Raw genomic sequence first — 230686 nt, forward strand, 5'->3', positions numbered from 1 at the left:
CCTGCTCATTAAACAACCACTTTTGATTCTCAATATTTATAATAAAATTTTGTGGTACCATTACAAATTCCCCTTTTATAAAAATATTTATTTTTCATATTATTTATAATCAATATCATACATTTCATCCCACATATCTATTATAAATCCGTTTAATATTTTAAAAACACAGATAAAAAAGATATTGACACTACAATTTTACAGTGCTAACACTCAACATGTAATTGAATATGGTCTCTGTTAGGTGAGGCTCCTGTATAGAGAAACGCTGCTGCCCAAAAATGTCGAGAGACGCCAATGGGTCAACAGGAAAGGTCGGAATGAAGGCCTTTTTTAATGTAGCTGGTTTCAGTACCTATGCTATACAGTGCTAAAACTCAACGAGGGAGAGGTGCATGTATTTTGTCATACACAAAAACTGTTTTTATTTATGTCTACTAACAGTCTTTGTTGTGGACTCTTTTAACTGCGAATTCAGACCTTTACTCGTTTTGAGTAAAGGTCTTTTTACGTCTATATGCACCTTACTATGAAACAAACATAGCATATTCAGAAACTACTAAATTGTACGGAGGTGAGGAACAGTTGGCAATTGATGATTCGGCCCATATACCCATACGTTTTACATTCATATTTCATCATGTAGGTAGGAAAGAAACTGTTCCTCACCATTTCAAATAGTTAGGTAACAGATTGTTTCCTCCTTCATGACAGAGGAGGAACTACCGATGTTTAATTTACAAAGACAAGAAACAAAGCATGCTTATGAGCAAGATAGCATGAAAACAAATAACGAATTATTAGTGGAGGTTGCAACACAAGATGTAAGCTCTGCGTTAAAACTTTTAGAAACAACACAAGATGGATTATCTAAACAAGAAGCGTCTCGTAGACTTTCTTTATATGGTCCGAACGAAATAGCTCATAATAAAATGGCACCGTGGTACATTCAATTTCTGTCGGCATTTAAAAATCCATTTATTTTCGTTTTATTAGCTCTTGGAGCACTCTCCTTTTTCACGGATGATATGCAAGGAACAATTGTCGTATCTGCAATGGTACTACTTAGTGCAACAATTCGGTTTTCCCAAGAATTTCGTTCTCAAAAAGCTGCCGATAAGTTAAAGGCTATGGTTCGAACAACTGCGAGCGTATTTAGAATAAATGGATTTGTACATGAAACAAAAAATGTAACGAATTTAAATCGAAATTACACAACAGAAATTCCAATTGAGGAACTTGTACCTGGCGATATCATTTCCCTTTCAGCCGGTGATATCGTTCCAGCTGATGTGCGTATTGTATCCGCTAAAGATTTATTTGTTAATCAATCTTCTTTAACAGGGGAAGCACTTCCTGTAGAAAAATACGAACACTGCTACCATACAGAAAATAAGCATATCTTACCGACAAACATGAAAAAAAATTACAATCCACTCGATATGGAAAACCTTTGTTTCATGGGAACAAATATTGTAAGTGGTAGCGCAAAAGCTGTTGTCATCTCAACAAGTACCGATACGTATTTCGGCTCTTTAGCCAATAAGGTAATTGGAAAGCGTGTAGAAACAAGCTTTGATAAAGGTGTAAACAAAGTAAGCTGGCTCTTAATTACATTCATGCTTATTATGGCACCTATTGTCCTTCTCATTAATGGATTCACAAAAGGTGATTGGCAAGAAGCTTTCTTCTTCGCTATTGCCGTCGCTGTCGGCCTTACACCTGAAATGTTACCGATGATTGTAACTGCTAATTTAGCTAAAGGTGCCGTTAACATGTCTAAACAAAAAGTAATTGTAAAACAGCTAAATTCTATTCAAAACTTAGGTGCTATGAACATTCTTTGTACAGATAAAACCGGAACTTTAACAGAAGATAAAGTTGTCCTTGTTCGTCACTTAGATCCCAAGGGAAATGAATGCAATCGCGTCTTGCAATTTGCCTATTTAAATAGTTTCTATCAAACTGGATTGAAAAATTTAATAGATAAAGCTGTTATTAAGCATACAGAGGCAAACAATACATTTAATCCATCAGCTTTTCAAAAGCTAGATGAAATTCCATTCGATTTCGCCCGCCGGCGTATGTCAGTCATCGTAAAGGATATTTCAGGTGAACATACAATGGTTTGTAAAGGTGCCGTAGAAGAAATTTTATCAATTTGTAACTACACTGAAGTGGATGAAAAAATCGTTCCACTCACCGAGGAAATACGTTCAAATGTCAAAAAACTAAGTGAGACACTAAATAGTGAAGGTATGCGGGTTATTGCTGTTGCTTATAAAAAAGATAGAAGAATAAATGATACAGAGTACGCAGTAAAAGACGAAACTGATATGATTCTCGCTGGATATATCGGCTTTTTAGATCCACCGAAACCATCTGCAGCAGCTGCAATTCAAGCATTACAAAAACATGGTGTACAAGTGAAAATTTTAACTGGCGATAACGAAATTGTTACAAGAAAGGTTTGTATAGAAGTTGGATTAGATATCTGCGAACCAATCCTCGGTTACGAGATTGATTCTTTACCAGATAAAGCATTAGCAAGACTTGCCGAAGAAACGACTGTATTTGCGAAGCTTAATCCAATGCAAAAATCTCGTATTATACACGCATTACAAGGAAATGGACACACTGTAGGTTACATGGGAGACGGCATTAACGATGCTGTAGCATTACGTGAAGCTGATGTCGGAATATCTGTTGATACTGCTACTGATATTGCGAAAGAAGCTTCCGATATTATTCTACTCGAAAAAAGTTTAACTATATTAGAAGCAGGGATTTTAGAAGGACGTACTACATTCGGAAATATTTTAAAATATATTAAGATGACAGCTAGCTCTAACTTCGGTAATGTGTTTAGCGTGTTAGTAGCAAGTGCTTTCATTCCTTTTTTACCGATGCTTGCCATTCATCTTTTAATTCAAAACTTACTTTATGATATTTCACAACTTTCTATTCCATGGGACAAAATGGATAAAGAGTTTCTAGAAAAACCACGAAAATGGGATACTGCAAACTTACGAAACTTCATTATTTGTATCGGCCCAATTAGTTCTATATTTGATATTATCACATACGTAGTCATGTGGAATGTATTTGGTGCAAATACATCGAGCGAGCAATCATTATTCCAGTCCGGTTGGTTTGTCGTTGGATTGTTAACACAAACTTTAATTGTTCACATGATAAGAACACAAAAGATTCCATTTATTCAAAGCACTGCATCAACACCAGTCGTTTTATTAACCGCTCTTATTATGGCAATTGGGATTTATATTCCATTCTCACCACTTGGTACAGCCGTTGGTTTACAAGCATTGCCACTTAACTATTTCCCTTGGTTAGTAGGAATACTATTAGGCTACGCTTTTTTAACACAATTCCTGAAAAAGCTTTATATTAAAAAGTTTCATAGCTGGTTGTAAAAATAAGAATGAGTGGGTATCCCCCGCTCATTCTAAAAAACATAACACATATTATATATGGAGGTGACCATGATGGTATGGTACGACATTGTATTCAGGTTAGTTATAGCAATTATTGTAGGAGCTTGCATTGGAATGGAAAGACAATGGAGACACCGAATGGCTGGGTTACGGACAAATGCTCTCGTATCACTTGGTGCCTGTATAATAGGAAAGGTGTCATGATTTTACTACTTCATGACACCTTCTACATAAACTTATTTTCTAACTTTTGTTGAAACGACTTCTCTTGCTTACGTAGTAGTTGACTACCTCGTTGTAAAATCGGTGTTCCATACTTATCGTTAATTTGATCAATGACAGCAAGTAGTGGTTCTTTTTTCGCATCCTCTTCAAATGAAAATAAATCTAATTGTTTCACCGATTCTGTCTTCCACTCTATTTCAGTAGCTGTAACACCTAGTAAACGAACGGAATCACCATCCCAATGTTGCTTCCATAAACGGGATGCTGCTTGAAAAATATCGCGTTCTTCCCAAATTGCATTTTTCAATTGCTTACTCCGTGTTACTGTTCGCCTATCATGGTATTTAATCATAATTTGAATATTATAGCTGACAAGGGTTCGCTTTTGTAATCTTTTACTCACTGATTTTGATAACCGTTCTAACATATCAAGTAATTCTTTCTCTTCATCCATATCCTTTGAAAAAGTCATCGAGTTACCGACACTTTTATGTTGGCCCATTTGACTCGGATCCACTTCCCTATCATCCGTACCTTTTGCACGCTTTTGTAAATCAATACCGTGCTTGCCAATTTTAGCGCGAATGATATGCTCGTCTCCCTTCGCTAACTGTTCAATTGTATGTATATGAATTTCATTTAATTTTTCAGCTGTTTTTTCTCCAATCCCATGCATTGCTTCAACTGAAAGTGGCCAAATCATTTCTGGAATATCACGTTTTCGAAGTACGGTAATACCGAGAGGTTTTTTCATATCAGAAGCTGTTTTTGCTAGGAAAAGATTTGGAGCGATTCCGATACTACACGGAAGCTGCAACTCTGTTAATAGTGCTTGTTGAATCATCTTTGCTATTTCAAGAGGCGAACCAAGTGCGTAGCAATCTGTAATATCTAAATATCCTTCATCTATTGAGACTGGTTGTATCTTTTCTGTAAAACGAGAAAGGACTTGAAACATTTGAAATGAAGCTTCGCGATATAATGTGAAATTAGGACGCCTTACAACTAATTGCGGGCATAACCTTTTCGCTTCCCAAAGGGGCATCGTCGTACGTATTCCGTATTCTCTCGCCTCATAACTACATGTTATAATAATTCCTTTTCTCTCTTTTTCATTTCCAGCAACCGCTAATGGCTTTCCTTGTAATGATGGATCATGAGCAATTTCAACAGATGCGAAAAAGCAATTCATATCTACATGTAAAATAACACGACCATTTTTCGGATACATTTCTCGCATAGTACTCACTCCCTAATCAGAACGTTCGTTCTTTTATTATATCAAATTTTGCACAATAGTTATAATAATTACTTGTTCTTTTTTATAATCGATATAAATCGAAACTTTAATCAACTCTCACTAATCGGACTTTTACGGGCAGCAGGGCCCCCACCTAACTTCTTTACTTTCGCTGAATTTTGAGGTAGGGGTCTTACTGTCCGGCAAATAGCGGGATAAACTCAATTATACATTCCTTGTAGTTATATTAATCATTGCAATTAATTATTTACTACTTCCGATTTTCAATATGAATACGTTAGGATTATTCCTTCGTCTAGTACATGTAGCAACAACGTATATACTTCCATAGGTTTTCTTATATTGGCTTATACGTCTTGTCAAAGCAATCGAATCAAAATAAAAAGCGTGTAAATCACAATTGATTTACACGCTTTTTCTATTCCATTACTTCGCTACTTCTTCAATAATTGCAACAACTAATTCTGCTGTTTTTGCTAATTCTTCAACAGGAATCTTCTCGTTTGTTGTATGAATTTCTTCATAACCAACCGCTAAGTTAACTGTTGGGATACCATGTCCTGCAATTACGTTTGCATCACTTCCGCCACCACTTTGGTGAAGAGAAGGTGTACGACCAATTTTTTCAGCTGCACGTTTTGCAACTTCTACAACGTGATCGCCATCAGCAAATTTAAATCCTGGGTACATAACGTTTACTTCAACGTCTGCATGACCGCCCATTTCTTTTGCAGTTGTTTCAAATGCTTCTTTCATTTTCGCAACTTGTGCTTCCATTTTCTTATTAATTAAAGAACGAGCTTCTGCAAAGATTTGTACATGATCGCAAACGATATTCGTTTGTGTACCACCTTCAAAACGTCCAATATTTGCAGTCGTTTCAGAGTCAATGCGACCAAGTGGCATCTTCGCAATTGCTTTCGCTGCGATAGTAATTGCAGATACACCTTTCTCCGGCGCTACACCAGCGTGAGCTGTTTTCCCGCGAATAATTGCGTTCACTTTCGCTTGTGTTGGAGCTGCAACAACGATTTCACCAACTTTTCCATCGCTATCTAATGCGTAGCCATATTTCGCTGTAATACGCTCACGGTCTAATGCTTTTGCACCAACAAGACCTGATTCTTCTCCGACTGTAATAATAAATTCTATTTTACCATGAGGGATATTTTTCTCTTTTAAAACACGGATTGCTTCGAACATTGATGCTAATCCAGCTTTATCATCCGCACCTAAAATTGTTGTACCATCTGATACGATATATCCATCTTTGATAGAAGGCTTAATTCCATTACCAGGAACTACTGTATCCATATGAGAAGTAAAGTAAATTGTATCAACACCATCTTTTGTTGCTGGTAAAGTACAAATTAAGTTACCTGCACCATGACCAGTTACAGCCATTGTGTCATCTTCAAATACTTCTACACCTAAATCTGTAAATTTCTTCGTTAATACTTTGCAGATTTCTGCTTCAAATTTCGTTTCAGAATCTACTTGTACTAATTCCATAAATTCATTTACTAAACGTTCTTGATTAATCATAAGACTGCGCCTCCTGCACTACCATTATGTATGTAACACTATTAATTATAACAGAATTTCGCAAAAGTTTCGAAATACAAGACAAAAAACAGATGGTTTACATGTCTAGATAACCATCTGCTTTCTATTACTCATTTAACAATACCCAGCGCATATGATCTTCCCACACGCCATTTACCATTAACATCTTCCTAGACACGCCTTCATATTGAAAACCTATCTTCGTTACTACTTGTATAGATGCTAAATTACGAGGCATAATCGGAGCTTCTATACGATGTAACTGAAATTCCCCAAAAGCAACTTGAATTGCTTTTCTAAGCGCTTCTGTCGTATACCCTTTGTTTAACTCTGCTTTATCTAATTTATAACTGAGTACACAAGATTGATAAATGCCACGAACGATTAAATTAAATGAAATACACCCAATTATTTTCGTATCATCACCCTTTTTAAAAATCCATAGTCTGATGATTTTCCCTTCTTCGAACTCTTTTCTATCCTTTTGCAACTTTTTCTTTTGATAATCTAGCGTAAAAAAACCATCCGGTCTATACTCTTCCCAAGCTTTTAAAAATTCACGATTTCTGTCGTAATATTGAAGAACTGTTTCAGCATACGACTCATCAATTTCCCTTAAGTATAAACGATCTGTTTCGTATATTTTCATCATCGTATCTCCATTCTTCAGCTTGCCCAACTAAAAATTAACAATATACCCTTTTACTATATTCTCTATACACACTCAAATTTCCTGTTATATTTTGCAATCCCCTCCCGAATTTTGTCCTCACTCTCCCCTTGTCCATAATTTCATTTCTCGTTACAATGAAATTGTACTGATTTGCAAGGAGGTATAACGATGCATAAAAAAGCTCAAAAAGTTATGGTTTATGTGATGCTGATTTCTATGCTTGTAACAACATTACTTGCTGGCGCGAGTATGTTTTGGTAAAAAGGGCGATGTGTTCGTCCTTTTTTTACTTTTTACACATGACAAAATAAACCATCTCGACATCGAGATGGTTTATTTTATATAAAACACAATCGCTACAATACTAAAGGAAAATGACATTACAAGTGCTATTACAAAACTTGTATATTGTTTCTGCTGAAATGCTCCAATAACAAAAGTTAGATTAAGTAATGCCATACATACAATCGCTACAAGATAAGAACATATATTAAAAGTTGCCAATATGAATGTAATAACAAATAGAAATCCCATAAAAAACTGCATATACGAAAGTTTTGGATTCAAGTACATATGAGCAACCCCTTTATCTAATTTTATCTTTCTATATTCTCATTAACGCACGGTTATGTACACATGTCAAGACAACTTATTATAATAGAAAAAGCCAACCTTTTCGTTGGCTTTTTCATATGCAACGGCTCCTTTTTCTTTTGCCAATTGCTGAAATGATTTTTTCGATTTCACAATCCATACTTTCGTTCCAATTGGAATGCGATCAAACAAATATTCCACATCGTTTTTCTTCATTCTTATACACCCTTGTGAAATATACTTTCCAATTGAACTCGGTTGGTTTGTTCCATGTATTCCATATTTACTTCCATCAGTTCCTCTTGCATTAAATCCAATCCACCTTGACCCAAGTGGATTTTTTGGCGATCCACCTGGAATATCCTTCGCAATGTAATACGGATCCTTTGCTTTCATTACAACATCAAAAGTTCCTTCTGGAGTTAATTCATTCGTTTTCCCTGTCGCTACTGGAAAAACCTTTTGAATCTTTCCATCGTCAATGTAAGCTAATTTATTCGTTGCTTTATTTACAATAATAAAAGGATCTCCGGCACGTGGATTATCCCCAAGAGGCCAAATCGGCAATAAAGAAAGACATAATATGATAGAGAGAAGATACGGCATAGATAATTCCTACCTTCTATATAAGTTCTTTTATATTATCCTTTCCCTTAAAGCGACTTTTAATGAGTAAATATTGTTCCATTTCATACACAAGTTGAACAAGTTTCGCACGTATCTCAAATTCTTCGCGTGTAGCTGGCAATGGCATGTCTCTAAATAATTCCCTCATTTCTTGAAGCTGCCTTAAGGAAATAACGCCAGTACTCTCAGGGCTAATAGCATTACCAATGTTTTCAACAACATCTGCAATCATGTCAGCTTGTTCATATGTCCACGATAAAGAAGCTGCTAGTGGTATCATTCGCTCTAAAATTTCGAATTGTTGCATACGCATATTAAAATAACGATAGTAATAATCATCTTCTCGCATAAATGCATTCTCAAGTTTTTTAAACGATAAATCTCTTGCTTCATTTAACATATTCTCGGTTTCAATGAGTTCTGCTCCACTCCAACTACTTTCTCGATTTCGTAAATACACAACCATTTCAAACAAAATCGTTTTAAAATTACTCTCTATTTTATCCTGATACTCTTTTAGCTTATTTTCACTACTCGGCATATACATATTTACTAATAACGCCACACTAATCCCTATCGTTAATATAGCAATTTCATTTCCAACTATAAGCCATGTAATTTGCTTCAATGAATATAGATGCATAACAATAACTGAACTCGTGACAATACCTTCTTGAATTTTAAGCATTACTGCAGTCGGAATAAATGTAAGTAACAATATGCTAATTGCAAGTGGTGTATAGCCGATTGTTTCAAAAATACAAAACGCGAATACCATTGATAATACACAAGCTAGAAAACGATGTAACGACACTTGAAGCGATTTGCGCTTCGTATTTTGTACACATAAAATAACTAAAATACCTGCTGAACTATAAAATTCCAACCCTAATAACTGAGCAATAAAAACTGCCGCGCCTGTCCCTATTGCTGTTTTTACTGTACGGTATCCAATTTTAAACATATCATTACTCCTATATGTATAAACGTATTTACAGCTAGTATAAAAAAAGGATGACACAATGTCATCCTTTTCTACTTATTATTCACATAACCTTTTCATATTACAATATTTTTTGTAAAAATTGTTGCGCACGTTCACTTTTCGGCGCTGCAAAAAATTCTTCTGGCGCACTATCTTCTACAAGCTTTCCTCCGTCCAAGAAAAGAACACGATCTGCCACTTCTTTTGCAAAGCCCATTTCATGTGTAACGATAGCCATCGTCATTCCTGTCGTAACTAACGATTTCATAACTTCTAACACTTCTTTCACCATCTCTGGATCTAGCGCCGATGTCGGTTCATCAAATAACATAACTTCCGGTTCCATCGCTAACGCTCTTGCAATTGCTACACGTTGCTTTTGTCCTCCCGAAAGACGATTTGGATACGTATCTTTTTTATCTACTAATCCAACCTTTTCTAAAAGTTTCTCAGCTTTCTTTTCAGCTTCTTGCTTCGTTACCCCTTTTACATTGATAGGAGCATACGTAATATTTTCTAATACAGTCATATGAGGAAATAAGTGAAAATGTTGAAATACCATACCGACATTTTCACGAACATGCATAACATTCGTTTTCGGATTCGTTACTTCTTCCGTCCCAATCCAAATGTGACCATCCGTTGGTGCTTCTAACATATTCATACAACGTAAAAATGTTGATTTTCCTGATCCAGAAGGCCCTATAATTGCGACTACTTCCCCTTTTTCAATTGTTGTTGTAATTCCTTTTAATACTTCGTTTTTACCAAATGATTTATGAAGGTTTTCAATTTTAATCACTTTTCTTCATTCTCCCTTCAATTGCCTTCCCGACTAATGTAAGAATAATGACTAACATATAATAAATCAGTCCAACAAAAAGTAATGGTTCAAGATATTTAAATGTCTCACCGCCTACAATGTAAGCACGACGCATTAAATCAGTCGCGCCTATTACTGTTACTACAGCCGATTCTTTCGTAAGTGTCGCAAATTCGTTCACAAGCGCTGGTAATATATTTTTTAATGCTTGAGGGAAAATAATATTTCTCATCATTTTTCCGTACGGTATCCCTAAAGCCATTGCTGCTTCTGTTTGTCCTTTATCAACCGCTTGAATACCAGCACGAATTACTTCTGACATGTATGCACCTGAATTCAAGCTAAATGCAAGTACAGCAGCTAAGAATGCTGGTATTTCATAACCAATTATTTGTGGGACGCCGAAATAAATAATCATTAATTGCAATACAAGGGGTGTACCACGAAAAATTGATGTATAAAAATCTGCTGCTATATTTAATGCTCGTATTCTAGCAATTTTACAAAGTGCTAATAGCGTTCCTAAAATAAATCCTGCTAAAGCTGATACTGCTACAATCTTCAAAGTAACTTCTAAACCTTTTAGTATATATGGTATCGAAGGCGTAATCGCCGAAAAATCTAAGTTCATTCTTTTCATTCCCCTCACAGAAAAGTGAAAGGCAGCTTATTTTCCGCTGCCAAACCATTTCTTCACTAATTTATCCATTTCTCCATTTTCTTGCATTTTTTTAATTACTTTATTAAATTCTGCTGTTTTATCACTGTTTTTCGGAAGGGCAATTGCTGCTCCAACTTCTTCTGGTGCTTCTTTAATTTCAATTCCTTGTAAATCTTTCATTTTCTCTAAATAATTTTTAGCAACTGTGTCTTCTATAATTGCAGCGTCAAAACGACCAGCTTTAATTTCTTGTACGATTTCTGGTATACGGTCACGTCCCTCAACTTGGAAATCTACTTGTTTTTTAAATTCTGCTGCTTTCTCTTCTTGAATAGACCCTGTTTGTACCCCTACTTTTTTCCCTTTTAAACCCTCTACAGATTGAATGTTAGAGTCCTTTTTAGAAACGACCATGTTTTTCGCAACAAAATAAATATCTGTAAAATCAACATTATTTTTACGCTCTGCAGTTGGCGTCATGCCTGCCATTACGAAATCAACTTTTCCTGAACTAAGAGATGCTAATAAACCACCAAAATCCATATCTTTCACTTTCACTTCATACCCAAGTTCTTTTCCGATATATTTAGCAACATCAACATCAAAGCCAATAATTTCATCGCTCTTTGACGCATCTACATATTCATAAGGTTTATAATCTGCTGAAGTTCCCATTACGAGTACTTTTTTATTTCCTTTTGTTTCTTTCGATTCCTCATTACTACAAGCGCTGAATATACTTACAATTAAAATAAGTGCAAACGATATTGATACTAACTTCTTCATCTTTCTTCCCCCTAATAATGTATATTTAAAAGTTTAATAGAATATTTATTCGATGTTTGTATTGTATCAGCACTTTTATTTTTATGCAATATATAAAATAAAAATAAATAAATAAACAATACAAACGCTGTTTGTTATGTATAAAATGATGCATAAAATAACATAACTATGCATATCTCAGAAATTTTAATAATAAATAAAAGGCGGCACATCCACTTGATTGTGGATGTGCCGCCTTTTCTTTATTTTTTATAGTTCTTCACAACTCTCTTCGAAATATGATTGTAGTTTCGCAATAACTTGCATCGGTTCATGACCTTCAATTTCATGACGCTCTACCATCGTTACAATTTTTCCATCTTTTAATAAAGCAAATGATGGAGAAGAAGGTGGGTACCCTTCGAAATATTCACGCGCTCTTGCTGTCGCTTCTTTATCTTGACCTGCAAACACCGTTACAAGGTGGTTAGGACGTTTATCATAATGTACGGAATGCGCAGCAGCAGGACGAGCAATACCACCTGCACAACCACATACAGAGTTTACCATTACAAGTGTTGTTCCATTTCTTTTAAACGCTTCTTCTACCGCTTCCGGCGTCGTCAATTCTGTATATCCAGCAGAGACAATCTCTTCACGCGCTTGGCGGACAACATCATTCATAAAAAAGTTAAAATTAATCACTCTTTTCCCTCCTCTAAAACTACCTATTTGTATCTTACCAGTTAATGTTTATGAAATACAAGTAAGTTTACTTGTATTTAAGTATAGAAAAGGTGTTAGAGCTCTTGCTCTAACACCTTTTCTTTAATGACCACGATGTTTTTGCTTTGCTTTTTGTACTTTCATTAAACGTCTTCTTTCTTTTTCAGCTTCTCGCTTCTCTTTAGACTGCAGTTTCTTTTCTTGTTTATGCAATTCATAAGATAAACTAATCGCCTCTTGCGCCTTAGTAAAACGTTTAATAGTTGTTTCTTTTGCTGCTTGTCGTATGATACGCTTTATGTTTTTAGGACGCTGTTTTTCTTTAACTTCTACACCACATTTTGCAAAGTGCTGAAAATGCTCTAAAAGTGAACCATTCACAAACATAAGCACTTCTTCATCTGACGGTTCCGCCCCAAAAATATACCTCGCCCCATACAATTTCCCTTTTTCTTTACATGTAATGATTCCAACAAAAAATTGGCCATCGTGATATACTGTCAAATCCATTGACAGCCCCTCCTTTAAAAGATTAGAAATACGGGACATCCCGGAGGGGAAGGTTACTGACATGAAATCATGCGTCTGGACTACCAACCAGAGCTGTGTTTTTGTATTTCTTTCACTATTATTATATCTTTTTTTCCATAATCTTCATATATTCAGCAATCATTTTTTTATGCGATCCTACAATATAGTCAGGTAGTTCTGTTACTGAAAAGAATTTAAGCTGAACTGCTTCTTCTTTATTCATAACAAAATCCCCTTCGTATTCATCCGTATAATAGGCGGTTGTTACAGATTGAAATTCATCACCGTTTTCTAATTTTGTAAAGTAGTTCGCTCCAGAAAATACATTGATTAGTCGCAAGTTCTTCACTTTTATTCCTGTCTCTTCATATACTTCACGATAAGCTGTTTCTTCTGGTGATTCACTAAGCTCCATTAGCCCGCCAGGTAGCCCCCATTTTCCGTACGGCTCTGTCCGCTGCTGCAATAAAACATATCCATTTTCATTTATAACGAGTACAACAGCACCAACTAAAATTAAAGGGCGATGACCAACTATTTTTCGTAATTCTTCTACATATCCCACCGTATCGCCTCCTTTTTCGTTGTCCACACTATTGTATCATATGTACGAAACGACAAAATGCGTATATTTTTCATTTTTTTAACAAAATATTTATTTTATGTGATTCATCTACTGTAGCTAACATAATAGATTCGACTTCTGTACTCTCCTCTAGAAATTCTCTCGCCCACGCTTCTGTTTTTCCTAATAATGCAAGAACATCTTTCTGTATCCTCCCATCCTTTACTAATACAAAAGAAACTGGAGATTTTTTTCCCGCCACTTTAAGATCAAGCCGCGAAACTGCTTCATATTCTGGATACCGAAATATAGAAACGACACCGTTTGCTTCCCATAATGCTAATTTAATCGTTTGAATATCGCTCACATTTCGCATACGAAGTTCCGAAAACAAATATTCCAAGGTAATTCTCGCCTTTTTCAAATTGCTAAAATTAATGGAACCATTGTGTATAAGAATAATAGGTGCAGGCTCTAAAAAACGTCTCCATCTATCCCATTTCAGCATTAAAACTGAGCTTATAATATGAAGTACAACAAGTATGAACGTTGTAATCATCGATCCCAGTAACCCTACTTTTTCATCAGACAATGCGTTAGAAATATTCCCACCAAGCAATAACACTAATACAACATCTAAAAAACGAAGTTGTGCGATAGACCTTTGCCCCATCGCTTTCGCAACTAATATTAAAAATATGTATGCTATAATAGCCCGAATAACCCATTCACTATTAGAAAGATGTCGTGCTCCTTCAAAAATATGCATATGCATCACTTTGCACTCCTTACCCGTCTCAAACTGCTATCCTGTTTTAGTTTGCAACGTTTATGAGCATATATGTAAAAAAGCTGGTTCGTTTAAAAACGAACCAGCTTTTTTTACTTAACTGAAAACATATATTTTTTATACGTTTTCCGTACCGATAATATGAGCCCCATCATAATCATATTTGAGAATAAGGAACTTCCCCCATACGATAAGAAAGGTAATGCAATACCTTTTACAGGCATTAACCCAACGATCATACCGATGTTTTGGAATATTTGAACTGTTAATATACCGATAGATCCAGCGCATAATAATGTACCAAATAAATTATCAGCGGAATAACCAATAATAATTGTTCGATATAGTAGCAACAGGAACAAGAAGACAACTAACGCTGCTACGATAAATCCACCTTCTTCGGCAATTGTAGCGAAAATAAAGTCAGTATGCTTCTCTGGGATATAGACGCTTCCTCCACCGTATCCTTTACCTTCCATACCTCCACTACCTACAGCTAGAATCGATTGCTGTGTTTGATAGCCTTGATCTGTATGTTCAAATGGGTCCAACCAACCTAAAATACGTGACTGTTGGTGAGGTTTTAGTAATGTAACTAAATTATTATAGAAAAAATCCTGATACTTAAAGTAAATAAACATTAACACAGATAATATCGTCACCGGAATAACTGTGCATATTGCTATCAATTTCTTCTGAATACCTGACATAAATAAAATACATGCAATAGCAGCAGCATATAAGAACACCATACCTGTATCCGGTTGGCTATATACAATTGCCGTAGGAGGAATAGATACTAGCATAATCTTTCCTACTAATATTAAGTCTGTTTTAAATGTTCGAACCATATGCTGTGCATTATGCTTTACGGCTAAATTTGCTACTAACATAACCAGTGCAATTTTGAAAAACTCTGACGGCTGAATAGATCCAATTAGTGGAAATCTAAACCATCTTTTTGCTCCTAGTATCTCCGGTGTAAAGGTTGAAACCGGTAATATTTTTAGTAGAATAATTGACAAAAACGTTGCAATATACAATGGCCATGATAATTTTTGTAGCTGATCTGAATCAACACTTGCAACAAGAAGTAACATTACAATTCCAATTATGTAGTTAATACCTTGTTTCAAAGCAAAATTCTCAGCCCCATATTGGCCAGTTTGCTGACTGCTATATATAGCAGCTATACTCGTCACACATAGTGCACACAAAATTAAAATTAATTTTACATCTAAACTTTTTAGAAACTCGGTACTTCTTTTCATGACATCCTCCTGAAACATTGTTACGGCAAAAATAAAAAACCAGGAGTCAACATTCTTCATGTTTTGACGACTGATTACACATTATCTATAAAACACTTATATAGAATAACTCTCTTTTTCATACAATACAATATATTATACTACAGTTTCATCAGTAAGATTTGCCAAAAAAATTATTCTTTTCTTATTTTATATCCATATACCATATATCAGCAATGTATTTTCGTAAATTCCTAATACATAATCATTTATTGTAAGATTACTGGGAAAGGTATTTATACATATAGTAGGATGTAGATGAAGAAATAAGATAATAAAAAGCTCGCATAAGCGAGCTTTTTATTAATATACAGATGTATTATTTTCTGACATGTTTTCTAAAATTTCTTTAACACGCCCTAAGAACTTACCACAAATTAAACCATCAAGTACTCGGTGATCAAGTGATAAACATAAGTTAACCATATCACGAGCACCGAACATACCGTTATCCATAATTACTGGGCGCTTTACAATTGATTCAACTTGTAAAATAGCCGCTTGTGGGTAATTAATAATACCCATAGATTGAACAGAACCGAATGATCCTGTGTTATTAATTGTAAATGTTCCACCTTGCATTTCGTCTGCTTTTAACGATTTCGTACGTACTTTTCCTGCAAGTTCTGTAATTTCACGAGCGATACCTTTAATTGTTTTCTCGTCCGCTTGCTTAATTACTGGTACAAATAGTTCTTCCTCTGTTGCAACAGCGATAGAAAGGTTAATATCTTTCTTCTGAACAATTTTATCGCCAGCCCACATTGAATTAATTTGAGGATACTCTTTTAACGCTTGTGCTACTGCTTTTACGAAGAAAGCAAAGAACGTTAAGTTAAAGCCTTCACGCTTCTTAAAGTCACCTTTAATTGAGTTACGGTATGACACAAGGTTTGTCACATCTACTTCAATCATCATCCAAGCATGTGGTGCTTCGTGTTTACTACGTAACATGTTTGCTGCGATTGCTTTACGCACACCTGTTACTGGAATTTCGATATCTCCAGGCATTGTAGGTACAGAAACTGGTTTCGCAGCTTCTACTTTTTGCGCTACTGGTGCTGCTTTTGGTGCTTCTGGGCGAGCTTCTACTACTGCCGCTACAGCTTCCTCTTTCTTCGCCGCACCTGCTTGTGGGATATTTCCAGATTCCACTAGCTTTAAAATATCTTTACGAGTGATACGGCCGTTTGCTCCCGTACCTTCTACTAGATCTAAATCAACGTTATGCTCACCCGCAAGCTTTAACACAGCTGGTGAAAAACGTGGTTTTCCATCAGTTGGTTGTTTTACTTTCGGTGCTTTTTCAGACGTAGCTACTTCTGCCTTTGATTCTTCTTTAGTTTTTTCCTCAACAGCTGTTGCTGCTACTTCATCTGCGCCTTCTACTTGAATCACACAAACTACTTCACCTACAGCTAACGTATCACCTTCACCAGCGATTAACTCTTTCACAACACCCGTGAAAGAAGATGGTACTTCAGCATTTACTTTATCAGTCATTACTTCTGCAAGCGGATCATACTTATTTACGTGATCGCCAACATTAACGAGCCATTTACTAATTGTGCCCTCTGTAACGCTCTCCCCGAGCTGAGGCATTGTAATATTTTCTACAGCCATGTATAGTCCCCCCGATTAAAATTCCGCAAGTTCACGCATTGCTTTTTCAACTTTATCTGGATTTACCATAAAGAATTTTTCCATTGTTGGTGCATATGGCATTGCTGGAACGTCTGGACCTGCAAGACGTGCGATTGGCGCATCTAAATCAAATAGACAGTTTTCAGCGATAATTGCTGCCACTTCACTCATAATGCTTCCTTCTTTATTGTCTTCTGTTACAAGAAGAACTTTACCTGTTTTAGAAGCTGCTTCAATGATTGCATCTTTATCTAATGGATATACAGTACGTAAATCAAGAATGTGTGCAGAGATGCCATCTTGTGCTAACTTTTCAGCCGCTTGAAGAGCAAAATGAACACATAATCCGTACGTGATAACTGTAATATCATCACCTTCACGTTTTACATCTGCTTTTCCGATTGGTAATACGTAGTCATCCTCTGGTACTTCACCTTTAATTAAACGATATGCACGTTTATGTTCGAAGAATAATACTGGATCTTCATCACGAATGGCTGCTTTTAATAAGCCTTTTGCATCATATGGTGTAGAAGGGATAACGATTTTTAAACCTGGTTGGTTTGCAAACATCGCTTCTACAGATTGTGAATGATACAATGCACCGTGAACACCCCCGCCAAATGGTGCACGAATTGTAACTGGACAAGTCCAATCATTATTAGAACGATAACGAATTTTTGCTGCCTCAGAAACAATTTGGTTTACTGCTGGCATGATGAAATCAGCAAACTGCATTTCAGCGATTGGACGCATACCATACATTGCCGCACCAATTGCTACCCCAGCAATTGCAGATTCTGCAAGCGGTGCATCAAGCGCACGATCTTCACCAAATTGATCATACAAACCGTGTGTCGCTTTAAACACGCCACCTTTTTTACCAACATCTTCTCCTAAAACGAATACTTTCTCATCGCGTTCCATTTCTTCGCGCATTGCTAATGTAATAGCATCAATATAAGACATTACAGCCATGAAACGTTCCCCCCTATTCTGCGTATACGTGCTTCAATGCATCTTCAGGTGCTGCATACGGAGCATTTTCTGCATATTCTGTTGCTTCATTTACGATATGCATAATTTCGTCTAACATTTGTTTTTCCGATTCCTCAGTTAATACACCAGCTTCTTTTAAATAAGCCGCGAATGTTATAATTGAATCTTTTTTCTTTGCTTCTTCTACTTCTTCTTTATCACGATAAACACGATCATCATCGTCACTAGAATGTGCTGTTAAACGATATGATACTGTTTCAATTAAAGTTGGGCCTTCACCACGACGACCGCGATCTGCTGCTTCTTTTACAGCTTTATATACTGCAAGCGGATCGTTTCCGTCTATTGTATATCCAGGCATACCATAACCAATTGCACGATCTGATACGTTTTTACATGCTAATTGTTTTTCAACTGGAATAGAGATTGCATATTTGTTATTTTCACACATAAAAATAACAGGTAGTTTGTGTACACCAGCAAAGTTTGCCCCTTCATGGAAGTCACCTTGGTTTGAAGAACCTTCTCCAAATGTAACGAACGTTACTAAATCTTTCTTCTCCATTTTTCCAGCTAATGCAATACCAACTGCATGTGGTACTTGCGTTGTTACTGGAGATGAACCTGTAACAATACGATTTTTCTTTTGACCGAAGTGACCAGGCATTTGACGACCACCAGAGTTTGGATCTCCAGCTTTCGCGAAAGCAGACAACATAAGCTCTTTAGCTGTCATACCAAATGCTAGTACAACACCCATATCACGGTAGTATGGTAATGCATAATCTTTCTCTCTATCAAGAGCGAACGCCGCTCCAACTTGTGCAGCCTCTTGTCCTTGACAAGAAATTACGAATGGAATTTTACCAGCACGGTTTAATAACCACATACGTTCGTCGATTTTACGTGCAAGTAACATCGTACGGAACATTTCTAATACTTGCTCATCACTTAAGCCAAGCTCTTCATGGCGCTTTTCTTTTACTTCTGCCATTTTTCATAACCTCCTAAATCCACATTTTTATGCGTGTAACGCTCTTCCATCTACAGCAAGTGCAGCTTCACCAATCGCCTCAGATAATGATGGATGCGGATGAATTGTATGTGCTACTTCCCAAGGTGTTGCATCAAGTACTCTTGCAAGACCAGCTTCAGAAATCATATCTGTTACATGTGGTCCAATCATATGAACACCAAGAATGTCATTTGTCTCTTCATCAACTACAAGTTTTACGAAACCATCTGATTCTCCGTATACAAGTGCTTTTCCGATTGCGCGGAATGAGAACTTACCTACTTTTAACTTATAGCCTTTTTCTTTTGCTTCTTGTTCTGTTAAACCGACAGAAGCAACTTCTGGACTGCTATATACGCATTTTGATACCATAGAGTAATCAATTGGTGTAACTTCTTTCCCTGCAATATGTTCTACTGCAGCAATTCCTTCATGAGAAGCAACGTGAGCAAGTTGCAGGCCACCGATTACATCTCCAATTGCGTAAATATGCGATTCTTTCGTTTGATAAAACTCATTTGTTTGAATGTATCCTTTTTCCACAACGATATCTGTGTTCTCTAAGCCAATATTTTGCGTATTCGCTTGTCTTCCTACAGATACAAGCATTTTTTCTGCTTTAAATTCTTTATTTTCACCGTTGTGTTCAGCTTGGATTGTTACTCCATTATCTTTTACCAATGTTTCTGGTAATACTTTTGCACCAGTTACCACTTTAATACCTTTTTTCTTGAATAGACGTTGCATTTCTTTTGAAACGTCTTGATCTTCTAGTGGTAATATCGTTTTCGCATACTCTAATACTGTAACTTCTACACCGAAGTCAGCAAGCATAGATGCCCACTCAATACCGATTACACCGCCACCAACGATAATAATCGAACTAGGAAGCGTTTCCATTTTTAGAGCATGATCTGAAGACATTACGTACTCTCCGTCTAATTCTAAACCTGGTAATGAATTTGGACGAGAACCTGTTGCAATAAGTACATTTTTTGGAATTAACATTTCATTCTCTTCTCCACTTGCAAGTTCAACTGAAATTGTCCCTGGCATCGGAGAGAAAATAGATGGGCCAAGAATACGGCCAATACCTTCAAACACATCAATTTTACCTTGTTTCATTAAATGTTGAACGCCTTTATGAAGCTGCGTTACTATCTTCTCTTTACGCTCTTGTACTTTCGCAAAGTTTAGTTCTACATTGCTTGCAATAACTCCGAACTCTTCGCTTTTTTTAGCAGTTGCATATACTTCCGCACTACGTAAAAGAGCTTTACTAGGAATACATCCTTTGTGTAAACAAGTACCACCAAGATTTTCTTTTTCGACTAGTGCAGTTTTTAACCCTAGTTGTGATGCACGAATTGCAGCAACATATCCACCAGTACCGCCGCCAACGATGACTAAATCATATTCTTTTGCCATTATCTCAACCCCTAGCTACCGTTTCTTTTTCACGTACAACGTATTCTTTTGGAGCTTCTTCTTCACGTAATACACGAAGTGCTCCTTCTGCTAACGCTTCTAACTCATCTTCGCCTGGATGTACGATAACATCTGCAATCCAGTCCACTCGCTCTTTTATTTCATCGACAAGAATTTTACTGTATGCCAGTCCACCAGTTAATACGATTGCATCGATTTTCCCGTGAAGTACAGCGCTAGCTCCGCCAATCTCTTTTGCAACTTGATATGCCATTGCTTTATAAATAAGAGTTGCTTCAGGATCACCTTTTTCAACCATTTGCTCTACTTTAATCGCATCATTTGTACCGATTAAACTTACAAGTCCACCTTGTCCGACAAGTTTTTTAATCATTTCATCACGGTAATACTCACCAGAGAAACACATTTCTACTAGTTGCCCTACTGGTACTGTACCAGCGCGCTCTGGACTAAATGGTCCTTCTCCGTTTAAACCGTTATTCACATCGATTACTCTTCCTTTTTTATGAGCACCAACTGTAATACCGCCACCCATATGTGTAACTAATAAATTTAAATCCTCGTATTTGTGATTTAACTGTTCAGCTACTTTACGAGCAACTGCTTTTTGATTTAATGCATGGAAGATACTTTTGCGTTCCATACCAGCAATGCCACTTATACGAGCAACCGGCTCCATCTCATCTACAACGACAGGATCTACAATGAATGCAGGAATGTTTAATCCAGAAGCAATTTCATATGCTAAAATGCCTCCAAGGTTTGAAGCGTGATGACCGCTAAAGCCATTTTTCAAATCTTCTAACATCGCATCGTTTACTGTATACGTACCGCCTTCGATTGGACGAAGTAATCCACCACGCCCACAAACAGCGTTTAATTTTGAAATGTTAATACCATGAGAATGTAGAACTTCTAAAATCGTTTCTTTTCGAAACTCATATTGGTCGATAATTCTCTTATATTTTCCAATCTGTTCTACGTCATGACGAATCGTTTCTTCTAGAACGGGTCTTTCATTATCAAAAACACCAATTTTTGTGGATGTACTACCTGGGTTAATAACAAGAATTCGATTTACAGACAATGTTGCTACCTCCACTAATAAATTCAAAAGGAAGTGGAAACCTCATAAGAGGTAACCACACCTTTTGTAAAAGTTATATATGAATGATTAGCGACGGCTAATAATATCGTGACCGTTGCGTAAGTAAGTGCTACGAGAATTCTTTAAGCTTGCAATGCGTTCTTCAGCTAGACGATCTGCCGCTACATAAGTTGCTATGCCATCGCGTTTTGAAATTTCGATTACTTTTGCAATCGTGTCATAAATAGACTCAACACGTTTTAGTGCACGTTCTCTATTGTATCCATATAATTCGTCTGCTACGTTAATTACGCCACCTGCATTAATTACATAATCTGGTGCGTATACAATACCCATTTCATGAATGATGTCACCATGACGATCTTCTTTTAATTGGTTATTTGCAGAACCTGCGATTACTTTTGCTTTAAGTTGTGGAATAGTTTCATCATTAACTGTTGCGCCTAGTGCACATGGTGCGTAAATATCGCATTCAACACCGTAAATTTCATTTGGTTCAACTGCTGATGCACCGAATTCTTCTACAGCACGTTGTACAGCTTCTTTATTAATATCTGTAACAATTAATTTTGCTCCTTCAGCGTGTAAATGTTTGCATAGGTGATATGCTACGTTACCAACGCCTTGAACAGCAATTACTTTTCCTTCTAAATTGTCAGTACCGAAAGCTTCTTTTGCAGCTGCTTTCATACCACGGTAAACACCGTATGCAGTTACCGGAGATGGGTTACCAGAAGAACCGAATGATGGTGAGATACCTGTTACAAAGTCAGTTTCTTCATGGATAATATCCATATCATCTACTGTTGTACCAACATCTTCAGCTGTAATGTAACGTCCGTTTAGTCCTTGGATATAACGTCCTAGTGCACGGAACATTGCTTCGCTCTTATCTTTACGAGGATCACCGATAATTACTGTTTTCGCACCACCTAAGTTTAAACCAGCTGCTGCGTTTTTGTATGTCATCCCTTTTGCAAGACGCAATGCATCTTCAATCGCCGCTTCTTCAGAATCATATGTCCACATTCTTGTTCCACCAAGAGCCGGTCCAAGTGTTGTATCATGAATTGCAATAATTGCTTTTAAACCAGATTCTTTATCTTGACAAAATACTACTTGCTCATAATCATATTTTTCTAAGTATTCGAAGATTTCTAATGTCATTGTCGTTTCCCCCTAATGTTTTACCCTTTTTGGTTTATTTTGAAGCAGTCGCAACTGCCAATGCTAATGAATATACTTTTGTTTCTGCTGAATCAGCACGAGATGTTAAAACAATCGGTGCTTTTGCGCCAGCAATCATTGCTCCTACTTTTGCATCCGCAAAGTATACGAGTGATTTATATAGCACATTTCCAGCTTCAATCGTTGGGACGAGTAAAATATCTGCCTTACCTGCTACATCACTTACTATGCCTTTATGCTCTGCTGCAATTTGTGATACTGCATTATCTAAAGCAAGTGGTCCATCAACGATACAATCTTTAATTTGTCCGCGGCGATTCATTTGTGTTAACATCGCTGCATCAATTGTCGCCTGCATCGCTGGATTCACAACTTCTACTGCTGCAATTGGTGCCACTTTTGGCAAGTCGATTCCTATTGCCCGGGCAACTTCTACAGTATTTTGTATAATAGCAGCTTTTTGTGTTACATCAGGTGCGATGTTCATCGCTGCATCTGTAACGAAAATAAGACGATCGTAATTTGGAACTTCAAATGCTGCTACATGTGAAAGTACGCTACCTTTACGTAGGCCCCACTCTTTGTTTAACACAGCCTTCAAAATATTCGCTGTTGGGATGTTCCCCTTCATAAGCACGTCTGCTTCACCATTTCTCACAGCTTTAACAGAAAGTTCTGCAGCCTCTGCACTAGACATTGCTGCAATCACTTCAACATGTTCTGAAGTTTGTAAACCATGTTCTTGTAGCATCCCCATTATTTTTTCTTGATTTCCATATAGACGAAATTGAGCTAACTGTAATTTAATTGCTTTCGCTACAGCTTCAATTACTTCATGATCTTCAGCTACTGCTACAGCTACAGTTTTTTTAGGCTGCCCTGCTGCTTGATCAATTAAGTATTCTAACTTCATATTTTGTAATCAACCCTTTCCGTCGTCCCTCGTCTATTTATAAAGCAAATACCGTGCCAACTTTTAAAAGTGGTCTTACCAATAATGAAAACGCATTCAAAATGCAGTAAAATCAATACTTTGGAAAATAACAAAAGATTCTGTCTTATTTTGTCGCTTTTTGTATACCATGCAATAAATTGCACGGTACGCAATTTATTGCATGCTATTTTTTGCATGGTCATACTTTTCTAGCTTGTAATATAAATTTCGAACGGAAATTCCTAACGCTTTTGCAGTTTGCGTTTTATTCCCATCAAATCTCTCCAAATATTCATGAATAATATTCCCTTCAAACTCTGTCACTAAATGTTCAAGTGGCTTTTCTTCTAATTCAGGTAATAAATGAGATTGCTTTGACTCCACCTGCTCTTCGTTATGTAATGGCGGTAAATGGTGTACATCAATATAGGTCTCGTTATAATTCATAAAGATAATAGCTCTTCCCAGAATATTTTCAAGTTCCCTCACATTCCCTGGCCATTCGTATGATTGTAAATATAAAATGGCTGAATCAGTGAGCCCTTCTACATTACGACCGTAATCTTGATTAATTTTTTGAATCAATCTGTCCGCAATTGTCGGTATATCTCCTTTACGTTGACGAAGAGATGGAATTTGAATTGGGATTTTATTTAATCGATAATATAAATCCTCCCTAAACTTCCCTTCTAGAATAGCCTTTTCTAAATTCACATGCGTCGCTGCAATTACTCGAACATTAATAGGTATCGCTTTCGTTCCACCAACTTTTACAATTTCTTTTTCCTGCAGTACACGAAGGAGTTTCGCTTGTGTATTTGCAGATAACTCCCCTATTTCATCTAAAAAAATACTACCGTTATTTGCTTCCTCAAAGAACCCACGTTTCCCGCCTCTTTTCGCTCCAGAAAACGCCCCTTCCTCATAACCAAATAATTCACTTTCTAACAACGTCTCCGAAATGGCCGCACAGTTTACACGGACGAACTTATTGTATTTTCGATTACTTCCATTATGGATTGCATGTGCAAACAATTCTTTACCAGTCCCAGATTCACCGCGTAACAGTACTGTTGCTGGTGTATTTGCTCCTAGCTTCGCCTGTTCGATAGCTGCCGTTGTTTCATCTGAATTCCCGACAATATCATCAAATGAATATTTCGCTTCTAATGTGCGAATAATTTGCCTTGCTCTATTCAATTCATTTGTTAACTTTTGAATTTCCGACACGTCACGGATAACGCCGACGCTTCCTTTCAATATTCCATCCACAATGACTGGTGCCACGTTTACAATTACATCGCGCTTTTTTTGCCCAATCTTCATATGTATTCCGCGCACCGCACGACGCGTTCGAAGTACTTTCATATGCATACTTTCGCCTTCTACAATATCAGTTGTAGCAGGCTTCCCAATAATATCTTCTTCTGTTAAACCCGTTAATTTCGTATATGCCGGGTTAATGACTAAACCTCTTCCTTTTTCATCCACAACCGAAATTGCTTCTTCAGATGAGTTAATAATTGCCTCTAATAGTGTTTGAATTTCCTTTAAATCTGTAACTTCTTCCGCTAAATCTACAACTTCTGTTATATCTTTAAAAATTGCAAATGCCCCTTGTACCTCTCCGCCCTCTTTTAATATCGGTATACGCGTTGTAATAATTTTCTTTCCATTCTCTAATGTTAGTTCATAATTTACTTCTATTTGTTTCGTACGTATAATGCGAAGTAATTTACTAGTTGGAATGACTTCTAAAATATATTTTCCTATCGCCTCTTCTTTTTTATATCCGATAATACGCTCTGCACTTTTATTAAAAAGACGAACTTGTCCCTCTCGATCAATTACGATCATGCCATCATGTGTAGAATTTAAAATTAATTCTCCTTGTTGCGTTTGTTCCTCTAATCGCCCAATTAGCCCTTCCTTCTCATGCGCTAATCCTGTAACAATTTTTGCGATATCACCTGGTATAAGAAGAGTGTCTTTTTTCTTTTTTTCCAATAAAACCTTATGCACATCATCTTCACCTGTCATATCAAATATTACATCGATATGCATAGAAAGAAATGGAGTTACACTTTCTCCAATTGCAATCCCGTATTCCTTAGCAATTTGTAGTCCTTTTGCCAACGGATTTATATCAATAATCCCTATAATTTGAAATATATTCGAACTTTGTAACAGATTCAGCAGTGCGCTCCCGCCTTCACCTGCACCAACAATTAATACTTTTTGTTTCATATATCCCACTTCCTCTCGAAGTAACTCTGCAAATTTTTTCACACTTTTATCTTACTCGTTCAGCACCCTCTTGACAAACCCCCTTTCCCTATAACATCATTAAAATATACGAAATAATCTGAAAAGGAGCGTTATGTATGCAGCGTTACGTTGCTCTACTATTAGCACTCATCCCTATTTCATTAGCTGTGTTTGGTATAAAGTTAATGAGAGATACTGTATTCGGGATTCTATTTCCACCAATCTCTATACTGTGGTTACAATTTTTAATCGGCGCTCTCTGCTTCGGGCTCGGGTTTTATATCTTCGGTGGCTTCGTCTTGCACCGAGACCGTAAACGAAATAAAGTACAAGCTCGCTTTAGAAGATAGGAATGCCCCACTATTTATAAATAAAAAAATGAGACCGTTACACGCGGTCTCATTTTTTTATTGGCTTTAACGTTCTTGCCGTTTCAGGGTAATCAGTAATAATCGCCGATATATTCATATCAAAATATTTACGCATAAGCGTTTCTTCATTAATTGTATAAGGGCGAACCTCTACACCACTTTCCATCGTTAGTTCGGCAATAGCATCTTGAAGGTAACGATAATTCGGATGTACTGCTGTAGCCCCCATTTTTTTCGCGTATGCCCACGGACTATGCAAACCTTCGCGATATAAAATTGCTGTTTGAATATCAGGAGCCATCATATGGCACCGTTTCATACTGTAGTGATTAAACGAAGAAAATATAACACGATCCTCTAGACTAAATTTCCGCACAAGCGTTATAACTTCTTCCTCTAAACCTCTGTATGGAATTTTATTATTTTTAAGTTCAATATTAAGTAGCAAACTCGTTTGTTCAAGCCATTCTAATACCTCTTCTAAAAGTGGTATTTTACAAAAACCTACTTTATCACCAAATTTATAACTTGCATCTAACTTGCATAAGTCCTCATATACATAATTCCGAACCGCGCCTTTTCCATTTGTTGTCCGGTCCACCGTTTCATCATGAATGACGACAACTTTTCCATCTTTCGTTAATTGAACATCAAGTTCAATTCCATCCGCTCTAAAAGACTCAGCCGCTTCAAATGAAATCATTGTATTTTCTGGGTACGTTCCAGCCGCACCACGATGTGCAAATATAAGAGTCATCCTCACTCCCCCAATCTTATGCTATACTATACGAAAAAGGAGGTACTTCTATGAGACCATTACAAATCTCTCCAGATACTGCAGTCCGCTTATCAAAAGCACTAGGTGTTCCACTTGAACAACTCATGCATATGCCGCAGCACATTTTAATTCAAAAGCTAGTTGAATTAGAAAAACAAAATAAAGACGAAGAATAATACAGTCCTGTTTTGCAGGACTTTTTATTATTTTCTATTATATCACGGATGCCTTTCCTACTAAAATCCTTTAACAGATGTACTACGATGTGATTTAGCCGTTCCTTCATCATTTAATAATGAATCACATCTTTTTTTTTTGTTACACGTCATAAAGAAAGCAGACTATTTATTTATAAGTCCCCATTGCGTTCTAAAAACACGATCATAAAAAAACTAGAAGCCCTTTATATTATTTTTTATTGAACGTGCGGAGCATCCCCTGATTCGTATAGTTCTTTCGCTTTTTCCTCCCCGAATGTAGTTAAAATATAATGTTGCTCTTCTAACGCATCCATTGCTCTAGTTACTTTACAAACGCTATCTTCTTGAGCATCCGAGAAATAATTGTGATCTTCTACAATTTTACTAAAATCTTTTTTCGCCCATCTATCAGCAATTGCTAAAAGTTCATTTTTCTTCGTAAAGCTACTCTTATTTATAATTTCTTTTAATTTTTTAGCATTACTTTGAATCATTGGGATAGAGCCCGATTTTCGTTCTGCCACCACTTTTTGATGAGTCATGCGATGCATCGCTGTAATGACTTCGCTTTCAGTAGAATTTTCAGTAACATACACATCAACAAAGACCCCATCCACCTCTCTACCTACTATTGTTTGGTCTTCTTTTTTATCTATTTGAGCGCTCACTTCTTTATCTACTGGATTATCTGCAAGTTCTAACATTCCAAATGTAACTGCAATAGCAAGAACTCCCATAGCTGCTACTATTCCTAGCCAAGTTGAAATTTTATTTTCCATTCCCCTTCTCCCTATCTATATCTATTTTATTGCCTTATAAAAAACTCACTTACATGTAATATTACTGAAAATAGGTTTTATTTTCCATACTATCAAATAATCTCTTTTTCTCAACAAAATAAAAAGACCAACGAATTATAACATTCATTGGTCTTTCATTAAAAAGTTTATTGGCTTTAAATTTGATATCGAGTATCAATTTCAAGAATTATTAAGCTTTACTAAAGCTTAAATCCCTTACTACTTTTACTCTCAACTAGCTTTATGTTCAAGTCTCAGCTTATCCGCAACCATTGCGATAAACTCAGAGTTCGTAGGTTTTGCTTTTGACATGGATACTGTATAACCGAATAAGGACGAAATAGAATCAATATTCCCACGGCTCCAAGCTACTTCAATTGCGTGACGAATTGCGCGCTCCACACGGCTTGCTGTGGTATTATATTTCTTTGCGATATCTGGATACAATACTTTCGTAATCGATCCTAATAATTCGATATCATTGTATACCATGGAGATTGCTTCTCGTAAATACATATATCCTTTAATATGAGCGGGTACACCAATTTCATGAATGATACTCGTAATACTCGCATCTAAGTTTTTCGGTTTTCCATCTACTGTTGTTGCTGATCGGAATGATGGTAGTGGACGCTTAATCATAGCGTTTGCTTTACCACTCACTTGACGAATATGACTCGTTAAATTCTCCATATCAAATGGTTTTAATATGAAATATGAGGCACCTAAGTCAACTGCTTTTTTCGTCACATCTTCTTGCCCGAATGCTGTCAACATAATTACGCTAGGCTGTTTTAACCTTTCAATATGTCGCATTTTTTCCAATACAGCTAAACCATCTAAGTGTGGCATAATAATGTCTAAAACGAGTACATCAGGTTGCTTATCTGTTAATAAGTTTAAACACTCTTGACCATTATAAGCAGTACCGATTACTTCCATATCATCTTGAGCGGCTACATAGCTCTCTAACATTGATACTAATTCTTTATTATCATCCACAAGACATACTTTAATTTTCTCCACAGCTTTTCCTCCCTTACCGAATCGATTCTCCGACATGTGTATCCTTCTAGGCTACATGAATTGTTCGACAATTGTGTGAAAATTCCCTTTTAAAGTTTCTTACTTTCCGATAAAATCACAAAAAAATATGTTTATCGTTCATTTATTCCCTTTCGCAACACATTCCATCATAGAAATACAACGAAACGTTCAACCCTTTCCTTTTATTTTACAACAAAAAACACCTCTTGCGGAGCTTTTACAAAATTTCAACGAATTTTTCAACAGAAAAAGCGAGCTAATAATATATATTAGCTCGCTTTTTTCTCTTGATCATAAATATTAATTCCAGCTTGATGTAACATCCATTCAATATGAACACCATATCCTGATGTTGGATCATTTACAAATACGTGTGTAACAGCACCAATTACTTTTCCATTTTGTACAATTGGACTTCCACTCATTCCCTGTACGATACCGCCCGTTTTCGCTAATAGACGTTTATCTGTTACTTTTATTACCATACCCTTTGTGGCTGGGAATTTTTGTTGCACTGTACTAACAACTTCAATATCAAACGCTTCTACTTTATCTTGATCAATAACTGTTAATATTTTTGCCGGTCCTTCTTTTACTTGATGAGATAATGCGATAGGCATCGCTTTATCCATTATACCGTTTTTCATATTCGTATTTAATTTTCCAAAAATACCATATGGACTATTAATTGTAATATTGCCAATCACTTCACGGTCTGGTGAGAATCTTGCTAATTTCTCCCCTGGATTCCCATGACTACCTCTTTCAATTGATGTAACTGTCGAGCGCATAATTTGTCCATCTTCGACTTGAATCGGCTTTTTCGTATCATTATCAGAAATAACATGACCAAGTGCCCCATATTTCATAGAATCTGGATGAACAAATGTCATCGTTCCAATTCCAGCTGCCGAATCACGGATATACAAGCCAATTCGATAAGACGATTCACCGTTGTCTTTTTGTGGAGTTAGCTTCGTACGAATATATTTTCCATCTCTTAACAATACAAGATTAAGCGGTTCACCTGTTTCTCCACTATTATGAATAAACGGTGCTACATCACTCATTCTTTCAATTGTTTTACCATTAATTTCAGTAATCATATCTCCAATTTGTACACCTGCTATTTCACCAGGAGATATTTTACCTTTTTCAGTTTGAATTAAATGATGGCCTACAACAAGTACACCTTTTGTATTTAATTTCACACCAATTGATTGTCCACCTGGAATCACTTTAAAATCTTTTAACACTTTCACATTTACTTTTTTCACTGGAAAACCAGCAAGCTGAAATACCATATCAGCTTCACCATTTTGATGAGAATTTACCATAAGTCCTTGTTTTTGTTCATTCGAACTCACTGTAAATACATGACGATTTGTGGATGAAGCTTTGAAAACTGGTAATGATGATATTTCTGATTGTTGTCCTTCAAAAACAACAAGTTGTTTCGGTGATGAAATAAACGTTCGAAGCGGTTTAAAACATCCAATAAAAACTAAAGAAACAAGGAGACAAAGACCTATTATTTTTCGAAATTTTTCTAATTTCAACTTGTTCACTCTCCTCGCTCCTACCCCACATTCAGCCTCTTGGCTTCACTTTTTAATCTCTCCTTGCAGTGCTTTATTTATAACCGGAAGAATTAAGAAATCGTCATTTGAGAAAAAAAGCTATCCATTACTGGATAGCCTCTGCTGTCTGTTTAAAATGATGTGCTTGCGTAAGTAATTCTTTCGCATGCTCCGTCGTTAAATCTGTGATTTCCACACCAGAAATCATTCGAGCTATTTCTGTTACTTTATCCTCCATAGTTAAAACAGTAACTGATGTAATTGTCCGATCATTCGCTACTTGTTTTCGAATAAATAAATGTGAATCTGCCATTGAAGCTACTTGAGGTAAGTGCGTAATACAAAGTACTTGCGAGTTTACTGATACTCGATAAATTTTTTCCGCAATAGCCTGCGCGACCCGGCCACTTACACCCGTATCCACTTCATCAAAAATAACAGATGCAACTCCTTGATGCTTAGAAAAAATGCTTTTTAAAGCTAAAATGATACGAGATAACTCTCCGCCAGAAGCAACCTTTGAAAGTGGTTTTAGCGGCTCTCCTGGGTTCGTTGAAATATAAAATTCCACATGATCGTAACCATCCGCCGTAAGTCTTACCGGCGCACCTTCCACAAGGGGCTCTTCTGCATTTCCTTCTCTCTTCATAATTCTCACTTCAAATTTCGTTTTTTCCATATATAATTCTTTTAATTCCTGATGAATTGCATTTGTAAGGTGTTCTGCAAGTTCATGACGCATATTACTTAACAACGTTGCTTCTTTCAGAATAACACTTTCTAATTCCTTCAACTGTTTCTTCGTCGTTTCAATATGAACGTCTTTATTTTCAATCGTAAAAATTTCCTGTTCAATTTTATCAGCATACGCTAAAATCTCTTCTACAGTATTTCCATATTTTCTCTTTAGCATACGAATTTCATTCAAACGTGTTTCGATTTCATCTAAACGATTTGGATCATATTCCATCATATCGAGCTTTTCTCTCAGTTGATAGGCAACCTCTTCTAATAAGTAATAGCTATTTGCAATTGAATCATGATTTTCCTGATACACTTCATCTAAATGTGTAATACTTTCCATTTGCCCCATTGCACTTCTTACATTATCTAACCCTTGTCCGTCGGCACTTAACGAACGATATGCATCACCTAACGCTTTATAAATCTTTTCAAAATTAGAAATTTGCAATCGTTCCTCAGTTAATTCATTTTCTTCATCCATCTTTAAATCCGCCTTGCGAATTTCTTCATGCTGAAATTGAATTAAATCTAAGCGATGTGCCATTTGTTGCTCATTTTCACTTAACGATTTCAATTGTTTTTTTAATTTTTCATAGTCAGCGTATACGTTTTGATATATGTCTAATTGTTTAACGATTCGATCCCCATCAAAGTGATCAAGCATAAACAGATGTCGTTCTTCATTCATTAAATCTTGCGTTTCGTGCTGTCCATGAATATCAACAAGTGTTTTCCCAATTTCTTTTAATATGCTAAGTGTAACAAGCTTCCCATTTACACGACATACACTCTTCCCGTTCGCAGCAATATCACGCTTTAAAATAATCATGCCATCTTCTATTTCTATATCTAACTCTTCTGCCTTTTCAATACATGGATGCTTCTCATCTTCAACATAAAATAGCCCTTCAATCTCAGCCTTTTCTGTTCCATATCGAACAAATTCTGCTGACCCACGGCCACCTACAAGTAAACTAATTGCATCAATAATAATCGATTTTCCGGCCCCTGTTTCACCGCTTAAAACCGTTAAACCTTTTTGAAAAGAAATATTTAATGCTTCAATAATAGCAAAGTTTCTAATCGATAATTCCGATAACAATGCCCCATTCACCTCGTTATAAAATAATCCCTTACTAAAGGATTTTCTCAGTTCTTCATTCAAATAATCATGCTATATATTTGTATGTATATACTCTTCTAACCCGCTTCATTGTACCAAACATTTGTTTTACGGGTCAATCCATCTATTTTCTAACTTTATGCAAACAAAATATTATATTACAATTGAAAATTCATATTTTTAACCAATAAAAATATCTTGTTCACTTTCCACTTTACGATGGAAAGCAAACAAGATTTTTTGTTACAACATATTTAAGAAACGATCAGAGACAACACCTGTATCGTCAGGTGTACGGCAAATAATTAAGCAAGTATCATCACCACAGATGGTTCCGATGATCTCATCCCACTCTAAATGATCAATAAGTGCTCCAAGTGAATGAGCGTTACCAGGCAATGTTTTTAACACAAGCATATGTCCTGCCGTGTCTAATTTTACAAATGAATCCACTAGATTTCGTTTTAATTTTTGTAACGGGTTAAATCGTTGATCTGCTGGCAAGCTATATTTATAGCGCCCATCATGTAATGGCACCTTCACTAAGTGCAGTTCTTTAATATCGCGCGATACTGTTGCTTGCGTTACATTAAATCCCTCATTACGTAAAATATCAACTAATTCATCTTGTGTTTCAATTTCTTTGTTTGCAATAATTTCCCTGATTTTAATATGGCGCTGACCTTTATTCATACATTTGCACCTCACACTATCTCTTACCATAGTTTAAACATTGGTATACTTCACTTATTTATGTTAACTTATAATTCGTTTCTTGTACACAATTGTTTTTACAATCATTATACAATTACAGCAAAAAGAGGAACAACATATGTTATTCCCCTTTCCCTTTTTGTTTTAGAACTTCATGCGCTTCTGTAACAACTTGCTCTATAGAAATCGGAGAATGATTTTCGCCATTCTCACGTTCACCATGCCATTTCAGATGAATTAAAAATTCAATATTACCATCCCCACCCGTAATTGGTGAGAATGTTAAACCTTCCACATCATAGCCTTCTTTTAAAGCAAACTCGACAATCATTTCTACAACAGCTTCATGTACTTTTCTATCGCGAACGATACCTTTTTTCCCAACTTGCTCTCTTCCAGCTTCAAACTGCGGTTTAATTAACGCTGCTACATCTCCGTTAGGCATAAGCATTGTTTTTAAAACTGGCAGTATAAGCTTTAATGATATAAATGAAACATCAATACTTGCAAATTGAGGTAAACCACGTTCTAAGTCTGCTGGTGTCACGTAACGGAAGTTTGTTCGTTCCATTACAACAACACGCTCATCTTGACGTAATTTCCACGCTAGTTGATTGTATCCTACATCTAATGCATAAGATAATTTCGCTCCATTTTGAAGCGCGCAATCTGTAAAGCCACCAGTTGATGAACCAATATCTATCATAACTTTATCTTGTAAATCAAGATGAAATGTCTCTAATGCCTTTTCAAGTTTATAACCACCACGACTTACATACGGCATAACTTGTCCCTTCACCGTAATCTCAGTATCTTGCGAGATTTTCTCTCCTGGCTTATCAAGTCTCATCTCATTCGCATATACGAGTCCGGCCATAATGGCGCGCTTTGCTTTCTCACGCGTTTCTATAAGTCCTCGCTCTACTAATAGTACATCTACTCTTTCTTTTTTTACGCTCATTTGTTACGCCCTTTTTTGTTTTGATGGAATCATTGTATGAATACGGTCTACAACAGCATCTGTCGTTAAACCAATTTCTTCTAATAATTTTGTTACACTCCCGTGCTCTATGAAGCGATCTGGAATACCCATTCGTTCAACTAATGCACTATGGTAACCATTTTCAGATGCAAATTCAACTACTCCTGTTCCAAAACCACCGATTAAACAAGCTTCTTCAATCGTTAAAATCGGTATATTCTTTCCTAGAAGATCATGTAAATATGCTTCATCCATTGGTTTAATAAAGCGAGCATTCACTACTTTCACTGAAACCCCAGCTTTTTCAAGACGCTCAGCTGCTTCCATTGCCATTGGTATTGTCGTACCAAACGTTAAAATAGCTGCTTGTGTACCCTCTTTTAACGTCTCCCACGTACCGATTGGAATCGCCTTTAATTCTTCATCCATATGAACGCCAAGTCCATTACCGCGCGCATAACGCAATGCGATTGGTCCATCTTCATATTGCATCGCCGTATAAACTAAATGTTGCCCTTCATTTTCATCTTTCGGCATCATAAGCACCATATTCGGCAAGTGACGTAAGAATGAGATATCAAATACGCCTTGATGCGTTTCACCATCTGCTCCTACTAATCCCGAACGATCTATTCCGATGAAAACATTTAAATTTTGGCGGCATATATCATGAACAACTTGGTCATATGCTCTTTGTAAAAATGTTGAATAAATCGCTAAGAATGGCTTCATTCCTTGCGTTGCCATACCTGCTGCCATTGTTGTAGCATGCTGTTCTGCAATACCTACATCAATCATACGATCTGGGAATTCTTTTTGGAATTTCTCAAGTTTTGATCCAACAGGCATTGCAGGTGTAATTGCTACGATACGCTCATCTGCTCTCGCTAGCTTAAGTACTGTTTCACTAACAACAGCACTCCATGCTGGTGCAACTTCTTTCGGCTTAACGAAGTCACCTGATTCAATTTTATAAGGTCCTGTTCCATGCCAAGTTCCAATAACGTCACTCTCAGCCGGTTTATAACCTTTTCCTTTTTTCGTAATAACGTGAACGAGTACTGGGCCTTTTGTTTTCTTTGCATATTGCAACGTTTCGAATAACTTTTCATAATCATGTCCATCGACTGGACCTAAATATGTAAAGCCTAACTCTTCGAAAAAGACACCGGATACTAGTAAATATTTAAGACTATCTTTTATTTTCTCTGCTGTCGCAGCCACTTTCCCGCCAACTGCTGGGATTTTCTTTAATATATACTCTAATTCATCTTTTACCCAGTGATATTTTCCTGCGGTACGTAAACGACCGAGCACATTATGAAGCGCACCAACGTTTGGTGCAATTGACATTTCATTATCATTCAAAATAACAATCATGTCTGTTTTTTCATGTCCAATATGGTTCAATGCCTCTAAAGCCATTCCGCCTGTTAAAGCACCATCTCCAATAATTGGTATAACATATTCTTTCGTTTTCTTTAAATCACGTGCCAGAGCCATTCCCATTGCAGCCGATAACGAAGTCGAACTATGACCAGTTTCCCATACATCGTGCTCACTCTCACAACGTTTCGGGAAACCACATAGACCTTGATATTGCCTTAATGTACCAAACTCTTTCGCGCGTCCAGTTAAAATTTTATGTACATAGGATTGATGTCCTACATCCCATAAAAATTTATCTTGCGGGCTATCAAATAATTTGTGCAGAGCAATTGTGAGTTCTACTACACCTAAATTAGGTGCAATATGTCCACCTGTTTGAGAGAGCTCTTCAATTAAAAACTTACGAATATCCTCACTCAATCCCTCTAGTTCACTGATAGACATATCTTTCAAAAAACTAGGGTTTTGAATTTGCGTTAGATCCACATGGATCACTCACTTTCATTTCATAATCTGTCAACATGTCAAATATTATAAAAAACATTTACACAAAACAAGAAATTCTCTTTTCTATTTTTCGTCTTGTCCCGCTATTAACCAGTCTATTGCGCCTTAATCCTATTATAAACCATATTTCTTCAGGCGATGAAAAAAATAGCCGCTAACACGAAGTGATAACGGCAATGTAATCTACATATATTTTTGCCAATAACAAGAAAAGAAAAACCTTTTCCTACATTTATATCATAAAATGATGAATGACTCAACAAATGAAAACGCTGTTATATTAGTTATTACGTTTTGCAATCAAATCGCAAATAGAGAGTAAATATTCATCTTGTAATTGCAAGGAGCTAATCGCACCTTTTGCTTCTGCAATTGTTTCTTCTAAAATATCCTTTGCTCTATCTACAGTAAACAACGTCGTATATGTGCTCTTTTCATTAGAAAGATCGCTACCAATCGGTTTTCCAATCTCTTCTTCAGTTCCTTCGACATCTAAAATATCATCTCGAATTTGGAAAGCTAGACCGATATATTTGGCAAACGTAAGCAACTTTTCTTCTTGCTCTTCTGTCGCATCAGAAAGTATCGCACCCGCAAGTACAGCAAATTCAAGTAGTTTTCCGGTCTTATGTTTATGGATGTACTCCAATTCATCAATCGTAAGGCGTTTCCCTTCCGCTTCCATATCTGCCACTTGTCCGCCAACCATTCCTTCTGGTCCTGCTGCTTTTGCGAGTTCAAGTACAAGTCTTACTTTTTTTTCAGCAGAAATTTCTTTTTGCTCATATGCCATAATAACTTGAAAAGCGTATGTCAATAAGCCATCTCCTGCTAAAACTGCCATCGCTTCACCAAATACCTTGTGATTTGTGGGCTTTCCTCTTCTTAAATCATCATCATCCATACAAGGTAAATCATCATGAACTAACGAATATGTATGAATCATTTCAAGAGCACAAGCTGCACCTACTCCAAGATTTCTTTCTTTCCCAAACGCTTGTAATGTTGCAAACAAAAGTAACGGGCGGAGACGTTTTCCACCCGCTTCCAAAGAATATGCCATCGCTTCACGAAGTACATTTGGACATTGTAATCCATTTGCATAGCTTACAAGTTTTTCTTCTACGAAAGTTTTACTTTCTTTCAAAAAAGTATCAAAAGCAATCGTCACTATGCTTCATCTCCTAAAGCAGTAAACGGTTCAAGCTCTCCATCTTCCCCAAGAATAACTGCCATTTGTTCTTGTACATTCTTCAGCTTCTCATCACAAAGCTTAGATAATTCCATACCTTCTTTAAAATAAGAAATCGCTTCTTCTAAAGGTACGTCACCTTGTTCTAGCTTAGAAACAAGATGCTCAAGTTGCGAAATTGCCTCTTCAAAGCTTAATTTATTTTCCATCATTCAATTCACGCTCCTCTATGCCTGATACGCTACAATCTAGTATTCCATCTTGTAATTGAACTGAAACAGCATCTCCAAGGCTTACATCTTTCACACTTTTTAACACTTGCTTCTCTTCATCATATACAAGCCCGTACCCTCTCATCATTACTTTAAGCGGACTTAACGCTTCAAGTTTTTGAGCAGCTCTTACAAAGGCAAATTCTTTCGTTTGAAGTAACGTTTGCATTTCACGTTGTAATTGCTTTTGCAACGTTTCCACAGCTACCTTCGTTTGCATAATTTTTTGAGATGGGTGGTGCTTCTCTAAATAAAATGAAAGTTGCTTTAACTGATTCACCTTTTTATCAATATAGCGCTCTTTCGCTAAAACAAGCTGTTCTAGCGCTCTATCTAATTGCTCTTCCTTTTGCTCATATACTTGTCTTGGATAACGGAACGCATACGATTTTTGCAACACTTGTAGTTTTTCTTCTTTTTTATGTACTAACTCTCTCATTGCCCTTTGCAATCTCAGAGTTCTTTGTAATACCTTTTCTTGTAACTCTATAATGTTAGGTGCTGCCAGCTCAGCTGCTGCGGTCGGTGTTGGCGCGCGTAAATCCGCAACAAAATCTGCGATTGTAAAATCCGTTTCATGGCCTACTGCCGAAATAATAGGGATTTCACTCTTAAAGATTGCTCTTGCAACCATTTCCTCATTGAAAGCCCATAATTCCTCAATAGAACCTCCACCACGACCAACGATTAGTACATCTATCTCTCCCATTTCATTCGCTGTACGAATCGCTTGTACAATCGAGGGAGCCGCTGACTCCCCTTGTACAAGTACCGGAAATACAATAACATTCCCAATTGGATAACGACGTTTAATCGTTGTTATAATATCACGAATCGCTGCTCCTGTTGGCGACGTAATCACACCTATTGTTTTAGCGTAAGGAGGAATCGCTTTTTTATAAACTTGAGAAAAAAGTCCTTCTTCTTCTAAACGAACTTTTAACTGTTCGTACGCTAAATGTAAATTTCCGACTCCGTCAGGCTGCATGTCTTGAATATAAATTTGATAAGAACCACTCGCCTCGTAAACAGAGATTTTCCCTTTCACGAGTACCTTCATCCCATTTTCCGGTTTGAATTTAATATTACGATTATGGCCCGCAAACATAACCGCTGCGATTCTTGCATTTTCATCTTTCAATGTAAAATACATGTGGCCACGGCTATGATTTTTAAAGTTGGAAATTTCACCTTTTAACCAAACAGACTGCAAATGCGGATCATATTCTATTTTTGTTTTTATATAGCGTGTTAACGCTGTAACGGTTAAATATTGCTTCTCCATTTCTCTCTCCTCATAGCCGACTCAAATTATTTACAAACGACACCTGCACGTTTGGCAGATTCAACAGTATTATGAAGAAGCATTGTGATTGTCATTGGACCAACACCCTTTGGCACAGGTGTAATGTAACCCGCAACATCTAACACGTTGTCAAAGTCAACATCACCACAAAGTTTTCCTGTTTCTAAACGGTTAACACCAACGTCAATTACAACCGCCCCTTCTTTAATATAATCCGCTGTTATCATTTTAGGTCGTCCAACAGCTACGATTAAAATATCAGCTAACTTCGATAACTCTTTCATATTTTGCGTCTTAGAATGACAATATGTGACAGTGGCATTTTCATTTAAAAACAATTGCCCCACTGGTTTACCGACAATATTACTTCTTCCAATTACTACTACATGTTTTCCAGAAATATCAAGATTTGTTTCTTTTACTAATTCTACAATACCATGCGGTGTACATGGAAGGAATGTATCTTGTCCCGTCATCATACGTCCCACGCTGATTGGGTGAAATCCGTCTACATCCTTTTCTGGTGAAATTCTTTCAATGATAGCTTTTTCTTCAATATGTTTTGGTAAAGGTAATTGCACTAATATGCCATTAATACGGTCATCGCCATTTAAGCGATCGATTTCAGCAAGCAAACGTTCCTCAGTAATTGTTTCAGGAAGTTCAATTAGCTCTGAGTAAATCCCTACTTGTTCACAGCCTTTTTCTTTTCCTTTCACATAAGAACGAGATGCTGGATCTTCTCCAACTAAAATAACTGCTAATCCTGGTACAATACCTTGCTCTTTCAACTTCACAACTTCTTCTGTTAATTGTGCTCGTTTTTTCTCCGCAACTTCATTTCCTTTGATGATTACTGCTACCATTTTAAGATTCCCCCTTAAAGAATTTACAGTGTATCTTTTATATTAGATAAAACGCCGTTAATAAAACGACGAGATTCCTCATCCCCAAATGTTTTAGCAATTTCAATTGCTTCGTTAATTGTTACGTTGTGTGGAATTTCTTCCATGTATTTCATTTCATACACAGCTACACGTAAAATACTGCGATCAACAATACTAATACGCTCAAGCTTCCACTTTTTTAAATTTTGACGAATCGCTTCATCGATTGCTTCTTTATTTTCTACAAAACCTACTACAAGTGACTCTAGAAACTCATTTGTTTCTTCGCCTTCATCTAGCGTGTTTTCCACTGCTACTTTCGGTTCTAATTCACCTGTAATATCCATTTGGTATAATGCTTGCATTGCTCTTTCTCTAGCCGTCCTACGTTTCATTGTAACTCTCCTTTATGCTTCAAGTCTTTCCTTATACTTTGTTATATTATTATAATTTATAAGCCGTCAATTCACTTACTCTTACAGTTTTCATTGATTTTCCAACCTTATAATACAATGATAATAACACAATTTATCGTTTCACACACGGGTTACAAGGCTGAAAAATAATAAAAAGATTAACTTCAAGTTCCATATCTTATCACAATGTACGTTTTTTGGAAAAACGAAACATTTTCTTGTTTATTTCTTATTTTTTGAAATAGTATAATAATTAGAGGGTTGTAATTTGTGAAGAAATGAAACGATAAAAAAGATGCCTATGTTACTAGGCACCTTTTCATTCTTACACTGGTTCGATTTCTGTTTTTTGTGTTTCGAATGTTACGCCAACGATGTGAACATTCACTTCTTTTGGCTCAAGTCCTGTCATTGTAAAGAGTGCTTGGCGAATATTGTCTTGAATCTTTTGTGCAACAACTGGAATTGCTACACCAAAATACATTACAACATAAAGGTCAACGATAATATCTTCGTTTGCTAATTCAACCTTTACACCTTTACCATGATTTTTCTTACCTAACTTCTCAACAACATCTGTAGCAAAATTACCGCGCATTGCCGCTACACCTTCTACTTCTGCAGCTGCAATACCTGCAATTACTTCAATTACTTCTGGTGCAATTTCTACTTTACCAAGAGTTGTATCTTGACCCATATCTAACATATGTTCAGCCATGAAAAAAACCTCCTTTAATGTATCACTGCGTCACAAGTTCATGCTCTTCCAAAAATTTCGTATTAAACTCACCTTTTACAAAATCAGGATGATCTAGCAATTGCAAATGGAACGGGATTGTTGTATGTACGCCTTCAATGACAAATTCACTAAGTGCGCGCTTCATTTTTGCAATTGCCTCTTCACGTGTTTTTCCGTGAACAATTAATTTAGCAACCATCGAATCATAGAAAGGTGGGATTGAATATCCCGGATATACAGCTGAATCGACGCGAATACCAAATCCTCCTGGTGGTAAATACATTTCTACTTTACCTGGAGATGGCATAAATTTTTTGGCAGGGTTTTCCGCATTAATTCGACATTCAATTGCCCAACCATTAAATTGTACTTCTTCTTGCTGTAACGATAACTTTTCTCCTGAAGCAACAAGAATTTGCTCTTTAATTAAGTCCATTCCCGTTACCATTTCAGTAACCGGATGCTCAACCTGAATTCTCGTATTCATCTCCATGAAATAAAAGGTTTTCGTTTTATATTCATAAATAAACTCAACCGTACCAGCACCTGTATAATCAACCGCTACCGCCGCTTTAACTGCCGCTTCACCCATCTGCTTGCGAATATCTTCATCAAGTGCAGGTGATGGACTTTCTTCTAATAGTTTTTGCAAACGGCGCTGAATTGTACAATCACGCTCTCCTAAATGAATGGCATTTCCGTGTGTATCTGCCATTATTTGAATCTCAACATGGCGGAAATCTTCAACGTACTTTTCTAAGTATACACCAGGGTTCCCAAAAGCGGTACTAGCTTCTTGCTGTGTAATTTGAATTCCTTTTATAAGCTCTTCTTCATGGCGTGCAACACGAATACCTTTTCCGCCGCCACCTGCAGTCGCTTTAATAATAACTGGATATCCAATTTGATTAGCAAGCTCGATCGCTTCTTCGGTATTTTTAATAATCCCTTGTGAACCTGGTACAATCGGAACCCCTGCTTCTTTCATTGTATCACGAGCAACGTCTTTTGTGCCCATCTTTGAAATAGCTTCTGGACTTGGACCGATAAAAATCAAGTTACATTCACGGCATAACTCTGCGAAATCTGCATTCTCTGCTAAAAATCCGTATCCCGGATGAATAGCATCGCAGCCTGTTAACTTCGCAACGCTAATAATGTTTGTCAAATTTAAATAGCTTTCTTTCGAAATCGTTGGTCCTACACAATACGCCTCGTCTGCAATCTGTACGTGAAGTGACTCTTTATCTGCTTCTGAATAAATTGCAACTGTTTCAATATCCATTTCTTTACAAGCACGAATAATTCGTACAGCAATTTCCCCACGATTGGCTATTAATACTTTTTTTATCATCACAAAGACTCCCTTATTACGCTTTTACAAGAAATAGCGGTTGTCCATACTCAACAAGTTGTCCGTTATTAACAAGAATTTCAACAATTTCGCCCTCTACATCAGCATCAATTTCGTTAAATAACTTCATAGCCTCGACAATACATACGATAGAATCTTTCGATACTCTATCCCCAACACTTACATATGGAGGGGTATCAGGCGAAGAAGAAGAATAGAATGTACCTACCATCGGTGATGTGATTTTATGTAGGTTTTCATTTTGAACAGCCTTCTTCTCTTCTTGTTTTGGTGCTTCTGCTTGTGCTGCTGCTACTTTCGTTTCAACTTCAACAGGCGCTACTGGTTGCATAGCTTGTTTTGCTGCAGGTGCTTGCACAGCAACAACTTCATTACCACGCTTTTTCATTTTGATTGTTGTACCGTCTTTTTTGTATTCAAATTCATCAATATTAGAGCTATCAATTAATTTAATTAATTCGCGAACTTCTTGAATTTTAAACATGTAAAATCCACTCCCATACTCTTGTTTGTCCCGTTTTTACAGATTCTCGTCACGAAAACTAGATTGACTGTAAAAATACGATGTACTCTATTAGAAAATATATTTCATTAACTAATAGAAATATTTACTATTTCCATCTTACGATAAATTTTTTAAACATTCCAATTTATATTTCTTTATAATAAATCGAAATTCCTGTAAAAATATTATTCCAATAAAAAATTTAATACCTAGTAATAATACCAAGTTTCACATGAAATTGGCAAGACCACTTCTAAAAAAACATTCACTACTTTTTCAAAACGTTACACAGCAAACATGCCATTCCCTCTCCACTCTTCACCACACCTATAGTCAATAACATATTTTTACCAAATATTATTTTTTTGTTTACACGCCGTTCATCATTCCTTCATATAAGAATAGTATGTTCAAAGTGTAGAAAATATATTGTGTCGAGGTGTGGAAATATGATATGGCTCATTCTCTTTTTACCTGCTGTAATCGTTTGGGCATGCGTTCTTTTCATCCACGTCAAATCCGGAAAAAGTAATCATCAGTACCATGAACCACTAATCTTTTACTCACAACATATTTCTCCGTTCCGAGTTGAACATAGTAAAAATAATTACAAAGACGAAATAGAAAAAAGCTATCGAAAATGATAGCTTTTTTCTATTCACACGTACTTACATACTCTTTTTACTATTTGCATACCCTTTGCTTAGTAAAAGATAATAATCCGCAGGGAAATCCCTACGGATTAAAGTTTCACTTATTTCGCTGGTGGATCAAATTTCACACCTACATCTTTTGATCCGCCTTCACTTCTTACAAGTTGAATAATTTTATTTGCTTCTTTCTGTGAATGTTTTGCCGCTTTAACCGTTACTCTAATATCAGTACCATCAGCTCTTACAAGAGCATCTGGATATCCTCCTTGAGATTTAATTACTGTCTCAAGTAATTCTTGCTTCGTTTCCATTGTAGTGATTGCATCAAAGTTATCTTTCGCTTTACTCTTTTCTGTCGCTGAAGATTTCGAAGAATTCATCACTTCTTGTAATTTTGCTTTCTCTTCACTACGCTGATCTTCCATTTGCATACGTAAAGCTGTGAAATTCTCATCACTTGATTGAACTGATACATTGCCCTCTTTTTTACTTGTTTCTTTTTTTGCATTTTCTTTTTTGTCTGTTTCTTTATTTGTTGTTTCTTTGCTTGTATTTTCTTTTTTCGGAGTTTCTTTAGGCGCTTCGTTTGTTACTGCTTTATCAGTACCTTGTTTTTCTTGTCCAATCTTTTCACCTGTTGCTGGCGATGCTGTATTCATTTTGTCAGGAGTTGTCACGTAATACACAGATAGTACAACAACTAAACTTAACATCGTTAATAGCCAAACTGTTTGTTTTTTTAACACTTTATTTCCTCCCTATCAATTTTTCGGTGAAACTGAAACGCGATGGGCCGGTACATCTAGCAGCCTTATCACAGCTTCTTTTACCATTGCTTTAACTTGTATATTATCCACTCCCTTTGCTACGACAAGAACACCACGTACTTTCGGCTTCTCTGTTCGTAAAACAACAGGAGTTTCTTTATCCCCTTCACGTATAATGACAGTCTTTTCATCAAGAGACTCGTCCTCTACTTCTCTCTTACCGCCTGTTTTATCTGTTTCACCTGTTGTTTGTGAGCGTTTCACTGTATTTTTTTCTAAAATTTTTTCTTCAGATGAATCCAAATTCACTTTAATCGTTACGTCTTTTACTCCTGCTATTTCTTCTAAAGCAGTTTTTAATTCTTGTTCATACGCTTTTTCATATTTTTCTACATTTGACATATTATCATTATTTTTTTGTCCAAAAGTTGGTACATCTTTTTCCTGGTTTTGAGTTTTTTGTTCTTTAAATACAGGTACTTCTTCTTTTTTACTTGAAAAAAAACTACTAGAAAACATAAGCAACATTCCAAGTATGAGTAGGACAAGTAAGAACTTAGGTGTTACCTTTCTTCCCTTCTCATTACTTTCTTTTTCATCTCCATTCAATAAGTTTCGAAAAAATGAGAACTTCGAATTTTTATCTTTATTGTCCATTTACTCTACCTGTCCTCCCTTCCATTTGAACTTGGATTTGTTTATTCTCTAGTTGCCACCTGCTTGAAAAGAAGTCTTTCATTTCTACATTCGTTTCCTCTACTTTTTTCGGTGGTTCTTTCGTGTTAATTTCAACTGGTTTTACTGTTTCGATTGCATCATTTTTACTACGTTCTTTTTCTTTTAACGTCACAACAACAGATTGAATATCTTTCGCTGACTTTACTTCCGCTGTGCTTTCCGCTGCGACTATTTGTATTTCAGAGACTGACATACCATACTGTTTCTCAAACTCTTTCCCTACTTCTTTTTTCATTTTGGTAGCCATCTCTTCTAAACTATATGCACGTGTTAGAGCTTGTATTTCTTTTTTCTTCGAATCTATTGAATTTTTTACAGATCCTTCTGCTACGTACTTTTCTTCATTAAAATTTGCAATTACTTCATTTACATCTGTCTGCAATAGTTTAAAAAGAGGTGTTAAAATTAATACGACTAACAAAAGACTTACAACGAATTTAACGTATTTTTGCAAATTCGAATTTGGAAGAATAAGATGAAGCATTGTCGCTAAGAGCAAAAAAACGATAATATTTCTGATCCACTCTGTAACAAATTGCATACTCTTCACCTCCTACCGCATCATAAGTGTAATATTCCCCGCAGCAATAATAATTGTAATACTTAAAAAGAACATAAATGATACGATAGCTAAGCAAGCAAATACGTAAATGATGCTTCGTCCAATAATGTCTAAGCATTGAATAATTGCTCCGCCGCCAACCGGTTGCAATACTGCTGCTGCGAATTTATAAATAAATGCGATACAGAAAATTTGAATCGCTGGAAAAGCAACAATTAAACATAAAATGACGAGCCCAATAATTCCGACTGTGTTTTTCAATAATCCTGATGCGCTAATAACAGTATCTGCCGCTTCTGTAAACATCCTTCCGACTACTGGAATGAAGTTCCCTGTTACAAATTTAGCAGTTTTCACAGCTATTCCATCAGCAACGGCTGTTGCTGTTCCTTGTACAGATAATACCCCTAAAAAAATCGTTAAAAAGATACCGACAATCCCAACGCTAACGTTTTGCAGAAGCTTGGACAATTTCGTCACTTTATATTGATCACTCATTGTACTTACAATACTTAATATCGTTGCCAGTAATAAAAGCGGTAGAACGATATAATTCATAAGAAGCCCGCTTGTATTCATTAAGAAAATGATAATCGGATGAAAGAAAGATACAGATACAACCCCGCCACCAGTCGCTATAAGCGCCAATAAAATTGGCAATAGCGCTAATATGAAATCTACCATTGTTTGTATCGTTTCTCTTGCATATGTCATAACGACATAAAAACTATTTAAAGCAAAAATAATAAGTACCATATATACAACAGCATCAGCAATTTTACTTACACTACTTTTTGAAAAAGCGGATTGCAGTGATTGCAACAATGCACTAAAGATTGTGAGCATAATGAGTGTGCCAAGCAGTTTTCCATTAGCTGCAAGCTCATGAAATAAATATTTTAATAACCCTATCATCCACTCTTTTAGAGAGAATTCTTTTTCTCCCTTTACAAACTCCATAAAACTCCCTTTTTGACTCTCTGGCAAATAGCCTCCATATTTTGTAACAAGCCCGTCCCAAAATTGCTTCACATCTTCAATTCCGAGCTTATCCAATTGTTGATCAACGACGTTTGTTTCTACAGGAGAAGCTTGTACAACAACTGGTAAAGAAAAGAAAAGGAAGCAAGCAAATAGCAGCTTAGCTCCAAACCTCCTCAACATTCACTCCCCCTTATCCCGTCGGTAAAAATCCGAGAATAGTTTCAATTACAACCGTCAAAATAGGAATTGCCATAACGAGAATTAAGATTTTCCCAGCAAGTTCAATTTTCGAAGCGATGGCACCTTGACCAGCATCTTTTGTAATTTGAGCTCCAAACTCGGCAATATAAGCAATTCCAATAATCTTTAGTAACGTTTCCACGTAGACGTTACTAACTTTCGCTTCACTCGCAACTCTCTCAATCATTTGTAAAATAGAATGAATTTGATCGATTAAAATAAGAAACATCACGCTACCTACGAACACAATAAATAAAGATGTAATACTAGATTTATGCTGGTTCAAAACAGCAGCTAAAAACGTAGCAACGAGGCCTAATCCGACAATTTGTATAATTTCGATTCGAACCGCCTCCTTTACTGGAAGAGAAAGACACTTTTAATCTTGTCGAATAGCGTATTAATTAAAAATGCAACATGAAATAAAATGACGACAAAACCGACAAGGATAACCCAATTTGCAATATCCTCACGCTTCAATTCTTTTAGTACAGTATGAATGAAAGCTAAAACAATGCCGATTCCGGCGATTTGAAATATTAATCCAACATCAATGGACATCGCCTTTCTCCCCCCTATAGCAGTAAAATTACAATAAGTAGCCCTGCTAGTACCCCTAAGCTCTTAATCATTTTTTCGTATTGCAGTTGTAAAGCTTTCGCTTCCTCTTCTTCTCTCTCCAAATGTGTAATACATAAGCGAATATGTTTTTGTTGTGATTCACGATCATGTTGCCCTAGCGTTTCACCAAATTGCTGCAGTATTTCATACTCGGTTTGTTGAAAAGCCGTCAACTTCCAATTCTCTTTCAAACTATCTATCCAAGCTTCCCTTACTGTTTGTTCTCCACTTTCTAGTTTTTTAGCGAAACTTTGAAATATCCAATTTAATGGCTTTGGCATTTGTTTAACTAATCGCTCGGCAGCCTCAGATAAAGGTGTGTGTCCATACATAATTTCTGCCTCTAATGATTGAAGTGCTGATTTTAATAACCTAAGTTGCCTCGGTCTCTCACTGTATCTTTTAGCGTACGAAAACCCGAAAAAGGTGCTGACCGCAACGATTAACACTGCACCAAATATTTTCACCATACGCCCTCAGCCTTTCTATTTGATAACACTGGTTTTCCATATTTATCTTTCACCTGCATAACCGTTCCTGGACCCCTCGCTTTTGACAACTCCACAAACCTATCAAATATACCAAGCTCTAGCACTGCCTTGAGCGATGGACGTCTCACAACATCCTCATAGGAAAATCCGTGTGCGCTTATAAAAAGCTGGACACCTGCATGCACTGCCTCCATAATTGCTTCACTATCTTCTTTACGGCCAATTTCATCTACGATCAAAATATCAGGACTCATAGAACGAATCATCATCATCATTCCTTCTGCCTTTGGACATGCGTCTAACACATCGACTCGGGTACCAAAATCATATTGCGGGATCCCTTTCACACAACCAGCAATTTCTGACCGTTCATCAACGATCCCCACTTTACAGGAAGGAATTTCCGAAGCACTTACCCCTTGACTCATGCAACGTGCTACATCTCTTAAGAGTGTCGTTTTTCCCGTTTGGGGAGGGCCAATTACCATCGTGTTTAACCACCTTTTTTCATACAAATATGGCAAAAGCGGTTCAGCAATCCCTATTTTTTGACGAGCAATACGAATATTAAAGGAAGAGACATCACGAATCATTTTCACTGCGCTTTTTTCTGTAATGACTTTTCCTGCTAACCCGATTCTATGCCCTCCGCGAAGCGTCACATACCCACGTTTTAATTCCTCTTCCATCGTATAAATTGAGAATTGACTTAACTTATTCAATAAGTAAATAGCATCCTCTGCAGTAGTGATATAGTCATAAAAAAACACCTTTCCGTGTGCAATACACTCTAGCGGCCTTCCAATTCGAACACGAATTTCCTCTAAAGCATCGTATTGCTTACATTCTTCAATTAAGTACTTCATCGTTTTTGGTAAAACTTCTAATACCTCTTTCATCGGCTTCTCCCCACTATACTCGACTTACTATTTCAGTAATGCGATAAAAATACAGCAAATTCCAAGCGCTAGAAAAAAGAGCTTCAAGAAAGAAATTTCACTTGCTACACTCGCTATCCCAATTGTCATTGTTAAAATTAATACGGTAGGTCCAACAAACGCCAACATACCATTTATAAACAACGCTTTCTTCGCATCATTCACATAAAGCATAAGCAAAGCAGCAAATATCTCCGCACTACCTGAAAATAATCGAAGTGCCCCCATAACAAGCACGGATGTTTCCATTGCCGCTAGCCACTGTTTCATTCTTCCACCTTCTCCCGTAACAGTTACTAACTTCGTATTCTAAAAAAGAATATATTTGTACAACCATATGCAGAGGTTGTCTATTTCAGAAGTAAAAACATAATTTTTCTCTAAATTCCGAATTACAATCTGAATATTCATATTATTTCATGGTATATTATGGTATATTTAGTTTAAAAGAGGTTTAAACCATGCAACACGTCACTTTATTACCACTAGATTTATGCCATACAAATGTGATTTTCGAGCTATCAAGTGATCCACATATAAAAAATGCATTGGGAATAACGGTAGAAAACATCGAAGACACGAAAACATTTCTTCTTTTCGCAATAGAAGAAGAGCATCAAAAGAAATCCTTATCGAGAATGATTGTGAATGAAGAAAATGAAATAATTGGCCTCACCACACTTAAACATATTAATAATGAAAAAAAGCAATCTCACATTGGTAGTTGGCTCGGCTATCCGTACTGGGGAAAAGGCTATAACGAGGCTGCTAAAAAAGAAATCTTTAAAATCGCCTTTTTAGACTTACAACTTTCCTACGTATTTGCTGGTGCTAAAACGAATAATATCCGCTCACTAAAAGCACAAGAAAAACTACCTTATATTTCATTGCATGTGGAAAACAAGTTTCCAGACGAACACGCTGCACTAGAGAAAGAAGTAAAGTCACCTTGCTCTCTGCATGTCGTGTCACGTAAAAATTTTTTAAACTGGTTGAAATTACAAAATGAGGAGGAAAAATATGAAGGCATTGAAAATTAGTTTAACCGTTGTAGTAGAATTAGCTCTTATTTATCTTTTTTCATTATTAGTCGGTTGGTCATTTATAGAGACCTTTTTCCTTGGTAGTTTAGCAATATTTGCAATTATGTGGTTAATTATTATGAGTAACCATAGAAATAACATTACAGATCACGCAATAAGTAAAACATTAACTGGCGTTGAGACTGGCGAAATAAAACCATTTCAAATTGTTTTGACTCCATCTATTATGGGTACTCTTTCACTTGTTTTAGTCAGTTTTATAATAACAGCTATTTACTATCTACCCTATTTCCTATAAAAAAAGCACTCGTGAATTATCACGAGTGCTTTTTTACTATGCACGAGAAACGTATTTACCTTCACCAGTGTTGATGATAAGCATTTCGCCTTCGTTAATGAAGATTGGTACTTGTACAACAAGACCAGTTTCTAATGTAGCTGGTTTTGTTACGTTAGAAGCAGTATCACCTTTAATACCAGGCTCTGTTTCTGTAACTTGTAATTCAACTGTGTTTGGAAGTTCAACACCAAGTACTTCGCCTTGGTAAGTCATAATTGCTACTTCCATGTTTTCTTTTAGGAATTTAAGCTCGCGCTCGATTTGTTTTTCACCAAGTTCGATTTGCTCATAAGTTCCGTTATCCATAAATACGTGAGCCTCACCGCTTGCGTATAAGTATTGCATACGACGGTTTTCGATGTGTGCTTTTTCTACTTTCTCACCTGCACGGAATGTTTTCTCTTGAACAGAACCTGTGCGAAGATTACGTAGTTTAGAACGAACGAATGCAGCACCTTTACCTGGCTTTACGTGTTGGAAATCAAGTACTTGCCAAAGGGCATTGTCCACTGAAATTGTTAAACCTGTACGAAAATCGTTTACTGAAATCATGTAAAAAAATCCTCCTGTGTATTACAAAATAATAAGTTCTTTTGGTGATTTCGTAATTACTTCATTACCTTCACTTGTCACAATGATATCATCTTCAATACGTACGCCGCCAATACCTGGAATATAAATACCTGGCTCTACTGTTACAGCCATACCTGGTTCAAGTACTGTATCAGAACGGAACGCTAAACCTGGTGCTTCATGGATTTCAAGACCTATTCCATGACCAGTAGAGTGTCCAAAGTATTCACCATATCCTTTTTCCGTTATGTAGTCACGCGTTAGCGCATCAGCCTCGCGACCTGTTAAACCAGCTTTAATACCGTTCACACCACGTAGTTGTGCTTCTAAAACGATATTATAAATTTCTTTTAATTTATCAGATGGTTCACCGACTGCAATCGTACGAGTAATATCAGAACAATATCCTTTGTAATAAGCGCCGAAGTCTAATGTAACGAAATCTCCTGTTTCTATCACTTTTTCAGATGCCACGCCGTGCGGTAATGCCGAACGAAGACCTGAAGCAACGATAATATCAAACGAAGAAGATGTTGCTCCTTGTTTTCTCATGAAAAATTCAAGTTCATTTGACACTTCAATTTCAGATACTCCCGGGCGAATGAATGATAGAATATGCTCAAAGGCAGCATCTGCAATCTGTGCAGCTTCCTTTAATATCTTAATCTCTGAATCAGTCTTTATCAAGCGTAACTTTTCTACAAGTCCAGAAGTCGGGATAAATTCAGCATCAATCGCTTCCTTATGCACTGAATAAGAACTATATGTAAGAGTATCTTGCTCAAAACCAAGTTTTTGAATTCCAAGCTCTTTCACTTGCTTTGCCACTTCATCAATGATCAATCCTGCGTGCTGTACAACCTCATATCCAACCGCTTGTTTACTTGCCTGCTCGACGTAACGGAAATCTGTAATAAATTGAGCACGATCTTTTGAAATAAGAACAACGCCTGCTGTTCCTGTGAAGTTAGCCATATATCTACGACTATGTTCATTTGTTAACAAAATACCGTCAATGCCAGCCTCATCAAATGCACTTCGTAATCTTTCAATTTTCTCCATTACTTTATGCCTCCCTCAATTTCTCCATTAATGCAAATAACGCTAACTTATAGCCATAAAAACCAAATCCTACAATTTGACCTGCACAAACAGCTGCCGTCACAGATTCATGACGGAACGATTCACGCTGATGAATGTTAGAAATATGTACTTCAATAACAGGAATCGAAATGCTCGCAATGGCATCACGAATCGCATAGCTATAATGCGTAAATGCTCCCGGATTTAAAATGATCCCTTCATATATATCTTCCGCTTCATGAATAATGTCGATAATGGCACCTTCATGATTCGATTGGAAACATTCTAACTCCACTCCCATTGTTTCTGCTTCTTGCTTCATATCTGCTTCAAGTGTCGCTAGCGTGCCCTTTCCATATACATTTACCTCACGAACACCGAGGCGATTTAGGTTAGGACCGTTTACGAGGAGTAACTTTTTCATATCCTTAAAACTCCTTAATATTAAATATCTATACAATATTTTAACATAGGAGTTACTTATTTGAATAGTTCGTCTTCTCTTTCCCTTCTTGTTCTGCTTTATTGCTATTTACTGCGTAAGAAACAGAATATGCTATAAACACACCATACAATATAAAAATACATATTGTCGTCACAATTGTCTCTTTTGGTAAATGGAGCGCACTTTTAATAACAGGAGCCATTAAACCCATCCCCAAAAACAGTAGTGCCCACCAAAATAGCCCATAAATAATTCCCGCTATAATCCCTTCAAACTTCGCAAAAAATGCTTTATACAAAAAGGCGATCAAAATTGAAAGAAGTCCCATACACACTATTCCGAACACATTGCCCCATACACCCTCTTTCCAACTTCCAAACGCAAATGGTAAAAGGAAATAATTCGGTCCCGCCTCCGTGAATGAAAATATATGAAGGAAATACCAGATCCCGCCCCAAAAGATTCCACCAAACAAACCAATCTGCACAAAATTCCTTGTTCCTAATTGTTCTTGACTCACATCGACACCTCCGCTCAATAGTATGCCCGAAACTATTTTGAAGCATGTTTAAATCCTGCGAAATTTGTCTATAAAAAGAATAAGAAATGTCCGACTCTCATAACATTTTCCCTTGTCATCTACTTGTATTTGCCGATAAAATAAAGGAAACTCGGTGATTGTCTTATTTCAAAACGACAGAACCCAGTATGACAATTGCCTCTTTTTCTACATAAGAGAGAAACAAATACAGGTTGGTGTTAACATGGCAGAAGAGTCAAAACAAATATATGGCGGGCAAGCGGTCATAGAAGGAGTTATGTTTGGCGGTAGAGAATATACTGTTACAGCGGTTCGTCGTAAAGATAAATCGATTGAATTTTATCGATTACCACGCGTTCGTAATAAAGTACTATCTACCCTAAAAAAAATTCCATTTTTACGAGGGATTGCCGCTATTGTGGATGCAAGTGCGAATGGAGCAAAGCATTTAAACTTCGCTTCAGAACGATTTGACGTCCACCCAGAAGATGATGAACAAATTGCAAATAAAAAAGAAGAACAATCAAAATTAACGATGGTATTAGGAGTTGCAGCTGTTGGCGTTTTATCTTTTATATTCGGTAAAGTCATTTTCACAGCAGTTCCTGCACTATTAGCTGAATTAACGAGACCGATTTTCCCATCTCATACTGGGCAAATCATTGTCGAAAGTGTCATTAAGCTCATGCTATTATTGAGCTATATATACTTTATTTCTTTAACCCCACTTATTAAGCGGGTATTTCAGTATCACGGTGCAGAGCATAAGGTAATCAATGCTTACGAGAATAACCTTCCTCTGACTGTAGAAAACGTTCAAAAGCAAACTCGTCTCCATTATAGATGCGGCAGTAGCTTTATTATATTTACAGTCATTATTGGAATGTTCGTTTATTTCCTAGTCCCTACAGATCCTCTTTGGGCACGAGTTATAAACAGGATTTTATTAATTCCAGTTGTACTTGGTATTTCTTTTGAAGTATTGCAATTTACAAATCGATTACGAGATATTCCCGTATTACGCGTACTTGGATATCCTGGATTATGGCTACAACTATTAACAACGAAAGAACCAACAGATGATCAAGTGGAAGTAGCAATTGCATCGTTTGAAGAATTATTACGTTTAGAGAACAAACAATAATTATTTAAAAATGGTGTTCAACTCCTTTCCTCATCGTTAATATACTAATTTCAATATATGTTTTTAGGAGGTGTCCCTTATGAACGGTCGTTCGTTTACTTTCGCTATATTTGTGCTTATTATCGGATTGGCAATATTCGGCCTTGTTTCATCTGTTATTACAAATCCCATGGGTGTATTAAGAAATATCGGGTACATGTTACTTGTTGTCGGTATCTTTTACTTGCTATACAAGATGTTTACAAATTCCAGTGGTTCCGCAAATTCGCAAAGCTCATATAAGCGTGCGGCAAAACAATCGAACCGCAAACATGGGAAACAAAATGTAGCACCCCTAGGCAATTCTTTCTTTAAGTCAAATACTTCTAATGACAAAAGTAAAAAAGGGAATTCTTCCACTTTGAAACGAAAAAGAAAACAGTCTCATTTAACTGTCATTGAAGGCAAAAAAAGCAAAAAGAAAGACCGTGCTTCCTTTTAGGAAATACGGTCTTTTTTTATACTTTGAAGCACTTCTTTTAAACTTTTCTCTCTCATACTTTCAATTCGAAGATGATGATTTTCAAACGGTAAATTCCGTGTCACATCATTAGGTACCACAACGCACGTTAATCCCGCTGCAACTGCTGCTCTCAATCCATTTAATGAGTCTTCAAATACAACAGCTTCAGATGGCTTAATTCCTAATTCTTCTATTGCAACTCGATAAAGAGCTGGATCTGGTTTTACCTTCTCAACATCTTCTCTCGTTTTAATTACTTCAAAATATTCTCGAATTTGTAGCTCTTCTAAAAAATGAATAACCCATTCTCTAGAAGAACTAGAAGCTAGTGCGATTTTTAATCCCATTTCTTTCGCTTCTTCTAAATATTCTTTTACCCCGTCACGAGCTTCTGGTATTCTCATTTTCTCTTTATGTAAAGTTGCCACTTTTTCTTTTAATACACTTTTGTTAAACTTCTCTTTTAATTGATCATTTAAATATGTATAAAGTACCTCATCTGTTGTTCCAATGCATTTCGCAAATTCCTCTAAAGGTAGTTCCCCGCCGTATTCACGAACAGCATCTCTGAAAGAGTGAAACCATATCGTTTCTGTGTCCACAATTAATCCATCAAAATCAAAAATAATTGCTTTCATAATTCTCCCATCCTTTTCGAATTGAAATAAAAAAGGAAACGCCATACGTTCCCCTTAATTACTTTTCTCTTCATTTGCTCTTTGAACACCGCGAAGCGTTTCCACTCGGACTGCATCTTGTTCAAAGTATTGCACTAAATCACCAATGCGATCAATCGCTTCCCAACTTAAATGATGTTCAATTCCTTCTACATCATTGTAAATTTTACTTTCATCCACACCGATAATACGCATAAATTGCTCTAGCAAGTCATGACGATATACGAGACGTTCTCCGATTTTTTTACCTTTTGTTGTTAATACAAGCCCTCTATATTTTTCATAAATTAGATATTCATCTTTGTCTAATTTTTGCACCATTTTTGTTACAGAGGATGGATGTACACTAAGCGCTTCAGCAATATCAGATACGCGGGCGTAACCCTTTTCATCAATCAACAAATAAATTTGTTCAATATAATCTTCCATACTAGGGGTAGGCATCGGTTTCCTCCATCCAAGTTCATTTTGCTTATTCCGTACGAAGCAATCAATAAAATGATACACCAGAAAGAATAACGTGACAAGTTGAAAACGAGCCTAAATATATAAAACAAAAAAGAATCTGTATTTGCATACAGACCCCCCTTAAGTAAAATATTGTATTTCTGCATTAGGAAAAAACTCATTTATATAACCTCTTATCGTTTCTTCCAATACTGCTGCATCATCCTTTTTATATACATATTTTCCGATGCCATATCGTCCCCATTTATACTTCCGCTTCTCTTCATCCATTTCAAGCTTCGTATTTGGATAACGCTCTTGAATAACCTTTTTCGCTGGTTTTGTAAAACGATGCTGAATTAATTCAAACGTTAAATTTGGTATCGTCATATCCTTCAGCGCATTGTACAGTCGCTCAAATAGTTCACGGTATCCTTCTTCCCATCCTTCATGCATATAAAGTGGCGCAACTATAAAACCAAGTGGATAACCCGCGCCTGCTACTTTACGAGCAGCTTCAATTCTTTCTTCAAACGGTGATGTCCCTGGTTCAAAATTTTTAATTACATACCGTGAATTAATACTAAACCTGAAACGCGTTTTCCCATTATGTTTTGCATCTAACAAATGATCAACGTGCGAATATTTCGTAACGAAACGCAAACGCCCATGCTCACTTTCTCCAATAAATTCAATCGCCCTCTTTAATGCATGTGTTAAATGATCAATCCCAACGATATCTGATGTACAAGCAGCTTCAAACCTTGTGATTTCAGGTGCTCTTTCATCCATATATTGCTGTGCCTTCTCAAATATTTCATCAAGATTCACATACACGCGAACGTAAGGCTTACTCCCAAGTGTCGTTTGCAAATAACAATAATGACAATGTCCCATACATCCTGTTGCAAGCGGAATTGCATATTCAGCTGACGGTTTTGAAGTATCAAACTTTAATGTCTTCCTCACCCCAACGACAAGCGTTGCTTTTGCATTACGATACTTTTGTAAATCATTTTCACCCGGCAAATTCCGAATTTGATTATGGGATGTCGTTTCACGAATTTCTAATCCCATCTTCGTAAACTTCTCATAAAGCTCTTTTCCAAGTGGATATTCAAGTGCCTTCGGTTCAAAGTACACGAGTTTTGGCATAAATGGTTTCATACGCTTCCCTCCTCTCGTTAGTATGGGAAACATTGAAAAATTAACACTCATTAAAGTTTTCCACTTCAGTAACTTGCGTTGCAAGTTACTGAATGTTATAATCCGGATAACAGCTACCTTGCAACGCAAGTTACCTGAGTAAAAGGTGGTGAAATCATGCACAGCCAAATGTTAAAAGGTGTACTAGAAGGTTGTATCCTATACATCATTTCACAAGAAGAAGTGTACGGATATGAACTGAGCACAAAATTAAATAAACATGGCTTTACATTCGTAAGCGAAGGAAGCATCTATCCGTTATTATTACGTATGCAAAAAGAAAAATTGATCGAAGGCACATTAAAAGCTTCCTCACTCGGTCCAAAGCGAAAATATTATCACATAACCGATAAAGGATTAGAACAACTTAAAGAATTTAAACAAAGCTGGGGAATGGTTTCTACTACGGTAAATAACTTATTACAGAGGGAGTGATAGGGATGAATGCACAAGACATGATTGAATTGAATAATAAAAAACGTGAGCTTCTAACTTCTGAAAACGAGGCTGCTTATGGTGATATGTTAGTATATCTTCGAATATCAAACGTACCCGAGCAACAAATGGAAGAACTGTTACTAGAAATATTAGATCACCTCATCGAAGCACAAGCAGAAAATAAAAACGCTTATGACATCTTCGGAGATAATTTACAATCTTATTGCGATGAACTTATATCAGCTTTACCAACTCAAACAAAGTTAGAAAAAGCCTCTTTAATTGGATTTTCTATTAGCTTACTTCTTGCTATACAGTTTGGCATAAATGCAATTATTTCATTTTTTATGTTTTTCTTTGAAAAAAACAATACATTATCAAGTCCGCCTTTTAGCATCCTTGGAACTACTTTGTCCGTTTCAATAATTATACTAGGTATACTATTTATTTTATATTTATTAAAGCGTTACTCCTTTAATCAGAAAATGAATTGGAAAAGAAGAATTCTATTTGGATTCGCATTTGCTACTCCATTTTGTTCCGCTGTATTCTTAAATATTTATTTCCAAAAGCAACCTTACCTCATTTATCATCTAAACTTTTGGCAAAATGCTTTAATTGCTATCTTATTTTTTATTTTATATAAATTACTATATAAAAAATCAAATTTTTAACAGCCCTTCAAAAGGCTGTTTTTTCTTCTGTCTAATTTTACAAATTGAAAAATTTCATAAAGAAAATAAGAAAAATGCAAAATAATTAAAGTTAATTGTTGACGTGATGCTTTTATTATCGGTATCATAAATCTTCGTGAGCAATTATTTTTCGTTATACGATTTTTTTATTATTACTGAATTTTTGAGAGGAGAAATTAGATGTCAGTTAAGAAGAAAACGCAAGTACGCACCGGCAAAATGGTACGTGAACTAATGTTAGCAGACGAAGATGTAAATGCTTCGCTAATTATGGTATATAGTGAAAACGGTGTAAACGCAGAAATTAAAATCGAGGGCTTAACGCCGAAATGTAACGAAGAATTATTTTTGAGCGGAAACGTGGATTGGAACAAGAGTGTTATTTATAAAATTGTTGATTTCACTGGAAACGCTGAAGTTGGTAAAGTTACATTAACAGCGATGAACAAAAACAATGTGTCTCTAGAAATTGAACGCGTTATGTGGAGTAAAGAAAATAAAGAAGCTGCCGAGCAAGAAGAAACACAGGTAGAAGCAGCACCGAAAAAAGAAGTAGTTGTAGAAGCTCCAAAAGCAATTACACATGCTCCTAAGCCTGTTACGCGTGTGGAAACACCTGCTATGGCACCTAAGCCTACTCCGGTACCGACACCGAAGCCAGTAAGCGTAGAAGCAGCTGTAGAACTAGTTACTCCAGCGCCTGTGAAAAAAGCAGTCCCTACTCCAGTTACAAAGCAAGAGACAGCACCGGTTGCTCCTGCAAAACCGAAGCAGCCTGCTTTGACTGAAACAAATTCAAAACTACAAGAAAATTATGTTAAACTCGTGAAAAAGACAATTGAAGTTTGTCAAGATTACGAGCTTGGCATCGACATAGATGATTCTATTGAAAGCTTAAAAGAAGAACTACAAAGCCAAGGTATTAGCGTTACATTTGACAAAGAAATTATGGACGTTGTAAGTCGCCTTCGTTCTTTACAAGATAAAGGAATCAAAGTAGAAAAAGTACTTAATTTACTATAAAAAAAATAAGAGGTGGCAATTGCCATCTCTTATTTTTTATAATTCCACTCATTACTTTCATACTTTTCTTTCGCTAACGTTTGAACTTCATGTAACTGTTCTTCTGTTAATTCATATGGAACAAGTTCTACATCCAATCCTTTTTCAAAGCCAACTTCAAACGCTTTAATTAACTGTTCTATCGTAAATGTACGGTCTGTTAATTCATTAATTGCTACTGCTTTAGAAGAGAACATACTCTTCATACGTTCCTTCACACGTTCATTTGGGAATAAAAATAGATCATATAGTTCATCTAAATCAATTTCTAATGGAATCGATCCATGCTGTAAAATAACACCTTTTTGACGTGTTTGAGCACTACCAGCAATTTTTCGTCCTTCCACTACAATTTCATACCAAGATGGTGCATCAAAACATACGCCTGAACGTGGATTTTTTAAATTTTCACGATCTGCTTCTGTTTTTGGAACTGCATAATAGGCTTCTAACCCTAATGCCTTAAAACCATCTAATAAACCTTGCGAGATAACACGATACGCTTCTGTAACTGTTTTCGGCATATTCGGATGATCTTCAGACACAATAACACTATACGTTAACTCTTTGTCATGTAGTACACCCCTGCCGCCTGTTTGACGACGAACGAATCCATATTTCTTTTCGTTAACTACATCCATATTAATATCTTTTTCAACACGTTGAAAATACCCAACTGTTAATGTTGGTACTTCCCATTCATAAAAACGAATTGTTGGTGGCATTTTCTTTTCACTTTGCCAATTTAATAAACATTCATCTAACGCCATATTAAATGCCGGTGAACATTGACCAGAGTTAATATAACACCATTTTTCTTTTCCCATCCTGCACCTCATATAACCAATTATTTTTCACATTCTCTAGTCTACCAAATTCGACAAAATTTGTGAAAGAATACGAAATTTCTTCTTATATGCAAATGAATCTGTTGCATAAATACATAAGGGCATTATAATATTGAAAGTAGGATAAGAAAAAAGGGAGCGATAGAATCGTGTCAACAACTTGGATTATTTTATTAGCCGTAATCGTAGCATTTATCGGCTACACTGTATGGATGTACTTCTATCAGAAAAAATTAATTAAAACTCTTACAGAAGAAGAATTTCGCGCTGGCTACCGTAAAGCACAGCTTATCGATATTCGTGAAGCAGACGAATATAACGCAGGGCATATTTTAGGTGCACGTAACATTCCGTTATCACAAATTCGCCTTCGCCATAAAGAACTTCGTCAAGATCAACCTGTTTACTTATATTGCCAAAGCGGATTCCGTACAGGTCGTGCAGCGCAATACTTAAAAAAACAAGGCTACAAAGATTTCTACCAATTACAAGGTGGATTTAAATCTTGGACAGGCAAAATTAAAAAGAAATAATAACATACAAAAAACTAGCTGAATAAATCAGCTAGTTTTTTCATTTCATCTTATTCGCAATGTATAATAAATTCTGCTTGATTACCTTTTCATCGTTCTCTTCTACATTCCGATACAGCAGCTGATATTCAATTCCTTTCTCTTTCCATATAAGCGTAGCAAATTCGTCACCACGTTCATAATCATCTTTATTTTTAAAATAAGCAGACGTTCCATTATTCAGTTTCATTTGTTCTTGAAATCGCTTCTCTTCCATAAGATCCGGAAAACTATAAGGAAAGTTCGCGACATTTAACTCAATATACTCATTTCTACCTGGCTCCTTCTGTTTATATTTAATCGTTAAGACAGCGTTCTTTTTCCCAAGCGTTCTTACTTCACCCTTCACATCACTTGTAATGTCGTACGGTAAAAACGTTGGAACTTTAAACTTCACCGGAAAATATTTTGGAAGTTCCTTTAGCGGAATAGGATCCGTAACACGATCCATAGCTCCTCCTGTTGTTCCCACAAAGTGTTTTTCTTCTTGCATCGTTTGCTGAAACGAACACGAACTAAGTACAAAACTAGAAAACACGAAACAAATGATTCTTTTTTTCAATTTGTTTCCGCCCTTTCATACCGCTCTCTTAACGAACGAAGCGTTGATATGCTCTTCATATTCGCTTTGTCATCAAACTCCACCTTTGAAAACTTTCTACGTTATTCTCACACATTTTGACAACACTTTTTGCAAACAAAAAAGACCCCTATCATTCTTACGCCCAAGTGAAAAGGTTACGCGAATAAAAAGAAGTCTTATTAATACCATAGTTTGTGAAAAGCTTTTCAGGTCAAGATTTTTTCTTTCTTATTATTTTCCCTTTATAATAAGTGAAAGAGGTGATACATATGGCCAATATAAAACAAATTGCTAAAACTGCTGGTGTATCGATATCAACTGTTTCTCGTGTCCTGAATAATCACCCTTACGTAAAAGAAGAAAAGCGTAAGCGTGTTCTAGATGCTGTTGAAGAATTAAACTACGCAAAAAATATAAATGCTGTCCATTTAATAAGAGGGAAAACATATACAATTGGCGTTATGCTTCCTTTCATTAACCTCCCCTACTTTAGTACGATTATTGAAGGAATCGGAAACGAAGCGTTATTAGCTGGGTATCATATTAATTTATGTCAAACGAATTACGATAGCATTGAAGAAATTCGTGTTCTTGAAATGATGAAAATGAAACAATTTGATGGGATGATTATTTGCTCCCGAACGAGCTCTTGGGAACAAATCGAACCTTTTGCAAAATTTGCCCCTATTATTTCATGTGAAAAAATGAAGCATCCCCTCATTTCATCCATCTACGTAGATCATTATGAAGGTTTCCGTCTTGGTACTGCCTATTTACTAAGTAGAGGCCATGAAAAAATCGGAATTTGTTTAGCAAGAAAAACAAGTGTAAATTCCATGGAGCGCGAAAAAGCGTTCGCCGATACACTTCGTAACGAAGGCAAAACGTTGCATCCTGAATGGATTTTCCACCAATGCTATACAATGCAGGACGGAGCACAAATACTCCATCGTATTTTAAATATGAAAAATCGTCCAACTGCTATTTTCACAGCGAACGATCAAGTTGCAGCTGGTTTATTAACAGAGGCTCGAAAACATGGTATTCGAGTACCTGAAGACCTTGCTATCCTTGGATTTGATAATCATGAAATTTCAAAGGCATTAGAAATTTCCACAATTGAACATCCCGGTCTCGCAATGGGCTCACATGCTTTTTCTTTATTCCATAAGCAGATCCAAAGCGAGCAAATTGTCGGCAGTGCAAAAGAACTTTCATTCCATTTAATTGAGCGAGAGACTGTCTAAAAAGAGCGTTACTTATAACGCTCTTTCTCAGCTCTTCACCTATTGACTTTATATTTCCCATCTCATATAATGAACCTAACGAACGGTAGGTAGGGGATGAAAATGACAGCAAACCGCATTAAAGCTGTAGCACTTTCTCATTTCGCACGCTACGGCTATGAAGGAACTTCATTGGCAAATATTGCTCAAGAAGTTGGGATTAAAAAACCATCGATTTACGCACACTTTAAAGGAAAAGAAGAGCTATATTTCATATGCTTAGAATCTGCTCTTCAAAAAGATTTGCAGAGCTTCACAGGCGATATCGAAAGCTTTTCCAATTCGTCCACTGAAGAATTGCTTTTAAAATTATTAAAAGGGTATGCAAAACGATTTGGTGAAAGTGAAGAATCAATGTTTTGGTTACGAACTTCTTATTTTCCGCCTGATGCATTTCGCGAACAAATTATTAATAAAGCAAATGTACACATTGAAAACGTCGGAAAACTTTTATTCCCTGTATTTAAAAGAGCAAGCGAACAAGATGAGCTGCATAACATTGAAGTAAAAGACGCCTTAGAGGCTTTTCTATGCTTACTCGACGGTCTTATGGTTGAACTATTATACGCAGGTTTAAATCGTTTTGAGACACGTTTAGACGCTTCTTGGAAAGTATTTTGGCGCGGACTTTCAAACTGACGGATTGCTCCTTTGCAATGCGTCGTTTTTAAGCCCTTTACCTAACGACTGGTAGGAAGGAGAAATGACATATGGCATGGATTTATGTAATCATCGCTGGTATTATTGAAATCTTTTGGGTGATTGGACTAAAAAAAGCAGAGGCACCACTTGAATGGGCTGGTGTTGCTCTATTAATTACAATTAGTTTCGTCTTATTATTTAGAGCTTATAAAGATTTACCTGTCGGCACTGTATACGCAGTCTTTACAGGAATTGGAGCTGGTGGAATTGTTCTTACAGAGATTTTCATCTTCGGAGAACCTTTCTCTATCGTAAAAGTTTTATTAATCGGTTTAATCTTCTTCGGAGTAATTGGTTTAAAACGAGTAACAGAAGAAAAAGAAGCGAAGGAGGCCGCATAAAATGGCTTGGGTATTTTTAATTCTAGCTGGTATTTGTGAAATTATTGGTGTACTCTTTATGAAAGTAGCCACTGAAAAGAAAGGCTGGGCACCAAAAGTTATTTTAATCGCTAACTTCGGCGTAAGCTTCTTCTTCTTATCTCTTGCGATGAACACATTACCGATGGGAACTGCTTACGCAATTTGGACTGGAATCGGAACTGCTGGAAGTGCACTTCTAGGCATTCTCATTTTCCGAGAATCAGCGGATTGGCGTCGTCTTGCTTTCTTAAGCTGTATTCTATGCGGCGCTGTTGGCTTAAAACTATTAAGCTAACGTGAGGTGAATGTCATGTGGAAAGAAAAAGGAAAGAAAATATTAGCATGGATCACACTTGGTATCCTCATTCTATTACAAATAAGTTTTCATATAATAGAATCATTGTTTCATAAAGTATTATCCATTCTCACATTCCTTCCTAACATGACACTTGAAATTATATCGATTGTTTGGTCCATTATCGCCTCCATTGCAATCGTCATTATATGGAGTATCGCCAAACTATGGAATAAGTTATTTAAAAAGGACAGTATTTCTGAAAAAGAATAACTGTCCTTTTTTATATTCATTCAGACTTTCTGTAGAAGTTACATGTGATAAGACAAAACAGACCAATTATGGCAATACTTATACCAACCCCTTTATGTAAACTTGGAAATAACAGTGGTATATCCGAGTAAACATTTGCTAATATGAGGCCGATTGAAAATAAAAATATTCCTATTCTATATAACCATTTTCTTTTGTTCATCATTCTCCCCTCCTAACATTTTTCATATACTCCTTTCTTTTGGACATACTACCTAAAAAAGGAGTGGATAATATGCAAAATTCTATACATAAGCAAATTCTATTTTTATTTTTCCTATTTCTTATTCTCGTTATCGTTTTCAGCTTTATATTACATACTCCAAAAGATGTTGTACCGAGTAACCTCTCTGTTTATAAACTTTTACTTTCCTATTGTCGTTATTGAAGAAGGTGCCTTTTATAGGGCACCTTTTAAAATTCTCTCTTCTCATACAATTTCACTGAAACGAAGATAGATATTATAAACATGCATATTGAACTAATGAATAACACGCTGTTATATAGTTGAATTTGTTCTAGGTTGATTCCAAAGAAAATAGAAGAAACGGCCATAGGTGCTATTAGTATAAAAATCGCAATAAAAATAGTTTTTTTATAGGCCAACCAAAACGATATCGGTAAAACAAAGCTTAAATACACTAAAATAAAGCTAATACTAGCAACCATTGTCGTTTCAATAAATTCAAATAGGTTAACCCCATTCTTCATTCCCATCGTAAAACAACCGACCATTACACTTATAAAAAGAATAATAATTGCTACTATATATTTTGCAAATACAATATGTTTTTTCAATATTGGTAAACTATTTACTATAACTTCACTCTCATTTTTACTATCTGCTTCAAATGTTTTTACTGTTGCCCCAACTGTAATAATTACTGACATAATTATGAACAGATTTTCCGTATCTGTTAAGGCCATATAAAAGAAAACAGGATACAGTATGTACCAAATTAAAAATTTCCATTGAATAATGAAATCTTTTAAAATTAGTTGCTTGATCATGTATTGCACCTCCTAATATGAAAATGTCCCTTCTATAACTCTGCCTGCTGAAACATTTTCATTGAGAGGAACATTGATATGAATATACTCACTAATACTCCAATACTAAGAACACCCATTGCTGGTGTAGCCTCTTGAGAGTGAAGTACTTTTAACATAATTGTTTTATCACCAAAAATATTGCACATAAGACCAATCATACCCATTAAAGGAAAAAGCATAATCAAATTCAAGACAGTAATAACTTTATATCCCCCAATGTAATTAGTCGGTATCGTTACTGCACAATAAATCAAAGTTGCTACTATCGCTGAAAACACTGCATATCCAGGCATGACTATATCCCTGTCCAATAAAATATTTCCTAATATTACGACTATAAAAGTTACACTTAAACCAGCCATAATAAATAATGTGCTTGAAATATATTTAGCTATAATTATCTCTTTTCTCGTTATAGGTAAACTCACTAATACTTTTTCCGCTTTACTTTTCTCGTCATAATAAAAAGAAATATATATAATCGTACTACATGTTATAAATATTCCTATTGCAATCCCCATTGGTTCGACGGAATTCTTAAAAATAGATAAAATAGGGATTAAAAAATAGAAAGGAAACATCTTCTTCTGTAAAAAAAACTCCTTCAAAATCAACTGTTGCATATGAATTCTCCTCTCTATAAATCACGCGTTTCATAAATTTTAATTGTAAGAAACATAGAAGCGATATAGGCACTAGCTAATATCATTCCTCCAACCGTAAATACACCAATATGTACTGGATTCATAATCCACTCACTGAATGAAGATGTTGTTTCATTCAGCCCATCACTAATAAATATCCAAAGAAGTACACCAATCCCCATTGCTGCCGCTGATACTATACTTCTCATGCCCTTTGATTTTGTACCATAATAACTAGGAAAAAATGTCGCCACAAATACTACAGAATAAATCACTCCACTTACCACTACATACCATGGAATTTCAATATAAAAATTAGGATGGTATACACCAATATCATCAATAACAGCAATACCTCTTAAAAGGAATACAATTATCATAGTTGAAACCATGGCACCGACAATAAATATTGCACAGGAAATATATCTAGCAATAATGATATCCTTCCGACTTACTGGTAAACTATTTATAATAATGTCACTTTTATTTCTTTCATCCATAAAGGTTAACGTCATAACGGAGGAGAGGGTTATAAATAGACAACTCATCGGAAATAAAAATTCACCACTTGGCTCTAACATAAAAAACAAAAGAGGCATAACAAAATTCACTAACCACATTACCCGAAAAAAGAACAAATCTTTATATACAAGCTGACGCATAAGCACCTCTTCCTTTCGCGGTGTAAACGATAATATCATCTAATGTAGGCTTTTCTAGTACAACCTCATTTCCAAACCAATCTATGATTGCTTGTTTATCATTCGCTAAACCTTCAAAACCAAACTTATTTTTTCGTAATCCAACAAATAGTTCTTTTCCTTCTCGGTCTAATAAATCATTACTTCCTTTTACGATTACGTAGTTCTCCATTAAGTCTTCTTTTTCACCAGTAAATATAATTTCTCCATCATTGATGAACGTAACATAATCTGCAATGCGCTCTAAATCTGTTGTAATGTGCGTTGAGAATAATACGGATACTTCATCTTCCATTACAATTTCTTGCAACATATCAAGTAATTCACTTCGAACAACTGGATCTAACCCTGCTGTCGGTTCGTCCATAATAATAAACTCTGCGTGGTGCGAAAGTGCGATGGCAATCGCAAATTTCATTTTCATTCCTTTTGATAATTCTTTAATTTTTTTATACTTCGGAACTTGCAATCTATGCATATACGATTGATACTGCTCTTCGTCCCACTTTTTATATAACGGTGCAATAATACGCTTCATTTGTTCACACGTTAAATCTTCGTAATAATGATTTTCATCATATACAAAGCCGATATTTTGTTTTATTTCCTTTTCAGCTTTCTTATTGTCCTTGCCAAAAATTTTTATATCTCCGTTATCTTTTTTAATTAAATTCATAATCATTTTGATTGTCGTACTTTTCCCGGCCCCATTCGGTCCGACAAACCCCATAATATATCCGCGTGGTAACGTAAAACTTATATTTTTCACTGCGAAACCGTCATAACTTTTACAAACATTTTTTAACTCTAACATCTCTCTCATTCCCCCTTATATAAAAACGCAATCATCTGCTGTAATTCTTCAAGTGAAAGCTGCAACGCTTTACTTTCATTCACAATCTCTTCCGCTTTACTTTCCAATAGGCGAAGCCTTTGTTCTTTTAATAGTTCATTATTTTTACGTGAAACATAAGTCCCCTTCCCAGCAACAGTTTCTATATATCCTTCTTTTTCAAGCTCCTCGTATGCACGCTTCGTTGTAATGACACTAATTTGTAATTCCTTCGCTAAGCTACGAATAGACGGTAATTGATCTCCACCCTTTAAACCGCCATTTAAAATAAGCTGGCTTAATTGTTTTCTTATTTGCACATAAATAGGGTCTTGGGAAGAATTCGAAATAATAATATTCATGTTTTCCTCCAGTGTGTGTATATACTGTATATACCTTATATATACAGTATATACACATCATCCTATTTTTGGCAAGAAAAAAAGACCAACATTTTCCTGTTGGTCTTTCGTATATGTATCACTTTTCAAAGCGATCTAACATCTCGTCTCTCATTCCGAAACTTACTACTGCAATTCCTATATACATAAACAGAAGGAATGCCGGATGAACCGTGTTGTACCAGCTGCTGTCAACGATTAAGTAAATCGTTAATGCGACAACAAGAACAAACGCTAAGATAAACATATAAAAGTGTCTTGTACTACCCATGATAAACTCCTCTCTTCTCACTTCACCATTCAACAGTTTATTTTATCGAATAATTCGATATGACTCAAGGTTAACTTTCTGTTATGTAATCAAGTTCTACCTTTACAATGTCCTCACATGCTATTGAAATGATTGTTCCTTGTTTATCAATCGCCGTCACTTCTCTATTATCCATTACACGATTTGCTACTCTTTCTAATACTTTCCCTTGGTCTCGATAGCAAAATTCTTTTACATCTTTAATTGTTTCTCCATTTTCTAAATGGTATACCATTCTATAACATCGATATCCCACACTTTCACCCCCGTCTTGTTCGTTTTTTCACATATACATAAAAATGAGTAATCTTTGCCTCATCACATCTTCTTAATTTCAATAAAATTCTAACAAAAATAAATACTTTTATCAAACCGACTTTTTCAACAAAACTACCTATAAAACTACAACTTTACACCATTAGGAAACAAAAAACATATTTTTTTAACATTTTCTTCACTATTTCTGCATAAAGTGAAACTTTAATCAGTGGGGATTTTTGTTCATCCCCACTGATTATTAGTTGAACCAATCGGGCATTAACGGACAGTTTATCTCCCACCTGGCTTCTTTGCACCAGCTAAGTTTTGAGTTGGGAGTTTACTGTCCGTTAATGCGGGACAAATTCTCCATACAAAGGAAGAACCCGCCTCAGCGAGTTCTTCCTTTGTTATTTTAATCAAACTTGTACAGGAGCTAGCTTCGCATAACGTAAAACTGGTTTACGTGCAGCCATCGTTTCGTCTAAACGTTTAATAACTGTCGTATGCGGTGCTTCTTGTACAACTTCTGGATTTTCTTCTACTTCTTTAGCGATTTGAATCATCTTATCAATGAAACCATCTAATGTTTCTTTTGATTCTGTTTCTGTCGGCTCAATCATAATACATTCTTCCACATTTAATGGGAAGTAAATTGTTGGTGGATGGTAACCGAAATCAAGCAGACGTTTTGCAATATCTAATGTACGTACACCAAGTTTCTTTTGACGACGACCTGATAATACAAATTCATGCTTACAATGTCTATCGAATGGAAGATCGTAGAATGGCGCTAATCTTCTCATCATATAGTTCGCATTTAATACAGCATACTCCGTTACTGCACGCAAGCCATCTGGACCCATAGAGCGAATATACGTGTATGCACGAACGTTAATTCCGAAGTTACCATAGAATGGTTTCACACGACCAATTGCTTCTGGACGGTCGTAGTTGAAGTGATAACCATTTTCCGTTTTCTCTAAAATCGGTTTTGGTAAGTACGGAATTAAATCAGCTTTCACACCTACTGGACCAGAACCTGGGCCACCACCGCCGTGAGGACCTGTAAATGTTTTATGAAGGTTTAAATGCACAACGTCAAATCCCATATCTCCTGGGCGTGCTTGGCTTAATACCGCATTTAAGTTTGCACCATCATAGTATAATTTACCGCCTGCATTATGGACGATTTCTGCCATTTCTAAAATATTTTCTTCGAATAGCCCTAATGTATTAGGATTTGTTAACATAAGTGCTGCTGTTTCTTCGTTTACAACACGTTTTAAGTCTTCTAAGTCAACAAGGCCATTTTCATTTGATTTTACTGTAATTGTTTCAAAACCAGCTACAGTTGCAGATGCTGGGTTCGTTCCGTGAGCAGAGTCAGGCACAATTACTTTCGTACGGTTAAAGTCACCATTCGCTTCATGGTATGCACGAATTAACATTAAACCTGTCCATTCTCCATGTGCACCAGCTGCTGGTTGTAAAGTAACAGTATCCATACCTGTAATTTCAATTAAATGCTCTTGTAAGTCGTACATTAATTCCATTGCACCTTGTACTGTCTTTTCATCTTGCAACGGATGAATATTTGCAAATCCTGCGAAACGAGCTACACTCTCATTAATTTTCGGATTATATTTCATCGTACAAGATCCAAGTGGATAGAATCCAGAATCAACACCGTGGTTACGGTTTGAAAGTGCTGTATAGTGGCGCATAATATCAAGTTCAGATACTTCTGGTAGCTCTGCATCTTCTACTCGAATATAATCGCTCTCAAACACATCTTCTAGTTTCACTTCTTCTACATCTAATTTGGGTAAGCTATATCCTATGCGTCCTTCTTTACTCACTTCAAAGATAAGTGCTTGATCTTGGTTCTTCATTGGATAGCCCCCATTTCGTTTACAAGTGTGTCAATTTCCTCTTTTGTACGAAGCTCAGTTACTGCTACAAGCATATGGTTTTCATGCTCTTTATAATCACGGCCTAGATCATAACCACCGATAATATTCTTTTGTAATAATGCATCGTTTACTTCTTTCACTGGACGTTTGCAATCTACAACAAACTCATTGAAGAATGGTCCAGCAAATGTTACTGTGAAGCCTTTCGCTTCAAATTGACGTTTTGCATATTGTGCTTTAGAAATATTTTGACGTGCCATTTCTTTCACACCTTGTTTACCAAGTGCCGTCATTGCAACAGAAGCTGCTAATGCATTTAACGCTTGGTTTGAACAAATATTAGACGTCGCTTTATCACGGCGAATATGCTGTTCACGTGCTTGTAACGTTAATACAAATCCACGTTTACCATCTGAATCTACAGTTTGTCCAACAAGACGTCCTGGAATTTTACGCATAAATGCTTTCGTTGTTGCAAAGTAACCACAGTGCGGTCCACCAAACTGCGTTGGAATACCGAATGGTTGTGCATCACCGATTACAATATCAGCACCAAATTTCCCTGGTGGTGTTAATGCGCCTAATGATAATGGATTTGAAGAAACGATAAATAATGATTTTTGTTGATGAACGATTTTTTCAATATCAGCTAATTTTTCAACTTGTCCGAAGAAGTTTGGATATTGAACGATTACACAAGCAACTGTATCATCTACTTCACTTTGTAATACGTCTAAATCTGTTACACCATCTTTATGATTAATTTCAACAACTTCAAGATTTTGACCTTTTGCATACGTTTCAAGTACTGCTCTTGATTCTGGATGAACCGCGCTAGATACAAGAATTTTCTTTTTGCGAGTATGGCCAGCTGCTAACATTGCCGCTTCAGCTAAAGCTGTACCCCCGTCATACATAGAAGAGTTTGCTACATCCATTCCTGTTAATTCACAAATCATTGTTTGGAATTCAAAGATTGCTTGTAATTCCCCTTGTGAAATTTCCGGTTGGTATGGTGTATAAGCTGTATAAAATTCTGAGCGAGAAATAACATGATCTACAATTACTGGAGCATAATGATCGTATACGCCTGCTCCTAAGAAAGAAGCGTATTCTTTTAAGTTAGCATTTTTACTAGCCATTTGAGATAGCTCTTTTAAAAGCTCTGGCTCTGATTTTGCTTCTTTAATTTTTAAATCCCCTTTAAAACGAACACTCTCTGGAATATCAGAGAATAATTCATCGATCGTTTGAACGCCGATCGTTTGTAACATTTCTTTTTTGTCTTCTTCTGTCATTGGAAGATAACGATGCAACATGAAATCTACCCCTCTCCCCGTTACTTTGAACGTTTGTAAAATGGTGTTGGAACAACTACTGCTTTGACGCGTTTATTACGAATTTCAATTTCTACTTCTGTATCAACTGCTGCGTATTTTACATCAATTAGTGCTAAACCAATGCTTTTCTTTAACGTTGGAGATTGTGTACCACTCGTTACTTCCCCAATTTTTTCTTCACCAATAAATACAGGGTAATGCGTACGAGGAATTCCACGTTCGATTACTTCGATGCCGACTAATTTACGAGGCGCACCGTTTTCTTTTTGCTCTTTTAACGTTGCTTTTCCAAAGAAGTCTGCTTCTTTATTTGTTTTTACCGCAAAGCCAATTCCAGCCTCAATCGGTGTAATATCTTTTGATAATTCTTGTCCATAAAGTGGTAATGTTGCTTCGAATCGAAGTGTATCACGAGCACCTAAACCACATGCTTTTAAGCCCTCTTCTGCTCCAACTTCAAGAAGTTTCTCCCAAAGTTTTGCAGCATCTTCACTCTTACAGTAAATTTCGAATCCATCTTCACCTGTGTAACCTGTACGAGATACAAGTGCTGGAATTCCGTCTACAAGAATATCGTTTTTAAATTTAAAGAACTTAATTTCTTTCAAATCTTCTGACACAACTTTTTGTAAAATGCCTTCTGCTTTTGGTCCTTGAATTGCAAGCTGTGCAACTTCACTAGAAACATTGACTACTGTCGTATCGCCAATTACATGACTTGCTAACCATTCGTAATCTTTCTCGATATTTGATGCATTGATTACTAATAAATAGTCTTCTTCACCACGTTTGTAGATTAATAAATCATCTACTGTACCACCATTTTCGTAGCACATAGCTGTATATTGTGCGCCCCCTACCTTTAAGGTAGATACGTCATTTGTAACAACACGTTGTAAAAATGCTAAACTATCTACACCTTTTACTTCAACTTCTCCCATATGAGACACATCGAACAAACCTGCAGCTGTACGTACAGCTTCGTGTTCTTCTTTAATGCTTGAAAATTGAACTGGTAATTCCCAACCACCGAAGTCGATTGTTTTCCCACCATACTTCGCGTATACATCAAATAACGGTGTACGTTGTAATGTAATCATGCTCTCTCCCCCTTATGCTTTGACAAATCAATAAAAGTTGCTTCCCTTTTCTAAACATTTTCATTCTGAAAAGATAGGATATACGGAATCTCATTATATTTTTTTATGAAAGCGTAAATAAAAAATCACTTTCTTGGATAAAATACGAAAGATTCCACACATTTCACACCATTATCCTAACATCATTCGCTATATTTCATCAATATTCTAGCATAAAAAATAATTTAGAATTTTTTATGTTAAAACACAATAAATACAGCTTTTGAGATTTAATACTTTATTATTGTCTATCATATAGCCTTTAATAACGATAATTATGCCTTCTTTTAAGGCAAATCATCATACATTAAAAAATAATTACTTTAGTTTATAAAAGGTGGGAGAGTTGTAATGAATGTCGATATTTCCGTAGATCGGACATGGCAAAACAATTTTTTAAATAGAATTGACGAAGATGGTCCTTGGACAAACTGGGATTTATATCACTTAGCTTATGAAACAGAAAAATCGTTACTTGTTCCTACTTTTGATGGACTACAAGCACCGAAACATTTATCCCATTTCACACCGCTTCCGCATCAATTAGAAGTCGCTCAAAATGTGATTGAACAAATGAACGGTAAAGCGATTCTAGCAGATGAAGTAGGCCTTGGAAAAACAATCGAAGCTGGACTTATTTTGAAAGAATACATGGTCCGCGGGCTCGTGAAAAAGGTACTTATACTTGTCCCAGCTTCTCTCGTATCACAATGGGCATACGAACTGAATACAAAGTTTTTCATTCCAGCTGTAGCCCAAAAGAAAAGCTATTCATGGGAACAAGCCGATGTGATTGTCTCCTCAATTGATACTGCAAAACGTTCACCGCATCGTGATATCGTTTTGAACTTAGAATATGACCTTATTATTATCGATGAAGCACATAAACTTAAAAATAATAAAACAAAAAACTATGAATTTGCACAGCGATTAAAAAAGAAATTTTGTTTATTACTAACCGCTACTCCTGTTCAAAATAAGATTGATGAAATTTTTAACCTTGTTTCTTTATTAAAACCAGGACATTTAGGCAATCAATCCAACTTTGAAGAATATTACGCTTCCAAAAATCGCTCAGCCGAATCAGATGAAGACTTAAAAGCTCTCATTAATAAAGTAATGGTGCGAAATAGACGACATAATACCGGTATCGATTGGCCGAAGAGACATGTACGTACAATTTTTGTTGAGTTTAATGAACAAGAACAAGCTCTATATAATGATATCGAAAATTGGCGAGGACAAGACGCCTTCACATCTGCTTTCTCATCGTTAACTTTAAAACGGGAAGCATGTAGTAGTCGTGAGGCTGTTTACTATTCATTGAAAAAGCATGTAGAAAAAAGACAGAAAGAAAACGAACATTATATAAAAGATCCACATATCGATGTGCTAATGGACAAAATTAATCATATTCCTTTCAACTCAAAAGCAAATAAAGCTCTTGAGCTTATAAAAGAAATTGACGATAAAGTCGTTATCTTCACAGAATATCGAGCGTCACAAATGTACTTACAATGGTTTTTACAACAACACGGTATTTCTTCCGTTCCATTCCGCGGCGGGTTTAAACGCGGGAAGAAAGATTGGATGAAGGAGCTTTTCCAAAACCACGCACAAGTATTAATTGCAACTGAAGCTGGTGGTGAAGGGATTAACTTACAGTTTTGTAGCCATATGATCAATTATGATTTGCCATGGAACCCAATGCGTCTTGAACAAAGAATCGGGCGTATTCACCGTCTCGGTCAAAAGAATGATGTTCATATTTATAACTTAGCTACAAAGCATACTGTTGAAGAACATATTCTGAAACTGTTATATGAAAAAATCAACTTATTCGAGCGTGTTATCGGTGAACTCGATGAAATTTTAACGAGAATTAATATGAAAAACATCGACGCGCACATTCAAGAAATTTTCGCGCAATCAAAAAGCGAAGGTGAAATTAGAATTAAGATGGAAAACTTAACATCTATTATCGACTTTGCGAAACGAAATGAAGCTGAGGTGCAGGGCTATGCAGCAACATGAAATTCATAATTACTTATACAATTTCTTTGAGGCGAATAACTGTGAAATTTTAGAACGTTCTCCTCATTTATTAGATGTACAGTTAACAATTGAGATGGATAAATTATTAATGAATCGCCCTTTTTATTGGCACTATCTTGAGAAAACAGGAGGCGTACCGAATCCGATGCGCCTTACTCTTATTACAAATCCAGAAAATGAAGAAAATGATGGTGAGCTTATTCACTACGGTTCACCACGTCTACATCAAATTTTCCAAACGACAAAAGAATTAGGCTCATACATACGTTTATATGAGGATGTAAGACATAATGGAGCAACACATACACCGCTCCACCCTTGGCTCGGTATTAATATAAAAGTTTCCTATCAATGTGATCGAAAAAAAGACATCCTTCACTCGATTGGTATTCATCTCATTTCTGGAACAATGATGGCAAACTTTCATGAAACATTAACAAACATTAAACTTACACCAAAAATACCTGATTTTTGTTTTACGCTCTCGCCCATCATTAAACCTCAAAGTGGTTTACAACGCATAGAAGACGCTTTAAAAAATATAATTGCAGAAGATGACCATACGTGGGCAAAAGAAGCAAGAGTGCGTTGGAATCATGATTTAGACCTTTTAAACCGTTTTTATGAAGAAAGTGACGAACTTCCTGAGAGCTATGAAATTGAAAAACAAGCTCTGCAAGAACAGTATGAACCACGTATTACAGTGCAAATTATTAACGGTGGACTCTTTTATGTTACCGCGAATCATTTTCTATCAAAATAAAGCTCCTTCTGCTTTAGAAGGAGCTTTATTTCGAGTTACTCTCTATCCTCATTACGCTCTTGTTGTTTTTGCTTTGCCATGCGTTTTTGATACGCACGATCCTTCGCGCTCACATGATTTGCATCAGTTGGAAGATTTTCTTTCGAACGTCCAATTCCATTGCTCATCTTTCCCACTCCTTTTTACGTTTTTCAGAATACATGTTTATTTTCAGCTAGAGTGACAATCCTTATACAAAAAAATAAGAGCAGCCATTGGCCACTCTTACTCGCTCACATATTTTTGAAACATATCATGGATGCCTTTATTTACTAGGTTCGAGATCTGCTCGTCAGATTTATTCGGATAACGATCACGCAATCTGATAGATGCCTTCACCATTAAATTTTCTAATACAGAACGGCCACCTTCTCCATAAATAATTTCAGCATATTTAACAAGCCTTCCATCCTCTACTGTTGCTGGATTATGATTGAAGAAAAATTTACTCATTGTCTCCACCTCTCTCTTTTGATAACGTTTACATTTATATAGATTATTTATGTTATTTATTTCACAATATTGTATGCATGTATATTTAATTAGTTTCATTATAAAGCAACATATCGATAGTAAATATGTGATTTTCCGTCCATTTTGTGAACAAATTAAAAATGAAAGCGTTTCCTTTATTATATACTAAAAAAACTTACTACGCTAGGGGCAATTTTTTTCAATCTACTAACCCCTCGAAAATTGATATATTTTTTCTTTTCCCATTAAACCCTTATACAATTTTCAGAAATTATATTATAAAATATATGTATGACTTAAGGAGGCTTTGTATGAATCAAAATAAAAAAGCTATATTAGATCTTGTCTTTTATCTCGTAATCCCATTCCTCATTTGGAAATTTGCAAAACCTTATATCGATCCTTATTACGCGATGTTACTTTCCTCTGTTCCGGGGATTATTTATACACTGTATACCTTTAAAAAAGAAAAACAGTTTAACGTGACAGGGTTCTTTATTTTAATTACACTCATTTCTAATACAACGGTAGATTTATTATCTGGGTCAGCTGAACGAATGTTGTGGAATGATGCATATTATCACATCGTACTCGGTATTATCGTCATCTGTACAATTTTCATAAAAAAACCACTCATGTTATATTTCGCTGCGGATATTGCAGCGCTGCAAGGCCATGACCGCGATAAAAGTCGTGAGCTTTATCGTGATAGTCGTATATATCCAGCACTGCAATATTTAACGTTATTTTTCGGGCTGCAATTTATATTAAAAAGCTTTTTAAAAATTTATTTCATCTCTGTTTTTGGTGTAGATGGCTATGGTGAAATGAGAGCGATTATGACCGCTGTAGGCTGGGGCATTTCTATTTGTATCGGAATAGGATTTGTATGGGTGAACAATAAAATACATGCCGTTACGGAAGAACAAGAATCCGTGCAGTAAATAAAAATCCCCTAGTGTAATACGACACTAGAGGATTTTTGGTTTGCTAAACATATGACTAAAATTCAACTTGATTTTTTTCTTTTACTTTTTACATTTCGGTAAAACAAAGCAGCACTCAGCGGCATAACACCAAACCACTTATTCATAAATGGCTCTTTTTCAGCACGGCGTTGTTCTTTCTTTTGTTTTCGATCTTCTTTTGGAGCATCCATATACGACACAAACTGCTGCGTCACAAAGCGAACATAATCATTAGTAGACATATTATCATCACCTCTACTTGATTAGTATGTCCACTTTTTTATACATTAATCTTTTCCTTTAATTCATTCATAATTTGCTTTACAGACTTATTCGTCGTATCAATATGTATATGAGCCTCTTCATAATAAGCTCGGCGTGATTCAAATTTCGTTACAAATGCCTCTATATCTTTCTTTTGAAATAGTGGACGTGTCGTATCTTCACGAAGCCTTTCTGCAATTACATGCGGATCGCAATATAAATACACGACAGTTCCGTTCTCTTTCATCCACTTGCGATTTTCCGCTCGTTCAATAATTCCCCCACCAGTTGTAATAATGACATTATGGACTGGTAGCGCACGTAACATTTCGCTTTCATATTCCCGAAAAGCCATTTCGCCTTCTTCGGCAAAAATATTTCGAATTGCCTTCTCTTGCTTCTCTTCGATTTTTTGATCAGTATCTACAACATCCATTTGAAGTTCTTTACTTAACGCTTTTCCAATTGTTGTTTTCCCTGCTCCCATGTAGCCGGTTATATATATAGATTTCATTTTCTGTCCTCTCAATCGTCATTTATTAATTGTTATTATAACGAAAGATGCTACTTTGTTTAATAAAAAAACGTTTTGTTCTTATACTATGAAGAACAAAACGTAACACTCGCTTTTACTTATAAGTACCTCTTCTCACCCACTGCGTTGCAATCCATTTCTCACCTTTCGTTACAGGTGCTCCTCCGTGTAACGTAAGCTCATTTAGTGATTGATCTTGATAAAAATACTCAAAGTATACTGCCATTCCCTTTCTAGGGTGTACAGAAAGATTTAATTTCGGGAAGTATGTTTCCCCGCCTTCTTCTACATCATTTAAGTACATTACAAGCGTACTAATACGATTGTTAGCAGCTGATCTACTATGTTCCGCAAAATAATCATAGTGGGCTTTATATTGTTGATCCACTTCATAATTTAAAATGTGTAATCCTTCACCATGCGACGCAGGAACATTCATGATAGATGAAATTCGTTTTTCAATCTTTGAAGTAAGTTCATTGTCTTCCAAAAATGCACCGCTACTTGTTCGAATATCATTTACATCACGTGATGAACCAATTTTAGAACGCTCCATTTTATTTTTAGACATTTCAATCAATTCACCACACTCTTCATCACTTAGTACATTTGCTAATACGACAATAAGAGGTTCTTCGAATTTTGAAATAATGTGTATTTCTCTATCTTCTGTCATAATCGTATTTCCTTTATGATCAAAAATAGTTTGTTCCTTATTTTCACCTATTTGATTGTTGTTTGTCATTTCCCTATTCTCCCTAAAAATAATGATTGGATAGCATGAATATATCATATTCTTTCTACCTTTCTCTTTTTTGAGAAAATTTAAACTTTTAATCATTATATTTATCCATTTCTTCTAAAAAATCAATTCAATTTACAATAGAAAATCCTGGTTTATCTCCATATATTTCACATATTATCCTTCTATCCAATCCACTATTTTTCCATCCTTTTTTCTATACCGAAAACTCACCGTATAGAAAGCTTCCTGTTTGAATTTGCACTGCATGAAGTTCGTGTTCCTCAAATCTGGGATTTGCCGCCGACTTCATTCACATTCCTCTCCAACACGAACACCCTCAGCTTAAGCTAATTGCTACTACTGTCTTTATGATTCGAGACTCAAATCATAGAGAATATCCACATGATGAACGCACTCAATATAAAAAAACCACCCTTTCGAAGTGGTTTTTTTATTTAATCAATACAGAATAACATAATGCTTATTATAAAAAACTGATGACTATTTCAAAATAAACTTATTTTCTTTACCTTCATTCGGAATTATCAACGAAGCATTGTCGCGCTGTAAATGCGGACGTCCTACTTGTCCTTCAATGCCAATGGCTTTAAATTTTTTCAAAATTTCTTCTTGTAACGACTTTAGAGATGCATCCTTTTTTTCACTCATATATAATCACCTCTCCTTATATCATATCATAAAATTAGCACTTTGTTACTCATTCTTAATCTTCATTAAACAAAATTTTGCTATTCTCTAAAAGCTGTACCAAATCTTTTCTTATATTATCATGTATAGTTAATTCCTCATGAGAATCCCATTCATCTTGTGTGTTTACAGAAATTAAAAACAATAAATTTTCTCCCTTTGCATTTTTACAAATATAAGAAAGATATTTTCTCGAACTCTTACCGTCACCATTTCCTTTATATGCAAAAGAAAACCACGCCTGACCTGTTATATTATGCGAATTAATTATAGCATTTGCAATACCAGTTCGCTTTTTCTTTTTTAATAAGGCAACTCTTTTGGCATCTAACACTGTCCCAAATACAATATCGAATTTCCATTCAATAAATGATATTCCCAATTCTATTAAAGCAAATAACATTGCATCATTATCATCCAGTTGATCAATGTCTTTCTCTTCAAGATATTTAATTTCTTTAGCTATAAAATCACTTAATTCTAAAGGTCGCTTGTGTGTCAAAGCCATTTTTGCTTTATTAGCAAAACTATGTAAAACTCCTTTTTCTATTTGATAATAAGATTGAACTATTGCATTTAAATCCTCTCTTTCCTTAACATAACCCCTTTTATAATTTAATTTAAATGTTACAGTATTTTCTTCTACCTTTTCACCCGTTTTCAAATATGGAAATGCTACTTTGTTATTAAATATTTTGTAGGAATATAATTGCATACCACAAACAAATTCATTAGAATCAACAAAACTTTTTAAAAGTTCATATTCAATTTTTTCGTTTTCAAATTGAGATAATTCTCCATAGTGGTTCCACAGTCCCTTAGTCTCTGTTTTTAATTCTTTATTTTTCTCATCTATAATATCCTCTAATTTCCCTTGAAAAATTAATAAATAAATAATAAAAATTAAAGTGAATAGCAAAAAATATGGACTAAATTTAATAACAATCTGTTTAGTATCATCACTAACAAAATACAATATAACCCCTATAATAGTAAAAGTAGCTGCTATGAAATTGAAAATTCTGGAACTACTATTAGAAGTATATTCTTTGTTTTTTCTGTTGATGGATATCTTGAATGTTTTCATTGTTCTCCCCCTATATAATAACTATTTCTGCATTCTATATTGCGAAATCCCTATATTCACTTTTTCCCCTTCTATGTTTCTCTTTAACTTTTCAACTAAGATTCACATCATTTTCAAGCAATTATTTTCCTTCAACATCAAACATTCCTTTTTTATGAATCAAATTCTATTCTACACCAATTAATCCATTCTCTGTATTTTTCAAAGAAATTTCTTCATTATTATTTCATGGTATGCTGCTCAAAATATACAAGGAGGATATCTATAAAAAAAAATCGTTAGAATATATTCTTAAAGCAATCCGGGAGAAAAAATGGGAATTAATTTACAAAAAATTATAGCTAATAAAACAGTTTTCCCTCTAGTAATTGCTCACAAAAAATAGTGAGTGGAACTTATACAGGGATTGAATAAACAACTTCATACAAAACTTCAAACATTGAAATTCATTAACATGTATTTTCAAAACATAATATAGTACACAAATAATAAATAATATAATTCTATTCCTTACTCGTATACGAACAACATAATTGAAATAAAAACAAAATAAACCGCATTCACTCAAATGAATGTGGTTTATTTTTTGCTATCCACTAAAAACAAAGAAAGACTACGCTTTTATACTTTTTAGTCCAATATTTATGTCAATAAATTAACTACCTCTATATATGCAACCGTGTCTGGTTCGATATTATGGATAAGATCGTCCTTCTGTACAGCTATTAACTTAGAATCTTCAATTTTTAATGACCCCTTATGAAATTGATTAATATATATCGCTGTATGTCTGGAAAATCCCCTACGTTGTAATGCAATTACTACGGAATCTCTAGACCCATACTCTAGATAATTAGCCCAATTCACACCAGATTTTTCCTCTCCTAGCAACGCTACTAACATATCATAGTAATTACTAAAATATTTTTCTATAGTAAACTGAAGCGTGTGTTCAATATCATACATTAAAGAATTAATCTCCTCATTAACATGAATTTTATTATTCATATCAAAGATTTCATTCACTCGTTCTCCATTCCTATAGTAGAAAATTTCTCTCTGGTTATCACGTTTAAATTCTAATGTCCTTTTAATAATTGAGCTTAAACTAGAACCATTGATCCAACTATTCATTAACTGTGCATAATAAGGTAGTGTAGCTTTTTTCTTCAATTTTTTCTCATCATTACCCAAACTCTTCCAATCGTACATGTCATAAAAGACTCCAAGTACACTTAAGCAGCTATCATAATTTACTTTATCGGGGAAGTTCACCTTCTTTCCCTGATCTATTGTCTGCCGAACCCTCTTAAAAACATAATTTTGAAGTGGTACATAAATAGAATAACTTTTATTCATTACCTCATAAGGTATCTCAATTTTCTCCATATTATGTTTTGCCTGATTTATAATCTCAAAATTATCCTTCTCAATTAACCTATTTATAATAGGACTTTCATAATCATCTTCCATATCCCAAGTATCTATGCATATGATATTTGCTACATATTTAATTATTTCCTTTTCATATTGTCTTCCCTTATCAATTGTTCCTGTTTTTAAAAATTCTTCTATACTTTTAGATTTTGTTGTTATTTTTTGCTCAATACTCGTCTTTAAAATTATATTTTCCTTATTATTAAAAACGTCTAACTTCTTCCATTCGCTCTTATTTTCCCTAATGCAAAAAATATTACCTGATAATTCTACGTTTAGCCGACCAGCCCTACCAGCTAAGTTCCAAAAATCGATTTTAGACATTTTACTTGTTCCTTTTTTATTTTTCAGTATAAAAATATTTTTAGCTGGTAAATTTACACCTTCTAACAAAGTAGAGGTACAAAATAGAAATTTAATTATGCCTTTTTTAAATAGTTCTTCTATCTTGTTCCTTATAATTTGAGGTAATCTGCCAAAGTGAAAACCAATACCATATTTTAAACATTCAATTAAAAAATAATCAGGATGTATTAATTCTTTTGTAAGCTTTATTGCGTTTTTTAGTTCATTAATCTCTACCTGTGTGAAATTCCTATTATCTAATTGAACAAATTTTTTGAAAGAACGTGCATATTGGATAGTATCGTTAATAGAATTACAGTAAATAATATTCGAATAATTTCCTGATAGATTTTTAACCAATTCTAAACTCGAAGAATAAAACTTTGGACTTTCTGGATAAATGTCAACCTCTCCAAAATCATTAAAATATTTTACGTTCTTTTCAACTAAATCAACAAAGAACAAATTTTGAGAAACTGGTGCTTCATTAGTATGAAACGCGTTTTGGGGATTAAAACCAAACAACTCCAAAAATATACCTGGATTAGAAACATTAGGGGAAGCAAAAAAAACATTCATCCCCCTATATCTCTTTAACGATTTTTCTATAGATAAATATAAAGTGATACTACGATAATCATTTTCACTCGTAAGCTTATGTGCTTCATCAATAAATAGATAATCTATTCTAGGATTACCTTCTTCTGATAAATAACTTAACAGTCTCTCAGGAGTTAACACACATATGTATCTCTTATCTCTTTTCTGATCCTCATTCTCATCTTCAAAAACATCTGTAACATTAGAATTAGTCACAATACTATAATTTTTTTCTTCTAGAATTTTTTTTAATTCCTTCTTTAGTTCAAGAGAAAATTGATCAATTAACGCTCTAGTGGGAACAATAATAACAATATTTCCCTTCTTCTCTTTACTGATTGTATCCTTAATAAAACATTTAATAATAAACGATTTCCCCATTGAAGTAGGACCTGAAAAGCTATAAAAATTAGATTCTTTCATCTCAGAAAACAAATTAAATTGGGCATCAGTAAAATAAGTATCATTCATTCCTTCTACCCTTTGCCTTTTTTTCTTAACCCCAACATCTAATCTTCTTTCAAAAGGCAATTCTACCTTATAATCAAGATAATTCATCGCAGGGAAATTACCGATTTTAGATAAAATAGCTGTTGAATAAGTCTTATAAATCGGATTTTCACAAAAACTTTGATTCAACAACGATACAATTTTATAAGACATATTTCTAAATTTAGGATTGCTTGCATTTGAAAGAATATCACTAAATCTCAGTAAATGTTTCAATTCTTTCTCACTAATTACATCTGTAATATTTTCGCCTAAGATTTCATACGCATTATATTTTGATAATTTTAAAAATAACTCCTGAAAATAACTATCCTCAAATATGTCCGCTGAAAGTCTATCAAAAATCATTTTCTGCCACCTTTAAATTTTTTATAACTCTTTTTCTTGTTTCATCTAGTTCAAAGAAAGGTATCACATAAATATAAAAATCATATCCATATAATTTATATTCCTCGACTTTTTTCTTTATATATTTATATTCCTTCTCAACACTTTCTTTTATCAAATTTCTCACTTTTTCTCTAAATGCCCTGTTACTTAATTTCCAATCATCTTCATCTAAATTCAGTTCAAACCCTACAAATATCCCAAATGCGTTATCTGTATTAATTTCAGCTTCTCTTGCACTAGGAACAAGTATACTTTTTAATAGCGCATACATCTCCTCAGAAACGGTTTCTTTTTCCAGATAACTATTAATTAATCCAAGCTCATCATTAATATTATTAGTTGCCCTTGTAATATACTCTTTAATCGATTTAAAAGCTTCGTATAAACCACGTTGAAATTTTTGATTTAACTTAGATTCTCCAAATATAATTTGATAATTACAATCATCTAATTTCAATAAATGAACACCGTCTGCTCCTTTAACGTAATCTTCACTAGATGTTTTCAATTCCATTTTTGTAAAAATTTTTGGAGCTTTCAAATGGGATTCAAGCATACAATATAAAAGAATTTCCCCTAGCTCACCATCATTAGCTTTATAGTTTCTTAACTTCCTAACTGCTCTAGTATATTTTTTCCCTACATTTTCTTTTAACTTTTCAAGTTCTTTGGCTGATAAGCAATAAGTTACAATGCAATCCTCTAAAGCATCAACTAAGTCGTAATATGCAAATTTATTATTTGATATCTTTAAAGTGTGTAGATTTAAGTTTGTGTTACAACCATCGATACTATAGTCTTTTATATCATGATAAAATAAGTCTAGAAATTGGTTTCCGATTTCTGTATGTAACAAAAAAAGTCCTCCTAACAAATTATTCCACCTAAAAATCAGAGGAAGCTTTCACTTCTATAATTATCCATCTTATTTTATCATAAATTTCCTTTTTATTTTCCACATTAGATTCAAACCAAAAAATTAATAAATTCAATTATAGAACATCAGTTCTATTTTTGGAAGTGTTTTGATTTTTTTGTTTAATTCATTATCTGAATAAAAAAAAATCAAAACGGGTCGTTTTTTATTAATTAATTTACAGTTATATTAGATAAACACGTAGAAATTCACCCAAATTACATTTAAATCCAACGAATTTAAATCCTTCTCAAGAAGTAGTTCTTCTGTTAACATAGTTTCTTATACTGTTTCTTGGGATAAGAACACTTGTGGATATTGTTTTCTTAATACATGATTAGTCTCCAATGGTTTAATAATTTCCATCACTTCATTTGACATGCCTGATGTATATCGTATATTTCTCTCAGTATATAATCGTTTCATTATTATAAAGTGATTTTTTACTATTTGTTCTAGAGGTGTCTAATAGCCGCCAAATATTAGGATAAGATAAAGATAAAATAAATAAGCCTTACTACCTCTCAATCGATTTAATTAGATTAGATCATGAGTGTATATCTTCATATATTGATAATCATCCTCACTAAAAATGATAGCATCATTTATGATGTAACCCTGCGGTAAAAATCCATGAACATGATAAATAGGTATACACCCTTGAACATGAGATTGCTCCTTTCGCATCATTCGTATGCAGCGTTGTCATTACTAAATGTCCTGTCAAACTTGCTCTTATAGCTATTTTTGCTGTTTCTTCATCACGGATTTCACCGACTAAAATAATATCTGGATCATGACGTAAAATAGCCTTTAATCCTGTTTCATATGTGAGACCCGCTTTTTCATTTATTTGAATTTGTAATACATCGTCACTTCTTTTTTCAACCGGATCTTCAAGTGTAATGATGCGACGTGTTTTCTTTTTTCTAATTACCTCTAATAGCGCATACATTGTCGTTGTCTTCCCAGATCCAGTTTTGTAGTTTTTAGAGATTATTTTATCCTACATACATTATCAATTTCTAATACTTAATTTATAAGCATAAATTATCTCAAAAAAATTCTGATATAACCACTTTAGAAAACATAAAAGGAGGAATCATCTTGGATTTACCAATAGAAGAGCTAAATCAAAAAAAAAGATGAATTGAAAAACATTTTAATCCATGTGAAAAAAGCAGTTGAAATACAAGATGCCAGCGAAGGGGGATAATTGTTAGAATATTCCTATAATAGTTGCGCAGAATTAAGTACATTAGTGGTTAGTAAAAGCCTTGACAACTTAGATGATTTTGGGGGTTACACAGAAAATATGGGTAACTATTATGCTGAACCAGTAACTTTTAATTCTGTTGATAAATTAGAAGTTTTATCTGCGGACATTGAATCAGAAATTGACCATCTAAAACAGGCTATATCTAACTTGAATTTTTCTAATACGATTGGTTTGCCACTAACACGTGGCATAAATATTTCCAACTCATTACCCCAAAGCAATTATGACCAAATAATTCTCGATATACATAAATATGGTGTTAATATGAGTTGTACAAGCTCCACCTATTTTCCTCTTTAGGAAAACGATATTAGAAATACCATATTAAATACTTTAAATACACTCTATCCCGATTTAAATTGCACAGCTGAATCCCATAATGATAAAGGACGTGCAGATATCCTCATTAAAAACGAGGACAAAATTAATGTATTCATTGCTGAATGTAAAATTTGGAGTGTAAGTAAGAAAACAATTACTGATGGCTTGAAACAGTTATTGCAAAATTACACTTCTGTCCATGATAAAAAATTAGCATTAATTATTTTAATAAGACGGTTACTGCTAACAAGGTTACAGAAGAAGTTATGAAGAATGTTCCAAAGTTCTTAGAAAATAAAAGTTTAGATCCAAAAATTGTTCATAAATACTCGGTCCCATATCTATCTAACTATCAATTTGACCATCCAAAATCCTCTGGTAAAAAAGCAGAACTTTCGGTTTTTCTAATAAACATTAATAACAGTAAATAAAAAAGCAGCTCATTTCTGAGCTACTTTTGTTAAATAATCTGCTATATTTTTAATCGCTTCCACAAAAGGTTCATTCTCAATAATAACTTTAATCTTCGGTAACTCCTTCATTCCGATTCTCCCCCAACCTTTTTAATACTGTTATATTGAGAAAAAATTGAATGTAAAGTTGGCACATAAAAGTTATAAAATATAAATTATTCAAAATAAAACTCAAAAGAAAAGCTTCATAAGAAGCTCGCAATTTTTATGTAAGTTAATATATATTGAGAATGAAAAATTCAATTAACATTTTATCACTTTCAATATTTACTTATTTTCCGTCTCTTCTTAATTTTTCAAAGTCAGCAGGTATAGCTGCGAATCCACATGTTGTACAAATACGGTCTCCAGTGTTGCTACCTAAGTAGTATTCTTTTTCCGTAATCTCATGTGAACAAGGTTTATCGCCTGCTTCTTTCCATTGTCTTCTCAGTTCAGCTGCTTCCTCCGATTGCATATTTTCCGCCCCCTTTAATTAAATAATAATAATCAGAAAATAAGATTGCAAGGGAATTAATTTTACTTGTTATAAAATGTAAGTTTTATAACATATGGAATGAAGGGCTACAAACATTGTTTATAGCACATGGGCATTTGGTGACCAGGTTCAACATAGGCAGTATATACATTGTATATAGTGGGTGTGTCGTGTTATTCGACGGATCTCAATAATATTAGGTGTGTAGCGAAATGCTACATACCTACAAACTAAGTATGCTCTAAATGTAGCCTACCCAATTAACGGTACTCCTTGTTTAAGGAGTGCTTGTTTCTACTTTTTATTTTTTGTAGATTCACGCCAATCTTCACATTGTTTTTTAATTATTTTTAAGATTTCTTGATAATATTTTACAAGTAGTTCATTATCCCCTTCTTCAGCTTCTTCATAGGCACGTTGTCTTCCATGAATTCCCTCTATACTTTCTATTTCACTGATAATAGATTCGTCTAATAAATGATATATTTCATATAACAAAGGACGGATTTGTTCCAAGTATTTTCTAGTTTGAAATTGAAATCCGTGATGTATATCCCAATCTAATATATTATATTTAGCATCTAGATGCAGTATCTTACTAAATACTGCAAATTTTTGAGCTTCCATTTTATTATGATTATCCCTTTTCATTTTTTCTTCATCCCATTTTCGCTGTCTGTTAGACATGTAAAATTGAATACTAAATGTAATTAATCCTCCAACCATAACCCCCAGCAACGAAGGCAATGCTTTTACCAACTCATTCATACTAATCCCCCAATGTTTTCCTCATACTGTCATCATATATTTATTGTGATTCAATATTTTCATAGTATTTTTCTGTATTTTCCTTTGTATCCAAAAATCCTCGTCATCACTCTTTCAAGAAAATATACTCCCTGTAAATAAACGATAACTTGAGTATCCTTATCTAGTTGATACGTACTCATCTTTTTATCTGGATGAACAAGATTATTTCTAAAATCAACAAACATGAATACACCATCATTTTGGTACTTTTTAAGAAATTCTTCATCTAAAAGATCAGCATGTCGAATTTCTCTTGGAATATTTAATTGATAGCAAAGTAATCTTAAGATATCAGTTGCTCTTAACTTTTTATATCCTTCTTTATCTAACATTTGTTCTTGATTAACAAGATAAGTCCAAGCTAGTTGTTCTAAGGCTATCTGTGTGGAAATAATTTTATTTTCCAGCATACCATCGCCTTTTATTTCGAGATACCAGTTGAGCACAATTGGCAATACATCTTTCCATAATTCTTGCTCTAATTTTGTTGCAACATTTGAAAAGAATTTATTAAAATTGGTAACCCCACCTAATGGAATCCACTTCAAACCATTTTGATAATGACTCGTTTTATTTTTTTTAATTACATAGTTCTCCCAAACTTTACTCTCATCTTTAAGTCCAATCTGAATAGGAATGAATACACTTTCAGCGCTACAAAAAGATAAATACCATTCCATATTAGAAAGTATTCCTTCTATTTCTGCGGTATTAAAACATCGTTTGTCCCTTTTTGAAATAGAGCCTACATGAGTTATTTCATACCCCCTGCTTCTTTTTAAACTCTCATAATGAGACTCCACCTTTTTATCTGATCTAAAATTAAATGTTATTAACCAATCTTCATGTTCAAATTTATATTCTGCTTCTTCATAATCTCTTACTCCAATATGACCACAATTTATAATAAAGAAAACAACTTCATCAACTTCTGTATCTTTTGTTTTAACACTATCTAAATAAATAGTAAAACTTTTGATGGTGTCTTCTTGCTCTGGATTATATGTATTATGGGAGCCACTTTCCTCCATTATATATTCATTAATGGTTCGAATATCATATTCTTGTGGGAACCTTTCTTTTTGAGATTTTAACGTTACAGGGTTATTAGAAGTCATTAAAATCTCAGGGTGCGGCGATAATTCTAAAGTAATATTTCCTGTTGTTGAACTACTATCGTCTGGGTGATAAAAATTAATTTCCCCTTCATAAATGTTAAATAACTTTTCATTTAATATATCAACATACAACTGATCTTTCATGTTATGTTACTCCTCCGACACATTAAGCCCTTTTATTGTTTATTATCTTTATTTAATTATATCAATTTACAATTCCATTGTAATGAAATTAATCCATTATTTAACCAAACATACTGGACTATCAAAATTTCACGAGTAAATCACCCTGTAATGTTTTCCTATTACATACAACAAAACCACGCCCAGTGACGAGCGTGGTTCGTTTACTTGTATCTAATTCTCACCGTAGGTTCTTCATCGCCTTTTGCATACGTCCCTGCAATTCGTTCAATGATGAAATGTAAGCTTCTGTTCACTTCTTCGCCTGTCAGACCTTCTCCATCGAGAAATTGCCAATTTTGAAGTAAGTATTCAATACGTTGTTTCTTTTCCTTCAAATCAGAATTTTTTTCTTGTCGATTCTGCTTTTCAATTACTTGAAGTCCCAAATACAACTGCTCTATTTTCTCTTCATACTCATTTTTTCTTTCACGATAACGAGTTGGAGTTAAATCCCCTTCAATTCTCATTGTTTCAATGGTCTCCAAAGCTTTAGCTGTCTTGTTTATTTGTTTCTAAATCTGTTTTCGCTTATGCTCCATTTCGGCACCATTGTTTCGTCATTAAATCTTTTCCTATACGTAGTTGCACCGCTACATCCTTCTGCCGGGGCACAATATGTAAATCTGACGCTTGTACCCTACACGCTTCTTTTAAAATTGCATTCGCAAAAATTTCAATCCCATTCATCACTTTTCCCTCCTCACTATGTATATAGCATGAAAACATGCGCAATAAAAATTTGGACTTTTGTATTTTCAATAGAGGAAAAAGGAAAAATATGTTTGTGAAATTATGAACAATTTCCGAATTATTGTCTGAAATTACCTATACTCATGTTTATCTGTATTATAATGTTATTATCTTGGATAAAGTGATAAAGGTGGAGATCCTCATGGAACAAGCTTTAAAAATTACAGGTGTATTATCTGACCCAACTCGTTATTACATTTATAAATATATTTCGCAAAAACATAGTTACGTAACGGTACAAGAAATTGCAGATGAGTTTGACATTCATCCAAACGTAGCGCGTTTACATTTATCTAAATTAGAAGATGTTCATATGCTAAAATCGGAAACGAAGAAAACTGGAAAAGGCGGACGACCGAGCAGATTGTATGTCTTATCTGAAGATGTTATCCAATTACAATTTCCATTCCGTGATTATCAATTGTTAGCAAGAATCGCATTTAATTCTTTACTTAGCCTTGGCGCTGCTGGTGAAAAAGCGCTATACGAAACAGGAAAACAATTCGGAGCTGAATTAATGCAACAACATATGCAACGTTTAAATGTGAGTGAAGATGCTTTAACAGTGGAACAAAAAGTTCAAATTGCAAAAGAAGCTTTCTCAACAGCTGGCTTATCACCTGCATTTGAATTAAGTGCAGATGGAACAAAAATTTTCTATGATGTACACAATTGTCCATTTAAAGAAGTTGCTGTTCATCATCCAACTGAAATTTGTAACATGCACGGAGATATGATGAAAGGAATTTTTGAAATCCTATTCCCCAACATGGAATTAACTCGAAATGATAGTCTATTAGATGGATGTAAATCTTGTAATTATAAACTAACAATTTAATTTTTCATATAAAAAGAAGCCAATAATAATTGGCTTCTTTTTATATGAACGAATATTTACAATAGTAAGAAAAATAAACTATAATGAGGTGAGGTTTACTTTTTTTAGAAAAGGAGGGAGATGGCATGGAGCGCATGTTTCGCGTTCTCGGCTTTTGGACTGGAATTTTCTCGGTCATGTTTTATGTAGGGGATATGCAACCGGCCGCACTACTATTTTTAGGACAAACAGGTTTCTTCGTACTTTTAAGCTATTTAAAATTAACAGAGCGTATGTATATATACGTATTTGGGGCATATTTAACTGTTTTCTTCATAGGATTTACATACTACACGACATTCTTACTTGTGCCTGGGGCTGGACATTAAAAGATGGCATTTTGCCATCTTTTTTTTAATTCCGGAATTCCCTAGTTGACTTATAGGTTTTATTACCTTATATTCTATATAACAGATTGGAATTAGGGGGAATCAACATGAATACACTGCTTGTCGGAATTAACGTTGCAGTCATGCTCATTTTAGTTGGCGTATTATATTATATGCAACGTAAGCATGTATCTTTTAATAAACGCGTATTTACCGCTTTAGGAGTCGGGATTATCTTCGGTCTTATATTACAATTTATTTATGAGCCAACTTCTAAAGTAATTATTGAATCAAATACTTGGTTTGGCTTAATCGGTAACGGTTATGTGAAGTTACTTCAAATGATCGTTATGCCACTTATTTTAGTATCTATTATTTCAGCATTTACAAAATTACAGTTAACGAAAAATCTTGGTAAAATTAGTGGTCTTATTATCGGAATTTTAATTCTTACTACAGGAATTGCTGCAGCTGTCGGTATCGCTGCAAGTGCAGGATTTGATGTATCTGCAACCGGCCTACAACAAGGTGATGCAGAATCTGCTCGTCTGAAACTAGTTGAAGAAAGATTTACTTCTATTGAAAAGACAACAATTCCAGATAAATTATTAGAGCTATTACCTACAAATCCGTTTCTTGATTTAACAGGCGCTCGTCCAACATCAACAATTTCTGTCGTAATATTTGCAGCCTTTATCGGCATTGCCTTTATAGGTGTAAAACGAAAATATCCAGAACAAGCAGAGCTATTTAAGAAGATGCTTGATGCTGTATATGCAATCGTAATGCGTATGGTAACATTAATTTTACGCCTTACTCCATACGGCGTATTAGCTCTTATGGCAAAAACAGTTGCTGGTAGCGATATAAATGCTATTTTAAAACTTGGTAACTTCGTGCTAGCCTCTTACGTAGCACTTATCGTAATGTTTATCATTCACTTATTATTAATTGCATTGTCTGGTTTAAATCCAATTCAATATTTGAAAAAAGTGTTCCCTGTACTAACTTTTGCATTCACATCTCGCTCTAGTGCTGGTGCGATGCCATTAAATATTGAAGCGCAAAAAGAAAAGCTTGGTATTTCCGAAGGAATTGCAAACTTCGCAGCTTCATTTGGGGTATCTATCGGACAAAACGGTTGCGCAGGTATTTATCCAGCAATGCTTGCAATGATGGTCGCTCCAACTGTAGGAATTGATCCATTACAACCACAATTTATTTTAACTTTAATCGCTGTTGTTGCTATTAGCTCATTCGGTGTTGCCGGAGTTGGTGGCGGCGCAACATTCGCAGCTTTAATCGTACTATCTACAATGAACTTACCAATCGGTATTGTTGCTCTAGTTATCTCGGTTGAGCCATTAATCGATATGGGGCGTACAGCTCTTAACGTAAGTGGCTCTATGACAGCAGGTCTTATTTCAAGTAAATGGCTTGGTGAATTAGATCAAGATACGTACAATCAAGATGATACAAAAACTGGTGAAATTGCTTCATAATGAAAAAAAGACGCTAACATACAATTGTTAGCGTCTTTTTTATTCCGTTCCCTCTTTATAGATTTTATCTTGAGAATTATCACTCTAAGTATTCTTCTAGTTGCTCTTTTAACTCTTCCTCAATCTCATAACAAGATTCATCAGCGAGTTCCCCTACTTTCTTACTCCCCAAAATGTTTGATTGAATTGGCATTCCTAAAAAGATTCTTTCACATTTCCAAATTGGAATATTGTGAAATCCAATCATCTCTTTTTCTTCATCTAATATAGCTATAGCAACTGATGAATAATAACCCACCTCAAAGGGATTCTCTTTTTCCCTTGCAAATCCCATATCTAATTCCATGTGGTTTTCTATGTATAAACGTGAATACTCTTTATGCAGTTTAAGTGATATTCGCTCTATTTCCTTCTCCATACATTGAATGTTCTCTTTTAACTCCAACGTAAACTCCTGTTCTTTATATTTCATTTTCGCCTCCTTAAACATAGAAAAAGAGAATACAATAACATATCCTCTTTCCTCAAATATATTTCATTATCTCACAGCCCGTCCTTTTCACAAATAACCATTTTGTTCGCACCATTTATGAAATTGTCCTACGTCTACTCCAACTAACACGATATCCTTTAGCTCTACATCAATGACTTGTTCTCCAATTACAATAGCAAACTGCGATGCTAATTTTGTCTCGTTTTTCTTTACAATTCCAATTCGGTTCCGATGCGGTCCATCTTTTATATATGCTTTTTGTCCTACAATATCAAAGTTCAAAATTCTCACCTCTTTTACTGCGCTCAAATTGGAAATACGATCTCCACCTCGGAAAATTTCCTTTCATTGCACTATTTCTCTATATATATGACAAAACAATAAAAGAGTCCTTCCTTCTTTACAATTATTTTTTCTTTGTTTCATTTTTGTGATTGAAACGTAAAGTTTATAATAAAATACACTTGGAAGCGCTTTCTATGTATTTTTTTATGTTATAATATATAAGTAGAACTTCGTAAAGAGGGTTAAAAAATGAATACAAAAATGATTAAAAAAGTAATTGAAGCATTAAAAGTATATGGCTTTCAGGATGTATCATTCTGTGACAAAACGAAGCAATTTTTATTTCATAACGAAACCGATATTATGAGCGGCTATGCAGAAATAACATATAGTAGTCAATTTGAAAAATTCAACGTACAAATTCATCCAATTGAAACGCATCACCAAGCAGAGTTACAAGAGATTGAAAGACATATACAAGCTTGTATAAGAAAAGTGGAATATTTAAACGCACTTCTTACCGGGCAGACAAAACTAGATGATAAAATTATTATTATGTAAAAAAAGAACGTGATCCAATCACGTTCTTTTTTCATTATACGTTCATCTTTTCCTTTAGTTGTAATCCTGTAACAGATTCTAATACATCCATCGATTCTCCAAATGTCATATCAAAAATTGTCTTGTCCTCTATGTATGGAAACTGTCTGAAACGCTTTTCTAACACCTTCACAGCATCTGATGTAAAGTTTGCACTATCAATACCAAATTCTGTTTCAAGAAGAACGATCCAATCTAACACATGAAAACCTAATCCATTGACGAATGAAATCAATTTTTCTTCTGGGTTTGAAGATAAGAATACTTGGCGTTCCATCTCACTAAAAAGTTCTTCTCCTAAGATTTCAGCTAACTCATCATCATGTTCACGTTCAACAAGTTCTTCGTAGCCGTAATCATCCACAAGCTCTTCTACTTCTTCACTATCCTGACAAAGCAATTGACTAAGAAGTGCCTCTTTCTTAAATTCACTATTTTGTACGACTTCTAAAAAGCTCGTTTCCCATCCATTTTCTAATTTCATATTATGTACTCCTTTATATACGTTTCTTATCATCACTGTACCCAAAAGATCACTTTTATAACCTTTTAGGTAGTTACTATTATTTCACATGATTTATAACATAAGATGCAAACTCAGCTACATCTCCTTCAAAAATATTTATTTCTGGCAAGTGATAGAACGTTGTTTGGAGCGGGTTTCCTGCATGATATACATATATCGTTTTCTCTAGTGCAATCGCCATTCCAAACTCTGTATGGCTCCCGTTTCCGCCATCTAATATAAGTAAAAATACATCCGCTTCTTTTACAGCATTTTGTTCTGCCTGACCAATTTCTCTTAATTGTTCTTCATTAGCTGCTCTTTCATTTTTGGTCCAATCATATGTATGGTGCCATCCTGCATGTTTCAGTTCATTTGCTACGGAACGTACAAGATGTTTATTTTGGAAACCTGAGGCGATATAAAAATTCATTTATATACACTCCTTCATTATGTATGGGGAAACTCCTTTTTAGCGTTATTTGTTATAGCTACAATAAAGAACAACTTCAAAAAAAATCCCCATCTTTAAAACTTATTTGCGTTTAAATGATGGGATGCTTCATGGTCTTCTTTTATTTTTTGTTTTTTATAACTTTCATCAGCTAACATTTCTAGTTCAGCTGTTATCTCTGACTTTTCAAGCTCTCTTTCTTGCGAAAATTTCCTTGAAATATAAACAATAACACTACCAACGTACAACACAAAGCATATAATAAGTGCAGTATTTTCATAGAGACTTAGCTCCAACACAGTCACTCCTAATCCATTCGTATTTTCACGCCTCATTAATTGGAATTTCCCTATTAACCCATTTGTTATCCCGCTATTTGAGGGCAGTAAGACTCCCTCCTCAAAATTCAGTAACAGTAAAGAAGTTAGATGTGGGATGCACCCAACTGATTAAAGTTTCACTTTATTGTAACATAAAAATATCAATTCTTGGAATCTTTCACCCTACTAAAAGAGGCATGATTGTTTCATCATGCCTCTGAAATATTTTGAATGATTGTTTTAATTGCTTCTTTTCCATTATATTTTTTTAGTGCTGTTTTATACTTCTCATTATTTTGACTTAATTCTTCGACATACTTTATAAGAGATTTTACATTTACATCTTCTTCATATAATACGGAAGCATATCCTTGTCTTTCAAAGGACTCTGCATTTAATATTTGATCTCCACGGCTTGCAAATTTCGATAATGGAATTAAAACCATCGGCTTTTGTAATGTTAAAAATTCAAAAATTGCGTTGGAGCCCGCGCGTGAAATAACAAAATCTGTTACCGCTAATATATCTGGCAGTTCTCCATGTACATATTCAAATTGTCTATATCCTTCTTTATTTTGTAAACTTTCATCAAGGTTACCTTTTCCGCAAAGGTGAACAATTTGATATTTTTTCAGAAGTTCTGGTAACGCGGATCGAACCGTTTCATTAATTTTTTTTGCGCCCAAACTTCCTCCCATGATTGTAATAACTGGCTTTTTACGTGAAAAGCCTAAAAATGCTAAACCTTTTTCACGATTTCCCTTTAGTACTTCTTCACGTACAGGAGATCCTGTATAAATTACTTTTTCTTTCGGTAAATGTTTCGCAGCTTCTTCAAATGTAACAAATATTTTCGAAGCAAAACGAAGCGCAATTTTGTTTGCTAGTCCTGGCGTCATATCAGATTCATGTAATAAAACTGGTACTCTATTTAGCCATCCGCCAATTACGACTGGTACAGATACGAAACCGCCTTTTGAAAAAATCACATCTGGTTTTAGTTTTCGAATTCTTACATACGCATCCATAACCCCCTTCATTACAAGAAAAGGATCTTTTATATTTTTTAAATCAAAATAACGACGTAGCTTTCCACTCGAAATACTATAGTAGGGAATGCCTTCCTTTTCTATAATCGTTTTCTCAATACCTTGGTGAGAACCAATATAAGAGATATCCCAGTTGTCTTCCTGTAAATATGGGATAATGGCTAAATTAGGTGTTACATGTCCTGCCGAACCGCCACCTGTAAAGACTATTTTCTTCATACGTCTCCCCCTTCTAGACTATAATACACTAAAATATCTTGCCTCAGGGTGAGAAAATACCATAGCCGTTACGGACGCTTCTGGCTCCATCATGAATCCTTCTGTTAATGAAATACCTATTTCCTCTGGATGAATTAAGCGAAATAGCTTTTCTTGATCTGCAAGTTCTGGACACGCCGGATAACCAAATGACACTCGTATTCCTCTATATTTCGTACGGAAACGTTCTTCCATCGTCAGTTCAGGTGAGTCCGGAATGCCCCAGCGGTCACGAATGAGCATATGTGTTTTTTCAGCAAGTCCTTCCGCTAATTCAAGCGCTAACGATTGAATGGCATGACTACGTAGGTAATCACCTTTCGCCTTCCACTCTTCAGCAATATCCCGAACTCCTTCCCCAACCGTAACAGATAAGAAAGCAACATAGTCCATCTCATCTCCTATTGGGCGCAAATAATCACCTAAAGTACGATAGGGAGCCTTTCCTTGTCTAGGGAATGTGAAACGCTCTATAACACGCGTATGATCTTCTGGATCATATATTACAATGTTTTGTCCGTCGCTTTGCGCTGGGAAAAATTGATACACTGCTTTCGGCTTTAACCAAGATTGTCCTTCCTGCAATAATTCATCTATTAAATCATTTAATTCATGTGCTCTCTTATCTCCCTCTTTCAAAAGCTTCTTCACATTTCCTTTTAATCCAAGGTGATGCCCAAGTAGCATTTGTCTATTCAGAAATGGTGCGAGATGAAGGGCGGGAACATCTCGTAATACAATTCGTTTTGTTGAATCAGGCACCATAACCTCTGATTTTGGTAATGGCTCAATTACTGCTGGAATTTCTACTTTCTTCTCCTCTTTTTTTACGATATGAAGATGACGTTCTTTTTTATCCTGCTTCATCTTCTCACGCTCTTCTTCTTTTTGAAGCTTATTAATAATATCGAGCCCCGTCATCGCATCACTCGCATAACAAACGAGTCCTTTATATGATGGTGAAATCCGATTATCTGTAAACTTTCTCGTTAACGCTGCACCACCTACAACAATGGGCACATCAATATTTGCCGCTTTTAAATCTTCAGCAGTCGTTACCATTTGTTGCGCTGATTTTACTAATAAACCTGAAAGGCCTATAATGTCCGGCTTCTTTTCTTGTACTTCTTGAACAATTCGATCCGAACGTACATTAATTCCTAAATTAATAATCTCATATCCGTTATTCGCTAAAATAATTTCAACGAGATTTTTCCCAATATCATGCACGTCACCTTTTACAGTTGCTAACAATACTTTCCCTTTTTTCGCACTATCACTAGATTCCATATGTGGCTCTAAATAGCTTACAGCGGCTTTCATACTTTCGGCACTTTGCAATACTTCAGCAACAATAAGTTCATTATTATTAAATAGTCGTCCTACCTCGTCCATCCCTGTCATAAGCGGACCGTTAATAATATCAAGAGGTTTTCTTCCTTCTTCAAGTGCAAGACTTAAATCCTCGTGTAATCCTTGTTTCGTACCTTCTACAATATAATTTGCTAGTCTTTCATCAAGCGTTAACGTTTCTTGCACAACGACATCTTTCTTTTTAGCAACTCGGTAAAAGTTTGTAAATTCTTCTAACGTCTCTTTCGTCGTTTCAAACAGTAATGCATCTGCAAGGCGTTTTTCTTCCTCTGGAATCGACGCATAGCGTTCTAATTTTTCCGTATTCACAATCGCGTAATCTAATCCTGCTTTCGTAGCATGGTATAAAAAAACTGAATTTAATACTTCACGTCCAGCCGGTGGTAAACCAAATGATATGTTACTTACACCTAAAATCGTTAAACACTCTGGTAACGCTTCTTTAATAAGGCGAATTCCTTCTATAGTCGCTGCCGCTGAGCCAATATATTCTTCATCACCTGTCCCTACTGGAAACACAAGTGCATCAAAAATAATATCTGACGGGCGTATCCCATACTTCTTTGTAAGTAATTCATAGCTTCTTTTCGCAATTTCTATCTTTCGTTCCGCACTAACCGCCATACCGTCTTCATCAATTGTTCCTACAACTATAGCGGCACCATACTTCTGAAGAAGCGGTGTCACTTTTTTAAATCGTTCTTCTCCATCTTCTAAATTAATTGAATTAATAACAGCTTTTCCTTGAATATAAGTAAGAGCTCGCTCCATCACATTTTCATCTGTTGAATCAATCATAATCGGTACTTTTAAAACTTTCGTAACTTCTGCTAAGAAGTTTTCCATATCTTCTATTTCATCGCGATCAGGATCTGCCATACAAATGTCAATAATATGAGCATTTTTCTTCACTTGCGCTCTTGCCACTTCAGCAGCCTCTTCAAATTTCCCTTCTGCTACTAAGCGTTTAAATTTACGTGACCCAATAACATTCGTTCTTTCACCTACAAATAACGGTCTCATAGACTCATCATATTGCAGTGCTTCTAATCCACTAATTCCATGTCCTTCTCTCTCATGATGGTCACGAGGCCTAAGAGATGCTAGCGCGGATTTCATTGCTTTTATATGTTCTGGTGTCGTGCCACAACAACCACCAATAATATTAACCCATCCTTCTTCAGCAAATCGCTTCACCTTTTCAGCAAGAGAAGATGGAGATTCATGGTAATGTCCATCTTCATCAGGAAGACCTGCATTTGGATAACAAGAAATGTAACACTCCGATAAATCAGATAGTGAACGAATATGGTCCCTCATAAACTCCGGACCAGTCGCACAGTTTAACCCAACAGATAATGGTTTCATATGTTCTACTGATAAATAAAAAGCTTCAATTGTTTGCCCAGCCAGAGTCGTTCCCATTGGCTCAATCGTTCCTGAAATCATAATAGGAACCGTTTTTTTCAGTTCTTCAAAAGCGGCTTGAATTCCAATATAAGCTGCTTTCACGTTACGCATATCTTGACTCGTCTCAACGAGTAATACATCAACTGCTCCTTTTAATAATCCTCGTGCCTGCCTTGTATAAGCCTCAATCAATTCTTCAAAAGTCACACCACCTGTAACACTAATTGCTTTCGTTGTTGGTCCCATCGCTCCCGCAACATATACTTCCTTCCCGCTTTCTTTAACAGCTTGCTTCGCCAAAAGTGCTGCCTTTTCATTTAGTTCTTCATCTAAATGAGACAGATCATAATCACTTAGTACAATATTCGTTGCCCCAAATGTATTTGTTTCAATAATATCCGCTCCAGCTTCAATATAAGCTTTATGAATCTTTAAAATAACGTCTGGTCTTGTTTCCACTAAATATTCATTACAGCCCTCGTACTCTTCTCCTCCGAAATCTTCAGCAGTTAAATCCTCTTGCTGAATCATTGTCCCCATTGCACCATCTAATATTAAAATGCTATTTTTTAATTTTTCTTCTATACACTTCATCAATTAATACCTTCTTTCACTTCTTGCTTTTCTCTTACATATTTAACAAGATGTTCTGTAATTTCATACTTTAAAAATGGTGTAATAAGATAAATACCATTAAAATATTTCATCGCTGCGTCGACCAATTCTTGTGAAATGCGGATCCCTTCCTCAATTGCTGCCTCTTTCGTTTCATGTCCATCCATTCTCTCTCTTATTTCTTCAGGAAGAGTAATACCCGGCACCTCAAAATGAAGAAAATCTGCATTCCGCTTACTTACTAACGGCATAATTCCAATAAAAATAGGTTGTTCCAAATGCTTTGTCGCTTCATACACTTCTTCAATTAACTTGATATCGTAAATTGGCTGAGTTAAAAAATACTCCGCTCCAGCATCTATTTTTCGTTCCATTCGCTTAACCGCTGCTTTTAAGTGCCTCACGTGAGGATTAAATGCGCCGCCTACAGAAAACCTTGTCGCCGGTCCAATTGATTTCCCTAAAATTGAACGTCCATCGTTCATTTCTTTAATCATTTTAATAAGCTCAATAGAGGATAAATCATATACAGAAGTGGCACCGGGAAAATCACCAACGCGCGCTGGATCACCAGTTAAAGCTAACACTTCTTCCATCCCTAACGCCGATAAACCTAACAAATGAGATTGTAGTCCAATGACGTTATGATCTCTACACGTTAAATGCGTCAATACTGGGATATCATGCTTCGTTAATAACGCACCCATCGCCATATTAGAAACACGAGGCGATGCTAATGAATTATCTGCTAGAGTAATAGCATCTGCTCCCGCTCTTTTTAACGCTCTTGCTCCTTCAAAAAAACGCTGTGTATCTAACGTTTTCGGTGGATCTAATTCCACTACAACTGTCGTTTGTTTTTTCGCTTTCTCTGCTAGAGTGACGTGAGCCTTCGAACGTTTCTCATGCGTATGAACGACTTTCGGCCTTTGAATCGTGTCTTTTTCTATTACAGGGGTAATATTCGCAACAGCGCGCTTCATACTTTGAATATGTTCTGGAGTCGTACCACAACAACCACCCAATAACCGAATACCTTGCTCAATAAATCTCGGTGTCATCGCTTCAAAATAAGCTGGGCTTCCCTCATATACGTAACGTCCATCCACATAATTCGGGAGGCCTGCATTTGGGTATGCTGATAAATAGCCATTTTGAGGAATCGATATCATTTTGAAAGCTTCCGTCATATGAAGCGGCCCTAGTTGACAATTCAATCCAACAACATTTGCACCGTAATCTATAAGTTGCTTTAATATTTCATTGACATCATTTCCATTTTGAGTCGTACCTGCTTCATGTAACGCTAATTGCGCAACAATTGGAATATTCGTTTGCTTACGCAATACTTTAACGGCATGAAGTAATTCAAATTCATCGTAAAAAGTTTCTAATAGTAATCCATCAACCTGTTCTTCTAGTAAAGCCCCTGCCTGTTCAAGTAACATAAACTCTCTTTCCATATCAGTCGTTGTAACAGCTCCGATATGTTTCATACCACCAATTGTTCCTAAAATTGCATTTTTATCTGTCACAGATGCTTTCGCCAGTTTTACTGCCGCTCTATTAATTTCTATAACTTGATTTTCTAAACCATACATACGTAATTTCGCCTCATTTGCTCCATACGTATTCGTTTGAATTACATCTGCTCCAGCAGCTACATATTGTTTATGAATCGATATAATTAAGTCTGGATCAGATACATTCAATTCTTCAAAGCTACTTTGCAAGCCATGTGAATGCAATAACGTCCCAACCGCACCATCACCTATTACAATTCCTTTTGATAATAAATCTAGTAATTTCACGAATCTCCCTCATTTCTATCAATATAAAAACCCCCTCTTCACTTTGAAGAGGGGGACATAATCGTTCCTCCTCTTATTATGCAAAACATTCGTTTTGCAGGTATTAGCACCGTTTCAAACATTTCGTTTGAAGGTTGCCGGGTTTCACAGGGCCTTTCCCTCCACCGCTCTCAATAAGAGTTGTCTTTATTATTTTATTTATGTAGCTAAAAGGAAATGCGTTCCCCTTTTAACAATGTTTGTTAATTTTTTAATAAATTTAGCATGCACAAAAGTAAAAGTCAATGACACTTGCGCAAAAATAAAAATTATTTAAAATAAAGTTGCAATTCAGTTATATTTTATTGTAAAGTTAAAAACATAATAAAAATTTCATACGAACATTCTTATCTAGAGAGGTAGAGGGACTGGCCCTGTGACGCCTCAGCAACCATTAACATTTTGTTAATAAGGTGCTAATTCCAGCAAATTGTGAAAGATTTGACAGATGAGAAGAAGACTCTATTCAAACCGAAAGCCTTCTTCTTAGAAGGCTTTTTTTATTTTATATTCACTTAATGTTTCAATTTAAAAAGGAGGAATTTTCACATGTCAACAATCGAAACAAAACTAGCACAAATCGGAAATCGCAGTGAAACTACAACTGGAACGGTTAATCCACCAGTTTATTTCTCAACCGCTTATCGTCACGAAGGAATTGGTAAATCTACTGGCTTTGACTATTCACGAACTGGCAATCCAACTCGCGGTCTTTTAGAACAGGCGATTGCAGACTTAGAATATGGCGAACAAGGTTATGCCTGTAGTTCAGGGATGGCGGCTGTTCTCCTCGTCCTTTCTCTATTCCGCTCTGGAGACGAACTTATTGTATCTGAAGATTTATACGGGGGAACGTATCGATTATTTTCTGAGCATGAAAAAAAGTGGAATGTTCGATGTAGATACGTAAATACACAGTCTATTAAACAAATTGAGCAAGCTATCACAACTGAAACGAAGGCTATTTTCATAGAAACTCCAACTAATCCATTAATGCAAGTTACTGATATTGCTGCTGTCGCAACTGTAGCGAAAAGGAACGGACTACTTCTTATTGTAGACAACACTTTCTACACACCTTATATACAGCAACCATTAACAGAAGGTGCTGACATTGTACTTCATAGCGCAACGAAATATTTAGGGGGACATAACGATGTACTAAGCGGGCTTGTCGTTGCAAAAGGAAAGGAACTTTGTGAGGAAATCGCTCATTATCATAATGCATCAGGTGCAGTTTTAAGCCCATTTGACTCATGGTTATTAATTCGCGGTATGAAAACGTTAGCGCTTCGCATGAGGCAACATGAAGAAAATGCGAAAGCAGTTGTTGCGTATTTAAATGATGAGGACGGGGTGACAGATGTATTTTATCCAGGAAGAGGTGGCATGATCTCATTCCGCCTTAAAGATGAAGCTTGGATTAATCCATTCTTACAATCTTTATCCTTAATTACATTTGCCGAAAGTCTTGGTGGTGTAGAAAGTTTAATGACTTATCCAGCAACGCAAACACATGCTGATATTCCTGAAGAAATTAGAACAGCAAACGGCGTATGCAATCGTCTTCTTCGATTCTCAGTTGGCATTGAAAATAGTAACGATTTAATTCAAGACTTAAAGCAAGCCATTAAACTCGTAAAAGAAGGTGTAAGAATATGAGCTATTCTATAGATACACTCTTACTACACAACCAATATAAACACGACTCGCAAACAGGCGCTGTGAACGTTCCTATTTATAATACATCAACTTTTCACCAGTTTGATGTAGATACGTTCGGAAAATATGACTATAGCAGGTCAGGAAATCCAACTCGTGAAGCTCTTGAAGATATCATTGCTTTATTAGAAGGCGGAACAAAAGGATTCGCCTTTGCATCAGGCATTGCAGCGATTTCCACTGCATTCCTCCTTCTTTCACAAGGTGATCACGTACTCATTTCAGAAGATGTGTACGGAGGCACTTACCGAGTGATAACTGAGGTACTCTCCCGTTACGGTGTTTCACATACATTTGTTGATATGACCAATTTAGAAGAAATAAAACAAAACATTAAACCAAATACAAAGCTCTTTTATGTAGAAACACCTTCTAACCCACTTTTAAAAGTGACAGATATTCACGAGGTTTCTAAACTCGCAAAATCTATTGGCGCTCTTACTTTTGTTGATAATACATTTTTGACACCACTATTCCAAAAACCACTTGAACTTGGAGCTGATGTCGTTCTTCATAGTGCTACAAAATTTATTGCTGGTCATAGTGATGTTACTGCCGGATTAGCAGTAGTAAAAGATTCAGAACTCGCTCAAAAACTTGGATTTTTACAAAATGCATTCGGTGCTATTTTAGGACCTCAAGATTGTTCTCTCGTACTTCGCGGTCTAAAAACATTGCATGTACGCCTCGAACATTCAGCTAAAAATGCCAATAAAATCGCACATTATTTACAAGAGCACTCTAAAGTAAAAAATGTCTATTATCCGGGATTACAAACTCATCTCGGATTTGATATTCAACAATCTCAAGCAACATCAGCTGGAGCGGTCTTATCGTTTACTTTGCAGTCAGAAGATGCACTCCGCAAATTTTTATCAAAAGTAAAATTACCTGTTTTTGCAGTTAGTTTAGGAGCTGTAGAGTCAATTCTTTCTTATCCAGCAAAAATGTCACATGCAGCACTGTCGCAAGAAGCTCGTGATAAAAGAGGAATCTCTAATTCATTACTTCGGTTATCAGTCGGTCTTGAAAATGTTAACGATTTAATATCCGATTTTGAAAATGCCCTTTCTTATGTAGAAGAACCTGTAAATGCATAGAGAAAAAGAAGATATGAGATTAGGTTTTCATATCTTCTTTTTATGCGGTTTAGTTATATTCATTTGAATTTCTTCTTTTCTTATAGTCCATAAAAAATAAAAGTATATCATCTATTTCTAAATAATGGATTAATTGATATATTAAGAAATAAAAAGGGGTGAAAATAATGGATACTTGTGCAGATATTTTAATCGTTATCGATTTACAAAATGGCGTATGTTATAGCGAGGAGCATTTATTTGATTTACAGAACTTACTAACAAAAGTAAATAAAAGAATTTCTTCATATAGAAAATTAAATAAACCAATCCTTTTTGTTCAACATTGTGATGATGATTTAGTACCCGAGAAAGAACTTTGGGCTATTCATACCGATCTAGATGTTCAAGAACAAGATTTTTTTGTAAGAAAAACACATGCAAATTCATTTTATAAAACAAACTTAAAAGAAATTTTAGATCAATTATCTGTAAATCGCATTGAATTTTGTGGCGCCCAAACAGAGTACTGTATGGATGCAACGATTAAGTTTGCCCACGGACTAGGATACGAAAACTTTATGGGACAGAAAACAACCTCTACGTTGAATAATCCTTTTATGTCCGCAAAAGAGACAATTGATTTTTATGAGAACATATGGAATCACAGATTTTTAACGTTGCTAAAAGATGAATTTTAGAATAAATGACTAATGACTTGATCATCCTAAGATTTATCAGCCGTAATCAAATATTTCATTATCACCATAAAGAAGCGAATGACATTCAGCTTCTTTTCTTTTAACCTGTTTTATATTCTATATATATCATTATAATTCCTTTGTCATATTATTTTAAAAATTTCGTATATTCATTTGAAAGAATAAGAAAATCATGATAAAATTGTGTTACAAATATATCTATATCTTTCAATTTTTAAAACGCATCGAAATTTTCACCCAAAAATGTCATTTTACAAAAACATGCTAATTTACCTATTTTATTTACATCCGGGTCTCTTTTCTTACAATTTCTTTACTTTAGGACTTTTTTTCTGCAACAACTATTTTCTTTTCTTTAAATTTTTGGTATGTATAGTATGGTATAATAGCTCACACGGAGGTGGAAAAGAACATGTTAGAAACCTTTCAAAAAGAATTAGAACTATATGAAAGTAATGCAGAATTATTAAAAGTGCTAGCTCATCCTGTTCGTTTATGTATCGTAAAAGGATTAATCGAGCGCGGTCCAAGCAACGTTTCTACAATGTATACTGGCTTAAACATGCCACAATCTACAATTTCACAGCATTTAGCAAAATTAAAAAGCGCTAAAATCGTTTCTAGTGAAAGAAAAGGATTGGAAATTTATTACAAAGTAGAGAATGAAACAATCATTCAACTCGTTCGTGTATTATTAGGTTAGGGACTAATAATCGCAGAAAAAGAACGTATTCTATATTTTTTATCTCATATCTTTAATATAAATATATATCATGAGAGGAAATATATAATACTACATAAGTCGTATTAAAAAACAAGACACAGTATATACTGTGTCTTGTTTTTTATATTGTTACATACTGATCCAAATGTAAATGTTGCATATCTTTTGTATGTATAACAACATCAAACGAACTCCCTACTCCTCCATTTAAAATCATAGAACGAACTGCTCGATTTTGTTTTTGCGTTTCAGAAAAAGGATTCGTATCTTGATGGCTCGTAAGCTGTTCTAATATCCCTGCAGCTAACAAGAACTCAGATTGTTTCTTATGCCATACTGCACTCATTCCTTGCATACTAAACATCTCCTTTAGCTCGTCCCAATGAACATGAGTAGTAAGATCCATTTCACCTGGATGCGCTAGTGGGTTACGCATTAGCTTATGCTGATAATATCCTCGCAAACTTCCTTCGCGGTGTGCTGGATGCATCCATTCTTCTTTTGTGTATCCGTAATCAACTGTAATACATATACCTTTTTGAAACCATTTCGAAATTTCTTTTATATACTCCTCCATAACAATTGGTACTTCAAAACGTTGCCCTTCAGCAATATGAATATTATATTTCAATAAATAGCGACCAATTCTTTTATTTAACGGCCTACATACTTCTGAAAGGTTTCCTTCCTCTGTATATGTAATACGTACTTCATACAATATACCATTTCTTTTCTCAATTACTTCAACAGGAAATGCATCAAACAACTCATTCGAAAAAAGAATTCCCTCGAAAGAATCTCCCATTTCACTATAGGAGGTATAGTACGATACATTAGAAAATGAGCCAAGTTGCTCCTGCTGTAATTTCCTATGAAAAGGGCTCACTTCAATCATTGAATAGTTTAAATTAATAAAGGTGTTTGGAGATAATTGCTTCCATTCTTGTAAAACATCATAGGCAAACTTCCCTGTTCCCCCACCAACCTCACAAATATTCGAAGCAACTTCACCATTTTCAACAAGACGAATAAAAAGTTTAGCAAAAGTTTTTGCAAAAACAGAGGATACATTGCTACTTGTAAAAAAATCCCCTTGTCTTCCAATCTTTTCACGTTCTTTCATATAATATCCATGCCCCTCCGTATACAATACAAGGTTCATATACGTACTATATGAAATTGAATAATCCTTTTCTTTCCCCATCCATTCTCTTAAAATGAGCTCCATTCCCAATGACTCCTTATTGTAAAAACGGATTATTTTCTTTTTCAAAGCCAATGCTTGTTTCTGGACCATGTCCACATAACACCGCTGTTTCATCTGGTAATACAAATAATTTCTCTTCAATACTTCCAATTAATTCAGCAAAACTTCCACCAGGCAAATCTGTTCTTCCAATGCTCATTTGGAACAATACATCTCCTGAGAATACAGCATTCGCTTCTTTACTATAATAAGAAATACTTCCTGGAGAATGTCCTGGTGTCTCAAAAATTTCAAAATTAAATGAGCCAATTGTTAATGTACCTTCTGCATCAATAATATGATCCGCTGGTTTTGCTGTAATACTGCGGTTCATCATAAAAATTTGAGAGCCGTTTACAGTTGCATCTCCTAACCAATCTGCTTCTTCTTTATGTACGTACACAGGAATATGAAAAGCGTCTCTTACGGCATCAACAGCACCGATATGATCAAAGTGAGCATGTGTTAATAAAACAGCCAATGGTTTTAATTGTTTTTCTTGTAAATATGTAACGAGCTTTTCACCTTCATGACCAGGGTCAAAGATAATGCACTCTTTTTGATCGTTCATTAAAATATAAGCATTTGTTTGTAATGGGCCTAACGGCATTTGTATCCATTTCATATGAAAATCTCCTCCAGTTATTAAACTTACTTTTAATGATACAACATTTCTTTCTCTGAGGAAAAGAAAGGATGCTATCTCGACAATCATTTTTAAAACATGTACAATATAAAAGAGTAAATATTCCAAAAACTCATAATAAGAAATGGGTAGACAGAGGAGGATATTGTATGGGCCTTGTTATTATTTTTACACTTGTCACTCTGTTAGCTGTATTTGCTACGCTTAGAACACTTCGTGAAAAAAACTTTTTCGCGAGCGGCTTTGCAATTGCAACTGTACTCGTTTTCGGATGGTTTACGATCATGACTGTTCTATATAACGGGTATCCACCAGCAGCTTAATTCGTTTACACTTTATTCTTCATCGAGATTTTACACAAAAAGAGGAAGGGTTCCCCCTTCCTCTTTTCATATTTCACAACTTATATCATCTTCGCTTCGTATTTGTGCTTTTTTACAAGCCAAGCTCCTCCGATAACACCTGCATCATTACCAAGTGTTGCAATAGCTAACTTCGTGCTCTTTACAGCACGTGAGAAAGCGTATTGCTCGAAATAGCGTTGAATTGGTTCTAATAACGCATCTCCAGCTTTAGACACGCCTCCACCAATAACAATTTTCTCTGGGTTCAATGTACTAGAAAGGTTCGCTACAGCTAATCCTAAATAAGAAGCTACTTTTTCTACTACTTCACCTGCTAATTCATCACCTTGTCCAAGTGCTTCAAAGACATCTTTTGATGTAATACGTCCTTCTTCAGCTAACATAGAACGCAACATGCTCTCTTTATTAGTCTCTTGTATTTTTTGCATAGCAACACGTACAATACCTGTCGCAGATGCTACTGTTTCTAAGCAACCAGACTTCCCGCAATTACATGGGAAAGCATTTTCTGTAACGACTGTAATATGTCCAATCTCACCAGCAGCACCACTCACGCCGTGTACAATCTCACCATTGGCGATCACACCACCACCAACGCCCGTACCAAGTGTCATACAGATTAAATCTTTTGCACCTTCACCAGCACCTTTCCACATTTCACCAAGCGCTGCTAAGTTTGCATCATTATCAATAACAACAGGTAATCCTGTTTCTACTTCTAATAAATCTTTTAGCGGATAGTTTTTCCATCCTAAATTAACCGCTTCATAAATCATTCCAGACGCCACATGTACAGGACCAGGAGCTCCCATACCAATACCAATTAATTTGCTCTTCAATTCGCCTAATTCTTCTAGCTTTTTATCAATTGCTTTCGCAACATCAAGTGTAATATGTTTTCCTTGCTCACCTGTATTCGTAGGGATTTCCCACTTATGTAAAATTTCACCGTATACATTAATAAATGCTAATTTAATCGTTGTACCACCAAGGTCAACACCAACTAACCATTTCTCTTCCATGTTGCTTACCTACCTTTATCTAATTCTTATTTAGCTCTTTTTGAATTTCTTGCTTCAATAAAAATAAAGCTGTTTGATAGTCTTGTGGATCGATTAGCTGTGATTGATTTAATTCACGCAATTCATCTTGCATTAATTGTAAATCTGCAATTCGATCTCCCGTATAAATAATCGTACCAAATTTCTTTAGCAATTGCTGAATATCATAAATAGATACCATTTCATCACCCTCTATGCTCACTTACTATAAAAAATTATAATAAGAAAACGTTCACATATTTTATTATAATCAAGAAGAAAAAGTCTCGTCAATTTTTATTTGTCTATACAAGCTTATTTATAAGCAGTGTTCCTTTTTCTGTAATAATTTTTTCTATGTTTTTATCAAATGGCTCTACTGGAATGTGTTTTACCATTTGAAAATCATACGCTAATGACAGCGTTTTCCCTTTATAATGCACGAGATAACGATCATAATAGCCACCGCCGTACCCAATTCGCTCTCCTCGTTCTGTATAAGCTACGCCCGGCACAATTTGAAGATCAATTTCATCCATATTCACTTCTTCCGTAAGCCCAGGAATCGGTTCACGTAAATTCATATACACCGTTTCTAATTGATCAAAATTATTAATTTGCCGGAAGGACATCGTTCTAGTTCCTTTATTACACTTAGGAACTACAACTTTCTTTCCTTCTTCCCAAGCTTTTTCGATAATAGGATATGTATTCACTTCATTTTCCATTGAAAGAGTAATTCCAATTGTTTTAGCTTCAACCCACTCTTTTTGCGCATACAACGAAAATGCAATCTGTTCTGATAAAGTTGTATACTGTTCTTCTGATAAAGAATTCATGTGTTCTATTATTTGTTTACGTAAACGTACTTTCTCTGCTTTCACACATTCTCCCCCTTACAGTGACACTTTACTCTATGCTGATAGTGTATCACTTTTAACATAGGAATCGAATAAAAAAAAGAAACAGTAGGAAAATATTCCTACTGCTTACTTTGTTTCACGGTGTAACGTAGACTTCTTGTCACGCTTGCAATACTTTTTAAGCTCGATACGCTCAGCGTTGTTACGTTTATTTTTCTTTGAGATATAGTTACGATCTCCGCATTCTGTACATGCTAGAGTAATATTCACACGCATTCTTATTTCCCTCCAGTACTAATAACTTAAATCAGACTATACTATAATACCACTTTTAAAATAAAAATTCTACACCTTTTGATATTGTCTAATTTTTTCTATAAGATTTTTCATATTTTCCCTTGCTATTACTGGGTTTCTAGCATGTGAATACACCAAAAATTTTGGTTGTTTTGTGTCAGAAACGATATAAGACCACTCTTTTTCAGTATATTTGAACTGTACTCCTTCAAATATACCTTCTCCCTTCCTTTCTATATCATCCAATAATTTCCTCATAATTTCCCCTTTTTCATTCCATGAACATACCACTTCATCATAAAGTAAATAGAGCGGAGGTGATTGCTCTACTATGCTGAGAAACGTTTTTCCTTGCAATGCTATTAGCTCGAATAATTTTCCAATCCGATATAAAATATCTCGCTTCCACCTTACTTGAAACGACTTTCTTTCATCCTGCGTATAAAATAGAAGATAACATTCTCCTAACTTCAAAGACATTGGGTAAATATTTCCTGTCGATTCGAGTAAGAAATCTGGAATATCTACCTCTTCCAAATCTGTACCTTGGTAAATATTACTATGTTTATCGTATAACTCGAAATGATTTCCTTGCTCAGAAAACATAAGAGCCATATTCGCTTTACTTGATTTCATCAAAGCTTTCACATGATCTTTTTGTTCGCTTGCATAAATCCATGTAACTGTACAACCAAGTCTTTGCAGAAAGAGCATGAGTAAATGTTGCAACGTATCATTTCTCTTATTAATAAGAAGATGAAACTTCTGCATCTGTATTTTCTCGATATCAATATGCTCCAATATAACTTCTATATACTCATTCATAGAAACATGAACGAGCTTATTACGCCCCATTTCTTTCTCATGCACGTAATAAAACAATTCGGACATATATACTTGTTCTATCTCTTTTTGCTGCTTATACGTTAACGGCATGCCAGCTTGACCGTATAACTTTATAACAATCTCATTCTCCACTTGAATGAAAACACCACCTGCACACTTCAACTGGTGAACACTATATTGAAAAAGTGACTCGTTCATTTCTTTACATTCCATCGTATGAATCCCTATACCATGAATAGCATGTAAAAATAAATTTTTATAAGAGGTTGTTTCTATATTTTCTTGACTTCCAATTAATATACTTTCTCCTTTTTTAAAAAGAGAACCATACGCCATCGCAATCTTCACGATAAACTGGGGAGTAATTTCAACATTCCCTCTTCCTACAATGCGGCTTTTTTGTAACCACCCTGCACTCATTTCACTCTCTTGAATACCAGCCGCTCCTACTATCGAATGACTATCAATCGCCTTATAAGGCCATAGTTTTCCTTTTTGCTTAATTACCGTACTTCTTCCGATATGACAGTGATCCGCTACAACACTTTTTTGAAACAGTGTAACATCATCTTCAACTATTGTACGCTCTCCTATTGTCGTTTCTAATAGTTCACAATACTTCCCAATGTGGGCATTTGCAAAAACAATACTTTTTTGAAGATGAGAATAATTTGAAACGATACTATTTTTCCCAATAATAGAATATGGCTCAATTACAGCTCCTGTACCAATCTTTGCTCCTTCTCCAATAAAAGAGGGGCCATGAATTTTCGTCCCTTTACCAATCGTCACCCCTTCTCCCATCCATACCATCGGTAATACTTCTGTATAAGGAATAGGTACTTGTAACTTTTTCGTTAACAAATCAAATTGTGCTTGTCGATATTGATTAAATGTGCCGATATCTAACCAATAACCTTCTGACAAATATGCGAATAACACATTTTTGTTTGCCAATAACGGAAACACATCATGACTGAAATCAAAAAATTGCCTAGGCGGTATGTAAGAAAAGATTTCTGGCTCCATAATATATATGCCTGTATTCACAACATTAGATACTACCTCATTCCAGCCCGGCTTTTCTATATATCGTGTAACCTCCTGGTCTTTATTCATTACAACCAATCCAAATGAGAGTGGATTTTCTACTTCTTTCACAAACATTGTTACCATTCTTTTCTTTTGTTCATGAAACCTAATTCCTTCTGATAATTGAAAGTCAGTTAATGCATCCCCGCTTATCACAACAAATGTTTCATCTAAAAATTGTTCTGCTTGTTTAATACTCCCTGCTGTACCAAGCGGAGGAGAGTCTTCAAAATAATACAAGTTAACTCCCCATTTACTACCGTCACCAAAATATTGCTTAATGGTCGTACTCATATATTGAACAGTAATTGCAATTTCACGAATACCATGCTGGCGTAATAACTCAATATTATATTCTAAAACTGGTTTTTCTAATAATGGTAACATCGGCTTTGGAGTATTACATGTTAATGGTCTAAGGCGCCTTCCTTTTCCTCCAGCTAAAATAACCCCCTTCATATACTTCAGCCTCCACTTATATAATGTTCAGTAACTCCATATACCATATGTATATTCCCTATCCCACATGAACTAGCAGCATAAACTTGATTAGTTAAACACATCCTCATTTAGAAGACTATATAATTAAATTTCTAACCTATAAAAACGTACATTTCAAACAACAAGAAAGCGCTTACTATAAATTGGTAAATAATACTTATTAACGACAAACATATATACTAATTTTTCCATTACATTATGATACATCTTATCATCATAAACTAAAGGAAACAACGAGCTTTTTTTGTCATGTTTTGACTAAAAAAAGCAGGTGATTTCTCATCACCTGCTTTTTTTCCTACTCATTCAATAAATAATGCTTTCCTTTTACTAAATAAAAGACATTTTCAGCAATATTTGTAATATGATCTGCTACACGCTCAATATATCTCGCGACAAATGATAATTGTGTAATTTGCGTAATTGCTTCTGGTTGTTCCGGAACTGAAGATATAAACTCACGAATTGCTTTTCCATATATTTCATCAACGGAATCATCCATTTCAGCAATTTGTTTCGCAAAAGTTAAATTTTCTTGTTCATATGCTTCTAACGCTAAATGCAACATCTCATTTGCAACCGCAAACATTTCATCTAGGTTGTGCAAACTAACAGCCACTTCTTTTTCCCCAAGACGAATTGTAGCCTTTGCAATATTAACAGCATGATCTGCAATGCGCTCTAAATCTGTCGCTGTTTTAATTGAAATAAAAATCCTTCTTAAGTCACTTGCTACAGGTTGCTGCTTCGTAATGAGCATAAGCGCAAGATCGTTTATTTCCTCTTCTAAATTATCCATGCGGTAATCACCATCAATGACCTCTAACGCTTTCTCTACATCCCTTGTATGCAGACCTTCCATAGCAATCAATAAAGCCGCATTTGCTAATTCTCCAAGCTCAATCACCTTTTGCTGTAACGCTTTTAAATCACCTTGAAACTGTTCTCTTACCATTTTTCTTCCCCCTCAATATTATGTGCCATTATATAAAAGTGAAACTTTAATCAACCCTCATCAATCGGGATTTGATAGGCAGCAAGATCCCCTCCCTAACTTCTTTGCTTTCGCTAAATTTTAAGGTGGGGGTCTTACTGCCCGCAAATAGCGGGGTAAATCTCCTACATAGCCTCTTACGCTTGTAATAAACCTTAAGATAAGGAGAAGTATTACTTCTTTATTAACAGTAAGATAAAATAAGAAATGCCCTCTGTTAAGAGGGCATTTGCTCTTAGCTTTGAAACGATATCAACCAAAGCGACCTGTAATATAATCTTCTGTACGCTTATCTGAAGGAGTCGTAAATAATTTGTTTGTATCTGTATACTCCACAACTTCCCCGCTTAAGAAGAAAGCTGTTTTGTCTGAAATACGCGCTGCTTGTTGCATATTATGCGTTACGATAACAATACTAAAATCTTTCTTTAGCTCTTGAATCAATTCTTCTACTTTTAATGTTGAAATTGGGTCTAATGCCGATGTTGGCTCATCCATTAAAATAACGTCTGGCTCAATAGCTAAGCAGCGTGCGATGCATAGACGCTGTTGCTGTCCACCAGATAAACCGTATGCATTATCGTGCAAACGATCTTTTAACTCATCCCAAATCGCTGCTCCACGTAAACTTTTTTCAACAATTTCATCTAATGTCTTTTTGTCACGAATACCATGGATTTTTGGACCGTATGTTACATTCTCATAAATAGATTTTGGAAATGGATTTGGCTTTTGGAACACCATTCCTACATGCGTTCTTAATTCTTCAACTGGATATGATTTATCAAATATATTGCGTTCTCTATACTCAATTACACCTGTAGTTCGAACGATCGGTACTAACTCTACCATGCGATTTAATGTTTTTAAGTAAGTTGATTTACCACAGCCACTTGGACCGATAATGGCTGTAACTTCATTCTCATGAATACTTAAATTAATATCTTTTAAAGCATGGTCTTCCCCGTACCATAAATTTAAGTTTTTCGTATCAAATACTACCTTCTTTGGCGCAGTCTCGATTTTCTCTTCGTTTTTCACCTGTACATTTACTACTGTTGCTACCATTTGAATTCCCCTTTCATCCACTTCCAACTTATTTTCGATTTCGTAACCATAAAACAAATATATTGATAAATAGCAACAAACCTAACAAAACAATCATCCCAGCTGCTGCTACATACTGAAATTCTTCTTGTGGCCTACTCATCCAATTAAAAATTTGAATTGGTAGAACTGTAAATCTATCAAACATACTAAATGGAACATAATTTGCAAACGCAAGTGCCCCAATAACTAATAGTGGTGCAGCCTCTCCAATTGCTCTTGATATCGCTAACGTACAGCCCGTTATAATCCCTGGGAAAGCATATGGCAATACAATTTGATACATCGTTTGCCACTTCGTAGCACCTAATCCGTAAGAACCCTCTAATAAAACACTTGGTACTGATCGAATTGCTTCTTGACTCGCCACAACAACTGTTGGTAAAACGAGTAGACTCATCGTCAATGCTGCTGCAACTATACTCTCTCCTAAATGAAGAGCATATACAAAAATAGTTAAACCAAGCAATCCAAATACAACAGATGGTACTCCTGCTAACGTTTGATTATTGATCTCTATTATTTTTTTAAATAGAGATTCCTTCGCATATTGCTCTAAATAAAGTGCTGTTCCAACTCCAAATATAAAAGAAACAGGTATAACAATACTCATAAATAATATTGTCCCTGACAAAGCTGCAGCAATACCAGCTTCTTTCGGATTACGTGAAGCGAAATTTGTAAAGAAATCTATTGAAAGATAACTTATACCTTTTTCAACAATTTGAAACAGTAACAAAAACAAAATTACGATTGAAAATAAAATTGCTATATAAAATAACAATTTGTAAATTCGATCTTTTAAAAAGCGTGATGCCATATTTTTTTGTATTTTTTTATGATTCAACATTCGCATATTATGTCATCCTCCTAAAACGGCGCATAATTGACTGCGAAATGATGTTCATAATAAAGGTAAACAAAAATAACGTTGCGCCTACAGCATACATGCTGTAATACGTAATCGTTCCATGCGGAGCATCACCTAAACTTACTTGCACAATATAGGCTGTTAACGTTTGAATAGAATGTGTCGGATCAAGCGATACATTTGGTGTGGATCCTGCTGCAATTACAACAATCATCGTTTCACCAATCGCACGAGAAGCTGCTAATATAATTGCTGCCATAATCCCTGTAAAAGCGGACGGAAACACCACTTGTTTTACCATTTCAAACCGCGTCGCTCCGAGTGCTAATGAAGCTTCTTTCGTCCCTTTCGCCACAGCTCTCATCGCATCTTCAGATAGAGATGCAATTGTAGGCATCATCATAAATCCGATAACGATTCCTGGACTAATCGCATTAAAAAACTGTAAATCTGGTATAATCCTTTGTAAAAGCGGTGTAACAACTGTTAATGCAAAAAAACCATATACAATTGTCGGGATACCTGCTAATAGCTCTAACATCGGCTTTAATATTTTCCGTGCACTATTTGAAGCATATTCGCTTAAAAATACGGCACACGCTAAACCGATAGGAATTGCTACAAACATAGCAATTGCTGTTACAAGGAACGTTCCACATATAAGTGGTAATATACCGAATTTAGGGTCTTCAAAAAATGGTAACCATTCTTTCTCCGTCAAAAAGGAGTATAATGATATTTTTTGAAAAAACATGATTGTTTCATTAGAGAGCGTAAAAACAATGCCAAGTGTCGTCACAATAGAAACACTAGCAATTATTTTTAGTAATAAAGGTACTATTCGATTGATTCGCTGCGTTTTTTTTCTTTGTTTTGTATTTCTTTCAATCAAATGTTGTACAGAAAATGTAATTTGACTTTTGTCATTATGAGCCAAAGATGAAAACCCCTTTCCACCCTGACATTACCTTTTTATTTCTGTTAACATACGCAGCTGTTCATTGTATTTTTCTTTTTTTAATTTTACATACCCGACCTCTTCAGCGAGGTTACCGACATGCTGAATCATAAACTCAACATAGTTTGCTACATTCATTTTATTTCGGATAGATGCATTATTCACATAAGTAAGTAGCGGCCTAGATAACGGCTTATACTTACCTGATTGAATGGTCTCTTTCGTCGGAAATACACCATTTACTTTTATTGCTTTCACCTTATCTCGATTAGCCATATAATAAGCATATCCTACAAAAGCAATGGCATGTTTATCATTCATTACCCCTTGCATAATAACTTGATCATCTTCAGACAAAGAGACTTTTTTTACAATGCGATGATTTTGTAAGATGACATTTTGAAAATAATCATACGTACCAGAGTCTACGCCTGGTGCATAAAACTTCACTTGTTCACGTGGCCATGTTGAATGAATTTGTGACCATCGCTTCTCTCTTCCATCTTCACTCCAAAGTAGTCGTAACTCGTCTACTGACATATCGTCTACCCATGTATTATGGCGATTCACAACAATCGTAAGACCGTCGTTAGCAACCTCAAAAGGTGTGAACTGAATAGAGTTTTTCTTCATTTCATTTTTCTCGACTTGTTTCATTACTCTCGAAGCATTATTTATATCTACTTCTCCTTTACTGAAACGATTAAATCCTCCCCCAGTTCCAGAAATACTGATGGAAATTTTCACGTCTGGATGCACCTTTGTATATTCCTCCGCTACTGCTTCTATAATAGGAAAAACCGTTGAGGATCCATCAACTCTCACTTCTCCCGTATCATTTAAAGCAAATGCAGTAGACATTTCAAAACAGAGGAACCATATTGATAATACGAAAACTTTAATCGGTGTACGCATCCATTTCACGTGTTCTTCCTCCTAGAAGTAACCGGAAATAACAGGATTACAGATATAAGAATACTGCTAAACTATTAATTCGGTTTTAATTGTTTGTAAAAGTTTTGTAAAGTTCCACATAAATCAACATACGGTACAATTTTAATTCAGTAGTAGCTATTCATTTCCTCTGATGATTTCCCTATAAAATATTTATCCCCTATCCCACCATATACAAGTATCATTTATACGGCCGCGTTTTTTTCAATGTTGTATACTTGTCCACATTTATTACACGATATGCATAAACCATAAAAAAAAGCACACTATCTTTTCAGATAGTGTGCTTTTTTACAACTTTTTTATTCATCATCTTGCTCTTTATTTTTATTGTCTTTATCATCTTTTGGAGCTTCACCATTTACTTCTTTGTTTTTCAAATCAAAGTAAGCGTCCATAATTTCACGACCAATATATCCATTAATACCAGTCTTATCATCATGTACCCACGGAACGACAACAGAGAATGCTACTTCTGGATCTTCAAGTGGCGCATAACCTACTAATGTTAAGTTATATGTTTCCACACGTTCACCGTTTGCCTTTCTACCAATCTCTTTATCTCCGCCATACACAGTTTGCGCGGTACCTGTCTTCCCTGCCGCTTTATATTTTGCACCTGTAAAGTATTTTGTAGCTGTACCACCTGAATCATTATAAACTTGTCTAAATCCTTCTTGAACACGTTTAATTTGCGATTCTGGCATATCAACACGATTTAATACTTTCGGTTCCATAGATTGAACAACTTTCCCAACTTCATCCGGTTTCACTGCCGGTTGACGAATTTCTTTTACAACTTGTGGTTGCATACGATATCCGCCATTGGCAATCGTCGAAATATATTGCGCTAATTGAAGCGGTGTATACGTATCATACTGTCCAATTGATAAATCTAGTAAGAAACCTGGTTGACTACTTCTACCCATCTGACCAGCAGATTCATTCGGTAAATCAATTCCTGTTTTTACACCAAGTCCAAACTGTCCGAAATAATAACGCATCGTATCAAATGCTTTTTGAGGTATATCTAACGTACCACCTCTCACATACTGAACACCGGCGATATTCATCGCTGTTTTAAACATATAAACGTTAGAAGACATTTTTAAAGCTGTAAGGTCATTAATGTATCCCATCGTTTTCCAAGACGACTTCGTAGGTGTACCTTTTAATTTAATTGGTTCATCCAATTGCACCGATCCTGGTTGAATCGCACCAGTTTGATATCCAGTAAGTACTGTTGCACCTTTTACAGTTGATCCCATCGGATAAGAACTTGTCATGGTACCTAATGCAAAGTCATTTACTTTCGTTTGACCATCTTCGTTAACTAATTGTTTCCCCGCCATAGATAAAACTTCGCCATTTTTTGGGTTCATCATTACAACGAATGCGCGATCTAAAAGAGGTTCGCTTCCTTTAAACCTCATTAAATTCTTCGCAAGAATATCTTCCACGCGCTTTTGTAATTCCATATCAATTGTTAAGTTCAGGTCATTACCACTTTGTCCTTTTGATACATTAATCGTTTCTAAAATATTACCGTTTTTATCTGTAACATTTCTAACTTCTGCTTTCGTACCGTGTAGGCTATCTTCATACTGTTGCTCAAGATAACTTTTTCCTACTCGGTCATTTCGATTATAATCACGAACAAGATAGTAATCTAGTCTTTCTCTAGGTAAACCTTCATCAGATGTCGACACCCCACCAAGTACACTTCGGAATAAATCATCGTACGTATATTTTCGATCCCAATCAACATTCGTATCTACACCTGGTAATGCTGCTAAGTTTTCACTAATAATCGAATATTCCTTTTCTGTAGCATCCTTTTTAATAACTTGAGGTGTCATTGCATATCCGCCATCCATCTTACTCTTAATCGCTAGTATTTCTAGATCTTTTGCGGATAATTGATTAACCTCTTCTTCTGTTACACGACTTCGCTGGCGCTCGTCTAATTCTTTATCATCAATTTTTTTATCTTTAAACTCTTGACGATCTTTATTCGTAATTTTTTCTTTAGCTTCCTCTTTATGCATAGCAAGCCAATAATCCTTTTTATCGCGATCCGTTAATTTATCTGTCGGTACTTCAATCAAATCTGCTAGCTTTTTCGCTGTTTCTAAGCGATCTTCTGCAGTTGATCCTTTCATTTTTGTAAATGTAATAGTACGAATGGCTACATTATCTACTACAGCTCGCCCATAACGGTCAAATATTTTCCCACGCGGTACAGGATTACTTATCGTTGAGTTTTCTTTCTTCTCCACTTCATTCTTATATTCTTCACCACGAACAATTTGTACATATCCGAGCCTTACAATAACCGCGGAGAACATTAAAAACACGCAGAAAAACAGCACGTTTAACCGAAAAGGAACGTGGGTCTTTTTCTTATTTTGCTTCTGTTTCTTGCTCATACAAACCCCCTCTACCAACAGCTATGTAATGTGAAAGGGACACCTTCATACAGGTGTCCTCACTGCTGTCTTACATCTTTTTCTATTCTAGCATAAAACAAACGAGAAGTTAACCTTCTGGTTCAGTTTGGTTTTGCGCGTTCCCTTGCGTTACAACACTTGCTTTACTCGCATTTCTCTCATCATATTTGACATTTTTAACTGCAAAATAAATAAGAAAATGTCCAGCACCTAAAATACATAATAAGTAAGGTAAACTTTTTTCAGGTGGAAAGAATAGTACAGCACATAAAAAACTTAAAATGGAACAGATTCTTCCGGCGTTTAACCACAGCTCCCGAACAACGACATATTCCACACGCCATTCTCTCGCATTTTTCGCTCTACCAATTACGTCATATGTCATTGATCCGTACGGAACAAGTAAAATAGGATATGCAATTGCAATACATGCCGCATAAATAAGTAATTTCGTGTATGTAACATTGAAAATAACTAAAAAGACGACAGCATATAAAATAATGCCTCCAAGTAAAATTGCTTTTTTTCGCCACTCCTTCTTTAACATACGAGCAACTAAGTAATAACATACAAAGGATACAGCAGAGTTCACTAAACTGTATTTCCCTAATGCAAACTCACTATTAGTTGCTAAATAAACATATACTGAAATGACAAAAATAAACGTTCCTTCTCTCAATCCTTGGAAAAAATGAGCTCGTGTAATCTTTCCCCAATTTTTATCAATCCGTCGTTCTTTCAATACTTGCACGATTTCATAACGCCCTTCACATTCTCTTTTAGATAAAAAGAAGCTTAAGACGACAGCAATTGCAAATAGAACTAATGAAAGAAAGAATATAACAGTATAGCCACTCCATTTCTCCATACGTGAAATTGTGTATCCTGCTGCTATCGGTCCAATCATTCCAGAGAAGGATGTAAGAAGTCCAAGAAACCCATTAAAGAAATCTCTTGTTTCTGGTTCTGTAATTTCAAATGTCAATAAGTTAAAAGCCAACCAGTAAAAACCGTATCCTACTCCTAAAAGAGCCCCCATTAATAAAATATACTGAGAAGCACTTTTCCCTGCTACTAAGACAACAATAAAAAAAATTGCGAGCGTCCCTACTCCTATTCGTAATAAAATCGAACGATCGATACGTTTCGCTAATTTTCCCCCTACAAGAAATGTGAGAGGCTGTAATACCACGCTGGCTAAATTATACAAGCCAAGATTCACATAATTTTGTGTTTGTTTCCATAAATAAATATTTACAAACGAATTCGATAAAGAAATTGCGAGCGTGTATAAACCTCCTATAAGGAGCAATAACACTAAATCCCGATTCACTTCAACGTCACCAATTATATGTTTCCATTTCATACACAACTCTCCTTTACTTCATGTTCTAGTCTTCCAAAGACAAGCCCAATTATGTAAAAGGAAAGCATAGAAAAAAGCTAGGAGCTCTCCCCTAGCTTTTTCTATATTATTACGATTATTTTGCTTCTTGGTAACGTTTTTCAGCAGCGTTCCAATCTACAACGTTCCAGAATGCGCCGATGTAGTCTGGACGACGGTTTTGGTAGTTTAAGTAGTAAGCATGCTCCCAAACATCTAAACCGATAACTGGAGTTTTACCTTCAGTTAAAGGAGAATCTTGGTTTGGAGTGCTTGTTACTTCTAACTCACCATTGTTTACTACTAACCAAGCCCAACCAGAACCGAAGCGAGTTGCGCCAGCTTTTGCGAATTCTTCTTTGAATGCATCGAAGCTACCGAATTTTGCTTCAATTGCAGTTGCAAGTTCACCTACAGGTTGTCCTCCGCCGTTTGGAGATAGGATTGTCCAGAAGAATGTATGGTTAGCATGTCCGCCACCATTGTTACGTACTGCTGTACGGATTGCTTCTGGTACTTCGTTTAAGTTTGCAACTAATTCTTCTACGCTTTTGTCAGCTAATTCTGCATGACCTTCTAAAGCAGCGTTTAAGTTTGTAATGTACGTGTTGTGATGTTTTGTATGATGGATGTTCATTGTTTCTTTGTCAAAGTGAGGCTCTAAAGCATCATACGCATAAGGTAAATTTGGTAATTCGTGTTTTGCCATTGTTATATTCCTCCCAGTTTATGTATTGCCACTTAAGTGACATACAACTTCATTCTACCCTAATTGCCATAGGGTGCAAACAAATAAATCACATTGTCTTGCTATCATTAAAGTAGCAAAATTCCCACTTCTTTTCAATTAAAATGCTCATATATTCCGTAAAAAAAGCTTCCTTCTACAAGGAAGCTTCCTGCTAACATAATAAACATGCGAAATGGATATGGACCCTGTAGGACTCGAACCTACGACCGGACGGTTATGAGCCGTCTGCTCTAACCAGCTGAGCTAAGGGTCCACAATTATGTATGTAACAACATATCAAATAAAGGAATTCCTATCGGATATGCTCTTTAAGAAATGTAAGATAAATTTACCATATAGAAAAGAAAAGTGTCAATTGTATTTTTCTTATTTAAAAGAAGAAAGTTAATAAAAGAAATTTAGTTATCTCCACTATATGTAAATATAATATATCTTGAGATTCTCTAGATTCCTACGTTACAATGATTTTATACATACATAAAGGAAGTGAATCTATGTCCATATTTACCCAATTCGTAAAAAGCATATACTCGCCTAAAGATATGGCGCTATTCCGTTTTCAAAAAATCGGTAAAACCATTTTGTATATTATGCTACTTTGCTTAATTACTACTATTCCAAGAACTTTTTTGTACGGTAGTTTTATCCAGGATGGTGTTGGCATGGTAAATCAAGTCATCGATAAAGATTTACCTGATTTTAAAATCGAAAATGGCGAACTAAAAGCTGATATTGATCAACCTATTGAAAAAGAAGAAGGAAATACACTTTTCGTATTTGATCCAAATTCAACAGACCTAGAAAAATATCAAAATAAAACAGGTTTATTTGTTTTAAAAGATAAAGTAGTCTCTATGGGAAATGGTCAAACACAAACGTATTCTTATAACGATTTGTTAGGTGCATCTCTTGAGAAAAAAGATCTACAAGAATTTATTTCTTTATTCGATAATATTTATCCAATTTTATTATTTGTTATTGGATTCTTAGTGTACCTATTCCAATTATTCATAACTTTTGTAGGCGTGACTTTACTTGCGTTCATCGGTTCTGCTATGAGCGGTCAACGTAAACTATCCTATAAACAAGTTTGGACACTAACTGCATACAGCTACACAATTCCAACAATCTTCTTTATGATTATGGATGCATGCAAGATTGTCGTACCTGGATCAACATTCATCTATATCGCAGTTGTTTTAATTGTTCTGTACTTAACAATTAAAGAAGTTCCAAAACCGAAAGAAAAATAAGAACGAAAAAAAATGCCTAAATAGGCATTTTTTTTTTGGACAAGCATATATTCCTAGCAAAGGAGTGAAGAATATGAAGAGATTAGGTATATTCCTATTCGTGCTTGTTCTCGGTTATATATTTTATTACGATATAAAAATCGGTACTTTACCGATGTTAAGTTCATATAAAAAAACAACTGCTGCTCAAACAATTAAAAAAGAAAACACAGACAGTCAACAAAATAAAGCGAACAAAACAGAAAAAGAAACGGATGTATCTTATAAAACAATTGAAGTAAAAACTGGTGAGACAGTTCTTTCTATTACAGAACAAATTAACAAGAAAAAAATTCCTTCCATAGAAAAAGTCATTGACGACTTTAAACAATTAAACAAAAGTACATCTGCTACAAAAATACAAATTGGAAAGTCTTATAAATTCCCGTTATATCAATAAGCTATCACTTAATCCTTGTCAATTACATAAAGGCGCTGATACAATAGTAAAAGTGAAACCGAGTACTTCGGTTTCTATAGCCCTATATCACGTATACTATCATTGATATGAGGGACTAAATAAGAAACTTCTTTTATAAGGAGAGCGATCTATTCGTGAATGAAATGACTCATCGTACAAAAACACGTCCAGTTAAAGTCGGTAATTTAACAATCGGCGGTAATAATGAATTAATTATACAAAGTATGACAACAACAAAAACACATGATGTTGAAGCAACAGTTGCTGAAATCAAGCGTTTAGAAGAAGCCGGCTGTCAAGTCGTCCGCGTTGCCGTTCCAGATGAACGCGCAGCAGATGCTATTGCTGATATAAAAAAACAAATCAACATTCCACTTGTTGCTGATATTCATTTTGATTATCGCCTTGCTTTAAAAGCAATTGAAGGTGGCATCGATAAAGTACGTATCAATCCAGGTAATATTGGTCGTCGCCATAAAGTAGAAGCTGTTGTAAATGCAGCAAAAGAGCGCGGTATTCCAATCCGTATCGGTGTAAACGCTGGTTCATTAGAGCGACACATTTTAGAAAAGTACGGGTACCCAACTGCAGATGGTATGGTTGAGAGCGCGCTACATCATATTAAAATTTTAGAGGACTTAGATTTCCACGATATTATCGTATCTATGAAAGCCTCTGATGTTAACTTAGCAATCGAAGCATACGAGAAAGCTGCTCGTGCTTTTGATTATCCATTACATTTAGGTATTACAGAATCTGGAACATTGTTTGCCGGAACTGTAAAAAGTGCTGCTGGTCTTGGAGCAATCTTAAATAAAGGCATCGGAAATACACTACGTATTTCATTAAGTGCTGATCCAGTTGAAGAGGTAAAAGTTGCTCGCGAATTATTAAAATCATTCGGTCTTGCGTCTAATGCAGCAACACTTATCTCTTGTCCAACTTGTGGTCGTATTGAAATCGATTTAATTAGCATTGCTAACGAAGTGGAAGAATACATCTCTACACTTCAAGTACCAATTAAAGTTGCAGTACTTGGTTGCGCTGTAAATGGCCCTGGTGAAGCTCGTGAAGCTGATATCGGTATTGCCGGTGCACGTGGAGAGGGATTATTATTCCGTAAAGGGCAAGTCGTTCGTAAAGTGCCAGAAGAAACAATGGTAGAAGAACTGAAAAAAGAAATTGACGTAATTGCTGCTGAAATGGCTGCTGAACGAGAAAAAGAAAAAGAGACACAAGAACAATAAAAAGAAGGTTGCCACAATATTTGTGAGCAACCTTCTTTTCTACGTAAAAAAGCTCGTCAGTTATATAACCGACGAGCTTTTACTTTGCACATTTTGGACAACGACCATATATTTCAAACTTATGACCCGTTACTTCATAACCGGTAAAATCTTTATTCATAAAATCCATTGGGCAGGAAGTAATCTCTTTCGTTCCCCCACAATCCAAACAAATAAAATGATGATGATGTTCCATAATAGAACAAGTAAAACGAAAATGTTTTTCACCATTTAATTCCGTTTGTTCTAAAACACCAATCTCAGCAAAAACTGTTAAGTTACGATAAATCGTATCAAAACTAAGCCCTGGATAATCGTCCTTCATATGCTCTAAAACGTCTTTCGCAGTTAAATAACGATTATGTGCTGCAAATAATCTGAGCATCTCTTCTCTTTTTCCAGTATGTTTGTATCCTTTTTCTTTCATTAGGCGTAAAGCTTCTGTTAGATTCATACCTATCCCTACTTTATGCAGTTTTTTTCTTCTTCCATAAAATCGCACCGATTAAAATAAGAACTGCTATCATAACAATTGTACCACCTGGCGCTAGATCAAGTTGATACGAAGCAAACATTCCACCAATTACTGCAATTTCACCAAATAAAATGGAAAAGAAAATTGTTTGTTTAAATCCTTTAGCAATACGAATACTTGCTGCAACTGGTAACGTCATTAATGATGATACAAGAAGAACCCCCACTACACGCATTGATACTGCAATGACAAGAGCAACTAATATAATGAAAATAAAGTGAATCCATTTCGCTCTTAAACCAGTTGATACTGCGTATTCCTCATCAAATGATAATAGAAACAGCTCTTTATATAATAAAATAATTGTCGCAACAACAACAATTGCTACAATCCCAATAATAATTAAATCTGTACTTGTTACAGCACTGACACTACCAAATAAATAACTAAATAAGTCTGTGTTAAATCCATTTGCAAGTGAAATGAAAATAACTCCAACCCCCATCCCTGCCGAAAGGATAATTGGAATTGCTAATTCTTGATAGTGCTTATATACAGTTCGTAACTTTTCGATTAGTAGCGCTCCACCAATCGAGAAAATCATCCCCATATATAAGGGGTTTAAAAATCCACCTGTAAAAATGGTTTTTTCAAGTAATAAACTTGCTGCAATACCCGATAACGTCACGTGACTTAATGCATCCGCAATAAGAGATAAACGACGAATAACAACAAACACACCAATTAGCGGTGCAACAAGTCCAATTAAAATACCAGCGTATAAAGAATTACGTAAAAAGTCATATTGTAAAAAATCTTGTATCATTATATCCTCCCGTGATGCTCATGTTCGTGTTCTAAACGATGAACATGATGTCCATATAAGACGGACATTTCTGCATCTTCTAACTCTCGGAACTTCTCTACATTTCCATGGAAATGTAGATGTTGGTTTAGGCATGCAACATGTGTTACTTTTTCAGTAACAGCTCCCATATCATGAGTAACAAGAATTAATGTGATCCCGAGCCTTTTGTTTAAATCCTCTAATATTTCGTAAAAACTTTCCACATTTTTCACATCGATTCCAACAGTAGGCTCGTCCAAAATAAGCAATTCAGGATCACTAACGAGCGCACGAGCAATAAATACACGCTGTTGCTGTCCACCAGAAAGCTCTCCAATGTTACGACCTTGAAACTCACTCATCCCTACATCAGCAATTGCTTTTTCTACCTTTTTCTTATCCTCTTTTGTGAAAAAGCGAAAAAGCCCTTTTTTCGAAACAAGTCCCATTGACACAACTTCAGAAACAGTTGCTGGAAAACCAGAATTGAAACTATTTGCCTTTTGGGATACATAACCAACTTTGTTCCATTCCTTAAACTTCTTACTATCAACGCCAAACACGCGAATGCTTCCTTCTTTTGGCTTTAAAACACCTAATAAACACTTAAGTAAAGTTGATTTACCTGAACCATTCGGTCCCACTAAACCTAAAAAAGCTCCCTTCGGAACTTGCAAATTAATATTTTCTAACACATTCCGATCTTCATATCGGAATGTTAAACCTTCAATTTCTAATATATTATTCATAGCATCTCACCTATTTTAATTCAGAATGATTCCGATTTATATCTATTTGAATTATAGTACAGCTTATTATAGTTGTAAACCAATCTGCCTAAAATATATCTATTTTTTCAAGAAACCTTACTATTATAACAAAAAGCAGAGAAAAATTCTCTGCTTCCGAAAAATATTCCTATAAACTTTTTAGTGAATAGCCGATTTAAACTTACCACCATTTGTCTCTTGCGTGCTCATAATCGTAACAAATGCATTTTCATCAATTTCATGCACAATTGATTTTAACTTCGTCACTTCTAGACGCGTTACAACTGCATAAATAACTTCTTTTTCTTTATCCGTGTAACCACCTTTCGCTACAAGCTTTGTAGTTCCACGGCCAAGACGATGCAAAATCGCGTTTGATACTTCCTCATATTGATCAGATACAATTAAAACCGCCTTCGTTTCATCTAGCCCTTGAATTACTGTATCGATCGTTTTAAATGCGATATAGTACGTCATAACAGAATACATCGCTTGTTCCACACCAAACACAAATGCTGCCCATGCAAAAATAAATAAGTTCACAAACATTACGAATTCACCAACAGAGAATGGTAATTTCTTCGTTAATAAAATCCCCATAATTTCAGTTCCATCTAGCGATCCACCATGACGAATTACAAGTCCTACACCAAGACCTAAAATAAGACCACCAAACACTGTCGCTAAAATAGGTTCTGTTGTAAATGGTGGTACCGCATGTAACGTTGACTCAATGAAAGCTAACGCTACAATACCAAATGTCGAAGATAACATAAATGTTTTTCCAATTTGCTTATAACCGGAATACATAAATGGGATATTGAGAACAACGACTAAAGTAGAAAAACTTAACCACCAAATGTTAGGAGTAAGATAATCTAATATAAGAGAAATACCAATAATTCCACCATCAATAATTTTATTTGGCATTAAAAATAGTTCAATTGCTACCGCCGCGCATGCTGCTCCAAAAATAATCATAACTAAACGATAAATGAGATGAATAACACTTTCTTTTCGATGTTGCTTTTGCTCCATAAGTCCTCCCTTTACTCTTTTTCTGTAGTTTTGTCCTTATATTATAACATACGCTTCTTTTCCTCATGAAAAAGAAACTCCACACGAATATGTACAAGCTATATGCTCATATATTTCGATAGAAGAACGCGTGAAGGAGGATAATAAGATGAACCTCATTAAACAAATTGTTAATAAAAAATTAAATCATATTTCTACAAAAGAGCTATTAAAATATAGCAAAGAATATGAAGTTCCCATTACAGCCGCACAAGCTGATCAAATCGTTTTACTTATGAAGGGTAAAAATATTAATATTTACGATAACAACGAGCGACTAGAGCTTTTAAAACAAATCGCAAAAGTAACTTCCCCTGCCACTGCCCAACAAGTAAATACATTATTTCAGCAACTACTAAAATAAGGAGGGGATTTCCCCCTCCTTATTGCGCTTTAATTTTTTCAAGAAGCCCTTCATCAAAAGTGCCGTTTTTCAGCATTTCGATTTCCAATTTGTATGGTGGCTTCTTATCTTTTTTATCTTCCCCTACATACGGTGTTTCAAGAATTTTTGGTACATGCATTAACTGTGGATGATGTACAATGTGATGCAATGCTTTATACCCAATGTGACCAAATCCAATGTTTTCATGACGGTCTTTTCCTGCTCCGCGTACATTTTTACTATCATTAATATGAAGTACTTGTAAACGATCTATACCAACGATCTTATCAAATTCGTTTAATACGCCGTCAAAGTCATTTACAATATCATATCCTGCATCGTGCGTATGACACGTATCAAAGCATACAGATAGCTTTTCATTATATTTTACACCATCAATAATCTTTGCAATTTCTTCAAAGCTACGACCGCATTCTGTTCCTTTTCCTGCCATCGTCTCTAACGCAATGTTAACCGTCTGTTCTGGCGTTAATACTTCATTAAGCCCTTTAATAATTTGTTGAATACCAGCATCTGCTCCAGCACCAACGTGCGCTCCTGGGTGAAGAACAATTTGTTTCGCTACACCTAATGCCGATGTTCTTTCAATTTCCATGCGAAGAAAGTCTACGCCTAATTGGAATGTTTCTGGCTTCGTCGTATTCCCAACATTAATAATATACGGCGCATGGACGATAATTTCCTCAATTCCGTTCAGCTCCATATGTTTTCTTCCTGCTTCTATGTTCAATTCTTCAATTGGTTTTCTTCGTGTATTTTGCGGTGCACCTGTATAAATCATAAACGTTGTTGCACCGTATGAAACAGCCTCTTCACTTGCTGCTAATAACATTTTCTTACCACTCATGGAAACATGAGATCCAATCTTTAACATACAATCACCTCTTCAATATACAATAGATATAATGATAGCATAATTTGTAGAAATATGTAGTGAATTGTTTGTTCACAAAAGACGCACTACACAAATTCATATGACTATTTAGACAGACTATACTCTTCATTTAAATTAGCGGGATTAAAAAAAGATAAGGGAAACCCCTTATCTTTTTTTATTGCTATATTTTCTCTTCACTTTGTCACGTTCTGTTGCAAGTTTACGTTTATAGTTTGGTTTTACTTTTTTCGGTTTTTTAATAACTTTCGTTGCCATAACATCAAGTTCGTCATTTGGTTTTTTACGGCTCTTACGACGACGACGCTCACCTAAATCTGCCCACTCATCTCCACGTAAATCTACATGTTTAAACTCGATATGACGTTGTTTTTCTAAGCTATCTAACGCTTCTTCGTTTGCTGGATCATAAATCGTCACTGCAATACCAGAATGCCCCGCACGTGCTGTTCTTCCAACGCGGTGAACGAAGAAATCTAAATCTGATGGTAGCTCATAGTTAATAACATGGCTAATCCCTTCAATATCAATACCACGTGCTGCTAAATCAGTCGCAACAATATATTGGAATTCAAGGTCACGAATTTGTTTCATCATTTTTTTACGATCACGTGGTGATAAATCCCCGTGAATTCGTCCAACTTTTAAGCCACGTTCCATTAATCCATCAGCAACTTGGTCTGCCATCTTTTTCGTATTCGTGAAAACAACTGCTAAATACGGTTTAAATTGAAGTAGCATTTTATGCACTAAATCAATTTTATTACGATGTTTAGAAGGCACTAAATAGTGTTCAATGTTTCCAGCTGCAACTTGTTTTGGATTGATATGAATATGCTCTGGATTCTCCATATATTTCTTCAGAAACGGTTTTAGTTTTTGAGGAATTGTTGCAGAGAAAACTAACATTTGCAAGTTTTTAGGCATGCGTGCTGCAATTTTGTCTACATCATGAATGAATCCCATATCAAGCATTAAGTCTGCTTCATCGACAATAATCGTATTTGCTTTATGAACAAATAATGCTTGTTCTTCAACTAAGTCTTTAATACGTCCTGGTGTCCCAACTACGATATGAGGTTGTTTTTTCAATTTCTCAATTGAACGTTGTTTATCAGTTCCACCAATTAAACAACGTGCTGTAATCATTTGGTCTTCCGCACAAAACTTTGTTAATTTCACGATTTCTTCGTAAATTTGTTGTGCTAACTCACGAGTAGGCGCTGTAATAACAAGTTGTACTTCTTCACGACTTGCATTAATTCTGTTTAATGTAGGAAGTAAGTATGCATGTGTTTTCCCAGAACCTGTTTGGGATTGTCCAATTACACTTACACCTTTTTTCACGACTGGGAAAATTTTCTGCTGAATTCCTGTCGGCTCTGTAAAGCGTAGTTCACGAACTGCATCTATTAAAAATGGTTTAAAATCATACTGTGTAAAAGTTTGTTGTGTCATAAGTTACACCTTCTTTCTAAAATTTCTACTGCGCGCACAAATCAGTCAAGTCTACATTATATCGAAATCTACAAGTAAAATCCATCTTTAGTTTAGGTTTTCACTTCAAAAACTAACCTTCTTCCCTTTTATTGCATATTGTATGTGTATATACCTAACTGAAGAAAGGAGGATTTCTCACATGTTTCCGAAATCCCCTACAAGGCAAATGTATCCGAATCCAGGGCAGCAACCTTATACACCATATCCAATTCCACAACTACCACCAATGGCACAAAAAAAGAAAGGTTTTCTTGCTAAGCTTTTTAAAAAACACGATCCAACCGAGCCGTTTATGCAAATGGTTCCACCTTACCGACAAATGGAAGGGCAACCAATGATGCATCAGCAACCACCACCGCCGCAATATCATCAGCAATATCCGCAGCAATACCAGCAACAATATCCGCAGCAACATCCACAATATCAACCATACATGCAGCAACATCCTGAGCAAATGATACCGCCTCAAATGTATGAATCAAATGAAACGCGCGGCGGCGCAACTACAACTGCGGCAACAGCAAGCAGTGGCATCGGCAGTTTTTTTTCGAACTTAATTTCGAATCCAACTAATATGATAAATAACATCGAAAAAGTATCCCAAGTCGTTCAATCTGTAGGTCCTGTCGTCGAACAGTATGGTCCTATTATGCGTAGTCTACCAAGCATTGTTAAAATCCTCACCTCTGGAAAAAGCACGGAAGAAAATCAAACGGAAAATGTAACAGAGCCAGTTGAGGTAGAAAGTCCGCCTCCTGCACCTCAAAAAAAGAAACGAAAACGAAAGAAAATAGTGATTGAACCTGTAATAGAAAAAGAGTTACCGAAAGAACCAGTTCAACAAACAGCAACAAAACCAAAACTATATGTGTAACAATCCTTTGTTTTCTATCCACTCCTCCTTTATAATGTAAAAGACTATGCACAAAAGTATCCCTTGTTTAGAAGGAGAGGATTACTCATATGAAAATTGTTAAAATTTCCCCTCGTGGTTATTGCTACGGTGTTGTCGATGCAATGGTAATTGCACGTAACGCCGCATTAGATAAATCATTGCCGAGACCCATTTATATTTTAGGTATGATTGTTCACAATAAACATGTTACAGACGCTTTTGAAGAAGATGGAATCATCACATTAGACGGTCCAAGTCGCTTAGAAATTTTAGATAAAATTGATTCTGGTACTGTTATTTTCACTGCACACGGTGTTTCTCCAGAAGTTAAACAACGCGCAAAAGAAAAAGGTTTAACAACAATCGATGCTACTTGCCCAGATGTTACCAAGACGCATGACCTTATCGAAGCTAAGAAAGCGGAAGGGTATCATGTCATTTATATCGGTAAAAAAAATCATCCAGAGCCAGAAGGCGCAGTTGGTATTGCACCTGACATCGTTCACCTTATCGAAAGAGCCGATGATTTAAAAACATTAGAAATCCCAACAGATAAAATTTTAGTAACAAATCAAACAACGATGAGTCAATGGGATGTTCAACATTTAATGGAGGACATTCAAAAAAAATTCCCAACAGCAGAATTCCATAAAGAAATTTGTTTAGCAACTCAAGTTCGCCAAGAAGCTGTCGCTAAACAAGCTGATGTTGCAGACTTAACAATTGTTGTTGGTGATCCGAAAAGTAACAATTCAAATCGCTTAGCACAAGTATCACAAGAAATCGCGGGTACAAAAGCATATCGAGTTGCTGATGTAAGCGAAATTCAATTAGAGTGGCTACAAGGTGTAGAAAACGTAGCTGTTACAGCAGGTGCTTCTACTCCAACGCCAATTACGAAAGAAGTTATCGCTTTCTTAGAGCAATATAACCCAATGAATCCCGCTACATGGGAAAGAGTTCGAAAAGTACCGTTACAAAAAATATTACCTCGCGTGAAAGTGAAAAAAGAACAATAATAAAAACCGTTGCTTGCATGAGCAACGGTTTTTATTTTTCTTATACAAATATAAATGGATCTGTATGTAACTGCGAAGCATGAATGTGTACATTGAGTTTCTTTGCATCCACTTTTTCTTGTAATTGCTTTTGTACACCTTGTTTCATTACTTTTTCAACATTATGTCCTGGGTCAACTATATTTAAACCGAGCATCATCGCATCATGAGCAACATGATAGTACATGTCACCAGTTACATATACATCTGCTCCTTTAAATTTCGCTTGGTTTATATATTTATTACCATCTCCACCAAGTACAGCTACTTTACGCACTTTATCGTCTAACTTACCGACAACTCTTGCGCCCTTCACGTCTAATGATTGTTTCACATGTTCTGCAAATTGACCAAGCGTCATTTCTTCTTGTAAGTATCCTATTTTTCCTAGGCCTAACGTTTCACCTTTATTATCAAGCGGATACACATCGTATGCTACTTCTTCATAAGGGTGCGCTGTTACCATTGCTTTAATCACTTTCCGCTGTAATGAAGCTGGAATAATCGTTTCGATTCGCACTTCTTCTACACGTTCTAACTGTCCAGTTTCCCCGATATAAGGATTTGTCCCCTCTTGAGGTACAAATGCGCCTGTACCCTCGCTACTAAACGTACAGTGGCTATAATTGCCGATATGACCAGCACCTGCGTCTCCTAATGCATTCCTTACTTCTTCTGCATGAGTGACTGGCACAAACACAACAACTTTTTTCATTTCTTCTGCATATGTCGGTGCCAAAACTTCTGTATTTTGCAATCCTAACGCCTCAGCAAGTAAATCATTTACCCCGCCCTTAGCAACATCCACATTTGTATGCGCTGCATAGATTGCAATATCATTTTTAATACACTTTTCAATAATTTTCCCATACGCCTTATCTGTATGAATCGCTTTTAACGGGTTAAAAATTAAAGGATGATGAGCAATAATGACATTTGCCCCTAATTGAATTGCTTCATCCACAACTTCTTCCGTTACATCTAACGCAATCAATACGTGCCGCACGGGTTTATTAAGCGCTCCAATCTGCAGGCCAATCTTATCTCCTTCCATCGCCAAATGCTTCGGATACATACTTTCAAATAAAGAAATAATTTCATGGCCATTTGGAATTTTACTCATGATAAAACCTCCCCTATCATTTTCATTTTCGCTTCTACTTCCCCACGCTTCGCTTTTGTTTCTTCAGAATCAGCTGCACGTTCTAACTGTTTTAAAATATTTTGGAAGTTTTTTAATTCTCCTTCCCATTTTTCAACGAAGGCTTCACTTTTTTCTGTTATTAAAAATGGTCCCATAAACAATTCAGCTTGTTTATTTTCAGAGTAAGGCGCTGCAACATTTCCTCGCTCCCCTACTAAAATTTCGTAAATTTTCCCATCTTCTTTTACGATTTTTTCATGGATAAGCTCCCAACCATTCTCAATAAACCATTCACGAATATGATGCGCTGCAATATTAGGCTGTAAAATTAAACGTGTTACACCTTCTAATTTTTCTTTACCACTTTCTAAAATGTCACGAATTAACGCTCCGCCCATTCCGGCAACCGTAATTACATCTACTTCTCCTGGTGCGATAACAGCTAATCCATTCCCTTTACGCACATCTACTTTATCTTGTAAACCACTTTCAGCTACAGTTGCTTGCGCAGAGCGAAATGGTCCATCTACGACCTCTCCTGCAACTGCTTTTGTAGCAATATTATTTATAATTGTATAACACGGTAAATACGCATGATCCGATCCAATATCAGCGACTGTAGATCCTACTGGTATTTCACGTACAACTTCTTCTAATCGTTTTGAAAGCTTTACTTCATTCATGTATTTCCATTACTCCTTCTCTTGTCAGTCTGTCTCCATGATAATGAATTTATAGTAGTTGTTGCAAGTCCATAACAACAATTCACTGCTCTATCATTCATCGTATTTTAGAAAATATAGAAAAACAAGCCCTTTGCATAAGCAAAAGGCTTGTCATACGGAACTTTATTTTTTCTTCGATAACCAATCAGCTACTTTAGCGGCTTGATCAGCTGGAACTATATTGGCAGGCATATTGCCTTTTCCTTTCGAAAGAATTTCTTTAATTTCATCCTTTGAAAGTTTCCCACCAATTTTTTGCAAGTTAGGTCCAACTGCCCCTTGTAACTGATCACCATGGCAGCTCGTACAACTTTGCTTCACAATATCTTCTGGTTTTGATGCCGTTTGTGCTGGCTTCCCGCCATTTTTTGCATCAGCTAACTCTTTAGATTTATTTAGCCCCTGAAATGAAAATACAAACATAACGATAATACCCAATGCTGCAATAAGAGCGAACGGAATCAGCGGATTACGTTTCATATCTCTTCTCCCCCTTCTATATCCCTAAATAGTTAGATGATTCAGTCATTTCCATTGTACTTGAAAACGCTCTATCAGAAAAGAGTAAACTACCACTTGTTAAAAATATTCCATAAATTCAGTTTATTGTTTTTTATTGTCATATCGCTTATTATTTCGATAATTATTAACGTTTCTCATCATATTTTTCGCTTTTCTACATATATTTTTGTATAGAATAAACAAAATTAATCGAAAAATCGAAAAATGAGCATTTGCAAATCAAAAGACAATTCTGTAAAATAAATTACAAGAAATTGTAATCGTTGCCGATAGCTAAATTTTAACAAAAATTAACAAAATAAAAAAGTTTACTTCACAATGGTGAAGTAAACTTAAAAAATAACCTATTCTAAGAAATCCTTAAGACGCTTACTACGGCTTGGATGTCTTAATTTGCGAAGTGCTTTTGCTTCAATTTGACGGATACGCTCTCTCGTTACGCCGAATACTTTCCCAACTTCTTCAAGCGTACGAGTTCGTCCATCATCTAAACCGAAACGAAGACGTAGAACATTTTCTTCACGATCTGTTAGCGTATCTAACACATCTTCTAATTGTTCTTTTAGCAATTCATAGGCTGCATGGTCCGCAGGCGATGTTGCTTCTTGGTCTTCAATAAAGTCACCTAAATGGGAGTCATCTTCTTCACCAATTGGTGTTTCAAGAGAAACTGGCTCCTGTGCAATTTTTAAGATTTCACGTACTTTTTCTGGAGCAAGATCCATTTCTTCACCAATCTCTTCAGGAGACGGTTCACGACCTAAATCTTGTAATAATTGGCGTTGTACACGAATTAACTTGTTAATCGTTTCAACCATATGAACTGGAATACGAATTGTTCGCGCTTGGTCTGCAATGGCACGTGTAATAGCTTGGCGAATCCACCAAGTTGCATACGTACTAAATTTGAAACCTTTACGATAATCGAACTTTTCAACAGCTTTAATTAGACCCATATTACCTTCTTGAATTAAGTCTAAGAAAAGCATACCACGGCCTACATAGCGCTTTGCAATACTTACTACAAGACGTAAGTTTGCTTCTGCAAGACGACGTTTCGCTTCTTCATCGCCTTCTTCAATACGCGTTGCAAGTCGAATTTCTTCTTCTGCAGATAGTAAGTCTACACGACCAATTTCTTTTAAATACATACGAACAGGATCGTTGATTTTAACCCCTGGTGGTACACTTAAATCATTGAGGTCAAACTCTTCTTCTGTTTTTGAAATTTGGCGATTATTAGGGCCTTCTTCGTTGTCATTATCACCAACTAAGTCAATGCCTTGTTCACCCAAATATTCATAGTATTCATCCATTTGATCGGATTCAATTTCAAATCCATTCATGCGTTCTGCAATCTCTTCATATGTAAGAACGCCACGTTTTTTTCCGAGCTCAGTGAGTTGTTCTTTCACTTGCTCAAGGGTCATTTCAGTTTCAATTTGTTTAGAACGAGCTGGTTTGTCAGCCATCTGTTCCCCTCCTTACGCGAGATACAAACATTCATTATACTAAAACTTTATCAAAAAAGCTATTTTCTCGCTTTTTGATTTTGTAAATATGCTACATAATATTTAGCAGCCTCTACAGGATCTGTTTTTTCCATTTGTTTCACTTTAAAGATGATCTCCATCTTTTCAAGTTTTTCCTGATGCCGTCTAAGCGTCTCCAAATGGCCTTGTAACACTTCTTCTGTGTATTCTGGATTAATAAATTCATCCGTCGAAATATCAGTGATAATATTTTTCAACTTTTCATCAGAGAGCCAACTTAAAAATGTTCCGACTGAAGGTTCATTTCCCTTTTCATAATATGCGTATAGTTCATATAAAATCCCTTTATGTTCTTCTGTATGAAAATCTTCTATATGGGATTCCATACGAACAGCTACTTCTGCACTTTGCAACATATGGTAAATAATTTCTCTTTCCGCTCTTTCAAAACCTGTTAACTTCGGTTTTGTTTGAACGACTTGAGACGGTTTAGCAACCTGCTTTATTTGTTTTTGCTGTACCTTTTGTTCTTTGCGATATTGGTGCAATTGATTCAAAAGTGTTTCCATTGAATACGAAAATTCTTGCGATAATGACTTCAAATATGACTCTGCCTGCATCGCATCTTGTAACAACGATAACTCTTTTAAAACACTTTTCACATATTCTTCTTTGCCAGACTCATCTTGCAAATTTTTCCCTAAACGCAAATAATTTATTTTAAAACCAACAAAACTCACACTTGATTTCACAAGATTTTCAAAAGCAGTAGTCCCATATTGTTGCACATATTCATCAGGATCAAGCTTATCTGGCAAGGATGTGACTTTCACTTGGCAACCAACTTTTAGCAATAATTGCCCTGCTTTCATCGTCGCTTCTCGCCCTGCTTTATCACCATCATAGCAAAGAACAACAGTTTCAACGTTACGTCGCAGAAGTTTTGCTTGTTCTTCAGTTAAAGCTGTTCCCATTGTCGCAACAGCTTCTTCCACACCACTTTTTACCGCAGCTAGTACATCGGCATATCCTTCGAAAAGAACCACTTGCCCACGCTTTCTAATAAATGGTCTTGCTTGGTGGAAGTTATACAACAATTTACTTTTGTGAAAAATCGGTGTTTCAGGACTATTTAAATATTTCGGAGTGTCATCTCCTAACGCCCTTCCACTAAACGCTATCACCTTACCTTGTAACGTATAGATCGGGAACATAACTCTTCCACGGAAGCGATCATAATGACTACCATCCTTCTCACTTCTTATTAGAAGGCCAGCTTGTTCCATAGTAGACAGCGATAAACCTCTTTTTTGTAAAATTTTCGTCGCTGCATCCCAAGCAGGTGATGCATAACCAATTTCAAACTTCTCAATCATCTCTTTCGTAATACCACGGTTTAATAAATATGAAAGTGCTTCATTTCCCTCTTCCGTATTTACTAATAAATGATGATAATACTTTTTCAATAATTCATGAGCTTGTTGCATGATGACAGTGTCATCAGATATGTCTTCTTGTTGTCCTTGTCCTGATGTGTACTCTGCAACCGCAATTCCATTTCTTTCGCCTAGCTTTTGAACAGCCTCGGTAAACGCCAGTCCTTCCATTTTCATTAGAAAGGAAAATACATTTCCACCTTCTCCACATCCGAAGCAATGAAAAATTTGCTTATCAGATGAAACAGAGAATGAAGGAGAATTCTCACCATGAAATGGACAAAGGCCGAAATAGTTACGCCCCTGTTTTCTAAGTTGAACGTATTCACCAATGACTTCTACAATATCGGATGATGTCCGAATCTGTTCAACAACTTCTTCGGGAATTCTGTTCCCCATAACTCCATCTCCGTGTCGTATTTTGTATTCGATATAAATTAAAAAATTCCTTTATAATTCGACAATATTTTTCTAAACTTGTTAGAAAGTGTTGCCGATTACATTGTATAAACGATTTTGAACCTTTCCTATAGGTCCTTTATCTGCATAAATCGCATATACATACTTGCTATATAAAATTGTATACATTTGCTCATCTGTTACAAATGTATCTCTTAGAAACAATACATATACACCTTTTTACAAGAAGAGTAGCAAGCCACATATACTGTTTGATCTTGAGATCTGTAACTTTTTCATGTTGATCCATATAACAATCAACTCCATTTTGTTCAGTATCTACAATGATCCAATTGCCTTGCTATTTCCTTAAAGGATGAGCATATGATGCGACAAACAAAATTCCGACATGAAATTCCGCTCCAACTTGCACAATTTCAGCCTTCACGGGATATACATCTACACCAACTAATATGTTGTTGATGTTTTGCATATTTCTGTATTCTACATCCCTTCTGTGAATCCTTCCATAATGTGCGTTTTCTTGTATAGATTTTGTCGATTTAACGTAATTACATGTCTTTTTCGTAAATCCTATCCCTAGTTTATTCTGAAAAATTAAAGTCTAAACGTAAAATATAGGTTTTTATCACAATTTTTTATTATAATATATTTTCTTCAACTACGCTACATATCCCTTTATTTTTTCATCTTACATTTCAGGATGACAAACTCACACCTTGAATATACTAAAAGACAAAGGAGTATAAGTATAACCATTACACTACAATCTATTACAAAATCCATAGGTATCATATTTCACATGAGCGAAAAAAGCACATTCACCTTTGGTAAATGTGCTAAAACATTTTTTGGTTTTGCACTGCATTCACAATAATATTTGCTGTTTCTTCAATCGCTTTATTCGATACATCGATTACTTGGCAATTTATTTTACTAATTACTTCCTCAAAGTGATCAATTTCTTCTTGAATACGATTAATATTTGCATATGTTGCTCCATCACTTAATCCAAGTGATTTTAATCGTTCTTTTCGAATATGATTTAACTTATCTGGCGTAATTTTCAAACCGAAACATTTTTCTTTTGCCACTTGATATAGTTCTTCAGGTGGGTCAACTTCTGGCACGAGTGGTACATTCGCAACTTTCAAGCGTTTGTTATGAGCTAAATATTGGGAAAGTGGTGTTTTTGATGTACGCGAAACACCAATCAACACGATATCTGCTTTTAAAATACCTCGTGCATCTCTGCCGTCATCATACTTCACAGCAAACTCAATCGCTTCAATCTTTTTAAAGTATTCTTCATCTAACCTACGGACAACACCTGGCTCATATCTCGGCACTTGCCCCGTAATTTCTTCAATTTGATCAATAAGAGGGCCGATAATATCGTATGCCTCTACCCCTTCTTTTGCAGCCTCTGTTACTAAATACTGGCGCATATCAGGCTTAACTAACGTAAAACATATAAGTGCTTGATTACTCTTAGCAATCGAAATCACTTCTTTTAATGTCCCTGTATCTTCTACATACGGTACACGTCTAATATCAGGAGCAAACGGGAATTGCCCCATTGCTGCTCGAACAACCAAATCAGCCGTTTCTCCTACAGAGTCAGATACGACATATACGATTTTATTATCCATTACATTACCTCACTTTAAACAAATTACACTTATTCGTTATTTACTAAATTTACAAACGCACGTGTAATATTTGTTTTTGTAATTCGCCCAATCACTTCTAAACCTTGTTTCGTATCTTTTACAACTGGCATTGCATCAATCTGTCTTTCTATTAATTCCATCGCAATATCATATAAAGAATCCTCTCTACGACACATCGCAATGTTTGGCATCCTTGTCATGATAATATTAACCGGAAGAGAGGTTAAATCCTGCTTTCCTAAGCTCGCTCTTAATAAATCTTTACGAGACACAACACCAACTAATAGAGTCATCTGATCTACAACGAACAATGTACCAACGTCCTCTAAAAACATCGTACAAATTGCATCGTATACGGAAACATTTTTATCAATTACAACCGGTCTAGATTGATAATCTTGTACTTTAATTTTCTTAACAGCTTCAGATAATAGCTGCCCCCCAGTTTTACCCGTATAAAAATAACCTACGCGTGGACGTGCTTCTAAATAACCAGCCATCGTTAAAATTGCTAAGTCTGGTCTTAGCGTCGCACGTGTTAGACCCAATTGCGCTGCAATTGATTCCCCTGTAATAGGACCGTGATCTTTTACAATCTGAATGATATGTTCTTGCCGTTTATTCAGCTCTATGATAATCACCACCTTTAATGCACAACGAAAAAAGTTATACTATCTCTTAAATATTATATACTAAATATGCTATTCGAAAAAGAAAGTATGTAAAAAGGACCGTATACGGCCCAAAATTATATTTGAAACTTATCAAGTTGTTCTAAAAAACGTCTTGATTTCAAATAAATTCCGCAATATTCATCATAATATGTATTCAATACTAAACGCATTTGTTTTTTTGTGCTATCCTTTACCGATACATTTCCGAGCCTATGTAAATCGAAATGGAAGAAAAGGCGTAATAATTTATGAACAGCTTCTCCTACCGGTATACGATATGGGTCTTGCTCTGCATGACGTGAGCACAGAAAACCGCCTTCCCTTACGGAGAAGGCGACAAAGTCTGTTTCTTGATGACAAATCGCACATGTATCAAAGTACGGGCGCATCCCTAATACCGGAAGCATTTTCGTTTGATAAATTAATGATAATACTTCTGGATCAACACCCTCACACATATAATGCAACGTTTGATATAACATTTCAAATAAATACGGATTATGTTTTTTATCTTCTGTTGCTTTATCAGTTAACTCAACAATAAATGATGCATAAGCAGTTAAAAATATATCCTCGCGAATTTCTTTCATAGTTGAAATAATCTCGCCTTGTTGCAATGTTCCAAGCCCAGATCCCATTTGAATTAGAAAATGGCCATGTGTCATTAATTGCGACACAGATGCTAATCGGCTTTTCGGTTTTTTTGACCCTCTTGCCATTGCACTTACCTTACCAAGTTCTCTTGAGAATATTGTAACAATTTTGTTCGTTTCTCCGTAATCTGTCGTACGGATAACGATGCCCTCAACTTTTTGAAACATGTTCGTCACCATCCAAGGTTTGAACAAAACGGGTCAAGAAATTGGAGAGTCTAGATGCGCTAGCTCCTCTTCATGTTGATCCATCTCATCGTTTACGTCTTTTTCCATTTCTTTCAAAAGCAAGTACGTTTCAATGCTTCCTGTTTTGGAGAAAAACTTCCAGGTAAAATCTAGCATAAGAATCCACCTTTCTCAATAAGCGTAGCCTATAAACCAATTTCCTTTGTTGTTATTAAATTGACCCATTTTGTCCATTTTCATGTGAGAAAAATTTTTCCTAATTTATCAAAGTTCATAAAAACCAATAATCAGTGGATGAACCAACCATCCACTGATTACAACTTTACTCTATTTTAGTACTCATCCTCGCGGAAACCTAGGTCACGAAGCTGAGACATTTTATTACGCCAATCTTTTTGCACTTTTACCCATACTTCTAAAAATACTTTAGAACCAAGTAGCGCTTCAATATCAAAACGAGCTCGCTTACCAACTTCTTTTAACATTTTCCCTTGTTTTCCGATGATGATTCCTTTTTGTGATGCACGTTCAACAACAATCGTTGCATTTATATAAACTGCCCCGCCCTCACGCTTTTGAATCGCATCGATAACAACAGCCACAGAATGCGGCACTTCTTCACGTGTTAAATGTAGTACTTTCTCACGAATAAGCTCTGCAATAATAAATCTCTCCGGATGATCCGTTACTTGATTCTCTGGATAGTATTGTGGTCCTTCTGGTAAATACTTTTTAATTGTTCCAATTAAAGCGTCCACATTATTACCGTCTAACGCAGAAATTGGTACAATCTCTGCAAATTCATGTAGTTTACGATATTGATCAATTAACTCTAGTAATTGCTCTGGATGAAGTTGGTCAATTTTATTAATGACTAAAAATACTGGTTGTTTCGTTTCTTTTAATTTCTCAATGATGAATTCCTCACCACGACCAAATCCTTCAACTGCATTAACCATAAACAGAACAATATCAACTTCTTTTAATGTCGTTTGAGCCATCTTTACCATGAAGTCGCCTAATTTATGTTTAGGTTTATGTATTCCTGGTGTATCAATGAAAATAACTTGTGCATCATTTTCTGTATATACACCTTGAATTTTATTACGAGTCGTTTGTGGCTTATCACTCATAATAGCAATTTTCTGGCCAATAATACGGTTTAAAAATGTAGATTTTCCAACATTCGGTCTGCCAATAATAGAGACAAAACCTGATTTATAACCTTTTCTATTCATGTAAATCCTCCGCTAAAAATGCTCCTGGTAACAATTCTCCGACTGTCGTCTCCTGAACGTCACCATGTAAGTTTGATAAGTATACTTTCGTATCCTGTTTACATAATTCTACCATAACTTGTCGACATGCTCCACAAGGAGGTACTGGGCGCTTTGTATCTGCTACAACCGCAATGGCTACAAATTCTTTATCTCCTTCAGAAACCGCCTTAAATAAAGCTGTTCTTTCAGCACAATTACATAAGCCATATGATGCATTCTCAACATTACATCCACGATATACTTTTCCACCGCGCGTTAATAATGCTGCACCTACTTGAAATTTAGAATATGGTACGTACGCTTGTTTACGCGCTTCGATTGCTTCTAGAATTAATTGTTTACTATTCATATTCCCGCATCCTTCCTGTTCACAGCTATGAAGAGATACACTCTCTCATTAAAGGCCCTTACAGCACTTCCAAAGCTTAATAAAAGCTTCGGAATGCAACTATACCATATACGGTAAAAAGATAATAGCACCAATTATAACAGCTATAATTGCAAACAATAAAACCGCTCCTGCCGCAACATCCTTTGCAATTTTTGCAAACGGATGAATATCGGCAGTCGCTAAATCTACCGTTTTTTCCACAGCCGTATTTACCATCTCTAAACTCATTACACTCCCTATTACAACAAGTAATATCATCCACTCTATTTTCGTAATATGGAAATAAAAGCCGCAGCATATAACAATGACTGCGGCTAAATAATGGATTTTCATATTTCGTTCATGACGAAAACAAAAGAATATACCAGCTATAGCATATCCAAAACTATCTATAAGTTTTCCTTTTTTCATCGTCCTAATCCAAAAGCTTCTAAAATTTCTTTTTGTCTTCCGAACATTTCTTTTTCATCTTCTTCTGTCATGTGATCATAACCAAGTAAATGTAAAAAGCCATGTAACGCCAAAAATCCAAGTTCACGATCGAAAGAATGTCCGTACTCTTCAGCTTGCTCTTTCGCCCTTGGAATAGAGATAATAAGATCCCCTAACATGCGCGGCATCTCTGCACCAACAATCTCCATTTCTCCTTCTCCCATCTCTTCCATGGCAAAGGATATTACATCTGTAGGTTGATCTTTATCTCGGTAATCACGATTAATTTCTCTAATGCGCTCATTATCTACAAATGTCACCGATACCTCCGCACCATCCTCGATATTTTCCATTTGAGCTGCTTTTTCTAACACTTCACGAATTAAACTCATATACTCTTCTTTTACTTCTTCTGTTTCATCAATAAAATCAATTAACAAACTCATTCTTTCTCCTTTTCTTCCGGAGGTTCCGGATATGTAATACGCGAATGGAAAATACCATTTAACGTTTCACACAACGTTTTTCCAACGATTTGTAGTTCCTTAAACGTCAAATCACATTCACTAAATTGACCGTCTTGCAGTCGATCTTTAATAATACTTTGCACCAAATTATTAATTTGTTCTGGCGTTGGGTGATTCATAGAACGTACCGCAGCTTCTACACTATCAGCAATACCAACAATTGCCGATTCTTTCGAAGTTGCTTTTGAACCTGGATAACGGAACATCTCTTCTGTATATTTTTCTTTATCTTCTTTAATAGCTTTATAATAAAAATATTTCAGTAACGTTGTACCGTGATGTTGCCCAGCGATATCAATAATTTCTTGTGGAATATGATATTCTTCGAGCATTCTTACTCCATCCGTTACGTGAGCAATTATAATATCTTTACTTGTTACAGGATCTAATTTATCATGCGGGTTTTCAATTCCCATTTGGTTTTCAATAAAGAATTGCGGTTGTACTGTTTTTCCTACATCATGATAATATGCCCCTACACGCGCTAATACACCATTTGCCCCGACTGCTTCACAAGCAGCCTCAGAAAGATTCGCTACCATTACACTATGATGATATGTCCCTGGCGCTTCTAACAAAATTCTGCGTAAAAGTGGATGATTTGGGCTTGATAATTCCATAAGCTTCATACTTGATACGATTCCAAGTCCACTTTCTAAATATGGTAAAATCCCCATAGCCAAAACGGATGATATAATCCCTGAAAGTGAAGCCATTAATAATTGCGTACCAATTTCAAGAGGCGAAAAATTCCCATTACGTAATAATAAGAGCGCCGCCAATACGACTACATTTAATACAGAAACGAGTATACCAGCTTGTAAAATCATTGTACGACGATTTTTTTCTCGCAAGAAAATACTAACCGATAACGAACTTAACAATACGTAAATCCCTACACTATAATTTAATGTACTCGTTACTCCTTCATTAAACATAATACTTCCGCATACAGAAAAAATCATACTCGTTAAAAAGACAAATCGATCACCAATCATTAGTTTTACAAGTATTGTTCCCATCGCAACTGGGACAACATATGCAATCCCTGCGTATTCAAGTTTTTGAAACAAACTAATGATTTTCATTAAGACGATTGTGATAGACAAAATTGTAATATACGCTAAAACATACGGTCTATCTTCTCTTTTTCTCTTTAAAAATAATTCAAATTGTTTATGCATAAAGTATAGTAACACACCAATGAGTACCGCTAATCCAACATAAGGTTGAAAACCGTTCCCTTTTTCTAACAAACCAACTAATTTCAACTGATTATACACATCACTTGAAATTGTTTCACCTTCTCTAACAAGAACTTGTCCTTGAAGAATATAAACAGGTGGAACTAAATCTTCCTCTGCTTTTCTCTTCTCTTTCGTTAAGATTGGGTCATAAAAATAGTTAGCTGAAATTGCATATCTTCCTAGCGCCTTAATTGATTCTTTTAAACCATTATCAACATTAACACTATTCATCTCACTTACATATCGTTCTTTCGCATCTTTCAATTCGTCCATTTTAATATGCTCAGTCATGATACTATTAATCGCTGTGACCGCAGCATCTTTCGCTAATACTAATTGGCTCGGATCTGCATTAATCAAATTCAGTAAGTTTGAATCAGATAACTCTTTCGTTAAGTCAGCGGGTAGTTTCTTTTTTAACTTGTCCACTTTCTCAGCATCAGTCATCTTTTTTTGATCATCCGGTCCAACAGCTTTAATCTCTTGCACCACTTCATCCACTTTAGCAAAGACGTCATTCACAATATCAACTTTGTTTTGTTTATACTCACTTTTATATGTATATTGATCTTCAACTTTTGTAGCGGCTTCTTTTTTCTTTTTATCCGTTGTAACTTTATCTTCAATTTTTATAGGAGAATGGATTGTCTTTTTCGCAATAGAATACATATTAACATCTAATTGTTCTGGTTTTACATTATTCATAAGCGCAAAAAACAGCACTGCTCCTAACACAACGTAAGAAATCCAACTTAGTTTTTTCGAATGTTGTAAATTACGAAACCACTTAGAAATTTCTTGAGATCTTGACATGATTTCAATACCTTCTCCTCTCCAGAAATAAAGTGAAACTATTTATAGCTTTCATTTCTTCTACCAAACGATACTTTGAGGCAATATTTTATACACTAGTACCAATAGTTTATTTTCCTTATCTTTCATGATAGTAAAAAATATGACGTTCGCCAACCTTATCATACAAAAAGAAATGATCCTGACAAATAGGATCATTCCATTTTATCATATGCCTCAATAATACGTTGCACCAATGGATGTCTCACAACGTCCGTTTGTTCTAATGTAATAAATGACAGACCTGATACACCAGATAAAATATTAGCAGCTATAGATAGCCCTGATTTTACCCCTTTTGGCAAGTCTACTTGTGAAGGGTCCCCTGTAATAACCATTTTAGAACTAAAACCTAATCTTGTTAAAAACATTTTTATTTGAGCACCCGTTGTATTTTGAGCCTCATCTAAAATAACAAATGAATCATCAAGCGTACGCCCCCTCATATAAGCAAGCGGAGCTATTTCAATTACTCCTCGCTCCATCATACGCTGCGTATATTCTTGTCCAAGAATATCATGTAAAGCATCATATAACGGGCGTAAGTATGGATCTACCTTCTCTTTCAAATCCCCTGGTAAAAAACCTAAATTTTCTCCAGCTTCTACAGCAGGTCTTGTTAAAATAATTTTCTTTACATATCCTTGTTTTAAAGCCCTCACAGCCATTACTACAGCTAAATATGTTTTTCCAGTTCCTGCAGGCCCTATCCCAAAGACAATATCATTCTTCTTCATCGCATGAATATATCTTCTTTGCCCCATTGTTTTTACACGAATGGATTTACCTTTTGCAGTCTTGAAAATTTCTTCCTCATATAACTCTTCAAATTGAGCAATTTTCCCTTGTTGTGCAAGCTGAATCGCATACGCAACATCTCTCTCTGAAATTGATATACTTTTACGAATTACAACAAGTAATTGCTGTAAGATTTTTTCTACGAGTGCCACCGTTTCAACTGCCCCAGATACATGAACAGTTTCTCCTCTAGTTACGATCGATACATTCAGTTCTCGTTCAATTACTTTTAAATGCGCATCATTAACTCCAAAAAGAGCGATTGCTTCGTTAGCATTTTCCAATTGTTGGTTCATTTCTACTAATTGTTCTGCCATTACTCAGTCTCCTTGAATATCGGATTCGGATATTGGTTGTGGCTCTGCAATATTTTCAACCACAGTATAATGCAATGTGACTTTTAGTTGATCCGCCTCAACCTCTTTACTCAAAATCTTATCACTTACAATCATAGCATGTTCATCCAATTTTTTCTTTAGTTCTTTTTCGGCCATCTCCTTCGCTACTTTCAGCGCTTGCTTTTCTGTATATTCTCGATTCGCTTCTTCTTCTTCTCTCACAACATCTTTTTCATATGCAATCGGCAGTGTAAAACCAAATAATTTCACATCATGCTTTACACTTTCAGTACGAGAGCGTTTATACTTATCATGCTGAAATCCCCATATTTTTATTTTCGTATCCCCGAATTTAAGAAAATGTTCATTGTATACATTACCAGTATACACTTGGAATTGCGTCTTTAACGGGACATCCACCTTAGATGTATACCACGTTTCGCCATATACAATACCTTTCGCTGAAACAATCGTCGGACTTTCCTCATTACCATATATTCCCGATACGAGAATCTGTCCTTTTTCTACATGATCATTTTTCAGTACAACCGGCTTTCCAACTTCTACAAACGTTTTTGTAATAATCGCTTCTTTTTTTGCTACTAAATTTTGTGGCCTTTGTTCCTTTTCTTTCTTCGGTTCGTTTTTTTCAACAATTTTAAAATGATAAGTCGTTCCCCTTACTTCTAGTCCCGCCCAAGTAATGGCATTAATATTATCTGTCAAATGGCGTTGCACATCTTCTACATTCGGCATTTGAAATTGTAGTTTCCCTTTTTTAATACCCATTTTATCCAATTCTTTCATCAATATATATTCTGTTTCAGGTTTAGCTCCTGTAATTTCAATTTTCCAAACCATATTTGACATTGCAATCACACCAAAAAAGAAAATTAAAAAACCAATTAAAAATCCACTGTTTTTAATTAAACGTTTATTCCAAAAAGGAAAACCATAACGTCCAATAAAATATAATTTACATTCATTTTTTCTATAAATTGGTTTTATTTTTTTCACATCGCGTAACAACATACAAAAAACTAACGTTTCATCAGCTATCTTTTTAACATCCCAAACTAATAAATTCCTCCGTACACATTCATTAACAAACCGTTCCGCTCCTCTACCTTCAATTCGCACTTTTACATATCCAAGCCACTTTATAAACCATTTATTTTTCATTTACCACCTTCACTACCTTTCTAAAAGTAGATATACTACTTTTTATTTGAAGCATTAAAATAGCTCGTACTAAAATAAAACAGAGTAAAACTGTAATCAGTCTCTATCAACGGAACTTTTACAGGATAAAGAAGAAAAACTTCACAAATGGAAGTTTCACTTCAATCACCTTTTTTTTCATTTTCTAAAAATGTTACTTGCTCAATTATCCCCTCGAGTAAAAGCTCTTCTGGAAGAATCGTTTTAATAACAAAGGATTGTCCTTTAATTAATAATTGACCGTGTTTTAAAAGCAATCGCACTTCTTTATCTGAAAACACTAATAACCCCCGATGATTTTCTATATAAATATGTATTTGCCCAACAAGAGTAATCCGAGGTAGATCCATTAATACATCCACTGGTAGGTCTACTTGTTTTGTCAACCAATTTTTCATTTGTTCTAATTTCTTCATCTCGAAAGACCCCCTCTCATCCCATATATATGTATTTCTTCACAAGTGCCTATCGTGTTATAACGACTTCACTAACATAACTATATTCTGCAAGAGTTCATATCATGTTAATTAAAACAGTCGCTATATGAAATCATATTTGTCAGGACAATGATGGATCAGAGGATGTTACCTTTAATAATAGAAGTATTAATACAAGAATATGCGCCCCTACAGGATATCAGTACAAGTTACATTAAGAAATTGAGCCTAGCAAGAAGTTGGAAACTTGAAAAAACCTGTTACAATTCGTTCTGGACGTGACATACTGACCATAGAATAAGTAGTTGTCATTCATTAGACAAATGAGATAAAATCCGAAAAAGGAAATTGCTCCACTCTGAATTTTGCGGTGTAAGTAAGAATATTTTATAGGTGGTTGTTATATGAATTTCAAAAAAATATTAGGATTCATTAAAAAACAAAAAAATGAATTAATAAGCGAGGAAATACGAAAGGAAATTGGATTTAGTCAAGAAATTTTGAATGTTATAAAACAAGTTACTAACAGCAGCATCCAGCCCTTTTATGCAACTGATTCAAAATCTAAAATAGCCGGAGTCTCTTTCGTTACCTTTGAGGATTCTGCTGAACAGCAAGTTATAAAACTTCAATCTGAGGTTCAGAAACTTGGATACTTAGCTTTTATTTGCGAAAGAAGTTTTAGTCAAGGAAGTAAGAGTGAGTGTAGAATTGCAATTACACAAGGAAATGACCAATTTGATATCCTTACAATCCAACAAACAAATGGCGTTAATTACGAAGTTAGCAATATAGATGTTATTTTTAAACTAAGAAAATGGAATGATCGCTATCCTTTTATCATAATCGGTGCAGATCATGACTGGGTTGATGCCATTTTTAGCGCGTTACCTACAGACGAAGAAATGCAATCTTTCGCGCAAGAAATGTATGAATTTTGTCCAGATATAGTGGAACAAGGAACAGAAAGCATTGAGGAGTTAGTCGAAGAAATTAAGAAAACGAAAAAGCTTTTTTTATGGTGGGATTAATCATAACTAAGGCCGTTACCTTTTTTTACATACCAGAGGCGTTTCTATCACTTACAGAAACGCTTTTTAAGCAATATAGCGTTTTTCCTTAATAAGAACAATAAAAAAACGTCTCATACGAAATGAGACGTTTTTTTATGCTAATAGCTGGATAACCAGCTTATTCACAAGTGATCCGTCTGTTTTACCTTTTACTTTCGGCATAACAGCAGTCATCACCTTACCCATATCTGCTTTAGAAGTCGCACCAACTTCAGAAATAACTTGCTTGATTACATCAACTAGTTCTTCTTCAGTTAATTGCTCTGGCAAATATGCGCTTAAAATCTGAATTTCACTTTGCAGTTTATTAACAAGGTCTTCACGACCAGCTTTTTTAAATTCAAGGAGGGAGTCCTTATACTGTTTTACTTCACGAGCTAAAACTGTTATTTCCTCTTCTTCAGTAAGAGTATGTTGCAGTTTAATACCTTCATTTTGTAAAGCAGCCTTAACCATACGAATAACGGTTAATTTTTCTTTTTGTTTATTCTTCATCGCTTGTTTCATATCATCGTTTAAACGACCGAGAAGACTCATAACTTACACCCTCTCTTAGAATTTACGCTTTCTTGCCGCTTCAGATTTCTTCTTACGTTTTACACTTGGTTTTTCATAAAACTCGCGCTTTCTTGCTTCAGCAAGTGTACCAGTTTTAGAAACCGATCTTTTAAAACGGCGAAGTGCATCCTCCAAAGACTCGTTTTTACGAACGACTGTTTTTGACATTCTCTTTCCCTCCCTCCGAAACATCACACTTACATACTAACTTCAGCATGCAAAAAGAAACACTTCTTCAGCATGTCTTTTACGATTATAATACATTTTATCACTTCAGGTCAACTATTTGGCAGAATAAAAGAAGAATAGAAGCATTTCCTTTTCAAAAGTTATACAAATAGCTAGTATCCTTCTTTCATGAAGACAACTATATTTTTATCATTTCAACTTTTTTCATACAGGGATGCACGAAATGCCTCTCCACCTTCTAGTACTTAACCGCTTCAAATAAAGAAAGCATGCAAACCGTTTCCGGTTGCACGCTCTTTTTTATGCGCTTGCTGATTCTTTTTTCACATCATCTTCAAGAACACGAACAAATTGCGCTTCGTTATATGGATAACCAGCTTTCGTAATTTTCACTTTCACTAGCTTACCAATTAATTCTTCTGATCCTTCAAATACAATTTTCAAGTAGTTATCTGTATACCCTACATATAACCCTTCACGGTCGCCGTCTTTAAATTGCTCTTCTGGAATGATTTCAAGCACTTCACCTTCAAACGCTGATGCATATTCTTTCGCTAATTGATTAGATAGCTCAATTAAACGATGAACACGATCATTCTTCACATCTTCAGGAACTTGATCTTCCATGCGTGCTGCAGGTGTTCCTGTACGTTTTGAGTAAGGGAACACATGTAACTCAGAGAAGCGGTTCTCTTTAATGAAATTGTATGTTTCCATGAATTCTTCTTCTGTTTCACCTGGGAAACCAACGATTACGTCAGATGTAATCGCAAGGCCTGGTAACGCTTCTTTCAAACGATCTAAACGCTCTTGGAAGAATTCCATCGTATATTTACGACGCATACGTTTTAATACAGTATTAGAACCAGATTGCAACGGAATATGCAAGTGACGTACAACTACTTCAGATTTATCTAACACTTCAATTACTTCATCTGAAATTTGACTCGCTTCAATAGAAGAAATACGAAGACGTTTTAATCCGCCTACTTCCGCTTCCATATCACGAAGTAATCCAGCTAAGTTATAATCTTTTATGTCTTCGCCGTATCCACCTGTATGAATACCCGTTAATACGATTTCTTTATAGCCTGCATCCACTAATTGTTGCGCTTGTTTAATAACTTCTTTTCCATCACGAGAACGCATTAAACCGCGCGCCCAAGGAATGATACAGAATGTACAGAAGTTATTGCAACCCTCTTGTATTTTTAAAGACGCACGTGTACGATCCGTGAAATAAGGTACATCAAGTTCTTCGTACACACGTGTTTTCATAATATTGCGGACAGCATTAATTGGTTGACGCTCTTTACGGAATTCTTCGATGTAACCTAACATCTTTTCACGATCCTGTGTACCAACTACAATATCTACACCTGGAATCGCCATAATTTCAGCTGGAGATGTTTGTGCATAACATCCCGTTACGCAAATAACTGCATCTGGATTTTGACGCACAGCACGTCTGATTACTTGACGGCTTTTTTTGTCCCCAGTATTCGTTACTGTACATGTGTTAATAACATATACATCAGCTTTCTTTTCATATTCTGTTCTTTCATAACCACCTTGTTTAAACAATTGCCAAATGGCTTCTGTTTCATAGTGGTTTACTTTACAACCTAACGTATGGAACGCAACAGTTGACATTGATCATCACCCCATCAATTCAAAATGATACGAAGCAGCACTTAACGCGTATAACGGCGCCGTTTCTGTTCTTAAAATTCTTGGTCCTAAACTACATGGTACAAATTTATGTTCACGAAGCGCTGTAATCTCTTCCTCAGCTAAACCGCCTTCTGGGCCAAATACAATCAATAGCTTTTGACCTGGTTTCATTGTCGTTAAAGCTTTCGCAAAATTAGATTTCTCGCCTTGTTTTGCTTCCTCTTCGTAAGCAACAAGACAAGTATCATACTCACCACTCATTGAAAGCAATTGCTTAAATGATGCCGGAGCATGTACTTCTGGAATTTCACTTCTATGTGATTGTTCCGCAGCTTCTTTCACAATTTTTCTTAAACGCTCAACTTTTTTATCAGCTTTTTTCGCATCCCATTTTACGATAGAGCGAGATGCTTGAAATGGTAAGAATGCAGCTGCCCCAAGCTCAGTTCCTTTTTGAAAAATTAACTCTAGCTTGTCTCCTTTTGGCAGTCCACTTGCAATCGTCACGAAAACAGGAAGTTCACTTGACGCCTCTACCCATTCTACAATAGCCGTATTAATAAATTCACTGGTAATTTCATCAATTGAACATACTGCTGTTTTTCCATTTACACAGCAATAAATATGATCACCAGCTGACATACGCATCACTCTTGCGATATGATGTACGTCATCACCTACAATGCGAATACTTGTCTCATTTACATATTTCTCTTCTACAAAATAACGTTGCATATAATCACCTTAGTAGAGTTTCGTTCCTTTCGTAAGTCAACACTTACGAAAAGAACGAAACGTTATCATTTTTCATATAACAAACGGCAAGTCCCTCACCTTATAGTGAGAGACTCCCCTTTTCATTATAGACTAAAATCTATATTACGCATTTCGTGCAATAATTGCTACCCAATCTTCCATTCGTAACACTTCTTCAATTGTAAATCCAGCTTTTTCTAGCGCCTCAGAAATTACTTTTTCCTTCGCAGCAATAATGCCCGATGTAATAAATAATCCACCTGACTTCACAACTCTTGCTGCATCTTCAGGGAATAATAGAATAATTTCTGCTAATAAGTTAGCTACGATTAAATCAACTGGACCTTCAATACCTTCTAAAAGACTATTTTGTCCAACAGACACGATATCATCTGTTTTATTTAAACGTACATTCATTTCTGCACTTTCAACCGCAACCGGATCTAAATCATACGCTTGAACAGAAGACGCACCTAATTTTGCTGCTGCAATACTAAGTACACCAGAACCTGTTCCTACATCAATAATATTGTCACCTGGCTGTACTGTTTTTTCTAAAGCACGGATACACATCGTTGTTGTTGGATGAGTTCCTGTACCAAACGCCATACCCGGGTCTAATTCAATGATTTTTTCATCAGGAGAAGATGGTGTATATTCTTCCCAAGTCGGTACGATTGTGAATGTATCAGAAATTTGTACTGGATGGTAATATTTTTTCCAAGCAGTAGCCCAATCTTCTTCATTGACTTCGTTAACGGTAATATTTCCAGTACCAATTTCGATGTCGTAAGATGGAAGCACATCAATAGATGATTTTACACCTGCAATCGTTTCATGTAAAGAATCCGTTTGCGGGAAATACGCTTTTATTAATACACCTTCCGCCGGATATTCATCTGGGTTCAATGCATAAATTTCACCATATTGTTGCTCGCGCTCTTTCGTTAACTCCGCTGGATCCTCAATCGCAACTCCACTAGCACCAGCTTCATGTAAAATATGAGAGACAGCTTCTACTGCTTCTTCTGTTGTATGAATACTAATTTCTGACCATTTCACAATTTACCAACTCCATTTTTTATTTCCATTATTCCCCTTTGAAAGCACGTTTAAGCTTTCCGAATAAACTATCATCCTGCTCTTCTTGTCCTGCAAATTCACGTAATAAATCTTTTTGCTGTGAAGTCAATTTCGTCGGTACAACAACACGAACGACTACATATTGATCTCCTTGGCCGTATCCACGTACATTCGGAGCACCTTTTCCTTTTAAGCGGAATTCTGTTCCAGTTTGTGTTCCTGCTGGAATTTTCAGCTTCACTTTACCATGAACAGTAGGAACTTCCACTTCATCACCAAGCGCCATTTGCGCAAATGTTAATGGCATTTCGCAAATAATGTGATCTCCTTCACGCTCGAAGAATTCATGATTTCTTACATGAACGACAACATATAAGTCTCCTGCTGGTCCGCCATTTACGCCGGCTTCACCTTTTCCAGACACTCGAATTTGTTGACCATTATCGATACCCGCTGGAATTTTAACATTGATTTTTTTACGTTTACGAACTTTACCTGAACCGTGACATGTCGTACATTTTTCTTTAATAATTTGTCCAGTTCCTGAACAATGACCACAAGCTTGACGGTTTACGATACGACCAAACGGTGTGTTTTGTTCAACACTCACTTGACCAGAACCTGAACAATGTTTACATGTTTCTTTTGAAGTTCCTGGTTTTGCTCCACTACCTTTACAAGTATCACATGGATCTTCTACTGGAATTTCCACATTTAATTCCTTACCAAAAATAGCTTCTTCAAAATCTAAAGTGACTTGATATTGTAAGTCAGCACCTTGGCGCGGAGCATTTGGATCACGACGTCTGCCGCCACCACCGCCAAAGAAAGAACTAAATATATCTTCAAAACCGAAGCCACCGCCGAAGTCTCCTCCGCCGCCAAATCCACCGAATCCTTGATTTGCACCAGCATGACCAAATTGATCGTACTGCGCACGCTTTTGATCATCACTTAACACTTCATATGCTTCTTGTACTTCTTTAAACTTTTCAATTGCATTTTCTTCTTTGCTTACGTCTGGATGGTATTTTTTAGCCAAACGACGATACGCTTTTTTTATTTCATCTGTTGAAGCGCCCTTGCTAAGTCCAAGGACCTCATAATAGTCTCGTTTACTCATAAATTTACAACCCCCGAATCTTTCACATAAACGTAATTTTAACACCGAAAGAAAGTGCTTTGCAACAAAGTTTCCTCACTTACAGTATGCAAAGCGAAAAACTTAAGATCCTCACACATCGCTTCTCATTCGTGAAAAAAGCCAAAGTCAAGGCACGCTTGACTTTGACTTTTTGTCATCTTACTTATTATGTTTACAGTTGAATTACTTGTCTTCTTTTACTTCTTCAAACTCAGCGTCAACTACATTGTCTTTCTTCGCGCCAGCGTCTTGTGCACCTTGCGCACCTTCTGCTTGACCAGCAGCTGCTTGAGCTTGCTCGTATAATTTAACAGTTAATTGTTGTACGATTTCTTGTAAAGCATCTTTTTTCGCACGAATTTCTTCAAGCTCGTTTTTCTCAATTGCAGCTTGTAATGCTTCTTTCGCTTCTGTTGCTTTTGCAACTTCAGCTGCATCTACTTTACCTTCTAAATCTTTTACAACTTTGTCTGTTTGGAATACAAGTTGGTCAGCTTCGTTACGAAGTTCAACTTCTTCCTTACGTTTTTGGTCAGCGTCAGCATTTGCTTCCGCTTCTTGTACCATACGTTCTACTTCTTCATCAGAAAGACCTGAAGAAGATTGGATTGTAATAGCTTGCTCTTTGCTTGTTCCTAAGTCTTTCGCACGTACGTTAACGATACCGTTCGCATCAATATCGAATGTTACTTCGATTTGTGGAATACCACGTGGTGCTGGTGGAAGGTCAGTTAATTGGAAACGACCTAACGTTTTGTTGTCAGCTGACATTGGACGCTCACCTTGTAATACGTGAATGTCTACTGCTGGTTGATTATCAGCAGCTGTCGAGAATACTTGTGACTTACTTGTTGGAATTGTAGTGTTACGCTCAATTAATTTCGTGAACACGCCACCCATAGTTTCAATACCTAAAGAAAGTGGAGTTACGTCTAATAATAGAACGCCTTCTACATCTCCAGTAAGTACGCCACCTTGAACTGCAGCACCTAATGCTACAACTTCATCAGGGTTTACACCTTTATATGGCTCTTTACCAGTTTCACGTTTAATAGCTTCTTGTACAGCTGGGATACGAGTAGATCCACCAACAAGAATAACTTTATCTAATTCGCTTGGAGCAAAACCAGCGTCTTTTAATGCACGACGAGTTGGCTCTAATGTTCTTTCAACAAGACCTGCTGAAAGCTCTTCGAATTTCGCTCTTGTTAACGTTAATTCTAAGTGTAATGGACCAGCAGCTCCAGCACTAATGAATGGTAATGAAATTTGAGTTTGTGTTACACCAGAAAGATCTTTTTTCGCTTTTTCAGCTGCATCTTTCAAGCGTTGAAGCGCCATTTTATCTTGGCTTAAATCAATGTTATTTTCTTTTTTGAACTCAGCTACTAAGTGATCGATGATAACTTGGTCAAAGTCATCGCCACCAAGACGGTTGTCACCAGCAGTTGAAATAACTTCGAATGTGCCGTCTGCTAACTCAAGGATAGATACGTCAAATGTACCGCCACCTAAGTCATATACTAAGATTTTTTGTTCTTCGTCTTGTTTTTCTAAACCGTAAGCAAGTGCTGCTGCTGTTGGCTCGTTAATGATACGCTCAACTTCTAAACCAGCGATACGACCAGCATCTTTCGTTGCTTGACGCTCTGCATCGTTGAAGTATGCAGGTACTGTAATAACAGCTTTCGTTACTGTTTCACCTAAGTATGCTTCAGCAGAAGCTTTTAAGTTTTGTAAAATGATGGCAGAAATTTCTTGAGGTGTATAATCTTTACCTTCAACTTCTACTTTGTAGTCTGTACCCATATGACGTTTAACAGACATGATTGTATTTGGGTTTGTAATTGCTTGGCGCTTTGCAACTTCCCCAACTTGACGTTCTTCATTTTTGAAAGCTACAACAGAAGGTGTTGTACGGTTCCCTTCTGGATTTGGGATAACCTTTGGTTCTCCACCTTCCATAACAGCTACACAAGAGTTTGTTGTACCTAAGTCAATACCGATAATTTTACTCATGGCGAATCCTCCTAGTTTTATGTAAATTATTGATTTACTTTTACCATTGATGGGCGAATCACACGGTCTTTTAATTTATAACCTTTTTGGAATTCTTCCACAACCGCGTTTGATTCAAATTCACTATCTTCCACTTGCATAATAGCTTGGTGTTCATTAGGATCAAACTGTTTACCAACAGCTTCAATCACTTCCACACCTTCTTTAGTCAGCGCTTCTAACAATTGACGATGCACCATTTCCATACCTTGTAACAAGGATTTCGTTTGCTCATCAGTCGCTTCCACTTGCATTGCTCTTTCAAAATTATCAAGAGCTGGCAAGATGTCTGAAACTAGACTTTGTGCTCTATATTTTTCAGCAGCCTGTTTATCCATTTGGACACGGCGCTTATAATTTTCAAAATCAGCTTGTAGACGTAATGTGCGACCTTCCGTTTCCGTTAGTTTCGCTTGTAACTCATCTACTTTTTCTTGTAAAAGAGCAGCCTCACTTTTTTCTTCTACAGTTTCTTCACTGTTTTCTGGCGTGACAGCTTCTTCAACTTGCGCTTCTTTTACTTCTTCTACCACTTGTTCGTTACGCTCTTCCACAATATTCACCTCCTTAAAAGGTATTAGGTATCATGCATAGCATGATTACCTAAGCATTATATATTACACACAGCAATGAAAATTTCATCACTTGAGCGAATGTATTACTCTCATTTACTTTTTAAGCCCATCAGTAAATTGTCTCGTAAATAACTGTAACAAACTAATTACACGAGAGTATTGCATTCTCGTAGGACCTAAAATAGCAATTGTTCCAAGTTGCTCTTCGCCGATCGAATATGTTGCAGAAATTAAACTACAATCCTCCATAGCCGTCGAAGAGTTTTCCCTACCAATTTTCACTTGAATCCCGACTTGTTTATGACGCAAAATGTCATAAAATTCGGCTTCATTATCAATCATGGTAAGTAAAGATCTAACCTTTTGAATGTCATGGAACTCTGGCTGCGAAAGCATATTTGCTTTTCCTCCAAAGTATATCTTTTCCGATAACGGAACTTGAAATGTACCATCCAACATTTTTATTGCACTATCGTAATTATGAACATACCCACGTAAAACTGTAACAATTTCCTTAAAGATTTTATTATGAAGTTCTTCCATCGGTACGCCAGATAGCTTTTCATTTAAAATATTAACCATTTTTTCTAAATCTGATAAATCAACAGATTCCGGAACGGTAATCGTTTTACTTTGTACATGCCCTGTATCGGTTACAATAATAGCGACTGCAGTTTGACGATCAAGCGGCACAATTTGTACATTTTTAAGTTTATTTGTACTTAACTTCGGTCCAAGAACAATTGCCGTATAATTCGTAAGTTCTGATAAAATTTGAGCAGATTGCTGTGCAATTTTTTCCGCTTCAAAAATTCTTTCAGCAAATAAATCTTTAATTTGTACAATTTCAGCGTTCGGTAAGTTTTGCGGCGCTAAAAGATGGTCTACATAAAATCGGTAGCCTTTCTCAGAAGGAACACGTCCAGAAGAACTGTGCGTTTTTTCAATAAAGCCTAATTCTTCTAAGTCCGCCATTTCATTTCGAATAGTAGCTGAACTAAATGTGATTTCATCTTTTTTAGCCAACGTTCTAGACCCAACGGGCTGCGCTGATCCAATAAAGTCATCAATAATTGTTTGTAAAATTAAGAGCTGACGTTCCGTAAGCATCTCATCATCACCTCTGTTAGCACTCTTTGTCTTTGAGTGCTAAATCTATTAATAACTTACCAAAATTGACATTCAATTGTCAACGGAAACGTCACGAAATAATGAAACTTTTTCACGCCTATAGAACATTTAATTAGTCAATCAAAAATGATTGGAATACTTCATTCCCTAATAATTTTCCTTTTCGCGTTAAACGCACATGTCCATCTTCCTCTTCAAGCAATCCCTGCTCTTGGTTGCTTTGTAACTGCTTCGCGAAAACTTGATCCATCTCTACATTAAATTTATTGCGGAACGCCGTTTTAGAAACACCTTTTGTTTTTCGAAGCCCTAAGAACAGCTCTTCTTCCATTCTTTCTTTCTCCGTCACTTTGTGAACATCTAAATACGGAAATCCTGTTTCATCAATTTTATTAAAATATTGCTTCAGGGGACCAACATTTTGAATACGTTCTCCGTTCACATAACTATGAGCTCCAGCTCCAAATCCATAATACTCTTCATTATTCCAGTATGTGAGATTATGTCTACTTTTATTGTCACCTTTTGAGAAATTACTAATTTCATACTGGTTATAACCGTGTTTCTCCATTTCATCCATTACTATTTCATACATTTTCGCTTCATGGTCTTCACCCGGAAGACGTAATTTCCCTTTGTTCATTAAGTTATAAAACACTGTTTTTGGCTCCACAATTAATGAATATGCCGAGAAATGTTGTACACCAAGCGTAAAAGCAATATCTAATGTTTCTTTTACATCTTCTATCGTCTGTCCTGGCAAAGCATAAATAATATCTACATTAATATTTTTAAAGCCTACTTCCTGTGCCTCTCGAATCGCGAGGAATGCATCTTCCCTCGTATGCTTGCGCCCGATCTTCTCAAGAAGTTCATCACGGAACGTTTGCACACCAAAACTAATTCGATTTACTCCACCTTCTAGCAGTACATTTAGCTTCTCTTTCGGTAGATCTCCTGGATTCGCTTCAAATGTTAATTCACAATTCGGGGCGAACGGACGCAAATGACGATTAATAATCTCGAGTAATTTTTTTGTCTGTTCCATATTTAACGCTGTCGGAGTTCCCCCACCCACAAAAATCGTTTTCATACTATCAAATGGAACTTTTTGAACCGTATTTATTATTTCCTTCTCTAAATAATCTAAATATTGATCAACCGGTTGGCGTTCAATAAACACTTTATTAAAATCACAATAGTGACAAATGTGCTGACAAAACGGAATATGAATGTATGCAGCTTGTACCAAATATAACTCCTACCTTTCTAAAAAGAAAACCTCCGCACTCCGGAGGGTTCTCTACTTCTCTAACGTATTACGAATTTGTTCCATTCGCATTTTTCCCCAATCATACATCATTTCAACGATCGGTAAAAGTGACATGCCTAGTTCCGTCATATAATACTCAACGCGAGGAGGAATTTCGGGATATACTGTCCGATCAACAATCCCATCTTCCATTAACTCTTTTAATTGGTTCGACAAAACTTTATGAGAAATGCTTGGGAATAACCGTTGTAATTCACTGAAACGATGCGGCCCTTCCACACCAAGATGCCACAGTATCACAACTTTCCACTTTCCACTAATAATAGAAAGCGTCAATTCCTTTTCACAATTAAAATTACCATTTTGTATTTTATCTTGAATATCTTTTCGAATATTTTCGGACATTAACAATCTCCTAACTCTATATGAACTAAAAAGCTCTCTCATTATTGTAAATGAGAGCTGCTCAGATGTCTAAAAAGTAATTATACAGAAAAAAGAAGCCGCACAAACGACTTCTTTTTTATTTCAAATATTAGTTGTCATCCATTTTCAGTACAGCCATGAATGCCTCTTGCGGTACTTCTACAGAGCCAACAGACTTCATACGTTTTTTACCTTCTTTTTGCTTATCAAGAAGTTTACGCTTACGAGAAATGTCACCGCCGTAACATTTTGCAAGTACGTTTTTACGCATCGCTTTAATTGTAGAACGTGCTACAACTTTATTTCCGATAGTCGCCTGAATTGGCACTTCGAACTGTTGTCTCGGAATTAATTCTTTTAATTTCTCTACGATTACTTTACCACGGTCATACGCTGAATCACGGTGTACGATAAATGATAAAGCATCCACTTGTTCATTATTTAAAAGAATATCCATTTTCACAAGTTTAGATGGTTTATAGCCAATTAACTCGTAGTCAAATGATGCATACCCTTTCGTATTTGATTTCAATTGATCAAAGAAGTCATATACGATTTCTGATAACGGGATTTCATATGTTAATGTAACACGCGTTTCATCTAAATATTGCATATCAATAAACGTTCCACGTTTACCTTGGCAAATCTCCATTACAGCTCCAACATAGTCATTCGGAACCATAATTGAAGCCTTCACAAACGGCTCTTCTACACGATCGATAGACTGTGGATCTGGCATATTAGATGGGTTATCAACAATAACATCTTCACCGTTAGTTAAATAAACTTTATAAATAACGCTTGGCGCTGTTGTAATTAAGTCAATCTTAAATTCACGTTCAATACGTTCTTGAATGATTTCCATGTGAAGAAGTCCTAAGAAACCACAACGGAAACCAAATCCTAGCGCTTGAGATGTTTCTGGTTCAAACTCAAGGGCAGAATCGTTTAACTCTAATTTTTCTAATGCATCACGTAAATCGTTATAACGAGCAGAGTCAATTGGATACAGACCACAGAATACCATCGGGTTTAACTTACGGTAACCTGCTAACGGCTCTGCAGCTGGACGTTTCGCATGTGTAATCGTATCACCAACGCGTGTGTCACCAACATTTTTAATCGATGCTGCTAAGAAACCTACATCACCTACCGTTAACTCGTCACGTTGCGTAGTTTTCGGTGTAAATACACCTACTTCTGTTACTTCAAATTCTTTACCCGTTGCCATCATACGTACTTTATCGCCAACTTTTACTGTTCCATTTACAACACGGATATAAGCAATTACACCGCGGTATGGATCATATAAAGAGTCGAAAATCATACATTGTAACGGCTCTTCTGAATCACCCGCCGGAGCTGGTACTTTTTCAACAATTTGTTCTAAAATTTCTTCAATACCAATTCCAGCTTTCGCAGAAGCAAGTACCGCTTCTGATGCATCTAAACCAATTACATCTTCTACCTCTTGACGTACACGTTCTGGATCCGCACTCGGTAAGTCGATTTTATTAATAACTGGTAAAATTTCTAAATTATTATCAAGCGCTAAGTATACGTTTGCTAACGTTTGCGCTTCAATACCTTGCGCTGCATCTACTACAAGAATCGCGCCTTCACAAGCCGCTAAACTACGAGATACTTCGTACGTAAAGTCGACGTGTCCTGGTGTATCAATTAAATGAAGAATATACTCTTCACCATCTTTTGCTTTATAGTTTAATTGTACTGCGTTTAATTTGATTGTAATACCACGCTCACGCTCTAAATCCATAGAGTCAAGCAACTGAGCTTTCATTTCACGTTGTGTTAACGCGTTTGTTTTCTCTAAAATACGGTCTGCTAACGTTGATTTTCCGTGGTCAATATGAGCAATAATAGAGAAATTACGGATTTTGGACTGTCTTTTTGCTCTTTCTTCTTTATTCATCTATGTTCTCAACTCCTAATAGTCTCGCCAATATACACTAGCACTGATTATATCAATAGAGCAACAAAGATTCAATGAAAACTCGTGCTGCTTACGATACAAATCATTCTATCTATATCTTATGCGAATAAACCATAAGAGACAAACCCTTTTCAAATTTTAAAACGGCTGTCTTACAAACCAGTAAAACAACCGCCTCCCATGTTACTCTTAGCTAAAAATTCCTTTTATTTTCCCAACAACGATATCCGTTCCGAACTTCGTCATTTCATAAGCTACACTTGCTACTGCCATCCCAATTCCTTCTACAACATTAAAACTTCTTAAACGTTCTAACTGTTGTTGTTTTTCTGAGGCCGAAAACGAGCTACCCAAAATTTCTGATTCAGCACCTGTACTTTCTGTCCCTGTCATATGAGCTATTTGTTCATATGACAATTGCTGATAACCTTTCATACTTTTCAAACCATGATTAGCAAGTGCCACTCCTGCTATCATCATAAGTAAACATAAAGCCACACTACATATACACAAAAGCGTAAAGCGACTCAAACGATAATCATCTGTTCCCCTCAATGTGTATATGCTCCCGTATTATCTTGATTAATTTGATGATGCAGCGCCGCATTTAAACCACTCGCTATTACATTCGCCATATCCTCAATAAAAGTATCTACTTCTTTTGGGGTTACCATTAAATTATGACCAAGAGGAGATAGCACTTCATAAATCAGCCTTCTTTTTTCTTCTTCTTCCAACGTACCAACAGCACCTAAAAACATATTTCTGCTCTTTTCATCCGGCATATCTTCTTCTGTTAATTTTTTCTTTTCTCCAAATGAAAATCCCGCTGGTAACAAAGATCGTGAAGGTTTATTTCCTTCTTTCATCTCTCGGCCGAAATGTTTCAAAATAAAATCAATCGTATCACTTGTAATCGAAACAGCATCGACCACAGTCGGAACACCAATTGCGATAACAGGGATACCCAATGTGTCTTTACTTAGTTCTTTACGTTTATTCCCAACCCCCGATCCAGGATGGATTCCAGTATCAGAAATTTGTATCGTGCTATTTACTCGTTCAATAGAACGGGCAGCTAATGCATCAATTGCAATTACAAAGTCCGGGTTCGTCTTCTCAATAATCCCATAAATAACATCGCTCGTTTCGATCCCTGTAATTCCCATTACCCCCGGCCGAATTGCACTAACAGGCCTAAACCCTTCTTCTACACTTTCAGGCTGTAATTGAAACAAATGTCTCGTTACTAATACATTTTCTACAACTATCGGTCCAAGAGCATCTGGTGTTACATTCCAATTCCCAAGACCTACAATTAAACAGCTTGCTTCTTTTGTAACTCCAACCTCTTCTAAGAAACAAGAAAATTCTTTTGCAAAAATACGCTCCACTTTTTGTTGAAGTTCTGTATCTTGCTGACGTATCCCTTGTACTTCAAGCGTTAAATAATTTCCAGGCTTTTTACCCATCGCTTCAGAGGCAGCTTCATCAATTGTTACTTTTGTAATTATAGTCCCCTCTTCTTCTCTCTCTTTTACAATAACTCCCTGTATCCCTTTTTGTTCTTCTTGGCTTTCTTGCAACATTTGATGAGCTTCTACAGCAAGGTCAGTTCTAATGCTATATTTACTTAAATCTAATGGTTCTTTCATCGTATCTCCTCCGTAATTCATAGTAAATATCGTTAGATTTCCCAAAGTTATATAAGGTCATTCTTTCCTTTACGTGAAATTTCATGGATATACTATTGCAATTCTCTTCACCGTTTGATAGAATATCACTTGTTCTATGTAAGAATCGAGTCATTCGATTGCACCAGGGAGGTGAAAAGTATGGCAAACATCAAATCTGCTATCAAACGCGCTAAACTTAGCGAAGAGCGTCGTGCACATAACGCTTCTATCAAGTCTGACATGCGTTCTGCTGTTAAAACTGTAGAAGCTTTAGTTACTAATAACGATCTTGAAAATGCTAAAGAAGCTTTCAAAACTGCTTCTAAAAAACTTGACAAAGCAGCTCGTAAAGGTCTTATCCACCAAAACGCTGCAGCTCGTCAAAAATCTCGCTTAGCGAAACAAGTAAACGCGTAAGGCGTTTAAAAAACGATCCATTTGGATCGTTTTTTTATATACAAAAAAGTTCATGTACTTAGTACATGAACTTTTTTGTGTCATCACATATGATTTAATCGCATTAAGAAAAACTCGAGCACAAGTTTCTTATCCATCTTTCCCGTCTTCATACTATAATCAGCTTCCGCTAATTCTATAATCACTTTTTTTAATTCTTCAAAAGAGAAAAACTTCGTTTGATTCATTGCCAACTTCACGCGATACGGATGTACACCAATATGAGACGCAATTTGATTTTGTCCATAACCACGTTGCTGTAGCTCTTTCACTTGATACAACAAGCGGAATTGACTCACTAATAACGCAAGCAATTTAATCGGCTCTTCCTGCTGCGTAAATAATCCATCCAAAATTTGCATTGCACCTGCAATATCTTTTTTCACCACTTTTTCTGTCAAAGCGAACACATTTTGCTCAACGGATTTTGGCACAAGCTCTGCAACAAGTTTCGTCGTAATCTCTCCACCCATACCAACGTATAACGTTAACTTGTCCATTTCCTTCGCCAACATTGTTACATTACTTCCCACAAGCTCTAGCAACAAACTAACAGCCGCGTTATCAATATGCACATGCACTTCATCTGCACGAGCAACAATCCATTTCTGAACATCCTGTATTTGCATCGCATTTGCTTCTACTACATCTGCTGTTTTCTTTAATAGTTTTGTAATTTTTTTTCGCTCATCAAGTTTTTCGTAAGGCGCAACAAAAACAAGAATAGAAAATGGAGAAGGTTCACCAATGTATTCTTCTAAAATTTTTATATTTTGCTCTAACTTTTCTTTTTGCGAAGTCAAAAATAACGGTGATTTTATTAACAGTACTTTCCGTTCTCCGAAGAAAGGAAGCGTACGCGCATCCTCAACCACATCTTCTAAATACGCTTCTTCTAAATCGTATGTCACAACATTAAACTCTCGATCTTCTTCTTCAAGTGCTTCTGTCGTAATAAGCTTTATCGTTTCATTTATAAAAAAAGCTTCCGTTCCATATAGTAAATATAACGGAGCAAACTGTTTCTTTTTAATTTTTTTATGTATATCACTCATACTTTTTCCTACTCCCTAACTTGGCAATATATATTTATACTAATGCCCTAGCTTTTGTTTTACAAGTACAAAGGAACAGGCTTTATAACCCGTCCCTTTATTTATATTAAACGCCACGCAATAAGCCCCGGGTTTCTTATTGGTGTGCGGTAATCACCTTCCCTTTATTATTCGCAATAAAAATTTGAGTATAAGTGCCAACTGTTAACATGCTTGGAAACGAAAAACTCACATTACTTCATGATTTAAAAGTAGCAAAAAAGCTCGTTTTCTCTTCATATGGAAATTGTAGATTTTTTTCTGACAATATTTTATACTAAAGTGGAATGTTGGGGAGGGATTCTAAATGAATGATTTTGAACAAAACGTTCAAAGTAAACGCAATGACGCTATTGATTCAGGGGTAGGATTTATCGTCTCATTTGGTTTTTTCGCAACACTTTTCATCATTGCAACTGTTATTAAATTTATCGGTTCTTAAAGACTGCCACTTCATGGCAGTCTTCTCTTTTTCATCTATTATGTGTTTTATCATATGTGATTTTACTTTTAAAGGTTCCATTTTCCCCTTTAAAAACATAGGAAATAGCACCTTGCTTGTCCGTGCGCCATATCGCACTCCCCATCTTCTCAAAACGCTCTATCACTTCTTTATGCGGGTGTCCATACCTATTCTGCTTACCAACAGATATAATCGCTACACGAGGCTGCATGACGTTCAAAAAAGGCTCTATAGATGACGTATTACTCCCATGATGAGCAACTTTTAAAACATCCACTTGTAAATCTGGATATGCCTCTACTAAAATCTTTTCCCCTTCTTCTTCCAAATCGCCTGTAAATAGCCACTTCAACCCTCCAAATTTTGCCCATATTACAATTGAAGCGTTATTTTCGCTTTTTTCTTTTCCTTTTGGAGCTAAAACGAAAAATTCCGCTTCATTTACACTCCAACTCGCCCCTTCCCCCACTTCAGTTATTTTCATTTCCTTTTCTAATGCCTGTTTCTTGACTACTTTTTCTAATACTGCATCTTTTCCCTTTCGGCCAAATACCACTTCTTTTACAGGTATATATGATAATAATTCTTGTGCAGCACCTATATGATCTGCATCTCCATGCGTTACGATTAATTTATCAATTGTTTTAATACCTTCTTTTTGTAAAAAGGGTATTAAAACATCATTCCCAACAGAAAATTCATGCTTTTTTTGTTGCCATTCTTCCTTATTCACACGAAGCGTTCCACCTGTATCAATAAGATAAATCCCTTTATCATACGGAAGGCGAATTAATATTGCATCACCTTGTCCAACATCAATAAATGTTACACTTCCGCTTCCTCTAAAATATGGATATATATAATGACATGTGCTAATAAAAAGAAATACACTTGCAACTATACAAACTATTTTTTTCGGCGCTCTTCTTTCCCAAACCATCAATATGCTGACAATACTCGCGCAATATACAGCTACAAGATTGAGGGGCGTTTCCCCGAAGATAAGCTGGGTAAATGGTAAACTTTCACAATAACTTAGAAAATCATTAGACATACTCAAGCCTATTGATAATACATCGGCAAATCCTTTTGCGAGAAACGGGACAATTGGCATACACAGTAAAATAATAATGCTACATGGTAATACAATGATAGATAAAAACGGAACGTATAAGAGATTGAGGAGAATGCTATATGGAGAAAAATAACCAAAGTGATATAACAAAATCGGAGTACTAACGAGCTGTGAAATGATAGAAATATAAATAGAATTCCGGATTACTCCGTTGCTACTCCCTAACAATAACGGAGCAGACAAAAGTAAAGCGAAGCTACCTACAAAAGAAAACTGAAATCCAATATTAAAAACAAGATAAGGGTCATATATAAGCATGCATATAGCTGTTACACTTAAAGCATCTAAACTAGACAAACGAATCGAGCACATAAAAGCAATCAACATCAAAACTCCTGTTATAGAAGCTCTTATAACAGAGGGTGACGCCCCTGCTAAAACCATATACAAAGGAATACAAACGATAAGGCAAATTGTTGCTACCTCCCTTGTCGCACCGCTTCTTAGCAAAATAAAATATACTATTACCATTAACAATACAATGTGCGAACCTGAAATTGCTAACAAATGTACAAGACCAAATTGTTGATATTGCTCTTCCACTTCAAACGTCATTTGTTGTCTATCACCAAATAGTAATGCATTCATAAAAGCACCTGATTGCTCTGGAAACATTTCTGTAACTTTCGAGATTGCTTGTTGCCTCAAAAGAAGAATCCATTGCGTAAGCGACAGTGATGTTTTATAGCATTCAGAAATATATGTAGCCTCAAATGTGAAATGAATATGTTGTTTGTATAAATAATCACGGTAATTAAAACCATGAAAATTCCGAGCTGTTTCCGGTTCTTTCCTCTCACCCTCGAATACACATGATATCCCTGCGTATAATTGTTGCATTTTTTTCTTTTCCAAAGCTGATTTTATTCTATAACTTAACTGCACTATATTTTTATTCTGATCTTCAAATTGAAAAGATAGGCGATCCCCATTAACAAGTGGTGTATTTTGTATAACCCCTCTTGTAACTCCATAGGACTCCCCTAGAGGCTTATTCCACGTTTGAACATATGAAGTGTATATAACGCTACTAAAGCACGCTACAATACAAAAAATGAAGGTTTTACGCGAAGTGCGATATAAACAGAAGAAAACATTTAAAAAGAGGCAAAAAACTATCAATAAAAGTGACGAGGAAAAGGCAATTGCAATCCCTATTATAAACGAGATTGCAACATACCCCCATTGTTCTTGCAACTTATACTCACTCCTTATAGCATCATTTTTGCTTTCGTGAATACATGCTGTAATTCTTCCATTGATAAATTATCTTTTTCTAAAGACGCAAATAATTCTTTCAACTCTGTATAACGTTTTTGATCCTCTAATGCAGCAATATCATATTCTAGCGGAACGTGTTTCACTGTTACATTCGCTTGTTCAAATAACTCTATGGCGTATGGATGATTTTTATAATCCTGCGCATAATAAACCGCTGTAATACCACTTTGAATAATTGCCTTACAACATTGTAAACAAGGGAAATGCGTAACGTAAATTTCTGCTTCCTCTGTTTTCGCACCAAACTTGGCACATTGTAATAAAGCATTCATTTCGGCATGAATTGTCCGAACACAATGATTATCGATTACGTAACAACCATCATCTATACAATGTACGCCACCTTTAATTGAACCATTATATCCACCAGCAATAATTCGTTTATCGCGAACGATTGTCGCTCCTACCGCAAGCCTTGTACATGTACTACGCAAAGATAGTAGATGGCTTTGCGTCATAAAATATTGATCCCATGAAATTCGTTCCATATTTTTCACCTACTTTTTTGTCTACTTGTAGTGTAGCGAAAGAAGAAAAACTTCGTCAATCTTTTACGGAATAATAATTTGATCTTTTATCTTTTCAAGAGACTTCGCACCAATCCCATCAATCTCTAATAAATCTTCTATTTTCTGAAACGGACCATGTTCTTCTCGATATTTCAAAATACTTTCTGCCTTTCGAGAGCCAATCCCTGTAATTTTTTCTAGTTGTTCTTTCGCCGCTGTATTTATTCGAATCTTGCCATCTTCCTTAGAAGAAGTAAGCACCCCTTGTTCTGATTCATTTTTACTCGGTATATAAAGGAGCATTTGATCTTGTACAATTTGTGCTAAATTCACTTTTTTCATATCTACTTCTGATAAAAAACCACCAGCCTTTTGAACCGCATCCTTTACGCGATCTCCTTCCTTCATTTCATATACCCCTTCTTTACTAACCGCTCCTTTCACATCAATTATAATTGTTCTTTTCTGTTCCTTTGTATCCGATATTTTCGGTTTACCCTTTTTTTCGATTTCCTTCTCTTGTACATTCATTGTAATAGGCGTTCGTTCTACACTCTGATTCGTTTTCCAAAAAACAAGAAAAAGTAAAGTTCCAATAATAACTACTAAACCTAACCACTTTTTCGGAAAATCCCACATCATTTTACACCTCTAATCATAAATTTATAACATCATTCATATTGTTTAGGAGAAAGCTGTTACGAAGGAGGGATGAAACTTTGAACATAGGAATTATAGGGACAGGAAACATGGGGAATATACTAATCGATGCATTTTTAGAAACCCGTGCTGTCAAACCTTCGTGCCTTACAATCATTAATCGGACGCCTGCAAAAGCATATCATATAAAAGAAAAATACCCTTCTGTTCATATAGCAAAAACAATCCCGGAAGTAATCGAACAATCACAACTTATTTTTATTTGTGTCAAGCCGATAGATATATACCCTATCCTAAAAAAATACGCTGAACATTTTTCTGATGAAACGTGCTTAGTTTCTATTACAAGTCCAATATCTCCATCACAATTAGAGACTCTCGTACCTTGCCACGTCGCGCGTATCATTCCAAGTATCACAAATCGCGCGCTCTCTGGCGCCTCACTATTTACATTTGGAGATAATTGCTCTGAAGAATGGCAACAAAAACTACTTCGTCTATTCAAAAACATTTCTACACCTCTTGTAATAGAAGAAGATATAACGCGCGTTTCATCTGATATAGCAAGTTGCGGTCCTGCTTTCTTTAGTTATTTACTACAATGCTTCATTAACGCTGCTGTAGATAAAACAAATATTACACACGAAGAGGCTACTACTTTAGTAAGTGAAATGGTCGTGGGGATGGGGAAATTACTTGAAAAAGAAATCTTCACATTACCTACCTTACAAGAAAAGGTTTGCGTGAAAGGCGGCGTTACTGGGGAAGGCATTCGGGTTTTAGAAGAGCACGTTGGAGATATGTTCCATAAGTTAATCGAGCGAACACATGAAAAATTTGATGAAGATTTAGAATGCGTTGATCAGCAATTCAATAAACACACATAATAAATACGTCATTTTCATTCCAAATCCTTTTTATAAATACTTACTTTTTTACAATACATTTTCACTTCAACTACTATTCCCGCACTTTACTCATACGATCTTCAGATTATGCTAGAACTAAAAATACATCTTCTTTATAAAACAAAAGCAACCTTCTCGGTTGCTTTTGTTTTATCCGTTTTTCTTCGCCATGAAGAAAATACGCTCTGTTTGTTCTGTAACTTCAAGTCGCTCAAAATCACCTGTTACACGAAGCACTGTAAAACCTGCTTCTTCAAGCCATTTCGTTAACTCTTCCACTTGATATGCACGTTGCACGTGACATTCGTCAAACCGATGGTACACATCTTCTTCCGGATCTTGAACAAAGAATGTTAAATCATGCTCTACACTATTTGATTCTTCACCAGGGAAGCAATTCCAAATAAGAGATATTTCTTCTCCATTCACTGTATACGTTTCATTTTGAAATACATGATGTATTTTATATAAAGAATGTACATCAAATAAAAACAAACCATCTTGACGTAAATGGTGAAATACTCTTCTAAATGTTTCTTGTACTCCATCTTCTTGCAATACATAATTTAATGAATCACAAAAGATGGTTACACAATCAAACTCACCTGGAACATCAAGCTCTCGCATGTCTTGTTGATAAAAAGGAATAAAGTATCCCTCTCCTCCTAGTTTTTGCTGAGCGACTGTTAACATTTCTTCTGAAAGATCGACACCTATTAAATCGTAACCCTTTTGCACAAGCGGCAGGGTTACATTACCCGTACCGCATGCTACATCAAGAATTTTTGCCTCTTTCATATCTGCCTGCTGTAAACTTTCCTCTGTAAATTCCACCCATTTATCATAAGGGACATCATTCATTAGTTCGTCGTACAACAATGCAAATTGTTCGTATTTCATTGGCCTAACTCTTCTGTAATATCTTCACGTGGCACATCGCCCCATAGACGCTCTAAATTATAGTGATTACGCTCATCTTTATGGAATACATGAGCAACTACATCTCCAAGATCAACTAATACCCAACGTGCTTCGTCAAACCCTTCCATACGTTGTACGTCGATTTGGAACTCATGTGCTTTTGATTTAATTTCACGTGCAATTGCTTGCACTTGTTTGTCTGAATTCCCGTGACAAATAATGAAATAATCTGCAATTGGTGAAATACCTTGCATATTTAGGACAACCATATCTTCTGCTCTCTTATCATCAGCTGCTTTTGCCGCTAATACTAATAAATCTTTATCGTTCATTTACTCATTTCCTCCTTGATAACTGCATTGTATGTTTGGAATGTTAATGGATAAATCGTCTGATCTTTTTCCATTAAAAATTGAATTGTTCTCTTTAACGCAAATAATAAAGCTTGATTTATATCCGTATATGCGAGTTTACGAGCCTCTTCCACTCCTGGAAACTTTCGCCCAGGTTCAATGTAATCAGCTACATAAATCACTTTATCTAACATCGTCATATTCTCATGACCACTTGTATGATATGTAATAGCTTGCAAAATTTCAGAATCCGTAATGCCTACTTCTTTTTCTACTAAGTATGCCCCAACAGGTGCATGCCATAACTCTTTGTTATAGCAAAGTAAATCTTTCGGCAAATCTTCACGTTTAATAATCTCTTCCATCTCTGAAATCGCTCTACATTTCGCATAATCATGGAATATAGCTGCCATCTCTGCTTTTTTTTCGTCCACACCGTATAACTTAGCAAGCTCAATCGCTGTCTCCATTACACCAATTGTGTGTATATAACGTTTTTCATGCATTTGTTGTTTGACAATATGCAGTGCATTCTCACGATTCATACAACCCATTCCTCTCGATATATACCTGTACTTTTTCGGGAAGTAAATATTTACACGTTTTCTTCTCCTTATATCTCTCACGTAATAAGGATGAAGAAACTGCAAATTCCGGAATTTCCACTGTAGTAATCTTATATGGTGTATGCAATGTATACCCAGGTCTTGCAACTCCAACAAACGTTACAAGATTAAGTAAAGCTTCAATGTTATACCACTTCGGTAAATACTCAACCATATCCCCACCAATAATAAAGTGAAACTGCACATCCGGATACTTCTTCGTCAATTGTAACATAGTGTCATACGTATAAGATGGGCCCTTCCTACTTAGCTCTTCTAAACAAATAGAAAAGTGCTCTTCTGCCTCAGTCGCGAGCTCTAACATATGTAAACGACTTTCTACACTTGTAATATTCCGCCCTTGTTTATGTGGCGGAATCTGGTTTGGCAAGAACCATACTTCTTCCAAGTTCAAAGCGTGATATACTTCATTTGCAATTAGCAAATGTCCATAGTGAGGCGGATCAAATGTACCGCCAATGATGCCAATTTTTCTCAAAAGAAACGCCCCTTCCTTTTACATACAGCAACTCTCCTCGGTTAGGAATGAAGAGAGTTGCTATTAATAAAAGTTCAATTGGTTTCGCTCTCTACATCATTACGCATAAACGATAAAAATAGCGCATGCTAGTCTTTTTATCGAGGAAGCTTAATTTGTTTATTTTCTCTTGATTCTTTGTATAAAACGATTGTGCTTCCAATTACTTGAACGATTTCAGCACGTGCACCTTTTGCAAGTTCTTCCGCAACCTCACGGCGATCAAATTCACAGTTTTGTAATACACTTACTTTAAATAACTCACGAGCTTCTAAAGTATCTGCGATTTGTTTAATCATATTTTCATTTACTCCGCCTTTTCCTACTTGAAAAATTGGTGTTAAATGATGTGCTTGTGCACGTAAAAATCTTTTTTGTTTTCCTGTTAACATATATGTTAGCCTCCAAGCTTTTCTATAACTAATTGTTTCATTCTCTCGATATTTGGCGTGCGTCCTGTCCACATTTCAAATGCAAGTGCTCCTTGATAAACAAACATATCAATACCATTTTGAATGATTGCACCTTGCTCTTTTGCCTCACATAAAATTTTCGTTTCAAATGGATTATAAATTATATCTGATACAATCGTTCCTTTTTTTAACGAACAAATTTGTAATGGCGTATGTTCTACGTGTGGATGCATACCTATCGTTGTCGTCTGAATGATAATATCATAATTTCCTTGTTCTTCTGTCGCTTTTTCTAACGACAAAGCAACAGAATTAACATCGGCCGTACGTGCAGCAATAAGTTCCTTTGCCTTATCTACTGTACGATTGGCTACATCAATCTCTTTTACACCTACATCAGCAAGAGAAAAATAAATAGCTCGGCTAGCACCACCTGAACCAAGTAACAAAATACGTTTCCCTTGAAGTGGTTCATTACTAATTGACTGCAACGCTCGAACAAAACCAATCCCGTCTGTATTATAGCCAATTAATCTTCCATCCTTATGAACCACTGTATTTACTGCACCGATTTTCCTTGCCAATGGGTCAATCTCATCCAAATACTCCATAATAGCAACCTTGTGCGGAGTTGTTACATTAAATCCTGAAATACCTAATGCTTTTAAACCTCTTACTGCTTCCCCTAGCAATTCCTCTTCAACAAGGAACGCATGATAATGGGCATCCATATTCAAGTGTTCAAATGCATCGTTATGCATAACGGGTGATAATGAATGTCCAATTGGATTTCCGATTACACCATATAATTGTTTCATAAATCCCTCTCCATATTAAATTAAAGATTTACGTAGTGAAACACTTACTCCTTTTGGTACGTGTGCAACAATTTTTGCTCCTGGTTCGTTCACAGTAACCCATCCTAATCCAGAGAATACAACATCCGTTTTAGGTTCACGAATATTAAATTCGTATTTCACTAGCTCAGGCATATTTGCTAATTCTTCTGGCGTTGGTGGGCTTAGTAAATCCCCGGCATGATTTTTATATAATTCATCTGCTTTCTCAAGCTTTGTACGATGGATTGTTAAGCGATTCGAGAAGTGACAAGTAAATGCACGACGACCACCACTTACATAATCAAAACGTGCCAATCCACTAAAGAATAACGTTTGTTCTTCATTTAATTGGAATACCATCGGCTTAATTTCTTTTGTTGGTGTAATAAGCTTTAAGCTTTGCTTTCCAACATAATGAGCCATTTGGTGGTGGTTAATAATACCTGGCGTATCATATAAAGAAGACTCTTCGTCCAATGGAATATCAATTAAATCAAGTGTTGTTCCTGGGAAATGAGATGTTGTAATTACATTTTCAGTCTCATCACTAAATTCTTTAATCATACGATTAATAAATGTCGATTTCCCTACATTCGTACATCCAACAACATAAACATCTTTGCCGCCGCGATAATACTCAATAGCATCTGCTAATTCAGCGATTCCTTGTCCCTTCGCTGCACTAATTAAAAAGACATCTTCTGGTTTTAATCCTAGCTGCTTTGCACTATAGCGCATCCAATGTTTTACTTTATCATGTTTTACTGACTTTGGAATTAAATCAGCTTTATTTCCAACAAGTAATACTTTATTATTCCCTACGAAACGATGTAAGCCAGGTAACCAGCTACCATTAAAATCAAAAATATCTACAATTTTGACTACTAATGCATCTGATTTTCCAATTCCATTTAAAATGCGTAGGAAGTCATCATCTGTTAACGATACATCTTGAATTTCATTGTAATGCTTCAAGCGAAAACAACGTTGACAAATAACTTGTTCTTTCTCTAAAGATGAGGCAGGAGCATACCCCACTTCGTTTTTATTTTCTGTTTGAATTTCTACACCGCAACCAATACATTTAATTGTTTCAGTCAAACTTTATTCCTCCCAGTTAATTAAACCTTTTTTCTTCATATTTTTCATAATTCTTCGTTCAATTTTTCGATTAAAGCGCGTTACTAATCCGTCCGTTTGTGCTACCGGTACAACTAAAATTGTATGAAGGCCTACTCGGTTTCCACCAAGCACGTCAGTCAGTAACTGATCTCCAATTACTACAACTTCATCTGGCTGCAAACGCATCTCTTGTATCGCACGCTTAAATGCGCGAACAAATGGTTTACGTGCACTATGAATAAATGGAATACCTAATGGATCAGCAAAATCTTTTACACGTTGCTCATTATTATTTGAAACGACCGTTACTTGAATGCCTTGCTCTTTCATTTCCAAAAACCATTTTTCAAGTTGCGGTGTTGCATTGGGACGATCCCATTCAATTAAAGTGTTATCTAAGTCAGTAATAACACCTTTAATCCCACGTTTTTTTAAATCTTCTGGTTGAACATGATATACATTTTTCACATATTCATTTGGTAAAAATAGTTTCAATTTCTTTCACCTCTTTGAGGATTTTTCATAAAATTTTTCGACAACATTTTTCGATATATAACCTGTGGATAAAATTGTACACATTTTCCACATTAATTTTTCAGTTAATTTGGAATTTACTAACAAACTATACACACTTTATCCACCTAGGTATGTGGATAACCACTCGTTTGTGACTGTCATATTTTTTTGGTACATTAAATGCATCAACGAATCAATCCTTATATTATTAGGAGGTGACTCACCTTGAAAACAAAACATATGGAACAGTTATCCACTGAGTTACTCACTGAGTCTTATTATAAAGCAAAAGAACTAAAATTAAATCCCGACTTCATTTTACTTATAAAACAAGAAATCATTAGACGCTCATTAGAGGACAAGCTTGTCAAATCATCTTGATTACATATAAAGTGAAAGTTTAATCAGCCCTTACCAATTAAACAGTTAAAGGATAATTTATTGGATGCCCTGTAAAAAGAGCCATCCTACGATGGCTCTCGAATAAACAAGTACTCCCATCTAGGGGATTTCATCATTAAGTATCTTTGCCCATAACTCTTACTTACGGTTATAAAAGCTTTTCTTTATTTATGAGCTAAGCGAGTAGCTATTTTTTCACCAAGACGAAGCTCTTGTCCACTCTTTAATTCCTGCACTACTTCTATCATATCTTTTTCAAACAATAACACAACTGTTGAACCAAATGTAAAGTATGCCATTTCTTCACCTTTTTGAACAGTGTCTCTCTCATGCAAAAGCTCAATACTATTAACAAACATGGCCCCTACTTTTACAAGAGCCATATGCTCGCCATCACTGCTTACTTCTGTAACAGAACGATAATTTTTTGACAGTGGTTCTTTCCCGTATTCCATACCAGCTGCATTTACCGGATATGATTTTCTACCGAGTACAAATCTTTCAGTCACAGAACCAGAAAGCGGACTATGAATGCGATGATAATGACTTGGACTCAAATAAATTACCATATATGTACCGCCTGCATATCGCGTTGCACGTTCTTCATTACCTAGCATATCCACAATTGAATAGCGCTTTCCTTTAATATCAAATGTTTTTGTATCCTCAATAGGACCATGATCTGCAAAAACACCATCAACAGGACTAACGATACTCGATGCATCTGTATCAATACTACGCTTTCCTTCTTTTAGCTTACGCGTAAATAATTCATGCAATGTTCTATATTCCTTCAAACCCTTTTCCATCTCATCTTGATTAATTTGAAAAACTTTCGCATACGATGGAATAATGATAGAGCTCAAACGAGATTGTGCAAATTTACGTAATATATAAGAAGTAAAGCGACCATTTGTAAGTTCTATCATAAGTCGATATAATGTACGTCGCAAATTGCGAAACCCCCTAATCAGTCTATAACTTTAGTTTTCCCTTCTTTTCTTTCTATATCATATGTAAAATTGGTTCTTATTCCCACATATCATATAAAGCAGCCTTATTATATATACAGAAAACTAAGTATGGTATTATTCTTAAATTATTTAGCACCTTCTAATATTACAGATAGAATCCGTCATTTTCAACAGTGAACATGTATTTCTTCTTAGCATAACGCGTTTTCTTTTCTTATTTACAATAAGAAAAGCAGCCCATTTTAAATATGGCTGCTTCTAATACACTTTACTCTTTCGCTTTTTTCTCTTTCTCTGCCCTGACAAACTCGTGGAACATTTTCATTAAAGCACGCTTTTCAATCCGTGATACGTAGCTTCTAGAAATACCAAGCGCCTTAGCGATTTCCCGCTGTGTTTTCTCCTTATCTAGCCCAAGTCCAAAACGTTTCACAATCACTTCTTTTTCTCTTTCGTCTAAAATATCGATATACTCTTTAATTTTTTCTAACTCCATACTAAGCTGAATCATATCAATTACATCTTCAGACTCTGATTTTAATATATCAATAAGCGATATTTCATTGCCCTCTTTATCTTGCCCGATCGGATCATGAAGTGAAACATCTTTTTTCGTTTTCTTTAGTACACGTAAATGCATCAAAATTTCATTTTCAATACAGCGTGCTGCATACGTCGCAAGCTTCGTTCCCTTTCCTGCAGAATAGCTCTCGATCGCTTTAATGAGCCCAATCGTACCAATTGAAATTAAATCTTCTGCATCTTCTCCTGTGTTCTCAAATTTTTTAACGATATGAGCTACAAGCCGTAAATTATGTTCAATTAAAAGATTTCTCGCTTGAGCATCACCTTGCTCCATTAACTCTAAGTACTTTCTCTCATCATCTGATGATAACGGCTGCGGGAACGCATTATTCTTCACATAAGAAACAAAGACAAACACTTCTCGAACCATATATCCAATTGCGGCGAATAGACTCAAACCTTTCACCTCCGCCAAAATAGTGGTCTTTATTATGTGTATGTGGGCGTGAGGTTGTTTGTGTCTGTACAGTTTATTTATAAAACTCAACACTTCCAACATTTAAAATATTTTATTGTTATATTATAATTATATAAAATTGTTATTTATATATGAATATGCTATTAAAGGGGACATTATTCATGATTACATTAGAACGATTATTAAATGTAACAATTTATTTAGGGGTATTTTTACTTTTCATTTCGTTCATTACTTTTGTTATTAAAAGAGGACCTGATTTATTATTTTTTCAATTTGGAATTTCTTTATTTTTTGGAGCTCAAATTATAACTGGAATAAAATTTTTTCATAACTATGGTTTCTCGTTTCACTCAAAACTAGAACTACTTATCTTTATTTTCTATGTAATTGGAATTATTACATGTATACTATTGTTCTTTCATTTTCAAAATCTGTATCGAATTTTTTTATTAATTTGTAGTTTTTTATTTTTAACTGGATCCAATTATTACTTTAAAGAAACATTAAATTTTAGTAAAAAAATTCCAAAGCAACATAAAACTTTTTTAAGTACACAAGAAGACTCTTTTCCAAAAGAAGTCCGTAAATTTTCAGAGGATTACAATAATATAATAAGGAATGACTTTTATGAAATACCGATGATTCCTACTGAATTACAGATTACAAGCAAAAAAGATTCTTCACATAGTACATCTTTCTTAGTTGAACTTCATAATAGCGAGAATGAAATTACTGATGACTCTGTACAATTAACTCCATCAGACCGTTTTTATGTGCTGTTAAATACACAAAAAACAAAAATATCAAAAATAGTATATGAAGGGCAGAATTTTTTCACATTTACAGTCACACTAAAGGCTCTTAATTTACAGCAAGAACCAGAAATTCATAATATGTTTTTAGAAATAGATAAACGTAGAGCGATGAATCTTCTTAATTTTGAAATTAAAGCCCATACTAAAGAATGGAAAGTAATATTTAAAAGTGATAGTTCTCATTCCAATCTTCCTATCACATTTACTTTTGAAAAGCGAACAGGCAAATTATAAAAATAAAAAGAGTTATTTTCTTTGAAAAATAACTCTTTTTATTTTACTTACTCCAAATCTTTCTCCCCGCTTGGGCATCAATATAACGAATTTCCCGACTACAATCAAAAGGTTCTTTATGTTTTTCATCTGTCGTTTGTTTGTACAGTAGTTTGTATTTCGTTTCCTCTGCATCATGATCTAAAAACCATTCTAATTTAACTCGGATAGCCGCTCTGTATATTTCTAACGCTTTTTCTTTTATTAATTTTGGTGTTGTTTCATATGTAAGTAATTTTTTTATAAAGTTGCTAGACTCCCCCGAGTAGTGCATAACAGCACCATTTTCTGCATTGATGTTGATCATAAATTGGTTATACTCTGCCGGAATATCATTTATATATACAGAAAAGATAAATCTTTCAATCCCATCTTCTGCTTCTTCACGTTCCTCCCAAAGACGCAGATATTGTTTGATATCTGGAATAACTCGTTCTAAAAATTGAAGTGCTTTTTGTAAACATTCCTCTCTAGACAGTATTTGCTTTACTTCTTTATCATCTGTCAGTTTTATAAAACCAGTTAATTCATTGGTTAATTTATCAATTGTAACGCTAACTAAATTATTATATTTCAACATCGGTAAATGCTTTTTAAAGAATTCATTCATTAAATATGGATTCTTTTCTTCTTTCTGTTTTTGTAATTCCTCTTTCGGAACAAATTTCATCCTTATTTCATCATCATTTTCCGTCTCATCTACTTTTGTAAAACCTTCTTTATTCCAGTCAAATAATTCGAATATGTCACCTCGTTCGTTACCTTTTCTCGATTTTCCAACAGCTACAGCCGAAGGCAATTTATAATGATCTGGCTCATATAAATCTTTACCTGTACTTGCATCAATAAACGCATGACTAGGCTCTGGTTCATATACAAGATGGTACCCTTTTACTTCTTCCCCGCTTTCATACTCACATGAAGAGTATGTTAAATCTATAAATACAAGTCTCATATCTTGTCTAGCTTTCAAATTTTCTAAAACGATATTCTCCTCAACAATTTCACTTGGCCATAACGGTTTTTTCTCTATAGCTTTTTGTCCATTGTAATGAAATTGCACAACATTACCTGAAGGGTTCACTCGCACAACGCACCCTGTATTCGGCAATGGATAGCTATTCACTTCTTGCATATAATTTACTTCTTTCCAACCACGCCTGTCGTCCTTAACCGTTACATATGTATAGAATTCATATCCTTCTTTTGTATATTTTTTCAAGAACGCATTTGCAATCTCCCTTGCCTTCTTCTCCTCTATCGCTTCCTTACCACTTGAAAAAGAATTTTCATCATCTATCCTAAACTCAATTAAATTACCAGTATGTCTATTCAATGTAATTTGTATCGTTCTCTCCTGATCCTCTTTATGCTCCCACCATAATAGATGATACGGGTCATCAACCCCTTCTTGATCATCTACAACAAGACTATATTCATCTGGAATGTTAATAATATGAGCCACTCGCTCTTTTCTTTCTTTATCTTTTTGATTCATCATACCGCTCCCTTTATTACATTTTAAGGTAATTATAACAAACAAAACCAAAGAACTATAAAAAAAAGACTAGAGATATCTCTAGTCTTTTACTTCGTCTCACGATGTAACGTTACTCGCTTTAATCGTGGACAATATTTTTTTAGTTCGATGCGTTCTGGATTGTTTCGTTTATTTTTTTTAGAAATGTAATTACGATCGCCACACTCCGTACAAGCTAATGTAATATTTACACGCATATTTAATTCTCCTTTCTTTCAAAGATTGCAACTAAAACGTAATGATTACGATTTATATATTATAAAACTTCATTCTATTTGTCAATTGCAAAAACAAGAAGATTCCATTTAGAATCCCCTTGTTTTTTATAGTTAAATAAATTTTGTCCCGCATTAACGGCCAATAAGACCCCTACTGATTTAAAGTTTCACTTTATTAAAACGATTCGTATGTAACAAACTCACTAATCGGCTTTCGATATCCTCGTGGACGAGTTTTAGTCGTATCACTTTTTCCTATCGTAATCATTAAAACAGGTACTATATGCTCCGGCATATTTAATTCACTTTGTACTGCTTTTTCATCGAAACCAATCATTGGACATGTATCATAGCCATAATATTTAGCTGCGTACATAAAAGTCATCGCGCTTAACGAAGCATTTCTAATCGCTTCATCCTCCATGAAACGCTCTCCTTTTCCTTCATATAAACCTTTCGTTTTCCTAATTGTATCTTCATATTCACATTCATCAATCATCTTTAAAACTTTCATGCCGAAGTAAATATTTTCAACATTTTGGTATGCTTTTTTATCACCACAAACGAACACTACCGCTGATGCACTCGATACTTTATATTGACCGAAAGCTAATTCTTTTAATCTTTCTTTTCGCTCTTGATCACGAATTACAACATAATGTGTGTGCTGCAAATTATAGCAAGATGGAGAAAGCTTAGTTAACTCAAATATTTTTTTAAAATCCTCATCAGGGATTTCTATACCTTGTATAAATTTCATTGCAGAACGTCTAGCAATTGCTAATTCTTCAAAGTTCACCATATATCCTCCTCAATAACTATAAATTTAAATATACATTAATTTATACAAATAGATAAATCAAATAAAAACACTTTAAATCCGAATAATAATTATGATTAACAGCAAAAAAGACAAAAAGCTGAAACAATTAGTTCATACGAAATTCACACGAATCTATTACTATAGAAACTGTACATAGTGAACTTATTAACAATCACGTTTATTAATATAAAATCTTACTCGAAAGGAGTTGAAAGTATGAAAACTAAATATCGCTTTATGATCTCATCATTTGCTGCTTGCGCTTATATGATTTGGTATTTAGTATAATAACGACCTCACTTGCAAATAGGAAAAGGTGTGTATATAAATGGAATATAATCAATCAACAGTTAACTACTGGAAAGCTTTTGTATTACCATATACATTTGCTTTAGAAGAGTTAAAAACTAAATTTGAAATTATGAACCGGGAAGCTCAATTTCTAGAGGATTACAACCCGTTTGAACATATAAAAACAAGACTAAAACAACCTGAAAGTATTATTAAAAAACTAGAGCGCAAAAACTTATTACCAACAGTTGAAAATGCTCAAACACATTTACAAGATATTATTGGTATTCGTATTACATGTTGCTTCGTAGAAGATATCTATCATTTGAAAGAAGTCATTCAAAAACGCGAAGATATGGAAGTCATAGAAGTAAAAGATTATATCGCTAACCCAAAACGAAACGGATATAAAAGTTTACACATGATCATTAAATACCCTTTATCACTAAATTCTGGTACAAAAGATGTATTTGCAGAAATTCAGTTACGTACACTGGCAATGGACTTTTGGGCAAGTTTAGAACACAAACTTTATTATAAATATGAAGGGAAAATACCGGAGTATTTAAAAGATGAACTACATGATGCAGCAATGAAAGCTGAAGATCTGGATAATAAAATGGCCACAATTCGTCAAGATATTGATGATATTGAGGCATGTTCAAATCAAATTATGCTACCACTATAAAAAAAGGTTCTCGCCAATGAGAACCTTTTTTCTATCATTTTTGGGAAGTACGACTCCACACTTATTAAAGTTTCACTTTATTTTTTCTCTATCGTTCGAACCTCTTCAATCTTCCATTTATCATCTTCTTTCCCAAGAGCATACTGTACTTTCTTTTGAAGAGTGATACTGTCGTCTACTTCCTTTTCTTTCGTTTCAACAATAACATACCCTACTTTACTAACTTTCATATCTATATGTTCCAATTCAATTTTCTTATTTCCCTTTTGAAATGCGGCTTCTTTTTGTGTTTTTAAGTCTTCAGCACTAGGCATCTTCTTTGAAAATAACTCCATATGTTCTGCAAGATTTTTTTCATTCGTCGTTCGCACAAATGTATGAATAACATCTTGAATAGATCTCTCTTCTTCTTTTGTTATTTGTACCTTTTCCTCAGTTTTTTTAGTAGTAGATTTTTGTTCTACGTTATTCTCTTCTTGTTGACATCCAACTAGTAGTACTACAAACACTAGAAGGAACCTTAATTTCCTAAATAACTTTTTCATATTCCCAACTCCTAAAAAGAAAAGTGAGGCATTTCGCCTCACTTTCGCTCTTAATTAGCGTCTTCCTTTATTCGGATCGCCACCGCCAACAATATCAAAGACACGTTTCGCTATATTTGTATTCTCTTGAACGCCAGAGAACAAGTATTTACCTGGACCAAATGCATATACGTTCACATCTTCCCCTGTATGTCCACCCGTTGTCCAGCCTGTAACCGAGCGCTTATTGAAAATATCTTCAATTGCATTATCAATCTTTGTTACATCTTTTGACGGAGCTATATCATTTACAGCTTGAATTTCTTCTGGAGTTAATTGTAAATCAATATACTTTTTCAATGTTTCTTCTACATTTGCACCTTTTGCAATCTCATTTGCCATAAAGTCTGGTGTGCGCTTTGCAGCTTTAATTGGTTCTACTTTAAAGTTATACTCGCCATTGGCACCTAAAGATAAGCCACCAGTAGCGTGATCTGCCGTTGCAACAACTAACGTATTTTTATCTTTTTTCGCAAACTCAATCGCTGCTTTGAAAGCTTTTTCGAAGTCTTCCATTTCACTCATTGCACCAACAATATCATTATCATGTCCAGCCCAGTCGATTTGACTTCCTTCCACCATTAAGAAGAAACCATTTTTATTTTTGTTCAAACGCTCAATTGCTGCATTAGTCATTTCTTCTAATGAAGGTGTTTTCTCATTACGGTCAATCATTTTATCTAATCCACCTGGTGCAAATAAACCAAGAATTTGGTCATTTTTATCATTTAACAATTGATCTCGATCCGTTACATAGCTATAACCAGATTTCTTAAACTCTTCTGTAAGATTACGATCTTTTCTAACAAAGTTCTTTACGCCGCCGCCAAGCATAACATCTACTTTATGCTTCCCTTTAATTTTCTCATCAAAATAATCATTTGCAATTGCGTCCATATTTTTACGGCTAATGTCATGCGCACCGAAAGCAGCTGGTGTTGCATGTGTAATTTCAGAAGTTGCAACGAGTCCCGTTGATTTCCCTTTTTCTTTCGCTTGCTCAAGAACTGTTTTCACTTCCGCTTTATCATTATCAACTGCAATTGCAGCATTATATGTTTTAATCCCTGCTGACATAGCTGTTGCTGCCGATGCAGAGTCTGTAATATTTTCATGTTCATCTTCTGGGTATGTTTTTTGTGTTCCTACAAGATGCTTATCAAATTCTGTAGATTCCATTTCAAAGGTTTTTGGATTATCTTTCATATAACGGTGAGCCGTCATATATGAAGGACCCATACCATCCCCAATTAATACGATAACATTTTTAATCTTTGCATTGCTTCCGTTCTCATCTGCATTAACCTCACTAGAACGAGTAAAATTCCATGTTGCTACCGAAGTAACTGCTAATGATGCCACAACTGCAAATGGCCATGCTTTTTTCACAAACTTTTTCACTGTCTTGTCCCCCTAATTAGGTTATTCATTTCCCACTATCAAATTTAACGGAAGACTATTAAGAGAAAATTAGCTGTATGTAAATTTTTTGTTAACTTATGTAAATATCAGTTATAATTTGTATAACTTTGTCTTTTTGTATCAATCATCCCGCCCTTTACAATTTAAATATAAACAAGTTGGATTTCATTTAACGTAAATCTCTTTTTTACATTTTGACTCTATTTTTATGAAAATAAATAGAAATGCGGTGAGCCTTTATGAAAATAGTAAAGCTAAATGAGTCTTTTATTTTTGAATTACTTAATCTTTGCAAATCTGTTGGATGGTTACACGATGAAATTTTTATGAAAAAACAATTCGAAATGTATCTTTCTATCGGCACACTTGTAGGTTACATTCATGAGAACAAACTCATTGCGACTGGAGGAGTATTTCCCTTTACAAGTAACTTCGCTTCCATTGGTATGTTAATCGTTCACCCTAATTTTCAAGGACGCGGAATAGGGCGCATGTTGCTAAATCATTGCTTGGAACAAATTCATCCAAAACAACCCATTGCACTTATTGCGACAAAAGCTGGCGAACCTCTATACACATCATGCGGATTTCAAACAGCAACAACGATTCATCGTTTTGAAAAGCAAACTATTAAGACGTACCCTTCTCACTTACAACAAGTACAAGAAGAAGACCTTATATCTCTTACTTCTCTGGATCAAATTGCAACTGGTATGAATCGTTCTCTACTTTACTCTTTGCTATTACCAAGGGCTGTACACTCTTTTAAAATTGAAAGAAATAACTGTATAGAAGCTTTTTCATTATGCATACAAAAGGGCAATATATTATGTATCAATCCACTTATCGCCAAGCAAGCAGAAGATGCTATTCAATTATTAAAAAAGATATGTGAATGTTGGAATGGTATAGTACGAATTGATGTCCCACACTCACAATTTACATTTCGTAAATTTCTTCAAACAGAAAATTTCCAAGAAACGCTCCTTTCACCTCTTATGATAAAAAATGGTAGCCGACTTCCTGGAAATCGTAATATGCTATTTGCTATGATAGATACAGCGTTATGTTAGAAAGGAGACACCTAATTGAAGCGATTTAGCTATTTTATGGTAGGTTGTCTTACTCTTACACTATTAGTAGGATGTAGTGCAGCAGAAAAGCCAGTAGAACAAGTAAAACAAGTTAAAAATACAATTACAGCGAAACTAGCTACCGAGGAAAAAATGGTAGAAATAGATGGTCAAACCATTTACTTTAAAAAGATTGGTAATGAAAAACCACCTTTACTTATGATTCATGGCTTTGGAGGGTCATCAGATGGTTTTCAAAAGATTTACTCCGATTTAGCAAAAGATCATACAATTATTTCTGTAGATGCTTTAGGATTCGGGCGCTCATCTAAGCCAATGGATTTTTATTATTCTTTTCCAACTCATGCAAATTTGTATTATAAATTAATGAAAAAACTAGGGTATGATTCATTCGCAATACTGGGGCATTCCATGGGGGGAGAAATTTCTCTAAATTTAACATATTTATATCCTGAAGCAGTTACTCACCTTATTTTAACTGATGCTACAGGTGGCCCTCATACATTCGTTACTAAACAAGGCTCACCAAAACCACAATTGTCGACTGATTTAAATGCAGTTTCTTCTATTACAGATTATGATGAAAGCAAAGTGAAATTCAAACGTAATGATGAAGAGCATTATAATAAAATGAAATTATGGCCTAGACGTCTTAAAATTAATGCAAATGAAATAAAACAGCCAACTTTAATTATATGGGGCAGAAATGATAGTAGCGTTTCCTGGAAAGAAGGAGAAACGTATCATCAATTCTTAAAAAATAGCACTTTACATATTATTGAAAAAGGTTATCATGCACCATTTCGCCAAGAACCACAAGAATTTGTCGGGTATGTAAAAGATTTCTTTAAGAACAATCCGATCAAAGTTGAAAAATAACATAAACGGGTATCTCATTTTGAGATACCCGTTTTCATATATTAAGCAGCTTGCTTTTGGCGTTTTTGAGTTTTTGATCCTAATACTTTCGGGATAACAAAGCCATCCATTCCAAATTTCCCAGCGTTCATACCGGAAACAAGAACAAACATAGATAAGATAACCATCTCAGGGTTCACACCAATTGACCCACTAAACATATAGGAAAAGTTCATTACAAGACCAAAAAAGACCGCTGTTTTTGTTAAACAGCCTACAATTAAACCAATTCCGACTAAAATTTCCCCCCATGTTACAAGTGTATTAAACAAATCTACATTTGGAATTGCAAATTCTTGTAAGAATGATGCCCACCAAGATTGAACAGCCGGTTGTGCACCTTTAGATTTTTCAATTGCACCTTGCAAATAACCTGTTGCATCGAATCCTTTTCCTTGTAGTTTACCGATTCCAGCCATTAACCATGTGTAACCAAGATATACTCGAATTACTGCTAATACAAAAGAAACTGCTTTGTTTTCTCTTAAAAATTGAATAACCATATCTTCCTCCTAAAGTTGTAATTAAGTTAGTTACAGATAATATAATAACATTAGTTACTTATTTTTAAAACGTTAATTATGAATAATTCGTGACATGCGTATGAAACATTCAAAACTAACGTTTATATAGTAACTTTTATTACCTGTAAAAACTTGAACATATCATACCACAGGTGATAATCATTTTCATTGAAAAAAATGTAAAAAAATTGTGAGTTAAATGTGAAACACGTTTATTCGAATATAGAATAAACGTGTTTCACACTAATTATAGAATCGAAATGTATGTGTCTCCTCATCAATTAAACTCGCTTCTTGAAACGCTTCTTCTAACGTTTTCCCATGGTTAATAACCCCATAAAATAAGCGTATAGTAAACATAAGTGCTGCATTTCCATCTACATAATCAATCGATCCAATATATGATTTCGCACCACTATGTAAAAAAGATTTTGCTAGATTTTTCTCCCCTAACGTGCACCCGCTATTTACAATATGTGTATTATGCAATTTTGCATATTCATAAATTTCTTCTGCACCAAAATACCCTCTCGGTTCATCTTGTTCATATACTTCTTCGCCTAACTCTTCCATGACAAACTTCCCTTCTTCACCATGAAAGCAAAAAATAATATAATTAACATCGTTAAATAAGTTCTTTCCAGAAAGAACTCCCACAAAATCTTTCGGTCTACCAATCCAATATGTCACAACCCTTGCACCAAAATATTCAAGAGATGCTCGGATTGATTGCGCCTCTAAATCCGAATTAAAACCAACTACTAATGCAATATTCAACATACAATCCCCATCCTATAATCAGCCCTTATCAATCAGAATTTTCTGGGATAAATCCATTTCATATATACCCGTTTCTTTCAAAAAATCTGATCTAGTTAAAACGACTTTCTGTAAATATTGCCTATATGCTGTAATTGTTCCATCGTGGGATACAATGCAAATTCTTTCAACACTCAGTTCATAACACCAAAGAAGAAATTCATCTACTATTTGCTGAAAACTATTCTCTGAAATAGTGTTTATACCTTCCTTCCATAACTGATTATTTGAGCTTTTCTCTATCGAAAAATGCGGAAATAACTTTGTTATCATTCCCTGATCTACTATATAATCGCACGGTAATGTTCTCGCTTCTTCTCGATAAGGAAAAATACGCGGAGATACATATGGATGAACGATTTTTTGACAAGCAACTTTCGCACTCCATATTGTCGCCGTTTGCAAAGTTCTAAGTGTAGGACTAGCAATTAATATATCCGTCTCTTGTAATGGCACATTGCATTGAAGTAATTTAGCCTGATTCCTTCCTTCATCCGTCAATGGCGGATGAAGCACTTTTAAACTTGATGGCAAATCCCTTGTATGTTCTCCTTCCCCGTGCCGAACAAAGACGATTTTCATCCCCTTCCTCCTCTCATTATGAAATCCTCTTACATATTTCTTCCCTATCTCATACTTTATTCCTGCTATATGAAAACCAATATGTAAAAAACTTTTTACACAGAAAGGAGAATTACATATATGAAATGGATAATTGTCTTTATTGGAATGATTGTATGGGGATATATAAACGGCTTCTTTAGTAGTGATAAAACTGCTAATCCTTGGATTACAGATGATGAACGTGAAACAAAAATTAAGCAAAAAGCAATTACGGCAAGCTGGTCCGGTGTTTTTATGTTTTGTACCATTAGCCTCTTAAATAAATGGTTAGGTTTAAGCACAAACGATAAATCACCGTACTTACCAGACACTATCGCAGCTATTTTAAAAGAAAATGTAGAGTTACAAGTTTTACTCATGCTATTTGTTATGTATGGAATATTTTACTTACATTATCGAAGAAAATTAAGTGCCTAACTTCTAACTCATGATTATCCTCCTAAATGGTTATAGTAATCATGACAAAATGAAAGGAGAGATATAAACATGAGTAACTCGAATGAATTTTTAGATACACTACATGAAAAACAAGCAAAAGATGAACAAAATAGAAAGCGCCAAGGGAACGGAAACCCAGCGAAAAAAAAGCCAAATAAAACACATAAATAACAATTAAAACTGCCTAAAATGATCTTTTAGGCAGTTTTTTTATTCTTCTTTCACCGAGATAACATTTCCCCAATTCCATTTCTCATAATACCACGCTGGTACATCTATATTTTCAATCCACTTCTTTTCCTGCTTCCGATCTTTATGAGCAAGCCATACATCCGCTTTCTTACGGTCTGAACGTATCCAAATTAATTGATTACTCTTCTTCATGAAGATCGGGTGGTAATCCCCTTGCTTGTTCGTTTTCTTTGTGATTTGATGCTGTGCATTACTTGTACTATCGACCTCATATAAAGATGGTAGTGGCCTTTTTTCTGGTGGAGTTTCTATCCCTGCCTCTTTTGCTCGTGAAACGATAATTACTCTATCGTTCTTCCATACAAAATCCCAATCAACATATCCTTTCGGCGTAAATATGTTCTGCTGAAGTGCTGGCAATTCCTTTACTTTTAAATGTTTATTTTCTAATGCAACTCTTCCGCTCCCTTCAATATAAGCTAATATATTTTTTGATGGTGCCCATTGAAACCATTGTGCGTTTAATAACATTTGATCTACTTTTTCAAACCGACTGCCGTCTGCACGAACTAAGCAAAGCGTATTACTATCAGCTGACCATGAAGCTGTCGGTACTGCTAAAAATGAAATCCACTTTTGATCTGGTGACCACTTAAAGCCACTTGCTACTAGCGCTAGGAAATCATCGTGTTCATTTGGCAATGCATACAAATGCTTCATTTTGTGAGGATTCATATGTGCATCTTTTTGCACTTCATATAGCTGAGCCCCTGTCCATCCTGTTGGAAGTAAGTGCGCTTCAGAGGATACAAGAAAGTTCTTTCCATCGGGGTACCATGCATAATCCCCTACACCAGCCGATACATTTTCAAAATCTGCATTCTTTTTTTCTACATCAAATGTATTTAATGTACCTGTAAATATAAATGCAATTATATTTTCTGTTGGTGACCATTGATAATTCGATGCTTCTGAGTGAAACGGCGTAACTTTCTTTCCATCTTTCAGCCGATATAACTCAAGAATACTTTGTTTCTTCCCTTTTACATACGCTAGCCATTCCCCATCATATGACCACTTCGGCCCTGTTATGTACTCTCCTTTTGTAATCTGTATTTCTTTCCCATCAACTTTAATCCAAAGATTATGATGACGAATAAAAGCAACTTTCACACTATTATTTTCTGCACTAGTAATAGTGATAGAACATAAAAACATAAACAACACTACACTACTACTTACTATTAGCCTTTTCATACCATCACTCCATTTCCCTCATAGCATTCCTCACTTTATCCCTACAATATGTGAAAAATATCGATTCGACATAATCAGAAAAAATTTCCCAAGAAATTTTCAATCCATAGAGGATTGGTATGAATTATGTTGAAAGTATAGTTTAGCCAACATTTATATGTATAATTTCTAACTAAAATGCAAGATTTTATTTCTGAATATTGGCACTTTTATTAGGGGGAGTATCAATGAAAAAAACTACATCTACACTATTAAGCATGGCGCTTGTCTTTTCTAGTTTTGGAGCTTTAAGTGCTCATGCTGAATCACTACAAAAGGAGAAGCAATTTAGTCCACAATTAAAAACAACGATTGAACAGTGGGGAGAACATAAAATCGCTCAAAATGTTGAAACGAAAACAACAAAAGAAATATCAGTAATTGTAGAATTACAACATGCACCTCTCGCTGCTCAAAGTAATATTCAGCATGCTCCAGATTTACAAAATAGTAATGCACAGTCTTATCATGCTGAGCTCAAAAAAGCACAAGAAGATACGACTAAGAAAATAAAAGAAAAAGCACCTGGTGCAAAAATTAAAGAAGTGTATAATACGTTATTTTCCGGATTCTCTATTTCAATTCCTGGAGATCAAATTACCTCTCTTGCCTCTTTACCTGAAGTAAAAGCAGTCTATCCGAACTTAACATATAAATTACATGAAACATCAAAAAGTGCTATTAACGAAGAAGCACCAAATATCGGTGGACCGACAATTGGTGCACCTGAAGCGTGGAATTTAAAAGATCCATTTGGCAAACCGCTTGATGGAAAAGGCATGAAAATAGCCATTATCGACTCTGGCGTAGACTATACACACCCTGACCTAAAGGCAAATTATATCGGTGGATATGACACGGTTGATGAAGATAACGATCCAATGGATGGTAACGTACATGGTACTCATGTAGCTGGAATTATTGCGGGTAACGGAAAAATTAAAGGCGTTGCTCCAAACGCTTCTATTCTAGCCTATCGTGTAATGAATGACGGTGGAACTGGTACAACAGATGATATTATCCAAGGAATTGAGCGAGCAATTCAAGATGGTGCGGATGTGTTAAACCTCTCCCTTGGGCAGGATTTAAATGTACCTGATCAGCCTGTAACATTAACGTTAGAACGAGCAGCGAAACTTGGTGTTACTGCTGTCGTTTCAAATGGAAATGACGGACCAAAACCTTGGTCTGTTGATGCTCCCGGTAACGCAAGTAGTGTCATTTCTGTTGGAGCATCTACGGTTTCTATCCCGTTTCCAACATTCCAAGTAACTGGTTCCAGCAAAACATATCAAGGGTTACCATTATCAAAATCCGATTTTCCAATAGAAAATGATTCTCCTCTTGTATATGTTGGTTATGGCAATCCAAGTGATTATGCAAAACAAGATGTGAAAGGGAAATTCGCACTTATTTTACAAGGTACTTCTAGTACATTAGTAAAAGCAGAACAAGCGAAGCAAGCTGGTGCACTTGGTGTGTTATTAATCTCTAGCGAAAAAGAAATTAATATGATGCCGGAATATTTTTCACGTGAACATCTAGCTGTCCCAGTAATGCAATTATCAAATACAAATGGGGAAGAATTAAAAACTTTAATTACAAAACGAAAGAAAAATATAAAAATTGGACAACCAAAGCAAACAGAACTTATCGGTAACTTTAGTTCAAGAGGACCATCACAAGGAAGTTGGCTAATAAAGCCTGATGTTGTTGCACCTGGAGTACAAATTACTAGTACAGTACCGCGAGGCGGCTATGAATCGCATAACGGAACAAGTATGGCTGCTCCGCAAGTAGCTGGAGCGGTTGCCCTCTTGCGTCAAATGCATCCTGATTGGACGACAGAACAATTGAAAGCGGCTCTTGCCAACAATGCCAAAACATTACATGATGTCAATGAAAATACATACCCTGTTATGGCACAAGGATCTGGTTTAATTAACATTCCGAAAGCAGCTCAAACAAATGTATTAGTAAAACCTAACAATGTCAGCTTCGGTCTTATTAAGCCCAATAGCGGAAAAGTAAAACTGACGCAAAATGTTACATTACAAAACCTTTCTAGTAAAAAGAAAAGTTTTTCAACTCGTGTGGAATTACTAGATGCAAACACAAAAACAAAAGTAAAAGCTTCTGTCCCTTCATCGATTAGCATTCAACCGAATAGTAGTACCGAAAAACCATTTACTATCACTGTAGATAGCTCACTACAACAAGGTGTGTATACTGGAAATGTATATGTAAAAGAACAAGGGGCAAAAGAAGAAATTCGAATTCCATTCACATTTAGTATCGATCCTAAAGATTATAAACGTATCGATGGACTTGAAATTATTAATTCTACTTTTAGCCCAAATGGCGACCACGTACTAGATGATAATCTCATCAACTACTATTTAGTTGCGCCTGTGGATGATATCACATTGCATGCAAATTTAGTTACGAAAGAACGTGTAACGTATCAAGGGATTATCCATCAAGCTAAAAATGCAACTCCTGGGTATAAACCTTTCAAATGGAATGGTACAAAAGCAGATGGCACTCCTTTAACTGATGGGCTATATCAAATTGAAGCAGTTGCTTCTAATTCTGGCGGGGAAACAAAGCAAACAGCTGCTGTATTTCTTGATCGAACTGCACCTAAGTTAACACACGAGGTTGACCAAGAAAATCTCGTAATTAGAGGAAAAGTTGATGATATTCTACTAGATTGGATGTCAGAATCTGGTTGGATAGCACCTGGTATTCCAGTGAGAATGCAATATGAAATTAACGGAAATGGTGTATGGGAACAGGCATTCCTGAACCCTTGGGAGAAAAGCTATGACATTTATTTCGATCGCACTCAATTACAAGAAGGAAAAAATACTATTCACATTGTAGCAACTGATGCAGCTGGCAATACCTCTAATTTAACTGTTAATTTAGAAGTGAAATAAAGTAAAATTTTAATCAGTGGAGATTTCGTTCATCCCCACTGATTATTAGCCTTCACCAATCGGGAGTTACGGGCAGTTAATCTCCCATCTCACTTCTTTGCTCCAACCGAATTTTGAGGTAGGAATTTTACTGCTCATTAACACGGGATAAAAAATTTTTGTTGACAATTTTTTTAATATAGTTTTATAATACAAAACATAGTTTAGTTGAACGAATTATATATCGGCTTTGAAGGAATACTAGTAGCGACTTATATCACTGTCTCAGAGAACTGATGGTTGGTGCGAATCAGTACATATACAAGCGTGAATTACAATTCTGGAGCTTCTTTCCCGTAATGCTTTTTATGCATGAAGAGAAAGACGGATCTTTCCGTTATCGTAAAGTGAGTGGTAAACAATTAGTTGTTTACAAATAGGGTGGTACCGCGATTTTTATCGTCCCTATCGGATTTTCCGATAGGGACTTTTTTGCGTCCATCCTCTTACACAATTTCATATATACGCGTTGAAAGAATCGCAGTAGTATCTTATATCCCTGTTACAGAGAGCTAATGGTCGGTGGAAATTAGCACATATATAAGTATGAATTACAATTCTGGAGCTTCTTTTTCGTAGTGCTTTTATGCATGAAGGAAAAGACGGAATTTTTCCGTTATCATTAATTGAGATGTAAGTATATTTTCACTTACAAATAGGGTGGTACCGCGATTCTTTCGCCCCTATCGGATTTTCCGATAGGGGCTTTTTCTATTTCTCACAGAAACAGATGTTAAATAATTCCGAATCTTATGATAAAATTTTATAAGCGCTTACAAATAATGAAGGGAGGTGATACAAGCTATACGAAATCGATATTCAATTTTATAGAAAAAAAGGAGGATGTCTAAATGACAAAGAAAACAGAAATTCCATCGCATTTAAAACCATTCGTATCCACACAACATTATGATCAATACACACCGGTGAATCACGCTGTGTGGCGTTACATTATGAGACAAAATCATAGCTTCTTAAAAGACGTTGCTCATCCAGCCTATGTGAACGGACTACAATCATCTGGTATTAATATAGATGCAATTCCAAAAGTAGAAGAAATGAATGAGTGTTTGGCACCAAGTGGCTGGGGCGCTGTAACGATTGACGGACTTATTCCCGGCGTAGCATTCTTCGATTTTCAAGGACACGGATTACTACCGATCGCAACAGATATTCGGAAAGTAGAAAATATCGAGTACACACCAGCTCCAGATATCGTACACGAAGCCGCAGGACACGCACCGATTTTACTTGATCCTACATATGCAAAATATGTGAAACGTTTTGGGCAAATTGGTGCAAAAGCTTTCTCTACAAAAGAAGAACATGATGCATTTGAAGCTGTTCGTACATTAACGATAGTGAAAGAAAGCCCTACTTCTACTCCTGATGAAGTTAAGGCTGCTGAAAATGCTGTAATTGAAAAACAAAACTTAGTTTCTGGTTTATCAGAAGCTGAACAAATTTCACGTCTTTTCTGGTGGACAGTAGAATATGGATTGATCGGAAATATAGATGATCCAAAGATATATGGTGCTGGTCTCCTTTCTTCTGTTGGCGAAAGCAAACATTGCTTAACAGACGCTGTAGAAAAGGTTCCATTTTCTATCGAAGCATGTATAGGGACAACTTATGACGTAACAAAAATGCAACCACAACTATTTGTTTGTGAATCCTTTGAAGAATTAACAGATGCGCTTGAAACATTTTCTAAAACAATGGCCTTTAAAACAGGTGGAAAAGAAGGTTTAGAAAAAGCAATTCGCTCTGAGAACTATGCAACAGCTGAGCTAAATAGCGGATTACAAATTACAGGTACATTTAGCGAGACAATTGAAAACGATGCAGGTGAATTAATTTACATGCGAACAAATTCGCCAACGGCATTAGCACTTCATAATAAACAGTTAGCGAATCATTCTACTTCTGTACACAGTGACGGATTTGGAACACCGATTGGATTACTCACTGAAAATATTGCATTAGAAAATTGTACAGACGAACAACTACAATCATTAGGAATTACAATTGGAACTATCGCTGAGTTTACTTTTGCAAGTGGTATTCATGTAAAAGGAACAGTAACAGATATTGTAAAAAACGATAAGAAAATTGCTCTTATTTCCTTTATCGATTGCACAGTTACTTATAACGCCCGCGTTTTATTTGATGCTTCATGGGGCGCATTTGATATGGCTGTTGGCTCACAAATCACTTCAGTATTCCCAGGTGCCGCAGATGCCGCAGCATTTTTCCAAATGGATGAAGAAGTTCACGAAATTCCTGCTCCACTTGTACTGAATGAACTTGAACGTATGTATCAAACAGTTCGAGATATTCGAAGTGAGGGGATTTTACACGACGCGCATATCGATCAATTAGTAGCAATTCAAGAAGTATTAAATAAATTTTATGCGAAAGAATGGTTACTGCGCCTTGAAGTATTAGAGTTACTTTTAGAGCATAACAAAGGGCATGAAACATCGGCAGCATTACTACATCAACTTTCTACTTTCACAACTGACGAAGCTGTAACACGCCTTATTAACAATGGTCTTGCGTTACTTCCAGTAAAGGATGTGAAAAATGATGCTAAGATTAACTGAAGAAGAAGTTCACGAAGAATTATTGAAGGTAGATAAATGGATGGTAAAAGATGAGAAATGGATTGAACGAAAATATATGTTTTCCGACTACTTAAAAGGAGTCGAATTTGTCTCTGAAGCCGCCAAACTATCAGAAGAACATAATCACCATCCATTTATCCTTATCCAGTATAAAGCAGTTATTATTACTTTGTCATCTTGGAATGCAAAAGGTTTAACGAAACTAGATTTTGAGCTTGCAAAACAATTTGATGAACTATTTTTACAAAACGAAAAAGCAATTATAAGAAAATAAAAGGAGAAGCCTTTTTAGGCTTCTCCTTTTATTTTGAAATGGATACAATGTCCAAATGGATCCTCGACTTGTAATATTCCATCTTTGTACGTAGCAATCTTGCCAATATTTTTTAAGCTTTCACATACTTGCTCTTTTTGTTTTTCATCCGCTAGTACAATTGTGAAATATTTTAAACCAACAGAACCTGGCATTTGCGGTGGTACCCCTTCACCTTGCCACGTATTTAAACCGATATGATGATGATAACCACCTGCTGATACGAACAACGCTCCATTACGAGCTGGGATCGTTACCTCAAAACCAAGACCATCAACATAGAAACGTTTCGCTTCCTCTAAATCAGCTACATGGAAATGAATATGCCCCATCACAGTACCAGCTGGAAATCCATTCCATGTACTTCCTTGCTGTAATAATTCTTCACCAGCTAACGGGTTACTAACAAATGGGAGTTCTCCATTCTCATCACGCCAAACTTCTTTTTGTCGATCATGATAAATTTCAATCCCGTTTCCATCTGGATCAGCTAAATAAAGAGCTTCACTAAAGTAATGATCGGCTCCGCCATGTAGTGGATATACCATCTCTACAAGATGACGAAGAACATTCGCTAAATCCTGCCTACTTGGTAATAAAATTGCGTAATGATATAACCCTGTTCTTGCTCTTTGTTTCGGAAAAGCTTCTTTCTTTTCTTCAATGATAAGAAGTGGTTCATCATTTTCATTCCCAAATGTAACGACTGCTTCTTCTTCTTTTAGCACCTTCATACTTAGTACTTCCGTATAAAACTCTAGTGATTTCTTTACATTAGATACGTATAAATGAACAACATCAAGTGTTGTATCGGGATGAAGTTGAAAACTCATCTTGTTAGCCCCCCCATTTAAATTAGTTCTTCTTTGACATTTTTTCTTTTAAGAAATTATCTACAAAACCATCAGCTTTTGCAACAAATAAATATGCACCCATTGCTAATAATGCAAGTTCTAATTCGAAACCAGGATTTTTTCCATCTCCCAATAAACCAGCTGACCATTTCACTTTTACGATTGCTCCAACCATAACAAGCGCAAATAATAATCCAATATATCTTACACCTAAACCTAGAATTAATAATAGGCCTCCAACTAATTCAAATGTTGCTACACCGTATGCAAGTCCTCCTGGTAAACCAATGCTTGTAAACCACCCTGCAATATTGTCAATTCCTGATTGGAATTTTGTTAAACCGTGCATGAAGAATGTTACCCCTAACACGATACGAATAATTAAGTTACCAATATGTTGATTCATTTCTTTCTCTCCTTTATAGTTTTCTTATACAAAACTTTTATTTACATTACAAAACATACACTAATTTTTTTTATTCGTCAATTCATTTTCACTGGGAAAAAATATATTTTTTTTGCTATGATACAAATAGTTGTTTACAAAAAGGAGCTTGATTTTATGAATATTGGTTCTGCAATACGTGAAATTCGTCAACGTAGAGGCATAACAATCGCACAAATTTGTGAGGGAACAGGTCTTTCTAAAGGATTTATGAGTCAGGTTGAAAATAATAAAACATCACCATCTATCTCAACTTTAGAAACGATCTCCAATTTTTTAAACGTTCCCCTTCCCTATTTATTGTTAGAGCAAAAAGATCGATTAAAAATTGTCAAAAAAGAAGAACGGAAATACAGTGTATACGGCAAAGATGAGCAAAGAATTGAACATGTTGCGGAGCAAGGGGGCCTTCGCCTATCTTTAGTAGAAATCCCTACTGGATTCCCGAAAGAAAATTCACCAAATGCCCATGAAGGGGAAGAATGTCACCTTGTATTACGCGGAAAATTAGAAGTTCAGCACGGTGAAGATATTGCAATTGTAGAAGAAGGTGATTCTTTCTCATGGAATGCATGCGTTCCTCATATTGTTCGTAATATAGGAGAAGAAACTGCATTATTACTCATCTCTAGTTATGCAGAAAATCGAAAACGTGTTTACTAAATAATAAAAAAGAAGCCTGTTAAACAGGCTTCTTTTTATCCCCTTATAATTCCATAACTTGTCCCAACTAGTACAGTCTTTTCATGCTGATTGCGATAAACTGACTCGATTGAAACTTTTTTATAGCCTTCCATTTGCTCAACATTTGTTAAAGTTAGTTCACAAGTGATCGTATCTCCTGTGAAAACTGGTCTAATAAACTCACTTACTAATTCTCTTGCTATGTAATGTAACTCTTCTCCCACTTTCGTCCCAATGCTAGCAGTCAATAAACCATGAACCATTAATCTTCCATTTTCATCGTATTCCACATGGTGTCTACCTTTATCACCGGTAATATTTGCAAATTCAAAAACTTCTTCCTCAGTAAATCTTCTTTCATATTTAAATACATCCCCAGCTTTTACACTCATTTTTATCCCCCTAATAATAAACAGAATTTTCTTTTATTTTATCATAAAACGAGCCTCAATCCATTCTCTATTATCAAAAGTCTCAAAATTACCTCGCTATACTTTTTTACTTTCCATTCATTTATCGGTGACCATCTCTTTTTGCGACTTGATATCCATAATACGCACATGTTCCATTTCTCGATAGCTCTCTAACTTCAAATCCACAGCTTCTATAAAAATCAAAATTGTTCGCTGATGTATGCGCAAACCAATCACCGTGGGGAAGTTTTTGCAGGCAAAGAGCTACAAGCTTCTTACCTAATCCCTTCCCTCTATATTCACACTTCACAACTAAATTTACTATGTTCGCAATCATAATTCCATCAGAAATGACTCTAACCATCGCAATCATCTCTTCCTCATCCCAAATTGTGAAAGCCCATGTTGAATTTTCGAATGCTATCGTAAATTTTTCAATTTGCCAAGAAGGGATATTATCATTACTCCAACCGGCATCTTCAAATAAAGCTTTAATTGCATATGCTGGTACACTACTCGTTCCCTCACGAATAATAAGTCCATTATGATAAATGTACATGTAACCCCTCCCTTTATTTTCATATACCATTCTTCAAAAAATGCAATTTACCTTTAAAAAAGTAATTTTTTCATCCAACACGCTTAATAGAATAAACTAGAGCATCGATTCCATGAAATGACGTTGTTTTCTCGTAGCTGAGCCCAGTTTTTCTAGCAACAAATATTGAGGCGGGATGATTCGGATTAATAAGAGAAATTAATTTATTCATTCGTAATGCTTGGAAACCATAGTCACGAAATGCTGCCGCCGCTTCTTTTGCATACCCTTTTCCCCAATACTGAGGAAGTAACCAATAACCAATTTCAATTTCCTCTTTTCCATCTATTTTCTGCTTTACCAGCCCTGCATGACCAATTCTTGTTCCCGTTTCCTTTTCAATCAATACAAATAAACCGAGACCGTTTTTATAGCTAGGAATCACCCATTCCTCCAGACTTTTTTTACACTGCATATATGTTTTTAATGTCCCATTTCCAATATAACGCATTACCTTCTCGTTCCCCCATAGTGAAGCGTAGAACTGTAAATCATCCATTGTATATTTGCGAATTTGTAAACGTTCTGTATGAAACATGCTGGCACTCCTTTCCACTAATTTATTCTTCATTTCACGATCATGTTTTGTATGTATACAGTATGTTACTATTTATTATAAAGTGAAACTTTAATCAGTGGGGAATTTTGTTCACCCCACTGATTATTAGCCTTTACCAATCCGACGTTTACAGGCAGTGGATCTCCCGTCTAACTTCTTTTCTTTAACTGAATTTTTAGGCGAGAGTCTTACTGCCTGGAAAATAGCGGGATAAATGAACCAACGATAAAATACAGAATATTCATTCTAAATAACTAAAAATAGCAGTAGACAAATATTGTCCACTGCATCCATATCATAACTAGCATAAAGAAAACTACAATTGAGGGGGGTGTAGGATTTTCAAATATACTAGATACTTATCCCGTTCTAACGGGCGGTAAACTTTCCAATTGTTTCAAGTGAAAAGTTTACCGCACATAAGAACTTCCTTCGTTCATTAAGATAGTATTGCTAAATAATCATATACACGCTTAGATTTCTCTCCACCCATTCGTGCATGTTGAAGAAGAGAAATACCATGAGGGCCAGATGCACGCAATGCTTCTGGTTGAGCTACTAAAATAGCTTGTACAACTTCTAATTCACCAAGCATAGCTGCTGCAAAAATATCCATCCGAGCACCCTTTTCTAGTAAATAAAGAGCAATATCTTTACGACCTACATGTGCCGATGCGCCTAACGCACTTTCCCAATCTGATCCACCCCAATTATAAGAGGCGTGAAGTAAGCTTGGTGATTCAACCAATAGCTCTTGTACTTTCTCTAAATCCCCGTGAGCTGCCATAACAAATTCTCTTACTAATTCCGTGGTAATACGCTCTTCTGTTTGCATCGCTCTTCTCCCCTTTTAGAAATTCGTTTCGGTGTAAAAAAAGGCTTGTCACTTCCTTGAAAAATATCTACATCTATGCCAAATACATGTTGAAACATTTCATGGCATAGTACTTCTTCTGGTATACCATCATACTGAATCTTTCCTCGCTTTAATACAAGTAAACGATCGCTATATTGAGCAGCTTGGTTAATGTCATGTAAAACCATTATAATTGTCATTCCAAACTCCTCATTTAATCGTTTCACAAGTTCCATTACTTCCAACTGGTGAACGATATCTAAAAAGGTTGTTGGTTCATCCAATAATAAGACATTTGTACGTTGCGCTAACGTCATCGCAATCCAAGCACGTTGCCGTTCCCCTCCTGATAAAGAATGTAAAAGACGATATTCATACCCTTCAAGATTTGTAACAGACAATGCCCAATCAACAATTTCTTCATCTTCTTTATTTAAGCGGCTACTCCATGATTTATGTGGACCTCTTCCGAACTCAATTAGTTCTTTCACTGTTAAATCTAATTGATGATCATGCATTTGCGGTAACATTGCTAATTGCTTCGCTACATCAACACTCTTCATCATATGAATATTTTTCCCATCTAAAATGATGTCCCCTTCGCTTTGTTTCAGTAGCCTTGCTATTAAACGAAGCAAAGTAGATTTTCCCGATCCATTCGGACCAATTAAACTAACGATTTCTCCAGCCTTAATATGTACATTCATATTTTGCATTTGAAATCTTTCAGAGTGTGCGTAAAACACTTTGTTAACGGAAATCACTTTGTTTTCCTCCTCTATGAATTAAATATAAGAAGAACGGACCACCTAAGAAGGACAGTAAAATACCAACAGGCAATTCGATTGGGTCAAACCAACTTCGAGCTATTGCATCCGCAAAAACAAGTAATACCCCGCCGCCAAGGCATGATAAAGGTAGCAAATATCTATAATCATTTCCAACTAATAAACGTAGCATATGTGGTACGACAAGACCGACAAATCCAATAAGACCAGACACACTTACTGCAATTCCAGCTAATAATGTACTTACTACGATTAAATAAAACCGACTTTTTTCCACATTATGTCCTAATAACTTTGCCATTTCATCTCCAAGCATTAACACTCGAATATGCTTAATACCAAAGAAAGCTAATATAATGGCGAATATTGCATAATAAATAATCATGTTTAAATGTGCCCAACTTACACCACCAATACCGCCCGCTAACCACGGTAACACCGATTGTACTTTGTCACTATGTAATAACATTAATGCTGACGTTGCTGCACCAATTAATGCATTGATCGACACCCCTACTAAGACGATTCTTGAAGGTGGTGCCCCTTTTTGCCATGATAAAGCATAAATAACCATCGCTGTTATGAAAGCTCCTAAAAACGCCCCTAGTGGTAAAAAAGCTAGATGCTGTGGGAATAAAATCATGATGACAATTGCTACAAGGCCTGCTCCAGATGAAACTCCGATAATACCAGGATCTGCAAGAGGGTTTCTCATAACCCCTTGTAGCAGTGTACCAGATGCAGCTAAACATGTTCCTACTATAAACCCAATAAGCACTCTCGGTATGCGAAGATCCCATACAATTCGATGAACTGTCGAACCTTCCTCTTGTATACCTGTTAAAATATCTCGTATAGAAAAGGATAAACTTCCTGCGAAAAGACCGTACAAGAGACCTAGGATTGTTAATACAACTAAAGTAACTGCTATTATCCATCTTTTTTTCGCAAAAGGATGTTCCTTTTCTCTTACTACTTCACTACTTTCCATACGTATCATTTCCTTACATCTTGTATACTTTTATACATAAAATCCATTGCTTCTGTAACTTTTGTACCAGGATTAGATCCAAATAAATCAGGTGGCAAAATAACTACGCGGTTTTGTTTTACTGCCTCTAAATTTTTCCACGCTTCATTTTTCATCATTTCGCCTTCGAATGCTTTTTTCACACTTTTTGGATCTCCGTGTGTAATTAAATAAATCACATCTGGATTCGCCTCAATAATACGTTCTACACTTAGCTGTGCATATTGCGGATATTCTTTCGTTTCTGGAAAATCAGAAGCAATATTTTTTCCGCCTGTTTTTTCTAAAATATCACCTGATAAAGATGTTGGTAATGCCGCTAAATAAGTACCTGGTGCGCCATACACTAGCAATGCTTTCACATCGCTCTTTTTCTCATATTTCTTCATTTGATCATTCATTTTTTGATTAATTTCTTTTGCTTTATCTTCTTTCTTCATTACCGTTCCATATAATTCAATATTCTTTTGAATATCTTGTACAGAATTCGCAGAAGAAATGATAACTTGCGTTCCTTGTCCTTCAACCGTTGGCACATTCTTTTGGAATCCATTGTTAGCAACAAGTACATCGGGCTTTAAACTAGCAATTTGCTCAAAATTCGGTTGATGTGCATTTCCAATTACTTGTGCTTTCTTTAACTCCTCTGGAAGAGTTAATTTCGTATCCGGGCGACCTACTATTTTTCCACCTAAAGCATGAATAATATCCATGTCCCCCATACTTAATGTTGCAAAATTTTCTGGCACTTTATCGAATGTTACCTTTCTTCCTGATAGGTCGGTAATTTCGATTTTCTCTTTTCCTTTTTCTGTTTTGGTTGCAGACGCTTTTTCGTCCCCTTTGGCACTGCAACCTATTAACAAGAAAAAAATAGATAAAATCGCTGTAAATAGCGTAATAGATTTTTTCATTCCTTCACCTCTAATTGATAATGATAATCATTAACTACTATTCTACTTTAATTGATAAGGATTATCATTGTCAACACGAAACGCATACATTTTTCTACAAAAAACAAAAAGCGTGACAAAAAGATTTTTTCTTTTCGCCGCGCTCTAGTTAACAATATTATTCACATTCATTTTCCTCTAGCTGGTCACGCATCACTTTCACACGCTGAAAGAAAAAGAACGATAAACTTAAAAATATAACGATGCTCCCCATCATAACAAAAAATTGGATTGTCTCTTTTGCTCCATTCGGAATCAACAAGCCAACCATTAACAATGTACTTACAGCGAGAAGAATTTGTCCGAACCGAGTATAGTCTTCTATTTTTCCTTTTAATTCTTTCATTATATTCTCACTCCTCCATTTCACTGTATCATATTCTATGAAACTGAAAGACCAGTAAATACAGCCATTCTGGGAGATGTTTTCCAATAAAAAAAGAGCCGCTTTACTGCGGCTCTTTTGTAATCATTATTCACCTTTATATGCTTCCATATAAATTTCTTTCAGTTCTGAAATAAGCGGCAACTTTGGATTAGCAGTTGTACATTGATCTTCAAAAGCTCTTTCTGCTAATACTCCAACAACCTCTTCAAATTGCTCTTTATCTACTCCTTGTCCTGCAATACTCATATTAATATTTAAGCTTTTTCCAAGCTCAATAATTGCTTTGACGAGTGATTCCACCCCTTCTGCTGCCGAGCTTGCTGGAAGCCCGAGCATTCTCGCTATATGTGCATATCTTTCATCTGCCACAAAGTGCTCATATTTTGGGAACAATGCGTGTTTTCTTGGCTTAATAGCATTATAGCGGACTACATGCGGCATTAGAATGGCATTTGCGCGTCCGTGCGGAATATGGAATTCTGGTCCAATTTTATGTGCTAAGCTGTGATTAATACCGAGGAAAGCATTTGCAAATGCCATACCTGCAATTGCAGAAGCGTTATGCATTTTTTCTCTTGCTTCTTCATCATTTCCATCTTTATATGCTCTCGGTAAATATTTGAATACGAGATCAATAGCTTTTAATGCTAATCCATCTGTATAGTCATTTGCCATAACAGACACATACGCCTCAATTGCATGTGTTAAAACATCCATACCAGTATCTGCTGTTACATGTGGTGGTACTGTCATTACAAATTGCGGATCAACAATTGCTACATCTGGTGTTAATTCATAATCTGCAAGCGGATACTTTATATTATTTTTCTTATCTGTAATAACCGCAAATGGTGTCACTTCTGATCCCGTTCCTGATGTCGTTGGAATCGCAACAAACTGCGCCTTATTTCCTAATTCCGGATATTTACATGTACGTTTTCTTATATCTAAAAACTTCTGTTTAATGCCATAGAATGTCGTTTCTGGATGCTCATAGAATAACCACATTCCTTTTGCTGCATCCATAGCTGAACCACCACCAAGTGCGATAATTACATCTGGCTTAAAGCTTCTCATCATTTCCGCACCTTTAAAAACAGTTTCATCTGATGGATCTGGTTCGACCTCAAAGAAAACTTCAACTTTCACATCATTTGCATGCTTGTTTAAATAGTGCGCGACTGTATCGACATAGCCATGTTCAACCATTCCAGGGTCCGTTACAATAAATGCACGTGAAATGTTAGGTATATTTGCTAAATAAGCTGTAGCATGTTTTTCAAAATAAATTTTTGGTGGCAATTTGAACCACTGCATATTCTTTTTTCTATTTGCCAGCCTTTTTATATTTAATAAATGAGTGGCTGTTACATTTTGGGAAACTGAATTCTTTCCGTATGAACCACAACCAAGTGTAAGTGATGGAATAAATCCATTATATATATCACCTATTCCACCTTGTGATGAAGGTGCATTTACAATGAGACGGCAAGCTTTCATACGTAATCCAAATTGCTTTTGCACATCTTTATTTGTAGAATGGATAACTGCTGAATGTCCTAAACCACCGAGGTTCAACATTTCTTCGCAATATGTAAATCCTTCTTCTAATGAATTCGCCTTCACACAAGCTAATACTGGACTCAGTTTCTCACGAGATAACGGATATGCTGCTCCGATACCTTGAATTTCAGCTACAAGCATTTTTGTATGTTCAGGAACAGTAATCCCAACTAAATCGGCAATATACTGTGCTGATTTCCCTACAATATCACTATTTACTGCACATGTATTTTCATTTATAACAAGCTTTTCTAATTTTTTTCTTTCTTCTTCTGTTACAAAGTAACAATTGTTTTCAATCATTTCTGTTTTAACATCATCATAGATTTCTTTATCGACAATGATTGCTTGTTCCGATGCACAAATCATACCGTTATCAAATGTTTTCGATAAAATTAAATCATTAACAGCTCGTTTTACATGTGCTGATTTTTCTATATAACACGGTACATTACCAGGCCCAACGCCTAACGCTGGTTTTCCAGTAGAGTAAGCTGATTTCACCATACCAGCGCCTCCAGTTGCTAGAACGAGTGCTACACCATCATGGTTCATTAATTGTTTCGTCGCTTCAACAGACGGTCTTTCAATCCATTGAATACAGTGTTTTGGTGCACCAGCTTTCATCGCTGCATCATATACTGTTTTCGCCGCTGCCACAGAACATTTTTGTGCGGAAGGATGAAACGCGAAAATAATTGGATTTCTTGTTTTTATCGCAATTAACGCTTTAAACATTGTTGTCGACGTTGGATTCGTTACTGGCGTTACCCCAGCTACTACACCGACAGGTTCCGCGATTTCTATTATTTCTTCATGAGAATCTTCGTGAATAATTCCTACCGTTTTATCTTGCTTTATACTATGCCAAATATATTCAGTGGCAAAAATATTTTTAATGCATTTGTCTTCATATACACCACGGCCAGTTTCTTCAACTGCTAATTTTGCTAGCGGCATATGTTGATCAACACCTGCTAATGCCATTTCATGAACAATGTTGTCAATTTCCTCTTGTGTAAAACTTTCTAATGCTTGTAAAGCTTGTTGACCATTATTTACTAGTGTATCAATCATCTTTTTTACTTCCTGCATTTCATTTACAACTTTCTCTTTGACTACCATGTAAATTTCCTCCTATTCTACTATCACGGTCCTTATATGTCCCTATAGGTCAAAATAAGTCCCAATTAACATAAAAAAATAGAGATGCTTTCCTACATGAATTTCATTGTTTGTGAAATATTTCACAAGTTTGTTCGTGAGTAACATTTCCTGAATTCAATATACATGAAATCATTTCGTTTGTGTATGTCTATTTTGTGAAATGTTTCACAAAATAATGTAATAAAAAAACGCACTGCTCTATATTAGCAGTGCGTTTTTTTATTATGCTAGCGCTTGTGCTAAATCTTCAATTAAATCTTCACCATCTTCAATACCGACAGAAATACGAATTAATGTATCTGTAATTCCTAATTCTTTGCGGCGATCAGCTGGGATTGATGCATGTGTCATTTGAGATGGAATAGAAATTAAACTTTCTACTGCTCCTAAACTTTCAGCCAGTGTAAAATACTGCAATTTCTCAAGTACTTTATTTAATGTCTCTTCACTATCTACATCAAATGAGATAATAGCACCAAAACCATTTGCTTGTTCTGTTGCTAATTCGTGGTTTTGATGTGATTCAAGACCTGGGTAATATACTTTATTTACTTTTGGATGATTATTTAAGAACTCAGCAATAGCGCGTGAATTCGTTTCATGTTCTTCCATACGAATTCCTAATGTTTTTAAACCACGAAGTAGTAAGAAGCTATCTTGCGGCCCAAGAATACCTCCTGTTGAGTTTTGTACAAAGTGAAGATCTTCTGCTAGTTGTGGGCTATTTACAACTACTAGACCTGCAACTACGTCACTATGACCTCCTAAATATTTCGTTGCACTATGAAGCACAATATCTGCTCCTAAAGAAATCGGCGACTGCCAATATGGCGTCATGAATGTGTTATCAATAATTGTTAATAAGTCTTTCTCTTTAGCAAGAGTAGATATTTTCTTAATATCAGTAATTTTTAGTAGTGGGTTCGTTGGTGTTTCCACATAAATTGCTTTCGTATTTGGACGAATCGCTTCTTTAACTTCCTCTAAGTTTGTTGTATCTACAAATGTATGCTCAATACCGAAACGGTTTAATACTTTCGTAATAACGCGGTATGTTCCGCCATAAACATCATCTGTTAAAATAACGTGGTCACCTTTTGAGAACAACATAATTGTCGCTGTAATAGCAGCCATTCCTGAACCAAATGCAAATCCAGCATGCCCATTTTCTAATACAGCAATCATTTCTTCTAAAGCTGCACGTGTTGGGTTACCTGTACGTGAATATTCATATCCTTGATGCTTACCAACTGCTTCTTGTTTGTACGTACTTGTTTGATAAATCGGTACGTTTACAGATCCAGTTGAAGGTTCTCCTATGCGAATACCATGAATTAACTTTGTCTTTGCTCTCATTTTTTATTCCCATCCTTTGTATATGTCTTTACTTAAATAGCGCTCACTGCTATCAGGAAAAATGGTTACAATATTTGTACCTTGTGCTGCCTTCTCTGCCTCAAGTAAGCTCGCATGAAATGCTGCTCCTGAAGAGCTCCCAACGAGAAGTCCTTCTTTTTGCGCTAATTCTTTCACTCGTAAAAATGCATTTCGATCAGAAATCGTATGAATTTCATCAAAATAAGATGTCTTCAAAAATGGCGGGATAAATTCCAGTCCAATTCCTTCGGTCTCATGTGAACCAGCCTTACCACCATTTAAAATAGATCCTTCTGGCTCTACGATAACTGTTTTAATATCTATATTTTTTTCTTTCAAATAAGATGCAGTCCCCATAAACGTACCGCCAGTTCCTGCTCCAGCAACAAATATGTTAATCTCTCCATTCAATGCGTCCCACAGTTCAGGTCCTAGTGTTTTAAAATATGCACGAGGATTTGCCTCATTTGCGAACTGACTTGGAGAGTATGAATTCGGTATTTCATTTACTAACTCTTTTGCTTTAGCAATTGCACCGGTCATTCCTTGCTCAGTCGGTGTATGCACGACCGTTGCACCTAGTGCTTTCATTAATTCTTGTTTTTCAATACTAAATTTCTCTGGTACACAAACAATAACACGTAAATCATGCTCTAATGCTGCAAGTGCCAGTCCAATACCAGTATTCCCAGCAGTCGGTTCAATAATTGTTCCACCCTGGGTAACAAGCCCTTTTTCTAGCGCATCTTCGATTAATTCTCTTCCTAAACGATCCTTAACGCTTCCGCCTGGGTTATAAAATTCAAGCTTTGCAAATAAACGGACCCCTTTCGGAAGTGAAAAACGAGTAATTTCTACAATTGGTGTATGACCAATTAACTCATGAACTCCACGATATACATTCATCGTGTTCTCCCCCTTGTTTGCCAATAAAGAAAAGGCAACTGTATGTATTTTCTTTATATGAGACAGTTGCCTTTTTGTTACATTACTTTAACTCTTCTAACACTTTTACGATAAAGTTTGTAGAATGAAGAGCTGCTTGATCTAAAAACTGATCAAATGAAACATTTGATTCTTTACCAGCAATATCAGAAAGTGCGCGAATGATAACAAACGGAATTTCATATTGGTGGCATACTTGTGCAACAGCTGCTGCTTCCATTTCTACCGCATAAAGATTTTCAAATTTATCACGGATGGCTGCAACGCGGTTCGGATCACTCATAAATGAATCCCCTGTTGCAATCATACCTTTTACAACTTGAATATTTTCTTCAGCCTGCATACATTTCTCAGCTAATGCAACTAACGCCTCATCAGCTTTAAATCCAGGCGGCATTCCTGGTACTTGACCATATTCATAGTTAAATGCTGTTACATCTACGTCATGGTGACGAACTTCAGTGGAAATAACTACATCACCAACGTTTAGAGAATGATGGAATCCACCAGCTGAGCCAGTATTAATTACTTTTTCAGGCTTATATTTTTCTAATAAAATTGTCGTTGACATCGCTGCGTTTACTTTACCAATACCAGACTTTAACAAGATTACTTCATGCCCTGCTAATAGCCCTTTCGTAAATTCACAACCTGCAACCGTTTCTGTCTCTGCTTGTTCTAATTTGTCACGTAAAATACGTACTTCTTCTTCCATTGCTCCAATTACAGCAATTCTCAATCTAATCCCTCTTTCTATTGCTTAGTTGCCTCCATTACCCAAACGAAATGATTTAATCTCGTGAACGTTACATGGAAGCCATTGTTTTCAAAAATAGTCTGCATAACTGGAATACGTGTATAGTATTCCGTTTGCAAATCGTTTGCTAACTGGTGGAAACCTCTTTCTTTTGCTGTTTCAACAGTTTTATCATATGCATCTTGATCTGCAAATATCGTATCAGCAAACACTATTTTACCACCTTTGTTTAGCAATTGACTATACTTCGCAATTGCTACATTTTTTTCATCATCTGTTAAATGATGAAATGCATAGGTGCTTACAATGGTATCAATTGAATTTGGAACTTCAAACGAAAGAAAATCACCCTCTGTAATTGAAAATTCTTTTGGCAATTTCTCTTTTGCAATCATGCGCATTTCACGCGACGGTTCTATACCGTAAACTGTGCGGCCAGCAAGTAATAATTTATTTGTTAAATTACCTGTACCGACACCAAATTCTAATACATTACCAAATGACTTGTTAACTACATCCTCTAGAATGTCCTCATAATGGGCGAAAACTTCTTTATATTGTATATCTTCGCCTTGTACAAATGAGTCGTACGTATGAGCCCACTCATCAAATAAACCATTAAATTCTGTACCCATAAAAATCCCCCTTTTTCTTATCGGTTTTATCAGTATGATATTCCCTCTTTCTAAAAATGTCAATTGAAATGTACATGGTATTTCCTTCTTTTCTTTGTTACACTATAGTTGATTACATAGGAGAGGGGCCGTCTTCATGTCATTTACCTTTGAAATGTTAGAAGATAAAGTAGAGTTTTTTGAAGCGGGAGACTTAGCTTCTTTAGAACGAAAAATTAGTGAACAAATTGATAATAATAAAGCACTTATGCTTGAAGTTCATCACATCTCTCATCAAATGGTTATGGATCCTGAAAGCAAAAGACCGTATTATAGCGCGGTTGTTCATTTTAAATTAAAGAAATTGCGTTAACAAAAAAGAGAAGCTCCTAAGGAGCTTCTCTTTTTTAGTTTAGAGTTTGAACAAGTACTGGTTTCCAGCCCTCATTGTCTACCCAATCAATATTTACGTAATATCTTTTCCCACTTTGCTTATCTTGAACATCACCATAAGCTTTACTCTTTCCAGTTTTGTCTCTTCCAACAAAATGGAATACTAATTGCTCTTTCGGTATCTCAACACCTGCAGCAATTGCACTTTGCATCTCATTCCAATCTGATGACCCTTGTTTAAACGTCATCGCCGGTGATGAACCTTGTTCTGTTCCTACAGCTTTCCAAGAAGGTTTTGTGTAAGCCTCTTTTGCCTTAGATACAGTTTTTTCAGCTGATACTTTCTCGTTAGCTTTCGCTTCTTCTTCAGCTTTTTTCTGTTCTTCTTCAGCCTTTAGCTTCTCTTCTTCAGCTTTTTTCTTAGCTTCTGCTTGCTCTTGTTCTTTTTCTTTTTTCTTAGCAGATTCTTTATCTTCTGATTTTCCAGCTTTCTCATTCTTTGTTGTTTGTTGAGAGACTTTCTTATCAGTAGAAGATGCTTGCTCTTTCGTACTAGGAACGAACAATTGATATGCTACAATAGCTACTAATAGTAATACAATAGCGATTGCAATATTTAAAACACCGTTTTGACGACGTTTTTGTTGTTTCTGTTGGAATCTTGATCCTCCTGCCATTCTCCAAACCTCCATGCAGTTTTTCCTAATTGCTATTGTAACATTAAATCTAGAAAGGTTGAACATTTACAATGATATTTTCATGAAATGAAGACATTTCACTATAAATTGCAAGATTACTTTTCATTCTCCAATTGATAGATTGCTCCCACCATATCTTTAAAAATAGGTGTAACTTTATTCACTTTGCTATCAGTCTCTAGATCAACAACAACTAAAGCATATCTTGGATTCTCATACGGAAAATAACCTGCAAACCAGCGATTCACCCTCGTCCCTTTCCCCGTTTGCGCTGTCCCGGATTTTCCAGCGACACTTAGTGGCAACGAACGGAATGCCGTTCCTGTTCCTTTCTCCCTTGTTACAACGCCTCTTAATAACTCTTGTAATGTTTTCACTGTTTCATACGAAAGCTGTTTTCCATTTAACGTATGGCTCTCAAATGTAAAAAAATCCGCTCCATTTTTATATACTATTTTTTCAACAGCTTTCACTTCCATCTTTTCTCCATTCCTCGCAATCGTCGCCATCATATTGGCAATTGCTAGAGGTGATATACGTACATCTTTCTGTCCAATCGCTGTTTGTTCTACCGCTTTTTTATTACTTTTATTTTCTTCATTTCCCCAAATAGTAGTGCCTTTCTCTTCTGACATTTGCTCAAAATGAGGTGTATGAAATACAGAACCTTTCCATCCAACCTTTTCATTTGCTCCTAGAGCTGCTACGTATGTTTCTAACACCGTCCTATCCTTTTGTAATAGCTCGTTACCTAACTCGGAAAATGTCCTGTTACAGCTCCTAGCAAAGCTCTCTTTAAAGTTAAGTGTACCCATCCTAACTTGCGGGTCGTTTTCACCATATAAATCTTTATTACAGTTAAATGTCCGATTAAACAAATTTACTTTTTGATCAATGACTGCAGCTGCAACTACTGTTTTAAAAACAGAGCCTGGAAAATGTGGCGTTAACATTTGATTTTCAAGTGTAGTTTTATATAAATTCTCATCCCTTACTTGTAAAGACGGCTTACTAACCATCGCTAATATTTCATTTGTCTTTACATCAAGTAATACTAATCCCCCCTTCTTTATTTCATTTGCTTCAATCACTTCTTCTGCTTTTTGCTGCAACTCTTTATGTAAAGTAGTTTGAACCCTAACTGGATAAAACGGATTTCCTGGTGAAGTGTATTTCGCTTGCTTTCCGAAAATTGGTTCTCCTTGCCGATCTACTTGATATAATACTTTTGCCTCTCCATCAGTCAATAGAAATTCATCAAATGATTGCTGTAATCCTGAAATACCTATCGGCGTTTGTTTTGAAATTTTTTTCAATTCTCCATATCGCTTTTGAAACTCCCTTTCGTTCTCCCCTACATCACCAATTAAATGACTGATTTCTCCAGTTTGTTTTAATCGCACTTCAGCTGCTACAATACCTAATACATGTAATTCATTTACCTTCTCCATCTGCTCTCGTGTCACTCGAAATGGAGCAGTTTCTCCTTGTAGGGTAAATGCATTTTTGTTATTTTTCATTTGTCTTCTAATCTCTTGTCTCGACACACCAATGATATGCGCGATTTTCTCTAACATGTCATTTTTTATTTGTAAAAATGGAAAAATAATTAAAACAGGATATTTTTCCTCACCTATTTCTTTACCATTACGATCTATAAACTGCCCACGTCCATCGTCTACTGTAATGGATTGTGTGCGTTGCGTAACACTTTTTTCAATTAAATTTATTTTGCGATCAGTAAATGATTCTGTATCTATAATTTGAATTTGGATTAAACGACAAAGCAATACAAACATAACGCTCATAAAACAAATTAAAACAATTGTAATTCTCCGTTTTATTTTCATAAAAAAACACCTCGTCTATTGTAGTTTAGACGAGGTACTATTTTATTTATACAAGCTCCAAAACAAAAATAGATATTATATAAAGCTATTATTGTTTTTTTGGCTTCTCTAAAAATTTCGTAAGAAGCGATTTAAATTCAGTTTCATTCACTCCAGTGTTTTTAGCAACTTCAATTACAGTAGTTGTTACATTAGCCGCTACTTTTAAATAGTCCTTACTGAAATTATCCATTTCATTTCTTTTTTCTTTTGCATTCTCAACTGTTACAGAATCAATACAAGTAATCATCTTATCTACAATATGTAAATAATTATTTTGTGCATCTATTATTTTTTGAATATCATCTTTATTACTTACTTTCGATTGTTTTAAATATGTATATGCTTGATTCACTTCATCTTTTAAAATTTTATCATTATTCTTCGCCTGTTCTTGTAACATATTCTTCATATCATCTATTGTTTTTTGATCCATCGAATCTCGCAATAAATAATCTGGATTCCCAATTGCGTAATCATACTTAATCGTTACATCTTGAAATATTTTCATGACAATTGCTAATTGATACGCTACATCAAAATCATTAAATTCCTTTTTATCTTGTGGATTTTCTAAGGCTTTTGAACTCTCAGTTGCTTTAATATCCTTTTTTTCTTCTTGCTTTACTTTTTCTCCCTTTGATGATGTAGTTTCTTCATTCGTTCCGCATGCAGCAAGTCCTAATATGGAGATACTACAAACCAATCCTGTAAAGATTTTATGTTTCATAATTAGCCCCTTTTCCCTTTTAAAACCTATGGTCTCTAATTATGATATCAAAGCTTAAAGTGTTTTTTTGACATTTTTTGTCGAATCACTCTAAGGTTTACACAATTTTTTTCATTCTACAGAAAAAAAAGATTCTCCCGATAGGAGAATCTTTTTTTTATTTTACAGAGACAATCTCTACTTGCATTTCTCCGCCTGGTGTTTGGATTGTTACTTTCTCACCAATTTGCTTACCTAATAAGCTTTTTGCGATTGGAGAATCGTTAGAAATTCTTCCTTCGAATGGATCAGCTTCCGCGCTACCTACGATTGTATACGCTTCTTCATCTCCGTTTGGTAATTCTTTAAATGTTACTGTTTTACCTAATGTAACAACAGTAGATACTTCGCCAGTATCTTTAATGATAACTGCGTTACGAATCATATTTTCTAATTGTGTAATACGTCCTTCTACGAACGCTTGCTCATCTTTCGCTGCATCGTACTCAGAGTTCTCAGAAAGGTCCCCGAAGCTACGTGCGATTTTAATACGTTCTACTACTTCTTTACGTCTTACTGTTTTTAATTGCTCAAGTTCGTTCTCTAGTTTTTGCTTACCCTCTTGCGTCATAGGGTATGTTTTTTCTGTTGACATATTTTCCACTCCTTTTATATACCAATCCCCTGAAAAAAAGAGGAGTTCCATATGAAAACTCCTCCGCTTCCATTGTTAGCGGAGGTTTCTAGTACCCTTGCACTAGCGGAGTTGTCACATACAACCCCGTATTTCCAATTCTTCTTTATATAAAGAAGATATGTATGGAAAGTTGATATAAATATGCCCTCACCTATATATAGATGAGGTTGCATGTTTCATTGTATTCGATAAGAAGGGAAAAAATCCCTTCCTACCGTATATCTTTTACTATGCTATTACAAATTTACTTTTTGTTCAAGAATTGTTGCAATTTTTGTCACCATAATATCAATTGCAACGTGGTTTTGTCCACCTTCAGGGATAATAATATCCGCAAATTTCTTAGAAGGCTCAATAAATTGATTGTGCATTGGACGTACAACATTTACGTACTGATCAATAACTGAATCCATCGTACGACCGCGCTCTTTAATATCACGCTGCATGCGGCGCAGAATACGAAGGTCAGCATCCGTATCAACGAATAATTTAATGTCCATTAACTCGCAAAGACGTGGGTCTTCTAAAATAAGAATTCCTTCTAAAATAATTACATCTTTCGGCTCAACTGGAATAATTTCTTCTGAACGCGTATGCAATGTATAGTCATATACAGGCTTATCAATTTGCTCATATGCAAGCAACTGCTGCAAATGTTCAATTAACAGATCATTATCAAACGCAAGCGGATGATCATAATTTGTTTTTAAACGCTCTTCCATTGGTAAATGGCTTTGATCTTTGTAATAATAATCTTGCTCTAAGATTAAAATAGAATGACCTTTAAAATGGTCAAAAATCGCTTTCGTTACACTCGTTTTACCTGATCCCGAACCACCAGCAATTCCAATTACAACAGGCTTATTCGTCCCCATTCGACTATCACTCTTTCTTATTGAAGTATGCTTTTGCGCATCATATTATTCACATACACTCGTTGATCCACTTTGAATTTCACGATTTGCAACGGATGTCTCGCTGCATCTAATTCGTTTCCATCCTCATCCCAAATTTTCTCCACCGTTTGCGTAAAGTTTTCTATTTCTGGTCCAAAGAACTCCACTTCATGTCCTGGTTTGAAATGATTACGTTGCTCAATCGTTACGATGCCCGTTTCTTCATTATAATCTAACACTAAACCAGCAAAATCATACGTTGTTTTCTTACTATGATTTCCAAACATTTGCTCTTGATGTCCTGGAACCCCTTCAAAGAATGCAGGAGCTGTATCACGATTTGCACATTTATCAAGCTCATCTAACCATTCTTGTTTAAACTCAAAGTTATCTGGATCCGCACAATAAGCATCAATTACTTTACGATATACAGTTGCTACAGTCGCTACGTAATGGATTGATTTCATACGTCCTTCTACCTTTAAGCTATCGATTCCGATTTCAATCATTTTCGGAATGGATAAAATTAAATTTAAATCTTTTGGACTCATCGCAAAGTGAGCATCTCCTTCTTGGAATAGAGGAAGCTCTTTTGCATCTTTATGTTGTGATACTGTTTGAACTAAATCATAATCCCAGCGGCAAGATTGGCAACAACCACCACGATTAGAATCACGCGCTGTCATATGGTTACTTAATGTGCATCTTCCTGAATATGCGATACACATTGCACCATGTACGAATGCTTCAATTTCAATATCCACTTTTTCTTTAATTTCTTTCATTTCTTCATAGCTTGCTTCACGAGCTAATACAAGACGATGTAAACCTTCTTCTTTCCAATACTGTGCTGCTTTCCAGTTGGATAGTGATTGCTGTGTGCTTAAATGCACCTCAACAGAAGGCGCTACGCGTTTACAAGTCTCAATGATAAGCGGATCAGCAACGATAATTCCCGTTACGCCAGCTTTTTCAATCCCTTTTAAATATTCCTCTAGCCCGTCCATATTTTCATTATGTGCAAAGATATTTGTTGTTACGTATATTTTTGCTCCATACTTCTTTGCAAACTCAACGCCTTCTGCCATTTCTTCTAGCGTAAAGTTACCTGCATTCGAACGAAGACCAAATTCTTGTCCACCTAAATATACAGCATCTGCCCCGTAATGGATAGCTACTTTTAATTTTTCTAAGTTACCCGCAGGGATTAACAGTTCAGGTTTCTTCACAATAACACGTTTGCCATCGATCACTCGTGAAATTTCTTGTACAGTCATTTCCTACACCCTCCTCGTTTAGTAAACCGTTTCTTTAAAGAAGAATCCTGTATCTAACGGACGATTTACTGGTTGCATTTCTTCTATTTCTTTATATAGATCATCTTTCACGTCATAATATGCATCACGATCTTCTACGCATAAATCAATCGCTTGACGATATTTCTTCGTTACTTCAATAATGTATTCAGAGCTTTTTAGTACACCGTCGATTTTTAAGCTATCAACTTCAGCTTCGATTAGTTCCTCTAATTCATCGATGAAACAAATATCGTTCGGACTCATAATGTGAGTACCATTTTCATCTTCATAAATTGGATATTTATTGTTACGCTCTGGGTCATATAAGAACATATTCTCTTCATATTTTTTCTTTTCAATGTCAAGATTACGTCCTTGATACTCAAAGTAGTTTCCTACTAATGAACGCTTCGATTGGAACATACAAGTCATACCGTGAATTTGTACTTCTAGTTCCACTTCAGCATTTTCTTTTAAATCAACAATTTCATCTAAGCTCAGCTCACGAGCTAATACAGCACGCTTCGCTCCTCTTTGTCCCCAGTAGTTACAAGTGAACCAGTTTGTTGCTGTCGTTTCTGTATTCCAGTGCAACTGCATATTTGGTGCTACTTCGCGAACAGCCATTAATACCGCTGGATCTCCGAAAACAATTGCATCTACATTTACTTCGTTTAAAAATGAAACGTAATCTGTTAATTCTTCTACTTTATCGTTGTGGAACATAGCGTTCATGGCTACGTATACTTTCACACCATTTTCATGTGCAATCTTCATAGTTTGTTTTACATCTTCACGTGAAAACTCCCCTGCTAAACGTAAACCAAACTTTTGCTCACCGATCATTACCGCATCTGCTCCTGCTTTCGCAAGAGGTTCGATATCCGCCACCGCTCTTGGCGTTACTAACAATTCAGGTTTCTTCATACCTTGGTCACCCTCTCTTTTTACTAACAGCTACTCCATCACCAATTGGGAAAATCGTTGTATCATATCCTTCATGATTCATAAGCCACTCATTGTACGTCTTAATACGACGGATTAAACCACGTGTACGTCTGTTTTCAATTTTCTCTTTTGTCGTTACAAGACCGTGGTACATAACATTATCTGAAATAATTACTCCACCAGGATTTAATAACGGTTCATATAAGTCAAAAAAGCGACGATACTGTCCTTTTGCTGCATCAATAAAAATAACGTCAAATGTCCCGTGTTCTTTTACTTGTTCACCTGTCTCTAACGCATCACCGTAAATAACTGAAATACGATCTGTTACTGGGGAACGTTCTATATATTCAAGTGCTTTTTCATATCTCTCACGATTGCGCTCAACTGTCACAATACGTGAATTTGGAATAGCTTGCATCATACGAATACTAGAATAACCGATTGCTGTTCCAAGTTCTAAAATGCTTTTCGGTCCAATTAAACGTAAAAATTGCAGCATAAATTCCATTCCAAGTCGATCCATAATCGGCACATGATTTTCTGTTGCATATTCTTCCATTTCAAGAATTAATTTATCTTTCGGATCAATAAATGATAATAGGTACTCGTTAACTGCATCCTCCATAAATGGTCCTCCTTATTTACATGGAGAAGTGCCTCTATGACGTCTTTTCACACATAGAATGCAATAAAAATACAAGCCAGCTTTATCCTTAGCTTGTACGTCCCGTTTTGATATTAAAAACGATTCTTCTGCCAGTTTTTAACCCGATATATTTTACCACAAAAAAGAGGGATGTGCGACTTTTTTCGCTATCCCTCCCCATTTCACTGTTTTTTCGTAATGTATTTTTGCTTTAATGCATTATGCTCTTCTAATGTTTTCGCATAGTACACTTCACCACTTGGTGCAGCTAAGAAATAATAATAATCTGTTTGCGCAGGTTCTAACGCAGCTTCTACTGAATGTTTACCAGAGTTTGCGATCGGCCCTACCGGCAATCCTTTTACAACATACGTATTGTACGGTGAGTTGACCTTTAAATCTTCGTATAATACACGTTGTTTATGCTTTCCAAGTGCATATAATACCGTTGGATCCGTTTGAAGCGGCATACCTTTTGCTAAACGATTATAAAAGACACTAGAGATCTTTTGACGATCTGTAAAACCAGTTGCCTCTTCTTCAATAAGTGAAGATAATGTTAAAAGCTGATGAACATCCCAATTCTTCGCTTTCATTTTCGCCTCATTTTGAACAATGATTGCATTTGTTTTCTCAAGCATTGGAATTACAATTTCTTCTAACGTTGTATCTTTCTTATAAAACGAATACGTTGCAGGATATAAATAACCTTCTAATGGATATTTAATATTACTATCAAAGATTTTATCCGTTAATAACTTCGGATACTTTTGCTGCATTTTTTGAATAAATGCTTTATCGTTTAATTGACGCGTAACATCATCTTTATTCCACTTTAGTTCTGTCGCAATCGTTTCTGCAATTTCAGTTACTTGCGCCCCTTCTTTAATCGTCACTTTATAAAGAGCTGGACGATGCACGTTGCCAGCTGACATTTGTTCGATCACATCTTCAGCATTCATTGAAGGATTTAATAAATATGTACCTGCTTGTAAACTTTTCGATTTAGCCTTTGTATAAAAACTAAAAACTGTACCGTTTTTTACAGCGCCTTTTTCTTCTAAAATTTCTCCAATTTTACTTGTAGATGATCCTTTCGGAATTTCTACTTCAATCTCTTTTTTATTCCCGCTATCAACTGGTCCTAATGCGGATGAAATATACGCATAGACTGAACCACAAACTAAAAGCAGTGCAATAATCGAAAATAAAAAGATGCGTCTACGCTTCTTTTTCACTTGATTCTCTATCAAAACATTTCCTCCTTACTTAATTGTAGACCGTATGTACACCTTTCTATACAGCACGATGTAAAAACGCAACAAATTCACTTATCTTTTTTAATTGACACTTTATTTTTCTACAATCCGTCTCATTATACTACAAAGACTTACACAGTTTCGACAAAAAATCTTTCATTTTACATATAAATACAAAAAAAGATGGACTGTATGTCGTCCATCTTTTCAGTACTTATTATTCAGCTTCTTGCTCATCAGCAATAGTGTTAAACGTTTCTTGTACCATTTCCCACTCTTCTTCTGATTCGATTGGAAGTAAAACTCCGCCCTCTTCTTCATTTTGCTCATAAGCCATTGCATCATAAATTGGGTCTCCATCTTCATCTACTTCACCGATTGGAGAGAAGATTACGTATGATTTTTTACCAAATTTGTCAGCATCAAAAGTGAAAATAATTTCACATAAATGTTCGTTACCTTTTTCGTCTACAATTGTAATTTGACGTTCTTCCATTTTGGTCACCTCTTATTTTCTATCTAAAAATCCTTGTAAGATTACGACTGCAGCCATCTTATCGATTACTTGTTTTCGCTTCTTACGACTTACATCAGCTGAAATGAGTAGACGTTCCGCTGCCATTGTTGACAAACGCTCGTCCCACATTACAACGTCTAATTGTAACAGCTCTCGTAGGTTTTCTGCAAATTGTTGGCACGCTTCGCCACGTGGGCCAATTGTACCATTCATATTTTTAGGTAAACCTACTACTATTTTGTCCACATTGTACTGCTTTACTAACTCAGAAATACGATCAAAACCAAAGTGACCTCGTTCTTCGTTAATCTTAATTGTTTCTAATCCTTGTGCTGTCCAGCCCATTTCGTCGCTAATTGCAACTCCGACTGTTTTTGTACCTACATCTAAACCTAATATCCGCATAAACTACTCCTCACGATGATGTTTCAAGTAAGACTTCACAAGCTCTTCAATTAACTCATCACGTTCAAGCTTGCGAATGATGCTACGTGCATCTTTATGGCGAGGTATGTATGCTGGGTCTCCACTTAATAAATAACCGACGATTTGGTTAATCGGATTATAGCCTTTTTCTTGAAGTGCATCATACACAGTTAAAAGTACATCATTTACATGGACACTCTGTTTTTCATCTTGAATGCTAAACTTCATTGTTTTATCAAAACCGTCCATTTCAAGCACCTCACTTATATAGTAAGTATAGGGAGAAGAACTTCTCCTCTCCCTACCATTGTACACTACTATCTCTTTATTTTGAAACAGATTTAACGTACTCTTGTACAAATGCTAAAGCTTCTTCGACTTGAGCTGGGTTTTTACCGCCTGCTTGTGCCATATCAGGACGGCCGCCACCGCCGCCACCGCAACGAGAAGCTACTTCTTTCACAAGTTTACCAGCATGGTAACCTTGGCTAATTAAGTCTTTCGTTACACCTGCTAGGATGTTTACTTTATCGTCATTAACAGACGCTAATACAACAACTGCTGACTCTAATTTATTTTTCAGATCATCCATCATCGTACGTAAGTTATTCATATCTGCAACATTTACTTTCGCTGCTAATACATTCACACCATCAACTGTCATTACAGAATCAGTTAAGTTTCCAGCTTCGATATTGCTTAATTTCGCAGCAAGAGATTCATTTTCTTTTTGCAGTTGTTTCACTTCAGCAAATAGACCATCAACTCTTGTTAAAATATCTTTCGGATTTGTTTTCATTTTTCCTGCTGCTTCTTTTAATAAACCTACTTGATCGTTCATTAATTCGTATGCAGACTTACCAGTTACTGCTTCAATACGACGAGTTCCTGCACCGATACCAGACTCAGCAACGATTTTGAAAATACCGATAGAAGCTGTATTATCAACGTGACAACCACCACAAAGCTCTAAGCTGTAATCGCCAACTTGTACAACGCGTACAACATCTCCGTATTTTTCACCGAATAATGCCATTGCGCCCATTTCTTTCGCTTCTTCGATTGCTTTTTGAGAAATCTCAACATCAATACTTTCCCAAATTTTTTCGTTTACCATACGCTCAATTTTTTCTAATTCGTCAGCTTGTACTTGACCGAAGTGAGAGAAGTCAAAACGTAGACGTTCAGAAGTTACAAGAGAACCTGCTTGGTTAACGTGTGTTCCAAGTACGTCTTTTAATGCTTGGTGTAGTAAGTGAGTTGCTGTATGATTTTTTACAACGCTACTACGGTTTTTCGTATCGATAATAGCTTTTACAGCCGCATCTTTCGTTAATGTACCTTCTTCAACAACAACTTTATGCAAGTTTTGGCCGTTTGGTGCTTTTTGTACGTCTTTTACAAGAACTTTCACACCATCTGCAAGAAGGTAACCACGGTCTGCAATTTGTCCACCGCTCTCAGCATAGAATGGTGTTACATCAAGCATTAATTGTCCTTCTTCACCAGCTTGTAAGCTGTCTGTGTATTCGCCGTTTTTCACAAGTGCAACAACGTCACTTTCTGTTGCAACTGTACCGTAACCAACGAATTCGCTCGCTACTTTAATTTCTCCAAGGACACCACCTTGAACTTGCATAGAATCAACGTCTTGACGAGCAGCACGTGCACGCTCACGTTGTTTTTCCATTTCATTTTCAAAACCTTCATGATCAACTGTCATGCCAGCTTCTTCTGCATATTCTTCTGTTAATTCAATTGGGAAACCGTATGTGTCATACAGACGGAACGCATCTACTCCAGAAATAACAGTTGTTTTTTCTTCTTTTGCTTTTGCAATTACTTCAGCTAAAATCGCTTCACCATCATGAAGTGTTTCATGGAAACGCTCTTCTTCGTTCTTCACAACTTTCGCAATGAAATCTTTCTTTTCAAGTACTTCTGGATAGAAGTCTTTCATTACTTCTCCAACAACCGGTACTAATTCAAACATAAATGGACGATTGATGTTTAATTTCTTCGAATAACGAACAGCGCGGCGTAATAAACGACGTAATACATAACCACGGCCTTCGTTAGATGGAAGAGCACCGTCACCAACAGCGAATGTTACTGTACGGATATGGTCAGCAATTACTTTGAATGCCATATCTTTTTCTAAATCGCCATTACGATATTTTTCACCAGAAATTGTTTCTGTTGCACCAATCATCGGCATGAATAGGTCTGTATCAAAGTTCGTAGGCACATCTTGAACGATAGATGTCATACGCTCTAGCCCCATCCCTGTATCAATGTTTTTCTTAGGAAGTGGTGTATATGAACCGTCTGGATTATGGTTAAATTGAGAGAATACAAGGTTCCATACTTCTAAGTAACGCTCGTTTTCTCCGCCTGGATATAATTCTGGGTCACTAAAGTCATTACCGTAAGCTTCTCCGCGGTCATAGAAAATCTCTGTATTCGGTCCACTTGGTCCTTCACCGATATCCCAGAAGTTTTCTTCTAAGCGAATAATACGCTCTTTGGGAACGCCCATTTTCTCATTCCAAATTGTGAATGCTTCTTCATCTTCTGGATGGATTGTAACTGATAGTAATTCTTTATCGAATCCGATCCATTTGTCGCTCGTTAAGAATTCCCAAGCCCATGTAATTGCTTCTTCTTTGAAGTAATCACCAATTGAGAAGTTTCCTAACATTTCAAAGAATGTATGGTGACGAGCTGTTTTCCCTACGTTTTCAATATCGTTTGTACGAATTGATTTTTGAGCATTTGTAATACGTGGATTTTGTGGGATTACACGTCCATCAAAATATTTTTTTAATGTAGCTACACCACTATTAATCCATAAAAGAGATGGATCTTCATGTGGAACTAGTGATGCACTAGGTTCTACTGCATGTCCTTTTTCTTGGAAAAAGTCTAAAAACATTTGACGAATTTGTGCGCCTGTTAGTTGTTTCATTGTATTTTCCTCCTTAAATATAAAAAACTCCCGTCCCTATAAAAGGGACGAGAGTTAACTCGCGATACCACCCTAATTATGAATTGATTACAATAACAATCAATTCATCACCTCATGGTGCCGTAACGTGGCAAGACGGCAGTGATTAGCTGCTCTCAGGATTAGCTTTCTGTTACCCTTCATCTAAAGCTTCTTTCAGCCATATGGAAGCTTCTCTCTATAAATGGACTGTAACGTACTTGTTCCGTCATTGATTTAATGTATTATATGACTAAATATAATAGAATTCTCTTAAGTTTGTCAATGTAGATAATCATTTATATTGTATTAATTGCTTATTAATCATAGGTATTCTACTATTCATTCTTAACAGCCTTTTCATATATTATGCGTTTATTAACAAATCGGAATCTCCTTACAAGAATGATTTATAAAAATTTCTAAATATTACTTTTTTTGCTATAATTAAATTATTGTTAATAAAATAAAGGAGCGATCACAATGACAACCTTACTTAGCAAAGCTAAAAACATATTAGCGACTGACGAAACGATATTATTTTACGCAGCATGTTCATTAGACATATTTATTTATCGTTCCGTCGCAAGGCCAGGATTGCTAATTTTAACGAACAAAAGACTATTCTTTTATGGGCCAGATGTAAGTAAGAATCCAATATTTGAAGAGTACTCTTTCGCAAAAATTTCTAATCTAAAAGAACAAAAGCGTCTTTTCAACAATCAAATTATATTTATGTATGATAACGAATGGAAAAAAATAAAACATATTCAAACAAATGATGTGAGCTCCCTCGTTCAAAAAATACACGAGCAACTTTCTAAATAAATATATGATTAGCCCTCTATTTCTTACATAGAGGGCTTCTATACTTACACATCTTCTTTTTTCAAGAGCGGTCTCACATGAACAATGACAGTGCGAATAACTGCTAAAATCGGAACCGATATTAGCAATCCTACAATCCCAGCTACCTCTCCCCCAACTAGTAAGGCAAGCATAATAATAACGGGATGCATACGAAGTGACTTACCAACGATGTAAGGCGATAAAATGTTACTCTCCACAAATTGCAAAATCGCAATCGTGATCCCCGCCTTAATAAGTAAACTCGTTGATACTGTTGCTGCAATCATTAACGTCGGGATCGCTCCTAAAATAGGACCGAAGTATGGGATTATATCCGTTACCCCAATAATAATGCCAAGCAATAATGGATATTTCATACCGATAAACCAAAAAGAAAGAGCTGATACTCCCCCTAATACTAAACAAACAAATAACTGTCCTCGAATATAGCTTCCAAGTGACTTATCAATTTCTTTCGCAAGCATTTGCCCCGTACCTCGCCATTTACTTGGGACTAGTTTCCAAAAGATATGATAAAACTCACCATAATCTTTTAATATGTAAAATACAATGAACGGTATTAAGAAAATAATGAGCAATGAATCGAGTACACCACGAGCTGTACTCATCACTTTATTTAAAAGCGCTTGAATCTTCGTTTCCACACCCACAAAAAGTTGTTTCACCTTTTCATGAATGAACGAAGGGAAATTCGCTGTTTGTTCTGTAACGCCATCCATCCACGAATCGTACATCTTTGTAAACTGGGGAAATTGTTCATTAATCTCTTGTAACTGTTTAATAACGACTGGTGTTCCTTTATAAATCCCATAACCAATTCCGCCAAAGAAAAGGATATAAATGAGCAAAATGGCAAGTGTACGAGGCATCCCTTCCTTATGAATTTTTTCAATTAAAGGGTGCAATAAATACGCAATAAAACACGCGATAAGAAACGGCGTGATTGCTACTTTAAATACAAAAATAATCGGTGCCCATAGCGGCTTAATTTTTAAAAAGACGAGCAGACAAAGAAAAACAAGTAACAATAATCCTAAACGATATATCCAAATGATTTTAAGATTCTTCACATGAAAAACCTCCTCCACCTTTATTTTGAAAATAAATGGGGTAGGTTATGTGCGAAACTTTTAAAATCTTTTCATACGGACCATACTGTTTTTTAAAGACGTACATATAAATAACATAACAAGGACAACCACCCCTGAGAATACAGCATGAATTAATATAATCAGGAGGGCTAATTATGGTTTTATTTATGCTTGGATTATCAGCACTTTTTATGATTCTTGAATGGATTTGTATCGGGTTCGGTATTTGGAAGGGGTTCTTTATTCATTCCTCACGTAAAGAAAAAGCGAAGCAATTATGGCAGTATGGAATACTTGGCGTTGGCTGCTACGGTCTATCTTATCTTTTCTCAGAGATCGGACTTTTTTATTTGCATATGGGTGCATAAAAAAACTCCCTTGTCTACAAGGGAGTTTTTCAATTTATCGAAATGATTATAAGTAAGACTTAATCATCTTACGTGCTTTTTTCATATTGCGTTTTGAAAATACATCTTGTTTACGAGCATATTGATATGCTGCAGCTCCAACACCTAATGCGATTAATGAATTGCGTAGATTCAAAGTAAATCCCCCTTTTCGTTATCCGATCGTTCTTTCATTCTCATCAAATAAATCATCAAGAGAGCTTAATGAACCATCTTCCTCAACTTGATGTGTATGGATTTTCCCCTTTGAAACCGATAATTCGATATAACAATTCCAGCAATAAAATTGGTTGACACCTATTTTTCCAATGTCTTTCCCTTTGCAATTTGGACAAATGAACATATGGCTTTCATCTCCTTACAGTCTCCCAGATTCTATTCGCCATTATGTCCAAACTGCATTCATTTATACATTACTGGAGCCTTTCAACGCTATGCGTTTGAAAGTTTCACTATATAATTTCACCTTGTTACATGAAATCATACGGTGAAATGTTTTCCACGTCCATTTCCTCGCCATTAACTGTGACCATCTGTACTTCTCCTTGTGATTCTTGCAAGCGACTAGCTAAAGTTGTTTGACGCATTGCATCATCAAGGCGATTTACACCAGATTGGAAAGCTGCTTCCTCCCCGCAAATAATAAGGAACTTCTTACTTCTTGTAATACCCGTGTAAATTAAATTACGACGTAACATACGGTTGTAACTTTTCACGATTGGCATAATAACAATCGGAAATTCACTACCTTGTGATTTATGAATGGAACAACAATATGCATGCGTAATTTGATTTAAATCGGGCTTCGTATACGTTACCTCAATTCCATCAAATGAAACGATAATCATATCTTGTTGCTCAACGTTCTCTTTCGCATAAAACACCGAAACAATTTCCCCAATATCACCATTAAACACTTGGCTCTCCGGCTGATTCACGAGTTGCAGTACTTTATCGCCTCTTCGGTACACAACATCACCGTAAGCAATTTCTTTACTCTTTTCCCTCTTCGGATTAAATACTTGTTGCAGCGCTTCGTTTAATACATTAATACCAGCAGGCCCGCGGTACATCGGTGCTAATACTTGAACATCCCTTGCACTAAAGCCTTTTGTTTTAGCATTTTCGCAAACTTTTTTCACAACCTCAACAATTTGAGCCCCTGTACAGCTGATAAACGAACGATCTTTTTTGTTTTGCGCTAAATCTGGTGGTAGAGTTCCATTTTTTATCGCATGGGCAAGTTGAATGACTGATGAGCCTTCCGCTTGACGATAAATTTCAGTAAGCTTCACTGTCGGAACTGCGCCTGCATTTAATAAATCTTTTAATACTTGTCCAGGTCCTACAGATGGCAACTGATCTTCATCACCTACAACGATAACTTGAATATTCGTCGGCAACGACTTAAATAGCTGATTTGCAAGCCAAATATCAACCATTGAAAATTCATCGATAATAAGGAGCTTACCTTGGACAGGATCCGTTTCATTACGCTGGAAAGATCCTTCTGGCGTCCAACCAAGTAAACGGTGAATTGTGCAAGCTGGAAGTCCTGTCGATTCACTCATCCGCTTCGCTGCTCTTCCTGTTGGAGCTGTTAATAGTATTGGAAATGGATTATCATCACTGTATTCATTCGGATTTAACGATAATCCGTGAAGTGACGCATACATTTCAACAATCCCTTTAATAACTGTTGTTTTCCCTGTTCCTGGTCCACCTGTCAATAACATCATCGGTTTATGAAGTGCCGTTTGAATTGCTTCTTGCTGAAACGGTGCATATTGTACGTTCAGTTGTTCTTCAATTTCACCTAACGTTTTTAACACTTCCGCTTCTGGAAATGAAGGTGTTTCTTCTTGATTCATAAGCCTGCGAATAGACTTTACAACACCTTTTTCAGAGTAGAATAACGTCGCTAAATACACTCGTTCTTCTTCTATGATGACTTTCCCTTCACTTTGCATCGTTTCAATACAACCTATAATATCTTCCTCAGTCACTCTTCCTTCTTGATTGTTTAAAAGTGACATCGTTTCTCTTACAAGTTGATCTTTCCTCATATAAACATGACCAAGTTGTAATGAGACATTCTCTAATGTGTAAAAACATCCCGCTCGTACACGGTCGTCATGATTACCCGATATCCCTAACGCACGCCCTATATCATCCGCTCTTCCAAAACCAATCCCGTCCACTTCTTCAATAAGTTGATACGGATTATTACGAATCACTTCTAATGTCATCTCTTTATATTGCTGGTAAATCTTAATAGAAAGTTTCGTTCCAAAACCGTAGCCATTTAAAAAGCTCATTACTTTCTCTAATCCTTGATGTTCAACAATTGTCTCATATATTTCCTGAGCCTTTTGTTTATTAACAACACCATTTAATGCCTCAGGGTCATCCATAATTTTAGAAATAGCATGTTCTCCGAGATGGTCCACAATTTTTTCAGCTGTACGCTTTCCTATCCCTTTAAATAAATCACTCGCTAAATATTGCACCATACCTGCTTTTGTTTGCGGCAATTCTTTTTTAAATGTTTCAACCATATATTGTTTTCCATACTTTGGATGGTCCTTAAAATGACCAGTCAATGTAAACACTTCATCTTCATGCATGCGGGGAAAATGACCGTTTATCATTACTTTCTTTTCGTCATACGTTTCATTCGTTTCAATGACTTTCATACTGACAACGGAATAGAGGTTTTCTTCGTT

The 230686-nt window shown here is 35.7% G+C and carries 254 protein-coding genes, 1 tRNA gene, 4 pseudogenes, 3 riboswitches and 3 other annotated features (2 of these 265 running past the window's edge); of the genes and pseudogenes, 58 read left to right on the plus strand and 201 right to left on the minus strand.

What is annotated here, in order from left to right; translation table 11 throughout:
- A protein-coding gene (locus tag DN399_RS20350; RefSeq protein WP_000249063.1) for a hypothetical protein crosses the window boundary here: on the minus strand, positions 1 to 61 show its 5' portion. 479 nt of this gene lie to the left of the window's left edge; only the first 61 of its 540 coding nucleotides appear in the window; it begins with the start codon at positions 59 to 61; the stop codon falls past the left edge of the window.
- A 168-nt stretch (positions 62 to 229) separates the two neighbouring features.
- Positions 230 to 397: riboswitch (M-box (ykoK) riboswitch) on the plus strand.
- A gap of 331 nt (positions 398 to 728) precedes the next feature.
- Between DN399_RS20350 and mgtA the strand changes: the two genes are divergently transcribed.
- Positions 729 to 3434, plus strand: a complete 2706-nt coding sequence (gene mgtA / locus DN399_RS20355) for a magnesium-translocating P-type ATPase (RefSeq protein WP_149149908.1) — start codon at positions 729 to 731, stop codon at positions 3432 to 3434.
- Positions 3435 to 3506: 72 nt separating this feature from the next.
- Positions 3507 to 3641, plus strand: a pseudogene (locus tag DN399_RS20360) (MgtC/SapB family protein); the annotation flags it as partial.
- 40 nt (positions 3642 to 3681) lie between these two features.
- On the opposite strand, the gene DN399_RS20365 reads toward DN399_RS20360, so the two are convergent.
- From DN399_RS20365 to DN399_RS20375, 3 genes are all read right to left on the minus strand, one after another.
- A complete protein-coding gene (locus DN399_RS20365; protein WP_001208858.1) occupies positions 3682 to 4920 on the minus strand; it encodes a DNA polymerase IV in 1239 nt (412 codons plus the stop codon).
- Positions 4921 to 5367: 447 nt separating this feature from the next.
- On the minus strand, positions 5368 to 6486 hold the full coding sequence (locus DN399_RS20370; protein ID WP_127725942.1) for a tripeptidase T: 1119 nt from the start codon (positions 6484 to 6486) through the stop codon (positions 5368 to 5370).
- 127 nt (positions 6487 to 6613) lie between these two features.
- Complete coding sequence (locus DN399_RS20375) at positions 6614 to 7159, minus strand: GNAT family N-acetyltransferase (protein WP_049106634.1); 546 nt, start codon at positions 7157 to 7159, stop codon at positions 6614 to 6616.
- Between the two features lie 189 nt (positions 7160 to 7348).
- Here DN399_RS20375 and prli42 point away from each other — a divergent pair, with 189 nt between their 5' ends.
- The gene (prli42, locus tag DN399_RS20380; RefSeq protein ID WP_000549040.1) at positions 7349 to 7441 is read left to right on the plus strand and encodes a stressosome-associated protein Prli42; all 93 of its coding nucleotides are present in this window, start codon (positions 7349 to 7351) and stop codon (positions 7439 to 7441) included.
- Positions 7442 to 7513: 72 nt separating this feature from the next.
- Here the strand turns inward: prli42 and DN399_RS20385 are convergent, their stop codons facing one another.
- The 19 genes from DN399_RS20385 to DN399_RS20480 all read right to left on the minus strand — a co-directional run bounded on the left by DN399_RS20385 (position 7514) and on the right by DN399_RS20480 (position 26141).
- Positions 7514 to 7753, minus strand: coding sequence for a DUF3894 domain-containing protein (locus tag DN399_RS20385; protein ID WP_000281167.1), 240 nt, complete (start codon positions 7751 to 7753; stop codon positions 7514 to 7516).
- A gap of 66 nt (positions 7754 to 7819) precedes the next feature.
- Positions 7820 to 8380 carry a L,D-transpeptidase gene (locus DN399_RS20390; protein WP_006921495.1) on the minus strand — a complete coding sequence of 187 codons (561 nt, stop codon included), beginning with the start codon at positions 8378 to 8380 and terminating at the stop codon, positions 7820 to 7822.
- A 16-nt stretch (positions 8381 to 8396) separates the two neighbouring features.
- A complete protein-coding gene (locus tag DN399_RS20395) occupies positions 8397 to 9365 on the minus strand; it encodes an aromatic acid exporter family protein (RefSeq protein ID WP_000472671.1) in 969 nt (322 codons plus the stop codon).
- Between the two features lie 100 nt (positions 9366 to 9465).
- Positions 9466 to 10188, minus strand: a complete 723-nt coding sequence (locus DN399_RS20400) for an amino acid ABC transporter ATP-binding protein (RefSeq protein WP_000590202.1) — start codon at positions 10186 to 10188, stop codon at positions 9466 to 9468.
- A complete protein-coding gene (locus DN399_RS20405) occupies positions 10181 to 10840 on the minus strand; it encodes an amino acid ABC transporter permease (protein ID WP_001046915.1) in 660 nt (219 codons plus the stop codon). Before DN399_RS20405 ends, DN399_RS20400 begins: the two co-directional genes overlap by 8 nt.
- A gap of 36 nt (positions 10841 to 10876) precedes the next feature.
- The gene (locus DN399_RS20410; protein ID WP_000737667.1) at positions 10877 to 11656 is read right to left on the minus strand and encodes a transporter substrate-binding domain-containing protein; all 780 of its coding nucleotides are present in this window, start codon (positions 11654 to 11656) and stop codon (positions 10877 to 10879) included.
- 249 nt (positions 11657 to 11905) lie between these two features.
- On the minus strand, positions 11906 to 12319 hold the full coding sequence (locus DN399_RS20415) for a BrxA/BrxB family bacilliredoxin (protein ID WP_002024761.1): 414 nt from the start codon (positions 12317 to 12319) through the stop codon (positions 11906 to 11908).
- 144 nt (positions 12320 to 12463) lie between these two features.
- Complete coding sequence (locus DN399_RS20420) at positions 12464 to 12871, minus strand: YjdF family protein (RefSeq protein ID WP_000366585.1); 408 nt, start codon at positions 12869 to 12871, stop codon at positions 12464 to 12466.
- 121 nt (positions 12872 to 12992) lie between these two features.
- Positions 12993 to 13457: an NUDIX hydrolase gene (locus DN399_RS20425; protein ID WP_000542555.1), complete on the minus strand. Its 465-nt coding sequence runs from the start codon at positions 13455 to 13457 to the stop codon at positions 12993 to 12995.
- Between the two features lie 70 nt (positions 13458 to 13527).
- Positions 13528 to 14232: a DUF421 domain-containing protein gene (locus DN399_RS20430; RefSeq protein ID WP_000550964.1), complete on the minus strand. Its 705-nt coding sequence runs from the start codon at positions 14230 to 14232 to the stop codon at positions 13528 to 13530.
- 107 nt (positions 14233 to 14339) lie between these two features.
- Entirely contained in the window at positions 14340 to 15518 is a 1179-nt protein-coding gene (locus DN399_RS20435) for an FtsW/RodA/SpoVE family cell cycle protein (protein ID WP_000831183.1), read from the minus strand.
- A 342-nt stretch (positions 15519 to 15860) separates the two neighbouring features.
- Positions 15861 to 17180, minus strand: a complete 1320-nt coding sequence (locus tag DN399_RS20440) for a dihydrolipoamide acetyltransferase family protein (RefSeq protein ID WP_000257681.1) — start codon at positions 17178 to 17180, stop codon at positions 15861 to 15863.
- A 15-nt stretch (positions 17181 to 17195) separates the two neighbouring features.
- Positions 17196 to 18179 carry a 3-methyl-2-oxobutanoate dehydrogenase subunit beta gene (gene bfmBAB, locus DN399_RS20445; protein WP_149149909.1) on the minus strand — a complete coding sequence of 328 codons (984 nt, stop codon included), beginning with the start codon at positions 18177 to 18179 and terminating at the stop codon, positions 17196 to 17198.
- Positions 18180 to 18192: 13 nt separating this feature from the next.
- Positions 18193 to 19194 carry a 3-methyl-2-oxobutanoate dehydrogenase subunit alpha gene (bfmBAA, locus tag DN399_RS20450; protein WP_000852551.1) on the minus strand — a complete coding sequence of 334 codons (1002 nt, stop codon included), beginning with the start codon at positions 19192 to 19194 and terminating at the stop codon, positions 18193 to 18195.
- Positions 19195 to 19221: 27 nt separating this feature from the next.
- The gene (lpdA, locus tag DN399_RS20455) at positions 19222 to 20643 is read right to left on the minus strand and encodes a dihydrolipoyl dehydrogenase (RefSeq protein WP_001051289.1); all 1422 of its coding nucleotides are present in this window, start codon (positions 20641 to 20643) and stop codon (positions 19222 to 19224) included.
- A gap of 4 nt (positions 20644 to 20647) precedes the next feature.
- Complete coding sequence (buk, locus tag DN399_RS20460; protein WP_000115781.1) at positions 20648 to 21751, minus strand: butyrate kinase; 1104 nt, start codon at positions 21749 to 21751, stop codon at positions 20648 to 20650.
- 87 nt (positions 21752 to 21838) lie between these two features.
- Complete coding sequence (locus DN399_RS20465) at positions 21839 to 22939, minus strand: leucine dehydrogenase (protein WP_000171355.1); 1101 nt, start codon at positions 22937 to 22939, stop codon at positions 21839 to 21841.
- Positions 22940 to 22973: 34 nt separating this feature from the next.
- Positions 22974 to 23873, minus strand: coding sequence for a phosphate butyryltransferase (gene yqiS, locus DN399_RS20470; RefSeq protein ID WP_000764677.1), 900 nt, complete (start codon positions 23871 to 23873; stop codon positions 22974 to 22976).
- A 195-nt stretch (positions 23874 to 24068) separates the two neighbouring features.
- Complete coding sequence (locus tag DN399_RS20480; protein WP_033666632.1) at positions 24069 to 26141, minus strand: sigma-54 interaction domain-containing protein; 2073 nt, start codon at positions 26139 to 26141, stop codon at positions 24069 to 24071.
- Between the two features lie 137 nt (positions 26142 to 26278).
- Here DN399_RS20480 and DN399_RS20485 point away from each other — a divergent pair, with 137 nt between their 5' ends.
- The gene (locus DN399_RS20485) at positions 26279 to 26512 is read left to right on the plus strand and encodes a DUF2627 domain-containing protein (RefSeq protein ID WP_001190211.1); all 234 of its coding nucleotides are present in this window, start codon (positions 26279 to 26281) and stop codon (positions 26510 to 26512) included.
- Positions 26513 to 26561: 49 nt separating this feature from the next.
- On the opposite strand, the gene DN399_RS20490 is transcribed toward DN399_RS20485, so the two are convergent.
- Positions 26562 to 27290, minus strand: a complete 729-nt coding sequence (locus DN399_RS20490; protein ID WP_149149910.1) for a glycerophosphodiester phosphodiesterase — start codon at positions 27288 to 27290, stop codon at positions 26562 to 26564.
- A 50-nt stretch (positions 27291 to 27340) separates the two neighbouring features.
- Here DN399_RS20490 and DN399_RS20495 point away from each other — a divergent pair, with 50 nt between their 5' ends.
- Positions 27341 to 27487: a YycC family protein gene (locus DN399_RS20495; RefSeq protein ID WP_001247671.1), complete on the plus strand. Its 147-nt coding sequence runs from the start codon at positions 27341 to 27343 to the stop codon at positions 27485 to 27487.
- 239 nt (positions 27488 to 27726) lie between these two features.
- On the opposite strand, the gene DN399_RS20500 is transcribed toward DN399_RS20495, so the two are convergent.
- The 15 genes from DN399_RS20500 to accB all read right to left on the minus strand — a co-directional run bounded on the left by DN399_RS20500 (position 27727) and on the right by accB (position 43068).
- The gene (locus tag DN399_RS20500; RefSeq protein WP_000428229.1) at positions 27727 to 28290 is read right to left on the minus strand and encodes a PRK06770 family protein; all 564 of its coding nucleotides are present in this window, start codon (positions 28288 to 28290) and stop codon (positions 27727 to 27729) included.
- A gap of 252 nt (positions 28291 to 28542) precedes the next feature.
- On the minus strand, positions 28543 to 29337 hold the full coding sequence (gene spo0A, locus DN399_RS20505; RefSeq protein WP_011110369.1) for a sporulation transcription factor Spo0A: 795 nt from the start codon (positions 29335 to 29337) through the stop codon (positions 28543 to 28545).
- Positions 29338 to 29627: 290 nt separating this feature from the next.
- On the minus strand, positions 29628 to 30926 hold the full coding sequence (gene spoIVB / locus DN399_RS20515) for a SpoIVB peptidase (protein ID WP_002024767.1): 1299 nt from the start codon (positions 30924 to 30926) through the stop codon (positions 29628 to 29630).
- 118 nt (positions 30927 to 31044) lie between these two features.
- On the minus strand, positions 31045 to 32784 hold the full coding sequence (gene recN / locus DN399_RS20520; protein ID WP_000947767.1) for a DNA repair protein RecN: 1740 nt from the start codon (positions 32782 to 32784) through the stop codon (positions 31045 to 31047).
- Positions 32785 to 33048: 264 nt separating this feature from the next.
- The gene (gene argR / locus DN399_RS20525; protein ID WP_001032580.1) at positions 33049 to 33498 is read right to left on the minus strand and encodes an arginine repressor ArgR; all 450 of its coding nucleotides are present in this window, start codon (positions 33496 to 33498) and stop codon (positions 33049 to 33051) included.
- 142 nt (positions 33499 to 33640) lie between these two features.
- Positions 33641 to 34480, minus strand: coding sequence for a TlyA family rRNA (cytidine-2'-O)-methyltransferase (locus DN399_RS20530; protein WP_000111875.1), 840 nt, complete (start codon positions 34478 to 34480; stop codon positions 33641 to 33643).
- 3 nt (positions 34481 to 34483) lie between these two features.
- Complete coding sequence (gene dxs, locus DN399_RS20535) at positions 34484 to 36376, minus strand: 1-deoxy-D-xylulose-5-phosphate synthase (RefSeq protein ID WP_000366452.1); 1893 nt, start codon at positions 36374 to 36376, stop codon at positions 34484 to 34486.
- Between the two features lie 301 nt (positions 36377 to 36677).
- A complete protein-coding gene (gene ispA, locus DN399_RS20540; protein WP_000150380.1) occupies positions 36678 to 37568 on the minus strand; it encodes a (2E,6E)-farnesyl diphosphate synthase in 891 nt (296 codons plus the stop codon).
- Positions 37568 to 37798, minus strand: a complete 231-nt coding sequence (gene xseB / locus DN399_RS20545) for an exodeoxyribonuclease VII small subunit (protein ID WP_000428423.1) — start codon at positions 37796 to 37798, stop codon at positions 37568 to 37570. Before xseB ends, ispA begins: the two co-directional genes overlap by 1 nt.
- Positions 37788 to 39146, minus strand: a complete 1359-nt coding sequence (gene xseA, locus DN399_RS20550; protein WP_000415248.1) for an exodeoxyribonuclease VII large subunit — start codon at positions 39144 to 39146, stop codon at positions 37788 to 37790. The genes xseB and xseA overlap by 11 nt, the downstream gene beginning before the upstream one ends.
- 26 nt (positions 39147 to 39172) lie before the next feature.
- On the minus strand, positions 39173 to 40033 hold the full coding sequence (gene folD, locus DN399_RS20555) for a bifunctional methylenetetrahydrofolate dehydrogenase/methenyltetrahydrofolate cyclohydrolase FolD (protein ID WP_000226732.1): 861 nt from the start codon (positions 40031 to 40033) through the stop codon (positions 39173 to 39175).
- A gap of 23 nt (positions 40034 to 40056) precedes the next feature.
- A complete protein-coding gene (gene nusB, locus DN399_RS20560) occupies positions 40057 to 40449 on the minus strand; it encodes a N utilization substance protein NusB (protein WP_000830247.1) in 393 nt (130 codons plus the stop codon).
- 346 nt (positions 40450 to 40795) lie between these two features.
- Entirely contained in the window at positions 40796 to 41188 is a 393-nt protein-coding gene (locus DN399_RS20565) for an Asp23/Gls24 family envelope stress response protein (protein ID WP_000807630.1), read from the minus strand.
- A 22-nt stretch (positions 41189 to 41210) separates the two neighbouring features.
- Complete coding sequence (gene accC / locus DN399_RS20570) at positions 41211 to 42563, minus strand: acetyl-CoA carboxylase biotin carboxylase subunit (RefSeq protein ID WP_000592870.1); 1353 nt, start codon at positions 42561 to 42563, stop codon at positions 41211 to 41213.
- A 16-nt stretch (positions 42564 to 42579) separates the two neighbouring features.
- Positions 42580 to 43068 carry an acetyl-CoA carboxylase biotin carboxyl carrier protein gene (gene accB, locus DN399_RS20575; RefSeq protein WP_000472859.1) on the minus strand — a complete coding sequence of 163 codons (489 nt, stop codon included), beginning with the start codon at positions 43066 to 43068 and terminating at the stop codon, positions 42580 to 42582.
- Between the two features lie 470 nt (positions 43069 to 43538).
- Here accB and DN399_RS20580 point away from each other — a divergent pair, with 470 nt between their 5' ends.
- Positions 43539 to 43733: a DNA recombination protein RecO gene (locus tag DN399_RS20580; RefSeq protein WP_149149911.1), complete on the plus strand. Its 195-nt coding sequence runs from the start codon at positions 43539 to 43541 to the stop codon at positions 43731 to 43733.
- 110 nt (positions 43734 to 43843) lie between these two features.
- Here the strand turns inward: DN399_RS20580 and DN399_RS20585 are convergent, their stop codons facing one another.
- From DN399_RS20585 to DN399_RS20625, 9 genes are read right to left on the minus strand one after another with little or no spacing between them, the layout of a single operon-like run.
- Positions 43844 to 44488, minus strand: coding sequence for a SpoIIIAH-like family protein (locus tag DN399_RS20585; RefSeq protein ID WP_000914709.1), 645 nt, complete (start codon positions 44486 to 44488; stop codon positions 43844 to 43846).
- A gap of 15 nt (positions 44489 to 44503) precedes the next feature.
- A complete protein-coding gene (gene spoIIIAG, locus DN399_RS20590) occupies positions 44504 to 45166 on the minus strand; it encodes a stage III sporulation protein AG (protein WP_000368881.1) in 663 nt (220 codons plus the stop codon).
- Positions 45156 to 45788 carry a stage III sporulation protein AF gene (gene spoIIIAF, locus DN399_RS20595; protein ID WP_001161052.1) on the minus strand — a complete coding sequence of 211 codons (633 nt, stop codon included), beginning with the start codon at positions 45786 to 45788 and terminating at the stop codon, positions 45156 to 45158. Before spoIIIAF ends, spoIIIAG begins: the two co-directional genes overlap by 11 nt.
- A 12-nt stretch (positions 45789 to 45800) precedes the next feature.
- Positions 45801 to 46973, minus strand: a complete 1173-nt coding sequence (gene spoIIIAE, locus DN399_RS20600) for a stage III sporulation protein AE (RefSeq protein ID WP_149149912.1) — start codon at positions 46971 to 46973, stop codon at positions 45801 to 45803.
- 10 nt (positions 46974 to 46983) lie between these two features.
- Positions 46984 to 47367 carry a stage III sporulation protein AD gene (gene spoIIIAD / locus DN399_RS20605; protein ID WP_077393170.1) on the minus strand — a complete coding sequence of 128 codons (384 nt, stop codon included), beginning with the start codon at positions 47365 to 47367 and terminating at the stop codon, positions 46984 to 46986.
- Between the two features lie 23 nt (positions 47368 to 47390).
- Entirely contained in the window at positions 47391 to 47594 is a 204-nt protein-coding gene (spoIIIAC, locus tag DN399_RS20610) for a stage III sporulation protein AC (RefSeq protein WP_000020914.1), read from the minus strand.
- A 14-nt stretch (positions 47595 to 47608) separates the two neighbouring features.
- Positions 47609 to 48124 (minus strand): stage III sporulation protein SpoIIIAB, encoded by a 516-nt coding sequence (gene spoIIIAB / locus DN399_RS20615; RefSeq protein ID WP_000238702.1) that lies wholly within the window; start codon positions 48122 to 48124, stop codon positions 47609 to 47611.
- Entirely contained in the window at positions 48118 to 49044 is a 927-nt protein-coding gene (gene spoIIIAA / locus DN399_RS20620; protein ID WP_000665905.1) for a stage III sporulation protein AA, read from the minus strand. The genes spoIIIAB and spoIIIAA overlap by 7 nt, the downstream gene beginning before the upstream one ends.
- A gap of 27 nt (positions 49045 to 49071) precedes the next feature.
- A complete protein-coding gene (locus DN399_RS20625; RefSeq protein ID WP_000816050.1) occupies positions 49072 to 49353 on the minus strand; it encodes a YqhV family protein in 282 nt (93 codons plus the stop codon).
- Between the two features lie 191 nt (positions 49354 to 49544).
- Here DN399_RS20625 and DN399_RS20630 point away from each other — a divergent pair, with 191 nt between their 5' ends.
- Together DN399_RS20630 and DN399_RS20635 are read left to right on the plus strand one after the other, a co-directional pair.
- Positions 49545 to 50123 (plus strand): GNAT family N-acetyltransferase, encoded by a 579-nt coding sequence (locus DN399_RS20630; RefSeq protein ID WP_102955926.1) that lies wholly within the window; start codon positions 49545 to 49547, stop codon positions 50121 to 50123.
- Positions 50104 to 50424, plus strand: a complete 321-nt coding sequence (locus tag DN399_RS20635) for a hypothetical protein (protein WP_000645571.1) — start codon at positions 50104 to 50106, stop codon at positions 50422 to 50424. Before DN399_RS20630 ends, DN399_RS20635 begins: the two co-directional genes overlap by 20 nt.
- Before the next feature lie 36 nt (positions 50425 to 50460).
- Here the strand turns inward: DN399_RS20635 and efp are convergent, their stop codons facing one another.
- From efp to DN399_RS20655, 4 genes are read right to left on the minus strand one after another with little or no spacing between them, the layout of a single operon-like run.
- Complete coding sequence (gene efp / locus DN399_RS20640; protein ID WP_000626516.1) at positions 50461 to 51018, minus strand: elongation factor P; 558 nt, start codon at positions 51016 to 51018, stop codon at positions 50461 to 50463.
- A gap of 21 nt (positions 51019 to 51039) precedes the next feature.
- The gene (pepQ, locus tag DN399_RS20645; RefSeq protein WP_000411040.1) at positions 51040 to 52101 is read right to left on the minus strand and encodes a Xaa-Pro dipeptidase; all 1062 of its coding nucleotides are present in this window, start codon (positions 52099 to 52101) and stop codon (positions 51040 to 51042) included.
- A 4-nt stretch (positions 52102 to 52105) separates the two neighbouring features.
- Positions 52106 to 52546: a type II 3-dehydroquinate dehydratase gene (aroQ, locus tag DN399_RS20650; RefSeq protein WP_000735140.1), complete on the minus strand. Its 441-nt coding sequence runs from the start codon at positions 52544 to 52546 to the stop codon at positions 52106 to 52108.
- A 52-nt stretch (positions 52547 to 52598) separates the two neighbouring features.
- Positions 52599 to 53087 (minus strand): YqhR family membrane protein, encoded by a 489-nt coding sequence (locus tag DN399_RS20655; protein ID WP_048536128.1) that lies wholly within the window; start codon positions 53085 to 53087, stop codon positions 52599 to 52601.
- Between the two features lie 244 nt (positions 53088 to 53331).
- Between DN399_RS20655 and DN399_RS20660 the strand changes: the two genes are divergently transcribed.
- Both DN399_RS20660 and DN399_RS20665 read left to right on the plus strand, forming a co-directional pair.
- Entirely contained in the window at positions 53332 to 54252 is a 921-nt protein-coding gene (locus DN399_RS20660) for a DUF1385 domain-containing protein (RefSeq protein ID WP_000807121.1), read from the plus strand.
- Between the two features lie 79 nt (positions 54253 to 54331).
- Positions 54332 to 54733 (plus strand): SA1362 family protein, encoded by a 402-nt coding sequence (locus tag DN399_RS20665; protein ID WP_001014463.1) that lies wholly within the window; start codon positions 54332 to 54334, stop codon positions 54731 to 54733.
- Here the strand turns inward: DN399_RS20665 and DN399_RS20670 are convergent.
- The 3 genes from DN399_RS20670 to splB all read right to left on the minus strand — a co-directional run bounded on the left by DN399_RS20670 (position 54730) and on the right by splB (position 57045).
- Positions 54730 to 55392 carry an HAD family hydrolase gene (locus DN399_RS20670; protein ID WP_025687934.1) on the minus strand — a complete coding sequence of 221 codons (663 nt, stop codon included), beginning with the start codon at positions 55390 to 55392 and terminating at the stop codon, positions 54730 to 54732. The genes DN399_RS20665 and DN399_RS20670 overlap by 4 nt on opposite strands.
- A 54-nt stretch (positions 55393 to 55446) precedes the next feature.
- Positions 55447 to 55875, minus strand: a complete 429-nt coding sequence (gene mntR, locus DN399_RS20675) for a transcriptional regulator MntR (RefSeq protein WP_001143084.1) — start codon at positions 55873 to 55875, stop codon at positions 55447 to 55449.
- 144 nt (positions 55876 to 56019) lie between these two features.
- Positions 56020 to 57045, minus strand: coding sequence for a spore photoproduct lyase (gene splB, locus DN399_RS20680; RefSeq protein ID WP_000802121.1), 1026 nt, complete (start codon positions 57043 to 57045; stop codon positions 56020 to 56022).
- A gap of 156 nt (positions 57046 to 57201) precedes the next feature.
- Here splB and DN399_RS20685 point away from each other — a divergent pair, with 156 nt between their 5' ends.
- The 3 genes from DN399_RS20685 (at position 57202) to DN399_RS20695 (ending at position 59240) form a co-directional block, all read left to right on the plus strand.
- The gene (locus DN399_RS20685; protein WP_000556079.1) at positions 57202 to 57519 is read left to right on the plus strand and encodes a PadR family transcriptional regulator; all 318 of its coding nucleotides are present in this window, start codon (positions 57202 to 57204) and stop codon (positions 57517 to 57519) included.
- 5 nt (positions 57520 to 57524) lie between these two features.
- A complete protein-coding gene (locus tag DN399_RS20690) occupies positions 57525 to 58196 on the plus strand; it encodes a DUF1129 family protein (RefSeq protein WP_000993584.1) in 672 nt (223 codons plus the stop codon).
- Positions 58197 to 58397: 201 nt separating this feature from the next.
- Entirely contained in the window at positions 58398 to 59240 is an 843-nt protein-coding gene (locus tag DN399_RS20695; RefSeq protein ID WP_149149913.1) for a hypothetical protein, read from the plus strand.
- A gap of 29 nt (positions 59241 to 59269) precedes the next feature.
- On the opposite strand, the gene DN399_RS20700 is transcribed toward DN399_RS20695, so the two are convergent.
- Positions 59270 to 60106, minus strand: coding sequence for a lipoate--protein ligase family protein (locus DN399_RS20700; protein WP_000514081.1), 837 nt, complete (start codon positions 60104 to 60106; stop codon positions 59270 to 59272).
- Positions 60107 to 60276: 170 nt separating this feature from the next.
- Here DN399_RS20700 and DN399_RS20705 point away from each other — a divergent pair, with 170 nt between their 5' ends.
- Complete coding sequence (locus tag DN399_RS20705) at positions 60277 to 60660, plus strand: rhodanese-like domain-containing protein (RefSeq protein WP_000108653.1); 384 nt, start codon at positions 60277 to 60279, stop codon at positions 60658 to 60660.
- A gap of 40 nt (positions 60661 to 60700) precedes the next feature.
- On the opposite strand, the gene DN399_RS20710 is transcribed toward DN399_RS20705, so the two are convergent.
- Positions 60701 to 61237, minus strand: coding sequence for a hypothetical protein (locus tag DN399_RS20710; protein ID WP_033695179.1), 537 nt, complete (start codon positions 61235 to 61237; stop codon positions 60701 to 60703).
- A 314-nt stretch (positions 61238 to 61551) separates the two neighbouring features.
- Here DN399_RS20710 and DN399_RS20715 point away from each other — a divergent pair, with 314 nt between their 5' ends.
- The 5 genes from DN399_RS20715 to DN399_RS20735 all read left to right on the plus strand — a co-directional run bounded on the left by DN399_RS20715 (position 61552) and on the right by DN399_RS20735 (position 64200).
- Complete coding sequence (locus tag DN399_RS20715) at positions 61552 to 62529, plus strand: LacI family DNA-binding transcriptional regulator (RefSeq protein WP_001273985.1); 978 nt, start codon at positions 61552 to 61554, stop codon at positions 62527 to 62529.
- Between the two features lie 96 nt (positions 62530 to 62625).
- Positions 62626 to 63207: a TetR/AcrR family transcriptional regulator gene (locus DN399_RS20720; protein ID WP_002005730.1), complete on the plus strand. Its 582-nt coding sequence runs from the start codon at positions 62626 to 62628 to the stop codon at positions 63205 to 63207.
- Between the two features lie 71 nt (positions 63208 to 63278).
- Entirely contained in the window at positions 63279 to 63611 is a 333-nt protein-coding gene (locus DN399_RS20725; protein ID WP_000312339.1) for a DMT family transporter, read from the plus strand.
- 1 nt (position 63612) lies between these two features.
- The gene (locus DN399_RS20730) at positions 63613 to 63927 is read left to right on the plus strand and encodes a DMT family transporter (protein ID WP_000312623.1); all 315 of its coding nucleotides are present in this window, start codon (positions 63613 to 63615) and stop codon (positions 63925 to 63927) included.
- A 15-nt stretch (positions 63928 to 63942) separates the two neighbouring features.
- Positions 63943 to 64200, plus strand: coding sequence for a DUF3975 family protein (locus DN399_RS20735; protein ID WP_000265368.1), 258 nt, complete (start codon positions 63943 to 63945; stop codon positions 64198 to 64200).
- A gap of 16 nt (positions 64201 to 64216) precedes the next feature.
- Here DN399_RS20735 and DN399_RS20740 read toward each other — a convergent pair whose 3' ends face one another.
- The 11 genes from DN399_RS20740 to gcvT form a co-directional block, all read right to left on the minus strand.
- On the minus strand, positions 64217 to 64405 hold the full coding sequence (locus tag DN399_RS20740) for a hypothetical protein (RefSeq protein ID WP_016123326.1): 189 nt from the start codon (positions 64403 to 64405) through the stop codon (positions 64217 to 64219).
- A 248-nt stretch (positions 64406 to 64653) separates the two neighbouring features.
- Complete coding sequence (locus tag DN399_RS20745) at positions 64654 to 65250, minus strand: ABC-2 transporter permease (RefSeq protein WP_006921547.1); 597 nt, start codon at positions 65248 to 65250, stop codon at positions 64654 to 64656.
- A gap of 32 nt (positions 65251 to 65282) precedes the next feature.
- Positions 65283 to 65915 carry an ABC-2 transporter permease gene (locus tag DN399_RS20750; RefSeq protein WP_001186554.1) on the minus strand — a complete coding sequence of 211 codons (633 nt, stop codon included), beginning with the start codon at positions 65913 to 65915 and terminating at the stop codon, positions 65283 to 65285.
- Between the two features lie 14 nt (positions 65916 to 65929).
- Positions 65930 to 66598, minus strand: a complete 669-nt coding sequence (locus DN399_RS20755) for an ABC-2 transporter permease (RefSeq protein ID WP_001249566.1) — start codon at positions 66596 to 66598, stop codon at positions 65930 to 65932.
- Complete coding sequence (locus DN399_RS20760; protein ID WP_149149914.1) at positions 66579 to 67451, minus strand: ABC transporter ATP-binding protein; 873 nt, start codon at positions 67449 to 67451, stop codon at positions 66579 to 66581. The genes DN399_RS20755 and DN399_RS20760 overlap by 20 nt, the downstream gene beginning before the upstream one ends.
- A gap of 5 nt (positions 67452 to 67456) precedes the next feature.
- On the minus strand, positions 67457 to 67831 hold the full coding sequence (locus DN399_RS20765) for a GntR family transcriptional regulator (RefSeq protein WP_001021353.1): 375 nt from the start codon (positions 67829 to 67831) through the stop codon (positions 67457 to 67459).
- A 118-nt stretch (positions 67832 to 67949) separates the two neighbouring features.
- Positions 67950 to 68141: a hypothetical protein gene (locus DN399_RS20770; protein ID WP_000535933.1), complete on the minus strand. Its 192-nt coding sequence runs from the start codon at positions 68139 to 68141 to the stop codon at positions 67950 to 67952.
- A 70-nt stretch (positions 68142 to 68211) separates the two neighbouring features.
- Positions 68212 to 68415, minus strand: coding sequence for a DUF3929 family protein (locus DN399_RS20775; RefSeq protein ID WP_000262496.1), 204 nt, complete (start codon positions 68413 to 68415; stop codon positions 68212 to 68214).
- Between the two features lie 442 nt (positions 68416 to 68857).
- On the minus strand, positions 68858 to 70333 hold the full coding sequence (gene gcvPB, locus DN399_RS20785; protein ID WP_046392993.1) for an aminomethyl-transferring glycine dehydrogenase subunit 2: 1476 nt from the start codon (positions 70331 to 70333) through the stop codon (positions 68858 to 68860).
- Complete coding sequence (gene gcvPA / locus DN399_RS20790) at positions 70330 to 71673, minus strand: aminomethyl-transferring glycine dehydrogenase subunit 1 (RefSeq protein ID WP_000903240.1); 1344 nt, start codon at positions 71671 to 71673, stop codon at positions 70330 to 70332. The genes gcvPB and gcvPA overlap by 4 nt, the downstream gene beginning before the upstream one ends.
- Before the next feature lie 20 nt (positions 71674 to 71693).
- The gene (gene gcvT, locus DN399_RS20795; RefSeq protein WP_000631777.1) at positions 71694 to 72794 is read right to left on the minus strand and encodes a glycine cleavage system aminomethyltransferase GcvT; all 1101 of its coding nucleotides are present in this window, start codon (positions 72792 to 72794) and stop codon (positions 71694 to 71696) included.
- Positions 72795 to 73184: 390 nt separating this feature from the next.
- Between gcvT and DN399_RS20800 the strand changes: the two genes are divergently transcribed.
- Both DN399_RS20800 and DN399_RS20805 read left to right on the plus strand, forming a co-directional pair.
- Positions 73185 to 74867, plus strand: a complete 1683-nt coding sequence (locus DN399_RS20800; RefSeq protein WP_001100037.1) for a DEAD/DEAH box helicase — start codon at positions 73185 to 73187, stop codon at positions 74865 to 74867.
- Entirely contained in the window at positions 74854 to 75651 is a 798-nt protein-coding gene (locus tag DN399_RS20805) for a YqhG family protein (protein ID WP_001183964.1), read from the plus strand. Before DN399_RS20800 ends, DN399_RS20805 begins: the two co-directional genes overlap by 14 nt.
- Before the next feature lie 35 nt (positions 75652 to 75686).
- Here the strand turns inward: DN399_RS20805 and DN399_RS28465 are convergent, their stop codons facing one another.
- Complete coding sequence (locus tag DN399_RS28465) at positions 75687 to 75818, minus strand: hypothetical protein (RefSeq protein ID WP_000064668.1); 132 nt, start codon at positions 75816 to 75818, stop codon at positions 75687 to 75689.
- A 97-nt stretch (positions 75819 to 75915) separates the two neighbouring features.
- Entirely contained in the window at positions 75916 to 76143 is a 228-nt protein-coding gene (locus DN399_RS20810; RefSeq protein ID WP_000032702.1) for a hypothetical protein, read from the minus strand.
- Positions 76144 to 76216: 73 nt separating this feature from the next.
- On the opposite strand from DN399_RS20810, the gene DN399_RS20815 reads away from it, so the two are divergent.
- Both DN399_RS20815 and DN399_RS20820 read left to right on the plus strand, forming a co-directional pair.
- A complete protein-coding gene (locus DN399_RS20815; protein WP_001987222.1) occupies positions 76217 to 76333 on the plus strand; it encodes a hypothetical protein in 117 nt (38 codons plus the stop codon).
- A gap of 142 nt (positions 76334 to 76475) precedes the next feature.
- Positions 76476 to 77108, plus strand: coding sequence for a VC0807 family protein (locus DN399_RS20820; RefSeq protein ID WP_001073111.1), 633 nt, complete (start codon positions 76476 to 76478; stop codon positions 77106 to 77108).
- Between the two features lie 65 nt (positions 77109 to 77173).
- Here the strand turns inward: DN399_RS20820 and DN399_RS20825 are convergent, their stop codons facing one another.
- The 9 genes and pseudogenes from DN399_RS20825 to DN399_RS20860 all read right to left on the minus strand — a co-directional run.
- Positions 77174 to 77374, minus strand: coding sequence for a YqzE family protein (locus tag DN399_RS20825; RefSeq protein WP_000106083.1), 201 nt, complete (start codon positions 77372 to 77374; stop codon positions 77174 to 77176).
- A 38-nt stretch (positions 77375 to 77412) separates the two neighbouring features.
- Positions 77413 to 77910, minus strand: coding sequence for a shikimate kinase (locus tag DN399_RS20830; protein WP_016123334.1), 498 nt, complete (start codon positions 77908 to 77910; stop codon positions 77413 to 77415).
- Positions 77911 to 78025: 115 nt separating this feature from the next.
- The gene (locus DN399_RS20835; RefSeq protein ID WP_113303575.1) at positions 78026 to 78676 is read right to left on the minus strand and encodes a 2OG-Fe(II) oxygenase; all 651 of its coding nucleotides are present in this window, start codon (positions 78674 to 78676) and stop codon (positions 78026 to 78028) included.
- A 174-nt stretch (positions 78677 to 78850) separates the two neighbouring features.
- Positions 78851 to 78943: pseudogene (gene comGG, locus DN399_RS20840) on the minus strand (competence type IV pilus minor pilin ComGG); the annotation flags it as partial.
- A gap of 234 nt (positions 78944 to 79177) precedes the next feature.
- The gene (locus DN399_RS28155; RefSeq protein WP_179953516.1) at positions 79178 to 79345 is read right to left on the minus strand and encodes a hypothetical protein; all 168 of its coding nucleotides are present in this window, start codon (positions 79343 to 79345) and stop codon (positions 79178 to 79180) included.
- A gap of 55 nt (positions 79346 to 79400) precedes the next feature.
- On the minus strand, positions 79401 to 80471 hold the full coding sequence (locus DN399_RS20845) for a hypothetical protein (RefSeq protein WP_149149916.1): 1071 nt from the start codon (positions 80469 to 80471) through the stop codon (positions 79401 to 79403).
- Between the two features lie 642 nt (positions 80472 to 81113).
- Positions 81114 to 83711 (minus strand): DEAD/DEAH box helicase, encoded by a 2598-nt coding sequence (locus DN399_RS20850; protein ID WP_149149917.1) that lies wholly within the window; start codon positions 83709 to 83711, stop codon positions 81114 to 81116.
- Positions 83701 to 84609: a HamA C-terminal domain-containing protein gene (locus tag DN399_RS20855; RefSeq protein WP_149149918.1), complete on the minus strand. Its 909-nt coding sequence runs from the start codon at positions 84607 to 84609 to the stop codon at positions 83701 to 83703. The genes DN399_RS20850 and DN399_RS20855 overlap by 11 nt, the downstream gene beginning before the upstream one ends.
- 730 nt (positions 84610 to 85339) lie before the next feature.
- A pseudogene (locus tag DN399_RS20860) lies at positions 85340 to 85648 on the minus strand (ATPase, T2SS/T4P/T4SS family); the annotation flags it as partial.
- A gap of 237 nt (positions 85649 to 85885) precedes the next feature.
- On the opposite strand from DN399_RS20860, the gene DN399_RS20865 reads away from it, so the two are divergent.
- Positions 85886 to 86248 (plus strand): hypothetical protein, encoded by a 363-nt coding sequence (locus DN399_RS20865; protein WP_149149919.1) that lies wholly within the window; start codon positions 85886 to 85888, stop codon positions 86246 to 86248.
- Positions 86249 to 86257: 9 nt separating this feature from the next.
- Complete coding sequence (locus DN399_RS28760) at positions 86258 to 86539, plus strand: PD-(D/E)XK nuclease domain-containing protein (RefSeq protein ID WP_149150127.1); 282 nt, start codon at positions 86258 to 86260, stop codon at positions 86537 to 86539.
- 474 nt (positions 86540 to 87013) lie between these two features.
- On the opposite strand, the gene DN399_RS20875 is transcribed toward DN399_RS28760, so the two are convergent.
- The 5 genes and pseudogenes from DN399_RS20875 to DN399_RS20895 form a co-directional block, all read right to left on the minus strand.
- Complete coding sequence (locus tag DN399_RS20875; RefSeq protein ID WP_149149920.1) at positions 87014 to 87199, minus strand: hypothetical protein; 186 nt, start codon at positions 87197 to 87199, stop codon at positions 87014 to 87016.
- 315 nt (positions 87200 to 87514) lie between these two features.
- The gene (locus DN399_RS20880; RefSeq protein ID WP_149149921.1) at positions 87515 to 87988 is read right to left on the minus strand and encodes a hypothetical protein; all 474 of its coding nucleotides are present in this window, start codon (positions 87986 to 87988) and stop codon (positions 87515 to 87517) included.
- 59 nt (positions 87989 to 88047) lie between these two features.
- Positions 88048 to 89292 carry a YopA family protein gene (locus tag DN399_RS20885; protein WP_149149922.1) on the minus strand — a complete coding sequence of 415 codons (1245 nt, stop codon included), beginning with the start codon at positions 89290 to 89292 and terminating at the stop codon, positions 88048 to 88050.
- A 203-nt stretch (positions 89293 to 89495) separates the two neighbouring features.
- Positions 89496 to 89801 carry a hypothetical protein gene (locus DN399_RS20890; protein ID WP_255478084.1) on the minus strand — a complete coding sequence of 102 codons (306 nt, stop codon included), beginning with the start codon at positions 89799 to 89801 and terminating at the stop codon, positions 89496 to 89498.
- 85 nt (positions 89802 to 89886) lie between these two features.
- Positions 89887 to 90021, minus strand: a pseudogene (locus DN399_RS20895) (ATPase, T2SS/T4P/T4SS family); the annotation flags it as partial.
- 205 nt (positions 90022 to 90226) lie between these two features.
- Between DN399_RS20895 and DN399_RS20900 the strand changes: the two are divergent.
- From DN399_RS20900 to DN399_RS20910, 3 genes are all read left to right on the plus strand, one after another.
- The gene (locus DN399_RS20900; RefSeq protein ID WP_000434125.1) at positions 90227 to 90922 is read left to right on the plus strand and encodes a helix-turn-helix transcriptional regulator; all 696 of its coding nucleotides are present in this window, start codon (positions 90227 to 90229) and stop codon (positions 90920 to 90922) included.
- 125 nt (positions 90923 to 91047) lie between these two features.
- Positions 91048 to 91290 (plus strand): DUF2626 domain-containing protein, encoded by a 243-nt coding sequence (locus DN399_RS20905; protein ID WP_000440716.1) that lies wholly within the window; start codon positions 91048 to 91050, stop codon positions 91288 to 91290.
- Between the two features lie 107 nt (positions 91291 to 91397).
- Positions 91398 to 92792 (plus strand): L-cystine transporter, encoded by a 1395-nt coding sequence (locus DN399_RS20910; RefSeq protein ID WP_025709781.1) that lies wholly within the window; start codon positions 91398 to 91400, stop codon positions 92790 to 92792.
- 79 nt (positions 92793 to 92871) lie between these two features.
- On the opposite strand, the gene DN399_RS20915 is transcribed toward DN399_RS20910, so the two are convergent.
- Positions 92872 to 93264, minus strand: coding sequence for a hypothetical protein (locus DN399_RS20915; protein ID WP_000875399.1), 393 nt, complete (start codon positions 93262 to 93264; stop codon positions 92872 to 92874).
- Between the two features lie 87 nt (positions 93265 to 93351).
- Positions 93352 to 93567, minus strand: coding sequence for a DUF3912 family protein (locus DN399_RS20920; RefSeq protein WP_001008327.1), 216 nt, complete (start codon positions 93565 to 93567; stop codon positions 93352 to 93354).
- Between the two features lie 252 nt (positions 93568 to 93819).
- Between DN399_RS20920 and DN399_RS20925 the strand changes: the two genes are divergently transcribed.
- Positions 93820 to 94131, plus strand: a complete 312-nt coding sequence (locus DN399_RS20925; protein WP_001093237.1) for a hypothetical protein — start codon at positions 93820 to 93822, stop codon at positions 94129 to 94131.
- Between the two features lie 34 nt (positions 94132 to 94165).
- On the opposite strand, the gene DN399_RS20930 is transcribed toward DN399_RS20925, so the two are convergent.
- The 6 genes from DN399_RS20930 to DN399_RS20955 form a co-directional block, all read right to left on the minus strand.
- Positions 94166 to 94654 carry a hypothetical protein gene (locus tag DN399_RS20930; RefSeq protein WP_000764267.1) on the minus strand — a complete coding sequence of 163 codons (489 nt, stop codon included), beginning with the start codon at positions 94652 to 94654 and terminating at the stop codon, positions 94166 to 94168.
- Between the two features lie 79 nt (positions 94655 to 94733).
- Positions 94734 to 95108: a nucleoside 2-deoxyribosyltransferase gene (locus tag DN399_RS20935; RefSeq protein ID WP_001012344.1), complete on the minus strand. Its 375-nt coding sequence runs from the start codon at positions 95106 to 95108 to the stop codon at positions 94734 to 94736.
- Positions 95109 to 95203: 95 nt separating this feature from the next.
- Entirely contained in the window at positions 95204 to 95464 is a 261-nt protein-coding gene (locus DN399_RS20940) for a DUF3966 domain-containing protein (protein ID WP_001250699.1), read from the minus strand.
- Positions 95465 to 95658: 194 nt separating this feature from the next.
- Positions 95659 to 96717 (minus strand): undecaprenyldiphospho-muramoylpentapeptide beta-N-acetylglucosaminyltransferase, encoded by a 1059-nt coding sequence (murG, locus tag DN399_RS20945; RefSeq protein ID WP_000724779.1) that lies wholly within the window; start codon positions 96715 to 96717, stop codon positions 95659 to 95661.
- Between the two features lie 18 nt (positions 96718 to 96735).
- Positions 96736 to 100134, minus strand: a complete 3399-nt coding sequence (gene metH / locus DN399_RS20950; protein ID WP_000649674.1) for a methionine synthase — start codon at positions 100132 to 100134, stop codon at positions 96736 to 96738.
- On the minus strand, positions 100134 to 101966 hold the full coding sequence (locus tag DN399_RS20955) for a bifunctional homocysteine S-methyltransferase/methylenetetrahydrofolate reductase (protein ID WP_049107958.1): 1833 nt from the start codon (positions 101964 to 101966) through the stop codon (positions 100134 to 100136). Before DN399_RS20955 ends, metH begins: the two co-directional genes overlap by 1 nt.
- 70 nt (positions 101967 to 102036) lie before the next feature.
- Positions 102037 to 102146, minus strand: a riboswitch (SAM riboswitch).
- Between the two features lie 203 nt (positions 102147 to 102349).
- A riboswitch (SAM riboswitch) is annotated at positions 102350 to 102460 on the plus strand.
- Between the two features lie 94 nt (positions 102461 to 102554).
- Between DN399_RS20955 and metI the strand changes: the two genes are divergently transcribed.
- The 4 genes from metI (at position 102555) to DN399_RS20975 (ending at position 106231) form a co-directional block, all read left to right on the plus strand.
- Positions 102555 to 103667 (plus strand): cystathionine gamma-synthase/O-acetylhomoserine thiolyase, encoded by a 1113-nt coding sequence (gene metI, locus DN399_RS20960; protein ID WP_000103897.1) that lies wholly within the window; start codon positions 102555 to 102557, stop codon positions 103665 to 103667.
- Entirely contained in the window at positions 103664 to 104827 is a 1164-nt protein-coding gene (metC, locus tag DN399_RS20965) for a cystathionine beta-lyase (protein ID WP_049107959.1), read from the plus strand. Before metI ends, metC begins: the two co-directional genes overlap by 4 nt.
- A 167-nt stretch (positions 104828 to 104994) precedes the next feature.
- Positions 104995 to 105507 carry a cysteine hydrolase family protein gene (locus DN399_RS20970; RefSeq protein ID WP_000379157.1) on the plus strand — a complete coding sequence of 171 codons (513 nt, stop codon included), beginning with the start codon at positions 104995 to 104997 and terminating at the stop codon, positions 105505 to 105507.
- Positions 105508 to 105940: 433 nt separating this feature from the next.
- Positions 105941 to 106231, plus strand: coding sequence for an ArsR/SmtB family transcription factor (locus DN399_RS20975; RefSeq protein WP_000894377.1), 291 nt, complete (start codon positions 105941 to 105943; stop codon positions 106229 to 106231).
- Between the two features lie 142 nt (positions 106232 to 106373).
- Here DN399_RS20975 and DN399_RS20980 read toward each other — a convergent pair whose 3' ends face one another.
- Together DN399_RS20980 and DN399_RS20985 are read right to left on the minus strand one after the other, a co-directional pair.
- Complete coding sequence (locus DN399_RS20980; RefSeq protein ID WP_000525152.1) at positions 106374 to 107486, minus strand: class I SAM-dependent methyltransferase; 1113 nt, start codon at positions 107484 to 107486, stop codon at positions 106374 to 106376.
- 7 nt (positions 107487 to 107493) lie between these two features.
- Entirely contained in the window at positions 107494 to 108123 is a 630-nt protein-coding gene (locus DN399_RS20985; RefSeq protein WP_086389498.1) for an MBL fold metallo-hydrolase, read from the minus strand.
- A gap of 170 nt (positions 108124 to 108293) precedes the next feature.
- Between DN399_RS20985 and DN399_RS20990 the strand changes: the two genes are divergently transcribed.
- On the plus strand, positions 108294 to 108467 hold the full coding sequence (locus tag DN399_RS20990) for a DUF2759 domain-containing protein (protein ID WP_000524852.1): 174 nt from the start codon (positions 108294 to 108296) through the stop codon (positions 108465 to 108467).
- A gap of 80 nt (positions 108468 to 108547) precedes the next feature.
- Here the strand turns inward: DN399_RS20990 and glcK are convergent, their stop codons facing one another.
- The 14 genes from glcK to DN399_RS21060 form a co-directional block, all read right to left on the minus strand.
- On the minus strand, positions 108548 to 109531 hold the full coding sequence (glcK, locus tag DN399_RS20995) for a glucokinase (protein ID WP_000391701.1): 984 nt from the start codon (positions 109529 to 109531) through the stop codon (positions 108548 to 108550).
- Positions 109532 to 109550: 19 nt separating this feature from the next.
- Positions 109551 to 109751, minus strand: coding sequence for a YqgQ family protein (locus DN399_RS21000; RefSeq protein ID WP_000253699.1), 201 nt, complete (start codon positions 109749 to 109751; stop codon positions 109551 to 109553).
- 103 nt (positions 109752 to 109854) lie between these two features.
- A complete protein-coding gene (locus tag DN399_RS21005; protein ID WP_000642750.1) occupies positions 109855 to 110433 on the minus strand; it encodes a 5-formyltetrahydrofolate cyclo-ligase in 579 nt (192 codons plus the stop codon).
- 105 nt (positions 110434 to 110538) lie between these two features.
- The gene (gene rpmG / locus DN399_RS21010) at positions 110539 to 110688 is read right to left on the minus strand and encodes a 50S ribosomal protein L33 (protein WP_001265616.1); all 150 of its coding nucleotides are present in this window, start codon (positions 110686 to 110688) and stop codon (positions 110539 to 110541) included.
- Between the two features lie 69 nt (positions 110689 to 110757).
- Positions 110758 to 113106, minus strand: coding sequence for a sugar phosphate nucleotidyltransferase (locus DN399_RS21015; protein ID WP_149149923.1), 2349 nt, complete (start codon positions 113104 to 113106; stop codon positions 110758 to 110760).
- A 340-nt stretch (positions 113107 to 113446) separates the two neighbouring features.
- Complete coding sequence (phoU, locus tag DN399_RS21020; protein WP_000251240.1) at positions 113447 to 114103, minus strand: phosphate signaling complex protein PhoU; 657 nt, start codon at positions 114101 to 114103, stop codon at positions 113447 to 113449.
- 291 nt (positions 114104 to 114394) lie between these two features.
- On the minus strand, positions 114395 to 115210 hold the full coding sequence (pstB, locus tag DN399_RS21025; RefSeq protein ID WP_000226686.1) for a phosphate ABC transporter ATP-binding protein: 816 nt from the start codon (positions 115208 to 115210) through the stop codon (positions 114395 to 114397).
- Between the two features lie 28 nt (positions 115211 to 115238).
- On the minus strand, positions 115239 to 116105 hold the full coding sequence (gene pstA / locus DN399_RS21030) for a phosphate ABC transporter permease PstA (RefSeq protein ID WP_001242557.1): 867 nt from the start codon (positions 116103 to 116105) through the stop codon (positions 115239 to 115241).
- A gap of 1 nt (position 116106) precedes the next feature.
- Positions 116107 to 117057 carry a phosphate ABC transporter permease subunit PstC gene (pstC, locus tag DN399_RS21035; protein WP_000940918.1) on the minus strand — a complete coding sequence of 317 codons (951 nt, stop codon included), beginning with the start codon at positions 117055 to 117057 and terminating at the stop codon, positions 116107 to 116109.
- A gap of 27 nt (positions 117058 to 117084) precedes the next feature.
- Entirely contained in the window at positions 117085 to 118002 is a 918-nt protein-coding gene (locus DN399_RS21040; protein WP_006927031.1) for a PstS family phosphate ABC transporter substrate-binding protein, read from the minus strand.
- Between the two features lie 332 nt (positions 118003 to 118334).
- Positions 118335 to 120461 (minus strand): peptidoglycan D,D-transpeptidase FtsI family protein, encoded by a 2127-nt coding sequence (locus DN399_RS21045; RefSeq protein ID WP_000038977.1) that lies wholly within the window; start codon positions 120459 to 120461, stop codon positions 118335 to 118337.
- Between the two features lie 109 nt (positions 120462 to 120570).
- Complete coding sequence (locus tag DN399_RS21050; RefSeq protein WP_149149924.1) at positions 120571 to 121848, minus strand: MFS transporter; 1278 nt, start codon at positions 121846 to 121848, stop codon at positions 120571 to 120573.
- Between the two features lie 115 nt (positions 121849 to 121963).
- Positions 121964 to 122575 (minus strand): superoxide dismutase [Mn], encoded by a 612-nt coding sequence (sodA, locus tag DN399_RS21055; protein ID WP_001052031.1) that lies wholly within the window; start codon positions 122573 to 122575, stop codon positions 121964 to 121966.
- A 221-nt stretch (positions 122576 to 122796) separates the two neighbouring features.
- A tRNA-Ile gene (locus DN399_RS21060) sits at positions 122797 to 122870 on the minus strand.
- A 241-nt stretch (positions 122871 to 123111) separates the two neighbouring features.
- On the opposite strand from DN399_RS21060, the gene yqgB reads away from it, so the two are divergent.
- The 3 genes from yqgB to ispG all read left to right on the plus strand — a co-directional run bounded on the left by yqgB (position 123112) and on the right by ispG (position 125577).
- Complete coding sequence (gene yqgB, locus DN399_RS21065) at positions 123112 to 123870, plus strand: protein YqgB (RefSeq protein ID WP_000021897.1); 759 nt, start codon at positions 123112 to 123114, stop codon at positions 123868 to 123870.
- Between the two features lie 73 nt (positions 123871 to 123943).
- Entirely contained in the window at positions 123944 to 124309 is a 366-nt protein-coding gene (gene yqfZ, locus DN399_RS21070) for a protein YqfZ (RefSeq protein ID WP_000825414.1), read from the plus strand.
- 164 nt (positions 124310 to 124473) lie between these two features.
- A complete protein-coding gene (gene ispG / locus DN399_RS21075) occupies positions 124474 to 125577 on the plus strand; it encodes a flavodoxin-dependent (E)-4-hydroxy-3-methylbut-2-enyl-diphosphate synthase (protein WP_153577907.1) in 1104 nt (367 codons plus the stop codon).
- A gap of 79 nt (positions 125578 to 125656) precedes the next feature.
- On the opposite strand, the gene DN399_RS21080 is transcribed toward ispG, so the two are convergent.
- The 4 genes from DN399_RS21080 to DN399_RS21095 all read right to left on the minus strand — a co-directional run bounded on the left by DN399_RS21080 (position 125657) and on the right by DN399_RS21095 (position 128746).
- Positions 125657 to 126070 carry a Fur family transcriptional regulator gene (locus DN399_RS21080; RefSeq protein ID WP_001054516.1) on the minus strand — a complete coding sequence of 138 codons (414 nt, stop codon included), beginning with the start codon at positions 126068 to 126070 and terminating at the stop codon, positions 125657 to 125659.
- A 13-nt stretch (positions 126071 to 126083) separates the two neighbouring features.
- A complete protein-coding gene (locus tag DN399_RS21085; protein WP_000613815.1) occupies positions 126084 to 126917 on the minus strand; it encodes a metal ABC transporter permease in 834 nt (277 codons plus the stop codon).
- On the minus strand, positions 126917 to 127687 hold the full coding sequence (locus tag DN399_RS21090; protein WP_001059662.1) for a metal ABC transporter ATP-binding protein: 771 nt from the start codon (positions 127685 to 127687) through the stop codon (positions 126917 to 126919). Before DN399_RS21090 ends, DN399_RS21085 begins: the two co-directional genes overlap by 1 nt.
- 180 nt (positions 127688 to 127867) lie before the next feature.
- Positions 127868 to 128746 carry a YitT family protein gene (locus tag DN399_RS21095; protein ID WP_000435963.1) on the minus strand — a complete coding sequence of 293 codons (879 nt, stop codon included), beginning with the start codon at positions 128744 to 128746 and terminating at the stop codon, positions 127868 to 127870.
- Between the two features lie 148 nt (positions 128747 to 128894).
- Here DN399_RS21095 and DN399_RS21100 point away from each other — a divergent pair, with 148 nt between their 5' ends.
- Positions 128895 to 129149, plus strand: coding sequence for a DUF2624 domain-containing protein (locus DN399_RS21100; RefSeq protein ID WP_001048954.1), 255 nt, complete (start codon positions 128895 to 128897; stop codon positions 129147 to 129149).
- Between the two features lie 19 nt (positions 129150 to 129168).
- On the opposite strand, the gene DN399_RS21105 is transcribed toward DN399_RS21100, so the two are convergent.
- Positions 129169 to 130065, minus strand: a complete 897-nt coding sequence (locus DN399_RS21105) for a deoxyribonuclease IV (RefSeq protein WP_000912460.1) — start codon at positions 130063 to 130065, stop codon at positions 129169 to 129171.
- 168 nt (positions 130066 to 130233) lie between these two features.
- Positions 130234 to 131544: a DEAD/DEAH box helicase gene (locus DN399_RS21110; protein WP_000194017.1), complete on the minus strand. Its 1311-nt coding sequence runs from the start codon at positions 131542 to 131544 to the stop codon at positions 130234 to 130236.
- Between the two features lie 181 nt (positions 131545 to 131725).
- On the opposite strand from DN399_RS21110, the gene DN399_RS21115 reads away from it, so the two are divergent.
- On the plus strand, positions 131726 to 132460 hold the full coding sequence (locus DN399_RS21115) for a YqfQ family protein (RefSeq protein WP_049107964.1): 735 nt from the start codon (positions 131726 to 131728) through the stop codon (positions 132458 to 132460).
- A gap of 89 nt (positions 132461 to 132549) precedes the next feature.
- Positions 132550 to 133500, plus strand: coding sequence for a 4-hydroxy-3-methylbut-2-enyl diphosphate reductase (locus DN399_RS21120; protein ID WP_000706662.1), 951 nt, complete (start codon positions 132550 to 132552; stop codon positions 133498 to 133500).
- A gap of 40 nt (positions 133501 to 133540) precedes the next feature.
- On the opposite strand, the gene DN399_RS21125 is transcribed toward DN399_RS21120, so the two are convergent.
- The 18 genes from DN399_RS21125 to yqfC form a co-directional block, all read right to left on the minus strand.
- Complete coding sequence (locus tag DN399_RS21125; RefSeq protein ID WP_000036242.1) at positions 133541 to 134662, minus strand: Nif3-like dinuclear metal center hexameric protein; 1122 nt, start codon at positions 134660 to 134662, stop codon at positions 133541 to 133543.
- A complete protein-coding gene (locus tag DN399_RS21130) occupies positions 134659 to 135366 on the minus strand; it encodes a tRNA (adenine(22)-N(1))-methyltransferase (protein ID WP_001006542.1) in 708 nt (235 codons plus the stop codon). Before DN399_RS21130 ends, DN399_RS21125 begins: the two co-directional genes overlap by 4 nt.
- A gap of 165 nt (positions 135367 to 135531) precedes the next feature.
- Positions 135532 to 135888 carry a cytochrome c550 gene (gene cccA, locus DN399_RS21135; protein WP_000828141.1) on the minus strand — a complete coding sequence of 119 codons (357 nt, stop codon included), beginning with the start codon at positions 135886 to 135888 and terminating at the stop codon, positions 135532 to 135534.
- Between the two features lie 386 nt (positions 135889 to 136274).
- A complete protein-coding gene (gene rpoD, locus DN399_RS21140) occupies positions 136275 to 137402 on the minus strand; it encodes an RNA polymerase sigma factor RpoD (protein WP_000764065.1) in 1128 nt (375 codons plus the stop codon).
- Positions 137403 to 137461: 59 nt separating this feature from the next.
- Positions 137462 to 139258 (minus strand): DNA primase, encoded by a 1797-nt coding sequence (gene dnaG / locus DN399_RS21145; protein ID WP_000528223.1) that lies wholly within the window; start codon positions 139256 to 139258, stop codon positions 137462 to 137464.
- 81 nt (positions 139259 to 139339) lie between these two features.
- Positions 139340 to 139483 (minus strand): hypothetical protein, encoded by a 144-nt coding sequence (locus DN399_RS28160; RefSeq protein ID WP_000479733.1) that lies wholly within the window; start codon positions 139481 to 139483, stop codon positions 139340 to 139342.
- Positions 139484 to 140118: 635 nt separating this feature from the next.
- The gene (locus DN399_RS21150; RefSeq protein WP_000368944.1) at positions 140119 to 140931 is read right to left on the minus strand and encodes a pyruvate, water dikinase regulatory protein; all 813 of its coding nucleotides are present in this window, start codon (positions 140929 to 140931) and stop codon (positions 140119 to 140121) included.
- A 29-nt stretch (positions 140932 to 140960) separates the two neighbouring features.
- Entirely contained in the window at positions 140961 to 141593 is a 633-nt protein-coding gene (gene ccpN / locus DN399_RS21155) for a transcriptional regulator CcpN (protein WP_000583756.1), read from the minus strand.
- Between the two features lie 107 nt (positions 141594 to 141700).
- A complete protein-coding gene (gene recO / locus DN399_RS21160; protein WP_000487015.1) occupies positions 141701 to 142447 on the minus strand; it encodes a DNA repair protein RecO in 747 nt (248 codons plus the stop codon).
- A 33-nt stretch (positions 142448 to 142480) separates the two neighbouring features.
- Positions 142481 to 142624: a YqzL family protein gene (locus tag DN399_RS21165; protein ID WP_000883924.1), complete on the minus strand. Its 144-nt coding sequence runs from the start codon at positions 142622 to 142624 to the stop codon at positions 142481 to 142483.
- 176 nt (positions 142625 to 142800) lie between these two features.
- Entirely contained in the window at positions 142801 to 143706 is a 906-nt protein-coding gene (gene era, locus DN399_RS21170) for a GTPase Era (RefSeq protein ID WP_001080230.1), read from the minus strand.
- A complete protein-coding gene (locus tag DN399_RS21175; protein ID WP_001086285.1) occupies positions 143699 to 144097 on the minus strand; it encodes a cytidine deaminase in 399 nt (132 codons plus the stop codon). Before DN399_RS21175 ends, era begins: the two co-directional genes overlap by 8 nt.
- Before the next feature lie 99 nt (positions 144098 to 144196).
- Positions 144197 to 144550 carry a diacylglycerol kinase family protein gene (locus DN399_RS21180; protein WP_000715466.1) on the minus strand — a complete coding sequence of 118 codons (354 nt, stop codon included), beginning with the start codon at positions 144548 to 144550 and terminating at the stop codon, positions 144197 to 144199.
- The gene (gene ybeY, locus DN399_RS21185) at positions 144547 to 145017 is read right to left on the minus strand and encodes an rRNA maturation RNase YbeY (protein ID WP_000054684.1); all 471 of its coding nucleotides are present in this window, start codon (positions 145015 to 145017) and stop codon (positions 144547 to 144549) included. Before ybeY ends, DN399_RS21180 begins: the two co-directional genes overlap by 4 nt.
- Positions 145014 to 147158: an HD family phosphohydrolase gene (locus DN399_RS21190; protein ID WP_000091509.1), complete on the minus strand. Its 2145-nt coding sequence runs from the start codon at positions 147156 to 147158 to the stop codon at positions 145014 to 145016. Before DN399_RS21190 ends, ybeY begins: the two co-directional genes overlap by 4 nt.
- A gap of 194 nt (positions 147159 to 147352) precedes the next feature.
- Positions 147353 to 148312 carry a PhoH family protein gene (locus DN399_RS21195; protein ID WP_000840501.1) on the minus strand — a complete coding sequence of 320 codons (960 nt, stop codon included), beginning with the start codon at positions 148310 to 148312 and terminating at the stop codon, positions 147353 to 147355.
- 3 nt (positions 148313 to 148315) lie between these two features.
- Positions 148316 to 149515, minus strand: a complete 1200-nt coding sequence (gene yqfD, locus DN399_RS21200; protein WP_000792498.1) for a sporulation protein YqfD — start codon at positions 149513 to 149515, stop codon at positions 148316 to 148318.
- Positions 149516 to 149676: 161 nt separating this feature from the next.
- Positions 149677 to 149970 (minus strand): sporulation protein YqfC, encoded by a 294-nt coding sequence (yqfC, locus tag DN399_RS21205; RefSeq protein WP_000732269.1) that lies wholly within the window; start codon positions 149968 to 149970, stop codon positions 149677 to 149679.
- Positions 149971 to 150395: 425 nt separating this feature from the next.
- Between yqfC and DN399_RS21210 the strand changes: the two genes are divergently transcribed.
- The gene (locus DN399_RS21210; RefSeq protein WP_001009615.1) at positions 150396 to 151022 is read left to right on the plus strand and encodes a DUF4253 domain-containing protein; all 627 of its coding nucleotides are present in this window, start codon (positions 150396 to 150398) and stop codon (positions 151020 to 151022) included.
- A 135-nt stretch (positions 151023 to 151157) separates the two neighbouring features.
- Here DN399_RS21210 and DN399_RS21215 read toward each other — a convergent pair whose 3' ends face one another.
- The 14 genes from DN399_RS21215 to gpr all read right to left on the minus strand — a co-directional run bounded on the left by DN399_RS21215 (position 151158) and on the right by gpr (position 165540).
- A complete protein-coding gene (locus tag DN399_RS21215; protein ID WP_000054562.1) occupies positions 151158 to 151601 on the minus strand; it encodes a GatB/YqeY domain-containing protein in 444 nt (147 codons plus the stop codon).
- Between the two features lie 15 nt (positions 151602 to 151616).
- Positions 151617 to 151790, minus strand: a complete 174-nt coding sequence (gene rpsU / locus DN399_RS21220; RefSeq protein ID WP_000048061.1) for a 30S ribosomal protein S21 — start codon at positions 151788 to 151790, stop codon at positions 151617 to 151619.
- 321 nt (positions 151791 to 152111) lie between these two features.
- Complete coding sequence (mtaB, locus tag DN399_RS21225; protein WP_000108679.1) at positions 152112 to 153464, minus strand: tRNA (N(6)-L-threonylcarbamoyladenosine(37)-C(2))-methylthiotransferase MtaB; 1353 nt, start codon at positions 153462 to 153464, stop codon at positions 152112 to 152114.
- 6 nt (positions 153465 to 153470) lie between these two features.
- A complete protein-coding gene (locus DN399_RS21230; RefSeq protein ID WP_001190156.1) occupies positions 153471 to 154220 on the minus strand; it encodes a 16S rRNA (uracil(1498)-N(3))-methyltransferase in 750 nt (249 codons plus the stop codon).
- 144 nt (positions 154221 to 154364) lie between these two features.
- Positions 154365 to 155303 (minus strand): 50S ribosomal protein L11 methyltransferase, encoded by a 939-nt coding sequence (gene prmA, locus DN399_RS21235; protein ID WP_000872101.1) that lies wholly within the window; start codon positions 155301 to 155303, stop codon positions 154365 to 154367.
- Positions 155304 to 155331: 28 nt separating this feature from the next.
- On the minus strand, positions 155332 to 156447 hold the full coding sequence (gene dnaJ, locus DN399_RS21240; protein ID WP_000043947.1) for a molecular chaperone DnaJ: 1116 nt from the start codon (positions 156445 to 156447) through the stop codon (positions 155332 to 155334).
- A gap of 204 nt (positions 156448 to 156651) precedes the next feature.
- Positions 156652 to 158487, minus strand: coding sequence for a chaperone protein DnaK (gene dnaK / locus DN399_RS21245; RefSeq protein WP_000034700.1), 1836 nt, complete (start codon positions 158485 to 158487; stop codon positions 156652 to 156654).
- A 26-nt stretch (positions 158488 to 158513) separates the two neighbouring features.
- Positions 158514 to 159080, minus strand: coding sequence for a nucleotide exchange factor GrpE (gene grpE / locus DN399_RS21250; RefSeq protein ID WP_000392711.1), 567 nt, complete (start codon positions 159078 to 159080; stop codon positions 158514 to 158516).
- A 114-nt stretch (positions 159081 to 159194) separates the two neighbouring features.
- Positions 159195 to 160211: a heat-inducible transcriptional repressor HrcA gene (gene hrcA, locus DN399_RS21255; protein ID WP_000954941.1), complete on the minus strand. Its 1017-nt coding sequence runs from the start codon at positions 160209 to 160211 to the stop codon at positions 159195 to 159197.
- A 133-nt stretch (positions 160212 to 160344) separates the two neighbouring features.
- The gene (hemW, locus tag DN399_RS21260; protein ID WP_000249433.1) at positions 160345 to 161484 is read right to left on the minus strand and encodes a radical SAM family heme chaperone HemW; all 1140 of its coding nucleotides are present in this window, start codon (positions 161482 to 161484) and stop codon (positions 160345 to 160347) included.
- A 51-nt stretch (positions 161485 to 161535) separates the two neighbouring features.
- The gene (locus tag DN399_RS21265) at positions 161536 to 161910 is read right to left on the minus strand and encodes a winged helix-turn-helix transcriptional regulator (protein ID WP_001293539.1); all 375 of its coding nucleotides are present in this window, start codon (positions 161908 to 161910) and stop codon (positions 161536 to 161538) included.
- Between the two features lie 130 nt (positions 161911 to 162040).
- Entirely contained in the window at positions 162041 to 163864 is a 1824-nt protein-coding gene (lepA, locus tag DN399_RS21270; protein ID WP_001030949.1) for an elongation factor 4, read from the minus strand.
- Between the two features lie 210 nt (positions 163865 to 164074).
- A complete protein-coding gene (locus DN399_RS21275) occupies positions 164075 to 164440 on the minus strand; it encodes a YqxA family protein (protein WP_001215037.1) in 366 nt (121 codons plus the stop codon).
- Positions 164437 to 165540, minus strand: a complete 1104-nt coding sequence (gene gpr / locus DN399_RS21280; protein WP_149149925.1) for a GPR endopeptidase — start codon at positions 165538 to 165540, stop codon at positions 164437 to 164439. Before gpr ends, DN399_RS21275 begins: the two co-directional genes overlap by 4 nt.
- Positions 165541 to 165720: 180 nt before the next feature.
- Here gpr and rpsT point away from each other — a divergent pair, with 180 nt between their 5' ends.
- Positions 165721 to 165978 (plus strand): 30S ribosomal protein S20, encoded by a 258-nt coding sequence (gene rpsT / locus DN399_RS21285; RefSeq protein WP_001274011.1) that lies wholly within the window; start codon positions 165721 to 165723, stop codon positions 165976 to 165978.
- A gap of 83 nt (positions 165979 to 166061) precedes the next feature.
- Here rpsT and holA read toward each other — a convergent pair whose 3' ends face one another.
- Positions 166062 to 167072 (minus strand): DNA polymerase III subunit delta, encoded by a 1011-nt coding sequence (holA, locus tag DN399_RS21290; protein ID WP_001279916.1) that lies wholly within the window; start codon positions 167070 to 167072, stop codon positions 166062 to 166064.
- A gap of 346 nt (positions 167073 to 167418) precedes the next feature.
- Here holA and DN399_RS21295 point away from each other — a divergent pair, with 346 nt between their 5' ends.
- Complete coding sequence (locus tag DN399_RS21295) at positions 167419 to 167553, plus strand: YqzM family protein (protein WP_000997609.1); 135 nt, start codon at positions 167419 to 167421, stop codon at positions 167551 to 167553.
- A 31-nt stretch (positions 167554 to 167584) separates the two neighbouring features.
- Here the strand turns inward: DN399_RS21295 and DN399_RS21300 are convergent, their stop codons facing one another.
- From DN399_RS21300 to DN399_RS21310, 3 genes are all read right to left on the minus strand, one after another.
- Complete coding sequence (locus tag DN399_RS21300; RefSeq protein WP_001157831.1) at positions 167585 to 169906, minus strand: DNA internalization-related competence protein ComEC/Rec2; 2322 nt, start codon at positions 169904 to 169906, stop codon at positions 167585 to 167587.
- Between the two features lie 14 nt (positions 169907 to 169920).
- Positions 169921 to 170478, minus strand: coding sequence for a ComE operon protein 2 (locus DN399_RS21305; protein WP_000439769.1), 558 nt, complete (start codon positions 170476 to 170478; stop codon positions 169921 to 169923).
- Positions 170479 to 170541: 63 nt separating this feature from the next.
- Positions 170542 to 171141, minus strand: coding sequence for a helix-hairpin-helix domain-containing protein (locus DN399_RS21310; RefSeq protein WP_000989944.1), 600 nt, complete (start codon positions 171139 to 171141; stop codon positions 170542 to 170544).
- Positions 171142 to 171218: 77 nt separating this feature from the next.
- On the opposite strand from DN399_RS21310, the gene comER reads away from it, so the two are divergent.
- Positions 171219 to 172046, plus strand: coding sequence for a late competence protein ComER (gene comER / locus DN399_RS21315; protein ID WP_001020554.1), 828 nt, complete (start codon positions 171219 to 171221; stop codon positions 172044 to 172046).
- Between the two features lie 171 nt (positions 172047 to 172217).
- Here the strand turns inward: comER and DN399_RS21320 are convergent, their stop codons facing one another.
- From DN399_RS21320 to DN399_RS21355, 8 genes are all read right to left on the minus strand, one after another.
- Positions 172218 to 172967: a class I SAM-dependent methyltransferase gene (locus DN399_RS21320; RefSeq protein WP_000873069.1), complete on the minus strand. Its 750-nt coding sequence runs from the start codon at positions 172965 to 172967 to the stop codon at positions 172218 to 172220.
- The gene (gene rsfS, locus DN399_RS21325; RefSeq protein ID WP_000998173.1) at positions 172964 to 173320 is read right to left on the minus strand and encodes a ribosome silencing factor; all 357 of its coding nucleotides are present in this window, start codon (positions 173318 to 173320) and stop codon (positions 172964 to 172966) included. Before rsfS ends, DN399_RS21320 begins: the two co-directional genes overlap by 4 nt.
- A complete protein-coding gene (yqeK, locus tag DN399_RS21330) occupies positions 173317 to 173886 on the minus strand; it encodes a bis(5'-nucleosyl)-tetraphosphatase (symmetrical) YqeK (protein ID WP_001078477.1) in 570 nt (189 codons plus the stop codon). Before yqeK ends, rsfS begins: the two co-directional genes overlap by 4 nt.
- Positions 173876 to 174445, minus strand: a complete 570-nt coding sequence (gene nadD / locus DN399_RS21335) for a nicotinate-nucleotide adenylyltransferase (RefSeq protein WP_001226048.1) — start codon at positions 174443 to 174445, stop codon at positions 173876 to 173878. Before nadD ends, yqeK begins: the two co-directional genes overlap by 11 nt.
- Before the next feature lie 137 nt (positions 174446 to 174582).
- Positions 174583 to 174876: a ribosome assembly RNA-binding protein YhbY gene (yhbY, locus tag DN399_RS21340; RefSeq protein WP_000955224.1), complete on the minus strand. Its 294-nt coding sequence runs from the start codon at positions 174874 to 174876 to the stop codon at positions 174583 to 174585.
- Positions 174877 to 174881: 5 nt separating this feature from the next.
- A complete protein-coding gene (aroE, locus tag DN399_RS21345) occupies positions 174882 to 175715 on the minus strand; it encodes a shikimate dehydrogenase (RefSeq protein WP_000812076.1) in 834 nt (277 codons plus the stop codon).
- A gap of 15 nt (positions 175716 to 175730) precedes the next feature.
- Entirely contained in the window at positions 175731 to 176837 is a 1107-nt protein-coding gene (yqeH, locus tag DN399_RS21350) for a ribosome biogenesis GTPase YqeH (RefSeq protein WP_000140799.1), read from the minus strand.
- 3 nt (positions 176838 to 176840) lie between these two features.
- A complete protein-coding gene (locus DN399_RS21355) occupies positions 176841 to 177353 on the minus strand; it encodes a YqeG family HAD IIIA-type phosphatase (RefSeq protein ID WP_000765314.1) in 513 nt (170 codons plus the stop codon).
- Positions 177354 to 177599: 246 nt separating this feature from the next.
- On the opposite strand from DN399_RS21355, the gene sda reads away from it, so the two are divergent.
- Complete coding sequence (gene sda / locus DN399_RS21360; RefSeq protein ID WP_000850094.1) at positions 177600 to 177755, plus strand: sporulation histidine kinase inhibitor Sda; 156 nt, start codon at positions 177600 to 177602, stop codon at positions 177753 to 177755.
- 185 nt (positions 177756 to 177940) lie between these two features.
- Here the strand turns inward: sda and DN399_RS21365 are convergent, their stop codons facing one another.
- Positions 177941 to 178729, minus strand: coding sequence for a phosphatidylserine decarboxylase (locus DN399_RS21365; RefSeq protein WP_001255000.1), 789 nt, complete (start codon positions 178727 to 178729; stop codon positions 177941 to 177943).
- Positions 178730 to 179018: 289 nt separating this feature from the next.
- Entirely contained in the window at positions 179019 to 179732 is a 714-nt protein-coding gene (gene sigK / locus DN399_RS21370) for an RNA polymerase sporulation sigma factor SigK (RefSeq protein ID WP_000051382.1), read from the minus strand.
- A gap of 152 nt (positions 179733 to 179884) precedes the next feature.
- Between sigK and DN399_RS21375 the strand changes: the two genes are divergently transcribed.
- Complete coding sequence (locus DN399_RS21375; protein WP_002024823.1) at positions 179885 to 180805, plus strand: hypothetical protein; 921 nt, start codon at positions 179885 to 179887, stop codon at positions 180803 to 180805.
- A 43-nt stretch (positions 180806 to 180848) separates the two neighbouring features.
- On the opposite strand, the gene DN399_RS21380 is transcribed toward DN399_RS21375, so the two are convergent.
- The 3 genes from DN399_RS21380 to DN399_RS21390 all read right to left on the minus strand — a co-directional run bounded on the left by DN399_RS21380 (position 180849) and on the right by DN399_RS21390 (position 183404).
- The gene (locus DN399_RS21380) at positions 180849 to 182342 is read right to left on the minus strand and encodes a YcdB/YcdC domain-containing protein (protein ID WP_001072094.1); all 1494 of its coding nucleotides are present in this window, start codon (positions 182340 to 182342) and stop codon (positions 180849 to 180851) included.
- Between the two features lie 89 nt (positions 182343 to 182431).
- Positions 182432 to 182581: a 50S ribosomal protein L33 gene (gene rpmG / locus DN399_RS21385; RefSeq protein ID WP_001265617.1), complete on the minus strand. Its 150-nt coding sequence runs from the start codon at positions 182579 to 182581 to the stop codon at positions 182432 to 182434.
- A 196-nt stretch (positions 182582 to 182777) separates the two neighbouring features.
- Positions 182778 to 183404 (minus strand): nitroreductase family protein, encoded by a 627-nt coding sequence (locus tag DN399_RS21390; RefSeq protein ID WP_000245977.1) that lies wholly within the window; start codon positions 183402 to 183404, stop codon positions 182778 to 182780.
- A 349-nt stretch (positions 183405 to 183753) separates the two neighbouring features.
- On the opposite strand from DN399_RS21390, the gene DN399_RS21395 reads away from it, so the two are divergent.
- A complete protein-coding gene (locus DN399_RS21395; RefSeq protein ID WP_000456219.1) occupies positions 183754 to 184404 on the plus strand; it encodes a GTP pyrophosphokinase in 651 nt (216 codons plus the stop codon).
- A 77-nt stretch (positions 184405 to 184481) separates the two neighbouring features.
- Here the strand turns inward: DN399_RS21395 and DN399_RS21400 are convergent, their stop codons facing one another.
- Together DN399_RS21400 and DN399_RS21405 are read right to left on the minus strand one after the other, a co-directional pair.
- Positions 184482 to 184949 carry a hypothetical protein gene (locus tag DN399_RS21400; RefSeq protein WP_000732795.1) on the minus strand — a complete coding sequence of 156 codons (468 nt, stop codon included), beginning with the start codon at positions 184947 to 184949 and terminating at the stop codon, positions 184482 to 184484.
- Positions 184950 to 185003: 54 nt separating this feature from the next.
- Positions 185004 to 186389: an alkaline phosphatase gene (locus DN399_RS21405; RefSeq protein WP_000714913.1), complete on the minus strand. Its 1386-nt coding sequence runs from the start codon at positions 186387 to 186389 to the stop codon at positions 185004 to 185006.
- A gap of 260 nt (positions 186390 to 186649) precedes the next feature.
- Here DN399_RS21405 and DN399_RS21410 point away from each other — a divergent pair, with 260 nt between their 5' ends.
- On the plus strand, positions 186650 to 187483 hold the full coding sequence (locus tag DN399_RS21410; protein WP_000706693.1) for a GNAT family N-acetyltransferase: 834 nt from the start codon (positions 186650 to 186652) through the stop codon (positions 187481 to 187483).
- Positions 187484 to 187498: 15 nt separating this feature from the next.
- Positions 187499 to 188383: an alpha/beta fold hydrolase gene (locus tag DN399_RS21415; RefSeq protein WP_000819814.1), complete on the plus strand. Its 885-nt coding sequence runs from the start codon at positions 187499 to 187501 to the stop codon at positions 188381 to 188383.
- Positions 188384 to 188424: 41 nt separating this feature from the next.
- Here the strand turns inward: DN399_RS21415 and DN399_RS21420 are convergent, their stop codons facing one another.
- The 3 genes from DN399_RS21420 to DN399_RS21430 all read right to left on the minus strand — a co-directional run bounded on the left by DN399_RS21420 (position 188425) and on the right by DN399_RS21430 (position 190347).
- Positions 188425 to 188925 carry a DoxX family protein gene (locus DN399_RS21420; RefSeq protein WP_000236612.1) on the minus strand — a complete coding sequence of 167 codons (501 nt, stop codon included), beginning with the start codon at positions 188923 to 188925 and terminating at the stop codon, positions 188425 to 188427.
- A gap of 264 nt (positions 188926 to 189189) precedes the next feature.
- Positions 189190 to 189726 (minus strand): hypothetical protein, encoded by a 537-nt coding sequence (locus DN399_RS21425; RefSeq protein ID WP_000931931.1) that lies wholly within the window; start codon positions 189724 to 189726, stop codon positions 189190 to 189192.
- Positions 189727 to 189744: 18 nt separating this feature from the next.
- Positions 189745 to 190347 (minus strand): histidine phosphatase family protein, encoded by a 603-nt coding sequence (locus DN399_RS21430; RefSeq protein ID WP_000706239.1) that lies wholly within the window; start codon positions 190345 to 190347, stop codon positions 189745 to 189747.
- A 120-nt stretch (positions 190348 to 190467) separates the two neighbouring features.
- On the opposite strand from DN399_RS21430, the gene DN399_RS21435 reads away from it, so the two are divergent.
- Together DN399_RS21435 and DN399_RS21440 are read left to right on the plus strand one after the other, a co-directional pair.
- A complete protein-coding gene (locus DN399_RS21435; protein WP_000871150.1) occupies positions 190468 to 190806 on the plus strand; it encodes a hypothetical protein in 339 nt (112 codons plus the stop codon).
- 69 nt (positions 190807 to 190875) lie between these two features.
- On the plus strand, positions 190876 to 190998 hold the full coding sequence (locus tag DN399_RS21440; RefSeq protein WP_000071866.1) for a DUF4023 domain-containing protein: 123 nt from the start codon (positions 190876 to 190878) through the stop codon (positions 190996 to 190998).
- Between the two features lie 39 nt (positions 190999 to 191037).
- Here the strand turns inward: DN399_RS21440 and DN399_RS21445 are convergent, their stop codons facing one another.
- Positions 191038 to 192276: a TolB family protein gene (locus tag DN399_RS21445; protein ID WP_000825732.1), complete on the minus strand. Its 1239-nt coding sequence runs from the start codon at positions 192274 to 192276 to the stop codon at positions 191038 to 191040.
- 227 nt (positions 192277 to 192503) lie between these two features.
- On the opposite strand from DN399_RS21445, the gene DN399_RS21450 reads away from it, so the two are divergent.
- The 3 genes from DN399_RS21450 (at position 192504) to DN399_RS21460 (ending at position 198197) form a co-directional block, all read left to right on the plus strand.
- Complete coding sequence (locus tag DN399_RS21450; RefSeq protein WP_000754151.1) at positions 192504 to 195257, plus strand: S8 family peptidase; 2754 nt, start codon at positions 192504 to 192506, stop codon at positions 195255 to 195257.
- Positions 195258 to 195477: 220 nt separating this feature from the next.
- Positions 195478 to 195706 (plus strand) — a binding site (T-box leader).
- A gap of 50 nt (positions 195707 to 195756) precedes the next feature.
- Positions 195757 to 195984 (plus strand) — a binding site (T-box leader).
- A gap of 163 nt (positions 195985 to 196147) precedes the next feature.
- A complete protein-coding gene (locus tag DN399_RS21455; protein ID WP_149149926.1) occupies positions 196148 to 197902 on the plus strand; it encodes an aromatic amino acid hydroxylase in 1755 nt (584 codons plus the stop codon).
- Positions 197883 to 198197 (plus strand): 4a-hydroxytetrahydrobiopterin dehydratase, encoded by a 315-nt coding sequence (locus tag DN399_RS21460; protein WP_000979537.1) that lies wholly within the window; start codon positions 197883 to 197885, stop codon positions 198195 to 198197. Before DN399_RS21455 ends, DN399_RS21460 begins: the two co-directional genes overlap by 20 nt.
- A gap of 14 nt (positions 198198 to 198211) precedes the next feature.
- Here DN399_RS21460 and DN399_RS21465 read toward each other — a convergent pair whose 3' ends face one another.
- Both DN399_RS21465 and DN399_RS21470 read right to left on the minus strand, forming a co-directional pair.
- Positions 198212 to 199069, minus strand: coding sequence for a VOC family protein (locus DN399_RS21465; protein ID WP_000009833.1), 858 nt, complete (start codon positions 199067 to 199069; stop codon positions 198212 to 198214).
- A gap of 22 nt (positions 199070 to 199091) precedes the next feature.
- Positions 199092 to 199496 (minus strand): DoxX family protein, encoded by a 405-nt coding sequence (locus DN399_RS21470; RefSeq protein WP_001071553.1) that lies wholly within the window; start codon positions 199494 to 199496, stop codon positions 199092 to 199094.
- 156 nt (positions 199497 to 199652) lie between these two features.
- Between DN399_RS21470 and DN399_RS21475 the strand changes: the two genes are divergently transcribed.
- Positions 199653 to 200198, plus strand: coding sequence for a helix-turn-helix domain-containing protein (locus tag DN399_RS21475; RefSeq protein ID WP_001020693.1), 546 nt, complete (start codon positions 199653 to 199655; stop codon positions 200196 to 200198).
- A 35-nt stretch (positions 200199 to 200233) separates the two neighbouring features.
- Here DN399_RS21475 and DN399_RS21480 read toward each other — a convergent pair whose 3' ends face one another.
- The 13 genes from DN399_RS21480 to DN399_RS21545 all read right to left on the minus strand — a co-directional run bounded on the left by DN399_RS21480 (position 200234) and on the right by DN399_RS21545 (position 212248).
- Positions 200234 to 200611: a hotdog family protein gene (locus tag DN399_RS21480; RefSeq protein WP_000111564.1), complete on the minus strand. Its 378-nt coding sequence runs from the start codon at positions 200609 to 200611 to the stop codon at positions 200234 to 200236.
- Between the two features lie 121 nt (positions 200612 to 200732).
- Positions 200733 to 201191, minus strand: coding sequence for a GNAT family N-acetyltransferase (locus tag DN399_RS21485; protein ID WP_000276126.1), 459 nt, complete (start codon positions 201189 to 201191; stop codon positions 200733 to 200735).
- A 70-nt stretch (positions 201192 to 201261) separates the two neighbouring features.
- The gene (locus DN399_RS21490; protein WP_004408018.1) at positions 201262 to 201801 is read right to left on the minus strand and encodes a GNAT family N-acetyltransferase; all 540 of its coding nucleotides are present in this window, start codon (positions 201799 to 201801) and stop codon (positions 201262 to 201264) included.
- Positions 201802 to 202228: 427 nt separating this feature from the next.
- A complete protein-coding gene (locus DN399_RS21495; protein WP_001192766.1) occupies positions 202229 to 202624 on the minus strand; it encodes an ankyrin repeat domain-containing protein in 396 nt (131 codons plus the stop codon).
- Positions 202591 to 203409 carry an ABC transporter ATP-binding protein gene (locus DN399_RS21500; protein ID WP_049107970.1) on the minus strand — a complete coding sequence of 273 codons (819 nt, stop codon included), beginning with the start codon at positions 203407 to 203409 and terminating at the stop codon, positions 202591 to 202593. Before DN399_RS21500 ends, DN399_RS21495 begins: the two co-directional genes overlap by 34 nt.
- Entirely contained in the window at positions 203396 to 204424 is a 1029-nt protein-coding gene (locus DN399_RS21505; RefSeq protein WP_002024813.1) for a FecCD family ABC transporter permease, read from the minus strand. Before DN399_RS21505 ends, DN399_RS21500 begins: the two co-directional genes overlap by 14 nt.
- A 5-nt stretch (positions 204425 to 204429) precedes the next feature.
- Positions 204430 to 205377: an ABC transporter substrate-binding protein gene (locus DN399_RS21510; RefSeq protein ID WP_000748452.1), complete on the minus strand. Its 948-nt coding sequence runs from the start codon at positions 205375 to 205377 to the stop codon at positions 204430 to 204432.
- Positions 205378 to 205534: 157 nt separating this feature from the next.
- Positions 205535 to 205762 (minus strand): YrhC family protein, encoded by a 228-nt coding sequence (locus tag DN399_RS21520; protein ID WP_000661263.1) that lies wholly within the window; start codon positions 205760 to 205762, stop codon positions 205535 to 205537.
- Between the two features lie 126 nt (positions 205763 to 205888).
- On the minus strand, positions 205889 to 208492 hold the full coding sequence (adhE, locus tag DN399_RS21525; protein WP_000260507.1) for a bifunctional acetaldehyde-CoA/alcohol dehydrogenase: 2604 nt from the start codon (positions 208490 to 208492) through the stop codon (positions 205889 to 205891).
- A gap of 264 nt (positions 208493 to 208756) precedes the next feature.
- Positions 208757 to 209890, minus strand: a complete 1134-nt coding sequence (locus tag DN399_RS21530) for a bifunctional cystathionine gamma-lyase/homocysteine desulfhydrase (RefSeq protein ID WP_001201917.1) — start codon at positions 209888 to 209890, stop codon at positions 208757 to 208759.
- Between the two features lie 3 nt (positions 209891 to 209893).
- Positions 209894 to 210817, minus strand: coding sequence for an O-acetylserine dependent cystathionine beta-synthase (locus DN399_RS21535; RefSeq protein WP_049107972.1), 924 nt, complete (start codon positions 210815 to 210817; stop codon positions 209894 to 209896).
- Positions 210818 to 210899: 82 nt separating this feature from the next.
- Positions 210900 to 211595: a 5'-methylthioadenosine/S-adenosylhomocysteine nucleosidase gene (gene mtnN / locus DN399_RS21540; RefSeq protein ID WP_001217024.1), complete on the minus strand. Its 696-nt coding sequence runs from the start codon at positions 211593 to 211595 to the stop codon at positions 210900 to 210902.
- Positions 211596 to 211609: 14 nt separating this feature from the next.
- Positions 211610 to 212248, minus strand: coding sequence for a class I SAM-dependent DNA methyltransferase (locus DN399_RS21545; RefSeq protein ID WP_000536320.1), 639 nt, complete (start codon positions 212246 to 212248; stop codon positions 211610 to 211612).
- Positions 212249 to 212384: 136 nt separating this feature from the next.
- Here DN399_RS21545 and DN399_RS21550 point away from each other — a divergent pair, with 136 nt between their 5' ends.
- Complete coding sequence (locus DN399_RS21550) at positions 212385 to 212600, plus strand: YrzA family protein (protein WP_000010984.1); 216 nt, start codon at positions 212385 to 212387, stop codon at positions 212598 to 212600.
- 34 nt (positions 212601 to 212634) lie between these two features.
- Here DN399_RS21550 and DN399_RS21555 read toward each other — a convergent pair whose 3' ends face one another.
- The 13 genes from DN399_RS21555 to alaS all read right to left on the minus strand — a co-directional run bounded on the left by DN399_RS21555 (position 212635) and on the right by alaS (position 225574).
- Positions 212635 to 213297, minus strand: coding sequence for a YrrS family protein (locus DN399_RS21555; RefSeq protein ID WP_000897098.1), 663 nt, complete (start codon positions 213295 to 213297; stop codon positions 212635 to 212637).
- A 116-nt stretch (positions 213298 to 213413) separates the two neighbouring features.
- Positions 213414 to 215168 carry a peptidoglycan D,D-transpeptidase FtsI family protein gene (locus DN399_RS21560; protein WP_000695153.1) on the minus strand — a complete coding sequence of 585 codons (1755 nt, stop codon included), beginning with the start codon at positions 215166 to 215168 and terminating at the stop codon, positions 213414 to 213416.
- Between the two features lie 88 nt (positions 215169 to 215256).
- Positions 215257 to 215937, minus strand: coding sequence for a hypothetical protein (locus tag DN399_RS21565; protein ID WP_000680877.1), 681 nt, complete (start codon positions 215935 to 215937; stop codon positions 215257 to 215259).
- Between the two features lie 157 nt (positions 215938 to 216094).
- Positions 216095 to 216571 (minus strand): transcription elongation factor GreA, encoded by a 477-nt coding sequence (gene greA / locus DN399_RS21570; RefSeq protein WP_000102591.1) that lies wholly within the window; start codon positions 216569 to 216571, stop codon positions 216095 to 216097.
- 278 nt (positions 216572 to 216849) lie between these two features.
- Complete coding sequence (gene udk / locus DN399_RS21575) at positions 216850 to 217488, minus strand: uridine kinase (RefSeq protein WP_000537078.1); 639 nt, start codon at positions 217486 to 217488, stop codon at positions 216850 to 216852.
- A gap of 17 nt (positions 217489 to 217505) precedes the next feature.
- Positions 217506 to 218786: a peptidase U32 family protein gene (locus DN399_RS21580; RefSeq protein ID WP_000217974.1), complete on the minus strand. Its 1281-nt coding sequence runs from the start codon at positions 218784 to 218786 to the stop codon at positions 217506 to 217508.
- An 18-nt stretch (positions 218787 to 218804) separates the two neighbouring features.
- Positions 218805 to 219734 carry a peptidase U32 family protein gene (locus DN399_RS21585; RefSeq protein WP_049107973.1) on the minus strand — a complete coding sequence of 310 codons (930 nt, stop codon included), beginning with the start codon at positions 219732 to 219734 and terminating at the stop codon, positions 218805 to 218807.
- Between the two features lie 7 nt (positions 219735 to 219741).
- Positions 219742 to 220383 (minus strand): O-methyltransferase, encoded by a 642-nt coding sequence (locus DN399_RS21590; RefSeq protein ID WP_000389102.1) that lies wholly within the window; start codon positions 220381 to 220383, stop codon positions 219742 to 219744.
- Between the two features lie 203 nt (positions 220384 to 220586).
- Positions 220587 to 221657, minus strand: coding sequence for an endolytic transglycosylase MltG (gene mltG / locus DN399_RS21595; RefSeq protein WP_000572131.1), 1071 nt, complete (start codon positions 221655 to 221657; stop codon positions 220587 to 220589).
- A 223-nt stretch (positions 221658 to 221880) separates the two neighbouring features.
- Positions 221881 to 222159: a DUF1292 domain-containing protein gene (locus DN399_RS21600; RefSeq protein WP_000392730.1), complete on the minus strand. Its 279-nt coding sequence runs from the start codon at positions 222157 to 222159 to the stop codon at positions 221881 to 221883.
- Between the two features lie 12 nt (positions 222160 to 222171).
- On the minus strand, positions 222172 to 222585 hold the full coding sequence (ruvX, locus tag DN399_RS21605; RefSeq protein WP_001221192.1) for a Holliday junction resolvase RuvX: 414 nt from the start codon (positions 222583 to 222585) through the stop codon (positions 222172 to 222174).
- Between the two features lie 3 nt (positions 222586 to 222588).
- On the minus strand, positions 222589 to 222855 hold the full coding sequence (locus tag DN399_RS21610) for an IreB family regulatory phosphoprotein (RefSeq protein WP_000348590.1): 267 nt from the start codon (positions 222853 to 222855) through the stop codon (positions 222589 to 222591).
- A 76-nt stretch (positions 222856 to 222931) separates the two neighbouring features.
- Complete coding sequence (gene alaS, locus DN399_RS21615) at positions 222932 to 225574, minus strand: alanine--tRNA ligase (RefSeq protein ID WP_149149927.1); 2643 nt, start codon at positions 225572 to 225574, stop codon at positions 222932 to 222934.
- A 40-nt stretch (positions 225575 to 225614) separates the two neighbouring features.
- Positions 225615 to 225834, minus strand: a binding site (T-box leader).
- 241 nt (positions 225835 to 226075) lie between these two features.
- Here alaS and DN399_RS21620 point away from each other — a divergent pair.
- Entirely contained in the window at positions 226076 to 226420 is a 345-nt protein-coding gene (locus tag DN399_RS21620) for a PH domain-containing protein (RefSeq protein WP_000209578.1), read from the plus strand.
- A gap of 44 nt (positions 226421 to 226464) precedes the next feature.
- On the opposite strand, the gene DN399_RS21625 is transcribed toward DN399_RS21620, so the two are convergent.
- Positions 226465 to 227532: an AI-2E family transporter gene (locus DN399_RS21625; protein ID WP_000793128.1), complete on the minus strand. Its 1068-nt coding sequence runs from the start codon at positions 227530 to 227532 to the stop codon at positions 226465 to 226467.
- A 176-nt stretch (positions 227533 to 227708) separates the two neighbouring features.
- Between DN399_RS21625 and DN399_RS21630 the strand changes: the two genes are divergently transcribed.
- A complete protein-coding gene (locus DN399_RS21630) occupies positions 227709 to 227921 on the plus strand; it encodes a hypothetical protein (RefSeq protein ID WP_000242535.1) in 213 nt (70 codons plus the stop codon).
- Between the two features lie 46 nt (positions 227922 to 227967).
- Here the strand turns inward: DN399_RS21630 and DN399_RS21635 are convergent, their stop codons facing one another.
- From DN399_RS21635 to recD2, 3 genes are all read right to left on the minus strand, one after another.
- On the minus strand, positions 227968 to 228096 hold the full coding sequence (locus tag DN399_RS21635; RefSeq protein WP_001053553.1) for a YrzQ family protein: 129 nt from the start codon (positions 228094 to 228096) through the stop codon (positions 227968 to 227970).
- An 18-nt stretch (positions 228097 to 228114) separates the two neighbouring features.
- A complete protein-coding gene (locus DN399_RS21640; RefSeq protein WP_000469281.1) occupies positions 228115 to 228303 on the minus strand; it encodes a hypothetical protein in 189 nt (62 codons plus the stop codon).
- A gap of 127 nt (positions 228304 to 228430) precedes the next feature.
- Positions 228431 to 230686: the 3' portion of an SF1B family DNA helicase RecD2 gene (gene recD2 / locus DN399_RS21645; RefSeq protein WP_000528082.1), read on the minus strand. It continues 81 nt past the right edge of the window; only the last 2256 of its 2337 coding nucleotides appear in the window; its start codon lies beyond the right edge, outside the window; its stop codon occupies positions 228431 to 228433.

This window comes from Bacillus sp. AR4-2, from assembly GCF_008274865.1.
Taxonomy (GTDB): Bacteria; Bacillota; Bacilli; order Bacillales; family Bacillaceae_G; genus Bacillus_A; species Bacillus_A cereus.

What these genes read in the sequence shown, in the direction of transcription:
- mgtA (WP_149149908.1), top strand. Translation starts at nt 729, where the DNA reads ATGTTTAATTTACAAAGACAAGAAACAAAGCATGCTTATGAGCAAGAT.
- DN399_RS20365 (WP_001208858.1), bottom strand. Translation starts at nt 4,920, where the DNA reads ATGCGAGAAATGTATCCGAAAAATGGTCGTGTTATTTTACATGTAGAT.
- DN399_RS20370 (WP_127725942.1), bottom strand. Translation starts at nt 6,486, where the DNA reads ATGATTAATCAAGAACGTTTAGTAAATGAATTTATGGAATTAGTACAA.
- DN399_RS20375 (WP_049106634.1), bottom strand. Translation starts at nt 7,159, where the DNA reads ATGATGAAAATATACGAAACAGATCGTTTATACTTAAGGGAAATTGAT.
- prli42 (WP_000549040.1), top strand. Translation starts at nt 7,349, where the DNA reads ATGCATAAAAAAGCTCAAAAAGTTATGGTTTATGTGATGCTGATTTCT.
- DN399_RS20385 (WP_000281167.1), bottom strand. Translation starts at nt 7,753, where the DNA reads ATGTACTTGAATCCAAAACTTTCGTATATGCAGTTTTTTATGGGATTT.
- DN399_RS20390 (WP_006921495.1), bottom strand. Translation starts at nt 8,380, where the DNA reads ATGCCGTATCTTCTCTCTATCATATTATGTCTTTCTTTATTGCCGATT.
- DN399_RS20395 (WP_000472671.1), bottom strand. Translation starts at nt 9,365, where the DNA reads ATGTTTAAAATTGGATACCGTACAGTAAAAACAGCAATAGGGACAGGC.
- DN399_RS20405 (WP_001046915.1), bottom strand. Translation starts at nt 10,840, where the DNA reads ATGAACTTAGATTTTTCGGCGATTACGCCTTCGATACCATATATACTA.
- DN399_RS20410 (WP_000737667.1), bottom strand. Translation starts at nt 11,656, where the DNA reads ATGAAGAAGTTAGTATCAATATCGTTTGCACTTATTTTAATTGTAAGT.
- DN399_RS20415 (WP_002024761.1), bottom strand. Translation starts at nt 12,319, where the DNA reads ATGAATGATGTTGTCCGCCAAGCGCGTGAAGAGATTGTCTCTGCTGGA.
- DN399_RS20420 (WP_000366585.1), bottom strand. Translation starts at nt 12,871, where the DNA reads ATGGATTTGACAGTATATCACGATGGCCAATTTTTTGTTGGAATCATT.
- DN399_RS20430 (WP_000550964.1), bottom strand. Translation starts at nt 14,232, where the DNA reads ATGCATATGCATATTTTTGAAGGAGCACGACATCTTTCTAATAGTGAA.
- DN399_RS20435 (WP_000831183.1), bottom strand. Translation starts at nt 15,518, where the DNA reads ATGAAAAGAAGTACCGAGTTTCTAAAAAGTTTAGATGTAAAATTAATT.
- DN399_RS20440 (WP_000257681.1), bottom strand. Translation starts at nt 17,180, where the DNA reads ATGGCTGTAGAAAATATTACAATGCCTCAGCTCGGGGAGAGCGTTACA.
- bfmBAB (WP_149149909.1), bottom strand. Translation starts at nt 18,179, where the DNA reads ATGGCTGTAATGTCTTATATTGATGCTATTACATTAGCAATGCGCGAA.
- bfmBAA (WP_000852551.1), bottom strand. Translation starts at nt 19,194, where the DNA reads ATGGCAGAAGTAAAAGAAAAGCGCCATGAAGAGCTTGGCTTAAGTGAT.
- lpdA (WP_001051289.1), bottom strand. Translation starts at nt 20,643, where the DNA reads ATGGCAAAAGAATATGATTTAGTCATCGTTGGCGGCGGTACTGGTGGA.
- DN399_RS20465 (WP_000171355.1), bottom strand. Translation starts at nt 22,939, where the DNA reads ATGACATTAGAAATCTTCGAATACTTAGAAAAATATGATTATGAGCAA.
- yqiS (WP_000764677.1), bottom strand. Translation starts at nt 23,873, where the DNA reads ATGAAGTTAGAATACTTAATTGATCAAGCAGCAGGGCAGCCTAAAAAA.
- DN399_RS20480 (WP_033666632.1), bottom strand. Translation starts at nt 26,141, where the DNA reads ATGAAACAAAAAGTATTAATTGTTGGTGCAGGTGAAGGCGGGAGCGCA.
- DN399_RS20485 (WP_001190211.1), top strand. Translation starts at nt 26,279, where the DNA reads ATGCAGCGTTACGTTGCTCTACTATTAGCACTCATCCCTATTTCATTA.
- DN399_RS20490 (WP_149149910.1), bottom strand. Translation starts at nt 27,290, where the DNA reads ATGACTCTTATATTTGCACATCGTGGTGCGGCTGGAACGTACCCAGAA.
- DN399_RS20495 (WP_001247671.1), top strand. Translation starts at nt 27,341, where the DNA reads ATGAGACCATTACAAATCTCTCCAGATACTGCAGTCCGCTTATCAAAA.
- DN399_RS20500 (WP_000428229.1), bottom strand. Translation starts at nt 28,290, where the DNA reads ATGGAAAATAAAATTTCAACTTGGCTAGGAATAGTAGCAGCTATGGGA.
- argR (WP_001032580.1), bottom strand. Translation starts at nt 33,498, where the DNA reads ATGAATAAAGGTCAGCGCCATATTAAAATCAGGGAAATTATTGCAAAC.
- DN399_RS20530 (WP_000111875.1), bottom strand. Translation starts at nt 34,480, where the DNA reads ATGAGCGTAAAAAAAGAAAGAGTAGATGTACTATTAGTAGAGCGAGGA.
- xseB (WP_000428423.1), bottom strand. Translation starts at nt 37,798, where the DNA reads ATGGAAAATAAATTAAGCTTTGAAGAGGCAATTTCGCAACTTGAGCAT.
- xseA (WP_000415248.1), bottom strand. Translation starts at nt 39,146, where the DNA reads ATGGAGAAGCAATATTTAACCGTTACAGCGTTAACACGCTATATAAAA.
- folD (WP_000226732.1), bottom strand. Translation starts at nt 40,033, where the DNA reads ATGGTAGCAGTAATCATCAAAGGAAATGAAGTTGCGGAGAAAAAACGA.
- nusB (WP_000830247.1), bottom strand. Translation starts at nt 40,449, where the DNA reads ATGAAACGTAGGACGGCTAGAGAAAGAGCAATGCAAGCATTATACCAA.
- DN399_RS20565 (WP_000807630.1), bottom strand. Translation starts at nt 41,188, where the DNA reads ATGGCTGAACATATGTTAGATATGGGTCAAGATACAACTCTTGGTAAA.
- accC (WP_000592870.1), bottom strand. Translation starts at nt 42,563, where the DNA reads ATGATAAAAAAAGTATTAATAGCCAATCGTGGGGAAATTGCTGTACGA.
- accB (WP_000472859.1), bottom strand. Translation starts at nt 43,068, where the DNA reads ATGTTTAAAATTCAAGAAGTTCGCGAATTAATTAAATTAATTGATAGC.
- DN399_RS20580 (WP_149149911.1), top strand. Translation starts at nt 43,539, where the DNA reads ATGATATGGCTCATTCTCTTTTTACCTGCTGTAATCGTTTGGGCATGC.
- spoIIIAG (WP_000368881.1), bottom strand. Translation starts at nt 45,166, where the DNA reads ATGGACAATAAAGATAAAAATTCGAAGTTCTCATTTTTTCGAAACTTA.
- spoIIIAF (WP_001161052.1), bottom strand. Translation starts at nt 45,788, where the DNA reads ATGCAATTTGTTACAGAGTGGATCAGAAATATTATCGTTTTTTTGCTC.
- spoIIIAE (WP_149149912.1), bottom strand. Translation starts at nt 46,973, where the DNA reads ATGTTGAGGAGGTTTGGAGCTAAGCTGCTATTTGCTTGCTTCCTTTTC.
- spoIIIAC (WP_000020914.1), bottom strand. Translation starts at nt 47,594, where the DNA reads ATGTCCATTGATGTTGGATTAATATTTCAAATCGCCGGAATCGGCATT.
- spoIIIAB (WP_000238702.1), bottom strand. Translation starts at nt 48,124, where the DNA reads ATGGTGAAAATATTTGGTGCAGTGTTAATCGTTGCGGTCAGCACCTTT.
- spoIIIAA (WP_000665905.1), bottom strand. Translation starts at nt 49,044, where the DNA reads ATGAAAGAGGTATTAGAAGTTTTACCAAAAACGATGAAGTACTTAATT.
- DN399_RS20625 (WP_000816050.1), bottom strand. Translation starts at nt 49,353, where the DNA reads ATGAAACAGTGGCTAGCGGCAATGGAAACATCCGTGCTTGTTATGGGG.
- DN399_RS20630 (WP_102955926.1), top strand. Translation starts at nt 49,545, where the DNA reads ATGCAACACGTCACTTTATTACCACTAGATTTATGCCATACAAATGTG.
- DN399_RS20635 (WP_000645571.1), top strand. Translation starts at nt 50,104, where the DNA reads ATGAAGGCATTGAAAATTAGTTTAACCGTTGTAGTAGAATTAGCTCTT.
- efp (WP_000626516.1), bottom strand. Translation starts at nt 51,018, where the DNA reads ATGATTTCAGTAAACGATTTTCGTACAGGTTTAACAATTTCAGTGGAC.
- pepQ (WP_000411040.1), bottom strand. Translation starts at nt 52,101, where the DNA reads ATGGAGAAAATTGAAAGATTACGAAGTGCATTTGATGAGGCTGGCATT.
- aroQ (WP_000735140.1), bottom strand. Translation starts at nt 52,546, where the DNA reads ATGAAAAAGTTACTCCTCGTAAACGGTCCTAACCTAAATCGCCTCGGT.
- DN399_RS20660 (WP_000807121.1), top strand. Translation starts at nt 53,332, where the DNA reads ATGGCAGAAGAGTCAAAACAAATATATGGCGGGCAAGCGGTCATAGAA.
- DN399_RS20665 (WP_001014463.1), top strand. Translation starts at nt 54,332, where the DNA reads ATGAACGGTCGTTCGTTTACTTTCGCTATATTTGTGCTTATTATCGGA.
- DN399_RS20670 (WP_025687934.1), bottom strand. Translation starts at nt 55,392, where the DNA reads ATGAAAGCAATTATTTTTGATTTTGATGGATTAATTGTGGACACAGAA.
- mntR (WP_001143084.1), bottom strand. Translation starts at nt 55,875, where the DNA reads ATGCCTACCCCTAGTATGGAAGATTATATTGAACAAATTTATTTGTTG.
- splB (WP_000802121.1), bottom strand. Translation starts at nt 57,045, where the DNA reads ATGAAACCATTTATGCCAAAACTCGTGTACTTTGAACCGAAGGCACTT.
- DN399_RS20685 (WP_000556079.1), top strand. Translation starts at nt 57,202, where the DNA reads ATGCACAGCCAAATGTTAAAAGGTGTACTAGAAGGTTGTATCCTATAC.
- DN399_RS20690 (WP_000993584.1), top strand. Translation starts at nt 57,525, where the DNA reads ATGAATGCACAAGACATGATTGAATTGAATAATAAAAAACGTGAGCTT.
- DN399_RS20695 (WP_149149913.1), top strand. Translation starts at nt 58,398, where the DNA reads ATGTCAGTTAAGAAGAAAACGCAAGTACGCACCGGCAAAATGGTACGT.
- DN399_RS20700 (WP_000514081.1), bottom strand. Translation starts at nt 60,106, where the DNA reads ATGGGAAAAGAAAAATGGTGTTATATTAACTCTGGTCAATGTTCACCG.
- DN399_RS20715 (WP_001273985.1), top strand. Translation starts at nt 61,552, where the DNA reads ATGGCCAATATAAAACAAATTGCTAAAACTGCTGGTGTATCGATATCA.
- DN399_RS20720 (WP_002005730.1), top strand. Translation starts at nt 62,626, where the DNA reads ATGAAAATGACAGCAAACCGCATTAAAGCTGTAGCACTTTCTCATTTC.
- DN399_RS20725 (WP_000312339.1), top strand. Translation starts at nt 63,279, where the DNA reads ATGGCATGGATTTATGTAATCATCGCTGGTATTATTGAAATCTTTTGG.
- DN399_RS20730 (WP_000312623.1), top strand. Translation starts at nt 63,613, where the DNA reads ATGGCTTGGGTATTTTTAATTCTAGCTGGTATTTGTGAAATTATTGGT.
- DN399_RS20735 (WP_000265368.1), top strand. Translation starts at nt 63,943, where the DNA reads ATGTGGAAAGAAAAAGGAAAGAAAATATTAGCATGGATCACACTTGGT.
- DN399_RS20740 (WP_016123326.1), bottom strand. Translation starts at nt 64,405, where the DNA reads ATGATGAACAAAAGAAAATGGTTATATAGAATAGGAATATTTTTATTT.
- DN399_RS20745 (WP_006921547.1), bottom strand. Translation starts at nt 65,250, where the DNA reads ATGATCAAGCAACTAATTTTAAAAGATTTCATTATTCAATGGAAATTT.
- DN399_RS20750 (WP_001186554.1), bottom strand. Translation starts at nt 65,915, where the DNA reads ATGCAACAGTTGATTTTGAAGGAGTTTTTTTTACAGAAGAAGATGTTT.
- DN399_RS20755 (WP_001249566.1), bottom strand. Translation starts at nt 66,598, where the DNA reads ATGCGTCAGCTTGTATATAAAGATTTGTTCTTTTTTCGGGTAATGTGG.
- DN399_RS20760 (WP_149149914.1), bottom strand. Translation starts at nt 67,451, where the DNA reads ATGTTAGAGTTAAAAAATGTTTGTAAAAGTTATGACGGTTTCGCAGTG.
- DN399_RS20765 (WP_001021353.1), bottom strand. Translation starts at nt 67,831, where the DNA reads ATGAATATTATTATTTCGAATTCTTCCCAAGACCCTATTTATGTGCAA.
- DN399_RS20770 (WP_000535933.1), bottom strand. Translation starts at nt 68,141, where the DNA reads ATGGGTAGTACAAGACACTTTTATATGTTTATCTTAGCGTTTGTTCTT.
- DN399_RS20775 (WP_000262496.1), bottom strand. Translation starts at nt 68,415, where the DNA reads ATGGTATACCATTTAGAAAATGGAGAAACAATTAAAGATGTAAAAGAA.
- gcvPB (WP_046392993.1), bottom strand. Translation starts at nt 70,333, where the DNA reads ATGAAGAACCAAGATCAAGCACTTATCTTTGAAGTGAGTAAAGAAGGA.
- gcvPA (WP_000903240.1), bottom strand. Translation starts at nt 71,673, where the DNA reads ATGTTGCATCGTTATCTTCCAATGACAGAAGAAGACAAAAAAGAAATG.
- gcvT (WP_000631777.1), bottom strand. Translation starts at nt 72,794, where the DNA reads ATGATTACATTACAACGTACACCGTTATTTGATGTATACGCGAAGTAT.
- DN399_RS20800 (WP_001100037.1), top strand. Translation starts at nt 73,185, where the DNA reads ATGAATGTCGATATTTCCGTAGATCGGACATGGCAAAACAATTTTTTA.
- DN399_RS20805 (WP_001183964.1), top strand. Translation starts at nt 74,854, where the DNA reads ATGCAGCAACATGAAATTCATAATTACTTATACAATTTCTTTGAGGCG.
- DN399_RS28465 (WP_000064668.1), bottom strand. Translation starts at nt 75,818, where the DNA reads ATGAGCAATGGAATTGGACGTTCGAAAGAAAATCTTCCAACTGATGCA.
- DN399_RS20810 (WP_000032702.1), bottom strand. Translation starts at nt 76,143, where the DNA reads ATGAGTAAATTTTTCTTCAATCATAATCCAGCAACAGTAGAGGATGGA.
- DN399_RS20815 (WP_001987222.1), top strand. Translation starts at nt 76,217, where the DNA reads ATGCATGTATATTTAATTAGTTTCATTATAAAGCAACATATCGATAGT.
- DN399_RS20820 (WP_001073111.1), top strand. Translation starts at nt 76,476, where the DNA reads ATGAATCAAAATAAAAAAGCTATATTAGATCTTGTCTTTTATCTCGTA.
- DN399_RS20825 (WP_000106083.1), bottom strand. Translation starts at nt 77,374, where the DNA reads ATGTCTACTAATGATTATGTTCGCTTTGTGACGCAGCAGTTTGTGTCG.
- DN399_RS20830 (WP_016123334.1), bottom strand. Translation starts at nt 77,910, where the DNA reads ATGAAATCTATATATATAACCGGCTACATGGGAGCAGGGAAAACAACA.
- DN399_RS20835 (WP_113303575.1), bottom strand. Translation starts at nt 78,676, where the DNA reads ATGACAAACAACAATCAAATAGGTGAAAATAAGGAACAAACTATTTTT.
- DN399_RS28155 (WP_179953516.1), bottom strand. Translation starts at nt 79,345, where the DNA reads ATGAGTGAAAAAAAGGATGCATCTCTAAAGTCGTTACAAGAAGAAATT.
- DN399_RS20845 (WP_149149916.1), bottom strand. Translation starts at nt 80,471, where the DNA reads ATGAAAACATTCAAGATATCCATCAACAGAAAAAACAAAGAATATACT.
- DN399_RS20850 (WP_149149917.1), bottom strand. Translation starts at nt 83,711, where the DNA reads ATGATTTTTGATAGACTTTCAGCGGACATATTTGAGGATAGTTATTTT.
- DN399_RS20875 (WP_149149920.1), bottom strand. Translation starts at nt 87,199, where the DNA reads ATGCAATCGGAGGAAGCAGCTGAACTGAGAAGACAATGGAAAGAAGCA.
- DN399_RS20880 (WP_149149921.1), bottom strand. Translation starts at nt 87,988, where the DNA reads ATGAATGAGTTGGTAAAAGCATTGCCTTCGTTGCTGGGGGTTATGGTT.
- DN399_RS20885 (WP_149149922.1), bottom strand. Translation starts at nt 89,292, where the DNA reads ATGAAAGATCAGTTGTATGTTGATATATTAAATGAAAAGTTATTTAAC.
- DN399_RS20890 (WP_255478084.1), bottom strand. Translation starts at nt 89,801, where the DNA reads ATGAGAATTGAAGGGGATTTAACTCCAACTCGTTATCGTGAAAGAAAA.
- DN399_RS20900 (WP_000434125.1), top strand. Translation starts at nt 90,227, where the DNA reads ATGGAACAAGCTTTAAAAATTACAGGTGTATTATCTGACCCAACTCGT.
- DN399_RS20905 (WP_000440716.1), top strand. Translation starts at nt 91,048, where the DNA reads ATGGAGCGCATGTTTCGCGTTCTCGGCTTTTGGACTGGAATTTTCTCG.
- DN399_RS20910 (WP_025709781.1), top strand. Translation starts at nt 91,398, where the DNA reads ATGAATACACTGCTTGTCGGAATTAACGTTGCAGTCATGCTCATTTTA.
- DN399_RS20915 (WP_000875399.1), bottom strand. Translation starts at nt 93,264, where the DNA reads ATGAAATATAAAGAACAGGAGTTTACGTTGGAGTTAAAAGAGAACATT.
- DN399_RS20925 (WP_001093237.1), top strand. Translation starts at nt 93,820, where the DNA reads ATGAATACAAAAATGATTAAAAAAGTAATTGAAGCATTAAAAGTATAT.
- DN399_RS20930 (WP_000764267.1), bottom strand. Translation starts at nt 94,654, where the DNA reads ATGAAATTAGAAAATGGATGGGAAACGAGCTTTTTAGAAGTCGTACAA.
- DN399_RS20935 (WP_001012344.1), bottom strand. Translation starts at nt 95,108, where the DNA reads ATGAATTTTTATATCGCCTCAGGTTTCCAAAATAAACATCTTGTACGT.
- DN399_RS20940 (WP_001250699.1), bottom strand. Translation starts at nt 95,464, where the DNA reads ATGAGGCGTGAAAATACGAATGGATTAGGAGTGACTGTGTTGGAGCTA.
- murG (WP_000724779.1), bottom strand. Translation starts at nt 96,717, where the DNA reads ATGAAGAAAATAGTCTTTACAGGTGGCGGTTCGGCAGGACATGTAACA.
- metH (WP_000649674.1), bottom strand. Translation starts at nt 100,134, where the DNA reads ATGAAGTGTATAGAAGAAAAATTAAAAAATAGCATTTTAATATTAGAT.
- metI (WP_000103897.1), top strand. Translation starts at nt 102,555, where the DNA reads ATGTCAACAATCGAAACAAAACTAGCACAAATCGGAAATCGCAGTGAA.
- metC (WP_049107959.1), top strand. Translation starts at nt 103,664, where the DNA reads ATGAGCTATTCTATAGATACACTCTTACTACACAACCAATATAAACAC.
- DN399_RS20970 (WP_000379157.1), top strand. Translation starts at nt 104,995, where the DNA reads ATGGATACTTGTGCAGATATTTTAATCGTTATCGATTTACAAAATGGC.
- DN399_RS20975 (WP_000894377.1), top strand. Translation starts at nt 105,941, where the DNA reads ATGTTAGAAACCTTTCAAAAAGAATTAGAACTATATGAAAGTAATGCA.
- DN399_RS20985 (WP_086389498.1), bottom strand. Translation starts at nt 108,123, where the DNA reads ATGAAATGGATACAAATGCCGTTAGGCCCATTACAAACAAATGCTTAT.
- DN399_RS20990 (WP_000524852.1), top strand. Translation starts at nt 108,294, where the DNA reads ATGGGCCTTGTTATTATTTTTACACTTGTCACTCTGTTAGCTGTATTT.
- glcK (WP_000391701.1), bottom strand. Translation starts at nt 109,531, where the DNA reads ATGGAAGAGAAATGGTTAGTTGGTGTTGACCTTGGTGGTACAACGATT.
- DN399_RS21000 (WP_000253699.1), bottom strand. Translation starts at nt 109,751, where the DNA reads ATGGTATCTATTTATGATATTCAGCAATTGCTAAAGAAATTTGGTACG.
- rpmG (WP_001265616.1), bottom strand. Translation starts at nt 110,688, where the DNA reads ATGCGTGTGAATATTACTCTAGCATGTACAGAATGCGGAGATCGTAAC.
- DN399_RS21015 (WP_149149923.1), bottom strand. Translation starts at nt 113,106, where the DNA reads ATGAAGGGGGTTATTTTAGCTGGAGGAAAAGGAAGGCGCCTTAGACCA.
- phoU (WP_000251240.1), bottom strand. Translation starts at nt 114,103, where the DNA reads ATGGTAAGAGAACAGTTTCAAGGTGATTTAAAAGCGTTACAGCAAAAG.
- pstB (WP_000226686.1), bottom strand. Translation starts at nt 115,210, where the DNA reads ATGGTAGCAACAGTAGTAAATGTACAGGTGAAAAACGAAGAGAAAATC.
- pstA (WP_001242557.1), bottom strand. Translation starts at nt 116,105, where the DNA reads ATGCGAATGTTGAATCATAAAAAAATACAAAAAAATATGGCATCACGC.
- DN399_RS21045 (WP_000038977.1), bottom strand. Translation starts at nt 120,461, where the DNA reads ATGAGCAAGAAACAGAAGCAAAATAAGAAAAAGACCCACGTTCCTTTT.
- DN399_RS21050 (WP_149149924.1), bottom strand. Translation starts at nt 121,848, where the DNA reads ATGAAATGGAAACATATAATTGGTGACGTTGAAGTGAATCGGGATTTA.
- sodA (WP_001052031.1), bottom strand. Translation starts at nt 122,575, where the DNA reads ATGGCAAAACACGAATTACCAAATTTACCTTATGCGTATGATGCTTTA.
- yqgB (WP_000021897.1), top strand. Translation starts at nt 123,112, where the DNA reads ATGTCCATATTTACCCAATTCGTAAAAAGCATATACTCGCCTAAAGAT.
- yqfZ (WP_000825414.1), top strand. Translation starts at nt 123,944, where the DNA reads ATGAAGAGATTAGGTATATTCCTATTCGTGCTTGTTCTCGGTTATATA.
- ispG (WP_153577907.1), top strand. Translation starts at nt 124,474, where the DNA reads ATGACTCATCGTACAAAAACACGTCCAGTTAAAGTCGGTAATTTAACA.
- DN399_RS21080 (WP_001054516.1), bottom strand. Translation starts at nt 126,070, where the DNA reads ATGAATCTAACAGAAGCTTTACGCCTAATGAAAGAAAAAGGATACAAA.
- DN399_RS21085 (WP_000613815.1), bottom strand. Translation starts at nt 126,917, where the DNA reads ATGATACAAGATTTTTTACAATATGACTTTTTACGTAATTCTTTATAC.
- DN399_RS21090 (WP_001059662.1), bottom strand. Translation starts at nt 127,687, where the DNA reads ATGAATAATATATTAGAAATTGAAGGTTTAACATTCCGATATGAAGAT.
- DN399_RS21095 (WP_000435963.1), bottom strand. Translation starts at nt 128,746, where the DNA reads ATGGAGCAAAAGCAACATCGAAAAGAAAGTGTTATTCATCTCATTTAT.
- DN399_RS21100 (WP_001048954.1), top strand. Translation starts at nt 128,895, where the DNA reads ATGAACCTCATTAAACAAATTGTTAATAAAAAATTAAATCATATTTCT.
- DN399_RS21105 (WP_000912460.1), bottom strand. Translation starts at nt 130,065, where the DNA reads ATGTTAAAGATTGGATCTCATGTTTCCATGAGTGGTAAGAAAATGTTA.
- DN399_RS21110 (WP_000194017.1), bottom strand. Translation starts at nt 131,544, where the DNA reads ATGACACAACAAACTTTTACACAGTATGATTTTAAACCATTTTTAATA.
- DN399_RS21115 (WP_049107964.1), top strand. Translation starts at nt 131,726, where the DNA reads ATGTTTCCGAAATCCCCTACAAGGCAAATGTATCCGAATCCAGGGCAG.
- DN399_RS21120 (WP_000706662.1), top strand. Translation starts at nt 132,550, where the DNA reads ATGAAAATTGTTAAAATTTCCCCTCGTGGTTATTGCTACGGTGTTGTC.
- DN399_RS21125 (WP_000036242.1), bottom strand. Translation starts at nt 134,662, where the DNA reads ATGAGTAAAATTCCAAATGGCCATGAAATTATTTCTTTATTTGAAAGT.
- DN399_RS21130 (WP_001006542.1), bottom strand. Translation starts at nt 135,366, where the DNA reads ATGAATGAAGTAAAGCTTTCAAAACGATTAGAAGAAGTTGTACGTGAA.
- cccA (WP_000828141.1), bottom strand. Translation starts at nt 135,888, where the DNA reads ATGAAACGTAATCCGCTGATTCCGTTCGCTCTTATTGCAGCATTGGGT.
- rpoD (WP_000764065.1), bottom strand. Translation starts at nt 137,402, where the DNA reads ATGGCTGACAAACCAGCTCGTTCTAAACAAATTGAAACTGAAATGACC.
- dnaG (WP_000528223.1), bottom strand. Translation starts at nt 139,258, where the DNA reads ATGGGGAACAGAATTCCCGAAGAAGTTGTTGAACAGATTCGGACATCA.
- DN399_RS21150 (WP_000368944.1), bottom strand. Translation starts at nt 140,931, where the DNA reads ATGGATAATAAAATCGTATATGTCGTATCTGACTCTGTAGGAGAAACG.
- recO (WP_000487015.1), bottom strand. Translation starts at nt 142,447, where the DNA reads ATGTTTCAAAAAGTTGAGGGCATCGTTATCCGTACGACAGATTACGGA.
- DN399_RS21165 (WP_000883924.1), bottom strand. Translation starts at nt 142,624, where the DNA reads ATGCTAGATTTTACCTGGAAGTTTTTCTCCAAAACAGGAAGCATTGAA.
- era (WP_001080230.1), bottom strand. Translation starts at nt 143,706, where the DNA reads ATGAATAGAAAAGGTTATAAATCAGGTTTTGTCTCTATTATTGGCAGA.
- DN399_RS21175 (WP_001086285.1), bottom strand. Translation starts at nt 144,097, where the DNA reads ATGAATAGTAAACAATTAATTCTAGAAGCAATCGAAGCGCGTAAACAA.
- DN399_RS21180 (WP_000715466.1), bottom strand. Translation starts at nt 144,550, where the DNA reads ATGAAAAAAGGAAAACTTATAGATAGTTTTGGATATGCTATAGCTGGT.
- ybeY (WP_000054684.1), bottom strand. Translation starts at nt 145,017, where the DNA reads ATGAGTTTGTTAATTGATTTTATTGATGAAACAGAAGAAGTAAAAGAA.
- DN399_RS21190 (WP_000091509.1), bottom strand. Translation starts at nt 147,158, where the DNA reads ATGTCAAGATCTCAAGAAATTTCTAAGTGGTTTCGTAATTTACAACAT.
- DN399_RS21195 (WP_000840501.1), bottom strand. Translation starts at nt 148,312, where the DNA reads ATGGCAGAACAATTAGTAGAAATGAACCAACAATTGGAAAATGCTAAC.
- yqfD (WP_000792498.1), bottom strand. Translation starts at nt 149,515, where the DNA reads ATGAAAAATAAATGGTTTATAAAGTGGCTTGGATATGTAAAAGTGCGA.
- yqfC (WP_000732269.1), bottom strand. Translation starts at nt 149,970, where the DNA reads ATGAAGAAATTAGAACAAATGAAAAATTGGTTGACAAAACAAGTAGAC.
- DN399_RS21210 (WP_001009615.1), top strand. Translation starts at nt 150,396, where the DNA reads ATGAATTTCAAAAAAATATTAGGATTCATTAAAAAACAAAAAAATGAA.
- DN399_RS21215 (WP_000054562.1), bottom strand. Translation starts at nt 151,601, where the DNA reads ATGAGTCTTCTCGGTCGTTTAAACGATGATATGAAACAAGCGATGAAG.
- rpsU (WP_000048061.1), bottom strand. Translation starts at nt 151,790, where the DNA reads ATGTCAAAAACAGTCGTTCGTAAAAACGAGTCTTTGGAGGATGCACTT.
- mtaB (WP_000108679.1), bottom strand. Translation starts at nt 153,464, where the DNA reads ATGTCAACTGTTGCGTTCCATACGTTAGGTTGTAAAGTAAACCACTAT.
- DN399_RS21230 (WP_001190156.1), bottom strand. Translation starts at nt 154,220, where the DNA reads ATGCAACGTTATTTTGTAGAAGAGAAATATGTAAATGAGACAAGTATT.
- dnaJ (WP_000043947.1), bottom strand. Translation starts at nt 156,447, where the DNA reads ATGAGTAAACGAGACTATTATGAGGTCCTTGGACTTAGCAAGGGCGCT.
- dnaK (WP_000034700.1), bottom strand. Translation starts at nt 158,487, where the DNA reads ATGAGTAAAATTATCGGTATTGACTTAGGTACAACAAACTCTTGTGTA.
- hrcA (WP_000954941.1), bottom strand. Translation starts at nt 160,211, where the DNA reads ATGCTTACGGAACGTCAGCTCTTAATTTTACAAACAATTATTGATGAC.
- DN399_RS21265 (WP_001293539.1), bottom strand. Translation starts at nt 161,910, where the DNA reads ATGTCCGAAAATATTCGAAAAGATATTCAAGATAAAATACAAAATGGT.
- lepA (WP_001030949.1), bottom strand. Translation starts at nt 163,864, where the DNA reads ATGAATAAAGAAGAAAGAGCAAAAAGACAGTCCAAAATCCGTAATTTC.
- gpr (WP_149149925.1), bottom strand. Translation starts at nt 165,540, where the DNA reads ATGAAAGAACCATTAGATTTAAGTAAATATAGCATTAGAACTGACCTT.
- rpsT (WP_001274011.1), top strand. Translation starts at nt 165,721, where the DNA reads ATGGCAAACATCAAATCTGCTATCAAACGCGCTAAACTTAGCGAAGAG.
- holA (WP_001279916.1), bottom strand. Translation starts at nt 167,072, where the DNA reads ATGAGTGATATACATAAAAAAATTAAAAAGAAACAGTTTGCTCCGTTA.
- DN399_RS21295 (WP_000997609.1), top strand. Translation starts at nt 167,419, where the DNA reads ATGAATGATTTTGAACAAAACGTTCAAAGTAAACGCAATGACGCTATT.
- DN399_RS21305 (WP_000439769.1), bottom strand. Translation starts at nt 170,478, where the DNA reads ATGGAACGAATTTCATGGGATCAATATTTTATGACGCAAAGCCATCTA.
- DN399_RS21310 (WP_000989944.1), bottom strand. Translation starts at nt 171,141, where the DNA reads ATGATGTGGGATTTTCCGAAAAAGTGGTTAGGTTTAGTAGTTATTATT.
- DN399_RS21320 (WP_000873069.1), bottom strand. Translation starts at nt 172,967, where the DNA reads ATGAAATACGAACAATTTGCATTGTTGTACGACGAACTAATGAATGAT.
- rsfS (WP_000998173.1), bottom strand. Translation starts at nt 173,320, where the DNA reads ATGAACGATAAAGATTTATTAGTATTAGCGGCAAAAGCAGCTGATGAT.
- yqeK (WP_001078477.1), bottom strand. Translation starts at nt 173,886, where the DNA reads ATGAATCGTGAGAATGCACTGCATATTGTCAAACAACAAATGCATGAA.
- yhbY (WP_000955224.1), bottom strand. Translation starts at nt 174,876, where the DNA reads ATGTTAACAGGAAAACAAAAAAGATTTTTACGTGCACAAGCACATCAT.
- aroE (WP_000812076.1), bottom strand. Translation starts at nt 175,715, where the DNA reads ATGAAACAATTATATGGTGTAATCGGAAATCCAATTGGACATTCATTA.
- DN399_RS21375 (WP_002024823.1), top strand. Translation starts at nt 179,885, where the DNA reads ATGAATATGCTATTAAAGGGGACATTATTCATGATTACATTAGAACGA.
- DN399_RS21380 (WP_001072094.1), bottom strand. Translation starts at nt 182,342, where the DNA reads ATGAATCAAAAAGATAAAGAAAGAAAAGAGCGAGTGGCTCATATTATT.
- rpmG (WP_001265617.1), bottom strand. Translation starts at nt 182,581, where the DNA reads ATGCGTGTAAATATTACATTAGCTTGTACGGAGTGTGGCGATCGTAAT.
- DN399_RS21390 (WP_000245977.1), bottom strand. Translation starts at nt 183,404, where the DNA reads ATGGTGAACTTTGAAGAATTAGCAATTGCTAGACGTTCTGCAATGAAA.
- DN399_RS21395 (WP_000456219.1), top strand. Translation starts at nt 183,754, where the DNA reads ATGGAATATAATCAATCAACAGTTAACTACTGGAAAGCTTTTGTATTA.
- DN399_RS21400 (WP_000732795.1), bottom strand. Translation starts at nt 184,949, where the DNA reads ATGAAAAAGTTATTTAGGAAATTAAGGTTCCTTCTAGTGTTTGTAGTA.
- DN399_RS21410 (WP_000706693.1), top strand. Translation starts at nt 186,650, where the DNA reads ATGAAAATAGTAAAGCTAAATGAGTCTTTTATTTTTGAATTACTTAAT.
- DN399_RS21420 (WP_000236612.1), bottom strand. Translation starts at nt 188,925, where the DNA reads ATGGTTATTCAATTTTTAAGAGAAAACAAAGCAGTTTCTTTTGTATTA.
- DN399_RS21425 (WP_000931931.1), bottom strand. Translation starts at nt 189,726, where the DNA reads ATGTTGAATATTGCATTAGTAGTTGGTTTTAATTCGGATTTAGAGGCG.
- DN399_RS21430 (WP_000706239.1), bottom strand. Translation starts at nt 190,347, where the DNA reads ATGAAAATCGTCTTTGTTCGGCACGGGGAAGGAGAACATACAAGGGAT.
- DN399_RS21435 (WP_000871150.1), top strand. Translation starts at nt 190,468, where the DNA reads ATGAAATGGATAATTGTCTTTATTGGAATGATTGTATGGGGATATATA.
- DN399_RS21440 (WP_000071866.1), top strand. Translation starts at nt 190,876, where the DNA reads ATGAGTAACTCGAATGAATTTTTAGATACACTACATGAAAAACAAGCA.
- DN399_RS21445 (WP_000825732.1), bottom strand. Translation starts at nt 192,276, where the DNA reads ATGAAAAGGCTAATAGTAAGTAGTAGTGTAGTGTTGTTTATGTTTTTA.
- DN399_RS21450 (WP_000754151.1), top strand. Translation starts at nt 192,504, where the DNA reads ATGAAAAAAACTACATCTACACTATTAAGCATGGCGCTTGTCTTTTCT.
- DN399_RS21455 (WP_149149926.1), top strand. Translation starts at nt 196,148, where the DNA reads ATGACAAAGAAAACAGAAATTCCATCGCATTTAAAACCATTCGTATCC.
- DN399_RS21460 (WP_000979537.1), top strand. Translation starts at nt 197,883, where the DNA reads ATGATGCTAAGATTAACTGAAGAAGAAGTTCACGAAGAATTATTGAAG.
- DN399_RS21465 (WP_000009833.1), bottom strand. Translation starts at nt 199,069, where the DNA reads ATGAGTTTTCAACTTCATCCCGATACAACACTTGATGTTGTTCATTTA.
- DN399_RS21470 (WP_001071553.1), bottom strand. Translation starts at nt 199,496, where the DNA reads ATGAATCAACATATTGGTAACTTAATTATTCGTATCGTGTTAGGGGTA.
- DN399_RS21475 (WP_001020693.1), top strand. Translation starts at nt 199,653, where the DNA reads ATGAATATTGGTTCTGCAATACGTGAAATTCGTCAACGTAGAGGCATA.
- DN399_RS21480 (WP_000111564.1), bottom strand. Translation starts at nt 200,611, where the DNA reads ATGAGTGTAAAAGCTGGGGATGTATTTAAATATGAAAGAAGATTTACT.
- DN399_RS21485 (WP_000276126.1), bottom strand. Translation starts at nt 201,191, where the DNA reads ATGTACATTTATCATAATGGACTTATTATTCGTGAGGGAACGAGTAGT.
- DN399_RS21490 (WP_004408018.1), bottom strand. Translation starts at nt 201,801, where the DNA reads ATGAAGAATAAATTAGTGGAAAGGAGTGCCAGCATGTTTCATACAGAA.
- DN399_RS21495 (WP_001192766.1), bottom strand. Translation starts at nt 202,624, where the DNA reads ATGCAAACAGAAGAGCGTATTACCACGGAATTAGTAAGAGAATTTGTT.
- DN399_RS21505 (WP_002024813.1), bottom strand. Translation starts at nt 204,424, where the DNA reads ATGGAAAGTAGTGAAGTAGTAAGAGAAAAGGAACATCCTTTTGCGAAA.
- DN399_RS21510 (WP_000748452.1), bottom strand. Translation starts at nt 205,377, where the DNA reads ATGAAAAAATCTATTACGCTATTTACAGCGATTTTATCTATTTTTTTC.
- DN399_RS21520 (WP_000661263.1), bottom strand. Translation starts at nt 205,762, where the DNA reads ATGAAAGAATTAAAAGGAAAAATAGAAGACTATACTCGGTTCGGACAA.
- adhE (WP_000260507.1), bottom strand. Translation starts at nt 208,492, where the DNA reads ATGGTAGTCAAAGAGAAAGTTGTAAATGAAATGCAGGAAGTAAAAAAG.
- DN399_RS21530 (WP_001201917.1), bottom strand. Translation starts at nt 209,890, where the DNA reads ATGAGAGCAAAGACAAAGTTAATTCATGGTATTCGCATAGGAGAACCT.
- DN399_RS21535 (WP_049107972.1), bottom strand. Translation starts at nt 210,817, where the DNA reads ATGAATGTATATCGTGGAGTTCATGAGTTAATTGGTCATACACCAATT.
- DN399_RS21545 (WP_000536320.1), bottom strand. Translation starts at nt 212,248, where the DNA reads ATGGGTACAGAATTTAATGGTTTATTTGATGAGTGGGCTCATACGTAC.
- DN399_RS21550 (WP_000010984.1), top strand. Translation starts at nt 212,385, where the DNA reads ATGTCATTTACCTTTGAAATGTTAGAAGATAAAGTAGAGTTTTTTGAA.
- DN399_RS21555 (WP_000897098.1), bottom strand. Translation starts at nt 213,297, where the DNA reads ATGGCAGGAGGATCAAGATTCCAACAGAAACAACAAAAACGTCGTCAA.
- DN399_RS21560 (WP_000695153.1), bottom strand. Translation starts at nt 215,168, where the DNA reads ATGAAAATAAAACGGAGAATTACAATTGTTTTAATTTGTTTTATGAGC.
- DN399_RS21565 (WP_000680877.1), bottom strand. Translation starts at nt 215,937, where the DNA reads ATGAAACATAAAATCTTTACAGGATTGGTTTGTAGTATCTCCATATTA.
- greA (WP_000102591.1), bottom strand. Translation starts at nt 216,571, where the DNA reads ATGTCAACAGAAAAAACATACCCTATGACGCAAGAGGGTAAGCAAAAA.
- udk (WP_000537078.1), bottom strand. Translation starts at nt 217,488, where the DNA reads ATGGGGACGAATAAGCCTGTTGTAATTGGAATTGCTGGTGGTTCGGGA.
- DN399_RS21580 (WP_000217974.1), bottom strand. Translation starts at nt 218,786, where the DNA reads ATGACTGTACAAGAAATTTCACGAGTGATCGATGGCAAACGTGTTATT.
- DN399_RS21585 (WP_049107973.1), bottom strand. Translation starts at nt 219,734, where the DNA reads ATGAAGAAACCTGAATTGTTAGTAACGCCAAGAGCGGTGGCGGATATC.
- DN399_RS21590 (WP_000389102.1), bottom strand. Translation starts at nt 220,383, where the DNA reads ATGGAGGATGCAGTTAACGAGTACCTATTATCATTTATTGATCCGAAA.
- DN399_RS21600 (WP_000392730.1), bottom strand. Translation starts at nt 222,159, where the DNA reads ATGGAAGAACGTCAAATTACAATTGTAGACGAAAAAGGTAACGAACAT.
- ruvX (WP_001221192.1), bottom strand. Translation starts at nt 222,585, where the DNA reads ATGCGGATATTAGGTTTAGATGTAGGTACAAAAACAGTCGGAGTTGCA.
- DN399_RS21610 (WP_000348590.1), bottom strand. Translation starts at nt 222,855, where the DNA reads ATGGACGGTTTTGATAAAACAATGAAGTTTAGCATTCAAGATGAAAAA.
- alaS (WP_149149927.1), bottom strand. Translation starts at nt 225,574, where the DNA reads ATGAAACAACTAACAGGCGCACAAATTCGTCAAATGTTTTTAGACTTT.
- DN399_RS21620 (WP_000209578.1), top strand. Translation starts at nt 226,076, where the DNA reads ATGACAACCTTACTTAGCAAAGCTAAAAACATATTAGCGACTGACGAA.
- DN399_RS21630 (WP_000242535.1), top strand. Translation starts at nt 227,709, where the DNA reads ATGGTTTTATTTATGCTTGGATTATCAGCACTTTTTATGATTCTTGAA.
- DN399_RS21640 (WP_000469281.1), bottom strand. Translation starts at nt 228,303, where the DNA reads ATGTTCATTTGTCCAAATTGCAAAGGGAAAGACATTGGAAAAATAGGT.